At 61.5% G+C, this 177,674-nt stretch carries 167 protein-coding genes, 1 tRNA gene, 2 rRNA genes and 8 pseudogenes (1 of these 178 cut by a window edge); 73 read left to right on the top strand and 105 right to left on the bottom strand.

Annotated elements, in window-relative coordinates; translation table 11 throughout:
• A 23S ribosomal RNA gene (locus JV241A_RS15580) occupies positions 1-665 on the top strand; the annotation flags it as partial.
• A gap of 138 nt (positions 666-803) precedes the next feature.
• Positions 804-919 (top strand): 5S ribosomal RNA (gene rrf / locus JV241A_RS15575).
• A gap of 153 nt (positions 920-1,072) precedes the next feature.
• Here rrf and queD read toward each other — a convergent pair.
• Both queD and JV241A_RS15565 read right to left on the bottom strand, forming a co-directional pair.
• Complete coding sequence (queD, locus tag JV241A_RS15570; protein ID WP_010226613.1) at positions 1,073-1,429, bottom strand: 6-carboxytetrahydropterin synthase QueD; 357 nt, start codon at positions 1,427-1,429, stop codon at positions 1,073-1,075.
• Between the two features lie 49 nt (positions 1,430-1,478).
• On the bottom strand, positions 1,479-2,561 hold the full coding sequence (locus JV241A_RS15565; protein WP_134063410.1) for a patatin-like phospholipase family protein: 1,083 nt from the start codon (positions 2,559-2,561) through the stop codon (positions 1,479-1,481).
• A gap of 157 nt (positions 2,562-2,718) precedes the next feature.
• On the opposite strand from JV241A_RS15565, the gene JV241A_RS15560 reads away from it, so the two are divergent.
• The 4 genes from JV241A_RS15560 to JV241A_RS15545 are packed head-to-tail and all read left to right on the top strand — an operon-like array spanning position 2,719 to position 5,325.
• The gene (locus JV241A_RS15560) at positions 2,719-3,027 is read left to right on the top strand and encodes a PepSY domain-containing protein (protein ID WP_045201338.1); all 309 of its coding nucleotides are present in this window, start codon (positions 2,719-2,721) and stop codon (positions 3,025-3,027) included.
• 11 nt (positions 3,028-3,038) lie between these two features.
• Positions 3,039-3,341: a PepSY domain-containing protein gene (locus tag JV241A_RS15555; protein WP_177414882.1), complete on the top strand. Its 303-nt coding sequence runs from the start codon at positions 3,039-3,041 to the stop codon at positions 3,339-3,341.
• Positions 3,341-4,009, top strand: coding sequence for a response regulator transcription factor (locus JV241A_RS15550; RefSeq protein WP_134063408.1), 669 nt, complete (start codon positions 3,341-3,343; stop codon positions 4,007-4,009). Before JV241A_RS15555 ends, JV241A_RS15550 begins: the two co-directional genes overlap by 1 nt.
• Complete coding sequence (locus JV241A_RS15545; protein ID WP_134063406.1) at positions 4,006-5,325, top strand: sensor histidine kinase; 1,320 nt, start codon at positions 4,006-4,008, stop codon at positions 5,323-5,325. Before JV241A_RS15550 ends, JV241A_RS15545 begins: the two co-directional genes overlap by 4 nt.
• A gap of 85 nt (positions 5,326-5,410) precedes the next feature.
• Here the strand turns inward: JV241A_RS15545 and JV241A_RS15540 are convergent, their stop codons facing one another.
• From JV241A_RS15540 to JV241A_RS15530, 3 genes are all read right to left on the bottom strand, one after another.
• A complete protein-coding gene (locus JV241A_RS15540; RefSeq protein WP_134063404.1) occupies positions 5,411-6,262 on the bottom strand; it encodes a proline/glycine betaine ABC transporter permease in 852 nt (283 codons plus the stop codon).
• Positions 6,259-7,245 carry an ABC transporter substrate-binding protein gene (locus JV241A_RS15535; protein ID WP_134063402.1) on the bottom strand — a complete coding sequence of 329 codons (987 nt, stop codon included), beginning with the start codon at positions 7,243-7,245 and terminating at the stop codon, positions 6,259-6,261. The genes JV241A_RS15540 and JV241A_RS15535 overlap by 4 nt, the downstream gene beginning before the upstream one ends.
• 153 nt (positions 7,246-7,398) lie before the next feature.
• Positions 7,399-9,546 carry a methyl-accepting chemotaxis protein gene (locus JV241A_RS15530; protein WP_134063400.1) on the bottom strand — a complete coding sequence of 716 codons (2,148 nt, stop codon included), beginning with the start codon at positions 9,544-9,546 and terminating at the stop codon, positions 7,399-7,401.
• Positions 9,547-9,815: 269 nt separating this feature from the next.
• Between JV241A_RS15530 and JV241A_RS15525 the strand changes: the two genes are divergently transcribed.
• Entirely contained in the window at positions 9,816-11,135 is a 1,320-nt protein-coding gene (locus JV241A_RS15525; protein WP_115087837.1) for a Na+/H+ antiporter NhaC family protein, read from the top strand.
• A gap of 26 nt (positions 11,136-11,161) precedes the next feature.
• On the opposite strand, the gene JV241A_RS15520 is transcribed toward JV241A_RS15525, so the two are convergent.
• The 3 genes from JV241A_RS15520 to JV241A_RS15510 form a co-directional block, all read right to left on the bottom strand.
• Positions 11,162-12,166 carry a FecR family protein gene (locus JV241A_RS15520; protein WP_115087836.1) on the bottom strand — a complete coding sequence of 335 codons (1,005 nt, stop codon included), beginning with the start codon at positions 12,164-12,166 and terminating at the stop codon, positions 11,162-11,164.
• 191 nt (positions 12,167-12,357) lie between these two features.
• A complete protein-coding gene (locus JV241A_RS15515; protein ID WP_115087835.1) occupies positions 12,358-14,127 on the bottom strand; it encodes an acyl-CoA dehydrogenase C-terminal domain-containing protein in 1,770 nt (589 codons plus the stop codon).
• A gap of 24 nt (positions 14,128-14,151) precedes the next feature.
• Positions 14,152-15,774: an acyl-CoA synthetase gene (locus tag JV241A_RS15510; RefSeq protein WP_115087834.1), complete on the bottom strand. Its 1,623-nt coding sequence runs from the start codon at positions 15,772-15,774 to the stop codon at positions 14,152-14,154.
• A gap of 191 nt (positions 15,775-15,965) precedes the next feature.
• Here JV241A_RS15510 and JV241A_RS15505 point away from each other — a divergent pair, with 191 nt between their 5' ends.
• Both JV241A_RS15505 and JV241A_RS15500 read left to right on the top strand, forming a co-directional pair.
• Positions 15,966-17,771, top strand: coding sequence for a PAS domain S-box protein (locus tag JV241A_RS15505; RefSeq protein WP_134063398.1), 1,806 nt, complete (start codon positions 15,966-15,968; stop codon positions 17,769-17,771).
• A gap of 1 nt (position 17,772) precedes the next feature.
• The gene (locus JV241A_RS15500; protein ID WP_115087832.1) at positions 17,773-18,387 is read left to right on the top strand and encodes a response regulator transcription factor; all 615 of its coding nucleotides are present in this window, start codon (positions 17,773-17,775) and stop codon (positions 18,385-18,387) included.
• Positions 18,388-18,441: 54 nt separating this feature from the next.
• Here JV241A_RS15500 and JV241A_RS15495 read toward each other — a convergent pair whose 3' ends face one another.
• Complete coding sequence (locus JV241A_RS15495) at positions 18,442-18,762, bottom strand: DUF883 family protein (RefSeq protein ID WP_115087831.1); 321 nt, start codon at positions 18,760-18,762, stop codon at positions 18,442-18,444.
• Positions 18,763-18,892: 130 nt separating this feature from the next.
• Between JV241A_RS15495 and JV241A_RS15490 the strand changes: the two genes are divergently transcribed.
• Positions 18,893-19,147, top strand: a complete 255-nt coding sequence (locus tag JV241A_RS15490; protein WP_010226580.1) for a hypothetical protein — start codon at positions 18,893-18,895, stop codon at positions 19,145-19,147.
• 3 nt (positions 19,148-19,150) lie between these two features.
• Here the strand turns inward: JV241A_RS15490 and JV241A_RS15485 are convergent, their stop codons facing one another.
• The gene (locus tag JV241A_RS15485) at positions 19,151-20,059 is read right to left on the bottom strand and encodes a LysR family transcriptional regulator (RefSeq protein WP_115087830.1); all 909 of its coding nucleotides are present in this window, start codon (positions 20,057-20,059) and stop codon (positions 19,151-19,153) included.
• 87 nt (positions 20,060-20,146) lie between these two features.
• Between JV241A_RS15485 and JV241A_RS15480 the strand changes: the two genes are divergently transcribed.
• Positions 20,147-21,076 carry a carbon-nitrogen hydrolase family protein gene (locus tag JV241A_RS15480; protein WP_134063396.1) on the top strand — a complete coding sequence of 310 codons (930 nt, stop codon included), beginning with the start codon at positions 20,147-20,149 and terminating at the stop codon, positions 21,074-21,076.
• 3 nt (positions 21,077-21,079) lie between these two features.
• Here the strand turns inward: JV241A_RS15480 and JV241A_RS15475 are convergent, their stop codons facing one another.
• Positions 21,080-21,556, bottom strand: coding sequence for an LEA type 2 family protein (locus tag JV241A_RS15475; RefSeq protein ID WP_134063394.1), 477 nt, complete (start codon positions 21,554-21,556; stop codon positions 21,080-21,082).
• Positions 21,557-21,691: 135 nt separating this feature from the next.
• Between JV241A_RS15475 and JV241A_RS15470 the strand changes: the two are divergent.
• From JV241A_RS15470 to JV241A_RS15460, 3 genes and pseudogenes are all read left to right on the top strand, one after another.
• Positions 21,692-22,195, top strand: a pseudogene (locus tag JV241A_RS15470) (sigma-70 family RNA polymerase sigma factor); the annotation flags it as partial.
• 7 nt (positions 22,196-22,202) lie between these two features.
• Positions 22,203-23,081, top strand: coding sequence for a FecR domain-containing protein (locus JV241A_RS15465; protein ID WP_240047877.1), 879 nt, complete (start codon positions 22,203-22,205; stop codon positions 23,079-23,081).
• A 199-nt stretch (positions 23,082-23,280) separates the two neighbouring features.
• Complete coding sequence (locus tag JV241A_RS15460; RefSeq protein WP_134063390.1) at positions 23,281-25,716, top strand: TonB-dependent receptor; 2,436 nt, start codon at positions 23,281-23,283, stop codon at positions 25,714-25,716.
• A gap of 1 nt (position 25,717) precedes the next feature.
• Here JV241A_RS15460 and JV241A_RS15455 read toward each other — a convergent pair whose 3' ends face one another.
• Positions 25,718-26,608 carry a LysR family transcriptional regulator gene (locus tag JV241A_RS15455; RefSeq protein WP_134063388.1) on the bottom strand — a complete coding sequence of 297 codons (891 nt, stop codon included), beginning with the start codon at positions 26,606-26,608 and terminating at the stop codon, positions 25,718-25,720.
• 100 nt (positions 26,609-26,708) lie between these two features.
• On the opposite strand from JV241A_RS15455, the gene JV241A_RS15450 reads away from it, so the two are divergent.
• The 6 genes from JV241A_RS15450 (at position 26,709) to JV241A_RS15425 (ending at position 32,294) form a co-directional block, all read left to right on the top strand.
• Complete coding sequence (locus tag JV241A_RS15450) at positions 26,709-27,788, top strand: extracellular solute-binding protein (RefSeq protein ID WP_134063386.1); 1,080 nt, start codon at positions 26,709-26,711, stop codon at positions 27,786-27,788.
• Between the two features lie 21 nt (positions 27,789-27,809).
• Positions 27,810-28,769 carry an agmatinase gene (speB, locus tag JV241A_RS15445; protein ID WP_134063384.1) on the top strand — a complete coding sequence of 320 codons (960 nt, stop codon included), beginning with the start codon at positions 27,810-27,812 and terminating at the stop codon, positions 28,767-28,769.
• A 125-nt stretch (positions 28,770-28,894) separates the two neighbouring features.
• Positions 28,895-29,215, top strand: a complete 321-nt coding sequence (locus JV241A_RS15440) for a hypothetical protein (RefSeq protein WP_134063382.1) — start codon at positions 28,895-28,897, stop codon at positions 29,213-29,215.
• Positions 29,216-29,245: 30 nt separating this feature from the next.
• Complete coding sequence (locus JV241A_RS15435; RefSeq protein WP_115087821.1) at positions 29,246-30,394, top strand: PQQ-dependent sugar dehydrogenase; 1,149 nt, start codon at positions 29,246-29,248, stop codon at positions 30,392-30,394.
• Positions 30,395-30,580: 186 nt separating this feature from the next.
• On the top strand, positions 30,581-31,699 hold the full coding sequence (zapE, locus tag JV241A_RS15430; RefSeq protein WP_134063380.1) for a cell division protein ZapE: 1,119 nt from the start codon (positions 30,581-30,583) through the stop codon (positions 31,697-31,699).
• 10 nt (positions 31,700-31,709) lie between these two features.
• On the top strand, positions 31,710-32,294 hold the full coding sequence (locus tag JV241A_RS15425) for a DinB family protein (RefSeq protein ID WP_115087819.1): 585 nt from the start codon (positions 31,710-31,712) through the stop codon (positions 32,292-32,294).
• On the opposite strand, the gene JV241A_RS15420 is transcribed toward JV241A_RS15425, so the two are convergent.
• Genes JV241A_RS15420 through JV241A_RS15405 form a run of 4 tightly spaced genes read right to left on the bottom strand, consistent with a single transcriptional unit; the run spans position 32,291 to position 35,748 of the window.
• A complete protein-coding gene (locus JV241A_RS15420) occupies positions 32,291-32,725 on the bottom strand; it encodes a YqaA family protein (protein WP_115087818.1) in 435 nt (144 codons plus the stop codon). The two genes, JV241A_RS15425 and JV241A_RS15420, sit on opposite strands and share 4 nt — an antisense overlap.
• Before the next feature lie 10 nt (positions 32,726-32,735).
• Positions 32,736-33,164: a DUF411 domain-containing protein gene (locus JV241A_RS15415; RefSeq protein ID WP_134063378.1), complete on the bottom strand. Its 429-nt coding sequence runs from the start codon at positions 33,162-33,164 to the stop codon at positions 32,736-32,738.
• A gap of 15 nt (positions 33,165-33,179) precedes the next feature.
• On the bottom strand, positions 33,180-34,046 hold the full coding sequence (locus JV241A_RS15410) for a copper resistance protein B (protein ID WP_134063376.1): 867 nt from the start codon (positions 34,044-34,046) through the stop codon (positions 33,180-33,182).
• The gene (locus JV241A_RS15405) at positions 34,039-35,748 is read right to left on the bottom strand and encodes a copper resistance system multicopper oxidase (RefSeq protein WP_134063374.1); all 1,710 of its coding nucleotides are present in this window, start codon (positions 35,746-35,748) and stop codon (positions 34,039-34,041) included. Before JV241A_RS15405 ends, JV241A_RS15410 begins: the two co-directional genes overlap by 8 nt.
• A gap of 156 nt (positions 35,749-35,904) precedes the next feature.
• On the opposite strand from JV241A_RS15405, the gene JV241A_RS15400 reads away from it, so the two are divergent.
• Both JV241A_RS15400 and JV241A_RS15395 read left to right on the top strand, forming a co-directional pair.
• Positions 35,905-37,080: a sterol desaturase family protein gene (locus tag JV241A_RS15400; protein WP_233674773.1), complete on the top strand. Its 1,176-nt coding sequence runs from the start codon at positions 35,905-35,907 to the stop codon at positions 37,078-37,080.
• Between the two features lie 71 nt (positions 37,081-37,151).
• Entirely contained in the window at positions 37,152-37,898 is a 747-nt protein-coding gene (locus JV241A_RS15395; RefSeq protein WP_134063372.1) for an SDR family oxidoreductase, read from the top strand.
• On the opposite strand, the gene JV241A_RS15390 is transcribed toward JV241A_RS15395, so the two are convergent.
• The 5 genes from JV241A_RS15390 to JV241A_RS15370 form a co-directional block, all read right to left on the bottom strand.
• Positions 37,899-39,992 (bottom strand): ATP-binding protein, encoded by a 2,094-nt coding sequence (locus JV241A_RS15390; protein ID WP_134063370.1) that lies wholly within the window; start codon positions 39,990-39,992, stop codon positions 37,899-37,901.
• Between the two features lie 82 nt (positions 39,993-40,074).
• Entirely contained in the window at positions 40,075-42,009 is a 1,935-nt protein-coding gene (locus JV241A_RS15385; protein ID WP_240047876.1) for a PoNe immunity protein domain-containing protein, read from the bottom strand.
• A 66-nt stretch (positions 42,010-42,075) separates the two neighbouring features.
• Positions 42,076-43,485, bottom strand: coding sequence for a GntR family transcriptional regulator MpaR (mapR, locus tag JV241A_RS15380; RefSeq protein WP_010226541.1), 1,410 nt, complete (start codon positions 43,483-43,485; stop codon positions 42,076-42,078).
• A 41-nt stretch (positions 43,486-43,526) separates the two neighbouring features.
• Positions 43,527-44,939, bottom strand: coding sequence for a cytochrome c oxidase accessory protein CcoG (gene ccoG / locus JV241A_RS15375; protein WP_115087811.1), 1,413 nt, complete (start codon positions 44,937-44,939; stop codon positions 43,527-43,529).
• A gap of 121 nt (positions 44,940-45,060) precedes the next feature.
• Entirely contained in the window at positions 45,061-45,300 is a 240-nt protein-coding gene (locus JV241A_RS15370; RefSeq protein WP_115087810.1) for a DUF3203 family protein, read from the bottom strand.
• Between the two features lie 143 nt (positions 45,301-45,443).
• Between JV241A_RS15370 and JV241A_RS15365 the strand changes: the two genes are divergently transcribed.
• A complete protein-coding gene (locus JV241A_RS15365) occupies positions 45,444-45,968 on the top strand; it encodes an MgtC/SapB family protein (protein ID WP_134063366.1) in 525 nt (174 codons plus the stop codon).
• Positions 45,969-46,505: 537 nt separating this feature from the next.
• Here the strand turns inward: JV241A_RS15365 and JV241A_RS15360 are convergent.
• The 3 genes from JV241A_RS15360 to JV241A_RS15350 form a co-directional block, all read right to left on the bottom strand.
• On the bottom strand, positions 46,506-47,405 hold the full coding sequence (locus JV241A_RS15360; protein WP_115087808.1) for a hydroxymethylglutaryl-CoA lyase: 900 nt from the start codon (positions 47,403-47,405) through the stop codon (positions 46,506-46,508).
• Positions 47,406-47,423: 18 nt separating this feature from the next.
• Positions 47,424-47,825, bottom strand: coding sequence for a MerR family DNA-binding transcriptional regulator (locus JV241A_RS15355; protein ID WP_028944211.1), 402 nt, complete (start codon positions 47,823-47,825; stop codon positions 47,424-47,426).
• Between the two features lie 138 nt (positions 47,826-47,963).
• Positions 47,964-48,893, bottom strand: a complete 930-nt coding sequence (locus JV241A_RS15350) for a LysR family transcriptional regulator (RefSeq protein WP_134063364.1) — start codon at positions 48,891-48,893, stop codon at positions 47,964-47,966.
• Positions 48,894-49,031: 138 nt separating this feature from the next.
• Here JV241A_RS15350 and JV241A_RS15345 point away from each other — a divergent pair, with 138 nt between their 5' ends.
• Positions 49,032-50,261 (top strand): acyl-CoA dehydrogenase, encoded by a 1,230-nt coding sequence (locus JV241A_RS15345; RefSeq protein ID WP_115087806.1) that lies wholly within the window; start codon positions 49,032-49,034, stop codon positions 50,259-50,261.
• Here the strand turns inward: JV241A_RS15345 and JV241A_RS15340 are convergent.
• The 3 genes from JV241A_RS15340 to xthA form a co-directional block, all read right to left on the bottom strand.
• Positions 50,255-51,277: a TerC family protein gene (locus tag JV241A_RS15340; protein ID WP_134063362.1), complete on the bottom strand. Its 1,023-nt coding sequence runs from the start codon at positions 51,275-51,277 to the stop codon at positions 50,255-50,257. The genes JV241A_RS15345 and JV241A_RS15340 overlap by 7 nt on opposite strands.
• A gap of 165 nt (positions 51,278-51,442) precedes the next feature.
• A complete protein-coding gene (locus JV241A_RS15335) occupies positions 51,443-52,759 on the bottom strand; it encodes a phosphate ABC transporter substrate-binding/OmpA family protein (RefSeq protein ID WP_115087804.1) in 1,317 nt (438 codons plus the stop codon).
• A 198-nt stretch (positions 52,760-52,957) separates the two neighbouring features.
• Entirely contained in the window at positions 52,958-53,770 is an 813-nt protein-coding gene (gene xthA, locus JV241A_RS15330; protein ID WP_115087803.1) for an exodeoxyribonuclease III, read from the bottom strand.
• Positions 53,771-53,931: 161 nt separating this feature from the next.
• On the opposite strand from xthA, the gene JV241A_RS15325 reads away from it, so the two are divergent.
• From JV241A_RS15325 to JV241A_RS15315, 3 genes are all read left to right on the top strand, one after another.
• Positions 53,932-54,582, top strand: coding sequence for a GNAT family N-acetyltransferase (locus JV241A_RS15325; protein WP_115087802.1), 651 nt, complete (start codon positions 53,932-53,934; stop codon positions 54,580-54,582).
• A 66-nt stretch (positions 54,583-54,648) separates the two neighbouring features.
• On the top strand, positions 54,649-56,391 hold the full coding sequence (locus tag JV241A_RS15320) for an autotransporter assembly complex family protein (RefSeq protein ID WP_134063359.1): 1,743 nt from the start codon (positions 54,649-54,651) through the stop codon (positions 56,389-56,391).
• On the top strand, positions 56,388-60,062 hold the full coding sequence (locus JV241A_RS15315; RefSeq protein ID WP_134063357.1) for a translocation/assembly module TamB domain-containing protein: 3,675 nt from the start codon (positions 56,388-56,390) through the stop codon (positions 60,060-60,062). The genes JV241A_RS15320 and JV241A_RS15315 overlap by 4 nt, the downstream gene beginning before the upstream one ends.
• Before the next feature lie 12 nt (positions 60,063-60,074).
• Here the strand turns inward: JV241A_RS15315 and JV241A_RS15310 are convergent, their stop codons facing one another.
• From JV241A_RS15310 to JV241A_RS15295, 4 genes are all read right to left on the bottom strand, one after another.
• Positions 60,075-60,608 carry a DUF2589 domain-containing protein gene (locus tag JV241A_RS15310; RefSeq protein WP_115087852.1) on the bottom strand — a complete coding sequence of 178 codons (534 nt, stop codon included), beginning with the start codon at positions 60,606-60,608 and terminating at the stop codon, positions 60,075-60,077.
• Between the two features lie 131 nt (positions 60,609-60,739).
• Complete coding sequence (locus JV241A_RS15305) at positions 60,740-61,309, bottom strand: DUF2589 domain-containing protein (RefSeq protein ID WP_134063355.1); 570 nt, start codon at positions 61,307-61,309, stop codon at positions 60,740-60,742.
• Positions 61,310-61,379: 70 nt separating this feature from the next.
• Positions 61,380-61,760 (bottom strand): Mor transcription activator family protein, encoded by a 381-nt coding sequence (locus tag JV241A_RS15300; protein ID WP_134063353.1) that lies wholly within the window; start codon positions 61,758-61,760, stop codon positions 61,380-61,382.
• Between the two features lie 299 nt (positions 61,761-62,059).
• Complete coding sequence (locus JV241A_RS15295) at positions 62,060-62,521, bottom strand: hypothetical protein (protein WP_134063351.1); 462 nt, start codon at positions 62,519-62,521, stop codon at positions 62,060-62,062.
• A gap of 159 nt (positions 62,522-62,680) precedes the next feature.
• On the opposite strand from JV241A_RS15295, the gene JV241A_RS15290 reads away from it, so the two are divergent.
• Positions 62,681-62,869 carry a hypothetical protein gene (locus JV241A_RS15290; protein WP_115087782.1) on the top strand — a complete coding sequence of 63 codons (189 nt, stop codon included), beginning with the start codon at positions 62,681-62,683 and terminating at the stop codon, positions 62,867-62,869.
• A 36-nt stretch (positions 62,870-62,905) separates the two neighbouring features.
• Here JV241A_RS15290 and JV241A_RS15285 read toward each other — a convergent pair whose 3' ends face one another.
• Positions 62,906-63,292: a fe2+ zn2+ uptake regulation protein gene (locus tag JV241A_RS15285; RefSeq protein ID WP_115087781.1), complete on the bottom strand. Its 387-nt coding sequence runs from the start codon at positions 63,290-63,292 to the stop codon at positions 62,906-62,908.
• Between the two features lie 242 nt (positions 63,293-63,534).
• On the opposite strand from JV241A_RS15285, the gene JV241A_RS15280 reads away from it, so the two are divergent.
• The gene (locus JV241A_RS15280) at positions 63,535-65,826 is read left to right on the top strand and encodes an acylase (RefSeq protein WP_134063422.1); all 2,292 of its coding nucleotides are present in this window, start codon (positions 63,535-63,537) and stop codon (positions 65,824-65,826) included.
• Position 65,827: 1 nt separating this feature from the next.
• Here JV241A_RS15280 and yegQ read toward each other — a convergent pair whose 3' ends face one another.
• The gene (yegQ, locus tag JV241A_RS15275) at positions 65,828-67,147 is read right to left on the bottom strand and encodes a tRNA 5-hydroxyuridine modification protein YegQ (RefSeq protein WP_134063349.1); all 1,320 of its coding nucleotides are present in this window, start codon (positions 67,145-67,147) and stop codon (positions 65,828-65,830) included.
• 122 nt (positions 67,148-67,269) lie between these two features.
• On the opposite strand from yegQ, the gene JV241A_RS15270 reads away from it, so the two are divergent.
• Positions 67,270-68,334 carry an AI-2E family transporter gene (locus JV241A_RS15270; RefSeq protein WP_115087778.1) on the top strand — a complete coding sequence of 355 codons (1,065 nt, stop codon included), beginning with the start codon at positions 67,270-67,272 and terminating at the stop codon, positions 68,332-68,334.
• Here the strand turns inward: JV241A_RS15270 and JV241A_RS15265 are convergent.
• The 24 genes from JV241A_RS15265 to JV241A_RS15145 all read right to left on the bottom strand — a co-directional run bounded on the left by JV241A_RS15265 (position 68,331) and on the right by JV241A_RS15145 (position 97,435).
• Positions 68,331-70,385 (bottom strand): TonB-dependent receptor, encoded by a 2,055-nt coding sequence (locus tag JV241A_RS15265; RefSeq protein WP_134063347.1) that lies wholly within the window; start codon positions 70,383-70,385, stop codon positions 68,331-68,333. The genes JV241A_RS15270 and JV241A_RS15265 overlap by 4 nt on opposite strands.
• A gap of 210 nt (positions 70,386-70,595) precedes the next feature.
• Positions 70,596-72,065 (bottom strand): NADH-quinone oxidoreductase subunit NuoN, encoded by a 1,470-nt coding sequence (gene nuoN, locus JV241A_RS15255; RefSeq protein ID WP_115087775.1) that lies wholly within the window; start codon positions 72,063-72,065, stop codon positions 70,596-70,598.
• A gap of 7 nt (positions 72,066-72,072) precedes the next feature.
• Positions 72,073-73,605 (bottom strand): NADH-quinone oxidoreductase subunit M, encoded by a 1,533-nt coding sequence (gene nuoM, locus JV241A_RS15250; protein WP_115087774.1) that lies wholly within the window; start codon positions 73,603-73,605, stop codon positions 72,073-72,075.
• A gap of 39 nt (positions 73,606-73,644) precedes the next feature.
• A complete protein-coding gene (nuoL, locus tag JV241A_RS15245; RefSeq protein WP_115087773.1) occupies positions 73,645-75,498 on the bottom strand; it encodes an NADH-quinone oxidoreductase subunit L in 1,854 nt (617 codons plus the stop codon).
• Complete coding sequence (gene nuoK / locus JV241A_RS15240; protein WP_028944232.1) at positions 75,495-75,803, bottom strand: NADH-quinone oxidoreductase subunit NuoK; 309 nt, start codon at positions 75,801-75,803, stop codon at positions 75,495-75,497. Before nuoK ends, nuoL begins: the two co-directional genes overlap by 4 nt.
• A 4-nt stretch (positions 75,804-75,807) precedes the next feature.
• The gene (nuoJ, locus tag JV241A_RS15235; RefSeq protein ID WP_115087772.1) at positions 75,808-76,308 is read right to left on the bottom strand and encodes an NADH-quinone oxidoreductase subunit J; all 501 of its coding nucleotides are present in this window, start codon (positions 76,306-76,308) and stop codon (positions 75,808-75,810) included.
• A gap of 9 nt (positions 76,309-76,317) precedes the next feature.
• Positions 76,318-76,866, bottom strand: a complete 549-nt coding sequence (gene nuoI / locus JV241A_RS15230; RefSeq protein WP_009400993.1) for an NADH-quinone oxidoreductase subunit NuoI — start codon at positions 76,864-76,866, stop codon at positions 76,318-76,320.
• 11 nt (positions 76,867-76,877) lie between these two features.
• Positions 76,878-77,885 carry an NADH-quinone oxidoreductase subunit NuoH gene (gene nuoH, locus JV241A_RS15225; protein WP_038996049.1) on the bottom strand — a complete coding sequence of 336 codons (1,008 nt, stop codon included), beginning with the start codon at positions 77,883-77,885 and terminating at the stop codon, positions 76,878-76,880.
• The gene (gene nuoG, locus JV241A_RS15220) at positions 77,882-80,596 is read right to left on the bottom strand and encodes an NADH-quinone oxidoreductase subunit NuoG (RefSeq protein ID WP_134063343.1); all 2,715 of its coding nucleotides are present in this window, start codon (positions 80,594-80,596) and stop codon (positions 77,882-77,884) included. Before nuoG ends, nuoH begins: the two co-directional genes overlap by 4 nt.
• Positions 80,597-80,730: 134 nt before the next feature.
• A complete protein-coding gene (gene nuoF / locus JV241A_RS15215) occupies positions 80,731-82,104 on the bottom strand; it encodes an NADH-quinone oxidoreductase subunit NuoF (protein ID WP_115087770.1) in 1,374 nt (457 codons plus the stop codon).
• Positions 82,101-82,598 (bottom strand): NADH-quinone oxidoreductase subunit NuoE, encoded by a 498-nt coding sequence (nuoE, locus tag JV241A_RS15210; RefSeq protein ID WP_115087769.1) that lies wholly within the window; start codon positions 82,596-82,598, stop codon positions 82,101-82,103. The genes nuoF and nuoE overlap by 4 nt, the downstream gene beginning before the upstream one ends.
• A 2-nt stretch (positions 82,599-82,600) precedes the next feature.
• Positions 82,601-84,382 (bottom strand): NADH-quinone oxidoreductase subunit C/D, encoded by a 1,782-nt coding sequence (nuoC, locus tag JV241A_RS15205; protein WP_134063341.1) that lies wholly within the window; start codon positions 84,380-84,382, stop codon positions 82,601-82,603.
• Positions 84,383-84,460: 78 nt separating this feature from the next.
• Positions 84,461-85,138 carry an NADH-quinone oxidoreductase subunit B gene (locus JV241A_RS15200; protein ID WP_010220398.1) on the bottom strand — a complete coding sequence of 226 codons (678 nt, stop codon included), beginning with the start codon at positions 85,136-85,138 and terminating at the stop codon, positions 84,461-84,463.
• 10 nt (positions 85,139-85,148) lie between these two features.
• Positions 85,149-85,562 (bottom strand): NADH-quinone oxidoreductase subunit A, encoded by a 414-nt coding sequence (locus JV241A_RS15195; protein WP_010220397.1) that lies wholly within the window; start codon positions 85,560-85,562, stop codon positions 85,149-85,151.
• Positions 85,563-85,920: 358 nt separating this feature from the next.
• Positions 85,921-86,583, bottom strand: a complete 663-nt coding sequence (locus tag JV241A_RS15190; RefSeq protein WP_115087767.1) for a lysoplasmalogenase — start codon at positions 86,581-86,583, stop codon at positions 85,921-85,923.
• Between the two features lie 247 nt (positions 86,584-86,830).
• Complete coding sequence (gene aceA, locus JV241A_RS15185) at positions 86,831-88,156, bottom strand: isocitrate lyase (protein ID WP_115087766.1); 1,326 nt, start codon at positions 88,154-88,156, stop codon at positions 86,831-86,833.
• Between the two features lie 489 nt (positions 88,157-88,645).
• Positions 88,646-89,380 carry a secretin N-terminal domain-containing protein gene (locus JV241A_RS15180; protein ID WP_240047875.1) on the bottom strand — a complete coding sequence of 245 codons (735 nt, stop codon included), beginning with the start codon at positions 89,378-89,380 and terminating at the stop codon, positions 88,646-88,648.
• Between the two features lie 190 nt (positions 89,381-89,570).
• Complete coding sequence (locus JV241A_RS15175) at positions 89,571-90,005, bottom strand: GNAT family N-acetyltransferase (RefSeq protein WP_115087764.1); 435 nt, start codon at positions 90,003-90,005, stop codon at positions 89,571-89,573.
• Positions 89,998-91,164: a cupin domain-containing protein gene (locus JV241A_RS15170; RefSeq protein WP_115087763.1), complete on the bottom strand. Its 1,167-nt coding sequence runs from the start codon at positions 91,162-91,164 to the stop codon at positions 89,998-90,000. Before JV241A_RS15170 ends, JV241A_RS15175 begins: the two co-directional genes overlap by 8 nt.
• Positions 91,165-91,246: 82 nt before the next feature.
• Complete coding sequence (gene purB, locus JV241A_RS15165) at positions 91,247-92,617, bottom strand: adenylosuccinate lyase (RefSeq protein WP_134063339.1); 1,371 nt, start codon at positions 92,615-92,617, stop codon at positions 91,247-91,249.
• A 191-nt stretch (positions 92,618-92,808) separates the two neighbouring features.
• Complete coding sequence (gene hflD, locus JV241A_RS15160) at positions 92,809-93,429, bottom strand: high frequency lysogenization protein HflD (RefSeq protein WP_045201395.1); 621 nt, start codon at positions 93,427-93,429, stop codon at positions 92,809-92,811.
• A complete protein-coding gene (gene mnmA, locus JV241A_RS15155) occupies positions 93,426-94,550 on the bottom strand; it encodes a tRNA 2-thiouridine(34) synthase MnmA (protein WP_010226758.1) in 1,125 nt (374 codons plus the stop codon). The genes hflD and mnmA overlap by 4 nt, the downstream gene beginning before the upstream one ends.
• Positions 94,551-94,620: 70 nt before the next feature.
• On the bottom strand, positions 94,621-95,061 hold the full coding sequence (locus tag JV241A_RS15150; protein WP_134063337.1) for an NUDIX hydrolase: 441 nt from the start codon (positions 95,059-95,061) through the stop codon (positions 94,621-94,623).
• 148 nt (positions 95,062-95,209) lie between these two features.
• Entirely contained in the window at positions 95,210-97,435 is a 2,226-nt protein-coding gene (locus JV241A_RS15145; protein WP_134063335.1) for an NADP-dependent isocitrate dehydrogenase, read from the bottom strand.
• Positions 97,436-97,849: 414 nt separating this feature from the next.
• On the opposite strand from JV241A_RS15145, the gene icd reads away from it, so the two are divergent.
• Positions 97,850-99,106 (top strand): NADP-dependent isocitrate dehydrogenase, encoded by a 1,257-nt coding sequence (gene icd / locus JV241A_RS15140; protein WP_123567421.1) that lies wholly within the window; start codon positions 97,850-97,852, stop codon positions 99,104-99,106.
• A gap of 63 nt (positions 99,107-99,169) precedes the next feature.
• On the opposite strand, the gene cspD is transcribed toward icd, so the two are convergent.
• On the bottom strand, positions 99,170-99,424 hold the full coding sequence (cspD, locus tag JV241A_RS15135) for a cold shock domain-containing protein CspD (RefSeq protein ID WP_134063333.1): 255 nt from the start codon (positions 99,422-99,424) through the stop codon (positions 99,170-99,172).
• Positions 99,425-99,649: 225 nt separating this feature from the next.
• Between cspD and clpS the strand changes: the two genes are divergently transcribed.
• A complete protein-coding gene (clpS, locus tag JV241A_RS15130) occupies positions 99,650-100,012 on the top strand; it encodes an ATP-dependent Clp protease adapter ClpS (RefSeq protein WP_009400967.1) in 363 nt (120 codons plus the stop codon).
• 30 nt (positions 100,013-100,042) lie between these two features.
• Positions 100,043-102,313 (top strand): ATP-dependent Clp protease ATP-binding subunit ClpA, encoded by a 2,271-nt coding sequence (clpA, locus tag JV241A_RS15125; protein WP_115087757.1) that lies wholly within the window; start codon positions 100,043-100,045, stop codon positions 102,311-102,313.
• 155 nt (positions 102,314-102,468) lie between these two features.
• On the opposite strand, the gene infA is transcribed toward clpA, so the two are convergent.
• The 3 genes from infA to aat form a co-directional block, all read right to left on the bottom strand.
• Positions 102,469-102,687: a translation initiation factor IF-1 gene (gene infA, locus JV241A_RS15120; protein WP_002553999.1), complete on the bottom strand. Its 219-nt coding sequence runs from the start codon at positions 102,685-102,687 to the stop codon at positions 102,469-102,471.
• A 104-nt stretch (positions 102,688-102,791) separates the two neighbouring features.
• On the bottom strand, positions 102,792-103,499 hold the full coding sequence (locus JV241A_RS15115; RefSeq protein WP_115087849.1) for an arginyltransferase: 708 nt from the start codon (positions 103,497-103,499) through the stop codon (positions 102,792-102,794).
• 57 nt (positions 103,500-103,556) lie between these two features.
• The gene (gene aat / locus JV241A_RS15110; RefSeq protein ID WP_134063331.1) at positions 103,557-104,237 is read right to left on the bottom strand and encodes a leucyl/phenylalanyl-tRNA--protein transferase; all 681 of its coding nucleotides are present in this window, start codon (positions 104,235-104,237) and stop codon (positions 103,557-103,559) included.
• Positions 104,238-104,563: 326 nt separating this feature from the next.
• On the opposite strand from aat, the gene ftsK reads away from it, so the two are divergent.
• From ftsK to cysG, 6 genes are all read left to right on the top strand, one after another.
• On the top strand, positions 104,564-106,975 hold the full coding sequence (gene ftsK / locus JV241A_RS15105; protein WP_115087755.1) for a DNA translocase FtsK: 2,412 nt from the start codon (positions 104,564-104,566) through the stop codon (positions 106,973-106,975).
• A 63-nt stretch (positions 106,976-107,038) separates the two neighbouring features.
• Complete coding sequence (gene lolA, locus JV241A_RS15100; protein ID WP_115087754.1) at positions 107,039-107,662, top strand: outer membrane lipoprotein chaperone LolA; 624 nt, start codon at positions 107,039-107,041, stop codon at positions 107,660-107,662.
• Between the two features lie 18 nt (positions 107,663-107,680).
• Entirely contained in the window at positions 107,681-109,006 is a 1,326-nt protein-coding gene (locus tag JV241A_RS15095) for a replication-associated recombination protein A (protein ID WP_115087753.1), read from the top strand.
• Complete coding sequence (gene crcB / locus JV241A_RS15090) at positions 109,003-109,377, top strand: fluoride efflux transporter CrcB (protein WP_115087752.1); 375 nt, start codon at positions 109,003-109,005, stop codon at positions 109,375-109,377. The genes JV241A_RS15095 and crcB overlap by 4 nt, the downstream gene beginning before the upstream one ends.
• 17 nt (positions 109,378-109,394) lie before the next feature.
• Positions 109,395-110,675: a serine--tRNA ligase gene (gene serS, locus JV241A_RS15085; protein WP_115087751.1), complete on the top strand. Its 1,281-nt coding sequence runs from the start codon at positions 109,395-109,397 to the stop codon at positions 110,673-110,675.
• On the top strand, positions 110,676-112,064 hold the full coding sequence (gene cysG / locus JV241A_RS15080) for a siroheme synthase CysG (RefSeq protein ID WP_115087750.1): 1,389 nt from the start codon (positions 110,676-110,678) through the stop codon (positions 112,062-112,064). It begins immediately after the preceding gene.
• Between the two features lie 91 nt (positions 112,065-112,155).
• Here cysG and JV241A_RS15075 read toward each other — a convergent pair whose 3' ends face one another.
• From JV241A_RS15075 to JV241A_RS15040, 8 genes are all read right to left on the bottom strand, one after another.
• A complete protein-coding gene (locus JV241A_RS15075; RefSeq protein WP_134063329.1) occupies positions 112,156-113,124 on the bottom strand; it encodes a glutathione S-transferase family protein in 969 nt (322 codons plus the stop codon).
• 101 nt (positions 113,125-113,225) lie between these two features.
• Complete coding sequence (locus JV241A_RS15070; protein WP_134063327.1) at positions 113,226-114,218, bottom strand: glycosyl transferase family protein; 993 nt, start codon at positions 114,216-114,218, stop codon at positions 113,226-113,228.
• Complete coding sequence (locus tag JV241A_RS15065; RefSeq protein ID WP_115087747.1) at positions 114,215-114,550, bottom strand: TusE/DsrC/DsvC family sulfur relay protein; 336 nt, start codon at positions 114,548-114,550, stop codon at positions 114,215-114,217. The genes JV241A_RS15070 and JV241A_RS15065 overlap by 4 nt, the downstream gene beginning before the upstream one ends.
• The gene (tusB, locus tag JV241A_RS15060) at positions 114,547-114,846 is read right to left on the bottom strand and encodes a sulfurtransferase complex subunit TusB (protein WP_115087746.1); all 300 of its coding nucleotides are present in this window, start codon (positions 114,844-114,846) and stop codon (positions 114,547-114,549) included. The genes JV241A_RS15065 and tusB overlap by 4 nt, the downstream gene beginning before the upstream one ends.
• Positions 114,846-115,205 carry a sulfurtransferase complex subunit TusC gene (gene tusC / locus JV241A_RS15055; protein ID WP_134063325.1) on the bottom strand — a complete coding sequence of 120 codons (360 nt, stop codon included), beginning with the start codon at positions 115,203-115,205 and terminating at the stop codon, positions 114,846-114,848. The genes tusB and tusC overlap by 1 nt, the downstream gene beginning before the upstream one ends.
• Before the next feature lies 1 nt (position 115,206).
• Complete coding sequence (gene tusD / locus JV241A_RS15050; RefSeq protein WP_115087744.1) at positions 115,207-115,599, bottom strand: sulfurtransferase complex subunit TusD; 393 nt, start codon at positions 115,597-115,599, stop codon at positions 115,207-115,209.
• Positions 115,600-115,727: 128 nt separating this feature from the next.
• Entirely contained in the window at positions 115,728-117,107 is a 1,380-nt protein-coding gene (locus JV241A_RS15045) for a uracil-xanthine permease family protein (RefSeq protein WP_045201415.1), read from the bottom strand.
• A gap of 194 nt (positions 117,108-117,301) precedes the next feature.
• Entirely contained in the window at positions 117,302-117,973 is a 672-nt protein-coding gene (locus JV241A_RS15040) for a Bax inhibitor-1/YccA family protein (RefSeq protein WP_036994557.1), read from the bottom strand.
• Positions 117,974-118,094: 121 nt separating this feature from the next.
• Between JV241A_RS15040 and JV241A_RS15035 the strand changes: the two genes are divergently transcribed.
• A tRNA-Ser gene (locus tag JV241A_RS15035) sits at positions 118,095-118,182 on the top strand.
• Positions 118,183-118,302: 120 nt separating this feature from the next.
• Here the strand turns inward: JV241A_RS15035 and JV241A_RS15030 are convergent.
• The 4 genes and pseudogenes from JV241A_RS15030 to JV241A_RS27700 form a co-directional block, all read right to left on the bottom strand.
• Positions 118,303-119,364 (bottom strand): tyrosine-type recombinase/integrase, encoded by a 1,062-nt coding sequence (locus JV241A_RS15030; RefSeq protein ID WP_095162617.1) that lies wholly within the window; start codon positions 119,362-119,364, stop codon positions 118,303-118,305.
• A gap of 1 nt (position 119,365) precedes the next feature.
• Positions 119,366-119,608: a DUF4224 domain-containing protein gene (locus JV241A_RS15025; protein WP_134063323.1), complete on the bottom strand. Its 243-nt coding sequence runs from the start codon at positions 119,606-119,608 to the stop codon at positions 119,366-119,368.
• Between the two features lie 44 nt (positions 119,609-119,652).
• Positions 119,653-120,126, bottom strand: coding sequence for a hypothetical protein (locus JV241A_RS15020; protein WP_134063321.1), 474 nt, complete (start codon positions 120,124-120,126; stop codon positions 119,653-119,655).
• Between the two features lie 54 nt (positions 120,127-120,180).
• Positions 120,181-120,477, bottom strand: a pseudogene (locus tag JV241A_RS27700) (hypothetical protein); the annotation flags it as partial.
• Positions 120,478-120,612: 135 nt separating this feature from the next.
• Here JV241A_RS27700 and JV241A_RS27695 point away from each other — a divergent pair.
• Positions 120,613-120,912, top strand: coding sequence for a hypothetical protein (locus JV241A_RS27695; protein ID WP_134063319.1), 300 nt, complete (start codon positions 120,613-120,615; stop codon positions 120,910-120,912).
• A gap of 32 nt (positions 120,913-120,944) precedes the next feature.
• Here JV241A_RS27695 and JV241A_RS27690 read toward each other — a convergent pair whose 3' ends face one another.
• Complete coding sequence (locus tag JV241A_RS27690) at positions 120,945-121,766, bottom strand: hypothetical protein (protein ID WP_240047874.1); 822 nt, start codon at positions 121,764-121,766, stop codon at positions 120,945-120,947.
• Between the two features lie 448 nt (positions 121,767-122,214).
• On the opposite strand from JV241A_RS27690, the gene JV241A_RS14995 reads away from it, so the two are divergent.
• Both JV241A_RS14995 and JV241A_RS14990 read left to right on the top strand, forming a co-directional pair.
• Positions 122,215-123,477, top strand: a complete 1,263-nt coding sequence (locus tag JV241A_RS14995) for an AAA family ATPase (protein WP_134063315.1) — start codon at positions 122,215-122,217, stop codon at positions 123,475-123,477.
• Positions 123,474-124,352 carry a DUF4435 domain-containing protein gene (locus JV241A_RS14990; protein WP_134063313.1) on the top strand — a complete coding sequence of 293 codons (879 nt, stop codon included), beginning with the start codon at positions 123,474-123,476 and terminating at the stop codon, positions 124,350-124,352. Before JV241A_RS14995 ends, JV241A_RS14990 begins: the two co-directional genes overlap by 4 nt.
• Positions 124,353-124,509: 157 nt before the next feature.
• On the opposite strand, the gene JV241A_RS27685 is transcribed toward JV241A_RS14990, so the two are convergent.
• Both JV241A_RS27685 and JV241A_RS14975 read right to left on the bottom strand, forming a co-directional pair.
• On the bottom strand, positions 124,510-124,908 hold the full coding sequence (locus JV241A_RS27685) for a helix-turn-helix transcriptional regulator (protein WP_240047873.1): 399 nt from the start codon (positions 124,906-124,908) through the stop codon (positions 124,510-124,512).
• A gap of 6 nt (positions 124,909-124,914) precedes the next feature.
• On the bottom strand, positions 124,915-125,709 hold the full coding sequence (locus tag JV241A_RS14975) for a ParB N-terminal domain-containing protein (protein WP_240047872.1): 795 nt from the start codon (positions 125,707-125,709) through the stop codon (positions 124,915-124,917).
• Here JV241A_RS14975 and JV241A_RS14970 point away from each other — a divergent pair.
• The 4 genes from JV241A_RS14970 (at position 125,683) to JV241A_RS14955 (ending at position 128,471) form a co-directional block, all read left to right on the top strand.
• A complete protein-coding gene (locus JV241A_RS14970; RefSeq protein WP_134063308.1) occupies positions 125,683-126,654 on the top strand; it encodes a tail fiber protein in 972 nt (323 codons plus the stop codon). The genes JV241A_RS14975 and JV241A_RS14970 overlap by 27 nt on opposite strands.
• Positions 126,655-126,665: 11 nt before the next feature.
• Complete coding sequence (locus tag JV241A_RS14965; RefSeq protein WP_134063306.1) at positions 126,666-127,277, top strand: tail fiber assembly protein; 612 nt, start codon at positions 126,666-126,668, stop codon at positions 127,275-127,277.
• A gap of 52 nt (positions 127,278-127,329) precedes the next feature.
• Positions 127,330-127,950, top strand: coding sequence for a glycoside hydrolase family 19 protein (locus JV241A_RS14960; RefSeq protein ID WP_134063304.1), 621 nt, complete (start codon positions 127,330-127,332; stop codon positions 127,948-127,950).
• 86 nt (positions 127,951-128,036) lie between these two features.
• A complete protein-coding gene (locus JV241A_RS14955) occupies positions 128,037-128,471 on the top strand; it encodes a lysis system i-spanin subunit Rz (RefSeq protein WP_134063420.1) in 435 nt (144 codons plus the stop codon).
• A gap of 182 nt (positions 128,472-128,653) precedes the next feature.
• Here the strand turns inward: JV241A_RS14955 and JV241A_RS14950 are convergent, their stop codons facing one another.
• Positions 128,654-129,649, bottom strand: a complete 996-nt coding sequence (locus tag JV241A_RS14950) for a hypothetical protein (protein ID WP_134063302.1) — start codon at positions 129,647-129,649, stop codon at positions 128,654-128,656.
• Positions 129,650-129,874: 225 nt separating this feature from the next.
• Between JV241A_RS14950 and JV241A_RS14945 the strand changes: the two genes are divergently transcribed.
• From JV241A_RS14945 to JV241A_RS14935, 3 genes and pseudogenes are all read left to right on the top strand, one after another.
• Positions 129,875-130,084, top strand: coding sequence for a hypothetical protein (locus JV241A_RS14945; RefSeq protein ID WP_240047871.1), 210 nt, complete (start codon positions 129,875-129,877; stop codon positions 130,082-130,084).
• Positions 130,085-130,100: 16 nt separating this feature from the next.
• Positions 130,101-130,238, top strand: a pseudogene (locus JV241A_RS27680) (lysis protein); the annotation flags it as partial.
• A gap of 165 nt (positions 130,239-130,403) precedes the next feature.
• Positions 130,404-130,865 carry a hypothetical protein gene (locus JV241A_RS14935; protein ID WP_134063300.1) on the top strand — a complete coding sequence of 154 codons (462 nt, stop codon included), beginning with the start codon at positions 130,404-130,406 and terminating at the stop codon, positions 130,863-130,865.
• 64 nt (positions 130,866-130,929) lie between these two features.
• Here JV241A_RS14935 and JV241A_RS14930 read toward each other — a convergent pair whose 3' ends face one another.
• Positions 130,930-131,595, bottom strand: coding sequence for an SOS response-associated peptidase family protein (locus tag JV241A_RS14930; protein ID WP_134063298.1), 666 nt, complete (start codon positions 131,593-131,595; stop codon positions 130,930-130,932).
• A gap of 93 nt (positions 131,596-131,688) precedes the next feature.
• On the opposite strand from JV241A_RS14930, the pseudogene JV241A_RS14925 reads away from it, so the two are divergent.
• Positions 131,689-131,885, top strand: a pseudogene (locus JV241A_RS14925) (hypothetical protein).
• Between the two features lie 164 nt (positions 131,886-132,049).
• On the opposite strand, the gene JV241A_RS14920 reads toward JV241A_RS14925, so the two are convergent.
• The gene (locus JV241A_RS14920; RefSeq protein ID WP_134063296.1) at positions 132,050-132,604 is read right to left on the bottom strand and encodes a hypothetical protein; all 555 of its coding nucleotides are present in this window, start codon (positions 132,602-132,604) and stop codon (positions 132,050-132,052) included.
• Between the two features lie 260 nt (positions 132,605-132,864).
• Positions 132,865-133,554 (bottom strand): annotated as a pseudogene (locus tag JV241A_RS14915) (SOS response-associated peptidase family protein).
• A 186-nt stretch (positions 133,555-133,740) separates the two neighbouring features.
• On the opposite strand from JV241A_RS14915, the gene JV241A_RS14910 reads away from it, so the two are divergent.
• Entirely contained in the window at positions 133,741-133,968 is a 228-nt protein-coding gene (locus JV241A_RS14910) for a hypothetical protein (protein ID WP_240047870.1), read from the top strand.
• A gap of 201 nt (positions 133,969-134,169) precedes the next feature.
• Here JV241A_RS14910 and JV241A_RS14905 read toward each other — a convergent pair whose 3' ends face one another.
• Positions 134,170-134,427 carry a hypothetical protein gene (locus JV241A_RS14905; protein WP_134063294.1) on the bottom strand — a complete coding sequence of 86 codons (258 nt, stop codon included), beginning with the start codon at positions 134,425-134,427 and terminating at the stop codon, positions 134,170-134,172.
• A gap of 405 nt (positions 134,428-134,832) precedes the next feature.
• Positions 134,833-135,804, bottom strand: coding sequence for a fimbrial protein (locus tag JV241A_RS14895; RefSeq protein WP_166675706.1), 972 nt, complete (start codon positions 135,802-135,804; stop codon positions 134,833-134,835).
• Between the two features lie 90 nt (positions 135,805-135,894).
• Between JV241A_RS14895 and JV241A_RS14890 the strand changes: the two are divergent.
• Positions 135,895-135,999: pseudogene (locus tag JV241A_RS14890) on the top strand (lysis protein); the annotation flags it as partial.
• 86 nt (positions 136,000-136,085) lie between these two features.
• Here JV241A_RS14890 and JV241A_RS14885 read toward each other — a convergent pair.
• Complete coding sequence (locus JV241A_RS14885; protein WP_134063289.1) at positions 136,086-136,985, bottom strand: LysR substrate-binding domain-containing protein; 900 nt, start codon at positions 136,983-136,985, stop codon at positions 136,086-136,088.
• A gap of 85 nt (positions 136,986-137,070) precedes the next feature.
• Between JV241A_RS14885 and JV241A_RS14880 the strand changes: the two genes are divergently transcribed.
• Both JV241A_RS14880 and JV241A_RS14875 read left to right on the top strand, forming a co-directional pair.
• Complete coding sequence (locus JV241A_RS14880; protein ID WP_134063287.1) at positions 137,071-137,568, top strand: hypothetical protein; 498 nt, start codon at positions 137,071-137,073, stop codon at positions 137,566-137,568.
• Positions 137,569-137,689: 121 nt separating this feature from the next.
• Complete coding sequence (locus JV241A_RS14875) at positions 137,690-137,899, top strand: hypothetical protein (protein ID WP_115086741.1); 210 nt, start codon at positions 137,690-137,692, stop codon at positions 137,897-137,899.
• 7 nt (positions 137,900-137,906) lie between these two features.
• On the opposite strand, the gene JV241A_RS14870 is transcribed toward JV241A_RS14875, so the two are convergent.
• The 3 genes and pseudogenes from JV241A_RS14870 to JV241A_RS27675 all read right to left on the bottom strand — a co-directional run.
• Positions 137,907-138,236, bottom strand: coding sequence for a hypothetical protein (locus tag JV241A_RS14870; RefSeq protein WP_134063285.1), 330 nt, complete (start codon positions 138,234-138,236; stop codon positions 137,907-137,909).
• 1,133 nt (positions 138,237-139,369) lie between these two features.
• Complete coding sequence (locus JV241A_RS14865) at positions 139,370-139,807, bottom strand: hypothetical protein (protein WP_134063283.1); 438 nt, start codon at positions 139,805-139,807, stop codon at positions 139,370-139,372.
• Positions 139,808-140,549: 742 nt separating this feature from the next.
• Positions 140,550-140,681 (bottom strand): annotated as a pseudogene (locus JV241A_RS27675) (single-stranded DNA-binding protein); the annotation flags it as partial.
• A 231-nt stretch (positions 140,682-140,912) separates the two neighbouring features.
• Between JV241A_RS27675 and JV241A_RS27670 the strand changes: the two are divergent.
• A pseudogene (locus JV241A_RS27670) lies at positions 140,913-141,063 on the top strand (DUF2514 family protein); the annotation flags it as partial.
• A gap of 34 nt (positions 141,064-141,097) precedes the next feature.
• Here the strand turns inward: JV241A_RS27670 and JV241A_RS14855 are convergent.
• The 4 genes from JV241A_RS14855 to JV241A_RS14840 all read right to left on the bottom strand — a co-directional run bounded on the left by JV241A_RS14855 (position 141,098) and on the right by JV241A_RS14840 (position 146,655).
• Positions 141,098-141,826, bottom strand: coding sequence for a hypothetical protein (locus JV241A_RS14855; protein WP_134063281.1), 729 nt, complete (start codon positions 141,824-141,826; stop codon positions 141,098-141,100).
• Between the two features lie 1,130 nt (positions 141,827-142,956).
• The gene (locus JV241A_RS14850) at positions 142,957-144,843 is read right to left on the bottom strand and encodes a DUF393 domain-containing protein (RefSeq protein WP_134063279.1); all 1,887 of its coding nucleotides are present in this window, start codon (positions 144,841-144,843) and stop codon (positions 142,957-142,959) included.
• Positions 144,844-145,867: 1,024 nt separating this feature from the next.
• Positions 145,868-146,344, bottom strand: a complete 477-nt coding sequence (locus JV241A_RS14845; protein WP_134063277.1) for a GNAT family N-acetyltransferase — start codon at positions 146,342-146,344, stop codon at positions 145,868-145,870.
• 56 nt (positions 146,345-146,400) lie between these two features.
• Entirely contained in the window at positions 146,401-146,655 is a 255-nt protein-coding gene (locus tag JV241A_RS14840; protein ID WP_115087700.1) for a helix-hairpin-helix domain-containing protein, read from the bottom strand.
• 357 nt (positions 146,656-147,012) lie between these two features.
• Between JV241A_RS14840 and JV241A_RS14835 the strand changes: the two genes are divergently transcribed.
• From JV241A_RS14835 to JV241A_RS27665, 7 genes are all read left to right on the top strand, one after another.
• Positions 147,013-147,459: an HIT family protein gene (locus JV241A_RS14835; RefSeq protein WP_115087699.1), complete on the top strand. Its 447-nt coding sequence runs from the start codon at positions 147,013-147,015 to the stop codon at positions 147,457-147,459.
• Positions 147,460-147,648: 189 nt separating this feature from the next.
• Positions 147,649-148,425: a hypothetical protein gene (locus JV241A_RS14830; RefSeq protein WP_233674298.1), complete on the top strand. Its 777-nt coding sequence runs from the start codon at positions 147,649-147,651 to the stop codon at positions 148,423-148,425.
• 38 nt (positions 148,426-148,463) lie between these two features.
• Positions 148,464-148,862 carry an ester cyclase gene (locus JV241A_RS14825; RefSeq protein ID WP_043859797.1) on the top strand — a complete coding sequence of 133 codons (399 nt, stop codon included), beginning with the start codon at positions 148,464-148,466 and terminating at the stop codon, positions 148,860-148,862.
• A 69-nt stretch (positions 148,863-148,931) separates the two neighbouring features.
• Positions 148,932-149,594, top strand: coding sequence for an iron-containing redox enzyme family protein (locus JV241A_RS14820; protein WP_115087697.1), 663 nt, complete (start codon positions 148,932-148,934; stop codon positions 149,592-149,594).
• 134 nt (positions 149,595-149,728) lie between these two features.
• Positions 149,729-151,561: a long-chain-acyl-CoA synthetase gene (locus tag JV241A_RS14815; RefSeq protein ID WP_134063275.1), complete on the top strand. Its 1,833-nt coding sequence runs from the start codon at positions 149,729-149,731 to the stop codon at positions 151,559-151,561.
• A gap of 233 nt (positions 151,562-151,794) precedes the next feature.
• The gene (locus JV241A_RS14810) at positions 151,795-152,010 is read left to right on the top strand and encodes a hypothetical protein (protein ID WP_134063274.1); all 216 of its coding nucleotides are present in this window, start codon (positions 151,795-151,797) and stop codon (positions 152,008-152,010) included.
• Between the two features lie 160 nt (positions 152,011-152,170).
• The gene (locus tag JV241A_RS27665) at positions 152,171-152,590 is read left to right on the top strand and encodes a hypothetical protein (protein ID WP_134063272.1); all 420 of its coding nucleotides are present in this window, start codon (positions 152,171-152,173) and stop codon (positions 152,588-152,590) included.
• A 178-nt stretch (positions 152,591-152,768) separates the two neighbouring features.
• On the opposite strand, the gene JV241A_RS14800 is transcribed toward JV241A_RS27665, so the two are convergent.
• Positions 152,769-153,395 carry a histidine phosphatase family protein gene (locus tag JV241A_RS14800; RefSeq protein WP_134063270.1) on the bottom strand — a complete coding sequence of 209 codons (627 nt, stop codon included), beginning with the start codon at positions 153,393-153,395 and terminating at the stop codon, positions 152,769-152,771.
• Positions 153,396-153,468: 73 nt separating this feature from the next.
• Here JV241A_RS14800 and JV241A_RS14795 point away from each other — a divergent pair, with 73 nt between their 5' ends.
• Positions 153,469-153,651, top strand: coding sequence for a hypothetical protein (locus JV241A_RS14795; protein ID WP_134063268.1), 183 nt, complete (start codon positions 153,469-153,471; stop codon positions 153,649-153,651).
• A 40-nt stretch (positions 153,652-153,691) separates the two neighbouring features.
• Complete coding sequence (locus tag JV241A_RS14790) at positions 153,692-154,372, top strand: hypothetical protein (protein ID WP_134063266.1); 681 nt, start codon at positions 153,692-153,694, stop codon at positions 154,370-154,372.
• Positions 154,373-154,395: 23 nt separating this feature from the next.
• On the opposite strand, the gene JV241A_RS14785 is transcribed toward JV241A_RS14790, so the two are convergent.
• Together JV241A_RS14785 and JV241A_RS14780 are read right to left on the bottom strand one after the other, a co-directional pair.
• A complete protein-coding gene (locus JV241A_RS14785; protein WP_134063264.1) occupies positions 154,396-155,373 on the bottom strand; it encodes a tetratricopeptide repeat protein in 978 nt (325 codons plus the stop codon).
• Positions 155,374-155,406: 33 nt separating this feature from the next.
• Entirely contained in the window at positions 155,407-155,832 is a 426-nt protein-coding gene (locus JV241A_RS14780; protein ID WP_134063262.1) for a hypothetical protein, read from the bottom strand.
• A 299-nt stretch (positions 155,833-156,131) separates the two neighbouring features.
• On the opposite strand from JV241A_RS14780, the gene JV241A_RS14775 reads away from it, so the two are divergent.
• Both JV241A_RS14775 and JV241A_RS14770 read left to right on the top strand, forming a co-directional pair.
• The gene (locus JV241A_RS14775) at positions 156,132-157,121 is read left to right on the top strand and encodes a hypothetical protein (RefSeq protein WP_134063260.1); all 990 of its coding nucleotides are present in this window, start codon (positions 156,132-156,134) and stop codon (positions 157,119-157,121) included.
• 110 nt (positions 157,122-157,231) lie between these two features.
• Positions 157,232-157,564 carry a hypothetical protein gene (locus tag JV241A_RS14770; protein WP_134063258.1) on the top strand — a complete coding sequence of 111 codons (333 nt, stop codon included), beginning with the start codon at positions 157,232-157,234 and terminating at the stop codon, positions 157,562-157,564.
• Here JV241A_RS14770 and JV241A_RS14765 read toward each other — a convergent pair.
• The 5 genes from JV241A_RS14765 to JV241A_RS14745 form a co-directional block, all read right to left on the bottom strand.
• Entirely contained in the window at positions 157,561-157,905 is a 345-nt protein-coding gene (locus JV241A_RS14765) for a hypothetical protein (RefSeq protein WP_115087687.1), read from the bottom strand. The two genes, JV241A_RS14770 and JV241A_RS14765, sit on opposite strands and share 4 nt — an antisense overlap.
• 83 nt (positions 157,906-157,988) lie before the next feature.
• Complete coding sequence (locus JV241A_RS14760) at positions 157,989-159,161, bottom strand: helix-turn-helix transcriptional regulator (protein ID WP_134063256.1); 1,173 nt, start codon at positions 159,159-159,161, stop codon at positions 157,989-157,991.
• Positions 159,162-159,301: 140 nt separating this feature from the next.
• Positions 159,302-161,194: a sulfate adenylyltransferase subunit CysN gene (gene cysN, locus JV241A_RS14755; protein WP_134063254.1), complete on the bottom strand. Its 1,893-nt coding sequence runs from the start codon at positions 161,192-161,194 to the stop codon at positions 159,302-159,304.
• Complete coding sequence (gene cysD, locus JV241A_RS14750; protein ID WP_275670885.1) at positions 161,194-162,138, bottom strand: sulfate adenylyltransferase subunit CysD; 945 nt, start codon at positions 162,136-162,138, stop codon at positions 161,194-161,196. The genes cysN and cysD overlap by 1 nt, the downstream gene beginning before the upstream one ends.
• A 165-nt stretch (positions 162,139-162,303) precedes the next feature.
• Positions 162,304-162,774 carry an SRPBCC domain-containing protein gene (locus tag JV241A_RS14745; protein ID WP_115087683.1) on the bottom strand — a complete coding sequence of 157 codons (471 nt, stop codon included), beginning with the start codon at positions 162,772-162,774 and terminating at the stop codon, positions 162,304-162,306.
• 206 nt (positions 162,775-162,980) lie between these two features.
• Here JV241A_RS14745 and JV241A_RS14740 point away from each other — a divergent pair, with 206 nt between their 5' ends.
• The 4 genes from JV241A_RS14740 to JV241A_RS14725 are packed head-to-tail and all read left to right on the top strand — an operon-like array spanning position 162,981 to position 167,064.
• Entirely contained in the window at positions 162,981-164,096 is a 1,116-nt protein-coding gene (locus JV241A_RS14740; protein WP_134063252.1) for a DUF1214 domain-containing protein, read from the top strand.
• A complete protein-coding gene (locus JV241A_RS14735; protein ID WP_134063250.1) occupies positions 164,093-165,262 on the top strand; it encodes a sulfotransferase in 1,170 nt (389 codons plus the stop codon). Before JV241A_RS14740 ends, JV241A_RS14735 begins: the two co-directional genes overlap by 4 nt.
• A 32-nt stretch (positions 165,263-165,294) precedes the next feature.
• Positions 165,295-166,083, top strand: a complete 789-nt coding sequence (locus tag JV241A_RS14730; RefSeq protein ID WP_115087680.1) for an SDR family oxidoreductase — start codon at positions 165,295-165,297, stop codon at positions 166,081-166,083.
• Positions 166,084-166,095: 12 nt separating this feature from the next.
• Entirely contained in the window at positions 166,096-167,064 is a 969-nt protein-coding gene (locus JV241A_RS14725; RefSeq protein WP_115087679.1) for a DHH family phosphoesterase, read from the top strand.
• 57 nt (positions 167,065-167,121) lie between these two features.
• On the opposite strand, the gene JV241A_RS14720 is transcribed toward JV241A_RS14725, so the two are convergent.
• Both JV241A_RS14720 and JV241A_RS14715 read right to left on the bottom strand, forming a co-directional pair.
• Positions 167,122-168,501 carry a DUF1329 domain-containing protein gene (locus tag JV241A_RS14720; RefSeq protein WP_115087678.1) on the bottom strand — a complete coding sequence of 460 codons (1,380 nt, stop codon included), beginning with the start codon at positions 168,499-168,501 and terminating at the stop codon, positions 167,122-167,124.
• A 23-nt stretch (positions 168,502-168,524) separates the two neighbouring features.
• Positions 168,525-170,102 (bottom strand): DUF1302 domain-containing protein, encoded by a 1,578-nt coding sequence (locus JV241A_RS14715; protein WP_134063248.1) that lies wholly within the window; start codon positions 170,100-170,102, stop codon positions 168,525-168,527.
• A 257-nt stretch (positions 170,103-170,359) separates the two neighbouring features.
• Between JV241A_RS14715 and JV241A_RS14710 the strand changes: the two genes are divergently transcribed.
• The gene (locus tag JV241A_RS14710; protein WP_115087676.1) at positions 170,360-172,096 is read left to right on the top strand and encodes an FAD-dependent oxidoreductase; all 1,737 of its coding nucleotides are present in this window, start codon (positions 170,360-170,362) and stop codon (positions 172,094-172,096) included.
• A gap of 11 nt (positions 172,097-172,107) precedes the next feature.
• Positions 172,108-172,986, top strand: a complete 879-nt coding sequence (locus tag JV241A_RS14705) for an SDR family NAD(P)-dependent oxidoreductase (RefSeq protein WP_115087675.1) — start codon at positions 172,108-172,110, stop codon at positions 172,984-172,986.
• 118 nt (positions 172,987-173,104) lie between these two features.
• On the opposite strand, the gene JV241A_RS14700 is transcribed toward JV241A_RS14705, so the two are convergent.
• The 5 genes from JV241A_RS14700 to JV241A_RS14680 all read right to left on the bottom strand — a co-directional run.
• On the bottom strand, positions 173,105-174,676 hold the full coding sequence (locus JV241A_RS14700; RefSeq protein WP_115085947.1) for a FadD3 family acyl-CoA ligase: 1,572 nt from the start codon (positions 174,674-174,676) through the stop codon (positions 173,105-173,107).
• A 66-nt stretch (positions 174,677-174,742) separates the two neighbouring features.
• On the bottom strand, positions 174,743-175,489 hold the full coding sequence (locus JV241A_RS14695) for an SDR family oxidoreductase (RefSeq protein ID WP_134063246.1): 747 nt from the start codon (positions 175,487-175,489) through the stop codon (positions 174,743-174,745).
• Positions 175,490-175,588: 99 nt separating this feature from the next.
• Positions 175,589-176,680, bottom strand: a complete 1,092-nt coding sequence (locus tag JV241A_RS14690) for a ferredoxin--NADP reductase (RefSeq protein ID WP_134063244.1) — start codon at positions 176,678-176,680, stop codon at positions 175,589-175,591.
• 13 nt (positions 176,681-176,693) lie between these two features.
• Positions 176,694-177,449 (bottom strand): glucose 1-dehydrogenase, encoded by a 756-nt coding sequence (locus tag JV241A_RS14685; protein WP_134063242.1) that lies wholly within the window; start codon positions 177,447-177,449, stop codon positions 176,694-176,696.
• Positions 177,437-177,674, bottom strand: the 3' portion of a protein-coding gene (locus tag JV241A_RS14680; RefSeq protein ID WP_134063240.1) for an FAD-binding protein. 1,442 nt of this gene lie beyond the right edge of the window; only the last 238 of its 1,680 coding nucleotides appear in the window; the start codon falls outside the window, past its right edge — the gene reads right to left on this strand; its stop codon occupies positions 177,437-177,439. The genes JV241A_RS14685 and JV241A_RS14680 overlap by 13 nt, the downstream gene beginning before the upstream one ends.

Below are 177,674 nucleotides of genomic sequence, written 5' to 3'. Positions count from 1 at the left end.
TAGTTTGACTGGGGCGGTCTCCTCCTAAAGAGTAACGGAGGAGTACGAAGGTGCGCTCAGACCGGTCGGAAATCGGTCGTAGAGTATAAAGGCAAAAGCGCGCTTGACTGCGAGACAGACACGTCGAGCAGGTACGAAAGTAGGTCTTAGTGATCCGGTGGTTCTGTATGGAAGGGCCATCGCTCAACGGATAAAAGGTACTCCGGGGATAACAGGCTGATACCGCCCAAGAGTTCATATCGACGGCGGTGTTTGGCACCTCGATGTCGGCTCATCACATCCTGGGGCTGAAGCCGGTCCCAAGGGTATGGCTGTTCGCCATTTAAAGTGGTACGCGAGCTGGGTTTAGAACGTCGTGAGACAGTTCGGTCCCTATCTGCCGTGGACGTTTGAGATTTGAGAGGGGCTGCTCCTAGTACGAGAGGACCGGAGTGGACGAACCTCTGGTGTTCCGGTTGTCACGCCAGTGGCATTGCCGGGTAGCTATGTTCGGAAGAGATAACCGCTGAAAGCATCTAAGCGGGAAACTTGCCTCAAGATGAGATCTCACTGGAGCCTTGAGCTCCCTGAAGGGCCGTCGAAGACTACGACGTTGATAGGTTGGGTGTGTAAGCGCTGTGAGGCGTTGAGCTAACCAATACTAATTGCCCGTGAGGCTTGACCATATAACGCCCAAGCAATTTGCGTCGAATGACCAGATTGCGGTGTTGTGAAGACTGCAAAGCCGAGAATTTGTAACTCACAAAACATCACATACCCGATTCGCTGGAGTGTCTGAACAAGACCTTCTGGCAACAGAATTTCTTGACGACCATAGAGCATTGGAACCACCTGATCCCATCCCGAACTCAGCAGTGAAACGATGCATCGCCGATGGTAGTGTGGGGTTTCCCCATGTGAGAGTAGGTCATCGTCAAGATTAAATTCCGAAACCCCTATCTGCGTATGCAGGTAGGGGTTTTGTCTTTCTGGGGTCTGTGGGAGCGGCGTCGCACCGCCGCTCCCACAGGACTGAAAACCAGGCCAAAAAAAACCACCCCGCAGGGTGGTCTCTTCACATCCATTTACCGACTCAGTCGCCGTAATACTCGCAACCACTGGTGCAGGTCTCATGAATGCGCACCTTGGAAAGCTCAGGCAACAGCGGCTTGACCTGGTCCCAGATCCACTTGGCGATCACTTCGCTGGTCGGGTTCTCCAGGCCAGGAATATCGTTCAGGTAGTTGTGGTCCAGTTGCTCGTACAGCGGCTTGAAGATCGCCTTGATCTCGGAGAAGTCGCGGATCCAGCCGGTATGTGGATCGAGCGGGCCAGTCAGGTGCAGGGCAACCTTGAACGAATGGCCGTGCAGGCGACCGCACTTGTGCCCTTCAGGCACGTGGGGCAGGCGGTGGGCCGATTCGAACGTAAACTCTTTAAAGATTTCCACGATGTCTTGACTCAGTAAACCAATGCTGGCGGCCAGTTTACCAGCATGGTCACTTCAGTGGTTGCAGATGCGCGTGCAGCTTGCCGGTTTCTATCAGCTCGAGCAGCTCATCGCCCAGGCGCTGGCTTTCGGCCATTGCCTTGTGCCAATAACGCTGACGGCTGCCAGCATCGCCCATGAAGCGCTTGAAGTCGCTACGATCCGGCAGCTTGCCGAAGGGCAAGCTGGCCAGATACTGCGGCGAGGGTGCAAGTAGCAGCACGTTGCGCAGCCGATCAGCATCGCCACGGCGCCACGGCAGGGCCTTGTCGAACCAGCCGGGGATGACCTTGTCGGTGAAGTGCGGGTAGAGCACCAGGTCATTGCCGGCGTAGGGCAGGTCCAGGTGATAGTCCAGCAAGCCGCCATCCCGATAGGTTCCCTGGCCCACGCCCGGAATATCGCGCACACCTTCCATGACCATGGGGATCGACCCGGAAGCCAGCAGGGCATGGCGCAAATTGGCGACGTCCAGGTGCAGGCAGCGCGACGGGAAGTCAGTCAATGGCTGCAGCGGCGGAGCACTGCGGGCATCATGAAGAATGATCCGCTCGAAGTGACGGGACAGGCGCGGGCGGCCGATCAGGTTGTCGGCGATCACAGACGACAGGCCCATGCCCAAGCGTCCGCGATGATCGTGAGCAAGCAATCCATGGCTCTTCACCACCATGATGTTCAGGCGATAGTCAGCACTTTCGAGGATCTGCGCGTCGCGTCCTTCGAGCAATTCATCGAGCATGCGCTCGCAGCTGCGGCTGACTTCGGCTTGAGTCACGCCCTTGGCAAAGTCCTGTTCGGTGTAAAGCTGTCCCAATCGCTGCAGGGCCTGGGCCGGGTTGGGCAGGCAGGCACTGGCGAAGCGCCAGGAACCGATCGAGGCGCCGATCAGTGAGCGTTCTCGCGGTGCGCTGGGGAGCCACTGGCCGAACAGCGCCAGGTCCAGCCCTTGAATGCCGAGGGCCTTGGGGCCGCCCGCAGCACCCGGCAGCACGCCCACATCCGCTGCCTGCAAGCCTCGCTCACCAATACGCTGCAGGGCACGGCTACCAGCCTTGAGGGTCAGGGCCGGGTACTTGATATGGATTGCGCTCATACGGGCCTCGCTGTGTTGAGCCGCAATTATAAAGAACAGCGTCCAGATGTGGGGCTGGGCTGCGCTATCATGTCGCCAGTTGTTTTCAGCTTCAATTAAGTTCGGTTGGGTACTCTAGGCCCCGTAGAAACATTTTTGATCTCAACGGAGAGACACCATGAAAACTTTGACTGCCCTGTTCGCCACTGCTGCCCTTGCCCTGAGCGCCAACGTTGCGCTGGCTAAAGACATTCCGACCAATGAAGTGGTCAAGCTGGTTCAGGCCAAGACCATCATGTCTCTGGACGACTTGAACGCCAAGGCGCTGGCCAAGCACCCAGGCGCTACCATCAAGGATTCCGAGCTGGAGGACGTCTACGGCCGCTATGTCTACAAGGTAGAACTGCGTGACGCCCAGAACGTCGAATGGGACGTTGATCTTGATGCCAAGACCGGTGAAGTCCTCAAGGACGCCCAGGACACCTGATGAGCCCTTGCATGCGAACAGCACAGACACTTCTCATTGCGCTGTTGGCCCTCTGCTCGCTGGCTTCGGCCCGTGACCTCGATCAGGATGAAGCCCTGCAACTGCGGGAGCGGGGCATCATCCTGCCGTTGGAGCAACTGCTTAAAGACGCCCTGGGACGCTATCCCGGGGCGAGGTTGCTGGAGGCGGAGCTGGAAGAGAAACACGACAGATACGAGTACGAGGTCGAATTGCTGACCCCTGAAGGCGTAGTGCGCGAGATCAAGCTCGATGCTACCAATGGAGCGCTGCTCAAAGACGAGGAAGATGACTGATGCGCCTGTTACTGGTCGAGGACAACGTGCCGCTGGCAGATGAACTGACCCAGAGCCTGCAACGCCAGGGCTATGCGGTCGACTGGCTGGCTGACGGCAGGGATGCGGTCTACCAGGGTAGCAGCGAACCCTATGACCTGATCATTCTCGACCTCGGCCTGCCCGGCTTGCCGGGCCTCGAGGTGCTGGCCCAGTGGCGCGCATCGGGGCTGGCGACACCGGTGTTGATCCTCACCGCGCGCGGCTCCTGGGCCGAGCGTATCGAGGGCTTGAAGGCCGGCGCCGACGACTACCTGAGCAAGCCCTTTCACCCGGAAGAACTGCAACTGCGTATCCAGTCGCTGCTGCGCCGTGCGCGCGGGCTTGCCAACCAGCCGACCCTGGAAGCCGCTGGCCTGCAACTGGACGAAGGCCGCCAGTGTGTGACCCGCGCCGGTGTCGACATCCAGCTCACCGCTGCCGAGTTTCGCCTGCTGCGTTACTTCATGCTCCACCCGCAACAGATCCTCTCGAAAAGCCACCTGGCCGAGCACCTCTACGACGGTGAAACCGAGCGCGATTCCAACGTCCTGGAAGTGCACGTCAATCACCTGCGCCGCAAGCTCGGCCGCAGCGTGATCGAAACCCGCCGCGGCCAGGGTTATCGCTATGCCGGGAGCAGCGAGTGAAGTCGATCCAGGCACGCTTGAGCCTTGGCCTGATTGCGGTACTGGTGCTGGTCGGGCTGGTCCTGGCCCAGCTCAGCCTGTGGCTGTTCGAAGCCGGGCTGCAACGCTACCTGGAGACCGGCCTGCGCAAGGAAAGCGAAAACCTGCTGGTGGCGCTGGTGCGCGGCCAGACCGGCCTTGAACTGGATGAGCGACGGATTTCCTCGGCCTACAAGCGGCCGTTTTCCGGCTATTACTTTCGCATTGATTTCGACGGCGGCAGCTGGCGATCGCGTTCGTTGTGGGACATGGACATGCCAGCGCCGCAAAGCCCCGGTCTGCACACCGGACTGGAACTGGGGCCTGAAGGCCAGCAACTGCTGGTACTGCGCGCCGATTACCGGCGCCTGGGTCAGGCCATTTCCATCAGCGTCGCCCAGGACTACACCCCGGTACGGGATGGCTTCAGGCGCATGCAGCAGATCGGCCTGGGCCTGGGCCTGGTCGCGCTGTTGCTGATCCTGGTGCTGCAACGCATCACCGTGACGCGCTCTTTGCGCCCACTGGAGCGTGCCCGCGAACAGATCGCCCAGCTGCAGCAAGGCCAGCGTTCGCAGCTCGATACTCAGGTACCGACAGAACTTGAGCCCCTGGTCGCGCAGATCAACCACTTGCTGGCCCACACCGAAGACAGCCTGCGCCGTTCACGTAATGCCCTGGGCAACCTCGGTCATGCCCTCAAGACGCCTCTGGCGGTGCTGCTCAGCCTGGCCTCCAGCGAACGCCTCAAGGACCTGCCGGAAGTTCGTGCCCAGTTGCGCGACCAGCTCGAGCAGATCCAGCAGCGCCTGAGCCGCGAGCTCAACCGCGCGCGGCTGGCCGGTGACGCATTGCCGGGCGCGCAGTTTGATTGCGATGCCGAATTGCCAGGGCTGCTATCGACCCTGGGCATGATTCATGGCGAAGGCCTGGAGCTGAGCAAGCATGTGCCGCCGGGTTTGCTCCTGCCTTGGGACCGTGAGGACCTGCTGGAGCTGTTGGGCAACCTGCTGGACAACGCCTGCAAATGGGCGGACAGCGAAGTGCAGCTGAGCATCGAAGAACAGCCGCAACACTATTGCCTGTGGATCGACGACGACGGTCCCGGCATCCCGGAGACGGCCCGTGAACAAGTTCTCGAGCGCGGTACCCGGCTTGACGAGCAGGTCGATGGCCACGGCCTGGGCCTGGGTATCGTGCGCGACATCGTCGAGGCCTGGGGCGGGCAGATGCGTTTGCTGGAAAGCCCGCTGGGTGGTTTGCGGGTCAGCATCGAGCTACCGCGCAAGGTCAGATAGCATCGCGGGGCAAGCCCGCTCCCACAGACTTTGTGGGAGCGGCGGTGCGGCGATCCGACTTGCACCGCGATGAGGTCTGCAAATTCTAACCGCGCCGCACCTGCCCATACGCCTGACTAATCCGGTCAATCACCATCGCCAGCGCCACAATCGCCAACCCGGCCTCCACCCCTTTGCCGACATTGAGTGTCTGAATCCCCGCCAGTACATCTTCCCCCAACCCGCGCGCGCCAATCATCGAAGCGACCACCACCATCGACAGCGCCATCATCACCGACTGGTTGAGCCCGGCCATGATGCTCGGCATCGCCAGCGGCAGTTGCACCCGCCGCAGTCGCTGCCAGCGACTGGCCCCCAGGCCGTGAGCCGCCTGGGTCAGGCTCGGGTCGATCTGGCTGAGGCCCAGTTCGGTCAGGCGGATCAAGGGCGGCAGGGCATAGATCAGGGTGGCGAAGATGGCCGGCACCTTGCCTAGGCCGAACAGCATCAACACCGGGATCAGGTAGACGAAGCTGGGCAGGGTCTGCATGACGTCGAGCACCGGCATCAGCAGCTTGCGCGCCAAGGGCCGGCTGGCCAGCAGGACGCCCACCGGGATGCCGATCAGTACGCACAGGCCGGTGCTCACCAGCACCAGCGCACAGGTTTGCAGGAGCTTGTCCCACAAGCCGACCACGCCGATCAGAAACAACAGGCCGCTGAGCACCAGGGCACGGACGACACTGCGGCTGGCGTGCCAGGTCATCAGTGCGACGATCACCAGCAACAGCCACCAAGGCGTCAGGCGTAGCAGGTTTTCCAGGCCGACCAGTACCTGCAGCAGGCCATCGGAGACATTGCGCAATTGATCGCCGTAAGCCAGTACCAGCCAATCAACGAAGCGGTTAACGGCGTCGGCAAAGGAGAAGTGCAGCGCTTCGGGGAAGCCTCCACTCACAGGCTCGCCTCGACCTTGCCCGCGATCTCGGCGGGTAGCCAGGCTTTCCAGATGTTCGGGTTATCGCGCATGAACCTGAGCGCTGCCTCCTTGGGCGCCTCGCGCTTTTCGCTCATCTGCGCCAGGGTCTTGTTGAGGGTGTCGATAGGCAGGTCGACCTTGGCGAAGAACTCGACCAGTTCCGGATAATCCTTTTTGAATGGCGCCGAAACACCGATGGACAATTTTGCCGGCAGTGAACGCGTGCCTTGCGGGTGCGGATGGCTGGCGTCGGTCAGGGTCTGCCAGGCCTCGGCATTGAACGGCGGTTCCTCAAGGCGTACCAGGTCGAAACGCCCCATCAGCGGGGTAGGGCTCCAGTAGTAGAACAGCACCGGTTTGCTACGGCGTATGGCCGAGGTGATTTCGGCATCGAGTGCGGCGCCCGAGCCACTGCGAAAGTTCACGTAGTCATTGTGCAGGCCGTAGGCCTTGAGCTTCTGGCTGTTGACGGTCTCGGAAGTCCAGCCGCTGGGGCTGTTGAGGAAGCGGCCCTTGTCGGGGGATTCGGGGTCCTTGAACACGGCCTTGTACTGTTTGAGGTCGGCCACCGAGCGCAGATTCGGCGCCAGATCCTTGATCACGTACGCCGGCACATACCAGCCCTCATCGGCATTCTTCACCGTATCGCCGATGCTGAACACCTGGCCGGCCTGCTCGGCCTTGATCCAGGCGGGGCTGCGACCGGCCCATTCTTCGCTGATGACCTGGATGTCGTTACGGGCCAGGGCCACTTCCATGCTCACGGTGCTGCCGGGCAGGGTGTCGGTGGGGTAGCCGTAGCCTTTCTCGACGATCAGCCGCAGGATCTCGGTGGTGAGGCTGCCGCTTTCCCAGGTGATGTCACCGAAGTGGATGGGCGTGGAGTTGTCGGCGGCGTGGCTGGAGGGTATCAGAGCCAGCGCAAGGAGAGCGCTGGCCAGCAGGGTAGTGATCGGCTTCATTGTGCCTCGCTCGCAGGGTAGGGAGTCTGGCAAGTGTAGTAGAGGAGAGCCGGCAGGTTTTTGTGGGAGCTGGCTTGCCAGCGATGAGGCCTGCATGAGGCTCCACCAGCGAGCGCTTTGCGCTCGATCGCTGGCAAGCCAGCTCCCACGGGGTTACACCCGGAACTGATCCATCAGCCCCTGCTGCTGGTTGGCCAGGCTGTTGAGCGACTGGCTGACCCGCGCCGATTCGTTGGCCTGTTCCGACAGCGACTCGGTGACGTCACGAATGGTCGCCACGTTGCTGTTGATCTCTTCGGCCACCGCGCTCTGCTCTTCGGCGGCGCTGGCGATCTGCAGGTTCATGTCGCTGATCACCGTGACCGCATCGCCGATCTGCTGCAGGGCCGTGACCGCCTGGCTGACCTGCTCGACGCTGCCCTGGGCCTGGCGATGGCTGCTGTCCATGGCGCCGACCACTTCGCGGGTACCGGCCTGCAGCTGTTCGATGACCTGGCGGGTTTCTTCCACCGATTCCTGGGTGCGGCGGGCCAGGTTGCGGACCTCGTCGGCCACCACGGCAAAACCACGACCGGCTTCACCGGCACGGGCGGCTTCGATGGCGGCGTTGAGGGCCAGCAGGTTGGTCTGCTCGGCGATCGAGCGGATCACTTCCAGCACCGAACCGATCTTCTCGCTGTTCTCGGCCAAACCTTCGACCTGGCCCATGGCGGTACTCATGTCGGCGGCCAGGGTGTCGATGCTGCTGGTGGTGCGGTCGATCACGGCCAGGCCCTGGCGGGTGGCCTGGTCGGCGTCACGGGCTGCCTGGGCGGCTTGCGCTGCGCTGCGGGCGACGTCCTGGGCGGTGGCGCTCATTTCATGGGAGGCGGTGGCCACCTGATCGACCTGGCGATACTGCTGTTCCATGCCGGCGCTGGTCTGGCTGGCGATCGCCGAGGACTGGTCGGCGGTATCGCGGGCGGCCTGGACCGAGCGTTTGACTTCGGCAATGGTCGGCTGCAGCTTGTCGAGGAAGCGGTTGAACCAGCCGGCCAGCTCACCCAGTTCATCGCGCTTGTCGTAGGTCAGGCGGCGGGTCAGGTCGCCTTCGCCGCTGGCGATGTCCTTGAGCATGGCCGCGACGCCGAGGATCGGCCGGGTCACGGTGCGCGCCATCAGCCAGATCAGCAGCAGGCCGACGATAGCCGCCAGCAGGCCCAGGCCCAGTTCCATCAGGGTGCCGCTGGTGTTGCGCTGGTCGAGCTCTTGCTTGAGGGCTTCGGCCGGGCCGGTCAGGGCGCTTTCCGGCACATCGAGCAGCACGCCCCAGGGTTTGCCGCCGGGGATCGGCGCGAACGAGGCCAGCACTTTCAGGCGCTGGTTGTGGTGGATGCTGTGCAGCGGAGTGCTATCGCCGAGCAAGCGGATCAGCTCGGCGCCTTTTTCCATATCGACCTGGTCAAAGCGCTGGGCCAGCTTGCTGGCGTCCGGGCTGTAACCGGCCAGCAGGCCCACGGGGCTGAGAATGCCGACCTGGGTCTGGCCCTGGTAAAGGTTGCGGCTGGCCTGTTGGCTCATGGCCTGCAGGCTGTTGAGGTTGATGTCGATGGACAGGGTGGCGATGACCTTGTCGGCCGCCATCAGCGGGAACACGATGCTGGTCATCAGCACCTGCTGGCCGTTGATTTCATAGAAGTAGGGCTCGATCACACAGACCTTGCGGGTCGTGCGCGGGCACACCGACCAGGTGTTGGCCGGCTCGCCGCTGGGGCCGATGCTGGTGTCGTTCATGTCGCGCTCAGGCAGCGCCATTGAGGTCAGCTGGCCCGGGGTCGGTTGCGACCAGTACAGGGCAAAGCGGCCTTTCTCGTTGCTGCCCAGTTCTTTCTGGTCGACGAACAGCGAGTCCTTGTTGTCCAGGGCGTTGGGCTCGAACACCAGCGACAGGCCGAGCAGGTCGGGGTTGGCCTGCAGCGCGGCGCGCACCTGGCGGGTCATGTCTTCGCGCAGGTCGAAGGCATCGAGGAAGCGCTTCTCGGCCTGCTCGCGAAGGAACAGTACCTGGCGGGAGAAGCCGGCACCGTACTGGTAGGCATCCATGAACTGGCGACGGATGTTCAAGGCCTGGACTTCACCCTGGGACTCGATGCGTCCTTGGGCCGCTTCAGTGAGCATCTGCATGCTGCTGGCCTTGACCAGTTGCGTGCTGTGCTCCATGCGGTACAGCGAGAGTCCCACCAGCAGGGTAACGATGCCGGCCAGGCACAGGCCGGCCAGCAGGGTGATCTTCCACTGAATGGAAAGTTGTCTGAACGACATGGCGAAGTCCTTTGATCCTGAAAGATTGAGGCTGCCGACTATATCGGCCGCGATGCCGTTTTCTTTATTCAAACGTTCAATTGAAATGCGTCGTTTTCGGTCACGGAAGCGACTGATTGTCGCAGGCGCGAAATCCCGTTTTTTTGACAAGCGCGGGGGTCTGCTTCAGAGTGTGCGCCCTCCATAAAAATACCTGTCGTTCGGCCACTGCTCCCGAGCAGTCTGTCGCCGGATCGGTCGCTTTTTGTCTGGTTTCTAGAGGTCACAGAATGAATGCAGTAATTGCCGCGGTCGGCATCATGCTGGTATTGAGCCTGTCCCGCGTGCATGTGGTGATTGCCCTGATCGTGGGTGCCCTGGCGGGTGGGCTGGTCGGCGGCCTGGGCATCGAAGGCACGCTCAAGGCCTTCAACGGCGGGCTGGGTGGCGGTGCCACGGTGGCGTTGTCCTATGCTTTGCTCGGCGCCTTCGCCGTGGCCATCGCCAAGTCGGGCATGGCCCATGCCCTGGCTGATCGTGCCTTGGCCATGATCGACCGGCAGGGGCACAGCAACGGCGGCAAGGTCAAATGGCTGCTGATCGGCCTGCTGTTGGTGGTGGCAATTTCGTCGCAGAACATCCTGCCGATCCATATCGCCTTCATTCCGTTGCTGGTGCCGCCGCTGCTGTATGTGCTGACCAAGCTGCAGATCGACCGGCGCTTGGTGGCCTGTGTGATGACCTTCGGCCTGATCACCCCGTACATCTTCCTGCCGGTGGGCTTTGGCAACATATTTCTCAACCAGATCCTGCTGGGCAGTGTCAGCCGCAGCGGCGTGGATGTCAGTGGCGTCAACGTCACCCATGCCATGGCCATCCCGGCGGCGGGCATGCTCTTCGGTTTGCTGGTGGCGGTGTTCATCAGTTATCGCAAGAAGCGCGTGTATGACCTGGAGAAAATCGAGCAGGTCGAGCAGGTGGCCGTGAGCTACAACCCGCTGACCCTGCTGGTAGCGGGCTTCGCCATTGCGGCGGCGTTCATCATCCAGTTGTGGCTGGACTCGATGATCATCGGCGCCATGGCCGGCTTTCTGATCTTCTCGGTGTCGGGCATCGTGCGCTGGAAAGACACCGACGACCTGTTCACCGAAGGCATGAAGATGATGGCCATGATCGGCTTCATCATGATCGCCGCCTCGGGCTTTGCCGAGGTGATGAAAGCCACTGGTGAGGTCAAGACCCTGGTCGAGGCCTCGGCGGCCTGGATCAATCACAGTAAAGGCATCGGTGCACTGCTGATGCTGCTGGTGGGGCTGCTGGTGACCATGGGCATCGGTTCGTCGTTCTCCACCGTGCCGATCCTGGCGGCGATCTTCGTGCCGCTGTGCGTGCAACTGGGCTTCGATCCCGTAGCGACCGTGTGCATCGTCGGTACTGCCGGTGCCCTGGGCGACGCCGGTTCACCCGCGTCGGATTCGACCCTGGGGCCGACCTCGGGCCTGAACGTCGACGGTCAGCACCACCATATCTGGGACACTGTGGTACCGACCTTCATCCACTACAATCTGCCGTTGCTGGCGTTCGGTTGGCTGGCGGCGATGATGCTCTAGGGCTGCGCAGGGGCTGAGCGCAAGGCTCAGCCTTTGGCGGGTGGCGGCGAGATGCGGTTAAGCACCATGTTGCCGCTCTTGTTCTGGGTCAGGTACACCGGCAACACCTTGGGCAGGGTACTGACCAGACGCTTGATCTCGCTGGTGTTGTAGATGCCGCTGATGCGAATGCTACCGGTGCTGGTGTCAGCCAGTTGCAGGGGTTTGTCCAGGTAGCGGTTGATCATCGGCAGGGCCTGGGCCAGGCTCTGGTTGTCAAGGATCAGCTTGCCATTGCGCCAGGCCAGGCTGTTGTCCTGGCTGTAGGTCTGATCCAGATGCGGTTCGTAATCACCCGCCCGGTAGCTGGCCTGCATGCCCGGGCCAAGGCGGTAGCTGCTGTCGCTGGCCTTGCCGTCACTGCTGACCAATACCGAACCTTCCACCAGTGTCACCTTGACCTGATCGTCATACTTCCACACGTTGAACTGGGTGCCGGTGACCCGGGTCCAGCCATTGGCCGCGTGCACCACGAAGGGATGCTGACTGTCGTGGCTGACCTTGAAGAAGGCTTCGCCCTTGATCAGCGTGACCCGACGCTCGTCCTTGTAATTGGTGAAACGCAGTTCGGTGTTGAGGTTGAGTTCGACTTCGCTGCCGTCGCTGAGCACTACGCGGCTCAGATGCTCACTGCTTTCCAGGTATTGATAGCTGTTGGGCAGCCAGCCTTGCTCCCAACCGATCCAGGCGCCAGCCGGCAGGGTCACCAGGGCGATGGCTGCGGCCGTGGCGAATCGCTGCCAGGTGCCGCGGCGGCGCTGAGGCAGGGGCACGACGTTGTCGGGGAAGGTGCGGGGCAGATGGTCGGCGGTCTGCCAGATGTCCACCATCGCCTGGTATTCCTGCAGGTGCAACGGATGAGCCGTCAGCCATTGCTCGAACGCCAGCCGCTCGGCGGCGGTGCAGTCTTCAGCTTGCAAGCGCAGGCACCACTGCGCAGCGGCATCGGTGATGGCATCATGTTCGGCGGCGCTGAGACTGGTGTGGTTCATTGAAACTCCCGGTTTTGTCCATTCTACCTTGCAGGGTAGGTGGCCGAGAACCGAGATAATGGCGAATGACTATCAGTTGTAGGTTTTTTTACCGCCAAAACCCCGTAAAACCACGGATTTGACAATGATTGCTTACAAAATCACGGACGAAAGGTAGGCCTGCGCCACCGGGCAGCAGCGCCGGCCGTTCTTCAGAACTGCGCGGCGTCAAGCTCGAACAACGAGGCACTGCCGGCACGAATGCTGGCTTGCAGCGACAGCGTCCGGGGCAACAGGCGTTCGAAAAAGAACGCCGCGCTGGCGAGCTTGGCGCCGTAAAAGGCCGGGTCTTGCACCAGCGCGTCGCGGGCGACCGCGGCCATGCGCGACCACATGTAGGCGTAGGCGACGTAGCCGAACAATTGCAGGTACTCCACAGATGCCGCGCCAATGGCATTCGGGTCGCGGCTCGCTTGCTCGCACAGCCACTGGCTGAGGTCCTCCAGCTCGTCCAGGGCGTTGAGCAGCGGCTGGCGAAAAGGCGGTTCGGTTGCGCTGAACTGGCGAATCTGCGCGGCGAAGGCCGCCAGCGCCTGGCCACCATCGGCCACGACCTTGCGCCCGAGCAGGTCCAGGGCCTGGATACCGTTGGTGCCCTCGTAGATCTGTGCGATGCGCACATCGCGCACCAGTTGCTCCTGGCCCCATTCGCGAATGTAACCATGGCCGCCGAACACCTGCTGGCCGAGCACACAGCTTTCCAGGCCGTTGTCGGTAAAGAAGGCCTTGGCCACCGGGGTCAGTAGCGCCACCTGACGTTGCGCCGCGTCGCGTTCATCGGCGTCTTCGGCGTACTTGGCGATGTCCAGTTGCTGGCCGACGTAGGTGGCGAAGGCGCGTCCGCCTTCGGTGAGGGCGCGCATGGTCAGCAACATGCGCCGCACATCCGGGTGGACGATGATCGGGTCGGCAATCCGCTCCTTGTCCTGGGCACCGGTGGCTGCCCGGCTTTGCAGGCGCTCACAGGCGTAGCGGGCGGCGTTCTGGTAAGAGGCCTCGGCACAGCCGATACCCTGGATGCCGATCGACAGGCGTTCGTAGTTCATCATCGTGAACATCGCCGCCAGGCCGCGGTTCGGTTCACCGATCAGGTAGCCGGTGGCGCCGTCGAAGTTCATCACGCAGGTGGCCGAGGCTTTGATGCCCATCTTGTGTTCGAGCGAGCCACAGCTGACCGCGTTGCTCTGGCCCAGGCTGCCGTCGGCATTGACCAGGCGCTTGGGTACCAGGAACAACGAGATGCCCTTGGGCCCGGCCGGCGCATCCGGCAGCTTGGCCAGCACCAGGTGGATGATGTTGTCAGTCAGGTCCTGGTCGCCGCCAGTGATGAAGATCTTGGTGCCGCTGACCTTGTAGCTGCCATCGGCCTGGGGCTCGGCCTTGCTGCGGATGATGCCCAGGTCGGTACCGGCGTGGGGCTCGGTCAGGCACATGGTGCCGGCCCACTGGCCACTGTAGAGCGCCGGCAGGTAAGTGGCCTTGAGCGCGTCGCTGGCGTGGGCGTCGATCGCCAGGCAGCAGCCGGCGCTCAGGGCCGAGTACAGGCTGAAGCTGCAGTTGGCGGCATAGAGCATCTCTTCGAACTGCACCGCGAGCATCTTCGGCATGCCCAGGCCGCCAAATTCCGGGTTGCCGGCCAGGCCCACCCAGCCGCCGTCGCGGTAGGTCTGCCAGGCCTGGCGAAAACCGTCCGGGGTGCGCACTGCACCGGCCTCGAACGCTACGCCCTGTTCATCGCCGCTGCGGTTGAGCGGGGCGAGCAACTGGCCGGTGATTTTCGCCGCCTCTTCGAGGATGGCCGTGGCGGTGTCGGCATCGACCCGCTCGGCCAGGGCTGGCAGGCGCGCCCACAGGGCCGGGCCATGGAACACTTCATGAAGGACAAAGCGCATGTCGCGCAGGGGAGCATTGAATTCAGGCATGGCAGTTCTCGCAGTCAAAAGGGGTCAGAGCGCCTTGGCCCAGTCGCGCAGCAGGTACTTCTGGATCTTGCCGGTAGAGGTCTTCGGCAATTCGCTGAACACCACGGTTTTCGGCAGTTTGAAGCCGGCCAGGTGCTCGCGGCAAAAGGCGATGATCTCGGCTTCGCGGGTGCCCTCGCAGCCGGCCTTGAGGGTGATATAGGCGCAAGGGGTTTCCCCCCATTTGTCATCCGGGCGGGCGACCACGGCGGCTTCGAGTACCGCCGGGTGCTTGTACAGGGTGTCTTCGACCTCGATGGTGGAGATGTTCTCGCCGCCGGAAATGATGATGTCCTTGAGCCGGTCCTTGATTTCCACGTAGCCGTCGGCATGCCACACCGCCAGGTCGCCAGTGTGGAACCAGCCGCCACGGAAGGCTTCGGCGGTGGCTTCGGGGTTTTTCAGGTAGCCCTTCATCACTGTGTTGCCGCGCATGAAGATCTCGCCCAGGGTGTTGCCGTCGCGCTGTACCGGCTCCAGGGTCTGCGGGTCGGCGACCATCAGGCCTTCGAGGGTCGGGTAGCGCACGCCCTGGCGCGACTTGATTCGCGCCCGTTCGGCCAGCGGTTGTTCATCCCATTCAGCGTGCCAGGCACAGACCGTCACTGGGCCATAGACCTCGGTCAGGCCATAGACGTGAGTGACCTTGATGCCCATTTCTTCCACCGCGCCGATGACCTTGGCCGGCGGCGCCGCGCCGGCGACCATGGCATTGACCGGGTGATCGATCGCCGCCTTGGCCGATTCGGGCATGTTGATCAGCGCATTGAGCACGATCGGCGCACCGCACAAATGGCTGACCTGATGTTCGCGGATCAGGGTGAGGATCTTCTGCGGGTCGACCCGGCGCAGGAACACATGGGTGCCGGCCAGGGCAGTGACGGTCCAGGGGTAGCACCAGCCGTTGCAGTGGAACATCGGCAGGGTCCACAGGTACACCGGGTGGTTGCCCATGGCCCAGGTCATCTGGTTGCCGAGGGCGTTGAGGTAGGCGCCGCGGTGGTGATAGACCACGCCCTTGGGGTTGCCGGTGGTGCCGGAGGTGTAGTTCAGCGAGATCGCCTGCCATTCGTCTTCGGGCCAGTGCCAGGCAAACTCGGGGTCACCTTCGGCGAGAAAGGCTTCATAGTCCAGGTCGCTGACCGCCTGGCCTTCGCCGTACTCCGGGTCATCGACATCGATCACCAGCGGCGGGTATTCCATCAGCGCCAGGGCCGCTTCAATGACCTTGTGGAACTCGCGGTCGCTGATCAGTACCTTGGCTTCGCCGTGCTCGAGCATGAACGCGATGGCCTCGGCATCCAGGCGCACGTTGAGGGCGTTGAGCACGGCGCCGATCATCGGCACGCCAAAGTGCGCTTCGAGCATGGCCGGAATGTTCGGCAGCATCACCGCCACCGTATCGCCCTGACCGATACCGCGCCCGGCCAGGGCGCTGGCCAGGCGACGGGAACGTTCGTAGGTCTGTTGCCAGTTGCGCCGGATCGCGCCGTGGATCACCGCCGGGTACTGGCCGTAGACGGCGGCGGTACGCTCGATGAAACTCAAGGGGCTCAAGGCAACATGATTGACAGGGGCGGGCGCCAGGCCCTGGGAGAAAATCGACATGAGGTCGTCCTGTGCAGGAGGCAGTCGCCCGTGGCGAACTGAAACCTCCGATGGCTGATTGTTAGCTCTGATCAGGTTTCGTGAAGGGCAGGCCCTTCCGCTGTCGCAAGTTTTACGCGAATGGCTATGGTAACTGGAAGATAGACTATAGCAATATGGTATAAATACTATAAAAGCCCTGAGGCGCCGCTTTGGATACTTCTTTCACCTTGCTGCTGGCCAAGGATCCGCAACCGAGCCTGTTGCTGGATGCTTCAGCCAGCGTACTGGCCAGCAACCCGGCCTTGCAGGCGCTGCTCGGGCCCTGGCCGCAGCGTGACGTCGAGCACTGGCTGCCGAGCAACTACCGGGCACTGGTGCGCGCCTGCCTGGAGCAAGGGCGGGCGATCAATGAGGTCGAGGCGCCGGTGGCCGGGCAGATCCTGCTCTGGACCTTCATCCCCGATGACGCCGCCCAGCAGGTGCTGGCGCGTTGTCGTGATGCCACCCTGGAGCGCCAGGGTGAACGTGACGCCAGCCAGGCCCGGCGCCTGTACCGGCTGATCACCGAGAACACCACCGACCTGATTTCCCGGCACACGCCTGACGGCAGTTTTATCGATGCCTCGCCCGCCGCGTTCCGCCTGCTGGGCTACTGGCCGGAAGAACTGCGCGGGGTGCAAGTGCAGTCGCTGTTCCATCCCCAGGATCGCCAGCAATCGTTGTTGCAGGCATCCCAGGCGCTGGAGCAGGACGGCTACCAGACCATGACCTGCCGGGTGCGGCACCGTGACGGGCGTTACCTGTGGTTCGAGATCGCCAGCCGCGCCATCCGCGAAACCTATACCGGTGCCGTGGTGGAGATTGTCAGCGTCTCGCGGGACATCAGTGTCCGTATCGAAGCCCAGGAAAACCGCCGGCGCCTGGCCGAGGTGGTCGAAGCCAACACCGACCTGGTGCTGTTCAGCGACCGCGACGGCCGGCTCAGCTACCTCAACCGCTCGGCGCGGCGGACCCTGGGGTTGCAGGGGGTAGAGCCGCTGCCCGGGTTGCACGCCTTGCTCGACCCGCAGCTGCAGCAGCGCTTGCACAGCGAAGGCTGGCAGCGTGCCGAGCAGCACGGCGTGTGGCAGGCCGAGGCGCGGCTGATCCCGCACCAGGGCGGCGCGGCGTTTCCGGTATCGCTGGTGTTGCTGGCCCATCGCGCTACCGGTGGTGAGCGCTACTACTCGCTGGTGGCCCGCGACATGACCGAGCGTGAACTGCGCGAAAGCCAGCAACGCCGCCATCAGGACGAACTGGCCCACAGCGCCCGGCTGATTACCCTGGGCGAGCTGGCCTCGGGGATTGCTCATGAAATCAACCAGCCGCTGGCGGCGGTGGTCAATTACGCCAGTGCCAGCCAGCGTTACCTGCAAGCCGTGGAGCGCGATCCGCAGGCCGCGCAACGCGTCGCCCAAGGCTTGCAGCGCATCAATGAACAGGCGACCCATGCCGCTGAAGTGATCAAGCGCTTGCGCGCCTTTTTGCGCAAGGAACCGCGACGCCTGCAGGCCTTGGCGATTGCCGATGTCGTGGCTGAAGCGGTACGCCTGTGCGACTGGGAGGCCAGCCGCGATCAGGTGAGCATCGAGCAGCGTGTAGAGGAGGGGTTGCCACCGGTGTATGCCGACCGGGTGCTGCTCGAACAGGTGCTGCTTAACCTGTTGCGCAATGCCATCGACGCCAACCGTGACCAGCACGACGGCCAGGCCTCGCGTATCCTGCTCAGCGCCGAGCTTGCGGCGGGCTGGCTAACGATCCGGGTCAGCGATCAGGGGCCGGGGGTGGCGGCCGAGTGCCTGGATGGCATCTTCACCCCGTTCAACACCAGCAAGCCGGACGGCCTGGGTTTGGGCCTGAGCATGAGCCGCAGTATCGTCGAAGGCTTTGGCGGCACCTTGCAGGCACAGCCTGGCGAGGCGGGCGGATTGATCTTGTGCTGTCGGCTGGCGCCGGTGGCAAACAGTGGGGAGTGATATGCAGGAACCGCGGGTGTATGTGGTCGATGATGATCAGGGCATGCTCGATTCGACCGTGTGGTTGCTCGAGTCGGTGGGCTTGCAGGCGCTGCCGTTCACCAGTGGCCAGGCGTTTCTTGACGCCTGCGACGGCCATGTGCCGGCCTGTGTGCTGCTGGATGTGCGCATGCCGGGGATGGGCGGCTTGAGCGTGCAGGACGCGTTGCGTGCGCGGGGGATCGATTTACCGGTGATCTTTGTCAGTGGCCACGCCGATGTGCCGATCGTGGTGCGGGCCTTCAAGGCCGGGGCCTGCGATTTCATCGAAAAACCCTACAACGATCAGTTACTGCTCGATAGCGTTCAGGACGCGCTCGGGCAAGTGCGCCATGCCGGGCCGCTGGAAGCGGTGCAGGCGCGTGTCGACAGCCTCACGCCCCGCGAACGTGATGTGTTCCTGCCGCTGGTGCAGGGCTATACCAATCGGGAAATTGCCGAGCAGCTGGAGGTCAGCATCAAGACGGTCGACCTGTATCGCTCGCGGGTGATGAAGCGCATGCAGGCCGATCACTTGCCGGCGCTGGTGGGGATGGCGATCGCTTGTGGGTTGGTGCAGCCGTTGAACTTGCGTTGAATTGATCGCGGGGCAAGCCCGCTCCCACAGGAGCGAGCCGGACCTGCGATGCTTTTAAGGTCTGCGCCCCAGCAGCAAACCGACCACCAGGCCGAACCCCGCGGAAATCGCCACCGTCTGCCACGGATGGCCACCGATGTAGTCCTGGGTGGCATCCACCACTGGCTGCGCCTTGCTGCGCACGCTGGTGACCGCATCACGGGCCTGCTTCAATTTCAGTCCGATCTGGGCGCGCAGGGTTTCGGCTTCTTCGCCAACCAGTGCGGCACTGTCGTTCAGTAGTTTTTCCGACTCTTCGATCAACGCCTGCAGTTCACTGAAAGCCTGATCCTTGATTTGCTCGGCATCGCTTTGCACGGTGGTTTTCCTGGCCATGGGCGTTTCCTCGTCAGTTGATGGCATTGAACAGTGGATGCCGCCGGGCGCGGAAAGTTGCAGCGGTTTGCCGGGCCCCGGCGGCTACAGTGTAAGATAGCGCCTATTTTCCAGCGGCAGGACACCCCTCATGAGTTTCAATCTGGCCAACAAGAGCTTCGCCGAACGGGCGCAGATCGAGGACGAGAAAGCACGACTGTTCGAGCTCTGGCAGACCAACCTGGGCAAGGCCAAGGCCGACGCCGCCCGGCTGATCGCCGAAAAACCACGGCGCAAGGGCAAGTGGGCCGAATGGGTCCGGGCCGAACTGGACGGCATGTCGCCGCCCGAATACGCCAACATGGTCCGCAGTGAAGTCAACAAGCTGATGGCAGCGGCCAAGTAAGCCTCAGGCGAACACCGCCAGTACCGCTTCACGGACTTTCTCCAGCGCCGGGTCCGGTTGCCCGCCGGTGCGCCAGCCCAGTTCCACCGGATATTGCGGCAAGGCCAGCGGGCACGGCAGCACCACCAGGCCGGCGGTTTCGGCAATGGTCCGGGCGGCATGGCCGGGCAGGGTGGCCAGGCGCTCGCTGCCCTTGAGCAAGTAAGCCAGGGCAGCAAAATGGCTGGTCGACGCCGCCACCCGGCGACTCAAGCCCAGTTCGGCCAGTGCCTCGTCGACGATGCCGATAAACCCCCCTGATGACACCAGAATCTGCTCCCGCGCCACGAACTCATCCAGGCTTAATGCGCTTTGCCCGGGCGCCATGCTGTGCGGGTCGAGCAGGCACAGATAATCCCCTTCATCGAGCACCCGGCGGCTGAGCAGGCGGGCGGAAAACCCGCCTGAGGCCAGCGCCAGATCAAGGCTGCGATCAAGTAAAGCGCGGGCGACGATCTGGCTGTGAGTCTGGCGAAAGATCAGCCGCAGGCCCGGCGCCAGCCGTTGCACCTGCTCGATCAAGGCCCGGCCGTAGGCAATCTCGAAATCATCGGAGAGGCCCAGGGTCACTGCCCGGCCTTCGAACTGTTCGGCTTGCGGATCGAGCAGGGCCAGGCTTTGCCGGCATTTGTTCAACGCTTCGCTGATCAGCGGCTTGAGCTGGTTGGCCCGCAGGGTTGGCGCCAGGCCACGCCCGGTGCGCATGAACAGCGGGTCGCCATAGACCTCGCGCAAACGCCGCAAGGCAGCGCTGACTGCCGATTGGGTCAGGCCCAGGCGTACGGCAGCGCGGCTGGCGCTGACTTCGTCGTGCAGGGCTTCGAAGACCTTGAGCAGGTTGAGGTCGATGTCGGTGATATTTGCAGGATTCATATCATTCAGAAACGAAGTGGGCTTTATTCATGATTGGTCCGGCGCCGACAATCTGCAATACCCATCGCCCACCCGGAGCACCCGCTAATGACCAAGTCCGTCGTCGCCGCCTTGCAGATCGGTTCATCGCCTGAAGGCAAAGCCCATACCCTGGAGCAGATCCTTGCGTACGAGCAGGCCATCAGTAACGCGGGCGCCAGCCTGGTGGTGATGCCCGAAGCGCTGCTGGGCGGTTATCCCAAGGGCGAGACCTTCGGTACGCGCCTGGGCTACCGCCTGCCCGAAGGCCGCGAAGCCTTCGCCCGCTACTTCGCCAATGCCATCGACGTACCCGGCAGCGAGACCGAGGCCCTCGCTGGGTTGTCGGCGCGTACCGGCGCCAGCCTGGTGCTCGGGGTGATCGAGCGTAGCGGCCATACCCTGTATTGCAGCGTGCTGTTCTTCGAGCCCGAGCAGGGCCTGGTGGCGGTGCACCGCAAGCTGATGCCCACCGGTACCGAGCGGCTGATCTGGGGCCGTGGCGACGGCTCGACCTTGCCGGTGATCGAAGGCCGTGCCGGGCGTATCGGCGCTGCGGTGTGCTGGGAAAACTACATGCCGCTGCTGCGCACAGCGATGTACGCCAAGGGCGTGGAGCTCTGGTGTGCACCGACGGTGGACGAGCGTGAGCTGTGGCAGATGAGCATGCGCCATATCGCCGCCGAAGGCCGTTGCTTCGTGATCAGTGCCTGCCAGGTGCAGGACTCGCCCAACGCGCTGGGCATCGAGGTCGCCGACTGGCCGGGCGAGCGCCAGCTGATTGCCGGGGGCAGCGTGATCGTCGGGCCGCTGGGCGAGGTGCTGGCCGGGCCGCTGGTGGGTGAGCGCGGGCTGTTGTGCGCCGAAATCGATACTGAGGAACTGGTGCGTGCCCGTTATGACTTCGACGTGGTTGGCCACTATGCGCGGCCGGATATCTTCGAGCTGAGCGTGGATGAGCGCAGCAAGCCCGGCGTGCGCTTCATCAACCAGGGCTGAGTTTTACCAGGGCGCGCTGGCCGGTTGTGGCAGGTTGAGCCGGCCACTGTCGCTGAAGCGCCGGGTGCCGAACGCGCCACCGGCCAGCTTGCCGCGCACGGTGTAGGGCAGGCCGTCGAGGCTGCGCACCTGGCTCAGGCCCACGGCCTGGCGCAGCACCGAGAACGCGGTGATGCTCACCGGCACCACCAGCACGCCTTCGCTGAAGCGGCCGATGCTGCCGCTTTGATCACTCACGCCCGCTGCCAGCGGCTGGCCGTTGACCTCAAGGTTGAGGGCGATGCCGTTGTAGTCGATCGCGGTTTCGTTGGGGTTCTGCACGCGGATCTTCACCGCCATGCGCAGCTCCAGGTCCTGGCCGGGCAGGGGATCGATACCGATCACGCTGATGTTCACCGGATCGCGCGCCTGGAACAGGGCGCAGGCGTTCAGGCCGCCGATCAACAGCAGGGCCAGGCAAAGGCGTAGGAATCGGGTCACGGGCACAGCTCCAGCGCAGGAGAACAGCTGCGAGTGTGGCAAATGCACAGCGGCGTTGAAAGTGCTGTGCGTTATGAAAGATACTTGTTCTCATTAACGCCCGCTAATTCCTCCCACTGGCCCATCGAATCCTTCATGTTGACGTCTCCCGTGTCCGGACTGCTTTCAAGCTTCCAGGAACATTACGATGACCTGCTGCAGTTCCTGACCCGGCGCATGAGCGACCGGCAGCGGGCCGCCGACGTCGCCCAGGAAACCTACCTCAAGCTGGTAAAGATCGAGCAGCAGGACCTGCCGGTGCTGCATGCGCGCAGCTTTATCTTTCGCGTGGCCGGCAACCTGGCGATCGATACCCTGCGCCGTGAGCAACGCATGAGCGCCAACCTCGACGACAGCGAAGCGGCGCACCAGGTACCGTGCCCGGCGCCAGCGCCGGAAGCGGCGTTGCTGGCCAGTGAACGCCTGGAGCTGCTCGATGAAGCTTTGCTGCAATTGTCGGCCAATGCCCGTCAGGCGTTGCTGCTCAACCGCGTCGAAGGCTTGACCCAGGCGCAGATTGCACAACGGCTGGGCGTTTCCGAGAGCATGGTGGCAAAATACATCGGCCAGGCCCTGCGCCATTGTCGCGACTGGCTCAAACACAACCATGACTGATGCCCTTGCCATGCCCGCGCCGCAGCCGATCAGCGATTTGTCCGATGATGCCCTCGACTGGCAGGTACTGCTGCATTCGGGCAACGCCAGCGCCAGCGACCAACAACGCTACCAGCGCTGGTGCGCGCTGAGCCCGGCTCACGCCGAGGCCGCGAGCGAAGCCGAGGCGTTGTGGGCGGACCTCGGGCAGACCCGCGCGGCGGCTGAAGTCGTAGCGACGGCGCCACGTCGGCGGCGCTGGGGCTCGAAAATTGCCGCTTCGCTGGTGCTGGCGCTGGTCGGATATGGCGGTGTGCAGCAGGCGCCAGCCTTGCTTGCCGACTACCACACCGGGGTTGGCCAGCAGCAACGCATCACCCTGGCCGATGGCTCGCAGGTCACCCTCAACAGTGGCAGCGCCTTGTCGGTGGATTTCAACCGTGGCGAGCGCCGCGTTGTCCTCAAGGCCGGCGAGGCCTTGTTCGAGCCGGCCGCCGACCCGCGGCCGTTCGTGGTCGATGCCGGGGCTGAGCCCGTGCAGGGCAGCGCTGCGGTATTCAGTGTGCGCCGGGACGGTGCGCGCAATCGCGTGGTGGTTGCCCAGGGCCAGGCGCGGGTCGGCGGGCAGTTGCTGGAAACATCGCCCGATGCCCGGGCGCAAACCGCCTGGCAGCGCGGCAAGCTGATCTTCAACGGCAAGCCGCTGCGTGAAGTACTGGCCGAGCTTGAGCGCTATCAGCACGGGCGTATCGTGCTGTCTGACCAGCAACTGGCGGCGCTGCAGGTCAGCGGGGTGTTTGACCTGAACGACCCTGAGGGGCTGTTGCGCACCCTTGAGCAGCGCTATGCATTGAAGGTTACCTACCTGCCCTGGCTGGCGGTGGTGTACTGACGGGTCTCATCGCTGGCAAGCCAGCTCCCACAGGTATTGCATGCACCGTACCTGTGGGAGCTGGCTTGCCAGCGATAGGGTCGTAACTGCGCAAAAAATATTTTCAAATTCCCACTGCAAGTTCTTCCCCGCCCAATCGTCGTAGTGAGACTGATCAGCAATCCATTCTCATTTACAACCATTTGCCTGGAAGAAAACAGTGAAGGGTCCGCTCAAGCCAATCGCCCGTTCCACCGGTTATTTCAAACACGCCCTGCTGGCCTCCACTGCCGTTGCCGCATTGCTCGGCACGCTACAAGTGCACGCTGCCGATGCGGTAAATGCCGCCAGCACCCAGCAGGAGCGTGAAGTATCCCTGGACCTGCCAGCGCAGAGCCTCGACCAGGCCCTGACCGCCTTCGCCGACCAGGCGGGCCTGCACCTGCTGTTTACCAGCCAGGACGTGGCCGGCCGGCAAAGCCCGGCGCTCAATGGCCGCTACAGCATCGCCCAGGCCCTGCAAAGCCTGCTGGCCGGCAGCGGCATGAGCTGGCAGTTCAGCGAGCAGAACACGGTGATCCTGCGCAAGAGCGCGGCGGCGCAAAGTATCAGCCTCAAGCCCATCGAAGTCAGCGTGGCCTCGCGTACCAGCACCTCGATCAGCGAAATCCCCGGCACCGTCTGGGTGGTCGACCAACAGCAATTGCGCGAGCAGATCGACAGCGGCGTCAGCCTCAAGGAGGCCATCGGCAAACTGGTACCGGGCCTGGACCTGGCGCCGGAAGGGCGCACCAACTACGGCCAGAACATGCGCGGGCGCAACGTGCTGGTGATGATCGACGGCGTCAGCCAGAACAGCTCACGCGGGCTGTCGCGCCAGTTCGACAGCATTTCGCCGTTCAACGTCGAGCGTGTCGAGGTGCTCTCCGGCGCCAGCGCCATCTATGGCGGCGGCGCCACCGGTGGGATCATCAACATCGTCACCAAGAAGGGCGAGGCGGGGCCGGCGCGCTTTGAAACCCAGCTGGGCGCCAGCAGCGGCTTCAACAACAGCGACGACCTGTCGACCCGCATCGCCCAGTCGATCAGCGGCGGCAACGAGCGCGTCAACGCGCGCCTGGGCGTGTCCGCCGAGCAGAACGAAGCCTTCTACGACGGTGCCGGCGACCAGATCTTCATCGACAACACCCAGACCGACCTGCAGTACAACCGCACCATCGACGTGCTCGGCAGCCTGGGCCTGAAATTCAACGACGAGCAGAGCCTCGACCTGCTGGCCCAGTACTACGACTCGGGTAACCACGGCAGCACCGGTATCTACTTTCCCAACCTCAACTACAACGGCCCATCGGACCTGGAAGATGCCGAGCTGCGTGGTGGCTATTCCACCGACCTAGAGCCGCGCACCAAGCGCCTGCTGCTCAATGCCAACTACCACCACAGCGATGTGCTCGGCCAGGACTTCTACCTGCAGGCCTCGTACCGCAAGGAAGACGACAACTTCTATCCGTTCCCGTACTACAACACCGGCAAACCGGCGGGCTCCAAGGGCGTGTACTTTGCCGCCTCGCAGCAGAACTTCGAGGTCAGCAGCCTCAAGGCGCTGTTCGCCAAGCAGTGGGACAGTCTCAAGCTGACCTACGGCGTGGACCTGGACCGCGAGCGCTTCAATGCCGACCAGACCACCTTCGATGCCCTGACGTCGTCCGAAAGCGGTGGCCTGGACCTGGATGAAGCCAGCAAGGCGGCGCGCTACCCCAGCTACCGGGTCGATGGCATTTCGGCCTACGCCCAGCTGGACTGGAAGGCGACCGATAACCTGACGGTTTCCGGCGGCGCCCGGCGCCAGCAGATGGACGTCGATGTCGGCGATTTCAAGAGCGTGCCCGGCGGCAACAACGACTACCAGGTCAACCTGTTCAACCTTGGCGCCATCTACGACTTCAAGAACGGCCACCAGGTCTGGAGCAATTACGGCGAAGGTTTCGACCTGCCGGACCCGGCCAAGTACTACGGCAAGCCGGGCCTGAGCGTCGAAGACAACCCGCTGGCCGGGATCAAGAGCCGCCAGGTGGAACTGGGCTGGCGCTATGCCGACCTGGACTGGGACGCCCAGGCGGCGGTGTACTACATCTGGTCGGACAAGATCATCACCACCGACATGGCCACCCTGACCATCAACGTCGAAGAACAGAAGAGCCGCGACTTCGGCTTTGAAGGCGCGCTGACCCGCCACTTCGAAAGCGGCTGGGAGGCCGGCAGCACCCTGCACCTGGTGCGCTCGGAAGAGGAAGACAAGGACGGCGACTGGATCAAGCGCGATGCCCGTTATGCGTCGCTGTCCAAGTCCACTGCCTTCGTCGGCTGGAAGGGCGATGGCCGTAGTGCACGCCTGCAGGCCAACCACGCCTTCACCCTCAAGGACGATGCCGATCACACGATCAGCGGCTACACCACCTTCGACTTGCTGGGCAGCCAGGACACCGGCTTCGGGACCTTCAGTGCCGGCATCCAGAACCTGCTCGACAAACAGTACAGCACCGTCTGGGGCCAGCGCGCGACGCTGTTCTATTCACCGACCTACGGCCCGGCCTACCTCTACGACTACCAGGGCCGTGGCCGCACCTACACCCTGACCTGGTCGCTGGCCTACTGAGTCAGGCGAAGGCTGCCAGCAGGTCGGCCGCGAAGGCCTGCTGGGCGTCGCTGGGCACCTGGGCGCGATGGCGCACCAGCACGAACGGCACGGTGAAATCCAGCGCCGGGTCCAGGCCCTGCAACAGGCCGCGCTCAACCCAAGGCTCGGCGTAGTGGCAGGGCAGGTAGCCGATGTGCTGGCCGGAGAGGATGAAGGTCAGGGCACCGTCCACCTGCTCTGAACGGGCTGCGCCACTGGTGCCGTCAAAGGGCTCCTGGCGGCTCTGGAAACGGTAGGGGTGTTCGACCTGGTCGGCCTGCTGCAACGCCTCCAGGCTAACGTCCGGCTGGCCGGCCAGCGGATGATGGCTGGCGCAGTACAGGCGCTGGTTTTCTTCGAACAACGGCGTGTAATCGAACGCCGCCTGTTTGCCGGAAAAATAGCCGATGGCCAGGTCCAGGCGTTGCTGCAACAGTTGACGTTCAAGGTCTGCCGGCATGGCGCTGACCAGTTCCAGGCGCACCGACTCGTCACGCTGGCGAAAGCGCTCGATGGCCCGCGCCAGGCGCAAGGTCACGGTGCTTTCCTGGGCTTCGGAAATGCCGATGCGCACCTCGCCGAGCAAACGCCCGGCTACACCATTGGCCTGATGGCGAAACGCCTCGATCTGCACCAGCAGCTCGCGAGTGGCCTTGAGCAGCACTTCACCCTTGGCGGTCAGGCGAAAGCCGCCCTTGCCGCGGCTGCACAAGCGATAACCCAGACGGGTTTCCAGGCGCGCCATCTGCTGGCTGATGCTTGGCTGGCTCAGGCCCAGCACGCCCTGGGCGGCGCTGAAGCCACCGGCCTCGACTACAGTGACGAACAGCCGCAGCAGATGCAGGTCGAGGTCGTGCAGTTGTCCCAACATCAAACATTGCTCCCGATGAATGTCAGGTTAATTGACTTGCCATTTTAGTAATGTAACCCGGCAGGCATGCTGGCGGCATCCACTGACAAAGGTGCCCGACATGCGTACATCCCTGTGGTTGTTGTCCCTGGTCCTGGCCTTGCCGGTGCAGGCCGAGGAAAAAGTCCTCAATCTGTACAGTTGGGCCGACTATGTCGCCCCCGAAACCTTGCAGCGTTTCGAGCAGGAAACCGGTTACAAGGTGCGCTACGACACCTTCGACACCACCGAAGTCCTGGAAACCAAGTTGCTCACCGGTGGCAGTGGCTATGACGTCGTGGTGCCGTCCACCAGCCTGCTGGCCCGCGCCCTGGCTGCCGGTGCCTTGCAACCGCTGCAGGCCCAGGCCATGCCCGGCTACGGCAATCTAGACAAAGACCTGCTGGCCAAGCTGGCCGAGGTCGACCCCGGCAATCAGTACGCCGTGCCCTACACCTGGGGCACCCTGGGCCTGGGCATGAACCTTGAGGCGGTGCGCCAGCGGCTGGGCGATGCACCGCTGGACAGCCTCGACCTGTTGTTCAAGCCCGAGTACGCCAGCAAGCTCAAGGATTGCGGGATTGCCATGTCCGACTCGCCCCAGGAGGTGATTGGCGTAGCCTTGAATTACCTGGGCAAGGATCCCTACAGCCGCGACAAAAACGACCTGGCGGCCGCCCAGTCACTGCTCAAGCAACTGCAACCCTCCATCCGCTATGTCGCCAACGGCCGGCAGATCAACGACCTGGCCAACGGCAGTGTGTGCCTGGCCCTGACTTACAACGGTGACGCGGCCATGGCCGCCGACCAGGCGCAAAAGGCTGGCAAGCCGTACCAGGTGATCTATCGCATTCCCCGCGAAGGCACGCTGATCTGGCAGGACAACCTGGTCATGCCCAAGGACGCGCCGCACCCGGACGCCGCCCGCGCCTTCATTGCCTTCATGTTGCGCCCCGACTCGGTGGCGCCGTTGACCAACACGCTGTTCTTCGCCAATGCCAACCAGGCCGCCACGCCCCTGGTGGACGAGGCGGTACGCAGCGACCCGGACATCTACCCTTCGGCCGAAGTGCGCGCGCGGCTGTTTGCCGACCGCAGCATGAGCCTGGCCGACATGCGCCAGCGCACTCGCCTTTGGACCACCTTCCGTAGCCGCCAATAACAACAGACCAGGAGCCCGACCATGGACCTCGCCCCCGACAACGACCAGGCCATCACCCGCGACAGCCTCTACGGCACCATCGCCGAAAACACCTTTGCCGGCATCACCAGCTTCTCGCGCCGCCGCTACAGCCGCGACCTGCGCGGTGTCGATGTGGTGGTCAGCGGGGTGCCGTTCGACACCGCCACCAGCAACCGCCCCGGTGCGCGTTTCGGGCCGCGGGCGATTCGCGCGGCGTCGGTGCAGCAGGCCTGGGCCCGGCACTGGCCGTGGGAGTTCGACCCCTTCGATCACCTGGCGGTAACCGATTATGGCGACTGCAACTTCGATTACGGCAGCCCGCATACCGTGCCGGAAAGCATCCAGGCCCATGCCGAGCAGATTCTTGAGGCCGGCTGCGCCATGCTCACCCTGGGCGGCGACCACTTCATCAGCTACCCGCTGCTCAAGGCCCATGCAAGCAAACACGGACCGCTGGCGCTGATTCACTTCGACGCCCACAGCGACACCTGGCCGGACGAGGAGGGCCAGCGCGTCGATCACGGCACCATGTTCTGGCATGCCGCCCGTGAAGGCCTGGTGGACCCGGCGCGCTCGGTGCAGATCGGCCTGCGTACCACCAATGACGATACCCAGGGCTTTGCCGTGCTCGACGCCCGCCAGGTGCATCAACGCGGTACCCAGGCGATCATCGAGGCGATTCGGCAACGGGTCGGCGACCAGCCGGTGTACCTGACCTTCGACATCGACTGCCTGGACCCTGCGTACGCCCCAGGCACCGGCACCCCGGTGTGTGGTGGGCTGACCACGGTGCAGGCGCTGGAAATCCTCGGCGGGCTGCGCGGTATCAACCTGGTGGGCATGGACCTGGTGGAAGTCGCGCCGGCCTACGACCATGCCGATATTACTGCCCTGGCCGGTGCGACCCTGGCCATGGAGATGCTCTGCCTGTATGCCGCCCGGCATAAGGTCGATAGCTGATCCGGTAACAAAATGAATCACCTCCGGGGGAATTCGAGGTTTCCCGGCGAACCTGTCGCGCCTTAGGCTATCCAACGCTTGGGCGCGCTGGTTTTCGGCGCCGCGTGGTGCCGGAGGTGAATACCGTGAACCGATCCCTGTCGGGCCTGGCAATGGCCCTGCTCTTGAGCTCGCCGCTGCAGGCTGCGCCCGTTGCCGCGCCGTTGCAGCTGGCGGCCAGCAACAACAACCCCTACAACAGCCCGATCATGCGCGCCAACCCCAACAGCCGACAGGGCAGCGTGCCGGCCACGCCGCCTGTGCGCGGCCCTTCGACCCAGCCCAATCCGCGCCCGCCGACCCTTGAAAACCGCGGTATCGGCAATGGCGAAAACATCCGCCGCGAACAGACCACCCCGCGCCTGGAACCCACCCGCCCGCCGCGCGCACCTGCGCCCGCGCCCTGAGTAACAGGCCCTCCCTGGAAGGAATCGCTGATGTCCCCACGCACCTGGCTACCCACCCTGATGACCGCGGCGTTGCTGCCGCTGCTGGCCCACGCCGCGCCCGAGCGCGATTTCAAGAGCGAGGAGGGCAGCGTCAAGGTCAGCACCCTCGCCGAGGGCTTGCGCAACCCCTGGGCCCTGGCATTCTTGCCGGACGGCCAGGGCATCCTGGTGACCGAGCGGGCTGGCAACCTGCGCATCGTCAGCCCCGAAGGCAAGGTCGGGGCACCACTGGGCGGCGTCCCTGAGGTGTGGGCCCAGGGCCAGGGCGGCCTGCTCGATGTGGTGCTGTCGCCGACTTTCAAGCAGGACCGCATGGTCTACTTGTCCTATGCCGAAGGCGGCGGGGAAGGCGGCACGGCCGGCACAGCGGTGGGCCGCGGGCGCTTGTCAGCAGACAGTGCCAAGCTTGAAGACTTCAACGTGATTTTCCGCCAGCAACCCAAGCTCTCCAGCGGCAACCATTTTGGCTCGCGCCTGGTGTTCGACCGCGACGGCTACCTGTTCATCGCCCTTGGCGAGAACAACCAGCGGCCGACTTCGCAGGACCTGGACAAGCTGCAGGGCAAGCTGGTGCGCATCCTCCCGGACGGCACGGTGCCCAAGGACAACCCTTTTGTCGGCCGCGATAACGTGCGCCCGGAAATCTGGTCGTTCGGCCACCGCAACCAGCAGGGCGCGGCGCTCAACCCCTGGACCGGCGAGTTGTGGACCAACGAGCACGGGCCCCGTGGCGGTGATGAGATCAACATCCCCAAGCCCGGCAAGAACTTTGGTTGGCCGATTGCCACCCATGGCATCAACTATTCGCTGATGCCGATTCCAGAAGCCAGGGGCGAGCATGTCGATGGCATGGTCGACCCGCACCATGTCTGGGAAAAATCCCCGGCCATCAGCGGCATGGCGTTTTACGACAACCCACGCTTCAAGCCGTGGGAGCACAGCCTGTTCATCGGCGCGCTGGCGGCGCAGGAGCTGATTCGCCTGGAACTCAACGGCGACAAAGTGGTGCATGAAGAGCGTTTACTCGGCGAGCTCAAGGCGCGGATTCGCGATGTGCGGGTAGGGCCGGACGGGTATCTGTACCTGCTGACCGATGAGCGTGATGGGGCGCTGCTCAAAGTCGGGCTGGATCTTTAGAGTTGCACCGAGAGCTGTGGGAGCTGGCTTGCCTGCGATCGAGCGCGCAGCGGTCGTAATCCAGGCGCCTTCTGATGTGCAGGCTGTACTGGCCCCATCGCTGGCAAGCCAGCTCCCACAGAATGCGGGCTTGCCCCATACTGCGCTGCAGCCGCAGAATGCCTGCTTTTGCGACGGACGCCGCGCATGTCCTGCTTCACCGAACAGTCCCCCCTGACCCTCTACCGGCAGGCCATTGCCAGCCAGGGGTTTGTCAGCGACCCGGCCCAGTTGCAGGCCGCCACGGCCCTGCAAACCTGCTTCGAGGCCCTGCAACGCGGCGAAACCCCAACGGGTGTCTACCTCTGGGGCCCGGTCGGACGCGGCAAGACCTGGCTCATGGATCAGTTCCACGCCTGCCTGCAGGTACCGGCCCGGCGCCAGCACTTTCACCACTTCATGCGCTGGGTGCATCAACGTCTGTTCCAGCTCAACGGCACGGCCGAGCCCTTGCAGGCGCTGGCCTTGTCCCTGGCCAAAGAAATCCGCGTGCTGTGTTTTGACGAGCTGTTCGTCAACGACATCGGCGATGCGATCATTCTCGGTGGCCTGTTCCAGGTGCTGTTCGAGGCCGGGGTGGTGATCGTTGCCACTTCCAACCAGCCGCCCGAGCAGCTCTACAGCGACGGTTTCAACCGTGAGCGCTTCCTGCCGGCGATTGCCGCCATCGAGCAGCATATGCAGGTGGTCGCCGTAGCAGGGGAGCAGGACCATCGCCTGCATCCGGGCGCGGCGCAGCAACGCTACTGGGTACGCGACAACGGCCGGCCCAGTGCCCTTGAGCAGGTCTTCGCCCAGTTACGTGGTGATCAAGCGAGCGCTGGCCAGCCGCTGCAGATCGGCTCGCGCAGCTTGAACGTGGTGCAACGCTGCGACAGCGTGCTCTGGTGTCGCTACGCCGACCTCTGTGAGCAACCCTTTGCCGCCATGGATTTCATGGCCTTGTGCGACAGTTTCCAGGCCATCCTGCTGGGCGAGGTGCCGGCCCTCGGTGCCCGCCAGCGCCCGGCGAAGATTGCCCGCGGCACCGAGGATGGCGCCCAGCGGGTGGTGGCCGGGGACCGCGAACTGCCGCAGCTATCAGTACATGACGACAGCGTGCGGCGCTTCATCGCCCTGGTCGATGAATGCTACGACCGTCGAATCGCCTTGTACCTGGAAGCCGAGGTGGCGCTGGAAGCACTCTACACTCAAGGGTATCTGGAGTTCCCGTTCCGGCGTACGCTCAGCCGTTTGCGGGAGATGCAACTGCAACGCTTTTGCTGAGGAATCGATCATGGCCGAGCCTCTCTCGCACTACCTGCTGACCATGGCCTACCAGAATGGCTGGGCCAACCACAGGGTGTACAAGGCCTGCAGGCAACTGAGCCAGGACGAGTTCGTCGCCCCACGGGCGAGTTTCTTCCCGTCGATCAAGGCCACCCTCAACCACATCCTCACCGTCGACTGGTTCTACCTGCAGGCCCTCGAGTGCGAGCAGCGCGGCGAAGCGCCCGACCCGGACAGCCAGCGCTTCTTCGAACCCGATGAGCCTTATGCCACCTGTCTGGAACTGCACGCCGAACAGGTCCAGGCCGACCACCGGCTGATCGCCTACTGCAGCCAGCTGCGTGACGACCAGTTGCACCGTTACGTGAATATCGTGCGCCCCGACTGGGTGCAGCGCGAGCAACGCCTGCGCCTGCTGTCGCACCTGTTCGAGCACCAGATCCACCACCGCGGCCAGGTGCACGCGATGCTCAGTGACACCTCGGTGCGCCCGCCGCAGCTGGATGAGTTCTTCTGTGAGGATGAAGCGCACCTGCGCGCCCAGGACTTTGCCGAGCTGGGCTGGACCGAGGCGCAGATCTGGGGGCGCTAGTGCTGCATCCAGCCGAGCGTCAGCAGCGCCAGCACCAGGTAACGGCCGGCTTTGGCGACAGTGACCAGCACTAAAAAGCGCCAGAACGGCTCGCGCATGATCCCGGCAATCAGCGTCAGCGGGTCGCCGATCACCGGCATCCAGCTCAGCAGCAGCGACCACTGGCCATAGCGCTGATAACGTTGCTGGGCTTTTTCCAGCTGCTCGGGCTTGAACGGGAACCAGCGTTTGCCGCGCAGGTGCTCGATGCCGCGGCCCAGCAGCCAGTTGACGATCGAACCGAGCACGTTCCCGGCGGTGGCAATCAGCAACAGGCTGACCACGGCTTCAGGTTCGCGCAGCAGCAGGCCGACCAGCACGGCTTCCGATTGCAGCGGCAGCAAGGTGGCTGCGCCGAAGGCGCTGAGAAACAGCGCCCAATAGCTGAGCATCACGGTCAGATCAGTAGTTGGCGACCACTTCGTCCTTGCCCTCAAGGGTCAGGCCGATGACCTGGTAGGCGTCCTTGTGGTCGCCCATTTCCATGCCCGGCGAGCCCATGGGCATGCCCGGTACGGCGAGGCCCTTGAGATCGGGGCGCTTGCCCAGCAGCTTGATCTGCTCAGCCGGTACATGGCCTTCGACGAACTTGCCGTCGATCACCCCGGTGTGGCACGAGGCCAGACGTGGTGCGACACCCAGGCGCTGCTTGACCGCGCTCATGTTCGGCTCGACATGGTCGTTGACCGTGTAGCCGTTGTCTTGCAGGTGCTTGATCCATTCCTTGCAGCAGCCGCAGTTGGGGTCGCGGTACACGTCGATGGTCTGCCCGGCCTGAGCCAGGGTACTCAGGGCCAGCAGGCCGAAGGCGACGATATTCTTGCTCAGCATGGTACTTCTCCACTTCTAGAAACGCAGGCGCACACCGGCGACCAGGCGGGTCTGGCCGATATCGCCGTGCTCATCACGGATCTGTTCGGCGTTGTTGCCATAGGCCCGGTTGAAGCTGATGCCCAGGTAAGGGGCAAAGCCGCGGGTGATTTCGTAGCGCAGGCGCAGGCCGATCTCGCTGTCGGCAAGGCCGCTGCCCTGGTCCCGTGTCGCGTCGTTACGGCCGTAGAAATTGGCCTCGAGCGACGGTTCGAGGATCCAGCGATTGGTCAGCAGGATAGCGTAACTGCTCTCCAGGCGCAGCGCGGTTTGCTGGCGCTCACCGACATAGGCGGTGGCTTCCAGCTCCAGGCCATACAGCGGCGTGCCCTGGATACCGAAGGCGGCCCAGGTTTGCCCACTGGCCGGCTTGAAGTCCTGGCGCAGACCGCCGACCAGTTCCCACCAGGGGCTGATGGCGTGCCCCCAGAGGGCCTGCAGCTCGGCCTTGTGAGTCACACCTTGTTCGCGCTCACCCTCGGTGCGCAGCCATAGGCGATCGACATCGCCGCCGATCCAGGCATTGGCGTTCCAGTTCAGGGCGCTGCTGCTCTCGAAGTTCTGGTATTCCAGTTGCTCGACGATCACCGCCCAGTTCATCTGCCGGTCATGGACCTGATGACCGGGCAGGGGCGGGAAGGCCGCCTGGCGCTCGGCGTCGGTGATCGGACGCAGTGGCGTGCGTGGAGTGCCCGGCGCCATGCTGTGGTTCATGCCTTGGTGGTTCATGGCAGCGTGGCCCATGGCGGCATGATCCATGACTTCGGCGCGAGCCTCTTCACTGGCCAGCAAGGCCAGCAGGGCGAGGCTGCCGAGCAGTGGGCGATTGAGAAGCTCATTCATCGACGCGTACCTCGCGGAACATGCCCATCTCCATGTGATAGAGCAGATGGCAGTGATAGGCCCAGCGCCCCAGGGCGTCCGCGCTGACCCGGTAGCTGCGCCGGCTGCCCGGCGGGATGTCGAGGGTGTGCTTGCGCACCTGGAAGCGCCCGTGTTCGTCCTCCAGGTCGCTCCACAGTCCATGCAGGTGGATCGGGTGGGCCATCATCGTGTCGTTGACCAGGGTGATGCGCAGGCGCTCGCCGTAGGTCAGGCGCAACGGCTCGGCGTCGGAGAACTTGATGCCATTGAACGACCAGGCGAAGCGCTCCATGTGCCCGGTCAGGTGCAGTTCGATCTCCCGTGATGGCTCGCGGCCATCGGGGTCGGCGAAAGTGCTTTTGAGGTCGGCATAGGTCAGCACCCGGCGGCCGTTGTTGCGCAGGCCGATGCCCGGGTCGGCGAGGTTGGGCTTGGGGTTCATGGTCTGCATGTCGACCAGTGGGTTGCCGGTTTCGCTGGCCGGGTGCTGCTGCATGCCGGCCATCATCGAATGGTCCATGCCGGCCATCTGGCTGTGGTCCATGCCGCCCATGTCAGCCATGCCAGCGTGACCCATGTCGGCCATGCTCAGGATCGGCCGCGGGTCCGGTGCCGGCACCTCGGCGCTGAGGCCATTGCTGCGCGCCAGGGTGCCACGGGCGTAGCCGCTGCGGTCCATGCTTTGGGCATACAGGGTGTAGGCGGGCAGGTCACCGACCCGCACCAGTACGTCATAGGTTTCGGCCACGGCGATGCGCAACTCGTCGACCTCGACCGGCTGCACCGGTTGGCCATCGGCGGCAATGACCGTGAGCTTCAGGCCCGGAATGCGAAAATCGAAGTAGCTCATCGCCGAGCCGTTGATCAGGCGCAGGCGCACGGTGTCGCCGGGCTGGAACAGGCAGGTGAAGTTACCGTCCGGTGGCTGGCCGTTGAGCAGGTAGGTGTAGGTGGCGGCGCTGATGTCGGCAAGGTCGGTGGGGCTCATGCGCATGGCGGCCCAGGCCTTGCGCTCGGCGACGGTTTGCCGCCAGCCGTTGCTGGCGACATCGTCGATGAAGTCACCGACGGTGCGCTTGTGATAGTTGAAGGCGTCCGACTGCTTTTTCAGGGTCGCCATCAGCTCGGCGGGGGCCTGGTCGCTCCAGTCGCTGAGCAACAGCACGTAGTCGCGCTGATAGCGATGGGCTTCGGGTTCTTTGGGTTCGATGACGATCGCCCCGTAGACCCCGGCCTGCTCCTGCAAGCCGGAATGGCTGTGGTACCAGTAGGTGCCGCTCTGCGCCAGGGTAAACCGGTAGAGGTACTCGCCACCGGGTTCGATGCCGGCAAAGCTCAGGCCCGGCACCCCGTCCATGTTGGCCGGGAGGATGATCCCGTGCCAGTGCAGCGAGGTCGGCTCGCCCAGGCGGTTGCGCACGCGCAATGTCACGGTGTCGCCTTCACGCCAGCGCAGGGTCGGGCCGGGCAGGCTGTTGTTGATGGTCAGGGCCGTGCGCGAGCGGCCAGTGATGTTCACCGGCGTCTGACCGATAAACAGCTCGAAGTGCTGGCCGCTCAGTTCATTGCTGAACACCGCAGGTGCGGCAAACGCCGGCAGGCGCCAGAGGCCGAGACCGGCCAGGGCGCTGCCGGCGGCAAAGCCCTTGACGAAGGTGCGGCGGGTCGGGTGTCGAAGCATGGGTGCCATTCCAGGGGCTGGGATGGCACGACCTTAGCCAGCACTGACTGTCAGCAAACTGAGCAGTGGATTACAGATTTGTCAGCTGCCCAGGCATGCACGCGTTCACTTGTGGCCGCAGGTCGGTATACTCCGCGCCGCACGGAGCCCACCACTATGAAGGATCAGCGATTCATGCAGGCAATCAAGGCCTATTTCAAACGCCACGGCCACGACCCGTTCAGACTTGGCCAGGGGCGTATCAGCGGTTACATTTCGGCCGCCCTCGGACTGCTCAGCCTGCTGGCGGTATTGTGCTTTCTGTTTCCGCAGTGGCTGACCTTTGCCGAGTTCCGCAAGGTCTACAGCGTGCACTTTGCCCGCACCGCGCTGCTGATCGGGCTGATCCTGGCCTTTGCCTTGGGCACCCTGAACATCCTCCTCAACAAGCGCAAGCGCCTGGGCTTTACCGGCATTAGCGCGGCAGGGCTGGCGATGTTTCTGGGGGGCACCAACATCCAGACCGAAACCATCGGCCAGACCCCGTACTCGCTGGGCCTGGACTGGTTCGTGCTGGCGCTGCTGGTGTCGGCGATCATCTTCATCCCCCTGGAAAAGCTCTACGCCAAGGACCCGCAGCAGAACATCCTGCGCCCGCACTGGCGCACCGACCTCAGCTACTTTTTCGTCAGCCATATGCTGGTGCAGTTCATCCTCATCTTCGTCACCGCCTCGTCCGGCTGGCTGGCCGGCTGGGTGGTCTCCGACACCTTGCAGGCCAAGGTGCAAAGCTTGCCGATCGTCGTGCAGTTTCTGCTCGCGGTGTTCGTTGCCGACCTCGGCCAGTACTGGCTGCACCGCCTGTATCACGTGGTGCCGTGGATGTGGCGTTTTCATGCGGTGCATCACTCGAGCACGCACATGGACTGGCTGGCCGGTTCGCGTATCCACTTCTGCGAGATTCTCCTGACCCGCACCGGGGTGCTGGCACCGCTGATCCTGCTGGGCTTCTCGCCCCAGGCAATGAACGCCTATGTGATCCTGGTGGGCGTGCAGGCGGTGCTGGCCCATGCCAACGTGCGTATCGACGGCGGCTGGCTCAACTACCTGCTGGTACTGCCGCGCTATCACCACTGGCATCACGCCCGGCACAAGGATTACATTTACAAGAACTACGCAATCCACACGCCGCTGGTGGACATGCTGTTCGGCACCTTCAAGCTGCCGCCCAAGGAATGGCCGGCGCGTTATGGCGTGTTCGGCAAGGACCTGCCTGAAGGTATCGTGCGCCAGCACCTGTATCCGCTGCGCAAAGCCGAACCCAAGGCGCCCGTACCGCCACCGGCTGCCTGAAGCGGCTTTGTGCCCGGCCCCTGACTGCGTTAGCCTTGAGGGGTCAACGCCATTGGGGGCAAGGAGTATCCATGGACAAGGTTATCGTGATCACCGGCGCCAGCCGCGGCATTGGCGCCGCCACCGCGCGCCTGGCCGCACGCGCCGGTTACCGCATCTGCATCAACTACCTGCGTGACGACGAGGCCGCCCAGCGGGTGCTGGCCGAGGTCCGTGAACTGGGCGCCGAGGCCATTGCGGTCAAGGCCGACGTCAGTGTCGAGGACGAGATCATCCAGCTGTTCCAGCGCGTCGATGCCGAGCTGGGGGCGGTCACCGCGCTGGTCAATAACGCCGGTACCATCGGCCAGCAGAGCCGGGTCGAGGAAGTGTCGGAGTTTCGCCTGCTCAAGCTGATGAAGACCAACGTGGTCGGGCCGATGTTGTGCGCCAAGCACGCGCTGCAGCGCATGTCGACCCGCCATGGCGGGCAGGGTGGGAGCATCGTCAACGTCTCGTCGGTGGCCGCGCGGTTGGGCTCGCCCAACGAATACGTCGACTACGCCGCCTCCAAGGGCGCGCTGGACACCTTCACCCTCGGCTTGGCCAAGGAAGTGGCCGGCGAAGGTGTGCGGGTCAATGCCGTGCGCCCGGGCTACATCTTCACCGACTTCCACGCGCTCAGCGGCGACCCGGACCGGGTCAGCAAGCTCGAACCGGGCATTCCCATGGGCCGTGGCGGTCAGGCCGAAGAAGTGGCCGAGGCGATCCTCTGGCTGCTGTCAGACCAAGCTTCTTATTCGACCGGCAGCTTCCTCGACCTCGGCGGCGGGCGCTGATCAGCCCATCATCTCCTCGATGCGCTGGGCCAGGGTATCGAGGCTGAACGGCTTGGTCAGCACCCGGGTAGTGGGCTCGAAAACCCCAGTGCCGAGCACCGCCTGCTCGGCATAGCCGGTGATGAACAGTACCTTCAGCCCAGGCCGCAGTTGGCGGGCCGCGGCTACCAGTTGTTGGCCGTTCATGCCGCCGGGCATGCCGACATCGCTGATCAACAGGTCGACGGTCGCGCCGTTTTGCAGTGCATGCAGGGCGCTGTGGCCGTCGCCGAATTCGATCTTGGCGTAACCCAGGTCGCTGAGTACCTCGCCGACCAGCATGCGGATGGTTGCTTCATCATCGACCAGCATCACCGTCATGTCGCGCAGGTCACGCTGCTTGCGTGCAACCGGCAGCGACTCTTTGGCCGGCAGGCTGGCGCTGTCCAGGCGTGGCAGGTACAGGTGCACACTGGTGCCCTGGCCAGGTTCCGAATACACCCGCACCTGGCCACCGGACTGGCGGACGAAACCATAGACCATCGACAGCCCCAGGCCCGTACCCTGGCCCACCGGCTTGGTGGTGAAGAACGGATCGAAGGCGCGCGCCAGCACCTGCGGTGGCATGCCGCTGCCGTTATCGCTGACGCTCAGGGCCAGGTAGTCACCGGGGGCCAGGTCCAGGTGCGCGGCGACCTGGTCGTCAGCCTGCAGATGACGGGTTTCGATGGTGATCCGGCCGCCGGCCGGCATGGCGTCACGGGCGTTGATACAGAGGTTGAGCAGGGCGTTTTCCAGTTGCGATGAGTCGATGCTGGCCCGGCACGTAGTGCTGGCGGTAAACAAATCGATCTCGATATGCGGGCCAACGCTGCGGCGGATCAATTCGGCCATGCCGCTGACCAGGCGGTTGACATCGATGGTGCGTGGTTCAAGGGTCTGGCGCCGGGAAAAGGCCAGCAGCCGGTGGACCAGGGAGGCTGCGCGGTTGCACACATCCTGGGCGGTACGCAGGTAGGGGTCGATATGCTGGTGGCGGCCGCGCCCGAGCAGCTTGCGCGACAGCTCCAGGGAACCGCTGATGCCGGTCAGCAGGTTGTTGAAGTCATGGGCGATGCCGCCGGTGAGCTGGCCGACCGCTTCCATTTTCTGCGCCTGGCGCAAGGCCTCTTCGGTGTTGCGCAGGCGCTTTTGCTCGCGGATCCGCTCGCTGATGTCGTAGGCGAACAGGTAGGCGCCGATCAACTGCCCCTGCGAGTCATGCAGCGGGCTGAAGCGCAGTTCGTAGTGGCGGTGTTGGTCGCCTGCGCCAAACTCGGCAATCTCGACGAACGCTTCACCTTTGAGCGCCCGTGTCCAGAGCAGCAGGCCGCGGGCGCAGTCCTCGGGATGCTTGGCCATTTGATCAGGCAAGCTGTCGCCGACGCTCGGCGTCAGGCCGAAAAGCCGCTGGAACTCATCGCGGGCAGCGCGGTTGATAGCCAGCCAGCGCATGTCCAGATCCACCACCTGGATCTGCGCCAGGGTGGCTTCGACCACATCGGTGAGGATCCTGCGTTCTGCCACCGCCTGGGCAACCCGTTGTTCCAGCTCCTGGTTGAGGCGCTTGAGGGCGGATTCGGCGCGCTTGCGTGCAGTCACATCCTGGAACAGCACCGCGACCTGCTTGCGGCTGGCCGGCTCCAGGCGAAAGGCGCAGATGTCCAGATGACGGCCGGTGATCACCAGCTCCTGGTCAAAGCGGATCGGGTTGCCGCTGTGCAGCACCGGACCGAAGCGGGCAAGCCAGCCTTCGGCCTCATCGGGGACCAACTGCCGCAGGGTTTGGCCTACCACGTTGTCGATCCCGGCATGCCTGGCCTGGGCGGCGTTGGCTTCGATGTGGATATAGTCGCTGAGCGGGCCGTGGGGGCCGTCGAAGAACTCGATGATGCAAAAGCCTTCGTCCATGGTCTCGAACAGAAAGCGGTAGCGCTGCTGGGTGTCGGCCAGGGCCTGATTGTCTGGTTCATGGCCTGCGCCGTTGCGCTCGGCCAGCTGTGCTTTGAGCAGATTGTTTTGTTGCTGCAACTGCTCAAGCTGCTGGCGAAGGGACTGCAGTTCGCTCGACGACATACGCGTGTTCCGGCCTGGGGACTGTGGCAAATGTAGCGTCCCGCGCAGTACTCAACAACTGCGCGGCCGCAGGTCGGGCGGATCAATGGCCGTGGTAGCGAGCGCTGGCCCATTCCCACCAGAGGGCGTTCAGTTCGCAGTACGGTGCAATCCGCCCGGTGGTTTCGGCATACAGGTCGTCCCGGTCGAGTTTCGAGGGGATGAAACCCAGGCTGCGCAGGTCTCGGTCGATCAGCGCTGCGCTGCTGCCCAGTGCCTTGATCGGCTGGCGTTGGTAGGGGCGCGGGTCTTCACCGTAATACACCTTGGCCGGGCCGAAGGGTACGCCGTCAAGGCGGATATGGCCGAGGTTGTTCAAATGGCCTTCAGCAATGCTGCCGTCGGCGAAGATCACCTTGTAGGCCGCGCCGGGAACCCCGCCCAGCTTGCCGTCGTCCAGGCTCAGCTCCAGCCAGTTGCTGGTGGCCGCCGGGTTGATCTGCTCCCGGCTGAGTTTGCCGGCATCGGTGGCCGCCGGATGGGTACTGACCGTACCGTGCTCGCGCAGGCTGTCGACGCGCCGCGACTGCGGTTTGCTGGTTTGCGCCGGGGTGCGCAGGCTGCTGCCCGAAGCCTCGGCGGAGCTATTGCGTTGCACCGCAAGCCACGGCATCAGGCGTTCGTCGATGCGTTCGATCAGATCGTCCAGGTGTTCGCCGGCCTGCTCCAGGTCGCTCAGCACCAGCGCCTGGCGTTGCTCATCGAGTGCCAGGAAAGCCGCACTGGCACGTACCGCCATGATGATCTGCGCAAGCTCTGCACGCAGCACCTCGGCGTTCAGGCTTTCTTCAAGCAGGGCATCCGGGCTGGTCTTCAGTTTGCAATTGAGCAGCACATGGCGCAGCAAATCGTAAAGCTGCTCGGCGTGTTTTTGCGGGTCGCGATTGACCAGGCGCAGCACGCGCTTGAGCCCGTGGCCGGGGCCGGGTACCCAGCCGAGCAGGGCCAGGGCCAGGTCAAAATAGGCGTCGTCCTGCTCCTGAGCGTCGCCAGCAAGGTCCAGGGCCAGGATCGCCTCGACCGTGTCATAGGTGTTAAGGGCCTGGGCCAGGTGCGGGATGTTGCCGGCGTCGATGGCATCGGACAGGGTCACGCCGGCAGCCTTGATGTCGTAGGCGAAGTCTTCGTCGCTGTCTTCGTCGTCCTCTTCGTCGATAACTTCTTCGTCCTCCTGCTGGTCTTCAGCGTCGCCCAGGCACTCCCAGCGTATGGCGTGGTAAACCGGCAGTTTGCGGGCGTGTTCGAGCAAATCATGGGGGAAGATCACGTGCAGCAGTGCGCGGGTATCGATGCCGTAAAGCAGGGCCACGGCTGCCGCCTCGAACGACCAGTAGCCGACGTAGCCGCTTATATCGTCGCCATGGGTGTCGTACCAGCTGGCGTGCAGGAAGTGCTCGTACCATTGCTCGCAGTAGCCCTGCAGGCGGCTGGCCGCTTGCTCGGGGCTGGTGGCATAGATGGTTTGCACCAGCGGCGTGGCGTAGTCCTGGTACCACTCATCGACATCGTAACGGTCGGGCAGTACCCGGCTCAGCAGGTCTTCATAGAGGGTGTCTTGTTCGGCGTAGCCGCCGTTGTCCATCAGCGCGACGAAGCGTTCGAGCAGGTCGTGGCGGCCCAGCAGGATGCACAGGCTGATGACCTGCATGCATTCGTGATGCTCTTCGACATCGTCCAGATTCAGCGGGGCGACGTCCGGTTCTTCGGCATACACCGCCATCTTGCGTTGCAGTTGCCCGTACTCGGCGACCAGCGCCTCGAGCAAGGCGGGCAGGGCGTCGAAGTCGACGCCGGCGGTATAGCTGATCAGCAGTTTGTCCAGCGCCAGGCCCTTGAGGCTTTTACCGCTGAATACCGCTTCCTGTTCGTCGGAGTCGGCCTGCAGGTGGTTGTTGCGCAGGAATGCACGGCTTTCTTGGTCGTGTTCGAGGAAACGCTCGTAGCGTTGCGGCGAAAGAAAATGCTGTCGCTTGTGCATGCCATCCATCCCTGGGAAATTCGAGCGCGCAGGGTGCAGCAAGCGCGCTCGAAGTTCAACCGGCGCTCAAAACGAGCGGACGATCTTGCCCAGGGTTTCCATGGCCTTTTCCGATTGCTCGGTCCAGGGGCTGCCATAGTTCAGGCGGATGCAGTTGCGAAAGCGCCGGGTCGGCGAAAAGATCGGTCCGGGGGCGATGCTGATGCCCTGGGCCAGGGCCATCTGGAACAGTTTGAGCGAGTCCATTTGCTCGGGCAACTCCAGCCACAGGAAGTAACCGCCAGCTGGATGGCTGACCCGGGTCTGTGGCGGGAAATACCGGGCAATGGCCGCGAGCATCGCCGCCTGTTGTTCCTCCAGGGCGTAGCGCAGCCTGCGCAGGTGGCGGTCGTAGCCGCCGTGCTGCAGATAGTCGGCGATCGCTGCCTGGGCCGGCATCGAGGCGCACAGCGAGGTCATCAGCTTCAGCCGTTCGATCTTTTGCGCATAGCGCCCGGCCGCGACCCAACCGATGCGGTAGCCGGGGGCCAGGCTCTTGGCGAAGGAGCCGCAGTGCATCACCAGGCCGTCGGTGTCGAAGGCCTTGGCCGGTTTCGGCGCCTGCTGGGCGTAGTACAGCTCGGCGTAGACGTCGTCTTCGATCAACGGCACCTGATGCTCGCGCAAGAGCTCCACAAGCTGCTGTTTCTTTTCCTCCGGCATGCTTGCGCCTACCGGGTTCTGGAAGTTGGTCATGCACCACACGGCCTTGACCGGGTGTTTGGCCAGGGTCTGGGCCAGCACCCCGAGGTCGATGCCTTCGCGCGGGTGCACGGGGATCTCCACCGCCTTGAGCTTGAGCCGCTCGAGGATCTGCAGGCAGGCATAAAACGCCGGCGCTTCGATGGCCACCAGGTCACCGGGCTCGGTCACCGCCTGCAGGCACAGGTTCAGAGCCTCCAGCGCGCCGTTGGTGATCAGCAGCTCTTCCATGGGCAGCATCAGGCCGCCGACCATGTAGCGCAGGGCAATCTGCCGACGCAGTTGCGGGTTGCCCGGCGACAGGTCGGTGACCACCATGCGCGGGTCCATCTCGCGGCTGGCGCTGGCCATGGAGCGGGCCAGGCGTGGCAGCGGGAACAGGTTGGGGCTGGGGAACGCCGAGCCGAAGGCCACGGTTTGCGGGTCCTTGATCGAGTCGAGAATCGAGAACACCAGTTCGCTGACATCCACCTCGGTGGACTCGCTGGCCTGCTCGATGATCTGCGGCTCGCTGAACTGGCGCGGCGCGTGGGCGTTGACGAAGTACCCCGAGCGTGGCCGGGCACGGATCAGCCCACGGCGCTCCAGCAGGTAGTAGGCCTGGAATACCGTGGACGGGCTGACGCCGTGGGTCTGGCTGGCATATCGCACCGACGGCACGCGCTGGCCGGGGCCGAGGACCCCGGAGCGAATCAGTTCGGCAATGTCGTCGGCGAATTTCTCGTAGCGTTTCATCATGGCTCGAAAGGTTTCGGATGCTCGGGCAGTGTATGGGATCAGCGGTTCAAAGGCGCGACAAAACGGCTGTGGGCGACGCTGCGGATGCCCGGTTCGTCGGTGTCGATCAGTTCGAAGCTGATGTCCTGGGAGCTGCTTTGCGGGCGCTCGGCCAACATCGCCACCGACACCGGCAAGTCGCTCATTTCCCCGGCTGCCAGGCTGAACTCGGTCTTGCCGTGCAGTTCGAACCCTTCGGCGTCGAGCAGGCGCAGGCGGTAGTGCTGGGCTTGCTGGGTCTTGTTGATGACCTTGAGGGTGTAGATGTTCTCGATCTGCCCGGCATTGTTCTCACGGAACAGGCCGCGGTCCTTGATCACGTCCATCGACACCATCGGCCGCTGCTGCAGGGCGATGACCAGGGCGCCGATCATCACCACCAGGGCGGTGACGTAACCGAGCAGGCGCGGACGCAGCCAGTTGGTGGTACCACCTTGCAGGGTGTGTTCGGACTTGTAGCCGACCAGGCCGCGGGCGTAGCCCATCTTGTCCATGATCGAGTCACAGGCGTCGATACAGGCGGCGCAACCGATGCACTCCATCTGCAGGCCATCGCGGATGTCGATGCCGGTCGGGCAGACCTGCACGCACATGTGGCAATCGATGCAGTCGCCCAGGCCCTTGGCCTTGTGGTCGATTTCTTTCTTGCGCGGGCCGCGGGACTCGCCTCGGGCCGGGTCGTAGGCGACGGTCAGGGTGTCCTTGTCGAACATCACGCTCTGGAACCGCGCATACGGGCACATGTGCATGCACACCGCTTCACGCAGCCAGCCGGCGTTGATGTAGGTGGCGCCGGTGAAGAACAAGATCCAGAACAGGCTGACTCCGCCCAGTTGCAGGGTGAACAGCTCTTCGGCCAGCGGGCGGATCGGCGTGAAGTAGCCGACGAATGTCAGCCCGGTCAGCAGGCTGATGCCCAGCCACAGGGTGTGCTTGGCCGAGCGCCGGGCCAGTTTGTTCAGGCTCCATGGCGCGGCATCAAGCTTGATGCGCTGGTTGCGTTCACCTTCGGTGATTTTTTCGCACCACATGAAGATCCAGGTCCAGGAGCTCTGTGGGCAGGTATAGCCACACCACACCCGGCCGGCGAACACCGTGATGGCAAACAGGCCGAAAGCGCAGATGATCAACAAGGCCGAGAGCAGGATGAAATCCTGCGGCCAGAAGGTGGCGCCGAAGATGTGGAACTTGCTGTCGGCCAGGTCCCAAAGCACGGCCTGACGACCGCCCCAGTTCAACCAGACGGTGCCGAAGAACAGCAAAAACAGAAAACCCGCGCCAGCCAGGCGCAGGTTACGAAACAAGCCGGTGAAGCTACGGGTGTGGATCTGTCTGTCGCTGCTGGCAGGCTTCTTCTTGAAGGTGGAAGGCTCAGCAATTTCAACGATCTGGACGGGGATTCTATCGCTCATGGTTCGTCGCTCATCAGGCCTCGATCAGGCCAGAGCACTATGGCGCCCCATCTGTTTGCATAACAGGCTCAGGTATCTGGATAAAAACCGTATCAGATTTTGTGTCGAAACCCTGTAGGCCTTAGATTACCGAGCCTGGCTCGGATGCCTTGAGATGCCTGCGACCATCCACCGCACCCGCTACAGTGAGGGCATCGGCCTCCTGTTCGGTGATTGGCACGCGCTCGCCTTTGAGCACTGCGACAGACATGCGCAGTTCGGCGTCAGTGATGACTTCGACATCCTTGGCTTCACCCTGGACATGCATGTCGTCACTGATCAGGGTGCAGCGCTGATTGGTTTCATCTATTTCAATAGGCATGGCCGCTTCCTCATGGCTGGTGTCCTATTGCTTGAGACCGCAGCGCTGCCCCGGATACTGGCAACAACCGATCAGCGGTCAACGGCGCACTTGCCGTCACCGCCGTTGTCCACCGATTAATCCCTTCTGCATGGACAACGCCCATGGACGCCTGGTGGCATCAAGTCTGGATCACCCTGGTGGCGGAGTTCGCCGACATCACCGATGCCAAGCAGCTTACCCAGGTGACGGTGCGCCTGATCATGGCGGCGTTGCTTGGTGCCGTCCTCGGTTTTGAGCGTGAGCTCAAGGGCAAGGCCGCCGGGGTGCGCACCCATATGCTGGTAGCCCTGGGCGCGGCGCTGTTCGTGCTGGTGCCGCGCATGGCCGGGGCCGACGACGCGGCGCTGAGCCGGGTGGTACAGGGGATCGTCGCCGGGATCGGCTTTCTCGGTGCCGGCACCATTCTCAAGGGCCACGACCAGGATGCCGGGCATGTCAAAGGCCTGACCACGGCGGCGGGCTTGTGGATGACGGCGGCGATCGGCGTGGCGGCGGGCATGGGGCGTGAAGCAACGGCCGTGATCAGCACCTTGCTGGCCTTACTGGTATTGGGGGTGATGCCGCTGGTGGTAAACCGCTTCGAGAGGGAAGACGAGGATGAAAACGGGGAGGGCGGGAAGCACTGAGGGGAGCCTAGGCTCCCCTCAAAGATTGTTGCGTGCTCTTTTTTTGTTATTGGAGGGCGGCCTGTTGTTGTTTTTGGCGACCGTTGCCTCTGTATCACTGGCGATCCCCATCCGGGATCAAGAGCAAACGTATTTTTTTGAGCGCTGATCTACCTTCATCATTGCTGATCCAACCGTGACCTGCGCTACCTTGGGGTAGTTTTATTGTTCTGTGTCCGGTTGCGGGGCAAGCCCCTGGAAAGCACATCCTCTCCAAAAAAATCTGTTAGCTGCGCCTCTGTCGTGTTGTTCTTGTTATGTCAGAGTCGTTTCGTCTTATTTTTATTGGGTGTGTCGCACTTTTTATTGTTCTTGTACCTGAGATATAGCAGGTGCCGTGCCAACTTTTTAAATCACAATAAAATCAATGACTTATAGGTTTCTCTGAAAATCTGGACCGAGAAATTCTGTCGATTTGTTTCCGTGTTACCCGGAATTTCCCTGAAAAGTGCGGGTGCGGTAACACCCAGGCCCTGACCTGGCTGTTACCGCCCGTGTTCAACGTGCGTTACGGGCGCGTGCCACCCGCGAACCGCTGGCGCGGCCGAGCACTTCACTGATACGCAAGCCCGCGGCGATCAGGCGCTCCAGGTCTATGCCGGTGTCGATGCCCAGGCCCTGGAGCATGTACAGCACGTCTTCGCTGGCAACGTTACCGCTGGCGCCCTTGGCGTAAGGACAGCCGCCAAGGCCCGCAACAGAGCTGTCGAATACACTGATGCCTTCGAGCAGGCTGGCATAGACGTTGGCCAGGGCCTGGCCGTAGGTGTCATGGAAGTGACCGGCCAGTTGGTCCCGTGGCACCTGGGCGCCGACCACTTCGAACAGGCGCCGGGTCGCCCCGGGGGTGCCGGTGCCGATGGTGTCGCCCAGCGACACTTCATAGCAGCCCATGTCGTGCAGCTCGCGGGCCACCGGGGCGACCTGTTCGGCACTGATCATGCCTTCATAGGGGCAGCCCAATACACACGATACATAACCTCGTACCCGCACCCCGTGCTGGCGCGCCGCTTCCATGATCGGTACGAAGCGCTGCAGGCTGTCGCTGATCGAGCAGTTGATGTTGCGCTGGGAGAACGCCTCGGACGCGGCGGCAAACACCGCGACCTCCTTGACCCCGGCCGCCAGCGCATCTTCGAAACCACGCAGGTTCGGCGCCAGCGCTGCGTAGGTCACCCCGCTGTGTTGCTGGATATTGGCAAACACCTCGGCGGAGCCGGCCATCTGCGGTACCCACTTGGGCGAAACGAAGCTGCCCACTTCTATATAGGACAGGCCTGCCGCACTCAGGTCATCGACCAGACGCACCTTGTCGGCCACGCTGATGGGCTGGGCTTCGTTCTGCAGGCCGTCGCGCGGGCCGACTTCGACCAGGCGGACTTTTTCAGGCAATGACATGGCAGGGTTCCTCAGGGCTCAATGGCTGTTTTTCTGGTTGTTCAGGGTGGCGGCCAGGGCTTGTTCGCAGCGCTCTTCGGCGGTGTCCAGCTCCAGTTGCATCTGCTGGATGTCCAGCAGTTGCTGCTCAAGCTGGGCCCGGCGTTCGGCGATCTTGGCCAGCATGCTGTGCAGTTGCTTGAGGTTGCCGCTGGTAGGATCGTAGAGCTCGATCAGCTCTCGGCACTCGGCCAGGGAAAAACCGATGCGCTTGCCGCGCAGGATCAGCTTCAGGCTGACCTTGTCGCGGGCCGAGTAGACCCGCTCCAGGCCACGGCGTTCGGGGCTGAGCAGGCCCTGTTCTTCATAGAAGCGGATCGCCCGGGTGGTGATGTCCAGCTCGCGGGACAGGTCGGAGATGCTGTAGGTCTGGCTGCTCATTGCTTGGCTCGGTAAAAGGGCATGGAGCTAAGCTAATTGCAGGTTGACGTATACGTCAAGCAAGGATTGGTGGGGCAGATCGCGGGGCAAGCCCGCTCCTACAGATGTGTAGGAGCGGGCTTGCCCCGCGATAGGTCCCTACACCTCAGCCTTGGCCGCCCGCTCATCCTGCGCCACCACCCCCTGGCACAGCTCGATGATCTGTTCGCGCATCCAGCGGTTGGCCGGGTCCTGGTCGGTGCTTTCGTGCCAGTACAGGTGGGTTTCCAGTGACGGCACGTCCACCGGCAGGCTGACATGATTGAGCTGGTGGCGGCGGGCAAAACGTTCCGGCACGGTCATGACCATATCGGTCTGCTGCAGCACCTGCGAGGCCATCAGGTAGTGCTGGGAGCGCAGGGCGACCTTGCGCTGCACGCCCATCTTGCCCAGGGCCAGGTCGACATAGCCCAGGCCATTACGGCGGCTGGAGATATGAATGTGGGTCATGCCCAGGTAATCGTCCAGGCTGAGCTTGTCCTTGAACAGCGGATGGCCCTGGCGCATGGCGCAGACGTAGCGGTCTTGCATCAGCTTGACGTGGCGCACCTGCGGGTCGGTGTTGAGCGGCGCATCGACGGCAAAGTCCAGGCGCCCGGCAGCCAGCTCCTTGGTGGTTTCCCGGCGCTTGCACAGGAAGCTTTCGATCACCACCGCCGGGGCCAGGCGGCGCAGGCGCTGGAACAGCGGCGGCAAAATCACCGCCTCGGTGAGGTCGGTCATGCTGATGCGAAAGGTCTTGTTGGCCTGCAGCGGGTTGAAGATGCGGCTTTCTTGCACCGATACGCGCAACAGCGAGAGGGCATTGCGCACCGGGCCGATGATGTTCTGCGCCATCGGCGTGGGCACCATGCCCTGGGCGGTACGCACGAACAGCGGGTCGTTGAAGGTTTCGCGCAGGCGCGCCAGGGCGTTGGACACTGCCGGCTGGGTAATGCCGACGATCTGCCCGGCCCGGGTCAGGTTGGCTTCGGTATAGATGGCATCGAAGACGATGAACAGATTCAGGTCGACCTTACTCAGGTTCATGGGCGCTGCTCTTGTTGGTGTTATAGGTCGATCATATATCGGTTATGAATGTTTATACACGCCGAGAATAGGCTAGGTGGATTTTGCCTGCTGATCTAGGATCTTTATCAGATCCCTTTTCCACTGAAGGTACTGCCCATGGATTTCGCCTATTCACCCAAGGTCCAGGCGCTGCGCGAACGTGTCACGGCGTTCATGGATGCCTATGTCTATCCCGCCGAAGCGGTATTCGAGCGCCAGGTTGCCGAAGGCGATCGCTGGCAGCCGACCGCGATCATGGAGGAGCTCAAGGCCAGGGCCAAGGCCGAGGGCTTGTGGAACCTGTTCCTGCCTGAGTCGGAACTGGGTGCGGGCCTGACCAACCTTGAATATGCCCCCCTGGCCGAGATCATGGGCCGCTCGTTGCTGGGCCCCGAGCCGTTCAACTGCTCGGCGCCGGACACCGGCAACATGGAAGTGCTGGTGCGTTACGCCAATGAAGAACAGAAGCGCCAGTGGCTGGAACCGCTGCTGCGCGGTGACATCCGCTCGGCATTCGCCATGACCGAGCCGGACGTGGCGTCGTCCGACGCTACCAACATGGCTGCCCGCGCCGTGCGTGACGGTGACGAGTGGGTAATCAATGGCCGCAAGTGGTGGACTTCCGGTGCGTGCGACCCGCGTTGCAAGATCATGATCTTCATGGGCCTGAGCAATCCGGAAGGTCCGCGTCACCAGCAGCATTCGATGATCCTGGTACCCACCGACACACCCGGGGTGAAAATCGTTCGCCCGCTGCCGGTGTTCGGTTACGACGACGCGCCCCATGGCCACGCTGAAGTGCTGTTCGAGAACGTACGCGTGCCTTACGAGAACGTGCTGCTCGGCGAGGGCCGCGGTTTCGAGATCGCCCAGGGGCGCCTTGGCCCGGGCCGCATCCACCACTGCATGCGGTCGATCGGCATGGCCGAGCGGGCCCTCGAGCTGATGTGCAAACGCTCGGTGGAACGTACCGCCTTCGGTCGGCCATTGGCACGCCTGGGTGGCAACATCGACAAGATCGCCGACTCGCGGATGGAAATCGACATGGCCCGGCTGCTCACCCTCAAGGCCGCCTACATGATGGACACCGTGGGCAACAAGGTCGCCCGCAGCGAAATCGCCCAGATCAAGGTGGTGGCGCCGAACGTGGCCCTCAAGGTCATCGACCGGGCGATCCAGATCCATGGCGGTGCCGGTGTCTCGGGCGACTTCCCGCTGGCCTACATGTACGCCATGCAACGCACCCTGCGCCTGGCCGACGGCCCGGACGAAGTGCACCGCGCGGCGATCGGCAAGTACGAGATCGGCAAGTACGTGCCCAGGGAAATGCTCCGTAGCGGTCATTGATGTTTGCCGCGCAAGCCCGTCTCTTTTGTAGGGCTGGGCTTGCCCCGCGAACGGGTCGAGAACAGCGAAAACAACACCCCACCGCTAAGCAGGGCAATGGTCACCCCCAGCGACAGCATCGGCGGTACGGCACCGATCAGGCCGTGATAGAAAATCTTGCCGCCGATGAACACCAGCACCAGTGCCAGCGCGTACTTGAGGTAGATAAAGCGGTGCATCAGTGCTGCCAGGGCAAAGTACAGCGCCCGTAAACCGAGAATCGCGAAGATGTTCGAGGTGTAGACAATGAACGGATCCTGGGTGATGGCAAAGATCGCCGGCACGCTGTCGACGGCGAACACCAGGTCGGCCAGTTCGATCAGCACCAGGGCCAGGAACAGCGGCGTGGCATAGCGCAGCGCCTTGCTCTGCCCGGTGGGGGTGATGTGCACGAAAAAACGCGGGCCATGAAGCTCGTCGGTCACCCGCAGGTGGCGCCGCACGAATTTCAGCACCGGATTATTGGCCAGGTCCGGGTGGGATTGTTCTCCGGAGAACAGCATCTTCACCCCGGTGAACAGCAGGAAGGCACCGAACACATAGAGAATCCAGTCGAACTCCTGTACCAGCGCACTGCCCAGGCCAATCATGATCGCCCGCAGCACCACTACCCCGAGAATCCCCCAGAACAGCACCCGGTGCTGGTAGCGGCGGGGGATGGCGAAGAAGCTGAAGATCATCGCCATGACGAACACGTTGTCCATCGACAGCGACTGCTCGATGAGAAAGCCTGTGTAGAACTCCAGGGCTTTCTGCGCCCCCAGCTCGAACCACACCCACACGCCGAACAGCACGCCAACGCTGAAATAGCCGCCATACAGCAGCAGGCTTTCGCGCATTTCGATTTCGTGCAGCTTGCGGTGCAGCACGCCCAGGTCCAGTACCAGCAGGGTCAGCACGATGCCGAGAAAGGCCAGCCAGAACCACAGGCTGGTGCCGAGGAAGTCGTTGTCGAGAAATACCTGTAGAGCTGCCATGAGCCCCTCCTTTATGTCGACGTTGCTGAGCAACAGTGACTCCGACATGGCGGCTTGGCAGCCGTCAGAGGGGCCCGGCGTCACTAAGGACAAGCCTAGCCCCGGGGAGGGTGAGCGCCCAATCGAGCCTGTAACAATTGATTGCCCAGGCTGCCAGGCAGCAAGTCAGTAGACCCACACCTCGACCCGTCGATTGCGGATCCGCCCTTGCTCGGCAGTGTTGGCCGCCACCGGCAGTTCGTCACCCAGGCCGATGATCTCGCGCAATTCGACGCCGCTGCGGGCCAGCTCCCGCCGCACTGCCATGGCCCGCAGCCGCGAAAGCAGGGCAGCGCGCCGCGGGTCATCCTTGGCATCGCCGAACCCCACCAGCACCACCTTGTTGGCCAGCTTGTGCCGCGCCTGCAGGTACTGGACGACCCGCTGCACATCGCGCAGGGCCTTGTTGTCGAGACTGGCGTTGCCCTCCTGGAAGCGAAAGTTGACCGACAGGCGCTGGGCATCATTGGCAAGGCTCAGGTAACGGCGCGGCATGTCGGCACGGGGCTGAACCTTGCCGCTCTGCACCTGCTGGCCGACGAAGCCGTTACGGGTAACGATGGCCTGGCCCTGGGGGCTTTGGGCGAACTCGACCAGGGCTCGGGCCAGCGGGTTGGCCTGGCCGGGCGGCAGATAGAAGTACAACCGTCGCGACAGTGGATAGTCTTCGCTGGCCACCAGCGCCGGTGTCGGCAGCATGGCCTGGGACTCACCGTCGGCAATCGCCACGACTTTGGCGCCATGCACCGTGGCCAGGCTGCTGAAGCCGATGGCCTGGCGGTCGCCGAGCACCTGGCTGGCCAGTTGTTCAGCCGATTCGAAGCGTCTGGCGGTGTCGGCCAGCGGTTGCTGGGCCGGGTCGAGGACCAGCGCCTTGAAGGTTTCGAAGGTCCCGGAGCGGTCGTCGCGGGCGTACAGGTTGATCGGGCCGCTGCCGATACCCAGTTGTTCCCAACGGTTGATCTGCCCGGAAAAAACCTGCGCCAGCTGGGTGGTGGTCAGCTGCGGCAGCGGGTTGTCGGGATGGACGATCACCGCGACACCGTCCAGGGCGATGATCTGCTCGGCAGCGGCACTGTTGAGGTCGCCCAGGGCTTGCAGCTCGCTCAGCTCAACCGGCTTGATCGGGCGGGAGGAGGCGGCCAGTTCTGCCTGGCCGGACTTGAGTGCGCTAAAGCCGGTGCTGGAGCCGTGTGCGGCGATGTCGATGAGCAAGGCCTGGCCGTTGCTGCCCCGGGCACGGACCTGGAGTTCGTTGGCGGCATCGCTACTGACGATGCTGATGGCGCTGGCGCCTTGTTGCTCGAGCAAACCGGTGACCAGCGCCGGTGCCAGCGCGGCACCGATGGTGTTGGAACCCTGGATACGCAATTGCGCCTGCGGGGCAGCGGCGCCAATCAGCGGGAGCAGGCAAAGCACGAGCAGGGAGAGGTGGCGCAACATGCCGTCTGGCACTCATGGGCAAAGGGTGTGCCGGGAGATTAAGACGGAAGGGTGACCAAAAGATGACAGCGTTTTTGCCAACCTGCGCCAATCCTGTGGGAGCCGGCTTGCCGGCGATGCTTTTCCGCGGCCGATACCGTGCTTGGCCAGCCGGGTCTCATCGCTGGCAAGCCAGCTCCCACAGGGTCTGCGTCTGAACTAGCCCAGTTCAAGCCAGATCGGCGCGTGGTCCGAAGGTTTTTCCATACCGCGCAAGTCATAGTCGACCCCGGCATCCTTGATCCGCGGCAGCAGCCCCTGGGAAGCCATGATCAGGTCGATGCGCAGGCCACGTTTGGGCTCGTCTTCAAAGCCGCGGCTGCGGTAGTCGAACCAGCTGAAACGGTCGGCCACTTCCGGGTGCAGGTGGCGGAAACTGTCGACCAGGCCCCAGTTCTTCAGGCGCGCCATCCACTCGCGTTCTTCCGGCAGGAAGCTGCATTTGCCGGTCTTCAGCCAGCGCTTGGCGTTGTCGGCACCGATGCCGATGTCGCAGTCTTCCGGAGAGATGTTCACATCACCCATCACCAGCAATGGCTGATCGTTCTGGAACTGGGTTTCCAGCAGCGCCTGCAGGTCGCTGTAAAAGCGCTGCTTGGCCGGGAATTTGGTCGGGTGGTCGCGGCTTTCGCCCTGGGGGAAGTAGCCGTTCATGATGGTGATCGGCGTGCCATCGGCATCGGCGAAGGTGCCCCAGATGAAGCGGCGCTGGGCTTCTTCTTCATCGGTGCTAAAGCCCTTGTGCAGGCTCAGTGGCGCCTGGCGCGAGAGCAGGGCGACGCCGTAGTGGCCCTTCTGGCCATGAAAGTGTACGTGGTAGCCTAGGGCCTGGACCTCGGCGAGCGGGAACTGCTCGTCGCTGACCTTGGTTTCCTGCAGGCCGATGACGTCGGGCTGGTGCTTTTCGATCAACGCCGCCAACTGGTGGGGCCGGGCACGCAGGCCATTGATGTTGAACGAGACGATCTTCATGGAAGCACAATCCTGGTAAAACCCAGGATCCTAGCCGACATCGGCGGCGTCGGCCAGCGTGGCGATCCACTCGATAGGTTGCTAACCTGTGGCACGAGGTGAACGTTGGCACCCCGAACACCTCAAAGGCAATGAATGCCCATTTCCGGAGGTTTGCCAGCATGCCCGAATCGACTGCCGCACCGGCTGAAGTCCGTCTGCTCGATGGCGGCTACAGCCGCGAGGCGCGCTCCCTGCTGTATCACGCCTATCGCCACGAACCGACCTTTGCCTTTTTGTTCGAAGCCCAGCGCCCGGGGTTCGACCAGCGTATTCGCGCCACCGTGCGCGAGCGGGTCAAGCAGCATTTTCTCCAGGACTTGCCCGCCATTGGCCTGCTGGTCGATGACCGCCTGATCGGCATCGCCCTGATTGCCCCGCCGCAGCGACGCCTGGGCATCACCGAAAGCTGGGCCTGGCGTATGCGCATGGTGCTCAGCACCGGCTTTCGCTGCACCCGCCGCTACCTGGATTACCAGGCCGCGCTGATGGCCTGCCTGCCCAGTGACGCGGTGCATGTGTTGCCGCTGCTGGGGATTCACCCGCAGTTCCAGGGCAAGCACTACGGTGAACAATTGTTGCAGGCGGTGCACGACTGGTGTGCCGTGGATGAGCATTCCCAGGGCGTGGTGCTGGACACCGGCAACGAGCACTACCTGGCGTTTTACCAGCGTCAGGGCTATCAGGAAATTGGCGAGATCGCGGTAGGCCCGGTCCGCGAACACGTGTTCTTCCATCCCAATCCACAGTCGTCGCAGCAGGCTTCGGCCTGAATTGCTCAACCGCGAGGAAAACCTTGGGCTCCATGCTGCCGCCAAGCTCTGGTAGCATCCGCGCCTATGACGCATTCAGGACGATTCACCTGCGGTTTGATTCTATGGTTTGCCAGCATCGGCGCGTATGCGCAAAGCGAGCTGGTGGTCCGGGTCAAACCTGCCAATAACGAACTCAAGGCCAATGTCGAAGGCTATATCGGCAGCCTTGGTAAACGCGATGAAGAGGCGCTGCTGCGCTTCAGCCGCGGCGCAGTCGAGCAGGCGCGCAAGGCCGCTCAGGCCCTGGGTTATTACCAGGCGCAGATCGACAGCGAGGTCAAACCACCGGCCAAGGCCGACAAGGGGCCGCAGCTGGTATTGAACATCGATCCCGGCGAGCCGGTGCACCTGCGTGATGTGACTATCCGCATCGATGGCCCGGCCAGCGAACTCAAAGCCTTCCGCATTCCCGACAGCAAGGCGCTGCGCTCGGGCGCGGTGCTCAACCATGGTCATTATGAAGACGCCAAGCGCCTGATCCAGAACCAGGCATCGCGCTACGGTTACTTCAGCGGCCACTTCGTCCGCCAGCGCCTGGCGGTCGACCCGCAGGCGGGCGTCGCCGACATCGAACTGATCTATGAAAGCGGCCCGCGCTACCGTCTGGGCAAGGTCAGCTTCGCCGGCGATACCCCCCTGGATGAAGACCTGCTGCAACGCATGGTGCCGTTCAAGGCCGACACGCCTTACGATTCCGAACTGATTGCCGACCTCAATAATGCCCTGCAATCGAGTGGCTATTTCGAAGGCGTACGGGTCGATGCCGCACCCACCGCCGCAGTCGATCAGAGCATCCCGGTGGCCGTCCGGCTCGAGACTCGCAAGCCGCGAACCATGGGCCTGGGCCTGGGTTTCTCGACCGACGTCGGGCCGCGCGGCAAGGCCAACTGGACCCGCCACTGGGTCAATCCGCAGGGCCATAGCTACGGTTGGGAAACCGAGCTTTCGGCGCCGCGGCAGAACGTCGGCCTGTGGTACGACATCCCGCTCGACCCGCCGCTGACCGACAAACTGCGTTTTGCCGGTGGCTACCAGAACGAAGAAATCGCCGGCACCGACACCTTGAGCAAGCTGCTCACGGTCGGCCCGGAATGGCACAGCAAATTGCCCAGCGGCTGGCAGCGGGTCATCTCGCTGAAGTACCAGCGCGAAGAATACAAGCTCGGTGACGATTCGGGCCTGAGCAACCTGCTGATGCCCGGCATTAGCTATTCCTACCTGCGCAGCGACAACCGCATTGACCCGCACAACGGCTATCGCCTGCAGTTCGATGTGCAGGCGGCCAAGGAAGGGCTGGTTTCCGACACCAACCTGCTGCACGCCAATGTGTTGCTCAAGGGCCTGACCACCCTGGGCCAGAACCATCGCTTCCTCGGCCGTGTGCAGTTCGGCGGCAGCGCCACCAACAGCTACAAGAACTCGATTCCGCCCTCGCTGCGCTTCTTTGCCGGTGGCGACCAGAGCGTGCGCGGCTACGATTACCAGACCCTGTCGCCAAAGAACTCCGACGGCGATCGCATCGGCGGCCGTTACCTGGTAGCCGGCAGCGCCGAGTACCAGTATTCGGTCGCCGAGAAATGGCGGGTGGCGACCTTCATCGACCAGGGTAATTCATTCAACAATCTGGAGCTCCCCAGCCTCAAGACCGGTGTCGGTATCGGGGTGCGCTGGGTGTCTCCGGTCGGGCCGCTGCGTCTGGATCTGGCCCGCGCGCTGGATGACGACGGCGGTTTCCGTCTGCACTTCTCCATGGGGCCGGAACTGTGAGTCGCGTTATCAAATTCATCGTTCTTGGCCTGCTGGCCTTGCTCGTACTCCTTGTGCTGGGTGTGGGCCTGATGCTCGGTACCCAGGCCGGCAGCCGCTGGGCACTGGGGCTGGTGCCGGGGTTGCAGCTGGATAACTTCCAGGGGCGCCTGGCCGGGCAGTGGCAAGCCGAGCGCTTGCTCTGGGAACAGGGTGGCGATCGGGTCGAGCTGCTGGCGCCGGTATTGGCCTGGTCGCCGGGCTGCCTGCTGCGCATGACCCTGTGCATCGATCAATTGGAAGCCGACCAGGTCAACCTGGCCTTCGCCCCCGGCGAGCCGAAGCCCAACAGCGGGCCGCTGCAGCTGCCGGAACTCAAGCTGCCCATGGCCATCGAGCTGGGCACCGTGCGCATCGGCCATCTGCGCCTGGACGGCAATGAACAGCTCAGCCAACTGCAACTGGCCGCCCACTGGACCACGGCCGGGCTGCAGATCGACAGCCTGCAACTGCAGCGCGATGACCTCAAGCTGAGCCTGCAGGGCTCGCTCAAGCCCGAAGCCGATTGGCCGTTGCAGGCCCAAGGGCAGCTGCAGTTGCCGAGTGTCGATGGGCAGCCCTGGCAACTGGCATTGCAGGTGGACGGCGACCTGCAGAAAACCCTCAAGCTCAAGGCTGACAGCAGTGGCTACCTGCATGCGCGCCTGACCGGCGAGCTGCAAGCCCTGGCCGACAACCTGCCGGCGCAACTGCAGATCAGCAGCGAGGCGTTCAAACCCTCGGCCGAGCTGCCCGACACCCTGCAGCTGAACAAACTGCAACTGAGCGCCAAGGGCAACCTGCAAAGCGGCTATCGACTGCTTGGCACGGCCAGCCTGCCCGCCGAACAGGGTCCGGTGGCGCTCAACCTGCAAGGCCGGGTCGATGCCAAAGGCGCCGAACTCAGTGCCTTGGACCTCACCGCCAGCGCCGAGCAGGCGCTGAAACTCAAGGCCAAGGCCAACTGGCAGCAAGGCCTGAGCGCCGAAGCCAGCATCGACTGGCTGGATTTCCCCTGGCTGCGCCTGTATCCGCTGGAGCAAGCGCCCGAAGTTGCCTTGCGCCGTTTCAACGGCCAGGTGCAGTACCGCGATGGCAACTACCAGGGTGAGTTCAAAGGTGACCTGGACGGTCCGGCCGGCGCCTTCAGCCTGAGCAGCCCGTTCAAGGGCGACCTCAAGCAGGTCAGCTTGCCGCAACTGCTGCTCAATGCCGGCCAAGGCAAGGCCGCCGGCAGTGTCGGCGTGCAGTTTGCCGATGGCGTGGCCTGGGATGCGGCACTGGAGCTGTCGGCGCTGAACCCGGCGTACTGGCTGGCCGAATTGCCCGGCACCCTGGCCGGCCCGTTGCGCAGCAAGGGGGCAATGAAAAACGGCGAGTTGCGCCTGGACGCCGACCTTGACCTCAAGGGCCGTCTCCGTGGTCAGCCCGCAGTGCTTAAAGCAGTGGCCCAAGGGGCAGGGCAGCAATGGACCCTGGGTACCCTGGACATCCGCCTGGGCGACAACCACATCAATGGCAGTGGCAGCCTGCAGCAGCGCCTGGCCGGACAGATCGATATCAACCTGCCGCGCCTGGGCCAGCTCTGGCCGCAGCTGCAAGGCCAGGTCAAGGGCCGCCTGGAGGTTGCCGGTACCTTGCAGGCACCCCAGGGCAGCTTCGTGCTGCAGGGCCAGCAACTGGCCCAGGCCGACAACCGCGTGCAGCGCCTGAGCCTGGAGGCGCGTCTTGATAACGCGCAAAGAGCGGTCATTGACCTGCAGGCCGGCAGCATTCGCCTGGGCGATACCAGCCTCGGAATGCTCACTGCCAAGGGCGCCGGTGATCTTCGCCAGCAAAAACTGCAACTGGGCCTGGACGGGCCGCAGCTCAAGCTTGACCTGGGTCTGGATGGGCAACTGGACAAGGGCAACTGGCGCGGTCGCCTGGCCAGCGGCGAAATCCAGGCCGGAGGCCAGGACTGGCGCCTGCAGGCGCCGGCCAAACTGCAGCGCCTGGCCAGCGGCCAAGTGGATTTCGGTGCCCATTGCTGGCGTTCCGGCCAGGCCAGCCTGTGTGGTGAAGACCAGCGCCTGGCGCCCGAGCCGCGCCTGCGCTACCAACTCAAGCAGTTCCCGCTGCAAAGCCTGGCGCAGTGGCTGCCCAAGGACTTTGCCTGGCAGGGGCTGCTCAATGCCGACATCAACCTTGACGTACCGGCCAGCGGGCCCAAGGGTACCATCCTCATCGATGCCAGCGGCGGCACCTTGCGTGTGCGCGAAAAGGACCAGTGGCTGGACTTCCCCTACCAGACCCTGCGCCTGCAAAGTACCCTGGGCCCGCGGCGCATTGACACCCGTCTGGATTTCCGGGGCGACAAGCTCGGCGAGCTGGCGGTGAATACCCGGCTTGATCCGCTGGCAAAAAACAAACCCCTGAGCGGTGACTTCCGCCTCAGCGGCCTGGACCTGGCCATCGGCCGTCCGTTCGCGCCGATGGTCGAACGCCTCAATGGCCAGCTCAACGGCAGCGGACGTCTGTCCGGCACCTTGCTGGCCCCCCAGGTCAATGGCAGCCTGAACCTTGCGCGTGGTGAAGTCAGCGGCGCCGAGCTGCCGATCAGCCTTGAGGACCTGCAACTGCAGGCGCTGATCGCCGGCGAACAGGTCCAGCTCAACGGCAGCTGGAAAAGCGGCGATGCGGGCCAGGGCAGCCTGAGCGGGCAGATTGGCTGGGGCCATGCCCTGGCAGTCAACCTGGCACTGCAGGGCCAGCGTTTGCCGGTCAACGTCGAACCCTACGCGGCCCTCGAAGTGGCCCCGGACCTGAAGATCAGCCTGATCGACGACAAGCTCGCGGTGACCGGCAAGGTGCTGGTACCCAAGGGCAAGATCACCGTGCGTGAACTGCCGCCGTCCACGGTCAAGGTCTCCGATGACACGGTGATCCTGGGGCATCAGACCGAGGAGGGCAAAGCACCGATGGCCATGGCCATGGATATCGACGTCCAGGTGGGCCAGGAGAAACTCTCGTTCAGTGGTTTCGGCCTGACCGCCAACCTGTTGGGGCACGTGCATATCGGTGACAACCTCGATACCCGTGGTGAGCTGAGCCTGGCCGACGGTCGTTACCGTGCCTACGGCCAGCGGCTGACAATCCGCCGTGCGCGCTTGCTGTTTGCCGGGCCCATCGATCAGCCGTACCTGGACATCGAGGCGATTCGCAAGACCGATGACGTGATTGCCGGTATCCGCTTGAGCGGCAGCGCCGAGCAGCCTACCACCCAGGTGTTCTCGGAGCCGGCCATGAGCCAGGAGCAGGCGTTGTCCTACCTGGTCCTCGGGCGGCCGTTGGGCACCACGGGGGAAGACAACAACATGCTCGCTGAAGCCGCGCTCGGCCTGGGCCTGGCAGGCAGCGCCGGGATCACCGGCAGCCTGGCCTCGAGCCTGGGCATCGATGACTTCCAGCTCGACACCCAAGGCAGTGGCAACAACACCGCCGTGGTCGCCAGCGGCAACCTGACCGAGCGCTTGAGCCTGCGTTACGGGGTGGGGGTGTTCGAGCCGGCCAACACCATTGCCTTGCGCTACAAGCTCAGCAAGAAGGTCTACCTGGAGGCGGCCAGTGGCCTGGCCAGTTCCCTGGATATCTTCTACAAGCGCGATTTCTAGGGGCGGTCCTGGTCAACGCACGGTCGCGGCTTCGATGAACTCGTTGCTGTCGTCCGTGGGCTGGACAGGGGTGGACAAGCGAAGCGGGGTAATCAGTTTGGTGTACTCCTCGATCAGCCGGTTCAGCGCTTCCGGTGGTTCACAGGCCTGGAACTGCATGCGGATCTGCACTTCATCGGGGTCGCGCGGTGCTTCGCCATTGCGTTTGCTCTGGCCGCCGACCGTTACATAGAAGCGCTCGCGTTGCAGGCTCTCGCTGGCCTCGGTGGTTTCGGTGTTTTGAATCCGCACAGAGAGGTCTACCTGCATGCGCTCCAGTGCCAGCCCCCGCGGTGACACCAGTGCGATCAGCGGGATCTGCATCGTGTGCTGATCGTCCATCGCCACTTCGACCATCTTGGCTTTCATCGGCGTGCCCAGTGCCTCGGCGTCATAGTCGAAAAACTGGTCGAACAGCTTGATGTATTGCTGGGCAATCAGGTTGTTGGTGGCCGCGGCGGCTTCCTGCAGGCCGCGAGTGATATCGCACAGGTCGCTGGCGATGATGGGCGCGTTGTTCGGCGGGCGCGGGTCCAAGCTGTGTGCACTCCTGGAAATCTTCAGCTCAAGCCCCCTCCAGCAGAGAGGGCCATTGGCGAAGGGTTACGCTGAGGTACCCAACGCAAGGGTGGTGGCTGTCAGCTGGAGCTTGTAACCGGCTTGCTGGCGGCTTCAGTGAGGACATCGATGACCCGCATCAGTGCTTCAGGTGGTTCCATACGACGTACTTTGGTATTGAAGGCGTAGCGGGCACGGGTATCGGTCTTGCGGGTTTGCGTCGACTTGTGGCTGACCTGGCCTTTGAGCTCCATCTTGAACTTGCCGAAGCCAAAGGACGCGGCAGTACTCACTTCACCTGCGGTTTCGCTACTGGATTCGGCCTGTTGGCTAATGGTTACTTCGAACTCGACATTCCCTTCCTCGATGACGATGTTGGGGTGAGCGATCGCCGCCATGAGCGGGATGCGCATGGTTTTGGAGACGGTTCCCTTGGCTGCCCCCTGTTCATCGGTAACGGTTTCGTCGTAGTTGAATTCGATGGCGACCGCTTTGCCATTCTCGACACAGACGCCCATGAGGAAGTCAGCGTAAGACTGGCTGGCGGCGACTTGGGCCTGGACCATTGCCTGCAGCGGTCCGGCGATCATCCGATCCAGGGGTAGGGCGTTCATGACCGAACCGATCATATCGTTGTCGACTGTTGCCATGGGGGATTTCCTTATCGTGGGTGCGCACCTTGTGCGCGGGTTGGGAATCTAGGGTAGTTGTCTGCTGACATCAGCGCGGGCAAGCGTCCTGGCGGCGAATATTGCCGATCTGACGCAGGCTCAATCCGTACTTGTTGGCCAGCATGCTGCGCGACAGGCCATCGGCGCTTTCCTGTTGAATCTGCTGGTTGCGCAGTTGGCGCAGGAAATGGTCAACCTTGGGGATTTCCAGTGCCATGCCGGCAAATCGCTTGATCAGCGCATCCAGCGCGGGCGCTGGCAGAATTTCCGCCAGGGCCGTGCGTTCGCGGTGTTTGGGAATGTACTTGGGGCGTCCGCCATAGGTGTTCGTCAGGTTGTAGGCATGTTCAATGCCAAGGCATTCGATCAGCATCTGCAGCGAGTGGGGCAGTTGCTCGACGTCGATTCGGTCCAGGTCGCTCAGTTCCATGGTGACTTCCTTGTGGGCGATAGTTCGGCACCTTGATGATCCGTGCCATGCGGCTGAAGCCATTGCAGGTAGCATCAGCGCGGCAAAGCGCGTCTGCCTGTCGTGGCTTGAGCTGGATTCTCGGCTACCGGGCAGAACGGAGGCTAGGCAGCAAGTGGGGCAGAAGGGGTGGCCGATTTGCACGCTTTCTGTAGGACTGGCATTGCTTCGATGTGGGAATGGAATACAGCCTCAAGCGCTGAGCCTTGACTACCCGTTGGTAAGGTAATTTCACCTTTGTCTGGTTGGCCAACCCATGCTCACTCGCAAGGGCGAGCCAGCAGCAGGCTGACCTGGCCCAGATAGCTGGCCGGCCGGCTGACTCCATGTTCAGGGAAGCTGCGCCAGTCGACCCACACGCACACAGCGGTCACCTCCTGTGCGGCAACCTTGCCGATGACCCTGGGGTGAAAGTCACGGCGATACAGCACCTGCGTCTGCTTCAGCGCGAGGGCCTCATCCGCTGTGGCCAGGGTAGCGGCAACCAGTGCCGGGATTTGTGCCTGGGGCACATCGAAGTGCACGCCTCGTGCGCCAGAGTCCAGGTGCCCGGCCTGTCGGGTGCGTTGCCAGAGCTGTTGCCATTGGCTGCTACCGGCGCTGCCCGCCAGCTGTGCGCCGAGTTCCAGCAAAATGTTTCGAGGTTGGGATTCGGTCGGCAAGGCATGAGCCTTGAAGGTGCCAAGCAGTAGCAGGCTGGCCAGCAGGGTGCGCATGAACATGGTCGACTTCCATTCGTCTGGGCGTCAGCCCGGGAAGCCATGTTGGCAATGCAGTGCTGTCGGCAGAAGCGGGAAATTGTCCGCTGTCCGGCGGGGGACGTTGTATCATGCGCTCGGCCCGCGTCGGGCCTTTTCGCCGATGTCGCAAGGAAATACCCAATGACTCAAGGTCAACGCCTGAAATACTCCATCCTGATCTCCCTGCTGGTGCTGGGGATCATGCTCGGCCTGTCCTACCTGCAAAAGCAGGGGACGATCAGCGAGCAAGTGTTCCAGTACATCGCCATCGGTGTGGCGGTGGTTGTGGTGGTGGTCAATGGCATCATGCGGCGCAAGGTCAAGACCTGAGGCCGTAAGCGTGGCCGGCTTTGGCCGGCCGGGCGCTCAACGAGAGATGGCCTGCTCCAGCACTTCACGGGCCTGGGGGTTGAGGCTGTAGCATTTATCGCTGCCCAGGCTGATCACGCCTTCGGCGCACAAGCGCTTGAGCACTTCGCGAACGCTGAGGAACGACAGCGGGATATCCAGTTGCTCGAGCTGGCTGTGTATCCCGCGTACACCGATACTGCGACCATTGCGATCGGCCATGTGCAAGGCATCGATGACCTTCAGGCGAATCAGGCTGGTGCGCAGGCCAAAGGCCCGGAGCAGCTCGCGGATGTGTTCATTGCCGGGACGCTCGTTTTCGCCGGCTTCAGTTCTTTCAGTCACAGGTTGGCTCTTCGTGCGTCCAGGGCCAGCTATCACCGCTGACTGTTGCTGGTTGTACATGTGAATGCTCCATTTCTTGGCCTGTCCAGATAAGCAAAAGTGTTTGCCTACACCTATAAGACGAATGAGCGCGGCAAAACTGCAGTACCTGACGAAAAAAATCTGCAGATTCACCTTCTAAAGACGTATTGAGCTGGCTGAAACCGTAAATTTTCCCGGCGTATTTCGTTCAATCAGAACGACTTTTCCCTGATTGAGCTGGAGTGCGCGTGATCAAGCCTCGTCCTTTTGCAACCCTTTGTATGGCCGGGCTGCTCGCCGGTCTCAGCCTTCCCGTCCAGGCGCGGGTGGCAGCGGGCGATGCGTCTGCCGAAATCCGCCGTACCAGTTTCGGCGTGCCGCATATCCTGGCCCAGGACGAGCAGGGCCTGGGGTACGGTATTGGCTATGCCTATGCGCAAGACAACCTGTGCCTGCTGGCTAACGAAGTGGTCACCGTCAACGGCGAGCGTTCGCGTTACTTCGGTCCCAAGCAGCGCACTTTCGAGCAGCGCGAAAACCTGCCCAGCGACCTGTTCTTCAATTGGCTGAACACGCCGACGGCGGTGTTCGGCTTCTGGCAGGCACAACCGCCGGCCATGCGCGCGCGCCTTGAGGGCTATGCCAAGGGTTACAACCGCGCATTGGCCGAATTCAAGGCCCAGGGCCAGGGCGCGCAATGCCTGCAGGCAGAGTGGCTGCGGCCTGTCACCACCCTCGATCTGGTCAAGCTGACCCGCCGCTTGCTGGTCGAAGGCGGTGTCGGCCAGTTCGCCGAAGCATTGGCCGGAGCAACGCCGCCCAACATCGTCGCCCAGTTGCGCCCCGACCTCAGCGTCGCCCAGGCGCGCCAGGAGCAATTTGCCGTCGAGCGCGGCAGCAACGCCGTGGCGATCGGTGCCGAGCGTTCATTCAATGGCCGTGGCATGCTCCTGGCCAACCCGCATTTTCCCTGGGCAGGCGGCATGCGTTTCTATCAGATGCAACTGACCTTGCCGGGCAAACTGGATGTCATGGGCGCGGCCTTGCCGGGGCTGCCGCTGATCAACATCGGCTTTAACCGCCATCTGGCCTGGACCCACACCGTAGACACTTCCAAGCATTTCACCCTGTATCGGCTGGAGCTGGACCCCAAGGACCCGACCCGCTACCTGCTCGACGGCAAGTCGCTCGCCATGACCCATCAACGCCTGAGCGTGACGGTGAAGGGCGAAGATGGCCAGTTCAAGCCCGTGACCCGTGACGTCTACAGTTCGGTATTCGGCCCGATCGTGCAGTGGCCGGGGCGCCTGGACTGGAACAAGCAGTACGCCTTCAGCCTGCGTGACGCCAACCTCGACAACACGCGGGTACTTGAGCAGTGGGATGCCATGAACCGCGCCGATAGCCTGAAAAGCCTGCAAGCTTCGGTGCAGCGCCTGCAGGGTATCCCCTGGGTCAACACCCTGGCGGTGGATGCCAAGGGCCAGGCGCTGTACCTGAACCAGTCGGTGGTGCCCTACGTCGATGCCGCCTTGCTCGCCCAGTGCAGCGATCCGGCCGCCGGCCAGGAAATGATCGTGCTCGACGGCTCGCGCAGTGCCTGCAACTGGAAGGTCGACCCGCGCGCCGCGCAGGCCGGCATCTTCCCCGCGCAATTGCAACCGAGCCTGAGCCGTAGCGACTTCGTCCAGCACTCCAACGACTCGGCCTGGATGGTCAACCCGGCCAAACCGTTGCAGGGCTACTCACCGTTGATCAGCCGTGAGGGTCAACCCCTGGGCCCGCGCAGCCGCTTTGCCTTGCAGCGCCTGGCGAGCTTGAGCGAGAAGGGCAAGATCAGCCAGGCGGACCTGCAGCAGATGGTCATGGACAACCAGGTGTATGTCGCCGAGCTGGTCATGCCTGACCTGCTCAAGTGGTGCGCCGGGCAAACCGCCGATGCCCAGCTCGGCGCGCTATGCGCCAGCCTCAAGGCCTGGGACCAACGCGCCAACCTCGACAGTGGCCTTGGCCTGGTGCACTTCCAGAACATCATGCAGGCCCTGCAGGGGCGCAAGGACTTCTGGCGGGTCGGCTTCGACGCCGCCGATCCGCAGCACACACCGCGGGGGCTGGCCGTCGATCAGGCCGACGTGGCCAACGCCTTGCGTGAGGCAGCCTTGGCTTCAGTCGCGCAAGTGACCAAGGCCGGGCTCAGCAATGACGCGCGCTGGGGGCAGATCCAGCAGGCTGCCGATGGCACGCCGATTCACGGCGGGCCGGCGAGCCTGGGCGTGTACAACGCGATCCAGAGCGTACCGGTTGCCGCCGACAAGCGCCTGGTGGTCAGCGGCACCAGCTACCTGCAACTGGTAACCTTCGATGAGCGGGGGCCGCATGCCCTGGGCATGCTGGCGTTCTCGGAGTCCAGTGAGGCAGGTTCGGCCCATGCCGGTGACCAGACCCGGGCGTTCTCGGCCAAGCAGTGGCAGGTGATTCCATTCACCGAGGCGCAGATCAAGGCCGACCCGCAGTATCGTCTGCAGGTGATTCGTGAGGTTGAGGGCGCGACGCTGGCGAAGTCCGCGCCTTGATTCAATGAACCAGATCCCTGAGCAGCAAGCCGAAGGCCAGATCGACCTGCTCGGGGATCGGCAGATACACCGTATGCCCATCCCCCGGCGCCACTTCGATCGTGCCACCCTGGCGATCACGCAACTGGTGCAGGTCGAAGTGGTAATTGCCCTTCGGCGTCATCAATTCCAGATGATCACCCACCGCAAAGCGATTCTTCACCCGCACTTCGGCCAGGCCGTTGATCCGCTCGCCGCTCAGTTCGCCGACGAACTGCTGGCGCTCGGACACCGAGTTGCCACGCTGGTAGTTCTGATATTCATCATGCACATGCCGGCGCAAGAAGCCCTCGGTATATCCGCGCTGGGCCAGTGATTCGAGGTTGAGCATCAGGTTGCGGTCGAACTCGCGCCCGGCCACGGCATCGTCGATGGCCTGGCGGTACACCTGGGCGGTGCGCGCGCAGTAGAAGTGCGACTTGGTCCGGCCCTCGATCTTCAGCGAATGCACGCCCATGCGCGTCAGCCGCTCGACATGCTGCACCGCGCGCAGGTCCTTGGCGTTCATGATGTAGGTGCCGTGCTCGTCTTCGAAGGCCGGCATGTCTTCGTCGGGGCGGTTGCTTTCCTGCAGCACGAACACTTGCTCGGTCGGTGCGCCGAGACCCAGGGTCGGCTCTACCTCGCGAACGATTTCACCGGTGACATTCTCGCTCGCCGGGGTGGCCTTGTACTGCCAGCGGCAGGCGTTGGTGCAACTGCCCTGGTTGGCATCGCGGCGGTTGAGGTAGCCCGACAGCAGGCAACGGCCGGAGTAGGCCATGCACAGGGCGCCGTGGACGAAGACCTCAAGCTCCATCTGCGGCACCTGTTGGCGAATCTCCTCGATCTCTTCCAGCGACAGTTCACGCGACAGGATCACCCGGGTCAGGCCCTGGCTGCGCCAGAACTCGACGCTGGCCCAGTTCACCGTGTTGGCCTGCACCGAGAGGTGGATCGGCATCTGCGGGAAGTGCTGGCGCACCAGCATGATCAGGCCGGGGTCGGACATGATCAGTGCATCCGGGGCCATGTCGATCACCGGCGTCAGGTCCCTGAGGAAGGTCTTGAGCTTGGCGTTATGCGGGGCAATGTTGACCACCACATAGAAGCGCTTGCCCTGGGACTGGGCCTCTTTGATACCTAGCGCGAGGTTGGCGTGATCGAATTCATTGTTGCGCACGCGCAGGCTGTAGCGCGGCTGCCCGGCGTAAACGGCGTCAGCGCCGTAGGCGAAGGCATAGCGCATGTTCTTCAGCGAGCCGGCGGGGGCGAGCAGTTCGGGTTTGGCGAGAAGGGTCATGATCGGGCTGCGGCAAAAGGCGCGAATGCTACGCCGGCTGCGGCAGGCTTTTATTGATCTGCATCAACGGCACTTTTACCACTGCCCGGGGCACTAACGAATAGAACGTACAAGGAGCGCACATGAACGAAACCGTCATGCAACACAAGGCGTTGCTGGCACTGCTGGTGCTGGTGACCATTGCCTTTATCTGGATTCTCCTGCCGTTCTATGGCGCGGTGTTCTGGGCAGTGATCCTCGGTATCGTCTTCGCTCCGCTGCAACGCCGGCTGCTGGCACGGCTGGGCTGGCGGCGCAACCTGGCCGCCGGGCTGACCCTGTTTATCTGCCTGGTGATCGCGATCCTGCCGGTAATCATTATCAGTACCCTGCTGGTGCAGGAGGGCGCTGCGCTGTACAAGAGCATCGAGAGCGGCGAGCTGGACCTGGCCGGCTACATCGAACGCTTCAAGAACATCCTCCCGGCCTTCGTCCAGAATTTCCTCGAGCGCATGGGCATGGGCGACCTGGCCGGCCTGCGCGACAAGATCACCAAGGGTGCGGTGCAGGGCAGTCAGTTCTTCGCGACCCAGGCCTTCAGCTTCGGCCAGGGCACCTTCGATTTTCTGGTGAGCTTCGCCGTCATGCTCTACCTGCTGTATTTCTTCTTGCGTGACGGCGCCGAGCTGGTGCGCAAGATCCGCACGGCGGTGCCGCTGGCCGAGCAGCAGAAGCGTCGCCTGCAACTGAAGTTCAACCGCGTGGTGCGCGCCACGGTCAAAGGCAACCTGTTGGTGGCGGTGACCCAGGGCGCCCTCGGCGGGATCATCTTCTGGATTCTGGACATTCCCAGCGCCCTGGTCTGGGGGGTGCTGATGGCTTTCCTGTCGCTGCTGCCCGCGGTGGGCGCGGGGATCGTCTGGGCGCCGGTGGCGGTGTACTTCGTCGCTACCGGAGCCTTCTGGCAAGGCGCGGTGCTGGCGGCCTACGGTGTGTTCGTGATCGGCCTGGTGGACAACGTGCTGCGTCCGATCCTGGTGGGCAAGGACACCAAGATGCCCGACTACCTTATTCTCGTCTCCACCCTCGGTGGCCTTGCCGTGTTCGGGCTCAATGGCTTCGTCATCGGCCCGCTGATCGCCGCGCTGTTCATGTCCAGCTGGGCGATCTTCGTCTCGACCAAGCCGCAGGTGCAATTGCCCAGTTAGCGGAAGCTGTACGACACCCCGGCGTAGACGCCGAAGCCTTCGCCCGGGGTCGAGCGGGCGGCGTCCGCCCCCTTGTCGTCGTAGCCCGGGGTAACGGTGGCGGCGTAGCGTTTGTTGGTCAGGTTGCGCAGGTCGAGCCAGGTTTGCCAGTCTTGTTTCGGCGAGTTGTAGCCCAGGGTGGCGCCGAGAATGGCATAGGCGTCGGCCGGGTAGCTGTTGGCGTAGTCGACCTGGACCTTGGACGCCATCTGCGTGTTGATCCCCGCATACAAGCCGCTGGGCAGGTCGAAGCGCAACTCGGCCTGGTAGTAGTGCATGGGGATGCCCGGCAGGCGGTTGTCGCCAAAGGTATCGTCGTCGCGGTAGTGGAAGTCGCTAAAGGTGTAGGCCTGGCGCAGGGACAGCTTGCCGACGCCGCCGCGTTCCCAGAGCAGGCTGTCGAGCCCGGCCTCGATGCCCTGGTGCACGGTTGGGCTGGCGTTGAACTCCTTGGCGGGCTGACCTTGCACGATCTCCACGGCCAGCAGCTCATGGCGTACGTTCGAGTAGTACCAGGCCAGGTCCCAGTGGCCGATGGACGACTCGCCGCGGGCACCCAGCTCCAGGGTGGTGGCGGTCTGGTTTTGCATTTCAATCGGTTGCGTGTTGCTGGTCGAGCTCCAGATCAGCGCCCACGGGTGCGGCGGCTCCACCGAGCGGCTCAGGTTGCCATAGACCTGCAACTGCGGGCTGATGTCGTAGCGCAGGCCCAGGCGCGGGGCGTAGTCCCAGTCTTGCTGGCTGACCTTGCCGCCGTTGTCCGGATAGGTCACCGCGCTTTCGCGGCGGGTGTAGATCGCCGCCAGGCCGCTGGTCAGCCACAGGTTGGGGATCAGTTCCAGTTCGTTGCCAACATGCAGGACGGTGTCCGAACCCTGGTAGGTGAAATCTCGCGTTTTCGCACCGAATACCCCATTCACCCGCGCGTACTGCGAAGCACCGCTGTTGGGCAGGTGCTTGGTGGTGCGCCAGCCGACGGTGGTTTTGCTCTCGTGACCGAACAGGGTGTGGCGGCGCTGATAATCCAGGGTGCCGCTGACGTCGGTGTAGGCGACCTTCAGGCGCATCGGGCCCTCACGCAGATCCATCGGATAGTCGTGATAGACCAGGCCTGCTTCCAGTTGCGAATCGTCATCGAGATAGAAGGTGGTCTTGTTGCCCAGCCAGGTACTGCCCGGCTGCGGACGGCTGTCATCGCGGCTCAGGTAGGCCGGGTTGGCCGCGCGCGGGTCGTGCTTGATCTGCTCCTGGGTCAAGCGTCCGGCCAGATCGTTCTCGGTTTCGCGGTAGCGCAGGTAAAAGCGGGTTTCCAGGTTCGGGTTGAAACGGTAGCCGACGTTGGCGGCGATGCCCTTGCTGCTGCCGCTGCTGTGATCCTGGTAACCGTCGTATTCGGAATCGGTCAGCGCTACGTAGTAGTCCAGGTCACCCAGTACCTGGCCGGAACTGATCTGGCGCTTGGCGTAGCCGCGGCTGCCGATCTCGTAGCGCAGTTGCAGCGGTGCGGCGTCGCGGCCGGTGTGGGTGATGTAGTCGATGGCGCCGCCCAGGGCCAGTGACCCCTTGTCGAAACCGTTGGCGCCGCGCAGCACTTCGGCGCGGCTCAGCCACAGCGGCTCGAACAGCTCATAAGGGGTGCCACCCGGGCCGGTCAACGGCAAACCGTCGAACATCGTGTACACGCCCGAGCCATGGGCGCCGGGTGCGCGGTTGATGCCCGAACCGCGGATCGACAGCTTGATGCCATCGTTGCCGGCCGACTGGGCGAACACCCCGGGTTGGTAGGCGAGCACATCCTGGTTGCTGGCGACCCGGCCTTGCTCCACTCGCCGCATGTCGATCAGGTTGCTGGCGCCGGGCACCTGCTGCAGGCGATCGCGAGCGTCCTGCAGTTCGCTGTGTTCCTGTTCCTGGATCAGTACCTGACCGAGTTCGATGCCTTCGCCGGCCTGGACCGACGCGGCACAGGAGATCAGCAAGGCGAGGGAGGAGCGGGGTAGGGTGGGGCGCATCGAGGGGGTTCCGGGACTGTGAGCGGGTATCTGACGTCGCAACTATCAGACGAAGCACAGTCGCCGATCTGTACCGGCCTCATCGCTGGCAAGCCAGCTCCCACAGGATCATTACCAAATCCTGTGGGAGCTGGCTTGCCAGCGATGGTTGCAGAGCAGCCCAAAACAAAACACCCCGCCGAAGCGGGGTGTTTGTCATAGCCAGATCGATCAACCGATCAGTTGCAGCCCGGCATGCTGAACCATGTCCAGCAGTGGCTGCGGGTACACACCCAGCACGAAAGCGAGGATGGCGATGGCCAGCAGCATGACGCCGCCAGTACGCTGTTCCCAGTTCAGCGGGGCGTCGTGGCGACGCAGGTTCGGCTCGATCAGGTACAGGGTGACCATCACGCGCAGGTAGTAGAACACGCCGATGGCACTACCGATCACCAGGGCACCGACCAGCCACCACAGCTGCGACTCGACGCCGGTAGCGATGATGTAGAACTTGCCGATGAAGCCTGCGGTCAGCGGGATACCCGCCAGCGACAGCATCATCACGGTCAGCACCGCGGTCAGGTACGGACGGCGCCAGAACAGGCCGCGGTACTCGTACAGGGCGTCGGCGTCACGGCCGTTGTACGGCGACGACATCAGGGTGATCACGCCGAAGGCACCGAGGCTGGTGATCACGTAGGTGACCAGGTACACGCCGATGGCTTCGACGGCCAGACCCTTGCTTGCCACCAGGGCGATCAGCAGGTAGCCGAAGTGGGCAATCGAGGAGTAACCGAGCAGACGCTTGAGGTTGCTCTGGGTCAGCGCCAGCAGGTTACCGATCAGGATCGAAGCCACGGCGATCACCGACAGCACGGTGGTCAGCACGCCGCTGCTGGCAGCAGGGGAGAGCATGAACAGGCGTACGACGACGGCGAACACGGCAACCTTGCTGGCGGTGGCCAGGAAGGCGGCAACCGGTGCCGGAGCACCTTCGTAGACGTCCGGGGTCCACAGGTGGAAAGGCACCAGCGACAGTTTGAAGGCCAGGCCGACCAGCATCATGCCCAGGCCCAGCTGGGCGATCATGCTCGGCATGCTGGTGGTTGCCAGGGCCTTGCCGATACCGTCGAAGCTCAGGCTGCCGGCGTCGGCATACAGCAGCGCCATGCCGAACAGCAGGAAGGCGGAACCGGCGGCCGAGAGCACCATGTACTTGATGCCGGCTTCCAGCGAACGCTTGTTGAAGAAGGCATAGGCCACCAGGCCATAGACCGGTACCGACAGCAGCTCCAGGCCAATGAACAGGCCTGCCAGGTGCTGCGCGCTGACCAGTACCAGGCCGCCCAGTGCCGACATGAGGATCAGCAGGTACAGCTCTTCGCGGTTGCCCGGGTAGCCTTTGCCGCCATCACCCAGATACGCGTGGGCGAGGGTGACGCAGGCCAGGGTGGCGACCAGGATCAGCGCCATGTACAGGCAGGCGAAGTTGTCGATGGTCAGCAGCGGGGTGACCGCCAGTGGCGCAACCTTCAGGGCCGGGATGATCGACAGCAGGGCCAGGTTCAGGCCCACGATGGACAGCAGGAAGGTTTGCGAGTGGTTGCGGCGCCAGGCGATCGCCAGCATCACCACGACAGTGGTGATGGTGGTGATCAGCAGCGGCGCAAGCGCGATAAAGTGTTGAATCGTCAGGTCCATAGCGCTCTTACCGGGCCGAAGCGAGTTGAGTGAAAGCGGTACCGAACCACTGCTGCACACCGCTCATGGTGGCGGCAGAAGTGTCCAGGAACGGCTGCGGGTAGATGCCCAGCAAGATCAGCAGGCCAGCCAGGCCCAGCACCATGATCAGTTCACGGGTATCCATGCCAGCCAGGGCTTCATCGGATTTGGCCGGGCCGAAGTAGGCGCGGTGAATCATGATCAGCGAGTACACCGAACCGAACACCAGGCCGGAAGTGGCGATCACGGTGACCCATGGCGAGGCGACGAAGCTGCCGATCAGGATCAGGAATTCGCCCACGAAGTTACCGGTACCCGGCAGGCCCAGCGACGCCGCAGCGAAGAACAGGCTGATGGCCGGCAGGTAGGCGATACGGTGCCACAGGCCACCCATCTGACGCATGTCACGGGTGTGCAGGCGCTCGTACAGCTGGCCGGCGAGGATAAACAGTGCCGCCGCCGACAGGCCGTGGGCCAGCATCTGAATCACCGCACCTTGCAGTGCTTGCTGGCTGCCGGAGTAGATACCGATCAGCACGAAGCCCATGTGCGAAACGCTGGAGAAGGCGACCAGACGCTTGATGTCGGTCTGGGCGAACGCCAGGAAGGCACCGTAGAAAATCCCGATCAGACCCAGGGTCATGGCGATCGGCGCAAACTCGGCCGAGGCATTCGGGAACAGCGGCAGGGCGAAACGCAGCAGGCCGTAGGCCGCAGTCTTCAGCAAGATACCGGCGAGGTCGACGGAACCTGCGGTCGGTGCCTGGGCGTGAGCATCAGGCAGCCAGGAGTGGAAGGGTACGACCGGCAGTTTGACCGCGAAGGCGATGAAGAAGCCGAGCATCAGCAGGTATTCGGTGCCCGCCGGCAGTTCGGCCTTGAGCAACTGGGTGTAGTCGAAGGTGATCACACCGGTGTTGCTGTAGTTGACCAGTACCAGGCCGAGGATCGCCACCAACATGATCAGGCCGCTGGCCTGGGTGAAGATGAAGAACTTGGTCGCGGCGTAGATCCGGGTCTTCTTGCCGTCCGAGGAACTGTGACCCCAGAGCGCGATGAGGAAATACATCGGCACCAGCATCATTTCCCAGAAGAAGAAGAACAGGAACAGGTCCAGGGCGAGGAACACACCGACCACGCCACCGAGGATCCACATCAGGTTGAGGTGGAAAAAGCCGACGTGGCGGGTGATCTCTTTCCAGGAGCACAGTACCGAGAGCACACCGAGCAGGCCGGTGAGCAGGATCATCAGCAGCGACAGGCCGTCGAGGGCAAGGTGCAGGCTGATGCCGAAGCGCTCGATCCACAGCACTTTGAATTCGACCGCCCACTCAGGCGCGGCGCCCGGTGCAGGGGCCAGGGTGTAGTCCCCGTTGGCCCACAGCCAGAGGCCGATACCAAGCAGCAGGGACATGGTCAGCAGCGCAATCCAGCGCGGCAGGGTGGCGCCGAAGCGCTCACCCAGCCAGCACAGCAGGCCACCGATGAAGGGGATCAGGATCAGCCAAGGCAAAATCATGACGGGCTCAATTCCTTTCGCAAAGTCGCAAGGTTCATATCAGACCGCAGCCATAACAACGGCACCGAGCACAAGCACGGCACCTACGGCGATCGAAGCGGTGTACCAGCGCAGCTGACCGGTTTCGGTTTTGCTCATGGCGGCATGACCGCCCTTCGCCATACGCGGAATCAGGCCAATGCTGCGGTCAACCGGATCCTTGCGCAGGATGTGGCTGATCAGCAGGTAAGGTTTGACGAACAGCTTGTCGTAGATCCAGTCGAAGCCCCAGGCGGCGAACCACCAGGCCGACAGCACACGACCGATGCCGCTGTTGGCGATCGCGGTGACCAGGCGACGCTTGCCCAGGAACAGCATCGCGGCCAGCAGGATGCCGGCGATGGCGATGGCGCCCGAGGCGATTTCCAGGCTGTGCTTGGCTTCGCCGCCGGCATGGCCGACGCTCTGCGGCAGCACGCCTGCCAGTGGTGGATGAATCCAGGCACCGACGAAGGTCGACAGCACGATCAGCACGCCCAGTGGCAGCCAGTGGGAAATCCCGTGGCCGGCGTGAGCTTCGGTCTTGGCTTCGCCGTGGAAGGCGATGAAGATCAGGCGGAAGGTGTACAGCGAGGTCATGAACGCACCGACCAGGCCGGCGTACAGCAGACCGTTGTTGCCGCTGGCGAAGGCTTCCCAGAGGATCTCGTCCTTGGAGTAGAAGCCGGCGGTCAGCAGCGGCAGGGCAGCCAGGGCGGCGCCACCGACGATGAAGCTGGCGTAGGCCAGGGGCAGTTTCTTCCACAGGCCGCCCATCTTGAAGATGTTCTGCTCGTGGTGGCAGGCAACGATCACCGCACCGGAGGCAAGGAACAGCAGGGCCTTGAAGAAGGCGTGGGTCATCAGGTGGAAGATCGCGCCTTCCCAGGCGCCAACGCCCAGGGCCAGGAACATGTAGCCGATCTGGCTCATGGTCGAGTAGGCGAGGATACGCTTGATGTCGGTCTGGACCAGGGCGGCAAAGCCGGCCAGTACCAGGGTCACGCCGCCGACCACACCGACCAGGTGCAGGATGTCGGGTGCCAGGGCGAACAGACCGTGGGTACGGGCAATCAGATAGACGCCGGCGGTAACCATGGTTGCCGCGTGGATCAGTGCCGAAACCGGGGTAGGGCCGGCCATCGCGTCGGCAAGCCAGGTCTGCAGCGGCAGCTGGGCCGATTTACCGACCGCGCCACCGAGCAGCATCAGGGTCGCCAGGACCATCCAGAAATCACCCGCCTGGAACTTCTGCGGCGCCAGTACCAGCAGCTCCTGCACGTTCAGGGTGCCGAGCTGGGCGAACAGGATGAACAGGCCGATGGCCATGAACACGTCGCCGATACGGGTGACGATGAAGGCTTTCAGCGCGGCGTTGCCGTTGTTGCGGTTGCTGTAGTAGAAACCGATCAACAGGTACGAGCACAGGCCCACGCCTTCCCAACCGAAGTAGATGAACAGCAGGTTGTCGCCCAGAACCAGGAACAGCATGCTGGCAATGAACAGGTTGGTGTAGGCGAAGAAGCGCGAATAGCCGGCTTCACCACGCATGTACCAGGACGCGAACAGGTGGATCAGGAAGCCGACACCGGTGACCACGCCGAGCATGGTGACCGACAGACCATCCACGTACAGGGTGAAGTTCGGCGCAAAGCCGTCCACCGACATCCACTGCCACAGCAGCTGGCTGTACGCGCCGCCTTCCGGCGGGGCGATGTTGAACTGCCAGATCACGTAGGCGGCCACGGCGGCCGAGAGGCCCACCGAGCCGACGCCGACCAGCGCCGACAGGTTCTCGGACCAGCGACCGCGCGAGAACGACAGCAGCAGGAAGCCGATCAGGGGGAATACGAACGTCAGGAAGATAAGGTTCATCCGCGCATCTCACTGGCTGCATCGATATCGAGAGTGTGGAAGCGGCGATACAGCTGCAACAGGATCGCCAGGCCGATACTGGCCTCGGCCGCTGCCAGGCTGATCACCAGGATGAACATGATCTGCCCATCCGGCTGTGCCCAGCGGCTGCCAGCGACGATGAAGGCCAGTGCCGAGGCGTTCATCATGATTTCCAGGCTCATCAGCACGAAAAGAATGTTGCGGCGCACCATCAGGCCTACCAGGCCGAGGCAGAACAGGATGCCGGCGACGGCCAAACCATGTTCGAGAGGAATTGCTGGCATGTGATTACTCCTTCGCCTCGTTGCGGCCGAGATGGAAAGCCGTCACCGCTGCGGCGAGCAGCAGCATCGAGGCCAGTTCCACCACCAGCAGGTAAGGGCCGAACAGGCTGATGCCGACGGCCTTGGCGTCAACGGTGGTGTGGCCGATGCCGGCACCGCTTTCGCTGACGAACAGCACGTACAGCAGCTCGACCAGCAGCAGTGCACCAAGCACCACCGGGCCGAGCCAGATGCCCGGCTTGAGCCAGCCGCGTTCCTGGGCGACCGAAGCCGGCCCGAGGTTGAGCATCATCACCACGAAGACGAACAGCACCATGATGGCACCAGCATAGGCGATCACTTCCAGGACACCGGCGAACGGAGCGCCGAGGGCGAAGAAGGTCATCGCCACGGAGATCAGCGAAATGATCAGGTAGAGCAGGGCGTGCACGGGGTTGGTGTTGGTGATCACCCGAAGGGTGGACACCACAGCGACACCGGATGCGAAATAGAAAGCGAATTCCATCTTTCTTCCTTAAGGGAGCAAGCTCTTCACGTTGATCGGCTCGGCTTCGTTCTGCGCGGCGCCTTTCGGCTTGCCGGCAACAGCCATACCTGCAACACGGTAGAAGTTGTAGTCAGGGTTCTTGCCGGGGCCGGAGATCAGCAGATCTTCTTTCTCGTAAACCAGGTCCTGACGTTTGAACTCGGCCATTTCGAAATCCGGCGTGAGCTGGATCGCGGTGGTCGGGCAGGCTTCCTCGCAGAGGCCACAGAAAATGCAACGGGAGAAGTTGATGCGGAAGAACTCCGGGTACCAACGACCGTCTTCTGTTTCGGCTTTCTGCAGCGAGATGCAACCGACCGGGCAGGCCACGGCACACAGGTTGCACGCTACACAGCGCTCTTCGCCATCCGGGTCGCGGGTCAGGACGATGCGGCCACGGTAGCGTGGCGGCAGGTAGACCGGCTCTTCCGGGTATTGCAGGGTGTCACGTTTGCGAAAACCGTGAGAGAACACCATCACCAGGCTGCGCAGCTGGGTGCCAGTGCCCTTAACGATGTCGCCAATATATTTGAACATGGGTCAAATCCTCACTGGGCCGCAACAGCTGGCGTGTTGAGCAACACGAGCGCAGCGGTCACCAGCAAATTGATCAGGGTCAGCGGCAGGCAGAACTTCCAGCTGAAGTCCATCACCTGGTCATAGCGCGGGCGCGGGATCGAGGCGCGCAGCAGGATGAACAGCATGATGAAGAACGCGGTCTTCAGGGCGAACCAGACGAACGACAGTTGCGGCAGGATGCCGAACGGGCCGTGCCAGCCGCCGAAGAACAGGGTTACCAGCAGCGCCGAGATCAGGATGATGCCGATGTACTCACCGACGAAGAACATGCCCCATTTCATGCCGGCATATTCAATGTGGTAACCGTCGGCCAGTTCCTGTTCCGCTTCCGGCTGGTCGAACGGGTGACGGTGAGTCACGGCGACGCCAGCGATGAAGAAGGTGCAGAAGCCGAAGAACTGCGGAATGATGAACCACAGGTTCTGGGCCTGGTAGTCAACGATGTCGCGCATGTTGAACGAGCCGACCTGGGCCACGATGCCCATCAGCGCCAGGCCCATGAACACTTCGTACGACACGGTCTGGGCCGAGGCCCGCAGGCTGCCGAGCAGGGCGTACTTGTTGTTCGACGACCAGCCGGCGAACAGCACGGCGTAGACCGACAGACCGGCCATGGCGAAGAAGAACAGCAGGCCGATGTTCAGGTCCGCGACACCCCAGGTCGGGGTGATCGGGATGATCGCGAAGGCGATCAGCAAGGCGCTCATGGCCACCACTGGCGCCAGGGTGAAGATCACCTTGTCGACGAAGGGCGGGTTCCAGTCTTCCTTGAAGAACATTTTCAGCATGTCGGCTGCGATCTGGAACATGCCGAACGGGCCGACGCGGTTCGGACCGTAACGGTCCTGCCACCAGCCCAGCAGGCGCCGCTCGACGAAGCTGAGCAGCGCACCGCAGACCACCACGGCCAGCAAGACCACGATGGCCTTGATGACGGTGATGATCACATCGATCACTTCAGGGGTGAACCAGGTCATTGTGCTGCCTCCTGCAGGCCTTCGACGGATGCACCGAAGATGGCTGGCGGAATGCCGGCCAGGCCTTTCGGCAGGGCAACCAGGCCTGCGCCCAGTTCTTCATTGATGCGCAGCGGCAGACGCAGGGTCACGCCTGCCACGTTCAGGCTGAGCAGGGCGCCGTCGTTGACACCCAGGCGGTCGGCTTCGGACTTGGCCAGGGCCACGTAGGCTTGCGGGATGCGCTCCTGCACCGGCGCTGCGCGCGAAGAGTTCTCTTCGCTGCCGAACAGGTGGTAGAACGGTACGGCCTGCCAGGTGCCGCGGGCCGGAGCGAAGGCTGCCGGAACGCTGGCGAACCAGTTCAGCTTGTCGCCCTGGGTTTCGATCAGGCGGGTGCCCGGGTCGCCTGCGCGCAGGTGACCACCGACCTCGTCCTGGAACTTGTTCCAGGCTTGCGGCGAGTTCCAGCCCGGCGACCAGGCGAACGGCACTTGCGAGCGCGGTTCGGCCGAACCCGAGTAACCTTCCATGGAGAAGGCGAATGCGGAGTCCTTGTCTTGCGGGGTACGCGGCTCGTGCACGCTGATGTCGGCGCGCATGGCGGTACGGCCGGAGTAGCGCAGCGGCTCACGCGCAAGCTTCATGCCCTTGATGCGGAACGAAGCGGACGGTGCGGCGTTGACAATGCCGGTCAGTTGCGGCGCGGCAGCGGCGCAGGCGCTGGTGACGTGGTCCAGCTGGGTCCAGTCGACCGGCTTGTTGAGCAGGGTGGCACGCAGGGCGTGCATCCAGCGCCAGCCTTCGTGAACCAGGATGCTGCTGTCCAGGTAGGTAGGGTCGAACACCTGGAAGAAGCGCTGGGCACGGCCTTCCAGGCTGACCAGGGTACCGTCGCCTTCGGCGAAGGACGCCGCCGGCAGCACCAGGTGGGCGCGGTCGGTGGTAGCGGTCTTCTGGTGATCGGCAACGATTACGACTTTGGCAGCGGCCAGGGCAGCGTCGACCTTGGCAGCGGCAACGCGGCTGTACAGGTCGTTTTCCATCACGACGATGGCGTCGGCCTTGCCTTCGATCACTGCGTCCAGCGCGGCATCGATCGACTCGCCACCGAGCATGGCCAGGCCGAGGCTGTTGGCCTCAGGCACCACCAGGCTCAGGGAACCGTTCTTCTCGCGCAGCTTCAGGGCCTTGGCGATGTTGGCCGCGGCTTCGATCAGGGCGTTGGAACCCAGCGAGGTACCGGCAACCACCAGCGGACGGTTGGCGGCCACCAGGGCGTCGGCGATGCGCTTGGCCAGGGCCAGGGCTTCGGCGTCCAGGCCGTCGACGGCAGGGGCGCTCGGGTCGATGGCATGGGCCACGGCGAAACCGATGCGGGCCAGGTCGTCCGGCGCTGCGTGCACGCACTCTTCGGCGACGTCATCGAGCTTGGTTTCGGCCAGGCTTGCGATAAACAGCGGGTACATGGCGTGCTGGCCGATGTTCTTCACCGCGGCATCGAGCCAAGGCTGAACGCGCATGGCATCGGCCATGGCTTCGGCCTTGCCCTTGACCGACTGACGCAGGGCCAGGGCCACACGGGCGGCGGTCTGGGTCAGGTCTTCGCCAAGTACGAACACCGCGTCATGGTCTTCCATGTCGCGCAGGGTCGGGACCGGCAGCGGGCTGTCGTTGAGCACTTGCAGGGCCAGGCGTACGCGGGCCAGCTCACCGGCTTCCATACCCGAGTAGAAGTGCTCGGCACCGACCAGTTCGCGCAGGCCGTAGTTGCTTTCGAGGCTGGCGCGCGGCGAGCCGATACCGACGATATTGCGCCCGCGCAGCATGTCCGCAGCCTTGTCCAGGGCGGCATCCAGGCTCAGCTTGGTGCCGTCGGCCAGCAGTGGCTGACGTGGACGGTCGGTGCGGTTGACGTAGCCATAGCCGAAACGGCCACGGTCGCAGAGGAAGTACTGGTTGACCGAACCGTTGAAGCGGTTCTCGATCCGGCGCAGTTCGCCGTAACGCTCACCCGGGCTGATGTTGCAACCGCTGGAGCAGCCATGGCAGATGCTCGGGGCGAACTGCATGTCCCATTTACGGTTGTAGCGCTCGGAGTGGGTCTTGTCGGTGAACACACCGGTCGGGCAGACCTCGGTGAGGTTGCCGGAGAACTCGCTCTCGAGGGTACCGTCTTCAACGCGACCGAAGTAGACGTTGTCGTGGGCACCGAATACGCCCAGATCGGTACCGCCGGCGTAATCCTTGTAGTAACGCACGCAACGGTAGCAGGCGATGCAGCGGTTCATCTCGTGGGCGATGAACGGGCCGAGCTCCTGGTTCTGGTGGGTACGCTTGGTGAAACGGTAGCGGCGCTCGTTGTGGCCGGTCATGACCGTCATGTCTTGCAGGTGGCAGTGACCGCCTTCCTCGCACACCGGGCAGTCGTGCGGGTGGTTGGTCATCAGCCATTCGACGACGCTGGCACGGAATACCTTGGCTTCTTCGTCTTCGATGGAAATCCAGCTGCCATCGGTGGCAGGGGTCATGCAGGACATGACGATGCGACCACGGGTGTCGTTCTCGTCGGTGTACTGCTTGACCGCACACTGGCGGCAGGCACCGACGCTACCGAGCGCCGGGTGCCAGCAGAAATAGGGGATGTCGAGGCCGAGCGACAGACACGCCTGTAACAGGTTGTCTGCGCCGTTGACTTCGAGCTCTTTGCCGTCTACGTGGATAGTGGCCATGGTTCAAAGTTCTTCGTTGGCCCGCGTCTGCGGGCGTGGCTAATGGAAATCTGTGTGCCTGCAGCCCGCGACAGGTGTCCCCGGGCGAGCTGAGCAGGCAAGCGGGCGGCACGGACCGCCCGCGTTGTTATTCGTTATGCGCCGACGACGATCGGCTTCGCCAGGTCCGGGCGCAGGCCGGCAGCGGCAGCAGCCGGTGCCTGGCTGGCGATGCCAGCCTCGAACTCAGGGCGGAAGTACTTGATCGCGCTACCCAGCGGCTCAACGGCGCCCGGTGCGTGTGCACAGAAGGTCTTGCCTGGGCCGAGGAAACCGACCAGACCCAGCAGGGTCTCGATGTCGCCCTGCTGGCCCTGGCCTTGTTCGAGGGCGCGCAGGAGCTTGACGCTCCACGGCAGGCCGTCGCGGCACGGGGTGCAGAAGCCACAGGATTCACGGGCAAAGAACTCTTCCATGTTGCGCAGCAGCGAGACCATGTTGACGCTGTCGTCCACGGCCATGGCCAGGCCGGTACCCATACGGGTGCCGACCTTGGCGATGCCACCGGCGTACATTTGCGCATCCAGGTGCTCGGGCAGCAGGAAACCGGTACCGGCGCCGCCTGGCTGCCAGCACTTGAGCTTGAAGCCATCGCGCATGCCGCCGGCGTAGTCTTCGAACAGCTCGCGGGCGCTGACGCCGAACGGCAGTTCCCACAGGCCCGGGTTCTTGACCTTGCCGGAGAAGCCCATCAGCTTGGTGCCGTGGTCTTCACTGCCTTCGCGGGCCAGCGACTTGTACCAGTCGATGCCGTTGCCGACGATGGCCGGCACGTTGCACAGCGTCTCGACGTTGTTCACGCAGGTCGGCTTGCCCCACACGCCAACGGCGGCAGGGAAGGGCGGCTTGGAGCGCGGGTTGGCGCGGCGGCCTTCGAGGGAGTTGATCAGTGCGGTTTCTTCACCGCAGATGTAGCGCCCGGCACCGGTGTGGACGAACAGCTCGAAGTCGAAGCCGCTGCCGAGGATGTTCTTGCCCAAAAGGCCTGCAGCCTTGGCTTCCTCGACCGCACGGTTGAGGTTGCGCGCTGCGGTGGTGTATTCGCCACGCAGGAAGATGTAGCCGCGGTAGGCTTTCAGCGCGCGGGCGCTGATCAGCATGCCTTCGATCAGCAGATGGGGCTGTTGCTCCATCAGCATGCGGTCTTTCCAGGTGTTGGGCTCCATTTCGTCCGCGTTGCACAGCAGGTAGCGGATGTTCATGGATTCGTCTTTGGGCATCAGGCCCCATTTGACGCCGGTCGGGAAACCCGCACCGCCACGGCCCTTGAGGCCGGAATCTTTCACGGTCTGGACGATATCGTCCTGGGACATCTGCGCCAGGGCCTTGCGGGCGGCGGCGTAGCCGTCCTTGGCCTGGTACTCGTCGAGCCAGACCGGCTCGCCGTCGTCACGCAGGCGCCAGGTCAGCGGATGGGTTTCAGCCGAGCGCGCAATGCGGTTGGCCGGGCCGAAGGAAGTGATGGTCATACGTAACCCTCCAGCAGCTTGGAGACGCCAGCAGGCTGCACGTCGCCAAAGGTGTCGTCGTCGATCATCAGCGCCGGGGCCTTGTCGCAGTTACCCAGGCAGCACACAGGCAGCAGGGTGAAGCGCCCGTCTGCGGTGGTCTGGCCCAGGCCGATGCCCAGTTCGGTCTGGATCTGGCTGACCACCGACTCGTGGCCGCCGATGTAGCAGACCATGCTGTCGCAGACGCGGATGATGTGCCGGCCAACCGGCTGACGGAAGATCTGACTATAGAAGGTGGCCACGCCTTCGACGTCGCTGGCAGGAATGCCGAGCACTTCGCCGATGGCGTAGATGGCGCCGTCCGGCACCCAGCCGCGTTCCTTCTGGACGATCTTCAGGGCTTCGATGGACGCCGCGCGCGGGTCCTCGTAGTGATGCATCTCGTGCTCGATGGCCGAGCGCTCGGTTTCGCTCAGGGCGAAACGATCGGTTTGGATAAGCGTGCTGTTCATGCTTAGCGGTCCACGTCAGCCATAACGAAGTCGATACTGCCCAGGTACGCAATGAGGTCCGCGACCATGCTGCCGCGGATCACCGAAGGGATCTGCTGCAGGTGCGGGTAGCTCGGGGTACGGATCCGGGTGCGGTAGCTCATGGTGCCGCCGTCGCTCGTCAGGTAGTAACTGTTGATGCCCTTGGTCGCCTCGATCATCTGGAAGGATTCGTTGGCCGGCATGACCGGGCCCCACGAAACCTGCAGGAAGTGAGTGATCAGGGTTTCGATGTGCTGCAGGGTGCGCTCTTTCGGCGGCGGCGTGGTCAGCGGGTGATCCGCCTTGTACGGGCCTTCCGGCATGTTGCGCAGGCACTGGTCGATGATGCGGATACTCTGGCGCATCTCCTCGACACGGACCATGCAGCGATCGTAGGCATCGCCGTTGTGGGCCAGCGGCACTTCGAACTCGAAGTTCTCGTAGCCGGAGTAAGGGCGGGCTTTGCGCAGGTCGAAGTCAAGACCGGTGGAACGCAGGCCAGCACCGGTGACGCCCCATTCCAGGGCCTCTTTGGTGTTGTACTGGGCAACGCCGATGGTCCGGCCCTTGAGGATGCTGTTCTGCAGGGCGGCCTTGGTGTACTCGTCGAGGCGCTTTGGCAGCCAGTCGACGAAGTCCTTCACCAGTTTTTCCCAGCCGCGCGGCAGGTCGTGGGCAACACCACCGATGCGGTACCAGGCCGGGTGCAGACGGAAGCCGGTGATGGCTTCGATCACGGTGTAGGCGCGCTGACGGTCGGTGAAGGTGAAGAACACCGGGGTCATGGCGCCGACGTCCTGGATGTAGGTCCCCAGGAACAGCAGGTGGCTGGTGATGCGGAAGAACTCGGCGAGCATGATGCGGATCACGTCGACCTTCTGCGGCACCTGGATGCCGGCCAGCTTCTCCACCGCCAGTACGTACGGCAGGTTGTTCATCACCCCGCCGAGGTAGTCGATACGGTCGGTGTAGGGGATGAAGCTGTGCCAGGACTGACGCTCGGCCATTTTCTCGGCGCCACGGTGGTGGTAGCCGATGTCCGGGACGCAGTCGACGATCTCTTCGCCGTCCAGCTGCAGGACGATACGGAAGGCACCGTGGGCCGAAGGGTGGTTCGGGCCCAGGTTGAGGAACATGTAGTCCTCGTTGGTGCCCTGGCGTTTCATGCCCCAGGCCTCAGGGTTGAAGCGCGCGGCTTCTTCCTCGAGTTGCTGCTTGGCCAGGGTCAGGCTGTACGGATCGAATTCGGTGGCGCGGGCAGGGTAGTCCTTGCGCAGCGGGTGACCTTCCCAGGTCGGCGGCATCATGATCCGGGTCAGGTGCGGGTGGCCGGCAAAGTCGATGCCGAACATGTCCCAGACTTCACGCTCGTACCAGTTGGCGTTGGGCCAGATACCGGTGACGGTGGGCAGGTTCAGGTCGCCTTCGCTGAGGGCCACCTTGATCATCACGTCGCTGTTCCGCTCCACCGAGAGCAGGTGGTAGAACACGCTGAAGTCTGCGCCCGGCAGGCCGCGGCGCTGGGTGCGCAGGCGCTCGTCGACGCCATGCAGGTCGTAGAGCATGCTGTACGGCTTGGCGACATGGCGCAGGAAACCCAGCACGTCCTTGAGTTTTTCGCGGGTAACCCAAAGCACCGGCATGCCGGTGCGGGTTTCCTGGGCGACGAACGCTTCGGGGCCGAATTTGTTGTTCAGTTCGACGACCACATCCTGGTCGTCAGCCTTGTAAGGCGGGATATAAATAGCGGTGTCCGCTGTCATGGTCTCGGTCGCTTTCGGTCAACGTAGAGAATGAAGCCAGGCTGCCTGTCGCGCATGCGCAGGCAACAGGTCGCTGGATCAGACTTCGTCGGGGCTGCGCAGGTTGGTGACCTGGATGCGCTGTTCACGGCGTTGCTCTTTCTGCGACGGCATCTCGGCACGGTAAATGCCTTGATCACCGACAACCCAGGAAAGAGGGCGACGCTCCTGGCCAATCGACTCCTGCAACAGCATCAGGCCTTGCAGGAAGGCTTCAGGGCGTGGCGGGCAGCCAGGCACGTAGACATCCACGGGGAGGAACTTGTCGACCCCCTGAACGACCGAGTAAATGTCGTACATGCCACCGGAGTTGGCGCACGAACCCATGGAGATGACCCACTTGGGCTCGAGCATCTGCTCGTACAGGCGCTGGATGATCGGCGCCATCTTGATGAAGCAGGTGCCGGCGATGACCATGAAGTCGGCCTGACGCGGCGATGCCCGGATGACTTCGGCGCCGAAGCGGGCGATGTCGTGGGGCGCCGTGAAGGCCGTGGTCATTTCCACGTAGCAGCAGGAGAGGCCGAAGTTGTACGGCCACAGGGAGTTCTTACGCCCCCAGTTGACCGCGCCACTGAGCACATCTTCAAGTTTGCCCATGAAGATGTTCTTGTGGACCTGGTCCTCTAGCAGCGAATCGGAGACGGTTTCCCGTTCTCCGATTGGATATTGCTCGTTGGGAGCATCCGGGTCGATTCTGGTGAGATTGTATTGCATTGCCAAAGCCTCATTGTTTCAGCTTCGCTTGCCGCTTGCGACGACCTTCGGGAGCCCAGTCAAGTGCTCCGACGCGCCATAGGTAGACAAGACCTGCCAACAGAATTGCTATGAAAACGAGTGCTTCGACGAATCCGGTCCAGCCGCTTTCGCGGACGGACACAGACCATGCAAAGAGAAAGAGGGCTTCGATATCGAAGATCACGAACAGCATCGCGACCAGATAGAATTTGGCTGACAGACGCAAGCGGGCGCCGCCAGTAGGCAGCATGCCGGACTCGAAGGGTTCGTTCTTGCTGCGGCCCCAGGCCTTGCTGCCGAGCAGGGCGGACAGGCCGAGCATGAAGGCACACAGGCCTACGACACCCAAAAGGAAAATGGCAAAGCCCCAGTTGTGGGCGATGAGTCCTGTCGAATCGGGCATGCTGAAAATCCTTATACAGAGACCAGTCTCTGCGGCTTGAAAAGAAGTAGAGCAGTGACGATATGTCGCAGCGGAATCTATCGCGCTGATTTTATGGGTAAACCCGGTGCAAGTAAAATTTCTGCAGCAAATTTATTCGTAAGATTAAGAACAAAAATCTTTCGTAACAGGCTGCAGGCCACGTAGACCGGGCATTGCCCCGGGTTCTGTTAATTATGTTTCTTGCAACGCGTAATGAATCAGCAACTTCGTAATGATAATTAATATCATTTGAGGTTGTGCGATTAGTCCTACTGTTCGAGTCAACTACAAAGTTGTGCAACATAGCCGTCACCTGCAAGTTTCCACCCCCTGTGTTTTAACCTGTTTTTTCTTGCCTCGCCGCGCTCTGGATCAAGGCTTTTGTCGATTGCCTGGTGTAGGCCGAGGCGGCGATGGCCCACTGGCCCAGCCAGTAGGCGAGGATGATCAGGTACTGGGCGGCGCCAAACGGGCTGACGAAGCGGTCGATACCGATCAGGCTGTCGGAAAACACGAAAGCAACCGCGCCCAGTGCCGCGAGGCCGCCGCAGGCCAGGGCGCGCCAGAGCATGGCGCTGATGGCCAGGGCATACACGGTGACCGGAATCAGCAATTCACCCAGGCCGGAACTGATCAGCAGGCCCAGCAGCGCCGCACCGACAATCGCCGAGCCCAGCAGTGCAGCGGGCGCCAGTTGGCGGTCCTCGCCCAGGTAGCCGCGCAGGTAGGCCAGGTGCGCGCAGAGAAAGGCCGCCAGGCCAAACACGAACAGATCGCCAGGCACGGCCAGGAGTATGTCGCCGAGCAGTGAGAAACCTAGGCCAATGATGATCCAGCGCCGGTAGGCGGTGGGCTCGGCGCTACTCAGCCAGCAGATCAGCGCCAGCACCGGGATCGGTTTGACCGCCAGGCCCAGCAGCGCGTTGCCGCTGGCCAGTGCATATAGATAGAAGGCTGCACCCAGCAGGGCCAGGCAGAGCAGGGTGACAGGGCGGGGCATGGCCGATCCTTGGTGTTGTTGTGCACCTAGCATAGCCAATGGCAATTAATAAGGAAGCCCTGTGCATTTGCAGGGGGCCTATCGCTGGCAAGCCAGCTCCCACAGGTGCTGCATGCACTGTGCCCGGTGGGAGCTGGCTTGCCAGCGATGGCGGCACCACCACATCCTGATAAAAAAACAAAACCCGGGGCCCCATCACAGGCCCCGGGTTTTGCGTGTTACCCGAATCTCAGCAACCGATCCGTGATCAGTGGAACTGCTCTTCTTCGGTCGAGCCGGTCAGAGCGGTCACCGAAGACTTGCCACCCTGGATAACAGTGGTCATGTCGTCGAAGTAGCCGGTACCGACTTCCTGCTGGTGGGCGACGAAGGTGTAGCCTTTCGACGCGTCAGCGAATTCTTGCTCTTGCAGCTTCACGTAGGCGGTCATGTCGTTGCGGGCGTAGTCGTGCGCCAGGTTGAACATGCCGTGCCACATGTTGTGGATACCCGCCAGGGTGATGAACTGGTGCTTGTAGCCCATGGCCGACAGTTCGCGCTGGAACTTGGCGATGGTTGCGTCGTCCAGGTTCTTCTTCCAGTTGAAGGAAGGCGAGCAGTTGTAGGACAGGATCTGGTCCGGGTATTCCTTCTTGATCGCTTCGGCAAAGCGGCGAGCTTCGTCCAGGTCCGGCTTGGCGGTTTCACACCAGATCAGGTCGGCGTATGGCGCGTAAGCCAGGCCGCGGGCGATGGCTTGATCCAGGCCTGCACGAACCTTGTAGAAGCCTTCCTGGGTGCGCTCGCCAATCACGAATGGCTGGTCGTACGGATCGCAGTCGCTGGTCAAAAGGTCAGCGGCGTTGGCGTCGGTACGGGCCAGGATAATGGTCGGTACGCCGGCAACGTCAGCCGCCAGACGGGCAGCGGTCAGCTTCTGTACGGCTTCCTGGGTCGGAACCAGTACCTTGCCGCCCATGTGGCCGCATTTTTTCACCGAGGCCAGCTGGTCTTCGAAGTGAACGCCGGCGGCGCCTGCTTCGATCATGTTCTTCATCAGCTCGTAGGCGTTGAGGACGCCGCCGAAACCGGCTTCAGCGTCAGCCACGATCGGTGCGAAGTAGTCGACGTAGCCTTCGTCGCCCGGGTTCTTGCCGGCTTTCCACTGGATCTGGTCGGCGCGACGGAACGAGTTGTTGATGCGCTTGACCACGGTTGGGACCGAGTCCACCGGGTACAGCGACTGGTCTGGGTACATGGACTCGGCCGAGTTGTTGTCGGCAGCCACTTGCCAGCCGGACAGGTAGATGGCCTGGATACCGGCTTTGACCTGTTGTACGGCCTGGCCGCCGGTCAGGGCGCCCATGCAGTTGACGAAATCTTTCTCTGGACGGAAGGACGGGTGTGCGCCCTGGGTGACCAGCTTCCACAGCTTCTCGGCACCCAGATGGGCCAGGGTGTGCTCAGGCTGGATCGAGCCACGCAGACGAACGACATCAGCGGCGGTGTAGGTACGGGTCACGCCTTTCCAGCGCGGGTTCTCGGCCCAGTCTTTTTCGAGGGCTGCAATTTGCTGTTCGCGTGTCAGTGCCATGGAAATAAACCTCGTCGCATCGGTCTTGGGTAAAAATTCTCGCTCTCTACTGCGCAGATCAGAAGCCTGGCAAAGGTCAGTATGGGCGAAATATGCGACGGTCGAACGATGGGGCTCGAAGAGGGGAAGTGAGCAGGTGGGCGAGGTTTTCGCTGCAGGGTGGCTCGTGGTTGCCGAACTGCAATGAACAGTGCTGCCGGGTACCTTTTGATGCGCTTCCGTCCCTCGGGACAACTTCGTTCCAGTCGCAATCTCGTCAAACTGCCTTGTGGGCGGTACAGACACGAGCCGGCTCAGGTGGGTGAGTTAGAGCGCGGCTCGAAAGCCCTTGCCAGGGCCTCTGATCAGCGGGAGCGGGGCCATCATGCCTCGACGTTTCGGGGTCGTCAAATGTTTTGTAGTGGTTTTTTATCACCACTACATCTTTGGTCTAATACGACTCATCAGTCAGTTTCGAGGCCTTTGGTCGAGGCCTTGATTTGTCTGGGTTCAGTCCAAAGCATCGACTTTTACCCGCAATGTCATGTTTTCACCGCGCTGGGTGCTGTAACTGAGGGCCGAAGCGCTGCGTTCGGACTGACTCTGCTGGTTGACCCCTGCCAAGGTGATCCACTCACCGAGCTTGCCGGTGACTTTTGTGTCGGTACTTTGCACCTTCACTACATCAGGACGTTCCTGGCTCATCCGGTCATTGTTGGTACTGATGTTCAGGTGCACGGTGTCGCCAGTGACGCTGGCGGTGACGTAAAAGCCCTGGGTGACGTTGCGGTATTCGGTGTCACTTTGCACCCGGCCATAGCCATCGGTACTGGTGCTGGTGATCGGGATGCTCTGCCCGACCTGGATCAGCGCCGGGCTGCCTTCGCTGGCTTGCACCTGTTGCAGGCCGCCTTCGCGGTTGGCAGTGCCGTAGCGAATGACCCGGGCATTGCCGCGGTTGTCCTGGAAGTTGCTGTCGTTGTTGTCGACGCTGATCAGCAGTTTACGCGGCGCGGTGTCCAGTTGCTGCAGCAGGGTGCGCAGGTCGTCGATGCGTTCGGGCTCGGCGTTGACGATCAGTTTGTTTTCAAAGGCGCTGACGCTGCCGTCCTTGCCGATGAAGGCTTGCGCGGTGGGGAGGATTTCAGCGCTGGTGCGGTGGCTCAGCGGCAGGACTTCGGTGGCGGCCAGCGTACTCAGGCTGAACGACAGAAGCAGGGAGGCGAGAAGGGGGCGTAGCGGCATGTCCATGATCTCCGCGGGTGGAGTGGACATGATGGCAAATTTGTAGCAGTTATGGGAGCGAGGTTGTCAGGCTGAGGACTGCTTCGCAGCCCATCGCCGGCAAGGCCGGCTCCCACAAGGATCAGGTTGGCATCGAACCTGTGGGAGCCGGCCTTGCCGGCGATGGGCTGCAAGGCTGCCCCAATCGCAATCAGGCCAGTTCGCGCGACTCGCGAACCATGTCCACGTGCGGAATGCCCGCCTCGAGGAACTCCTCGCTGACCACCTTGAAACCAAGGCGCTCGTAGAATGGCGTGGCGTGCACCTGGGCGCTGAGCATCTGCTGCTTGAGGTCACGGTTCTGCGCTTCGACGATGACCGCCTGCATCAGCGCGTCGCCGACCTTCAGCCCGCGCCAGTCCTTGAGTACCGAGACCCGGCCGATATGGCCGTCGGGCAGCAGGCGCGCGGTGCCGATGGCATAGTCACCTTCCATGGCCAGGAAGTGCACGGCAGTGTTGTCGTCGGCATCCCATTCCAGCTCCGGCGGCACGTTCTGTTCGGCGATGAACACGGCTTCACGAATACGGCGGATATCGGCGTTGTCTTTTTGCCAGTCGGCGAGCCGGACGCGGATCTTATTCATTGGCAAACCCCAGGCTTCCTTGTTTGACCAGTTCGCAGATCAAGGTAATGCCTTGATCGTTTTCAAGCCACTGCTCAAGGTTTTCAATATGCAACGCATCGGCGGCGCAGATCAGCTTCAGCAGTTCGCGCAGGTCGCCCGGCAGCAGGCGGCTCTGGCCGCTGGCGAACAGCAGCAGGTTGTCGTCGACTTCCGACCAGGCCAGGCGCGCGCTCGGGTTGCGGATCAGAATCGCGCCCTGGGCCAGGCTCTCGATCAGCTCGACTTCATCCAGCGTCTCGCCGCTGACCAGCTCCGGGTAACGCGGTTCGGTCATGAACTGGCCGAACCAGGTCAGCAGCAGGCGCTCGTCACCCATGTGCTCGGTGAGCAGCTTTTTCAGGCGGTCGAGGGCGTCGTGCTGAATCTGGTGCGGGTCGCTGACCGGCTCGGCGTCGGCGTCGGTGTAACGCTCTTCGTCGGGCAGGAACTGGCTGAGGAAGTCGGTGAAATGGGTCAGCACTTCAGCGGCGCCCGGCGCACGGAAGCCCACCGAGTAGGTCAGGCAGTCATCTTCGGCAATGCCGTAGTGGGCCAGGCGCGGCGGCAGGTAAAGCATGTCGCCGGGCTCCAGGGTCCACTCGTCGCTTTGCTCGAATTCGGCCAGGATGCGCAGGTCGGCGTGCTCCAGCAGCGGGCTGTCGCTGTCGCACATCTGGCCGATCTTCCAGTTGCGCTTGCCCTGGCCTTGCAGCAGGAACACGTCGTAGTTGTCGAAGTGCGGGCCAACGCTGCCGCCAGGCGCTGCAAAGCTGATCATTACATCGTCGATACGCCAGCTTGGCAGGAAGCGGAAGTGCTCCAGCAGCTCGCCGACTTCCGGCACGAACTGGTCGACCGCCTGCACCAGCAGGGTCCAGTCGCGCTCGGGCAGGGTGCTGAAGGCATCTTCTTCGAACGGGCCGCGGCGCAGTTCCCATGGGCGTTCGCCGTGCTCGATGACCAGGCGCGATTCGACTTCTTCTTCCAGGGCCAGGCCGGCCAGTTCGTCAGCGTCGATCGGGCTTTCGAAGTCCGGGAAGGCCTGGCGTACCAGCAGGGGTTTCTTCTGCCAGTAGTCGCGCATGAATTCGCGGGCAGTGAGGCCGCCCAGAAGCTGCAGAGGAGTATCAGGATTCATGTGTAACCTATTGAAAAAAAGTAATTTTCTTTCGGTAATAAAAACGCCCGGCTGAGCCGGGCGTTTACGCGCAGGGCGCAGATCAGATGCGTTTGGCTTGAGCCGCAGCGTTACCGATGTAGGAGGCTGGAGTCAGCTTCTTCAGCTCGGTGCGTGCTTCTGCCGGCATGTCCAGGCCATCGATGAAGGTCAGCAGCGCTTCAGGGCTGATGCCTTTGCCACGGGTCAGCTCCTTGAGCTTCTCGTAGGGGTTCTCGATGTTGTAGCGGCGCATGACGGTCTGGATCGGCTCGGCGAGGACTTCCCAGCAGGCGTCCAGGTCTTCGGCGATACGGGCTTCGTTGATCTCGAGCTTGCTGATGCCCTTGAGGCTGGCCTCGTAGGCGATCACGCTGTGGGCGAAACCGACGCCCAGGTTGCGCAGCACGGTGGAGTCGGTCAGGTCACGCTGCCAGCGCGAGATCGGCAGCTTGCTGGCCAGGTGCTGGAACAGCGCGTTGGCGATACCCAGGTTGCCTTCGGAGTTTTCGAAGTCGATCGGGTTGACCTTGTGCGGCATGGTCGAGGAGCCGATTTCGCCAGCGATGGTGCGCTGCTTGAAGTAGCCCAGGGAGATGTAGCCCCAGACGTCGCGGTCGAAGTCGATCAGGATGGTGTTGAAGCGAGCGATCGCGTCGAACAGCTCGGCGATGTAGTCGTGCGGCTCGATCTGGGTGGTGTAGGGGTTGAATACCAGGCCCAGCTCGTCTTCGATGAAGGCGCGGGCATTGGCTTCCCAGTCGATCTGCGGGTAGGCCGACAGGTGGGCGTTGTAGTTGCCCACGGCGCCGTTGATCTTGCCCAGCAGCGGTACGGCGGCAACCTGGGCGATCTGGCGCTCCAGGCGGTAGACGACGTTGGCCAGCTCTTTGCCCAGGGTGGTTGGCGAAGCCGGTTGGCCGTGGGTGCGCGACAGCATCGGCACGTCGGCGAAGCGGTGGGCCGGCTCACGGATGGCCTGGGTGATCTGGCGCATCAGCGGCAGCAGCACGCTATCGCGGCCTTCGCGCAGCATCAGGGCGTGGGACAGGTTGTTGATGTCCTCGCTGGTGCAGGCGAAGTGGATGAATTCACTGACCTTGGCCAGCTCCGGCAGCTTGGCGGCCTGCTCCTTGAGCAGGTACTCGATGGCCTTGACGTCGTGGTTGGTGGTGCGCTCGATCTCTTTGACGCGCTCGGCGTGCTCGAGGGCGAACTCATCGGCCAGGCCGTTGAGCAGGGCGTTGGCTTCGGCGGAAAAGGCCGGAACCTCGGCGATCTGCGGGTGGGCGGCCAGGCGCTGGAGCCAGCGAACCTCGACCAGGGCGCGGAAACGGATCAGGCCGTACTCGCTGAAAATAGGGCGCAGGGCCTGGGTTTTGCCGGCGTAGCGGCCGTCAACAGGGGAAACCGCAGTGAGCGAGGAAAGCTGCATGGGGTGTTCTCGGACAGTCAGGCTTTGAAAAGGGCGCATATCATACATGAAAAACGCGCCCGGGTCGGGTGGCTGACAAATGGTCTGCCGGTAAATCTGTAGATTTTTGCTGGCCTCATCGCTGGCAAGCCAGCTCCCACAGGTGCAGTGCATGCCGTCCCTGTGGGAGCTGGCTTGCCGGCGATTGGCGTTCAGCCACGCAACATCGGATACAGCTCTTTGAGCAGTTTGCGCCGGCTGATCACCAGCTGCCAGCGATGTCCGCCCAGCTGTCGCCACAGGCGCGCGGCGCGAATACCGGCGAGCAGCAGGGCGCGAATCTTCGAGGCATTGCTCGGCTGTTGCAGGTGGCGCATGTCGCCGTGTACCTGGATGCGCTGACGCAGGGTGCTCAGGGTGTCCTGGTACAGGGCGCCGCTGGAAGCAATGACGTTTTCATGCACCAGGCCGAAATGCTCGGCCTGGGACTGGATTTGCGGCAGGCGGTTGCCGATCACATCGAGCATGTCGCCGCGCTTGGCCAGCTGACGCTCCAGGCCGAGCATCGACAGTGCATAGCGCAGCGGCTCGCGCTGCAGGCTGCCCGGGTCGCGTTCCAGGGCGCTGGCCAGGGCGCGGTAGCCGTCACGCAGGTTGAGGTCGTCGCCGCCGAACACCTCCAGGGTGTCCTTGGGGTCGCGCACCAGCAGGCTGCCGAGCATGCAGCCAAGGTTGGCCTCGCTGGCCTGGCCGGTGCGGGCGATACGGTCAACCAGCACCGCGGCCTGGAACACGCCACCCAAGGCAATCAACTGCTCTTGCATGGCATTCATGCGCGCGCGCTCCACGGCTCGGCGGTTTCGATCACGCCGCCGCCGAGGCAGATTTCGCCGTCATAGAACACCACCGACTGGCCTGGCGTCACCGCCCGCTGTGGCTCGTCGAACACCGCGCGGTAGCCACTTGCGGTCTGTTCCAGGGTGCAGCCCTGATCGCTTTGGCGGTAGCGCACCTTGGCGGTCAGGCGTCGAGGGCTGGACAGGTCGATGGGGTTGACCCAGAAGATCTCCGACGCCAGCAGGGCGCGCGAGAACAGCCACGGGTGTTCGTTACCCTGGCCGACCACCAGCACGTTGCGGGTGAGGTCTTTTTCCAGTACGTACCACGGCTCGTCACCGGCGTCTTTCAGGCCGCCGATGCCCAGGCCCTGGCGCTGGCCGATGGTGTGGTACATCAGGCCGTGGTGACGGCCGATGACTTCGCCGTCGGTGGTCTGGATCTCGCCCGGTTGCGCCGGCAGGTACTGCTTGAGGAAGTCGCTGAAGCGGCGCTCGCCGATAAAGCAGATGCCGGTGGAGTCTTTCTTCTTCGCCGTGGCCAGGCCGTGTTTTTCGGCGATGGCGCGTACTTCGGGTTTTTCCAGTTCGCCGACCGGGAATAGCGTGCGGGCGATTTCCTTGCCGCCGACCGCGTGCAGGAAGTAGCTCTGGTCCTTGTTCGGGTCCAGGCCCTTGAGCAGTTCGGTGCGGCCATCAGTGTCGCGGCGGCGCACATAGTGGCCGGTGGCGATCAGGTCGGCGCCGAGCATCAGGGCGTAGTCGAGGAAGGCCTTGAACTTGATTTCGCGGTTGCAGAGGATGTCCGGGTTCGGCGTGCGTCCGGCCTTGTATTCGGCCAGGAAGTGCTCGAAGACGTTGTCCCAGTACTCGGCGGCGAAGTTGGCGGTGTGCAGCTTGATGCCGATGCGGTCGCACACGGCCTGGGCGTCGGCCAGGTCTTCGCGGGCGGTACAGTATTCGGTGCCGTCGTCCTCTTCCCAGTTCTTCATGAACAGGCCTTCCACCTGGTAGCCCTGCTCCATCAGCAGGAGGGCGGAGACGGAAGAGTCCACGCCGCCGGACATGCCGACGATAACGCGTGTCTTTTCGGGTTCGTAAAGTGCTGGACTGGTCATAGGTACCGGCTGTGTATCTGGAAAAAGACAACGATTCTATCAGGCTGCGGCCTTCAAGGCATCGTTGCTGTCAGTCGCGGATCAACGCCAGGCTGTGCAGCGGGCCGGCCAGGTAGTCGTCGATGCAGCGCGGTACCAGCTCGCTGCGCCAGCGCTCGGGGTCGGCCAGCAGCTCCTCGCGGCTCAGCCACACGGCACGGACGATGTCGCTGTCCAGGGCGCGCTCGGGATGGTGCTTGAGCGGGCGCGCGGCGAAGCAGATGCGCTGGTAGGTCACACCATTGCTGGGGGCGGTATAGAGGTAGATGCCGACCAGGCCGGTCAACTCGACCTCCCAGGCGGTTTCTTCGAGGGTTTCGCGCAGTGCGGCGTCGAGCAGGCTTTCGTTGGCCTCGAGGTGGCCGGCGGGCTGGTTGAATACGTGCTTGCCGGCCTTGAGCTCCTCGACCATGAGGAAGCGGCCCTGGTCTTCGATGAGGGTGGCGACGGTGATGTGGGGTTGCCAGGTCATTGAGTGGTCCTGTGCTGATTTACCGGGCCTCATCGCGGGGCAAGCCCGCTCCTACAGGGTGGGAGCGGGCTTGCCCCGCGATGAGGTCGCTGAAAAAGCGAAAGCCCCGGTGCGTGGCCGGGGCTTTCGATGTTACGTCAAGCGAACCTTACAGTGCGGCAATCGCGCTGTTGAAGGTCTGGCTCGGGCGCATCACTTTGCTGGTCAGCTCGGCATCCGGGTAGTAGTAACCACCGATGTCAGCCGGCTTGCCCTGAACGGCGTTGAGCTCGGCGACGATGGTCGCTTCGTGCTCGGCCAGGGCTTTTGCCAGTGGCGCGAAGCGCGCTTGCAGGGCAGCGTCGTCGCTCTGGGCGGCCAGGGCCTGGGCCCAGTACAGGGTCAGGTAGAAGTGGCTGCCACGGTTGTCGATACCGCCGACCTTGCGCGCAGGGGACTTGTTGGTGTCCAGGAACTGGCCGGTGGCCTGGTCCAGGGTCGCCGCCAGTACCTTGGCTTTCGGGTTGGTGTAGGCAGTGCCCAGGTGCTCCAGGGAAGCGGCCAGGGCCAGGAACTCGCCCAGGGAGTCCCAGCGCAGGAAGTTCTCTTCAACCAGCTGCTGTACGTGCTTCGGTGCCGAACCGCCGGCGCCGGTTTCGAACAGGCCGCCGTTGTTCATCAGCGGCACGATCGACAGCATCTTGGCGCTGGTGCCCAGCTCCATGATCGGGAACAGGTCGGTCAGGTAGTCGCGCAGTACGTTGCCGGTAACCGAGATGGTATCCTGGCCGGCGCGGATGCGCTGCAGGGAAACCTTCATGGCCTCGACAGGCGACAGGACGCGGATGTCCAGGCCAGCGGTGTCGTGGTCTTTCAGGTACTGCTGGACCTTCTCGATCAGCACGCCGTCGTGGGCGCGCTGCGGGTCGAGCCAGAACAGCGCCGGGGTGTTGCTGGCGCGGGCGCGGTTGACGGCCAGTTTGACCCAGTCCTGGATCGGTGCGTCTTTGGTCTGGCACATGCGGAAGATGTCGCCGGCTTCGACGTCCTGGGACAGCAGCAGGTTGCCCTTGCCGTCAACCACACGGATCACGCCGTCGGCCTTGGCCTGGAAGGTCTTGTCGTGGGAACCGTACTCTTCGGCTTTCTGCGCCATCAGGCCAACGTTCGGCACGCTGCCCATGGTGGTCGGATCGAAGGCGCCGTGTTGCTTGCAGTCTTCGATGACGGCCTGGTAGATGGTGGCGTAGCAACGATCCGGAATGACGGCCTTGGTGTCTTGCAGCTGGCCTTCGGTGTTCCACATCTTGCCCGAGTCACGGATCATCGCCGGCATCGAAGCGTCGACGATGACGTCGCTCGGCACGTGCAGGTTGGTGATGCCCTTGTCGGAGTTGACCATGGCCAGGGCCGGGCGGACGTCGTAGACGGCTTTGATGTCCGCTTCGATCTGCGCCTGCTGCTCGGCCGGCAGCGCCTTGATACGGGCGTACAGGTCGCCGATACCGTTGTTCAGGTTGAAACCGATCTGCTCCAGTACTGCGGCGTGCTTGTTCAGCGCGTCCTGGTAGTACTCGGCAACGATCTGGCCGAACATGATCGGGTCGGAGACCTTCATCATGGTGGCTTTCAGGTGCACCGACAGCAGCACGCCCTTGGCTTTGGCATCTTCGATCTCGGCGGCGATGAACTTGCGCAGCGCCTTGGTGCTCAAGACTGCGCAGTCGACGATTTCACCGGCCTTGACCGCGGTTTTTTCTTTCAGAACGGTGGTGTTGCCGTTCTTGTCCAGCAGTTCGATGCGCAGGCTGTCATCGGCGTCGATCAGCGCGGCTTTCTCGCTGCCGTAGAAGTCGCCCTGGCTCATGTGTGCCACGTGGGACTTGGAGTCGGCAGCCCAGGCGCCCATCTTGTGCGGGTGCTTGCGTGCGTAGTTCTTGACCGACAGCGGGGCGCGACGGTCGGAGTTGCCTTCACGCAGGACCGGGTTCACGGCGCTGCCCTTGATGCGGTCGTAGCGAGCCTTGGCTTCTTTCTCGGCATCGGTAGCGGCGGCTTCAGGGTAATCAGGAATGTTGAAGCCCTTGGCTTGCAGTTCCTTGATCGCGGCCTTCAGTTGCGGAACCGAGGCGCTGATGTTCGGCAGCTTGATGATGTTGGCTTCTGGTGTGGTTGCCAGTTGGCCCAGTTCTGCCAGATGGTCGGCCACTTGCTTGTCGGCGCCGAGCTGTTCAGGGAAGGCAGAAAGGATACGGCCGGCCAGAGAGATGTCCCGGGTTTCTACGGCGATGTCGGCGCAAGCGGTGAAGGCTTCGATGACGGGGAGCAGTGAATAGGTGGCGAGGGCGGGGGCTTCGTCGGTGAAGGTGTAGATGATCTTGGATCGGGTGGGCATATTCGGGTTAACTCTCTGTTTTGCTGAGCGTGCGCAGAATCTCGAGGTGCGCAGGGTAGGCGCTTCGCTCAGACACATCCATGAGCAGAAGGTCGAAGATTCTGGGCGGTGATGGTGGATTGCATCAGTCGAGTGTCAAACGGCTGAACTGCGGTAACAGCCCAGTCTTGTCGGGGCCGCAGGTCTCGTTTCAGACGGTTCGCCCCCAGTGACCCTTTGGTCACCGGGCGAGTATACCAAAGCCTTGGTCGTATTGATCAAGATCAACCCGTCGCAGGGGCTTTTTTAGACCAAAGATGTAGGCGTTGCTGCCCTATCGCAGGGCATTTGCGCACGTGGTTCCCGTTGCCGTTCAACTGGGGTACGCTCAGGGGATCCAGATGACGAACCACACCAAAAAAAACGGAGTGCAGCATGGGATACCAGAAAATCAAGGTTCCGGCAGTCGGCGACAAAATCACCGTCAATGCGGACCATTCTCTCAATGTTCCTGATAATCCGATCATCCCGTTCATCGAAGGCGACGGCATTGGCGTAGACGTCAGTCCCGTCATGATCAAAGTGGTTGATGCTGCTGTAGAGAAAGCCTATGGGGGCAAGCGCAAGATTTCCTGGATGGAAGTCTACGCCGGTGAAAAAGCCACCCAGGTATACGACCAGGACACCTGGTTGCCCCAGGAAACCCTCGATGCGGTGAAGGACTACGTCGTCTCCATCAAGGGTCCGCTGACCACCCCGGTCGGTGGTGGTATCCGCTCCCTCAACGTTGCCCTGCGCCAGCAGCTGGACCTGTATGTCTGCCTGCGCCCGGTGGTGTGGTTCCAGGGCGTGCCAAGCCCGGTGAAAAAGCCGGGTGACGTCGACATGGTGATCTTCCGCGAAAACTCCGAAGACATTTATGCCGGCATCGAATGGAAGGCCGGTTCGCCGGAAGCGACCAAGGTCATCAAGTTCCTGAAAGAAGAAATGGGCGTCACCAAGATCCGTTTCGACCAGGACTGCGGCATCGGCATCAAGCCGGTCTCCAAGGAAGGCACCCAGCGCCTGGTGCGCAAGGCCCTGCAGTATGTGGTGGACAACGACCGCAAGTCGCTGACCATCGTGCACAAGGGCAATATCATGAAGTTCACCGAAGGTGCCTTCAAGGACTGGGGCTACGAAGTGGCCAAGAACGAATTCGGCGCCGAGCTGCTCGATGGCGGCCCATGGATGAAGTTCAAGAACCCGAAAACCGGCCGTGAAGTCATCGTCAAGGACGCCATCGCCGACGCCATGCTCCAGCAGATCCTGCTGCGCCCGGCCGAATACGACGTGATCGCCACCCTCAACCTCAACGGTGACTACCTGTCCGACGCCCTGGCGGCGGAAGTCGGCGGCATCGGTATTGCCCCGGGCGCCAACCTGTCCGACACCGTGGCGATGTTCGAGGCCACCCACGGTACCGCGCCGAAGTACGCCGGCAAGGACCAGGTCAACCCGGGTTCGGTAATTCTCTCGGCCGAGATGATGCTGCGTCACCTGGGCTGGACCGAGGCGGCCGACCTGATCATCAAGGGCACCAACGGCGCCATCGCAGCCAAGACCGTGACCTACGACTTCGAGCGCCTGATGGACGGCGCGACCCTGGTCAGCAGCTCCGGTTTCGGTGATGCCTTGATCAAGCACATGTAAGCGGCACAAGAAAACCGGCCAGTCCTTGCGGGCTGGCCGGTTTTCTTTTGTCTGATCGCCGGCTCAGGCTTCAGTCGTTTGCGGGCTGGGGGTGGGGGAGGCTGTGGTTGGTGCGGTCGCATTCTCGATTTTGACCGCATGCAAGCCTTTGGGGCCCTGGATGATCTCGAAGCTGACGGATTGTCCGGCTTTCAGGGTTTTATAACCTTCCATCTGGATAGCCGAGTAGTGTGCGAACAGATCCTCTGTTTTCCCGTCTTCATTGATGAAGCCATAGCCCTTGGCGTTGTTGAACCACTTGACTTTACCGCTTGCCATCCTCATATCCCTCTGCAAAGGACTCCATCACTGGAGTATCATCCACTCCATCCGCATATGAACCTGCGAAAATTCTGGTTGACTGCGCGGATCTTTATCGACCACGGTGGGTTCTTATTGGTTGTAACACCGTTTTGCCGATAGTCAAGGTGAGGTGACGGCTGTCCCGCGTCGCCTGTGCGGTCAACCCATAAACCAACCTGTCGAAATGATGAAATTCTTTCCATGCATGCACATAGCCAGATTCGACTAACATTCAATCAGGATCGCCCGCAATCGCATGAGGACGATGGTTCTGGCCTGGCGGTACAGGAGGCCAAACCGGCCCTGCAGGCGCCACCCATGTACAAGGTGGTTTTGTTTAACGATGACTACACACCGATGGATTTCGTCGTCGAAGTGCTCGAGGTGTTTTTTAACCTGAATCGCGAGCTGGCGACCAAGGTCATGCTGGCCGTCCACACAGAAGGACGGGCAGTGTGCGGATTGTTTACCCGTGACATCGCCGAGACCAAGGCCATGCAGGTCAACCAATACGCAAGGGAAAGCCAGCATCCGCTACTCTGTGAAATCGAGAAGGACGGTTAATCGCCGGCCACTTGGGTATGAGGTGAAGCTATGTTAAACCGCGAGCTCGAAGTCACCCTCAATCTGGCCTTCAAGGAGGCACGCTCGAAACGTCATGAGTTCATGACCGTCGAGCACCTGCTGCTGGCACTATTGGATAATGAGGCCGCCGCGACCGTTCTGCGCGCCTGCGGCGCAAACCTCGACAAACTCAAACACGACCTGCAGGAGTTCATCGACTCCACCACGCCGTTGATCCCCGTGCACGACGAGGACCGCGAAACCCAGCCAACCCTGGGCTTCCAGCGTGTACTGCAGCGCGCAGTCTTCCATGTCCAGAGCTCGGGCAAGCGTGAAGTCACCGGTGCCAACGTGCTGGTTGCGATTTTCAGCGAACAGGAAAGCCAGGCCGTGTTCCTGCTTAAACAGCAGAGCGTGGCCCGCATCGACGTGGTCAACTACATCGCCCACGGCATCTCCAAGGTGCCTGGCCATGGTGAACACTCCGAGGGCGAGCAGGACATGCAGGACGAGGAAGGCGGTGAAACGTCATCCTCGGGCAATCCTCTGGATGCCTATGCCAGCAACCTCAACGAACAGGCCCGTCAGGGGCGCATCGATCCGCTGGTCGGTCGCGAGCTCGAAGTCGAGCGCGTGGCGCAGATCCTCGCCCGTCGGCGCAAGAACAACCCGCTGCTGGTCGGTGAGGCCGGTGTCGGTAAAACCGCCATCGCCGAAGGCCTGGCCAAGCGTATCGTCGACGGCCAGGTGCCGGACCTGCTGGCCCACAGCGTGGTCTACTCCCTGGACCTGGGCGCCTTGCTGGCCGGTACCAAGTACCGCGGTGACTTCGAGAAGCGCTTCAAGGCGCTGCTCAACGAGCTGCGCAAACGTCCGCAAGCGATCCTGTTCATCGACGAGATCCACACCATCATCGGTGCCGGTGCGGCTTCCGGTGGGGTAATGGACGCTTCCAACCTGCTCAAGCCGCTGCTGTCTTCGGGTGATATCCGTTGCATCGGTTCGACCACCTTTCAGGAATTTCGCGGCATCTTCGAAAAAGACCGGGCCCTGGCGCGGCGCTTCCAGAAGGTCGATGTCAGCGAGCCATCGGTGGAAGACACCGTGGGCATCCTGCGCGGGCTCAAGGGGCGGTTCGAGAGCCACCACAACATCGAGTACAGCGATGAGGCCCTGCGCGCCGCTGCCGAGCTTGCAGCGCGCTACATCAATGACCGGCACATGCCCGACAAGGCCATCGATGTGATCGACGAGGCGGGTGCCTACCAGCGCCTGCAGCCGGTGGAAAAGCGGGTCAAGCGTATCGACGTGCCGCAAGTCGAGGATATCGTCGCCAAAATCGCGCGGATTCCGCCAAAACACGTGACCAGTTCCGACAAGGAGCTGCTGCGTAACCTGGAGCGCGACCTCAAGCTCACGGTGTTCGGTCAGGATGCGGCGATCGATTCGCTGGCGACCGCCATCAAGCTGTCCCGTGCCGGCCTCAAGGCGCCGGACAAGCCTGTCGGTTCGTTCCTGTTTGCCGGCCCTACCGGGGTGGGTAAAACCGAAGCGGCGCGGCAGCTGGCCAAGGCCCTGGGTGTCGAGCTGGTACGCTTCGACATGTCCGAGTACATGGAGCGGCATACCGTTTCGCGTCTGATCGGTGCGCCTCCGGGCTACGTCGGTTTCGACCAGGGCGGCCTGCTCACCGAAGCCATTACCAAGCAGCCGCACTGCGTGTTGCTGCTCGACGAGATCGAGAAGGCCCACCCGGAAGTCTTCAACCTGCTGCTGCAGGTGATGGACCACGGTACCCTGACCGACAACAACGGGCGCAAGGCGGACTTCCGTAACGTCATCGTCATCATGACCACCAACGCCGGTGCTGAAACCGCTGCACGGGCCTCGATCGGCTTCACCCAGCAAGATCATTCCTCCGATGCAATGGAAGTGATCAAGAAGAGCTTCACGCCGGAGTTCCGCAACCGCCTGGACACCATCATCCAGTTTGGCCGCCTCAGCCACGAGACGATCAAGAGCGTGGTGGACAAGTTCCTCATCGAGCTGCAGGCGCAACTGGAAGACAAGCGCGTGTTGCTGGAGGTAAGCGATGCGGCGCGCAGTTGGCTGGCGGCCGGTGGCTACGATGCGCAGATGGGCGCGCGGCCAATGGCGCGGCTGATCCAGGACAAGATCAAGCGGCCGTTGGCCGAGGAGATCCTGTTCGGCGAGCTGGCCGAGCATGGCGGTGTGGTGCACATCGACATCCGCGATGGCGAACTGGTGTTCGACTTCGAGACCACGGCTGAGATGGCGTAAGGCAGGCTGGGGCTGCTATGCAGCCCATCGCTGGCAAGCCAGCTCCCACACAATCCCTGTGGGAGCTGCGGTGCGGCGACCCGACTTGCCAGCGATGCTTTTCCAGAGCCAACAAAAACGCCCGGCATTTAGCCGGGCGTTTTCGTTGGTGTCGCTTAGCGGGCGCGGTAGGTGATGCGCCCCTTGCTCAGGTCGTAGGGCGTCAGTTCGACGCGGACCTTGTCACCGGTCAGAATACGAATGTAGTTCTTGCGCATCTTTCCGGAGATGTGCGCGGTAACGACGTGCCCATTTTCCAACTCCACACGGAACATGGTGTTGGGCAGGGTGTCGACGACAGTGCCTTCCATTTCGAAGCTGTCTTCTTTCGACATGCAGTAAAGCCCTCGGTGTCCAGTTAATGGCCCGGTGCACAGCTGCGCCAGGCAAAAAAAGTGGCGTGCATTGTGCCCGAAAAATGGGCCTCAAGCCAATGATTTCAGTTCAACGTCACCCAACGCTGATTGATCAACAGCTCGATGGGGCGGTACTGGGTCTTGTAGTTCATCTTTTTGCAGTTTTTGATCCAGTAGCCGAGGTAGACCGCGTCCAGGCCCAGGCGCAGGGCTTCGGTGATCTGCCAGAGGATGGCGAAGCGGCCCAGGCTGCGCCGTTCTTCGTCCGGCTCGTAGAAGGTGTATACCGCCGAGAGGCCGTTGGGCAGCAGGTCGGTGACCGCCACGGCGAGCAGGCGGTCTTCCAGGCGGAACTCGTAAAAGCGCGAAAATGGCAGGTCGCGGACCAGGAAGGTGGAAAACTGGTCACGGCTGGGGGGGTACATGTCGCCATCAGCATGGCGCTGCTCGATGTAGCGCCGGTAAAGCTCGAAATATTCCTCTTTGAATGCCGGGCGGCCAGCGTTGACGGTGAGGTCGGCATTACGCTTGAGGATGCGCTTTTGCTGGCGGTTGGGCAGAAAGCGTGCAGCCGGGATCCGCGCCGGCACGCAGGCGTTGCAGTTCTGGCAATGCGGGCGATACAGATGGTCGCCGCTGCGCCGGAAGCCCATTTCCGACAGGTCTGCGTAAACGTTGACATCCATCGGCTGGCTCGGGTCGAGAAACAGCGTGGTGGCTTGTTCGTCTGGCAGGTAGCTGCAGGAATGGGGTTGAGTGGCATAAAACTTCAACCGCGCCAGCTCTGTCATGATCAACCCCTCGGGAGGTGCTTTTGTTTTAAGTGTAAGCCAGCTGGAAAAACTCGCCTAGCAAACCCAGCTGGCGCTGCTGGGCTGGTCGAGATAACGCTGAAGGTAGTCGGCAAAAGTGGCCCGGGCGATGGCGCGGGCGCCGAGGCTGTGCAGGTGGTCGGTAGGCATCTGGCAGTCAATCAGGACAAATCCTGCCTGTTGCAGGTGCTCGACCAGGGCCACGAAGCCGACCTTGGAGGCATTGTCGGCGCGGCTGAACATCGACTCGCCGAAAAACAGCCGGCCCATGGCCAGGCCGTACAGCCCGCCCACCAGTTCACCGTCGCGGCGCACCTCGACCGAATGGGCAAAACCCTGCTGGTGCAGTTTCAGGTAGGCCGCCTGCATGCTGTCGGTGATCCAGGTGCCGTCGGCGTAGTCGCGGGGGGCGGCGCAGGCGTTGATGACGGCGGCAAAGTCCTGGTCGAAGCTGGCCTGGTAGTGGCCCTGGCGGATGAACTTGCGCAGCGAGCGTGACACGTGCAGTTCGTCGGGGAACAGCACGGTGCGCGGGTCAGGCGACCACCAGAGGATCGGCTGGCCGTCCTGGTACCAGGGGAAGCAGCCGTGGCGATAGGCCTGCACCAGGCGTTCGGCACTCAGGTCGCCGCCGGCGGCGAGCAGGCCGTTGGGGTCGCGCAGGGCTTTGTCCAACGGCGGAAAGGTGAGGGTGTCGCGGCTCAACCAGGTCAGCATCGTGGTCCAGTGATGGAAGAGGGGAGGGCACCCAGCATGGCCTGAAAAAGCCTCGCGGGACAAGCCCGCTCCTACAGGCGTGGTGCCTGCAGGCAACTTGCATGACCCTTTGTTGTCACACTTGCACAAAAACACCGCATAAGCCTTTGTCACAAAAGAAAATGCGTGCTCAAATTGCTGTATAGGAAATTGGCCCCCGTTTACGCTTCATTCTGGCGTGCCGCCATGGCGGTAGGCGGGCAGTAATGTTAAAAGTAGTGGTTTGTTGACTGTTCAGTTGGGTCAATCACTGTTGGACGCGCAATGAGCGCAGGAATAGACGCGTTTTGAAGAAATCCACCGCAACACCCAGTCCCTTGCCCGTGCCGCTCTGGCGCCAGCAGCTGCACTATCGGCTCAAGGAAGGTGCGCTGATCGCCGTGGGCGCGCTGTGCCTGTACCTGTGGATGGCCTTGCTGACCTACGACCAGGCCGATCCGGGCTTCAGCCATACCAGCAACGTCGAGCAGGTACAGAACGCCGCCGGCCGTGCCGGTGCCTATTTCGCCGACATCCTGTTCATGGTCCTGGGCTATTTCGCCTACATCTTCCCGTTGCTGCTGGCGATCAAGACCTGGCAGATCTTCCGCGAACGCCACCAGCCGTGGCAGTGGAGCGGCTGGTTGTTCTCCTGGCGCCTGATCGGCCTGGTGTTCCTGGTGCTTTCGGGGGCGGCGCTGGCGCATATCCATTTCCATTCCGCCGCCAGCCTGCCGGCATCGGCCGGTGGCGCGCTGGGCGAAAGCCTCGGCGACCTGGCCAAGAACGCCCTGAACGTGCAGGGCAGCACCCTGATGTTCATTGCCCTGTTCCTGTTCGGCCTGACCGTGTTCACCGACCTGTCGTGGTTCAAGGTGATGGACGTCACCGGCAAGATCACCCTCGACCTGTTCGAACTGTTCCAGGGCGCCGCCAACCGCTGGTGGGAGGCGCGCAACGAGCGCAAGCGCCTGGTGGCGCAGTTGCGTGAGGTCGACGACCAGGTTCACGACGTGGTCGCCCCGGTAGCGCCGGACCGCCGCGAGCAGGCCAAGGCCAAGGAGCGCATCATCGAGCGCGACCAGGCCCTGAGCAAGCATGTAGCCGAGCGCGTGCAGCAGCCGGCACCGGTGATCATGCCGGCCCCGGCCAAGGCGCCGGAACCGAGCAAGCGCGTGCAGAAGGAAAAACAGGCGCCGCTGTTCGTCGACAGCGCCATCGAAGGCACCTTGCCGCCGATCTCGATCCTCGACCCGGCCGAGAAAAAACAGGTCAACTACTCGCCAGAATCCCTGGCCGGCGTTGGCCATCTGCTGGAAATCAAGCTCAAGGAATTCGGCGTCGAAGTCTCGGTGGACTCGATCCACCCGGGCCCGGTGATTACCCGTTACGAAATCCAGCCGGCCGCTGGCGTCAAGGTCAGCCGCATCGCCAACCTGGCCAAGGACCTGGCCCGCTCCCTGGCGGTGACCAGCGTGCGGGTGGTTGAAGTGATCCCCGGCAAGACCACCGTCGGTATCGAGATCCCCAACGAAGACCGGCAGATCGTGCGCTTCTCCGAGGTGCTGTCGTCGCCACAATACGACGAAGCCAAATCGCCGGTGACCATGGCCCTGGGCCACGACATCGGCGGCAAGCCGGTGATCACCGATCTTGCGAAGATGCCGCACCTGCTGGTGGCCGGTACCACCGGTTCCGGTAAGTCGGTGGGCGTCAACGCCATGATCCTGTCGATCCTGTTCAAGTCGGGCCCGGAAGACGCCAAGCTGATCATGATCGACCCGAAAATGCTCGAACTGTCGATCTACGAAGGCATTCCGCACCTGCTCTGCCCGGTGGTTACCGACATGAAGGACGCCGCCAACGCCCTGCGCTGGAGCGTGGCCGAGATGGAGCGGCGCTACAAGCTGATGGCGGCCATGGGCGTGCGCAACCTGGCGGGCTTCAACCGCAAGGTCAAGGACGCCGAAGAAGCCGGCGAGCCGATCTACGACCCGATGTTCAAGCGCGAAAGCATGGACGACGTGCCGCCGCTGCTGAAAACCCTGCCGACCATTGTCGTGGTGGTCGACGAGTTCGCCGACATGATGATGATCGTCGGCAAGAAGGTCGAAGAGCTGATCGCCCGTATCGCCCAGAAGGCCCGTGCTGCCGGTATTCACCTGATTCTCGCGACCCAGCGGCCCTCGGTGGACGTGATCACCGGCCTGATCAAGGCCAACATCCCGACCCGCATGGCCTTCCAGGTCTCGAGCAAGATCGACTCGCGGACCATCATCGACCAGGGCGGCGCCGAACAGTTGCTCGGCCACGGTGACATGCTCTACATGCCACCAGGCACCAGCCTGCCGATTCGTGTGCATGGCGCCTTCGTTTCCGATGACGAGGTCCATCGCGTGGTCGAGGCCTGGAAACTGCGGGGCGCCCCGGACTACAACGAGGACATCCTCAGCGGCGTCGAAGAGGCCGGCAGCGGCTTTGACGGCGGCGGTGGTGGCGGAGACGGCGACGATGCCGAAACCGATGCGCTGTACGATGAAGCCGTGCAGTTCGTGCTGGAAAGCCGCCGTGCGTCCATTTCCGCCGTACAGCGCAAGCTGAAGATCGGCTACAACCGCGCTGCGCGGATGATCGAGGCAATGGAGATGGCCGGTGTGGTCACCGCCATGAACACCAACGGTTCGCGCGAAGTGATTGCCCCCGGGCCGTCCCGCGACTGATGATCCAACCTGCTGGCGGCCAGTGACGGCGGCCAGCCCCTTCATACTGCAACGAGGATTTCCATGCGCCTGATTCGCATGCTGTTGGTTTCCGCTATGGCCCTGTCCAGCGCTTCGGCAATTGCCGCCGATGCCGATGCGGCACGCCTGACCCAGTTGCTGGACAAATCCAGGACCATCAGCGCCAATTTCTCTCAACTGACCCTCGATGGCACCGGCACTCAGTTGCAGGAAACCACCGGGCAGATGGCCGTGCAGCGCCCGGGCCTGTTCTACTGGCACACCGATGCGCCACAGGAGCAGGTGGTGGTGTCGGACGGCAAGAACGTCACCCTGTGGGACCCGGACCTGGAACAGGCTACCATCAAGAAACTTGACCAGCGTTTGACCGAAACCCCGGCACTGTTGCTGTCCGGTGACGTCTCGAAGATCAGTCAGAGCTTCGACATCACCTCTAAAGAGCAGGGCGAGGTCATGGATTTCGTGCTCAAGCCGAAAACCAAGGACACCCTGTTCGACTCGCTGCGCCTGTCGTTCCGTCGCGGCCTGGTCAACGACATGCAACTGATCGACAGCGTCGGCCAACGCACCAACATCCTGTTCACCGCGGTCAAGGCCAACGAGGCGATCCCGGCGAGCAAGTTCAAGTTCGACATCCCCAAAGGTGCGGATGTCATCTCCGAGTAAGAGGTAGTAGCGCCGTCCATGGACCTGTTTCGTAGCGACCCCGTAGCCCAGCCCCTGGCCGCGCGCCTGCGCCCGGCCAACCTGGACGAGTACGTTGGCCAGGAGCACCTGCTGGCCCGCGGCAAGCCGCTGCGCGAGGCACTGGAAGCGGGCGCACTGCACTCGATGATCTTCTGGGGCCCGCCCGGGGTCGGCAAGACCACCCTGGCGCGGTTGCTGGCGCAGTTCTGCGACGCCCACTTCGAGACCGTTTCGGCGGTGTTGGCCGGGGTCAAGGAAATCCGCCACGCGGTGGACATCGCCAAGCAGCAGGCCGGGCAGTATGGGCGGCGCACGATTCTGTTCGTTGATGAAGTGCACCGCTTCAACAAGTCCCAGCAGGATGCCTTTTTGCCGTATGTGGAAGACGGCACGCTGATCTTCATCGGCGCCACCACCGAGAACCCTTCGTTCGAACTGAACAACGCGCTGCTGTCGCGGGCACGGGTCTATGTGCTGAAAAGCCTCGACGAAGCCGCGCTACGCAAGCTGGTCAACCGCGCCCTGACGGAAGAGCGTGGCCTGGGCAAGCGCCAGTTGCGCGTTGGCGACGAAGCCTTCCAGATGCTCATGGCTGCCGCCGATGGCGATGGCCGGCGCATGCTCAACTTCCTCGAAAACGCCTCGGACCTGGCAGAGGATGGCGGTGAAATCGCTGTCGAATTGCTGCAGAGCCTGCTCGGTGACAGCCGCCGGCGTTTCGACAAGGGTGGCGAGGCCTTCTACGACCAGATCTCGGCGCTGCACAAGTCGGTGCGCGGCTCCAACCCCGATGGCGCCTTGTACTGGTTCGCGCGCATGCTCGATGGCGGCTGCGACCCGCTGTACATCGCCCGCCGCGTGGTACGCATGGCCAGCGAAGACATCGGCAACGCCGACCCCCGCGCCTTGAGCCTGTGCCTGGCGGCCTGGGACGTGCAAGAGCGCCTGGGCAGCCCGGAAGGCGAGCTGGCTGTGGCCCAGGCCATTACCTACCTGGCCTGTGCACCGAAGAGCAACGCGGTGTACATGGGCTTCAAAACTGCGCTGCGCGAAGCTGGCGAGCACGGTTCGCTGGAAGTGCCGCTGCACCTGCGCAACGCCCCGACCAAGCTGATGAAGCAGCTGGGCTATGGCGATGAATACCGCTACGCCCATGACGAACCGGATGCCTACGCCGCCGGCGAAGACTACTTCCCTGACCACCTCGCGCCGCGCCAGTACTACCAACCGGTGCCGCGCGGCCTGGAATTGAAGATCGGCGAGAAGCTCAAGCACCTGGCCGAACTCGACCGCAACAGCCCGCGGCAGCGCAGAAAACCATGATTGCCGTGATCGCCGCAGTCAGCGCCGGGGGCATTGTCGGCACCCTGATGCGCTTTGCCACTGCCAATTGGGTCAACGCGCACTGGCCACGCCACTTCTATCTCGGTACGCTGGCGGTCAATCTGATTGGCTGCCTGCTGATCGGCTTGCTCTACGGGCTGTTTCTGCATCGCCCGCTGGTGCCGGTCGAGCTGCGTGCGGGCCTGATCGTCGGCTTTCTCGGCGGTCTTACAACCTTTTCATCCTTTTCACTGGATACCGTGCGCCTGCTCGAAAGCGGGCAGGCGCCGCTGGCCTTCGGGTATGCCGGGGCCAGCGTATTTGGCGGGCTGCTCGCAACCTGGGCTGGCCTGTCCCTGACCAAATTCTGAACCAACGAGAGAACGATATGCTCGATTCCAAACTGTTACGCGGCCAACTTCAGGAAGTGGCGGACCGCCTGGCCTCCCGTGGCTTCAGCCTGGATGTCGCGCGCATCGAGGCCCTGGAAGAACGCCGCAAGGTGGTACAGACCCGTACCGAACAACTGCAGGCCGAGCGTAACGCCCGTTCCAAATCCATCGGCCAGGCCAAGGCCAAGGGCGAAGACATCGCCCCGCTGATGGCTGACGTCGAGCGCATGGCCGGCGAACTGGCCAGCGGCAAGGTCGAGCTGGACGGCATCCAGGCCGAACTGGATGGCATCCTGCTGGGCATTCCCAACCTGCCGGACGAAAGCGTGCCGGTCGGCGCCGATGAAGACCACAACGTCGAAGTCCGCCGTTGGGGCACCCCGCGCGCCTTCGATTTCGAGATCAAGGACCACGTTGCCCTCGGTGAGCTGAGCGGCGGCCTCGACTTCGAAACCGCAGCCAAGCTGTCGGGCGCCCGTTTCGCCCTGCTGCGCGGCCCGATCGCCCGTCTGCACCGCGCCCTGGCGCAGTTCATGATCAACCTGCACACCAGCGAGCACGGCTACGAAGAAGCCTACACCCCGTACCTGGTCCAGGCCCCGGCGCTGCAAGGCACCGGCCAGTTGCCCAAGTTCGAGGAAGACCTGTTCAAGATCAGCCGCGACGGCGAGGCCGACTTCTACCTGATCCCGACCGCCGAGGTGTCGCTGACCAACATCGTTGCCGGCGAGATCCTCGACGCCAAGCAACTGCCGATCAAGTTCGTCGCCCATACCCCGTGCTTCCGTAGCGAAGCCGGTGCGTCGGGCCGCGACACCCGCGGCATGATCCGTCAGCACCAGTTCGACAAGGTCGAGATGGTGCAGATCGTCGAGCCGGACAAATCCATGGAAGCCCTGGAAGGCCTGACCGCCAACGCCGAGCGCGTGCTGCAAGCCCTGGAACTGCCGTACCGGGTGCTGGCGCTGTGCACCGGCGACATGGGCTTCAGCGCGGTGAAAACCTACGACCTGGAAGTCTGGGTGCCGAGCCAGGACAAGTACCGCGAAATCTCCTCGTGCTCCAACTGTGGCGACTTCCAGGCCCGCCGCATGCAGGCGCGCTGGCGCAACCCGGAAACCGGCAAGCCGGAACTGGTGCACACCCTCAACGGTTCGGGCCTGGCGGTCGGCCGTACCCTGGTGGCGGTGCTGGAGAACTACCAGCAGGCCGACGGTTCGATCCGCGTGCCGGAAGTACTCAAGCCGTACATGGGTGGCCTGGAGGTCATCGGTTAAATGGAATTCCTGCCGCTGTTCCACAAACTGCGCGGCAGCCGTGTGCTGATCGTCGGCGGAGGTGAAATTGCCCTGCGCAAATCGCGTCTGCTGGCCGATGCCGGGGCTGTGCTGCGGGTAGTGGCGCCCGAGATCGAAGTGCAACTGGCCGAGCTTGCCCGGCACAGCGGTGGTGAAATTCTCAGCCGTGGTTACCAGCCGGGCGACCTCGACGGTTGCCAGCTGATCATTGCCGCCACCGACGACCAGGCGCTCAACGCCCAGGTCTCGGCGGATGCCCAGCAGCGCTGCGTACCGGTCAATGTGGTCGATGCACCGGCGCTGTGTTCGGTGATTTTCCCGGCCATCGTCGACCGCTCGCCATTGGTGGTTGCGGTGTCCAGCGGCGGCGATGCGCCGGTGCTGGCGCGGTTGATTCGGGCCAAGCTGGAAACCTGGATCCCTGCTGCCTATGGCGAACTGGCCGGCCTTGGCGCGCGCTTTCGGCACAAGGTCAAGGCGCTGTACCCGGACGTCAATCAGCGTCGTGGCTTCTGGGAAGATGTCTTCCAGGGCCCGATCGCCGAGCGGCAACTGGCCGGGCAGGGCGCTGAAGCCGAGCGTCTGCTGCAAGCCAAGATCGACGGTGCCACCTACCAGGCGCCGGGCGAGGTGTATCTGGTCGGCGCCGGCCCCGGTGACCCGGACCTGTTGACCTTCCGCGCCTTGCGCCTGATGCAGCAGGCCGATGTGGTGCTCTACGATCGCCTGGTCGCCCCGGCGATCATCGAACTGTGCCGCCGTGACGCCGAGCGTATCTACGTCGGCAAGCGCCGCGCCGACCACGCCGTGCCGCAAGCGCAGATCAACCAGCAACTGGTCGACCTGGCGCGTCAGGGCAAGCGTGTGTTGCGTCTGAAAGGTGGCGATCCGTTCATCTTCGGCCGTGGCGGCGAAGAGATCGAAGAGCTGGCGGCCCAGGGCATTCCGTTCCAGGTGGTGCCGGGGATTACCGCGGCCAGTGGCTGCTCGGCCTATGCCGGCATTCCGCTGACCCACCGCGACTATGCCCAGTCGGTGCGTTTCGTCACCGGCCACCTCAAGGACGGTACCAGCGACCTGCCGTGGGATGACCTGGTGGCGCCGGCGCAGACCTTGGTGTTCTACATGGGCCTGGTTGGCTTGCCGACCATCTGTGCCGAGCTGATTCGTCACGGGCGGGCGGCGGATACGCCGGCGGCACTGGTACAGCAGGGCACCACGCCGAATCAGCGGGTGTTCACTGGCACCTTGGCCGACTTGCCCAAGCTGGTGGCCGAGCATGAAGTGCATGCGCCGACCCTGGTGATCGTCGGCGAAGTAGTACAGCTGCGGGAGAAGCTGGCCTGGTTCGAAGGCGCCCAGCCTTGAAATCATCGCTGGCAAGCCAGCTCCCACAGGTACTGTATGCACTGCACCTGTGGGAGCTGGCTTGCCAGCGATGAGGCCGGTTTGCCTGGCCTCACACTCCAGTCTTGTTCCAGATTCCCCGCCCCACCAGTCGCTCCCGGTCATGCCCCAGCTCAAAATCCTGCAACGGCCCCTTGGGCACAATCCCGTTCGGATTGATGGTCTTGTGGCTCATGTAGTAGTGCTTCTGGATATGCTCGAAATTCACCGTCTCGGCGATCCCCGGCCACTGATACAGCTCCCGTAGCCAGTTCGACAGGTTCGGGTAATCGGCAATGCGCCGCAGGTTGCACTTGAAGTGCCCGTGGTACACCGCATCGAAGCGAATCAGCGTGGTAAACAGCCGCCAGTCGGCCTCGGTCAGGTATTCCCCGGCCAGGTAGCGCTGGGTGCCGAGCAGCCGTTCCAGATGATCCAGTTCGGCAAACACCTCATCAAAAGCCTGCTCATAGGCCGCCTGCGAAGTGGCAAAGCCTGCCCGGTACACGCCATTGTTGACCGCCGGATAGATCCGCTCGTTAAGCGCCTCGATCGGCCCGCGCAGTGGTTCGGGATACAGGTCCAGGCGATTGCCGGTCAGCTCGTCGAAAGCCGAGTTGAAGATGCGAATGATCTCCGCCGACTCATTGTTGACGATGCGTTGCTCGTGTTTATCCCACAGCACTGGCACCGTGACCCGGCCGCTGTAGTGTGGATCGTCACGGGTGTAGCGCTGGTGCAGGAAGTCCAGGTGCTCGAGCTTGTCGCCGGTCGAGCCGTTGCTCTGGTCGAAGGTCCAGCCATGCTCGCCCATCAGCCAGCTGACCACCGACACATCGATCAGGTTCTCAAGGCCCTTGAGCTTACGCAAGATCAGGGTGCGGTGGGCCCAGGGGCAGGCGAGCGATACATACAGGTGGTAACGGCCGGCTTGCGCGGCGGGCAGGGCGTTGCGCCGTTGCGCGCTTTCGCGCTGGAAAGCGCCGTCTGCGCTGCTTTCATACCACTGGTCATGCCAGCGTCCGTCGATCAACAGGCCCATGCTGAGCTCCTTGGCGATTCGTTCTGAGTTAGAACCCAGTGTACGGAGCTGGGTTCGAACGAATAGCGCAAAGTCCGGGCCTGTTTGATCGGCTTATTCGATCAGTGGCGCTGATCCCAGTAGCGTTGCGCCTGGGCGAAGGCTTCCTCTCGGGATTGACCCAGGCCGCGCAGGGCCAGGGCCATGGTCGCCACCACGGCCAGTTCGCCATAGCTGTTCTGCTCATCACCGCGCCACACGGCCAGCAGTTGCCCGGGCTCAAGGCTCGCCGGTTTGACGTGGCGCTGGGCTACCAGGGCGGGCCATTCTTCATCCCAGTCGAGGCCATTGGCGGTGCCATACAGGTGGCTGCTGGTGTCCGGGTTGATCTCGATCTCGCCACCATCGCCCTTTACCACGATCGCCGTGTCGCCCAGCAGGCGGCTGGCCTCGCGGTGCACGGCCTGGTAGCCGGGGTGGAAGATGCTCTGCAGGCCGCAGCGCGCATTCAGCGGGTTGAGCACCCGTGCCAGGGAATGAATCGGCGAGCGCAGGCCCAGGGTGTTGCGCAGGTCGATCATTCGTTGCAGGCGTGGCGCCCAGTCTTGCAGCGGGATGAACGCCAGCTTGTGGGTGTCCAGCGCTTCAGACACTGCATGCCAGTCCCGGCACAATGGAATGCTCAGCAGTTCCAGCGATTGCTCGGTATACAGCCGCCCGGCCGTGTGGGCGCCGCCACCGTGCAGCAGGATGCGCACGCCGTTGGCCGCCAGGCACTTGGCGGCCAGCAGGTACCAGGGCAAATGGCGCTTCTTGCCGGCGTAGCTTGGCCAGTCCAGATCAACCTGGATCGGCGGCGCCTGCAGCCGCTGACGCAGCGCTTCGGTGAAGCCGGCCAGCTCTTCGGGGCTTTCTTCCTTGTGCCGCAGCAGCATCAGGAAGGCGCCGAGCTGGGTTTCCTCGACCTTGCCGTCGAGCAGCATGCCCATGGCCTCGCGGGCTTCCTCGCGGCTCAGGCCACGGGCACCGCGCTTGCCCTTGCCAAGGATGCGCACGAACTGGGCAAACGGATGTTCGGCCGGGGTTTCGGTGATCAGCGGGGTGAGCTCGGTCATATGCAATTGGTCGGCTTTGGCAGGCCCGCAAGTTTTGCGGCGAGTTTGGCGGGAGTGCCCTTGAACAGGCGGTTCAGGTGCAGGCTGTTGCCTTTTTCCGCGCCCAGCTTGAGCGCGGTGTACTTGATCAGCGGGCGGGTGGCCGGCGACAACTCGAACTCCTGGTAGAAGTCGCGCAGCAGGGTCAGCACTTCCCAGTGTTCCGCGGTCAGCTCCAGGTCTTCATGGGCGGCGAGGGCGCTGGCGACCTCCTCGGACCAATCACCAAGCTCGACCAGGTAGCCGTCTTTATCCAGGGCGATGCTGCGCTCGCCGACAGTCAGGGTGCTCATAGCCAGCTGTTGACCTTGTCATAGTGCAGCGACAGCTCGACGAAGGCCGGGTAGTCGATAGCCTTGCCCAGGTCGCTGATGGTAATGGCGCGGGCCTGCAGGTCTTCGTCCAGGGCGAACAGACGCCCGTCCAGCTGGCTGGCCTGCAGCGTGCGCAGCGGCTCGCTACCGGGCTGCAGGGCATACACCGCATCGCCGCACAGCAGCAGGCCGTCGGCGCTGCCAAGCAGGCGCAGGCAACTGCTCAGGCGGTTGTCGCCAAATGGCGAGTGGCAAATCACGTGCAAGGTGCTCATCAGAGGGTCACCACCTGGTCGAAACGGTCGATCAACGCGGCCAGCGCAGCGTCATCCAGCACCTGTACCGGCAGGCTCAGGGTGTCGGCAGCAAGGCCGCGCTCCTGCAGGCTGCTGCCGGCGGCGAACAGTTCCTCGACACCGAACATCGGCAATGCCTGCAGGTTGGCCGCGAGGTTCTTCTGCTGCAGCTGGGCCGGCTGCTGGCCGGGGGCGAGCTGGAACACGCCGTCATCGAGAAACAGCATGCCCAGCGGCAGGTCGAAGGCACCGCCGGCCAGGGCGATATCCAGCGCCTCGCGGGCGGATGGCCCGGCCCACGGCGCCTGGCGGCTGATAATCAGCAAGGACTTGGCCATCTCAATCGCCTCCAAAGCACATCAGTCGATCGGCGACTTGCGCCGCCTCATGCAACTGGCCCAGCCCGGACAGCTCCCAGGGCGCTGGTAGGTTGACCGCCGGGCGCTGGTAGCGCTGGGCTTCCTCGGCATTGAGCACGCCGCGGCGCAGAGCGGCGGCAATGCACACCACGGCATCGAGCTGCTGCGCGCTGACGAACGCGCGCCACTCGGTGGGCAGGTCCAGCTCATCCTGAGGCGTCACGACATTGCCCGAGGCGCTGTGCACGCCGTCCTGATAGAAAAACAGCCGGACAATCTCATGCCCGCCAGCGAGCGCCGCCTGGGCAAAACGCAGGGCGCGGCGCGAGGAGGGCGCATGGGCCGGAGAAAAAACCGCAATGGCGAACTTCATGGAAGTCTCTTTCAGCAAATCTGCGGGAATGATAAAGCAAAAAGCCCGCAGCAACATGCCGCGGGCTCTTCAGGGCTTACCTCGCCCCCTGTGGGAGCTGGCTTGCCAGCGATGGCTTCAACACTGTCTCAAGCCTTGTCTTTATGCTCCGGCAAGAACCAGTTCAGTACCAGGGCACAAATCCCCCCGGTGGCCACCCCCGACTCCAGCACATTACGCAGTGCCGACGGCATATGCGCGAGGAACTCCGGCACCTGCGCCACCCCCAGGCCCAGCGCCAGCGACACGGCAATGATCAGCAGCGCGCGACGATCCAGGCTGATGCTGGCAAGGATATTGATCCCCGAAGCCGCCACCGCGCCGAACATCACCATCGCCGCGCCACCGAGCACCGGCTCCGGCACCGCTTGGATCACCCCGGCCACGCTCGGGAACAGGCCGAGGATCACCAGCATCGCCGCAATCCACACACCGATATGGCGGCTAGCGATACCGGTCAGCTGAATCACGCCATTATTCTGGGCAAAGATCGAGCTCGGGAAGGTATTGAACACCCCGGCCAGCAGCGAGTTGGCGCCGTTGACCAGCACGCCGCCCTTGATCCGCTGCATCCACAGCGGGCCTTCCACCGGCTGGCGCGAGACCTTGCTGGTAGCGGTCACATCACCAATGGCTTCCAACGAGGTCACCAGGTAGATCACCAGCATCGGAATGAACAGCGCCCAAGAGAAACCCAGGCCGAAATGCAGCGGTACGGGCACCTGGAACAGCGCAGCTTCGTGCATGCCGGTGAAGTTCAGGCGGCCCAGGTAACCGGCCAGGGCGTAACCCACGGCCAGGGCGATGACGATGGCGCAGCTACGCATCCACACCACCGGAATACGGTTGAGGATCACGATGATCGCCAGCACCACGCCCGACAGCAGGAGGTTCTCGCCATTGGCGAAGGTGCCGTTGCTCATCGCCGCAAAGCCGCCGCCCATACTGATCAGGCCGACCTTGATCAGGGTCAGGCCGATCATCAGCACGACGATACCGGTCACCAGCGGGGTAATCAGGCGTTTGACGAACGGCAGAATGCGCGAAATGCCCATCTCCACGAACGAACCGGCAATCACCACACCAAAAATCGCCGCCATCACGCCTTCGACCGGCGTGCCTTGCTTGACCATCAACGCGCCACCGGCGATCAACGGCCCGACAAAGTTGAAGCTGGTGCCCTGCACAATCAAAAGCCCGGCGCCAAAAGGCCCGAAGCGACGGCACTGCACGAAAGTGGCGATCCCGGAGATCACCAGCGACATCGACACGATCAGGTTGGTATCACGGGCCGAAACCCCCAGCGCCTGGCAAATCAGCAGGCCAGGGGTGACGATCGGCACAATGATCGCCAGCAGGTGCTGCAACGCCGCCAGCATCGCGATCAACGGACGCGGCCGGTCTTCAAGGCCGAGGACCAGTTCATTGGCCTGCGCGGGTGCGCCGGGTCCTTGCTCGATTGAACTCATGGGAGTGCTGCCCCGGAAGAAAAAAGGAGCGCATTCTACGGGCCCGCACCCGTTTACGGTAGTGCCTTGAGGCTGGCACCTATCCCTGTGGGAGCTGGCTTTGCCAGCGATGCAAGGCAAAGCCTTGCCAAACCCCACCCACAAAAAAGCCCGCCGAAGCGGGCTTTCTCTCAACGCATCACACCAGCAACCAATCAGTCATCGCGACCCATCAGGCCGAACAGCTGCAGCAGGCTGACGAACAGGTTGTAGATCGACACATACAGGCTGATGGTTGCCATGATGTAGTTACGCTCGCCACCGTGAATGATCGCGCTGGTCTGGAACAGGATGCACACTGACGAGAACAGCACGAAGCCGGCGCTGATCGCCAGCTGCAGGCCGCTGATCTGGAAGAACAGGCTGGCCAGCACCGCACCCATCAACACGAAGAAACCGGCGGTGATGAAACCACCGAGGAAGCTCATGTCCTTGCGGGTAATCAGCACATAGGCCGACAGGCCACCGAAAACCAGGGCCGTCATCGCGAACGCCGAGCTGACCACCTCGGCGCCACCGGCCATACCCAGGTAACGGTTGAGGATAGGGCCGAGCAAGAAGCCCATGAAGCCGGTGAGGGCGAAGGTGGACACCAGGCCCCAGACCGAATCACGCAGCTTGTTGGTGAGGAAGAACAGGCCGTAGAAGCCGATCAGCACCACGAAAATGTTCGGGTAGCCGACGCGCATCTGCTGCGCCACGTAGGCCATGATGCCACTGAAGGCGAGGGTGATAGCCAGCAACCCGTATGTGTTACGCAGGACGCGGCTGACCTCCTGCTGCTCGACCTGCTGGCCGTGATTGACGGCGTAATCCTGTTCGCGCATGGCGACACTCCTGTGGGTTTGAAACGTTCAGATGCAAAGATCATAACAGAGCCGCGCAAAGCGGCCACATAGAGAGTTTGACAGCTTGTTTCATTTCGGTATTATGGCGCCCGCAATACGAGGAAGCGTGGCCGAGTGGTTTAAGGCAACGGTCTTGAAAACCGTCGATGGGCAACTATCCTAGAGTTCGAATCTCTACGCTTCCGCCACTTTCAAAGCCCTGATTATTCAGGGCTTTTTGCGTTTCTGAGGGTCGAAAAATAGGGCCCTGGGAACGCGTTTGGGAATATCGCTTCCAATTCGTTTTGGAATCACTTCCAAAACTTTCACTACTTGGAAGGCTTGGCGATGGCCCCAACTCGTCGATAGACGCGCTCTGTAATGTCGCCTTTGGTGTGTCCCAGCAGCAGGCTGGCGTCCTCAATATCCTTGATCTCCGATGCTGCCTTCGGGCGGATATCGCGGAACTGGAATTGAGCGATCCGTGTGGCCAGGAGGCTGTCACCTGCTTCGAGTGCTGCCGACTTGGCAAGGTCCCTTGCTTCATCCCAACGGTTGCGCAGCATTGGCGCCGACATCCGTTTCCCTCGATCACTGACAATCAGATAGCTCGAACTGTGCTGCTGGTTGCGCGCGGCCATCTGGGTGATTAGCGTGCCCAGGCTGTTGGCAATGCCATCTACTGCCAACATGATCCTGAGCTTCTTCTGGGTCTTGTTCTGTTGGACGACCAGGTAATCACCCTCGATATCGTCTCTTCTCATCACCAGTACGTCCGCTGGACGCTGGCCAGTCAAATACGCCAGGTCCATGGCGTCCTTCAGTTCCGGCACCGCCTTCCGGTAGACCGCATTCCATACAGCGTCATTGGCATAAAAGTCGCGGGGCTTCTCTTTATTCTTCCGCACGCCCTGGCACGGGTTCTCCTTCGCAGTGAGACCCCACTCCCGAGCCATGTTGAAGACGTGGGAGAGGGTAGCCAGCTCCCGATTGGCGCGCACCTTGGCGCTCCGTTTGTCTCGGTACTGAGCGACCAGCGCCGGGGTTATCGCATCGATGGGCGCCTCGTCGAAGAATGGTCGCAGCTGGCGCAGTTCTGCCAGGTTGTCCTTTTGCGTGCGTGCGCCTTTCTTGGGAATGATGTCCCGCTCGTACCTGTCGAAAATGGCTTTCATGATTCGCAGGTCCTGCGGCTTTTCCTTCGCCTCAAGCTCTGCCCATTTCAGTCGGGCTTGGTCCAGATCCGTGCCAAGCGGTATCTCCTTGCCCGATTTGTCCAGGTAGAAGTAGCTGATCCACTCCTTGCCCGTCTGCTTCTTGCTTTTGCTGGTGCGCTTGCGGCGGTACATGTTGGGCGGCAGGTCCCTGTTTTCCTTGCTCCTGGGTCGCATTTCACTTCACTCGGGAAAAGTCTGGGGTCCACGATGGGGTCGGCATTGGTGGCGGCGCCACGGGCATGACTTCGAGGGTCACACCCAGCTTCATGCAGGCATACTGGCGGCCAACGAGCGGCCGACCACCGCGGCTTTCGACAAAGTGCCATTGGCGCTCTTCAAGCCAGCGGCGCTGGTAGCCCCTGGCCTTGTAGCCGGTCAGCTCGGCCAGTTCTTTCTCCGAGAGAATTTCGGTTTCCATGGGATAGGCTCCACGCCGCGCATGGCGGCAGAGGTGGGGAGGGGTTAGGTTCGGTGCTTGATGATCAGCTCGCCGGCCTTCGTCAGCGCGTGGCCAGCTGCAGCGGCGGACACTTCGCCACCAGTGAGCGCCTTGCTCAAACAGTCGGTCACCTGGGCCAAGGCCAGAAGTAGCTCTTCCTGCAGCTCGCCTTCGGCCCGGCCGATATCCCAGAAGCGCTGCCCCCAATGATCAGCGGGAGGCGGGTTGGTGTTCTGCTTGCCGAAAGCCAAAGCTCCGAAGATCGAGTCACAGAGGTCCTGCTTGTAGGCGTTTTCGCCGTCAATGCTCAGGCCAGACCGGCGTAGGGTGCTGACCACTTCACCAAGGACAATGCCTTGGTCCTTCAGGACGATGTCCTTGCCGGGCTCGCCAGGCGTGTAGATAACCAGGGCGAGCTTGGCCTCGGGCCACAGGTTGTTGCTGATCTGCACCAGGGCGTCGTTGGCGGCTTCGTGAAAACGGGTTGTTGCGGACATAGCTCATCCTCGCCCGCCTACCGGCAGGCTTGAATTGTTGTAGGGGGAGGGGCTGCGGCTGGGTATTTGGCGGCCCTTGATCGGCCGCCGAGTCACCACCTTTTGCCCAGATAAGATTGAGCGGACCATCGCGCCGTTGAACAGAATGGGGCGCTCTTTGTGGAATGGATCTGGTGCCTTTCGCGGCTTCGCCATGTGCGCCTGGCACCGCTTGCAGGTGACCGACTCCCGATCGCGGGCGCCGTCCCACTCCCCATCGGAGTCTTCATTCAGCCCGCAGGCCGAGAGAGACCAGCGCTCATTGTCCTGGGTGCATCCTGAGTCGACGATGAGGTGCGTTTTCCTGGGCATGACTTCGTCCTTGCCGCTGCCGCGGCTATCAATAATTGCGTGTTGTAATTTCGAAATGGTTCAAAGAACCGGAATAGCGATGTAGCCGTTCGTCCCCCCGTATGCCTTACTTAATGGTCAGCAAGGAGGATCGAGATGCGCACCAGAGGTAACGCCTATTGGGAATGGGCAGATGCAACGCTTCATTGCCGAACTCATGAAGAGGAGCTCGGTGGTGGGGCAACTATCGATGTTCAGGTCAGGCTGTCCCGAGCAGGTGTTACCCAGTTGTTCATAGGGGTGTATTCAGCATCTGGGATGGCGCTCTATGAAGAGGGCCTCGACTGCCGCTCGAATGAATCAATGACTCGCGCCCTAGCCTGGGGCGTGGGCAAGGCTCGGCACATCGCAGAGGAGGGTGTGGCACAGGCTCCGATGCGCGCTCGAAAGGCATGATTTATTGCGCGGAGTACAAATGTGCTCCTTGGTCATTCGCCCTGATTGGCGAGCATGCTCAGGCGCTGGAAGGAGGTGCCAGGGATGCCCTGGTCGTGCTCCACCGGCGCGCTCGGCTCTTCGCTGTCGGATAGGGCGGCTTCGATTACACCGTATTGATACTCAGCGCCGCCAAGGGCGCGATCGAGGTAGCCGCACCACTGGCCGGGAAAGTCTCGATGAAAGCCGTCCAACTTGTGAGCTATCGACTTGAGCATGAGGCTAGTTCCACGCAGCAGCGCATCCCGCTCGGCCAATTGGGCGCGCATTCCGTTCAATTTGGTGTTCTGGGTGTCGCGCTCAGCCCTGTGGTTCGCCGCCTGGGTTTCGGCAGCCAGCAGTTCCTTGCGCAGCCGCTGAACCTCGCCAGCATCGGCGTGGGTGTAGAGCGGTACCAGGGTAGAACCTGAATGGCGATGCCTTTCAATGCCTTCGGCTCCGGCGCGGAGAGCCTTCTTTTGACCGTGAACATCAGTGACGAGATATGCCACCGGCTTGCCCTGGTGCTGGGCGGCTGCATTACAGGACCAGCACAGGCGCTGTGCCCCTTCGCACTCCTTGCAGTCGAGTTCGTCAAGCCTGGCGACTGCCTGGAGGTCAGCGAGAGTTACATCAGGTGCTTTGCACTGAGCGGCGTCAATTGCGGCCATTGCCAGGTCGCGGTCACGCATACCGGGGACGACCTTCAGCCGGGTGATGCAGGCAGTGGCAGCTTCAACCTGCTGCTCGGTCCAGATACTGCGCTCAACCAGCATGTAGCCCTCGGGCACGCTGACCGTCTGTTCGGTGTTGCTGGATCGGTTTTCTGTGGGCATGGGGATACCTCAGCGCCGTGCGACGGCCTTTCATCAGTGAAGAGTTGGATGTATGTTTCCCTGGCACAAAGGAGATACATCACGTGATAGTTTGCGGAGTCGAGTATCGGTTCTGTCTAGCTTCATCCGTTACGGAGGGGCATGACGGGATAGGCTTGGAGTGCTGGCGCGGCAGAAACGCTGTTTTCGAGATTTTCCGCAACGATGAAACCTTGAAGTCCGAGGTAACGTTTTTCGAGCGTGAGGTGCCTCTTCGGCCCTTGCAGCGCGTGAGTTGCTGGGCGATTTCATGCCTTATACCCCGGAGTCTGCGCTGAGTGATGCTGGATCGGTTTTCTGTGAGCGTGGAGATGTCTTCCACAAGTGAGGACTATGTGTCGGTGATGCGCAGCCCCCACAGCTGTGCCATCATAAAGCCATTGTGGATTGGATGACTAAGTAGGATGCTATGAATCTGATTGAAAGCGTTGTTATAAAGGGATTTTGGGGCAATCACGAAATATCCTTTAAGGCTAGTGAGGACTTGAATTTCCTAATTGGCCCGAATGGATCAGGTAAGTCCACAACATTAAAAATCATTTCGGGAGTTCTTCGTGCTGATAGAGAATATTTAGCGGAGCTCGATTTTGAGTCGGTTCGAATAAATCTCAAGGACCCTCGGTCAAAAAGAAAGCCATATATTGAGGTTGTAAAGAATCTAAGTGTTCCTTTTTTTCATTGCGACTATAAGATAGTAGAATCTTCTACTGAGAAGCCTTATGCGTATGTGCTCAGTGATGTGGATGGCTATGATGCGGTTAATAAAGGCACGTTCTTTATAAGGGCGCAATTAGCCGGGAATGTGGCAGCCAGTAGAACACTCGGGAAGCATCTCTCGGAAATGGTATCTTTAACTTGGTTGTCTGTTCAGCGAGCTGCATCACTGAAAGGGCCTGGCGGAAACGACCCAGTAGACTTACGGCTCGAAGATTTCTCGAATAGGCTAGTAAGGTATTTATCATCTATAAGCAAGAGAGTTAACGTTCTACATGAGCGGTTCCAAGAACATGTTTTTCTGTCCTTGCTAGTAAAGGAAAGTGATAAGTTAACAGCCCTGCCAGGGCGGGATAAAGTGGAGAGTGAAAAACAGGCGTTACTTCAAATTTTTTCTGAATTCAAGGTCGATAAAAAAAGCTACCAGAAAAAGCTCGAAGGACACTTTGGTATACTTGAAGATCTTCGTGGGCGCTGGGGAAAAACTTCCGATTTGAGGCCTGGCGATTTCATGGCTCTCTTTTCATTGCATAGAATTGAAGGTACCGTAGATTTCTGGGAGGGGATTACGGCAGAAAAAAACAAGATACTCTCATCTAGAGATCTTTTTCTAAAAATTTTGAACGATCTTCTGTTGAAGAAGACGTTGTCATTGAATGAGCGAAACGAGCTTCTAATAAAGACTGAGTCTGGTAAGTTCCTTAGGCCATCACAGTTGTCATCTGGTGAGAAACAAATTATTGTGATTCTTGGTGAGGCACTATTGCAAGAAGGTGAGAGCTTTATTTACATGGCTGATGAGCCAGAGATCTCGCTGCACGTGGCCTGGCAAGAGAGCTTAGCAAAAAATATAAAGAGTTTAAATCCAGCTGCTCAGATTGTATTTGCGACCCACTCTCCTGATGTGGTAGGGGCTAACCAGGACCGGTTGATTCATATGGATCGTTGCATAAAATGACATTCACAAGAACTAACTCAGGTCGATCAAACTTACACGCTTTTTTGGGTGTCAACGTCGTAGTTTACACTGAAGGTGGTGAGTTTGATAAAGAAAAGAAGCAGAGTAGCTGCTCAATCGATGCTGTTTTCTGGAAAGGATTTTTCTCAAGGTTTTTGCCGGACTTGACTTATGAAATCAGACCTCTGGGGTCGAAAGACAACCTGCTGCCACACGCTCAAGACGTGGCATCTTCAAAAATTTCAAATACTATTGTGGTGATGGATCGAGATCATGATCATCATCGCCGATGCCTGATTGAGCATCCTTGTGTGATCTACACTTTTGGATATAGCTGGGAGAACGATGCTTGGAGGGCAGAGGCGGTCATCTCTAAGCTTGAAAGGATTTCGGTAAGAGGCGTGTCTGCCGAAACGGCAGAAGCGATAAGAAGTAAATGTAGAAATTTCTTTGCAGACTTTAATCGGCTAATTTTTGTTGATGTTTTGTGCTCGCTCCAAAGGGTTCAAGGTATTCATCGCGAAAAATTTTGGGGGTTTGTCGATGCTCGCGATTTAAATAGGGTTAAGGTTAAGAGAGAGGTATTTAAAAAGCTAATTCTCACGATAAAAGAAGGGCGAGTTAAGAAGTTTAAGTATAGTGGCGGTGATCGGGTTGTTGCTGAGCGTGATTGTTATGGGAAGCTCTGGGCCAAGTTTCTGTATGATGTTTTTTGTAACTGCTTTCGAGAGGTTACAGGGCAAAAAAATCTCACAAGAGATATGGCGGATGTTTTGGTAGCTGAACACTTTCAATATACTGACCTTAATCGTGACACTGAAATTCGAGACTATTACCAAGCAAAGGCACATACGCTAGCACAGGTTCTTTCTTAACGCGATCAGCGGTATCTGCTTGCGCTTCTGCGCACGGCAGGCCGCTTAATTTTCTATAGGTGAGCCTGTTTCAAGGGAGGCTGTCTTAGCTTACACTGTTTTTGAAATGCAATCACCACGTGTGCATTGCATTGTACTTTCGATCGTTCATGCGATTTCATGTTCGAAGATGTTTCCTTCTCCCCCAAAAAATCATCGCTGCACGATAGGTAAAGCAGAAGCCAAGAGTCTTACGGGATACTATTTCTATAATGTGCCAGGCTTTTCCTTCATTACCACCTGGTAGCGTGGCGGCTTGGATGGAGCTGAGCGCCCGATCCTGGCGTAGAAGTCTGCGGTGGCTAGGATGGTGCGTTCGCGCAGGGCGCCGCTGCACACCGAGTTTGAACATGGCCGCGCTCAACCGCTTCACGACGGTGCCTGGGGCGATATCGATCAGACGGGCAATCTCTTTGGCGGTCATGCCTTGGGCCACGGCCAGCAGGCATTCCAGCTCACGCGGAGCAAGACCGCGTCCGAGGAAGCCCTTCCATGAGCCGCTGGTGATCGTTTCCATGATGAATTACCTGAGCTGAGCGCCGTCCAGAGCTGCGCGCAATTTGATTACCAGGTCGGTGGACAGCGGAATGGTGTCGGCCTGCTCGTCGATCTGCCCGAGCGCTGCAATCAAATTGCTAGAAGCGGTGTGTACGGCTTCGAGACGGGGCTTCGGAATGGAAGGCCCTTTGATGGTTCCTGCGGTTACCTTCTTCTTGCCGTTGGCTTGGGCTTTCTCAAGCTCCGAGCTCAACACCTGCCCAGCCGCGTCGCCGTGTTGGCGCACCGCGTGAACTGCGGTGGTTGCCGAGACCTGTCCTGCTGCAATCAAGTTCTGCACGTCGGTATTCGCATTGCCAACTGTGATGACCTGCTCAACGTGCTGACGCGTCCTGCCGACCTTCTTCGCAATTTGGTCGCTGGTCCAGCCGAAGGCCCGAAGCCGCTTGTAGCCTTCAGCCAGTTCAAGAGGGGAGAGCTTCTCGTTTTCTTGGCTGGAAATAATCCGTGCAACCCGATCGGCATCGCTGCCTTCGAAGGCAATAACGGATACCCAGGCTTCGAGAAAATCGGGGTTGTCCTTGTTCGGTGTCCTAGGCAAGCGTCCTGCTGCATCAAGCTTTAGGAGTGCTCTGCGGCGACGGTGGCCGTCAACAACCCAGACTCCGCCATCAGCCCGCGGGCGCACCTCAAGGGGCGGTATCTGGCCGCCCTCAGCAATGAACTCGGCAAGCAACTCAATACTGGTTTCGAGGGCCGCACCTTCAGTACGAAGGTTGAAGCCAGGTTCTTCATGGAGGTCTTCAAGCTTGACCTTCATCGCATCGGCTCCGCTGATATGAGCCAAGCTCGCTCTTCTCTGGGCGCGGCCGCGACGTCGCATACCCATGCCATGACGGATATCACAGGCCTGGCTGCAGCACTCACGGCGGCCAGTGGCATGAACCAAGGTTCGGTCGAGCAGGACCCTAATTTGGCAGTGAATCAGGTCATCTTGACTAAACATGCCAACGCCCCGTCGCCTAACGTCTACTGGCATATCACCACGACTTTTTTTCATTCTGTAGCTTCGAACGGCAATCGTTCCCAGCTGGCCATCCAGTACAACGAAGGTGTGTCGGTCTATGCGCGTTCTTGCTTTCAGGAGGTGTGGACAGACTGGACGCGACTGGATAACAGCACGCCCCCTGGAACCATTGTGTACTTCCCCGGCTTTAATCCGCCGCCTGGATTCCTCAAGGCCAACGGGGCGGTAGTCAGTCGAACCACTTACGCGGCGTTGTTCGCGGCTATCGGGACGTTTGGCGGCGCCGGCGACGGCTATAGCACGTTCAACGTGGTGGACCTGCGCGGGGAATTTATCCGCTGCTTTGATGAAGGTCGTGGGGTTGACCCGGGCCGTGCGCTTGGATCGGTACAGGGTGCTCAGAACGCATGGCATACCCACGGTGCTACAACGGGTGCAGCTGGTGGGCACGCACACCCCTTTAGCGGTCTTGCCACCGCCTCGGGCGGCCACACGCACGCACAAACGGTTTACGGGGGCTGGGCAGACGGTGCGCCCGCAGTGCTAGCGGGGCGTAGTTCTGGCGGCACGGGCGTAAGCACATTGATTACTGGCGCGCTCGACGGCGTACATACCCACGCGGTAACCGGCACTGTCGGCGTCGATGGCGCGCACGTCCACCCAGTCACCGTTTCCGCAGAGGGCGGCACCGAATCGCGGCCGCGCAACGTTGCGCTGCTCGCTTGCATCAAATATTGACGAGACTTCAAATGAACGCACCTGTTATCTACAACGCCCACCCTCAAACCCTGGAGTACATCGGCCAGGGAGTGGCAGACCCTGACCCGCTCGATGCCGAGCACTGGTTGATTCCTGGCTATGCCTATACCGATTCGCCGCCGGAGCCTGTGCCAGGCCATGCCGTTGTTCGCGATTTGGCTGGCAAGGCCTGGGCCCTAGTGGAAGACAACCGGGGCCCCGTTTACGACGTTGCTACCGGTGCGGCTCAGGATCACGCCGCGTTAGGCGCTCTGCCGCCTGAGCTTACCCGCCAGCCTTTTCCGGGGGACTTCCACTACTGGGACGGCGGCGCCTGGGTTCTTGATGTTGACGCGCAGAAGGAGAGCATCCGCACCAAAGGTCTGTCCCTTCGTGACGAGAGGCTGGCCAATGCCTCTATGCGTATCGCTCCCCTGCAGGATGCGGTCGACCTCGGGGAGGCGTCGGAGCATGAGCAGGCAATGCTGCTGGCCTGGAAGCGCTACCGCATCGCCCTGAATCGCCTTGAGCAACAGCCAGGCTATCCCTTGTCGATTGAGTGGCCGGCAAGCCCAGAGGATGCCACTGCGCCGCCGCCGCAAGACGCGGAACACACCCAATAAAGCCCCGCACTGCCGGGGCTTTTTCTTTCCTGTAATCCGAGGTTTGAAGATCATGCCAATTACAATGCAGCAGCTTTTGCAGATACTCCCGAACGCCCGCCCAGTCGCGGGTATTTTTTTGCCTGCGCTGAACCGGGCCATAGCGCGCTACAAGATCGACAGCCCGGTGCGTGTGGCGGCGTTCCTGGCCCAGGTTGGGCATGAGTCGGGTCAGCTGCGCAACCTGGTGGAAAACCTGAACTACAGCGCCGAGGCGCTGGTGCGCACCTGGCCCACCCGGTTCACCGCGGCTTCAGCGGCAGTCTGCGCGCGGCAGCCGGAGAAGATTGCCAACATCGTGTACAGCGGGCGCATGGGCAACACCTGCCCGGGGGACGGCTGGCGGTACCGTGGCCGCGGCCTGATCCAGCTCACCGGCCGGGCGAACTATGCCGCCGCCGGCCCCGGCCTGGCCCTGCCGCTGGAGGAGAAGCCGGAGCTGCTCGAGCAGCCGGAGCACGCCGCGATGTCTGCCGCCTGGTGGTGGTCGACCCACGGCTTGAACGAGCTGGCCGACGCCGGTCGCTTCCAAGACATCGGCAGCGTGATCAACACCGGCAAGCCTGGCCGCGTGCCGCACGGTGCCGCTGAGCGAAAGGCGCTGTATGACCGCGCGTTGAAGGTGCTGGCGTGATTAGCGCGCGCACGATCGGTGCGGCGGTATCGTTGGCGTTGGTGACCTGGGCGTTCTGGGGAGCCTACGAGCACGGCCGCTCGACCATGGATGCCGAGTGGCAGGTGCAGAGCGAGAAGCAAGCCAACGTATTTCAGCGGGAGCGAGAGGCGGCCGCGGTGGCGGTGATCAACTGGCAGGGTGCAGAGCAGGCCCGGCGCCGTGCCCTTGAGGATCAGCTGCAGACCAAAGACAAAATCCACCACCAGGAGCTGACCAATGCTCAAGCAAACCAGACTCGTCTACGCGATCGCCTCGCTACTTCTGATCTCCGGCTGTCAGTCCTTCTCGCCGCCCCAGCCCCGGGTAGTGGCTGTGGGGTGCCAGCCACTACCGGCGCCGGCGGCGTGGTTCATGGAGCCCCGCGAGGCGAACTTGACCCAGCGGCTGCTCAACGAATTGTCGCCATCACCGATGCCGGTGACCAAGGATTGATTGCCTTGCGGGCGTGCCAGGCCTACGCCCGAGGCATCGAGCAGTGATCTGGAAAAAACCAGCCCAGACGGCTGCTTTCGACCCTAAGCAGCCGATGAGAGTCGGCTGCACTAGAACAGAGCCAGGCGATGGTGGTGTCTAGAATACAGAACGTAGTTATGTTTATATTGGAGGATTTTGTCATGAACTGAATCACCTCAAGTTTCCTGGATACCTTTGATTAAGGGTATTACCGGGTCATATCCTGATTCAAGGGGTGTCTCTCCAGTATCCAGTTGGTAAAGGCTATGCGGCAGACTCGCTCAATTCCAGAGTTCATATGGTAGGACTCCCAGTCACTTTCAGCCCAGGCTGCCGGTATATGCTCGCCTAGAAAAAGAGCGCCTGCATGAAGTATTTTTGAGCGCTGGCCATACGATTTTTTATAGAACTTAATTAGCTCTTTTGAGTCGGAGCTATATTTTGCAAGAAACTCTGTGAATTTTTTCGTAACGGCGTAGCGTGGCGCACTGCACTCTTTGCATTTGTCAATTTTCACACCTTTATGGATGTGGTCAACAAGAGATTCTATTGAGGAGACAAAGCATGCAAATGAAATGGAGGGTGATATCGGCTTTATTTTTATTGCATTATTGAATAAGGTTAGTGATTTTAAAAGTGCATTCCTGTTGTCCGGGGCCAGGCTGTAGTAAGCGTCCAAAACGTAACTGAATAAGTCGGGGATGGAAAAGTCAGAACCGACAAATCTTCCGCCGAAGTTGTAAAATTCTGACGTGTTGATTTCATCAATTCGCGAGGCCGGAGATTTTGTGAATTCGCTAATCTCGTGCTGATGATCGCGTACGAAGTATGAGAGCTGACGCCACTCTGGCTCAATTGCAATGTTGTCGTCTGTGCGGATAGTCCAGCTATGGATGTCTTGTGTTTGGACAAATTTTGAAAAGGAAAATGCGTTAAATAAATTCATTATTTCGTGAATTATTTTTTTCTCGTGGTCTTTTCTTTGTATCCAATCGGAAACTTCTGTTTGGTCAGGCATTTTCCTGGTTGGGTCGGGGGTGAAGTTGTATTTTATTTCTAGTAGACAAGGGTGGTCCGCTTCAGCGTAAGGCGTCCGTGGAAAGTGGTCAGGTGCTGGTAGTATCTGAAACTTATCCCCGTATATGTATTTTCCAGTGACGTTGGCATTTGTTAGCATAATGAAGCTTCTAAATGTTTCCGTCATATTTTTGCCTGCTTTATTAGATGGCTGCTGAGGTGTGGGTTTATTGTATGGGCTGGATCACTCTAGCATCCGTATAAAATCAGGTACAGACACACGGTACTGATGTCGAACGATACCTTTTGGCCGGTAGCTGGCACTGGTGGAAGTCGCTGACCTGGTTGATCCGCAGCGAGCCCGAATCACCGCTGACCTATACTGCTTTGATCAAATGGCCGGAGCCGCAGCGTGAAGAAGACCCTGGCAGGAATTATCGAAGCTGGTGAGCCACTAATACAGCAGGCTATCGATGCGCAGCGCCGATACCATGCAGCCCAGGACGCCGGTCAGCCAGCAAAGGAGGTCGAACGCCTGCGACTGGAGGCTGAGTCGCTGTACCAGGCTGTCACCGAGTACCAGCTGCGGTCGCTTGGCGGGCCTGCGCGCTCCCTTCATTAAATAGTCCGGTATCGACGGCGTGGTTCATGGAGTCACGCGAGGCGAACTTGACCCAGCGGCTGCTCAACGAGCTATCAGAATCACCGGTGACGGCGACCAAGGACTGATCGCACTGACTGCATGCCAGGACTATATCCTGGCTCTAAAGCGTTAATAAACCACCGGATTTTAACGTAGGGCCATTTCAGTGCAGGACAAACGCCCTGTGCTTGCTTGATCAGAGAAACCTTACTGCCTATAGTGGCTTTTCGCACTCGACCGTCACGGTGCGCATGAGGCTTGTTCTTACTAATGGAAGATTCAAAAACATGGAGTTTTCATGAAAAACCTATTCTCAAGCGCTGCGCTTGTTTCATTTGTCATGCTCGCTTCTTCGCAAGTTATGGCGAAGCAAGACTATACGGTGCACTTCAAGAATGCGAGTAATCAGACAAAGTACGTGAGGCAAATCAGCAGCCAGTGCATGTACGCTCCGAAGAGCGGTGCCTATACCGTTCCGCCTCAGGGAGATGTTTCATTCGGAATGACGGACTCAGATAATATTTTTAGCCTTTGCACGAGTGGGGCAAAGGAAGTCAGCTGGGCTGTAGAAGACGATAAAGGCATCAGGCTTGGCAATTTGACTTTTAGGCATATAAAGGACGGTGGCACGTGGTATACGAAAGTTGTCCCTTCTCTTGGGTTGTCCGCGACTATCACTTGCAATAATGGAGGCTGTTCAACATCTGGCACTCCTGGTATGCCTGGTGAGCCTTCCCCTATTGTTGTTACGTTTAAATAATAATCTTTCGCTCTGCCCCTGGACATGTTCAAGTGTCTGGGGGTGGTTCTAGTTTTATCTGGAATCATCTTGTTGAGTCTAGCAGGTGGACACCTTGGTTTCGCGTGTTGCCCACAGCAACTCCAACACGGTACCACTCAAATGTCTCTGGTCCTTCGCCAAGGTTCAAGACCAACTGCTCGGTTTGCTCCTTTGGCATTGTCAGGCCGGCCCACTGCCGTGCAAGTTCGGACGACAGCACGACAGGCCGGCGATCGTGTACATCAACCATCCCACCCTGGGCATCGGCGGTGATGATCCCGAATCCGTCATGCTCGTGACCAGTGAACTGGCCAATGCTTGCGCATAGCGATGGTTGCCCGTCTCGCCTCCGGATGTAATAGGGCTGCTTCTTCGGTCTCCCCTCATCAACCCACTCATACCACCCGTCGACTGGCGTTATCGCTCGATGCGGCCAAATCGCACGGAAGAACGCACCGTGCGCTACCTTCTCGACCCGGGCATTGATCGGTGCGGCGCGGTCCTTGGCCCAGTGCGGCCGCCAACCCCAACGCACCAGATCGGCATGGAGCACTCCATCCTCGAGGCGTAGCAGTGCTACCCGGGTGGTTGGCGCCACGTTGTACCGCTCAAGCGGTTGGTCGCCGACGCTATTGGCAAGCGGGCAGGGTATGCTCAGGGCATCGACGAAGTCGTGGATGCGGTGGTACTGGCTCAGTCTTCCGCACATAGATCTCACTCCCCAATGCCCTCAGCCTCCGTAGCCGTTCAAAGTCAAAGGACGGCCTATACTCCTTTGACTAAACCACCGAAGTGGCAGAGCGTGAAGAAGACTCTGACGGGAGTAATCGAGGCCGGCGAGCCGCTGATTCAGCAGGCCATCGATGCGCAGCGGCGCTACCAAGCAGCGCAGGATGCGGGCCCAGCAAAGAAGTCAAGCGTCTGAAGCTGGAGGCCGAGTCATTGTACCAAGCTGTCGCCGATTATCAGTTTCGGTCGCTTGACAGGCCGGTGCATTAACTCCATTAAATAACCTGTTGCCCGCTAGTTCGTTGAGCCACGGGGAGCGAGCTGGCCAGGTATCACCCAACGAATTGCCACCATCTCCGGTACCGGCGAAAAGAGTCCGATCGCGCTCATTTCCTGCTAGGCTTTTATGAGCGCAATCGACACTTAATGGTCTGTTACTTTATTTCCAATTGATCACGTGCTGCATCAAAGCCACTAAGCGTGGAAGTTCCAATCATGCGGTTTATGGGTAGATCATCATTCAGGCTATTGACTCGCATTAGTCGAACATTGTAGGACTGATGATATAGTAAGGATTTGCCATCAGTCGCAATGGATATCGAGCCAAACATTTCGTCAGCTGTAGGTGGAACAAAGTAGTTCGTAAAAAGTTCCGTATCTGAAGCGATTTCGTATCGTTCAGCATATCTGGCCAGAATCGACTCTGGCGTATCACTAAGGAGTACAGGAAAATAGGGTAAGGGTTCAGGTAGAGTCTTATATCCTTGGATGGTTACCCTGTCGTAATAAAACCTATAACTGCCGCTATACCCTTTTCCCGCTACGAGCTCTATTTCAACGTATGAGTTTTTCTCTTCATATAAACTGCTAACGTTCATCCACGGGTGAACGGATTTTATTTGATCGGCCCGAAGATTTATTTCAGGGTTGTTAGCATTTATGAGTCGCAAAAGGTTTTCAAGCTCGGTTAGATTTTTATCAATTTTCATGTCGCTGCTCGCGTTGTTTGAAGGTGATAACTTACAAGGCGGCGACAGATAAAAAAATCAGACGTTTCTTAAACTTAAAGAGTTTTCATGCTTGCTTGCTCTGCGTTAATTCCGAATTTTGTATGTACATTGCTAATTCGTACTGTCAGAAGTGAATAGGTAATGCTACCATCCCGCCTCCTGCTCAATATCAGACGATTCTCATTTTGGCTGAACAGCCTAAATCCCCCTCAATCGATTCCAGTGAAATCGCATCTTTATCAAAGCGGCTTGACTAGCTCTTGAGTTTGATTTCGCACATTTCCTACTGCAGTGCTCACCCGGAACCACTCGAACACTTCCGCAGGCTCACCCAGGTTTAGGGCCATTTGCTCGGCATGCTCTTTCGGCGTTGCCGGGTCGAGCCACTCCCGAGCGAACTCCGGCGCCAGGACCACCGGCCGCCGATCGTGCACATCGACCATGCCGCCCGCGCTGTCGGCGGTGATGATGACGAACCCATCATGCTCGTTCGGCTCTTCGCCGGGCTGTCCAGTGTGGGCGCTGAACTGGCCAATGCCGGCGCAAAGGGAAGGGCGGCCATCACGACGCCGGATCAAGTAGGGCTGCTTTTTTGGGCCACCCTCATCGACCCATTAGAACCAGTTGTCGATCGGCACAATGGCCCGGTGCGGCCAGATCGCGCGGAAGAACGGGCCGTGAGCCACCTTCTCGCCCCGGGCATTGATCGGCGCGGCGCGATCCTTGGCCCAGTGCGGCCGCCAACCCCAGCGCACTAGGTCAGCATGCAGCACTCCACCCTCGAGCCGAAGTAGGGCGACCCTGGTGGTCGGGGCGACGTTGTATCGCTCAAGCGGATGGTCACCGACACTGTTGGCAAGCGGGTAGGGCATGCTCAGGGCATCGACGAAGTCGTGAATGCCGTGGTACTGGCTCAGTCTTCCGCACATATGGTCGGTCTCGATCCCCGCGTCTACTCAGAGTAGCTGGTTAGACTTGCCGCTGATCGGTAATTGCCAGGCCCTGGGCAAATCCATAGCATGCTGTGTTTTTATACAGTGGTGCCCGGCATGCGCTTCCTCATCCTGCGCTGACGAAAGCTTGGCGTTGCCATTCCTGCTGATCAGCTGCGAAAGATGCAGCCGCTGGCCGGCGACATCCAGATTAGTGAAGGTCACAGCGACAGCCTGGGCCGTTCGACAATCAGCGCCTGGATCTTCAGCTCAGGGCCAGCCTCTGACGCTTTCCCGCGGCTGCTCGACGTGAAGATCACCGGCATGGCCCAGGTCGGAATGAACCTGACCGGGATCGAGGAAGTGGACGGTGCTTTCTATGCGCAGTCGTGGTGGTGCCGGGCTGAGTAGGGGGCTGGGGGGGCTGGCCACGACTGGCGCCACCGGCGTGGCTCATGGAGCCGCACGAGGCGAACTTGCCCCAGCGGCTACTTAACGAATTGTTGCCATTACCGATGCCGGTGACTAGGGACTGATTGCGCTGTCAGCCTGCCAAGCGTATGTGCGCACTATGTTTTCTTGAACCTGCACCGCCTGAAGAGCGTGAGGACCTCAGGAATCCTTCTCGATTGCCTTCTTCAGTTCATCTAATGATGCATTCCGGAGGGAGACAGTGAGTTGATTATCCTTCCCCTTGTAGTACGCATACGGGGAGTCAGCAGTGGCGCGACGAATAGTGCCAACATGAACCCCACTCTTACGAACCTCAACCTTCCAGCCGCCTGAAAGGCTAAATTCCTTGAACGTGATCATCCCCAAAGCTCTCCAGATGGTTTCACCGGATGTTAGCGCCAGAGTGGTGGCTTTCATAGACTTCGGCGATTGGAGATACGACAGCCCCTTGAAGACGGGGGGTTTTTCTTGGCGGTGAATAAGGGGCTGATAGCTGGCTTACATGGGCCGACGCTCTGGTAGGTAGCTGAGCAGGCATGCAAGGCGTCCTATACTGCGCTGATCAACAGGTGGAGCAGTAGCTTGAAAAGGACAGTGGCAGGAATTATCGAAGCGGGTGAATCACTCATACAGCAAGCCATCGAAGCACACCGGCAATATCACGCGGCACAAGATGCTGGCATGCCCGCCGAGGAAGTTGAGCGCCTGCGCCTAGAGGCCGAGTCGCTATACCAGACTGCCAGCGAGTATCAGCTGCGTTCGAATCTAATCTCGGCTGTAGGGCAGCAGGGCGCCGCGAAAGTCAGGCGCTCCTTGAATGCCTCACAGGTAATTCACGATAAAGGTCACTTCGGAGTTGGCGCTGCCCGCCTGGAGTTCTTCAGTGCCCAGGCGGTAGTAGGCTGCGGATAGCGGGATCTTGAAGTTGAGGCCGGTCGTGGTGAACGCGTCGAACGGGTAGCTGGTATTGAGTGCGATTGGCTGGCCGAGTGCATTCATCAATTGCAGGCCGATGCCTTTAGCCGTGGACCCGGCGTTGAGCGCAACAATGCCGTTCGGGCCGTCGATGACCGGGGTGTTGGCCTTGAGCGAGTAGGTCACTTTCTTGATGCCGGTCTGGCATTGATTCAAGGCAATGTCGAAAGGCACCGTTCGCGGCTTGGCGCCAGCCTCGCGAAACTCTTGGAGTTGATAGTCGTCACCCATGGCTACGGAGACGGCAGGAGTCTGGCAGGAGGCGGCATTCACTACCAGAGCATTGGCCAGGTTGAATTTATTCAGAATCAGCTCGCCTGATTGCAGGTTGCCCAGATTACCGGCAGCAATATTGACTTGCGATGCCAATGGGCCTGACTTGATGATTTCCAGGCGGACCGTGCCGGATGCAATACCATAGCCTTTTGGGCTGATCGCAAATAAAGAAGGCTCATATCGACTTAACATGTCCATCCAGATACGGAACGAGAGCCCCGTTTTACCTAAGGGGAAGGTCGTTGCGAGACTGGCCGGGGTGCCTAGCGCTGGATTTACTGCCACGCCATATTGCGAGGTCGAATTGCACGACCAACTGTGCGATGTCGATTGCTGCGCGGTGTCCTGGTAGACCACTGTGCCATCCGGCGTGTCGGCGGGGATTGTCAGGCCACCACTGGCCAGGCCTGCGCCGAAGTTGAGGCTTTGAGTGGTGGGGGAAAGGTTGAATGTGCAATTCGCCGCTATCGCGTCCGACGCGCAGGCCAGCAACGTCGTCGCGACAATGCCGAGCAGGGGATTCTGTAGAGTCAAATGCTTCATGAAGAGGGCTACACGGGGCGGAAGGAGCGTTGCAGCCTAATCAGTCAAAGTATCAATGGATATCAGGCGATTCTGAATCATAGAGCCGCGCGAGGCGAACTTGACTCAGCGGCGGCTCAACGAATTGTCGCCATCACTGACGACGGCGATCAAGGATTGATTGCCCTACGAGTGGCACGAGGTATCGGGAGGTAAGCTGTAAAAAGACTGCTTTCGACCCATTGCTGCCCTTCATTGGAGAACCTGAATCAGTACGAAAGGGACGTCTGCGTCCCTTGGTTTCAAAAGGGGAAGCCTGTACTCAATAACCGGAGAAGCCTTGACCGAACCCTCATTGGCGGTGTATGAGCCGGTCCAGGCTTCGACAGCAGGAAGAATCTCAGCGGGCTTGGGCAGCTCAATTCGTTCAACGCGACCAATTGTCCGTTGAATCCATCAAGAGAGTGAATCGTCGGATTCCAAAGTGCGATGCCCAATCCTGAGCGGGCGGCTTCGATTGCCTGGGCGTAGTCACCCATCACCCTGTCGATGGGCTTCGAAGTCAGGCGTTTGCCATGATGGCTCATCCACGCTCGCCACAGTGTCGTGTCGCCGCTGTGTAGCAGCGCAGTATCCTGTATTAAAGACAACGGCTGTTCGTTCATGGCGAGAACTTCGGGTGACACCACGGGGCAAAGCGACTCCTCGAATAGTGGCTCCTCGTCTCCGTCATTCCATTGTCCGCGCCCGTATCTGATGGCCAGATCGACCTCCCCTGAGGACAGGCTGGCATTCAATGCAGAGGTGACCAGTTCGATACGTAAATCCTGAGTCGTACCTTCGAGTTCGGTTAGGCGCGGGATCAACCAGAAACGCGCGAAGGACGGCGTAGTGGCCAATTTGACGATGGGCAAGGTATGGCCGACGGGCCGGGGCTGTCGCGCTTGTTTCAGTTGGTCAAAGGCATGGGCGACTTTGGCCAGCGCGATTTGTCCAGTGGCCGTCACGGTGACACCGCGCGCATGGCGGTCGAACAGGGAGCATTGAAACCATTTTTCAGCCATTTCCACACGTCGGCTGATGGTCGCATGTGTAACTTCCAGTTCCGCTGCTGCAGCAGTGAAGGAACCTGTACTGGCGGCGGCAAGGGCAGCTTGCAGGGCTTCGAAAGGAGGGAAAATATCGTCTGAGCTGTACGTCATATGCACAGCTTATGGATAAGTAGTGCTATAGGTCAACAGCCCGGGGGTTTCTATGCTGCGCTGCCATATTTATTGAGATAGCAGCATGTCGTGTTTGAAAGCGCTCATTTCGCCATTGGTGTTCATCGCTCAAGTGGCAGGGCTTTGGGCGGGCAATTATTGTTATGCCGCCTCGAGCTTGGAAAGGCCAATCGTACGAGGTTATGAAGGGAATGGAGGCGTCACCGTTGAACTGGTCATGTCTGGCTCACCTGGAAAAGAATGTGCATTGCTCAGGATTCGAGGAACGGAAGCGGAAGCGGGGGCCGTGGTACATCAGGCAAACGTTCAGCGCTCACCGGTTTCGACATCCTTTGTAGAAATTATCAACGGGGTTTCACGGACAATTTTTGAGGTACGAATGCATCAGGGTTTTCTTCCGCGTAAAGACCAGGAGCCTTATGTCTTGGGAGAAAGCGCCCGCTTGGAGAGACTGAGTAATATCGGCATGGAGCTACAGAGGTTTGGAACTGAGGAATTTGCCGCTCATCAAGCTGGGACACAGACCGCCTTGTGCGAAGATTTGACCGGAAACCGTCCTTGATCGAACGGATTCTTTTGGCCGGAAGGTGAAACTGGTGGTCGTCGCTGATCTGGTTGATCCATAGCGAAGCCTGAATAGCCGTTGGCCTATACTGCGCTGACCAAATATCCGGAGCAGCAGTGTGAAGAAGACCCTGGTGGGAGTTATCGAGGCGGGAGAGCCGCTGATACAACAGGCCATCAATGCGCAGCGACGCTACCACGCCGCCCAGGACGCCGGCCAGCCGGCACAGGAGGTCGAACGCCTGCGGCTGGAGGCCGAGTCGCTGTACCAGGCTGTCACCGAGTACCAGCTGCGGTCGCTCGGCGGGCCTGCACGCTCGTTGCACTAATTTCAACTTATCTCCGGCCGTCTGGCGTCGGCGGCATGCCGCCGTAGGTGCGAGGAATCCCGCCGATCTGCCGATTCTTCAGCTCTGTATTTTCCACGAGTGCGTCGGACAGCTCCCAGGTCATGTGCTCGATCCTGGCGTTCAACCTGGTGATCTCGGCCGCCTGGGCCTGATGGATGGCCACCAGCTTTTCGATGTTCTCCCTGGCCTGGTCGAGCTCATGTTGTAGCTGCTCGCACTCGGCCTCAACAAGCCGCGCATGCTGGCGCAACATTTGAACAGGCGTGGGCATGCCCAGCGCGAAGCTGTCGTCTTCGATGATCACGGTCTCGCCCATTTATACTGTTTGGATGTACAGTAATCGAGGTGAGCGTATTTTGACCATCGGAGCTGACGAGAGGCAGAGCAGTCTGGGGAACTAACCTATCGGGAATCTGGCGCTAGCGTGCTCCGGCGACGAAGTCTCTGCACACTACATCCGATATGGCCCGGGCAAGGGATCCTTTGAACAAGGGCGTAGGCTCATCGTCACCGCTGGCGTTTTCAAGGTCCGTCACCGAAGAGCCGGCGCCCAAGAACAGTACCCTGCGCTGGACGCAATCGAACTGCCGCTTCGAGTAGCTGATCCCGCTGATGCCTGATCTCTGAGTGATCACTTCAAGGCCTGAATCGGTCTCGGTCACGCTGATAATCGAATACTCAGCATTAGGATCGGACGGGGCTGTAATGGGGGCAGCATGTGCCCACGGGCTTAACACCACCGCTGACCAGATGGCAATTTGCTTCCCTATCATGGCTATTCCCTGTGCGTTTTGAACGGTGCAGGGAATATACGGTAGTGGACATTTCCGGGATGTGAAGGAGGCAGGTTAGAAAGCTGACGAGTTGCAGGAGGAAGGGATTGTGTTCGGTCGGCAGGACGCCGAAGGAGGGGTGAAAATTGGTTCCAAAACTCAAGGCACGTACCGTGGCAGAATGCGGCCTGTAGCCGGGCGGTAACTCGAAAGTTTTGGAACTGAAATGTGGTGCAAGGGTGCGGCGGGCTGGCGTCTTCGTATCGGTCTTGAAAACCGTCGATGGGCAACTATCCTAGAGTTCGAATCTCTACGCTTCCGCCAATTCCAAAGCCCTGATTATTCAGGGCTTTTTGCGTTTCTGGGGCATGGAAAAATGTCAGCGCTGACAAAACTTCGGCTACTTGGTGGGCTTTGCCAGCGCTCCTACGCGGCGGTAAACCCGCTCAGTGATTTCCCTGCTACGAACGGAAAACGATAAGGCGCTGGCGGGCAGCGCGGGAGGGTCAGTCCCGTCGGACCCTGAAGCCGAACATGCACTCAACATCGTGGTGTTCGCGCTTTTGATAGGCCTTGAACTTGGCCTGCGAGGGCGTGCTGGCCAGCATCTGGGCTTCAACTCAAGCAAGGGCACAGGGCAGGACAGATGGTTTTGGCGGTGCCTTGTAATTTGAGCTTACTGGAATGGTAACTGTCTCGAGTCCGTAACTAACACGGGCTGAACAAAGCCTTCGGTATCACCATTCAGCCACGATTGTTCTGTTCGTGATACGTAGAATTTAACGGCTGCGCCAAATTCGTCGGTTGAAGCTGCTGCGATCAATGTGTGCTGCGGATACTGCGTGCGCCACTGCTGAAACACTGCGTTGATCAACAGCAAGGCATGTGCAAGATGATCGTCTTCCAGGTAATCGTCGATACGCAGTGAGTTGACCCAGCATTCAACGCTCGTCTCGTCCGGGCAGAGCGCTCTTTGCACAGTTCGAAGTCTTTTCTTGAAAACGGTCAGTAGAAAGCACCCCTCCCACTCACTGAACCCTTCCGCGATCAGTCTAATCAGCTCATTTGGCAAATTTTTACCGCTGAGCGTTACTGCCTCAAGCTCTTGGGACATCAGCTGATTTATGACCACTCCGATTCCCCTAAGTACCTTTCCATGGCTTTGTCTGCTGAGTTGTTAAGCTTTTTGTCTTCCAACAGCATGTTGACGGATTTGGACGCGTCTATGAAGGTTTTCGTGTCCGGATCATCTACTTTGTGGCTGAAGGTCGCGGCGGGATGTGGGGCATGGCATTTTTTCATCCATACGCCGGCCTTCGTTGCCGGATGCGCCATGGTGGCAATTTGGTTTGGGGTGGGGTATTACGAGTGACCGGCATGGGGCCGGAGAAAAGGAGAAACAATGTATGCAGGGGAAGTTTCTGTCGATGCGCTGAAAGCAAATCATCAGCGTCATCGCCTCGCCCTGTTCCTCGATACCGGCCCAGGCCATGAGCTCCAACGGGCCTGCTTAGTCCCTGACCGTACCTTCAAACGCATGTCTTTTTCCTGCAGCTTCGCGGACTTCTCGCGCTTGCGCCGGTCGCGCTCGGCCTGGTCCATCGCCATATGACGCCTCTTTCAATCCACTGGGCGGCAAGTGAACATGCAGGTGCCGGCGGCGCTGCTGGGTGATCTTCTGGATGCGTCTCATGGGTGGCACACCTCAATTGGCTTCTTGTTCGTAGAGCCAGAGGGCATGACCACTAGTAGACGCTTGTTTGCGCGATACACGTCCCAGGGCAGGCCAGTGGACGTGGCCATGGCCGCCGCGTACTTCACTGCGGGGATGGGCTGGGCGATCGTGGTGATCATGGCTACGCCCCGGCCGGGTGATGCAGCGGGGCGAAAGGGATGTCGTCGTCGAAGCTGTCGAAGTCTGGGCCCGGGGCGCCTTGCTGGTTCTGCTGCTGGGCCTGCGGGCGGCTCTGTTGACGCTGCTGCTGAGGCCGAGGCTGTTGCTGCTGGCTTCCTTGCTGCGCCTGCGGCGGCGGGCTGCCGGCGAACTTGATGATGATCGCGCGGCCTGTGAGCTTCACGCTCTGGGAGTGATCGGCCTTGGTGCAGGTTTCGACGTGGGCGTCGTCGATGGTGAAGTGCAGCTGCTTGCCCTAGAGCGTGGCGTCGACCCACTGAGTAGGGCGCTTGCCATCTTGGCCTTTGTGGCCGTGTTCGCACGCCAGGGCCAGGCGGCCACCCGCAACGCCACGGTGCTCTCCGCTCATGCTCGCATGGGCTGATGATCGAGCGGGAGAACTGGTGAAAGCGTATAACCGAACCCGAATAGCTGGCCAGGCGTGCGAGAGGTCCTATACTGCACTGATCCGGTGAAGCACTTATAGGTGGCCTCACGAAAAGCTACATGTTAGCCATCAATTAAGAATTTAATTGCGTCTTGGCCTAATTGCTTAAGAACTTCCGGCTGGATGCCGGCATTAATTGAAACTAGATCCGCAACGGCGCCGAGGGTGTCAATAATCTTTCTTCCGAAAGTTGAATTAACGGCTTCTCGATATTCCGGGTCTACGAAGGCGTGACCCATCATGGTTTCTATGGCTTCAACTACTGGTATAGTGCCGCTTATTTGATAGTCCTCTAGCGCAGAAATTATTTTTCTTAAAGACTTTGTGATATAGCTTTTAACCTTTGGGTCAAGTTCGCTTGCTATAACTTCTTCGGTCAAGTTATTGAGGCTTTCACGCGCCTCCGTTAATAATTCGATATCGAGTTCCGGGTGGCTATGAAAGTTCATGCAGGTGGCAATTACTTTCAGGTACAGGTTGTCATTTTTACCGTAACGTATCTGAAAGTTTGAGATTGATGTCGTGAGGTCTATTTTATCAAAACCTTCTTTGACTTTTTCATACCATGCATCAGTCTGGGGGGCTAGATCGTTGAACAGCTCATTCATTTGGTTCTTGAGCGCTTCAGTTGTCTCCATGAACTCGCCAATCTTAATTAGTAGCTTGGCGTGATTCGGCTTGGGAACACCTAGGGCTTTGCTCCAAGCATCTTTTGCTGATGTGCCGGAGGAAGTGGAGGTGACTGATTCAAGTATTCTTTGAATGCGTGGGGCTGGGCTCTCGAACTTCATGTTCACTTCCATCAGTTTGATATACAGCCCGGAGCCATGCCATCCGTAAATCGCTTAGCCGGCTCCAGAGTGCGGGCTCGATTCCAAATTCTACCAAGAACTTTGAGGGGAGTGAATTCTCGCACTGTAAGCGATTTACCCTCCGGAGCTACTGAGCCTATGCTACTTTCATCAAAAATGATTGGAGCAGTGGCGCGTGAAAAAGACTCTTGAAGGAGTTATCGAGGTCGGCGAACCGCTGATTCGGCAGGCCATCGATGCGTAGCGGCACTACCATGCCGCCCAGCATTTAGGTCGGCTCGCCCAGGAAGTCGAGCGCTTGCGTCTGGCGCCGGCGGCATGCCGCCGTAGGTGCGAGGAAACCCGCCGATCTGCCGATTCTTCAGCTCTGTATTCTCCACCAAGGAGTCAGAAAGCTCCTAGGTCATGCGCTGATCCTGGCTTGAGCCTGGTGATTTCGGCGGCCTGGGCCTGATGGATGGCCACCCGCTTCTCGATGTTCTCCGGGCTCGGTCGAGTTCGTGCCGCAATTGTTCGCACTCTGCTTCGACCAGTCGCGCATGCTTTCGCAACATTTGGACAGGCGTGGGCATGCCCAGCACGAAGTGGTCGTCTTCGATGATCACGGTTCCGCCAAAGAATACTGTTTGGATGTACAGTAATCGAGGTGAGCGTATTTTGACCATCGGAGCTGACGAGAGGCAGAGTTTTGCGATGGGCTCGACCCGGTGATAGATCTGTTCGGTGATATCGCCTTTGGTTTGACCAAGCAGAGCGCACCTGGCGCCGCGCGTTTCAAAATCAGCTGCAGGCCAACGAAAAATCCACCTCCAGGAGCTGACCAATGCTCCCGCACACCAGATTCGCCTACGCGATCGCCTTGCTGCTTCTAATCTCTGGTTGTCAATCCTGCTCGCCGCTCCCGGTCAGGGTGGTGGTGTAGAGTGCCACCACCACCGCCGGTAGTATGGTTTATGGAGCGTGGCTGGCGATATTGCTCCAGCTTCTACTCAACGAATTGTCTCTATCACCGAAGCCGGCGACCGGGATTGATCGTGATTCAGGCATGTCAGGCGTGCGCCAGAGACGCTTCTCAACAACGTAGGCTTGGCGGCCTGGATGGATGAGCGTTATTGAATTGATACCTCATATTCCCGAGTGCAGCGAATGACCTGCTTGTTTGGCGTGTACAGGTTTTTGAGCAAGGATTCGTTGTCGGGTATCGGTTGATAGTATTGGGTATAGGTAAACTTACGGGTTTCGCGATGGGCAGGTGATTGGTTTAACCATGTGCGGGTAAGGTAATCAATGGATGCAAGTCGACGGTCGAAGGCGCAATCGACGCTGTCGATCTCGCCGCGGCGAAACCTCAGGGTATAGCCAAAATAGACTCTGTCGGACTTATGGTAAGGAAGACGCTCGCCTTTCTCATTGAAAATTGGGAGGAGTGTATTTGTGTTCGCGTCAGTCAGTGTAAACCAGTTTTCGGCCATTCGTAAGTCGGTTTTATTGAATACGTTGATTGGCGCTATGCCATAAAAAGTTGCAGCGCTTGTGCCGGAATTGCTTGAGCCGGTGATTCCAATATAGGGGGCCGGTATCGAGATGAAGTAAATTGAGCCCAGGAGTATTATGTGTATGACGAAAACAATTGAGACAGGGGAGGGGCGATGGAGGCTGTTGGATTGAATGTCGTGGTTCGTTTTTGGCCTTGCCAGCGTACAAACGCCAAAGAGCTCTCGCCGTCTTACCGCAATGATTCGGTAAATGCGGGAGCCCATGCCGAACAGTTGCCCGATCCAGAGCAGCGGAACAACCGGCCACAACAAAATGATGTGTTTGGCGAGTTTATAGTAAAGGTCATAGCCGCGGAAAACCTGCCTAGTCTCTTCATTGACTCCATAAAGATCCGTCAAGGCATCTTCGCTGTCGATATTGTATTTTAGAAGTTGTTCAGCGCTTTGTGACACTGGCATGAGACGTATACGGTTGAAAACGTCAAGATAGGTAATGATTTGTACGGTCTTGTCACACATATTGCATTTGTCATCATAAAATAACAAAAGCTTTGGCTTTGAGTTTACGCCAAGTGCAGGCCAGAAAATAGCTGCCCACAAGACAAATTCAATTTGTGCCAGTGATCCAAGATTCAAGATAATCAAAGATAGGGCGAAGAACATTAGTCCCCATACAATGACATACTTCCGCCACAGTCCTCCGAGTAAAGTAAATGGAAGGACGGTGGCATACCACACCATCATGAGCCAGAGTGTATATTTGGCGGTGGCGGTTGCTAGGTTGTTGGAAGCGAAAATTGCTTCGAACCAAGCGTGCCATTGAGACATGAAATTGTTGGTTAGCAGTAGCGGTCCCGCGATTCCTGTTGTCCAGGCAGGTTCGTTAATGTGCATGGATAGCGAGTATACACACACTAGCCAATATGAAAATAGTGCGGAAAATTTTGCTAGTGCAATAGTGATCTTGTCGGGTGGCGTTCTGGTGTAAAGTAGCAGTGCGGGGCTCAAGTGCCAACGCTTTATTATTAGTGCGTCAAGAGAGAGGTATTTGCCAGCACTGGTTAGTAATAAAAGAGCACTCAAGATGGCAGCGATGTCATTGCCCAGTGTGCTGGTGATTAAGATATATTCTCCGATTTGCCACATCACGTATATGGAAAACGCCAGCGCTATCTGGGTGAAAAGTCCAAGTGTCAGCATGATGGATGCGATGATGTCTAATGCGCTAAATAGTCCGATCAGGCTAAAGCGTTCATCAGGCAGCAGCAGTAGTTGTACATTGACTGCTCTGAATAGCAGGATAAGTCCAAATAGCACTCGCAGAATTGCAAATTTGTAGTGCTCGTTGTCTGACGTTTGTGGAAATGCTCTGCTCAGTAGCTTTTTGCCCAGATGCTCCGCGAAGGAGCGGGTAGTTGGTATAAAATGCACAATTGCATAGATGGCGGCGAAACTAGATACGTAAAATATCCACGCTTGGATGTATAAGGGCGGAGTCATGTTGTTCTCATCAGTGTTTTGGATTTTTATAGTCGGTATACGACGGCGTTGCGATTTGCTTGGTGTGGCTGATTTGGGCGGCTCGTATAGCTAGGAAAGGACTGGGATAGCAAGCTATTTTTGATGCCCTCCTGGGCTGAGGTTCAAAAACGCAGGCTTGCTTAGGAATCAGTGCTTTCCTGTTCTTGACTCATTGATTCACCCTTGAATGATGCGTTTCCAAGGTGTTTTTCCGTGCCGGCCCACGTCTCCCACTAGGAGTGGTCGTTCAACCTTGACACGCAGTGAGCTTTGCCGAATTCGACCTTGCGCAGAAGGCGACCGACAATGTCTACGCGCTTAACGGATTGTCTTGGGAGGTCACCTTTGTTACGAGTCAACCGGCACTGCATGGGCAGGTATCGATGTCGAGTGTTAAGGGGCTCGGATGTATTCATGCGATAAAATCCTAAAAGCTCAAACGGTAGCACCTAGCGATGTTCAGCCACTCGATGCCTCTGGGGGCATTGTGTGGCTCTCGATTCCCGGGGCGGCAGATGGATGATGAAGAGCGGTTTTTTTTAGATCGTAGCAAAAAATCGGTTCCAAAACTCAAGTGGTGTACCGTTGTAGAGCGCGGCTTGTAGAAAGGCGATTGCACGAAAATTTTGGAACTGAAACGTGGCGCAAAGGTGCAGCGGGCTGGCGTCGTCGTATCGGTCTTGAAAACCGTCGATGGGCAACTATTCTAGAGTTCGAATCTCTACGCTTCCTCTATCTCCAAGCCCATTATTTTTCAGGGTTTTTTGCGTTTATGAAGGGCGGAAAACAAGGCCTAGGGAACATTGCTTCCAATTTATTGTGACTTCCGTCCCCACGAATTGATCGTGCTTTGACAGCCCGTCAGCCATAGCGGGGCGGTGCCAATGTGCACATTGACGAGAAAGCACCGGGCAGGATGCGACACTTTATGAAGTGAACATCAGCGAATAGAAGAGCCAAAGCCAAATCAGCAGCAGAAAATCCGCCATCACCGTCGTCGGGCTCAAGCACGAGTGCTTGCGAGAAGCCGGTAGCGAACAAAGCGTGTGCCGTCGACGTTGACCTCTCCGTCCGGTTGAAACCCTACTCGAAGAATACCCTTGATCCGGGTTCTAGTCGGTGCAAGCAAGACAGTGACCGATTCCAGCCCCATCTCCTGAAAGGCTCGCCGAACGATCTCATCATAAATTGCTTTGCCCAGGCCCCAGTAGTCCGGATGTAAAACCAGGGCGAGGTCTGCATCACCTTCTGTTTGCTGCAACCCACCCCAGCCGGCAAATTTTTGATCCACCATGAACGCCCAGGGGCCATATCCGTTGAGCATCCACTGCGACTCTTTTTCGGCGACCCACGCTGAGCATTTGGCTTGGTCGAAATCAGGGCGGCCCAAGGGCATGTGGCGCAAGACAACCGGGTTGTTGTTGAGGTCGATGATGTCGGCGCTGCTGATTTCACTGAGTCGCTTGAATTGCAGGTCCATGCTTTGCCTTTTCCGCGATGTTTAATGCTGGTTTGCACCCGCGCAGACGAACGAACCTAGCCGGCGGGCTTGTGCTCTGCAGTCCCTTTCGCAAGGTCAACGGCGGCGGTAATGGCTGCTCGCGCTTGCGGGCTGTTCTTCCAGCAGGTCGAGCCTAGCGCGGCTGACGCCTGAGCCAAAATGTCACTGACATCCGATTTGGCTAACCCTGCTAGCGATTCAATACCCATCTGTTCGAGCCGGGTAATGACGGTTGTGCCTACGCCCTTGAGTGTGAGCAATGCCGCTCGCTCTTTCGGTGAAAATGGCATCTGAGAAATCCTTTTCAGGGTATGAGTATTTGGAGGATTGCATGGGAGATCATATAGGGCAGGTGGGTTCCTGTTCACTCCAAGTGCAGGTAGCCCTGTGGGATTATTCGGCCCACACGACCTGATAAAGGACGGATACAACAATCAACCTTAAGAAAACACATTTAAATCAATCTGTTAGCTTCTTTCTGGAGTTCGGATACAAAAAATTTCAAAACTCCCGTGTACAGGTGTGGAATGCCAAGGGTAATTTCACCCTCAAGCTGTGCGGTCAACTGCAATGGAATGCAGCCTGTAGCAACCCGGATCTTCATGCCTCCACCGGGTTTGCACCTAATACAATAGAGGGAGCTAATCGTGAACTGCATTTTCTGTGCAATCGCCAAGAAAGAATCACCGGCTGCCGTTATCTACGAAGACGAGCAGTGCCTGGCCTTTCTCTCCATCCAGCCGATTACTCCTGGCCATGTCCTGGTCATTCCCAAGGCCCACGCAAGCGGCCTGGGTGATATCCCTCCTCAAACCTGTGGCCACATGATGCGTGTGGGTCAACGGGTGGCGGCCGCCCTGCGTGAAAGCGGCTTGAGCCTCAATGAACACCCCTGCGAAGGTATCAACCTGCTGCTGTGCGATGGCGCTGTGGCCGGGCAGACCGTGGGCCACGCCCACCTGCATGTACTGGCCCGCTTTGTCGGTGACGGTTTCAACCTGGGTCATGCGGACCTTCCACTCGCTACGCCCCAAGTGCTGGGCGAGCGCGCAGAGCAGATCCGTCGAGCCTTGACCTCGCTGCCACCGGTTTAACTGCAAGTCGCTTTAGTTTAAAGGCACGCCCGCGATAAGAGGGTTGCGTGCCTTGCTGTGCGCAGTAAGCAAATCATCAACTTGTAGGCATCTACGCAAGGAGGCGAAGCTATGTATTGTACTGTGGAAACTTAGGTCGTGCGCTGGGCTGAGTTGAACACTACAGATCACAATAAGAAGGGAATTCTCATGCCGTCACTCGCAAGTAACAAGGCTGCCTTGCCTTCGGCAAATATGCAGTTGGTAAAGGATGATTCAGCCGGATCGGCAATCTACAGTTTCTATGATTCAGTACTTCAAGACTTGTGCCAGTCTGACAAGGTCCAAGTCAGGCAGGTGGTTACGCCAGCGCAGTTTCTCGAACTGTCTCGTGCCCGCAGCCGGTTGTACGGGCAGCGAAAGGTTTACTACAAGACGTTGTTTGGTAACGCGGTCGACGACACCGTATGCCTGGATGAGTACGACCCGCGTTCCTACGTGTTTGCCTTTTATTATGATGGTGAAATTATCGGCACCCAGCGTATTACGCCTTTCCCTCACGAGTCGGGCGAGTTCATCAGCCATGAACAACTGGTGCGGTTCTCCGGGCCCAATTACGAGAATGAGTGCGTCGAACTCTCGCGACTTATTGTCGACAAGCATTCCCCGGTCAAGAACGTGGTCAACGGCTTGGCGATGACCGGCGCCTCGCTGGTCGCCCTGGAAGGCGGCTACAAAACCTTCATCACCTACGTAAAACCGCGGCTTGCGCCGAAGTTCGACAGCTTCGTCTTTGATCAGGACGGTATCTTCTTCCAGATCAAAGCCCGCGGTGATCACTACTACGCCCTGTACAAAGGCGATCTGATGCCGTCGGTCACGCCCTTCTTCGGCCTGCAAAGCTGCCCTGCAGACCTGAAGGACATTGATGATTTGATTCGCTACACCTTGGCGGCCCGTACCGCGAGGCAGTCACTGGCGGGATGAGCATCCAAAAACAACGACAACATTGAGGTTGATCCAAGATGGAAGCCAGGAACAAAGAAGTGGTCATCGAGTTTTACGAGCGCATGTTTGGCCAGCGGGAACTGGCGGTCGCCGATACGTTGATTGCCGAGGATTATGTACAACACAACAATGTATTTATCCCACCGCGCCGCGAAGGCTTCAAGACCTACTTTACGCAGTTCTTCAAAACATTCCCCGAGTCGGGTACCAGCATTGAACGGGTATGCGCCGAAGGCGATTATGTCTTCCTGTATGCCAAGCACTGGGCCAAGCACAGGTTCTTTACGGTGAATTACAAGGTGATCGATATCTATCGTGTGGAAAACGGTGTGCTGATGGAGCACTGGGACACTATCGAAGGCCTGGGGTTCTTCTCCAAGTTCATCTACATCATAAAGTCCGTGCTGCGCCTGTAAGTCCGTGTTCGCTTGATATTATAAAAAGTGTCATGAATGATTTATCAACCCGCCAAGGAAGAGAGTGAAATGACTGAAGTGACCGCGTTTCGCAAAGAGCTGAAAGCCATCTGTGATGCCGAATGGGAAAAGATCAAGGCCGGCCGCTTTTTCCAGATGATGAAACGCCCCGAGTTGCAGCGTGAGCTCTACATCAAGTCGATTGTCCAGGTGTATCACTACACCAAGAACAACGCGATCAACCAAGCGGTGGCGTGCTGGAACCAGGACCATAAAAAGGTCGGCCTGCTGCGTTTTGCGATGAAGCATGCGCTGGAAGAACTGGGCCATGAAAACATGGCGTACAACGACCTGATCGCCATTGGCGTCGACAAGTCCGAGTTCGATAAGCCGATGCTGCCGGCCACAGAGGCGTTCTACGGCTACCTGGATTTCGTCTCTGTGTGCCGCGGCATCATTCCACGGCTGGGCTACAGCTTCTGGGCCGAGGACTGCTACGAGCACCTCGAGCCATTGATGGATGTCTGCAAGAACCATCTCAAGCTGACCGACCAACAACTTACCTTCTTTGTCGCCCACGCGATCATCGACGAGAAACACTCCGAGCAAGTCAACGCAGCCATCGACCGCTGGGTCGTGACCGACGAAGAAAAAGAGTCGGTCAAGCAAGTCGCACGCACCACGGTTTACTTGATGGGCAAGATCCTCGAGTCGGTCGCCGACGAGTTCTGAGGCTTGGCAACAGGCGTCCTCGCGCACCCGCTGCGCGAGGAGTTTTTACAGGGCGTGCATAACAATAAAACGATCGGCCGGTCTGGCGCTTGTCCAACCGCCTGGCTGCCTCGGTCAATTCACTAGGAGGTGACATGAGTAGCAATAGCGACATGATTACCTGGGGCATGATGTTGCGCAAAATCCCCTCGATCGCCCGGGCCATTCCTCGGCTCGTCAGGGGAATCAAAGCTTCCAAGCTCAAGGTCGATCAGCCCTGCGGCCTGGGGTGGGCCTTCGAACAGGCGGTTGCGCGCAACCCTCAAGGACCGGCGTTGCTCTACAAGGACAATCGTTTCAGTTATGAACAGGTCAACCAGTGGGCCAACCGTTTCGCCCACTACCTGCTTGCCCGTGGCCTGAAAAAAGGCGATGTGGTCGGCATATTTATTGAAAATCGCCCGGAATTGCTGGTCAGCGTGCTGGCGGTCAGCAAGATCGGCGGTATCTGCGCCATGCTCAACACCTCGCAGACCAACAACGTCCTGATCCACAGTTTGAGCCTGGTCAATCCCTCGGCGATTATCGTCGGTGAAGAGTTGGTGCCATCCTTTGACGCGGTGCGTAACGAGGTTGCCATCGATGAGTTGAGCACGTTCTTCTTGGCTGACACCGACACCACTCGCGATGCGGGCGTCGCGCCCGAGGGTTACATCAACCTGACCCGCGTCAGCGAAGCGCACTCCGCTGTCAATCCGGCGACCACCCAGCAGGTCTACCTGGACGACGCCTGCTTCTACATTTACACCTCCGGCACCACCGGTTTGCCCAAGGCCGGGGTGTTCAAGCACGGGCGCTGGATGAAAGTCTACGGTAGCTTCGGCATGATCGCCCTGGATATGCGCCCCGATGACATCGTCTATTGCACCTTGCCGCTCTATCACGGCACCGGGCTGTGCGTGAGCTGGGGCTCGGCATTGGCCGGGGCCTCGGGTTTCGCCATCCGCCGCAAATTCAGCGCCAGTCAGTTCTGGAATGACACACGCAAGTTCAAGGCCACCACCATTTGCTACGTCGGTGAATTGTGTCGCTACCTGATCGACCAGCCTCCCGCCGGCAACGATGGCGACAACCCGGTGGTGAAAATGATTGGCAACGGCCTGCGCCCGGGCGTGTGGGTCGACTTCAAGAGACGCTTCAACATCGAGCGGGTCTGCGAGTTCTATGCCGCCAGTGACGGCAACATCGGCTTTACCAACATTCTCAACTTCGAAAACACCATCGGCTTTGCCATCAACGCCTGGTCGCTGGTGGAGTACGAACACGACACCGGCGAGCCGCGGCGCAGCGCGAACGGTTTCATGCAGAAAGTCGGCAAGGGTGGCCAAGGTTTGTTGCTGGCCAAGATCGACGACGACGCCCCATTCGACGGTTACACCGATCCGGAGAAGAGCAAGAAGGTGGTGCTGTACGACGTTTTCGAGAAGGGCGATCGTTACTTCAACAGCGGCGACCTGATTCGCGATATCGGCTTTGGCCACGCCCAATTCGTCGACCGCCTGGGGGACACCTTCCGCTGGAAAGGCGAAAACGTCTCCACCACCGAAGTCGAAAACATCATGGTGCAACACCCCCACATCGCCGAAGCCGTGGCCTACGGTGTGGAAATCAAGAACACCAACGGTCGCGCCGGGATGGCCGCCATCACCCCATCGGCCCCGCTGGAGCAACTGGATTTTTGCGACCTGCTGCGCTTCGTCAAAAGCCAGATGCCCCACTACGCGGTGCCCATGTTCCTGCGCATCAGGACCTGCATGGAAACCACCGGCACGTTCAAATACCAGAAAACCAAGCTAAGGACCGAAGCCTTCGACCCCAGCCAAACCGGCGAAGACCCGGTCTACGCTTGGCTACCGGGCACCGAAACCTACGTGCGCGTGACTGAGCAGGTGCTGCAGGACATTCATGGCGGCAAGTTCCGCTACTGAAGGGCAACTGCGCGCGCGTCAAACCACAAGGCTGAACAAATGCGTAAGGCTGCTCACTCAAGCGGAGCAGCCTTACGCGTTCTGGTATCCCCGTCATAGCGCTCCGTGCCCCATTGGATGCATGCCCACGACCGCTTGATTGCAGCGCTAGGTGCTCTGGCCCTTGTGGCGCAGGGCATTCCGAGGTACAGGGTAAAGTGCCTTCAGCTGTGAGATCGCAGGAGCGTTCGATGATGTCCACTCCCTCACTGCCGGCCATGCTGCCCCTCAAGCGCGATGTGCGCCTTGCGCTGACGGTCTGGACGATCTGGTCGTCGCGCCAGCGCGCGTTGAGCGAGGTCAACGTACACTGCCTCAACCTCCCCCTGGCGCTGGACACCTATGCCGAAGGTATCAACAGGCAGAACTGGCCGCGAGCGAAATCAAGGAACTCGTCGCGCAACTCATGACGATGCAGCAAAGCAGTCCGCTGCAACCGCTCATGGACACGCCTTGTGTCGGATCTTGGGCTCGCGAACGCATGGACGCATTCCGTCGCCTCACCAGAACTTTAGCGCTGACTTTGAATCATATGGCACATCAATCATCGCCTCTGGAGGCGTTCGAATCATGAGAAAAACCTTTGTAGCTGTTTTTGCGTGTGCGTTTGCACTGGGGGCAACTGCGCTGCTGCCTGCCGAGTTTTCGCCCATTGGCTCAGCCTACGCGAAAGACGGTGGCCATGGTGGAGGAAATGGCGGCGGGCATGGCGGGAATGGCGGAGGCCGGGGCGGTCAAGGCAGCAAGGGTGATGGCTTTGGTGGAGATCATGCAGGTAAGGCAACCCGCGATCATGGCGTGAGCGGCAATCACTACGGCAGCGACCGCAACGGCGATAATGGCCATGGTTCCGCCACCTCTGGTATCGCCCACTCCAAGGATACTCGTGGCCTGTCAAAGTCGACGGCTATTTCTCGAACTACTCCAGGCGATCATAATTCCAAAGGACTGAGAAATGCAGTCAGCTCGTCCTCAAAGAATGACCGTTGAGGCGTCTACTTCTATCTGTCCATCGTTAGTAAAGCAGCCCAGCCCCGCGCTGGGCTTTTTTGCATTTGGCTACCGCCCAGCCCCGCGCCGATGCCGCCCGATGCTCATGAACGGCTGAGGGTGGCGTGTGAGCGGTCCAGGGCAACGAGCGTGGAGTAGCGGCGTCTTCAGCGATCAATCAGGGCGTGCGGGCATGTGCCCGAAACCTGGCATCGTCTGAATCCCAAACCAACTGATACCCCCCGCCATTCGGCACAGGGTTGGCAATCTCGTACTCTCGCCACTCCGACATTGCCCGACCATCGATTTCCGTTGGCTTGCGCTCAAGCAACCACACAACGGCATTGATGAACTGCCCATGTGAAAACACTGCAATATCCTCGGCAGGATGCGCGGCGAGTCGATCCAGGAATACTTTTGCCCGAGAGACGAAGTCCAAAAACGACTCCGCTCCCACGCCATCCCGCAACGCTGGATCTGACTTGGCCCAATACGCCTCGACCCAGTTCCGCCGCTGGGTAACTGTGGTGTTGGCGCAGCGCGCCGGTTCAAGGTAGGTGAATTCTTGAACTGGCCAAGTTTCGAACGCTGCAGCAGGGAAGGCCGTGGCCGTCGCCTTGGCGGTTGCCTGGGCTCGGGAGAACGGTGAGGCAACGATCAACTGCGGCGCCTGGGTGAACGACCGGGCTACTCGTTGCGCTTGTTCGACACCCTTCTGCGTAAGGGGAATGCTTGCGTGATCGCGACTGGCTTCGCCTGCGTTTGCGGCGCTTTCACCGTGGCGAATCAGCCTGGTTTGCTTCATTGTTTACCTGTCTTTTGAAAGTGCATGGGACAATCTGGTTTAACATGACGCCAGATCAACAAGGAGGATTGATATGAACAACCCCAGCAAAAAGCCCTTCATCCTTGCCGGCGGTCCACTCATCGCCATGGGCGCAGGCTTTATTGCCGTGGGCCTGTCCGGGCAACCTGCATTCGCTTACACCGGCCTGGGCTTGCTTGTTCCCGGTGTAGTATTGGTCGCGATCGAGTTCTGCTCGAGGCGTCGACAAGCTTGAGGGGTAGGCATCAGCAGCATTGTTCACGATAAGGATATCCGTGCAAAACCCACAACCGACCGATCCATCCGATTCCCTTGCAACTTCACCCCCCGAAACGTTGATGAACTGGTCGATCAAGGCTCGCCTCATTGCGCCCAAGGACCTGCGCAATGGCATCCTGGCGATTACCATCGGGATGCTCGGGGTAGCCGGTATGCTCAGTTGGCTGGGGGGCGACAATTGGGTCTACGGGATATGTGCCGTTATGTACGTCCTGATGCTGCTGTTATTAACGGTCAGAACCCACCTCTCATTCCAGCTCACCCGCGACGGTATAACGATCAGCAAGTACGTACGCTCCGATCGCGCCGCCAGAATCACCATCGTGGTGGTTGTGGTGATCGAAGCGGTGGTGATGCTCTGGCTGGCGGTGGCGACCGGCACCTGGTGGCTGTTGCTGACGCCGCTGTTTATCGCCTACATCCTGCTCACCCGCGAGATGGCGCCGCCTTCGCCCGAAGCCTGTACGGAACATGAGCACGGCCCCGGCTGGGAGCAGTATCGCTACCTGACCATTGACCGCAAGCGCCGCATCCTGGTCCCGCATATCAGTGAGCTGTCCATCGGCTTCGAACTGCGTTTGCCCGACAAGGCGATGTTCGAAGAGTGCCTGGCGCTGTTACGTGAACTGTTGCCAGCGCAGGTCGAGTATCTGGAGCGGGATTGGGAGTACGCCTGACGCAACGCCAACAGCAGCGCCCGTTAGTTTGCCTGCTTACCCAAGCCCTGCAACTTTTCCTGTAAATGCCGGATTTGCCAGTTGTCCTCGGGGTAGAACTGTCGGGCTATCTGGAGGGCTTGCGTATAGGTGCTGCGGGCTTTGCCGGTGTCACCCCTGGCTTCATGGATTTTGCCCAGGTTGTAATAGCGCAGCGACACTTTGGGGTGACGCTCGCCAAAGAATGCGATGTCGCTGCTCAGTGCCTTGTTCAGGAAGGCTTCGGCCTTTTCGTATTGTGCAAGGCCGAAGTAGGCGTCGCCGATGTTGTTCCAGCGGATGGCGACGCTAGGGTGGTTCGCACCATGGTTGGCCAGGTCGATATCCAGTGCCAGCTGATAATAGCCCAGTGCGTCCTGGTATCGGTGCTGAAGGTGGTAGGCAAAACCCAGGTTATTCAGTGCCGTGGCTACCGACGCGTCGTGTTCACCCAGCCGCCGCTTTCTGATCGCCAGGTTCTTTTCAAGGTTGTCGATGGCCTGGTCATACTGCCCCAGTTTGCTCAACGTCGTACCTAGGTTGTTGTAACTGTCGGCGGTGTGCAGGTCATCGTTGCCAAGTACTGCGATGCGCATGTCCAAGGCTTTCTGATGCTGGCTCAGGGCAGTCTCGAGGTTGCCCAGTCGCTCGTGGAAGTAACCAAGGTTGCTCCAGTAGGTCGCCTGCTGGCTGAGCGATACTTGGCCGTTGCGTTCGGCCGCTGCAAGTGCTTGGCTCATTAGCCGTATTGCCTGGCGATCATCCCCCAAGGCCGACACTGCCCGGGCTTTGACATTCAAGGTTTCGCTATCGCCAGGATCGCTTGAAAGCACGCGATCCGCTTCCTGGATCGATGCCTGGTATTCGTCCGCCAGTAACAGGTTCAAGGCTTTTTCGCTCGGCGGGGCAAGGGCGGCGCTTGCACACGCCATCATCACCAGCAACGGGAGAGGCAGCAGCATGTTCAATACATGAATACGCATGGTGTTCCTTCTAGTCGACGTGCAGTTCCAGCATCAGCTCTGCAGCTGTTTTGCTACGGCCTGTTCTCTTTTCAGTGCAATGGCCAGCATCGCCGCCGCTGTAATCCCGGGCATCATGAAGATATAGATTGTCGTTGGGAACGTGCGGCCAAAGTAGGCCCACGGCACGCCCCAAAGTGCGGTCGCGACCACCCCGGCAATCAGCAGGCGCTTGTAGCGTACTTCGGGGGTTGTGGCCATTGAGATCGCGTAGATTTTCCAGCTCGTCCACAGGCAGAACACTGACATCGAGATCGGCAGCAGAATGATCGCCCAGGCGAGCCAGCCTGTTGACGCCAGTGAGCCGAGTGCGCCAGCGAGAAAGAACAGTGCCCCCCAGATAAACACCAGGGTGACGGGCAACAATCCGGCAATCGCGCCGAAGGTTAGAACAATTCGAAGTTTGACCAGGTTACTCAAGAATCCGTCCATGGCTTGCGGCGCTCTCCATTCAAGCAGGGCGCCATCATACCCTTGCCGTCACCCAGGCAAAAACAAGACCTGTCGGCAAGGAATTTGGGAAGCGGGGCAGGGTGCTTTGCCTGGAAACTGATTTCAGTTTAGGCCGGAGGTGTTTGGGGATAAACGCCCGGGGCTGAAAGCTTTGTTGGTGAAACAGTACAATGCCGTTTGCCGCACAAGCAATAAGCGCTAATGGCGGTTATTATCCGCGCCCGCAGTGTGTACTGCGGATGTCTTAGTCAAGGAGCAGGCTTGTAATGAGTCGACGTGCTGCATGGAAGCTGATGGTGGGTGCGGGTATCGGGCTGTGTGTATTGCTCGTTGTGGCCCTGCTCAAGGAGCCCAGGGTGGTGCTCGCGAAGTTGCAGTTCCACGGCGGTGCCCATCCTCGCGATGACGCCAGGCAAGTGCACGAGGTTTACCGCCAGGCCGTCGAGCAGCTGTTGGCCGCCCAGCACATCGATACGCAACGGCTGCAGATCGAACTCGATCCCCAGCAAAGTGACACCCTCGTGCTGCGTGGCCCTGAGCCAGCCCTGAGCGCCGCGCAGCGCCAGGCCTTGGCCAGCCAGCTCGATGCCATCCTGCAGGCGCGCAAGGCGGTGGTCTCCAGCGTGCAATTGCAGCTGGACTACAGCCAGGCCAAGCGACTGAATGCAGCGGGGCGGGAAATCGGCCCGGCCCCTGCCAACGTCGTCGCGATGGGACGCAAGGTAATACCGCTGTGGTTCGACTTTCCCTACGAGACGAGCCTCGATACCCGCATCAGCGACAGCGAGCGGCGCCATGCCTTCGCCGGTAGCAGCACGGTCAAGGCCGAAGTGGGCTGCCAGCTCGACAGTTTCGTGCAGAGCGCCTTGCCGTTCGTCATCACCGGCTTCAAGGCCGACAGCGCGCAACTACAGGGCGGCATGGACATTCTCACCCACGATAAGTTGACCCTGCGCGTGCCTGCCAGCCTGTATTTTGACGACCGTGACCTGCGCGAGCGCCTCGAGACGGGTGGGCTCAAGGTCAGCGTGGGAAGCGAGATGTCCTATGGCAAGTTTCGCTCGACCTGGCTGACGATTGAGTTCGGATCGCTTGGCGAGCACCCCTACCAACCCTTCGACATGGCCGACGCCGGGCGCCAGGGCCTGCGCGAGATGTGTGGCAACTACGCGTATCAGGCCGGGCGGCCGTTTTCGTTCTTCTACGGGGTAGGGCTGGACCGGCTGCAAAAGGTCGATATTGCGCCGCAGGGCTGAAGCTGAGCAGGAGCGCCGGTGTCGTGCCCGGCGTGATAGCATGCCGCCGCGTTTCAAGGCGCGTCATCCAACCTTCTCCACTGGCGTCACCGAAAGGACTCAGCAAACCCATGTATTTCACCCTGGAATTCTACAGCGCCCTCACTTCGCAGTTCTGGACGCCGGTCCTCGCCGGCGTACTCACCTGGATTCTCCTCTGGTTCCGCAGCCAGTCCTACGACGGCACCGGCGCCTGGACCCTGGGCTTGATCGTGGTGCTGTGCGCGGTGGCGTTCTTCCCCAATGGCTACCACGCTGTGTTCAACACCGGCCCGACCTTCTACACCCATGACCGTATCTACGCGCCTGACTACTCGGCAAAGTTCACCGCCGATGTGCTGCTGACCATCGCCGGTATGCTGGTGGGCATGCTCGCACGCAAGATCGTTATCAGCTTGCGCTAATCGCGAAACTTCACCACCTGGTTGCACTCGGGGCACTCGATCAGCTTCTGGGTGAAGACCTCGTGGGGCAGTAACCCGCGGTGCATCAACAGTCCTTCTCCCGGCTTGTACAGATGGTGCATGGATTTGTTGCATTCCGGGCAGCGCACAAACAGCGCGGTGAAGAAGAACAGGCAAAGGCCGGCGATGGCAAAGACTACGTAGGCTTCGAAGTACCGCGTTGCATCACGGTCGAACAGCACCCAGATCATGTAGAGGCCGCCGGTCCAGATCGTAATGTTGAGATCGACCTGCATGAGGATGGCGAGAAAACGGTGCTTGAGGGGTTTCAACAGGATCATCCATTGATCGTTCAAAGGCGCAATTGCGCAGGGGGATGCTAGCGCTACGGCGGCTATTCTACTCAAACGGGCGGCGCCAACCACTACCCCAACGACGCCACGCTGTTGAGCAAGGTCTTGACCAGTTGCGCCTGGCGCGTGGCGCCGGTCTTGGCGAAGACACCGCGCAGGTGGGCGCGCACGGTATTGCGCGATACCCCGAGTGCTTCGGCCGTCTCATCAAGGGTCTGGCCATCCATCACCAGCATGGCCACCTCGGTTTCCGTGCGGGTCAACTGGAACAGGCTGCGCAGCAGGTTGCGCGAGGCCTGTGGCGAGTCCGCCGGGTCGCGGATGAACACCGCCACGGCCGGGCGTCGGGTGCCGTTCTGGGCCTGGTAGCTCATGGCAATCGGGCGCAGCAACAGGTTCAGCGGCATCTCGCCGCTGGGCCGTGCCAGGGTCAGCACCTGCAGGTCGTCGAGGCCGCGCTGGCGCTGTTTCAACACCGCCTGGATGGCATGCTGCAGCGCGCGGTTCTCATGGCTGGCAAAGGCACACAGCTTGTCGTGCCTGCACTCCAGGCCGTCGCGACTGTCAAACAGGCGCTGGGCGGCGCGGTTGCAGCGCATCATCCGGCCATTCTCGTCGAGGATGGCCGTGCCGACCATCAGGCGGTCGATGGTGGCCGCATAGAGCTGGCGCTCGGCATCCAGTTGATCCACTGCCGAGTGCAGGTCTACAGCCTGTTGCAGGTGCGGCAACAACAGGCGGATCAAGTTGATCTGCGCTTGATTGAAATCCTCGCTGGCGTGGTCGCGGCAGGCGAACAGGGCGCAGTGCATGCCGGCGGCGGTGCGCATGTTGGCCACCAGTACATGGCGCAGGTCCAGCGGCCGCAGGTAGTTGCGGTAAAACTCATGGCCCAGCCAGGCCTCGGTGCCCAGCACCTGGTCGGCACTGGCGACCTGGTCCACGGGCCAGTCGATGAACGGGCAGATCGAATAGTAATGCTCGCTGTAGGAGGGCTCGCCAGGCAACAGCGGGCCATGTACCGAGGCATTGACGATCAGCCCGGGGCGCTGGTGGTCGGGATTGCGCAGCACTAGGGTGAAGAAGCTGGCGGCGAAGCGTTGGCGCAGGACGTCCAGCAAACTGGCCCAGGGCGTCGACTCCAGCGGGCCGTGATAGACCAGCCCGAGCAGGTTGCTGAGCTCGGCAGGGGCAATGTCGAGGCTGGCGTGCAGGTCCGGGCAGGTAGGAAAGGGCAGGGTCATGCGCGCCTCTTTGGCTGCGTGTTGGTATGGCTCGAGTATCGACCTGGGTCAGGGAGACAAAATCGTCCGTTTGGCTTAGATGGCCGGGCGCTGATGAGCGCAGCGCACGCACCAGGGTGCAACGCTGCGCCCGGTCGCCGTTACAACGCCAGCAGGGCCTCGACGATGCGTTCGGCAGCGGCCTCGGCAGTCTCGTGCTGGGTATCGATATGGATATCCGGTGCCACCGGTGGCTCGTAGGGCGAATCGATGCCGGTGAAGTTCTTCAGCTCACCACGCCGGGCTTTCAGGTACAGGCCCTTGGGGTCGCGCTGCTCGGCCAGGGCCAGCGGCGCATCGATGAAGATCTCGAGGAAATTGCCATCGCCCGCCAGGCCCCGGGCCATGTCGCGTTCGGCACGGAACGGCGAGATGAACGACACCAGGGTTATCAGGCCAGCATCGAGCATCAGCCTGGCCACCTCCGACACCCGGCGGATGTTCTCCACCCGGTCGGCTTCGGTGAAGCCCAGGTCGCGGTTCAGGCCGTGGCGCACGTTGTCGCCATCGAGCAGGTAGGTGTGTCGGCCCAGGGCATGCAGCTTGCGCTCGACCAGGTTGGCGATGGTCGACTTGCCCGCGCCGGACAACCCGGTAAACCACAGCATTCGTGGCGCCTGGCCCTTGAGCGCGGCATGGGCCTCGCGGTTGACGTCGATGGCCTGCCAGTGCACGTTTTGCGCCCGGCGCAAGGCAAAGTGCAGCATGCCGGCGCCGACCGTGCGGTTGCTCAGGCGATCAATGACGATGAAGCCGCCAGTGTCGCGGTTGTCGGCATAGGCATCAAAGGCGATCGGCCGGTCCAGGTGCAGATTGCACACGCCGATGCCGTTCAGCTCCAGGGTCTTGGCCGCCAGGTGCTCGAGGCTGTTCACATCGACCCGGTGCTTGAGGTTGGCGCAGCTCATGCCGACGGTGCGGCAACCGATCTTCATCAGGTACGGGCGGCCCGGCAGCAGCGCTTCTTCGTCCATCCATACCAGGGTCGCCTCGAACTGGTCGGCGACGGCCGGCGGGGCGTCGGCCAGGGCGATCAGGTCACCGCGGCTGATATCGATTTCGTCCTTCAGGGTCAGGGTCACGGCCTGGCCGCACAGGGCTTGCTGCTGTTCTCCGGCACTGCCAAGGATGCAGGTGATCTCGCTCTGCTGGCCTGAAGGCAGCACGCGGATGCGCTCGCCGACGCGCACGCTGCCGGCCGCAACGTTGCCGCAATAGCCGCGAAAATCCAGGTTCGGGCGGTTCACCCATTGCACCGGCAAGCGGAACGGCGCCTGGCTCTGCCGGGCTTGCTCCAGCGGCACGTCTTCCAGGTGCGCAAGCAGGCTCGGGCCCTGGTACCAGGGGGTGTTGGGGCTGGTTTCGAGCATGTTGTCGCCGCGCAGTGCCGAGAGCGGGATGCACTGGATATCCTGCAGGCCGATCTGTGCAGCGAAGGCGCGATACTCGGCTTCAATGCGCTCGAACACCGCCTGCGAATAGCTCACCAGATCGAGCTTGTTGATCGCCACCACCACTTTGCGGATGCCCAGCAGCGACACCAGGTAGCTGTGCCGGCGGGTCTGGGTCAACAGGCCCTGGCGGGCATCGATGAGGATCACTGCGAGGTCGGCGGTGGACGCACCGGTGACCATGTTGCGGGTGTATTGCTCATGGCCGGGGGTGTCGGCAACGATGAACTTGCGCTTTTCGGTGGCAAAAAAACGGTAAGCCACATCGATGGTGATGCCTTGCTCGCGCTCGGCGCTCAAGCCGTCGACCAGCAGGGCGAAATCCAGCTCCTCGCCCTGGGTGCCGAGTTTTTTCGAGTCAGCTTCAAGCTGGCCCAACTGGTCTTCGAACAGCACCTTGGACTCATACAGCAAGCGGCCGATCAGGGTGCTCTTGCCGTCGTCGACACTGCCGCAGGTGATGAAGCGCAGCAGCTGTTTGTTCTGCTGCTGTTGCAGGTAGGGCGTCAGGTCGCCATTGCGTGCATCGGTGATCGCGTTCATCAGAAATACCCCTCTTGCTTCTTCTTCTCCATGGAGCCGGCCGAATCGCTGTCGATCAGGCGGCCCTGGCGTTCCGAGGTGCGGCTGACCAGCATTTCGCTGATGATCGCCGGCAGGTTATCGGCGTCGCTGTCGATGGCGCCGGTCAACGGGTAGCAACCCAGGGTGCGGAAACGCACCTTGCGCAGTTCCGGGGTTTCTCCAGGCCGCAGTGGCAGGCGCTCGTCATCGACCATGATCAGCGTGCCGTCGCGGCGTACCACCGGACGTTCCTTGGCGAAGTACAGCGGCACGATGGGGATCTGTTCGAGGTAGATGTACTGCCAGATATCCAGCTCGGTCCAGTTCGACAGCGGGAACACGCGCAGGCTTTCGCCCTTGCGTTTGCGTGTGTTGTACAGGCGCCAGAGCTCCGGGCGCTGCTGTTTGGGGTCCCAGCGGTGCTGCTCGGAGCGCAGCGAAAACACCCGCTCCTTGGCCCGCGACTTTTCTTCGTCGCGCCGGGCGCCGCCGAACGCTGCGTCGAAACCGTAGTGGTCCAGGGCCTGCTTCAGGCCCTGGGTCTTCCACACGTCGGTGTGCAGGGCCGAACCGTGGGTGAAGGGGTCGATGGCCTTTTCCAGACCTTCGGGGTTGATATGCACCAGCAGGTCCAGGCCCAGACGTTCAGCGGTCTTGTCGCGAAATTCGATCATCTCGCGAAACTTCCAGGTGGTGTCCACGTGCAGCAGGGGGAAGGGCGGCTTGCCCGGCGCGAAGGCTTTCATCGCCAGGTGCAGCATCACGGCGCTGTCCTTGCCGATCGAATACAGCATCACCGGGTTTTCACACTCGGCCACCACTTCGCGGATGATCTGGATGCTTTCCGCTTCCAGCCATTGCAGATGAGTCAACATCGGATACCTCCTCGAGTTCTGCCGGGATTGGCACCGGCTGAACGTCACGGTAGGTAATGGGGGGCGGTGGCTTCTTCGTCTGCTTGGACGAAGAATGCTGGACTGGCCTCATCGCGGGTCAAGCCCGCTCCCACAGGTTTGGTGCTGTTCTGAGCATTGATGCAGTACCTGTGGGAACGGGCTAGCCCCGCAATCCAGACGACACGGACAAGGTCAAGGCGCCGACCCGAACAACCGCTCGGCATGGGCCTTGAGTGCCACGGCCACGGCGTCGAAGCCCTGTTTCACCCAGGGGCCGTGGTCGGCCATGACCTGGTCGGCGGTCGGGCCGAGGAACTGGTCGGTGGTGTGGTAGCGGCAACTCGCTGGCCCACTGCGTTCGATCAACTGCTCGCGCCGCGCCGCATCAGGGTTGTCGGCACTGGCGTGCATCTCCCAGGCCAGCAAGCGATGCGGCTCGAAGTCGGCCAGGCGTTCGACCACCTTCAGCAACTCACCAGGCCGGCGTGGGTCGGGCAGGAACAGGTTGACCGGCTCGCCGAGCACCAGGCTCGACTCGACCTTGACCGTGTAGGGGTTCCACTGCGGGTAGGCGGGCAGGTCGATGAGGATCGCCCAGACCAGTTCGGCCGGGGCATCGATGTCCACGGTCAGCGAACGGACCAGGTTTTTTTCTGCACTCATGGGTGGCTCCTGTGAGGGTGACTGCGCGCCACAAGGGGGCGCCAGTGAGCCGGGGCTCAGGCGCGATCCTCACCGCTTGTGCCCGGCGGCTCCTCGTCCAGGCGGACTAGATCGGCGGTTTAGTCCGCACGGACGAAGCCGCGCTGCCGGGCTCCTCCCTAAGGTCGGGTACAACGGCGGACCCTCCGCCGGCAGAGGAGACTGACATGGCTACAGACACACCCCAACAGGCGGTCATCAGCGGTGAGAGCTGGACCCGTTTTTGCGAGCAGTTGCGCCGCAGCGGCGAACAGATCCTGCGCGCCGAGGCTCCGGCCGACGAGCAAACCCGCGCCGAAGGTTTTCGCTACCTGACCCGCTTGCTGCGCATCGCCCTGGAGATGCACCTGGAGTTCGCCGATCCAGATTTTCCCGGGTTCATCACCCCCTCCCATGAAACCGCCAAAATCGGTGCCGATAACCCCGACAACCTGTACCGCTATGCACGCCTGAACGGTGAGCACGAGTACCGTGTCAGCGGCCAGCGCGGCAGCGTCGCCTACCTGAGCTTTGGCTCGCAAAAGGGTGGTTACGAAACCGACGGCAAGATGATCCAGACCGGCTTTATCGACGCCGGGCAATTGCAGCTGGATGCCGAGGGCAACTTCGAGATCATCCTCAGCCAGCACCCGCCGGCCAGCGGTAACTGGCTGCCCCTTGAGCCGCAGAGCAATGCCTTGATCGTGCGCCAGACCTTCCTCGATCGCAGCAGTGAGCAGCCGGCGCAACTGCACATCGAGCGCCTGAATGGCGGCCAGGCACCCGCGCCGCTGGACGCCGCACGCCTGCAGCAAAGCCTGCAGCGAGTCGGTGGTTTCGTCGAGAACACCGCACGGCTGTTCGCCGACTGGGCCCAGGGTTACCAGCAGCACAGCAACCAGTTGCCGGCCGCCGACCAGGCGTTGTGCCAGGCAGTGGGCGGTGATCCGAACATCTTCTACTACCACTCGTACTGGGCACTGGCCGACGACGAAGCGCTGCTGATCGAGGTCGACCAGATGCCGGCCTGCGACTTCTGGAACCTGCAGATCAACAACTACTGGATGGAGTCGCTCGACTACCGCTACCACCGCATCTGCCTGAACAAGCATGCGGCGCAGCTTGCGGCGAACGGCAGCCTGCGCATGGTCCTCAGCCACCGCGACCCGGGCCTGGCCAACTGGCTGGAAACCGCCGGCCACCCCCACGGCACCCTGTGCCTGCGCTGGGTTGGCGCCAAACAACCGGTTCAGCCGACCACCCGCGTGGTCAAACTCAATGACCTCAAGGAGCTGGCAGTATGAGCGGCAACGATTTTTCCCTGGACCTGCTGCTGGCCGAGGCCAGTGCTCGCGCAGGCGGTCTTGACGATTTCGGCCCGGGCGATTTTCGCCAGGGCCTTGAAGTACTGGGGCAGGCCCTGGAGCAGGAAGCGCGATTATCGCCACAAGGGCGCCTGCTGCTGCGCGAGAAGCTATTGGCGCAATTGGTCAATCGCCTGGTGATCGAAGACCACTGTCGGCGCCTCCCTGAGATTCTCGAGATTGAGATCAACGACCCGCTGGTGATCGTCGGCCTGCCGCGTACTGGTACCACGCTGCTGCAACGCACCCTGGCGGTGGACTCGCAGTTCAGCAAGGCGCAGTGGTGGGAAACCCGCTACCCGGCGCCCCTGAGCGGGGAAACCCTGGAACAGCCGCTGCAGCGCATCGGCCGGGCGCGTGCCGAAGTAGCGGCGATGGTCGAGTTCCTCCCGCAGTTGCTGGCCATTCACCCACTGGACGCCGAGCAGCCCGACGAGGAGTTCATGCTGATGGAGCACTCGTTCCTCTGCGCCATGGACTCCTACGTCAACGTCCCCAGCTATACCGCCTGGCTCGATCGCCAGGACCAGACCCAGGTCTACCGTTACCTCAAGCGCACCTTGCAGTTCCTGCAGTGGCAGCAGGCACGCCGTGGCATTGCCCCGGGCCGGCGCTGGCTGCTCAAGAGCCCGCAGCACTTGCATACCCTGGAGCTGTTGTTCGAGGTGTTCCCCGGGGCGCAGGTGGTGCTTACCCATCGCGAACCGGGCAAAACCATCCCCTCGCTGGCCAGCTTCATCCATACCCTGTGGCAGCTGTACAGCGCCCAGGCCGATGCCCAAGCCGTTGGCGAGCAGTGGAACCGGCGCATGGCACGGGCACTGCGCCATGCCATGGCGGTACGCGACAGCCTGCCGGCCGGGCGCTTTCTCGATGTGCGGTTCGAAGACACCCTGGCCGCACCGCTGGCGGTGGTCGAGCGCATCTACCGCTTCGCCGGCCTGGAATGCACCGCGCCGGTCAACGCGGCCATGGACCAATGGCTGGCCGCCAACGGCCGGGAAAAACGCGCCACCCATCACTACAGCCCTGAGCAGTTCGGCCTCAGCGACGCGCTGCTGCAACGTGACTACGCCGAGTACCGCGCCCGGCATATCCACGCCTGAGCCAATCCCATAACAATAAAAGGAGTCATCCCATGCTACTCAAAGACAAAGTCGTGATGGTTTCGGGCGTCGGCCCCGGGCTGGGTATCAAGCTGGCCCTGGAGGCCGCGCGCGAAGGGGCGCGGGCCGTGGCCATCGGCGCCCGCGACCAGGGCCGGCTGCTGGAGGCACAACAGCGCATCAAGGCCGTTGCCGAACACTGCGAAGTGTTGTGCGTGGCCACCGACATCACCGATGTGCAGGCCTGCCAGCGTTTCGCCGAAGCTACCCTCAAGCAGTTCGGCCGTATCGATGCGCTGATCAACAGCGCCTTCTCCCATGGTGGTTTCCAGGCCGTGGACGAGGCGGACAACGACCCGCTGCGCGAGGCGCTGGAGGTCAACCTGCTGGGTTCGCTGAACATGAGCCGCGCGGTGCTGGCGCCCATGCGCGAACAGGGCGCGGGGGCGATCGTCATGATCAACACCCTGGGGGTGCGCAAACCGTATCAGGGCGGCGCCGCCTATGCCGCGTCGAAAAGCGCCCTGGCCGCCAGCGTGCGTTATCTCGCCAGCGAACAGGCGGCCCACGGCTTGCGGGTCAATGCCCTGGCCTGTGGCTGGATGTGGGGCGAGCCGGTGCAGGCCCTGGTGCGCCAGAGCGCGGTGGCCCGCGGTGTCAGCGAAGCGCAAGTGCGCGCCGAGTTCAGTGCCGGCATCCCTGGCGGGCGCATGCGCAGCGACGAGGAGTGCGCCCGCGCCGCAGTGTTTCTGGCATCGGACTACGCCAGTGCAATCAATGGCGCGCAGCTCGATGCCAACGGTGGCGAAGTGATGTACTGAGGAGGGCTGCAGATGAACACCATCGATCACTGCGCCTTCAATGGCGATGCCGACGGGCTCTGCGCCTTGCAGCAACTGCGTCTGGCTGGCGAACTGGCGCCAACGGTGCACCTGGTCAGCGGGGTCAAGCGCGACATCGAGCTGTTACGCCGGGTCCAGGCCGGGCCCGGCGAGCGGGTCACGGTGCTGGACGTGGCCCACGAACAGAACCGTGAGGCCACCCGGCGCCTGCTCGATGCCGGCGCCCGGGTGCGCTACTTCGACCACCACTTTGCCGGCGAACTGCCGCGCCACCCGGCGTTCGAGTCGTTCATCGACACCGCCGCCGAGGTGTGTACCAGCCTGCTGGTCAACCGTTATCTGGGCGGGCGCCATCACCGCTGGGCGGTGGCGGCTGCCTTCGGTGACGGTATGACCGGCCCGGCGCTGGCGCTGGCGGCGCAACATGGCCTGGACGAAGAGGATGTGCGCGCTCTGGAGGAACTGGGCCTGTTGCTCAACTACAACGCCTATGGCGACAGCCTGGCCGACCTGCACTTCGAGCCGTTGGCGCTGGCCGCCGAGCTGTTGCCGTATCGCGATCCGCTGGACTTCATCCGCCACAGCACCAGCTTTACCACCCTGCGCAGCGGCCATGCCGCCGACATGGCCGCCGCCACAGGCCTTGAGCCGTGGCAGGCGGGCCAGGGCGTGCTGATCTACCGCTTGCCTGCGCAACCCTGGGCGCGTCGGGTCAGTGGCGTGCTGGCCAACCAGCTGGCAGCAGGGGCGCCAGGCAAGGCGATCGGCTTGCTCAGCGCCAGGGCCGAGGGTGGCTGGGGGTTCAGTTTGCGGGTGCCGGAAGATGCCGGGCTGGCGGCAGATGCCTTCTGCCGCCAGTTCCCCTCCGGCGGCGGGCGCAAGCGTGCTGCCGGGATCAATCGCCTGACTGACGCGCAGTTGCAGGAAGTCGCTGAACGTTTGCTGGATTGCTATCGCTGAGAAAGACCAACGCCCCGACCGGATCGGGCGGGGCGTTGGGTTTTGCTGCGTGGGGGGTTAGCGGGTACCGAGCTTGCGCAGGTTGCCGGGAGTGAACTCGTCGGCGGCAAAGTTGCTGGCGTTGAGCTTGGCCGGTTTCTGCTCGTCAAGCAGGCGGTCGACCAGGTAGGAGCCGGCGATCAGGTCATGGTAGATCCCCAGGCGGGCATGGAAACGCTGGATCTCATAGGCGTACACCGAGGTCTGCATGTTGGTGCGCCACAGTTGCCCGCGGGCGTCGAAGTTGTCGGCCAGGGTCGCGGCCCAGCTGTCTTCATCGATGTAGATCAGGCGCTTGGCATAGATGTGCCGGGCAGATGGCTTGAGCGTCGCCTGCAGCACCCACACCCGGTGTTTTTCATAGCGCATCAGCTCCGGGTTGATATGGCCGCTGGTGGAGAGGATCTGCGCGGTATTCACCTCGGGGCTGTCGATCTTGTAGTTGTTGTAGGGGATGTAGATCTCTTTCTTGCCGACGATGCTCCAGTCGTAGCGGTCGGTGGCACCGTTGAACAGGCGGTCTTCATCGTAGACGCGAAAGCCGCCGGCGCCGGTTGGCGAATCGTAGCCGACGGTTGGCGCGCGGCGTACCCGGCGCTGGCCCGGGGTGTACTGCCAGGCCTGGCGCGGCTGGGCGGCGGCGTTGATGAACTCGTGGCCGACGATGATTTCGCCTTTCTTGCGCACCGGCTCAAGCGTAGTGAGCAGGAAGTCGGTGAACACGCCATTGACGCTTTCCACGCTCTGCTTGGGGTCGGACCACAGCGAGTAGATCTTGTAGTTGACCTTTTCCAGGGCCTTGTTGTTGTCGGCATAGACCACCACCTGCTGGTAGTTGGCCTCTTCGGTAGTCGCCCGCGCCTGCATGTTGTGGTTGAGGATCAGCTCGTTGCCGTTTTTCGGGATCGGGAACGGCGAGGCGCCAAAGGCGTTGATTGCATCGTTGCCGTCGGCGCTGAGCGTGGCGTTGAGCGCGTTGCGCTTGAGGGCATCCTCGCTGGCCTGGTCGACCCTGAAGTCCCGATGGCTGGGGTAGACCGGAATCTTGAACGAGCTCGGGTAGCGCTTGAACAGTGCCTTCTGGCCGTCAGTGAGGTTGGCGGCGTACTGCTCGACGTTCTGCGCGGTAATGGTGAACAGCGGTTTTTCGTCGGCGTAAGGGTCAGGGTAGGGCGTGCCGGGGCCGGCGAACTTGAGCTGTGGTGGCAGGCCGCGCCATTTTCCGGTCCAGGCCGGAATGCTGCCATCGGCGTTGCCGGCGCGTTCGGCGCCGACCGGGGTCAGGTCCTTGCCCAGGCGCGCGGCATCGTCGTTGCTGACATTGGCGTGGGCCAGGCTTGCGCCGAGCAGGGCGGCCGCGAGGGTGGTGCGCAACCAGGGATGCGTGAGAGTAGACATGCGGTGCTCCTCCATCAGGGGCTTCAGAAGCGGTACTTGAAGTTGAGGGCGACGTTGTCGCGGTCGGCCAGGGGCGAATTGTTGGCATTGCCCAGGTAGGCGTTGTAGAGCGCTTCGACGGTGAAGTTGCCGAGGTAGCGCCAGGTGGTGCCGATGCTCGCGCGCTCATCGCCTTGCCCGGCATTGATCGAGCCAGTCAGGGCGCTGTCGTGCTGGGCGGCGCTGCTGTAGGTGACCGGTACCGACATGTCCCAGCCGCTGAACACGTCGTTGTAGTCGAAGGTCGCCTGTACCGTGTAGCCCCAGGCGTCGCGGTCCAGGACCAGGCTGTCGGTGCCGGGCAGGGTCAGGCCGGGGGCCAGGGTCACCGGGGTCGAGGCGTCGTTGTCGAGCACGGTGTTGTAGACCAGCTCGCCGACCAGGGTGGTGTTGTCGGCAAAGGCGGTCGGGCCGACCACGTGGATCATCGACACCTGGGCCTGCAGGGTCTGCGCCCGCACGGGGCTGGAGAAACCGTTGTCGACCATCACCGGCGCGCCGTCGCGGTAGCTGACTTCACCGGCGATGCTGGTGTCGCCGAGCACGGTGCCGAAGCTGGCGCCGTACTGGTCGATGTTGTCGAAGTAGCGCACGCGGTAATGGCCCAGGTCGGTCTGGAAATCCAGCGACGGGTTCTTGTCGTGGTAGCGCGAGTAGTAGAGGCCGAACTCGGTGTTGTTCAGCGACTCGGCGGTGTAGCGCAGGGCCACGCCGTACTGGCCGCTGTCACTGGGTTCGTCGTCCTTGAGGCGGGTGACGAAGCCTGAGGCATCGCTGAAGCCGCCGCGGTCGATCAGGTCGGTGCTGGAAAAATAGCTGCCAACCCCGAACAAGTCGGTCTTCTCCCATTTGTACTGGTAGTAGGCCTGCAGCTCCAGGGCGTCGGTCAGGCTGAACTGGCCGAACACCTGGCCCACCGGCAGCAGCACTTCCTTGACCTCGACCCCGGGGGTGGTGGCCTTGGTCGCATCGACCGGGCTCTGGGCGGCGGAGATGCCCGGGTAGAACAGACTTTCACCCCAGCTCACCACCTGATCGCCGACTCGCAGATTGAGGTTGTGGCCGCCGACGTCCCAGCTGCCATAGGCATAGGCGTCGAGCAGGCGCAGGTCGTCGCGGTGCTGGTCGATGGTGTCCTGGGAGAAGCGGTCGGCGCGCCGGCAGTTGCCGCTGGCCAGGCAGTTGGAGGCACCGGTGCCGTTGTCGTTGCCCTGGTCGTAGACGTTGTCGTAGAAGCCGGCAGCGCGCATGAACAGGCCGAAGTCGTTCTGCCACTTGAGGTTGGCTTCGGTGAGAAAGCCGACGCGGTTGGTGATCAGGCTGCCCCTGTCGAAAGCGTTGTCGCCATCGTTGCCGTCGGCGTTGGCCACCAGCTTGTGGTCGCGGCCCTCGGTACGCCAGGCCAGGCTGTAGGTCAGGGTGGTGTCCCAGTCGATGCTCAGGTCATCGTTGGCCTGGAAGGTCAGGGCGCTGGCCGGGCTGCCCAGGCCGCCAGCCAGCATCAACATCCCCAGGCGCACGCAGGTGTTCAGTGAAGGTGGGGCGATTGTTGTTTTTATCATGTCGTCCTCATGCCGCGGTCAGACCTGCCCGACCGCCGTATTCAAGGTGGGAGGTGAAGCTGGGGCGACTATGGAATCCCCTTGGCGGCGCAACATCGTCCAAGCGGACTAAGCGAAACCGCCGAGTGAGCAGGGCGTTGGCGCTAGTCCCATCGGACGATGTTGGCCGGTGCCGGGCACCGAACAATCAGCGGGCCAATGCCCCCGGCCGACAGCCGGCGCGGCCTGTTGTCTGTTGCCCTGGAAAAGGTGAACACATGAACGAAGCCGGGATCGAGTGGGACCAATGTTGCGACGTGCTGGTGATCGGTTCGGGGGCCGGCGGCATGACCGCCGCCCTGCGCGCCCACGACCTGGGGCTCAAGGCCCTGCTGATCGAGAAAAGTAGCGAATACGGCGGTACCTCGGCGGTATCCGGCGGCGGTATCTGGATCCCGAACAACCCGCGCATCAGCGCCCTGGGCGGGCAGGACTCGGCCGAAGAAGCCATCGCCTACCTCAGGGCCGTCACCCATGGCGAGATCGACGACGGGCGCATCGAGACCTATGTCGAGCAGGGCCGGCGGATGCTCGAATACCTCGAACAACACTCGCGGGTGCGCTTCGAGGCGCAACCGCAATATGCCGACTACTACCCCGAAGTGCCGGGCGGCAAGCCCGGCTATCGCTCGATGGACCCCTTGCCGTTCGACGCGGTGCAGCTGGGCGACGAATTCCTCAAGATGCGTGCGCCGTCACCGGGCACGCTGATGATGGGCCGGATGGCCATGACCATGAAAGAAGCCCAGGTACTGCTGTGTCGCGGCAAGGGCTGGCTGCGCCTGACCCTGCGGGTGATGTGGCGCTACTGGCGTGACCGCAAGGGCCGCAAGCTGTCGCGCCGGGATCGCTTCCTGACCCTGGGCAATGCCCTGGTCGGGGCCTTGCGCTGCTCGATGCTCGACCGAGAGGTACCGCTGTGGCTCGACTGTGCGCTGGAGCAGCTGCTGATTGTCGACGGGCGGATCGGCGGCGCCCAGGTCCGCCGCGACGGCAAACTGGTGAGGATCAAGGCGCGTCACGGGGTGATCATTGCCGCCGGGGGCTTCGAGCGTAACCAGGCGATGCGTGACCAGTACCACCCGCAGCCCTCGCAAGCCAGCTGGAGCGCGACGCCGCCGAACAACACTGGCGACGGCATTCGTGCAGGCCAGGCAGTGGGTGCGCGTACCGCGCTGATGGAACACAGCTGGTGGGCGCCGACCACCCATGTGCAGGGCGAAGAGAAGCAGCGCGCACTGTTCGTCGAACGTACCTTGCCGGGGTGCGTCCTGGTTAACGCGGCTGGCGAACGCTTCGTCAACGAGGCTGCGCCCTACACCGACATCGTCTACGCCATGTATGCCAACAACCGTGAAGGCGCCAGCAGCGTGCCGTGCTGGATGGTCTTTGACGCCAGTTTTCGCCGCAAATACCCCTGTGGTGCGCTGTTGCCGGGCTATGCCCAGCGCGACTGGCAGTTGCCCCGGCACCTGCGCGATTACTTTCACAAGGCCAGCAGCCTCGAAGCACTGGCGAGCAGCATCGGTGTCGACCCTGCCGGCCTGGCGCGTACCGTGCAGCGCTTCAATGCCATGGCCAGCCTGGGTCGCGACGAGGATTTCGCCAAGGGCGAATCCTTGTTCGACCGCTATTACGGCGACCCTGGCGTGCAGCCCAACCCGTGCCTGGCGCCGTTGCTGCAGGCGCCGTTCTATGCGGTGCGGGTCGACGCCGGTGACATCGGCACCAAGGGCGGCTTGCTGACCGATGTGCATGCGCGGGTATTGCACGAGGACGGCCAACCGATCCTCGGCCTGTATGCCATCGGCAACAGCGCTGCATCGATGATGGGCCGCACCTATCCGGGGGCGGGTTCGACCCTCGGCCCGGCCATGACTTTCGGCTACCTGGCCGCCAATCACATTGGCGCGCTTGCCAGTAACCCCCAGGCCCAGGTGGCACTGGTTTCTTGAGGATGCACCCCATGAATACACAACACAGGCAGGTTGCCGTGGTTACCGGCGCCAGTCGCGGTGTCGGCCAAGGCATCGCTCTGGCCCTCGGCGCGGCCGGCATGACCGTTTATATTACCGGCCGCGCTCGTGGGCAGGGCGGTTCACGTTTGTATGGCCACGCCCTGGACGGTGACCTGCAGGCCACCGCCCAGGCCATCAGCGCCGTGGGCGGGCAGGGCATCGCGGTGACCTGCGATCATGGCGACGATGCCCAGGTGCAGGCGCTGTTCGCCCAGGTTGAACGCGAATGCGGGCACCTGGATCTGTTGGTCAACAACGCGGCCTTCATCCATGACCAGTTGATCGAGCCGGGGCCGTTCTGGGCCAAGCCGCTGGAGCTGGTGCGCATCCTCGATGTCGGCCTGCGTTCGGCCTATGTCGCCAGCTACCATGCTGCGCCGTTGTTGCTGCGCAGCCGTCAGGGGCTGGTGTGTTTCACTTCCTCGTTCGGCGCTGGCTGCTACATGCACGGGCCGGCCTATGGCGCGCAGAAGGCCGGCTGCGACAAGCTGGCCGCCGACATGGCCATCGATTTTGAAGGCCAGGGCGTGGCGGCCTTGTCGCTGTGGCTCGGCCCGCAATTGACCGAACGCACGCGGGTTGCCGGCGAACAACATGGTGAGCAGTACAAGGCGTTCCTCGCCGATGCCGAGACCCCGCAGTTCAATGGGCGAGTGATTCATGCGCTGCTCAACGATCCGCAGTTGATGAGCTATTCCGGGCAAACCCTGATCACTGCCGAGATAGCCGGGGGTTATGGCATCAGCGAAGCGGGCGGGCGCCAGCCGCCTTCGCATCGTGGCTTGCTGGGGGACCCGCGCCAGCAGCATCCGGCGCGGGTGATCTGAGCGGCGGATTGCGACCCCTGCGGGCTCGATCGCCGGCAACGCCGGCTCCCACAATGGATATGCATGCACCGGCCCCTGTGGGAGCCGGCCTTGCCGGCGATGGGCTGCACAGCAGCCCTCACACCCAGCCGCGCAACACCTGCTTGGCCACCTTGCCCGTGGCATTGAGCGGCAAGGCCTCGACCACTTGCACCCGCCGCGGCACCTTGTAATTGGCCATCTGCTCTCGGCACCAGGTAGTGAACTTTGCCACGTCGATCACCTGCCCAGGCACCGCCAGCAAAAAGGCCATGGCCACTTCCCCCAGACGTTCATCGGCTATGCCGATCACTGCAGCCTGGGCCACCCCCGGGTACTGCAACAGGGTCTGTTCGATCTCCGCCGGGTAGACGTTGAAGCCACCGGTGATGAACATGTCCTTGAGCCGGTCGGTGATGCGCAGGTAACCGTGTTCATCGAGCACGCCGATGTCGCCGGTGTGCAGCCAGCCCTCGGCATCCACCGCTTCCAGGCTGGCCTGCGGGTCGTTGAGGTAGCCGCGCATCAGGTTGTAGCCACGAATCAGTACCTCGCCGGGCACGTTGGCCGGCACGCTGGCGCCGCTGCTGTTGACGCAACGGATCTGAACCCCGGGCATGGCCCGGCCGCTGGTGCTGGCGACCCGTTCGGCGCTGTCACCGGGGCGGCAGATGCTGGCAAAGCCGCAGGCTTCGGTCAGGCCGTAGGCGGTGACGATGGTGGCAAAGCCCAGCTCCTCGCGCATGCGCCCGATCATCTCTACCGGGATCGCGGCGGCACCGGTGACGGCGATGCGCAGCGAACTCAGGTCGTAGTCCAAGCGTTGCGGGTGGGCCAGCAGTGACTGATAAAGGGTCGGCGGCCCGGGCAGGATGTTGATCCGCTCGCGCTGCACACAGTCGAGCACGGCCTGCACCTCGAACACCTGCTGCGGGACGATGGTGCAGCCGCGCATCAGTGCCGCCAGCCAGCCGGCCTTGTAGCCAAAGGAATGGAAGAACGGATTGACGATCAGGTAGCGATCGCCCCGGCGCAGGCCGACGATCTCGCTCCAGTCGCGCACCACTTGCAGGTTCTGGCCGTGGGCGGTCATCACACCCTTGGGTTTGCCGGAAGTGCCGGAGGTGAACAGCAGATCAGACAGGGTCTGCGGCCCGACGTGCTGCTCACGGGCTTGCAGCAGGGCGTCCGGCACCCGTTCCGCGAGGGCCATGAAGGCCTCCCAGGCCAGGCCGCTCTGTGGCTGATCTACCGGTCGCAGGCTGATCACCTCACGCAGCGCCGGCAGCGCTTCGCCGACGAGCATGGCGGGGTAGTCGGTGTCGAGAAAGCGGCTGATGCAAAACAGCACGCAGGTGCCGCTTTCGCGCAGGATATGCCCGGCTTCGCTGCCCTTCATGCGCGTGTTCAGTGGCACCAGGGTGGCGCCGACGCTCTGCAGGGCGCCGGCGGCGACGATCCATTCCCACAGGTTGGGCGCCCACACCGCCACCCGGTCGGCCACTTGTACCTCCAGGGCCAGCAGGGCGCGGGCGGCCTGCTGGCGCAACTGGTCAAGCTGGCGGTAGCTGATGATCTGCCCACCGTCTTCGATGGCCGGCTTGTCGGCGTATTCCCGGGCCGCGTTGGCGAACAGTTGGGCGATGGTCTGAGCGTTTTCGACAGGCAGCATGATGCCTCCTCAGGCTGAGGATGAATGAGCAGGGAAGGGGCCGGGCGGGGTGCCCGGCACACGGGGTCAGGCGCTAGGCGGGGCGAAGCGGCGGCCAGCGGAAAAACCGCCGTCCACGGCAATCATCTGGCCGCTGACGAACGAGGCTTCGTCGGAGGCGAGGAACAGCGCGACATTGGCCACCTCGTCCGGCTGCCCGGAACGGTTGAGCATGTGCTGCGAGGCGAAGAAGGCGTGGAACGCCTGTTGTTCGCGGACCATGCTGGTCATCGGTGTTTCGATCAGGCCAGGGCACAGGCCGTTGACGCGGATGTTGGCGTAGCCGTAGTCGATGGCCATCGAGCGAGTCAGCTGGTTGATGCCACCTTTGGAGACGTTGTAGGCGACGTTGCCGTCGCAGCCCTGCAGGCCGAAGATCGAGCCGATGTTGATGATCGAGCCGCTGCGCTGGGACTCCATCTGCGCCAGCACGTGTTTGCTGGTGAGCATGCTGCCGGTGAGGTTGATGTCCAGCACCCGCTGCCAGTTGGCGGTCGTGGTCTGGGTCACGCTGCCCTGGTCGGCGACGCCAGCGGCATTGACCAGCACATCGATACGCCCGAAGCGGCTGATGACTTCGCTCATCACCTGCTGCACGCGGGGTTCATCACGCACATCCAGGCTCATGAACAGGCCGGGAAAGTCCGCCGGGGCCTCGCCAATGTCCAGGCCGACGACCTGAGCACCCTCGGCCAAGAAGCGGCGCACGCACGCCAGGCCGATACCCGATGCGCCGCCGGTGACCACGGCGACCTTGTTGTGCAAACGAGCCATAACTGAACCTCTGTTTTATTGTTGTGGGGCTTCTGGCGCCGAGTCTAACCGCAGTCGGGGCCGCAGTGATCGTCCGATGAGACTAGCGGGCACAGGCCCTCACCCGGGGAACTTCAAGCGTACCCGCGCGCCCAGCGGCCGGCTCTGGCAAGCCAGGGTCCAGCCTTCTTCCAGCTCCCGGGCGCTGAGCACATCGTTGCGCGCCAGGCGGGTTTCACCCTCGAGCACCGTACACATGCAGGCCCCGCAAAAACCTTCTTCGCAGGATGACGGTACCTCCAGGCCCGCCGCACGGCAGCTTTGCAGCAGAGTATCGCCGGGCTGGCAGGCGACTTCGTGTTGCTGGCCGTCGAGCTCGACCAGCAGCAGCTCGCAGGCCGACTCACTGGCGGCCGCGCGGGCAATGGCTTCTTGCGCTGCGACTTCATCGGGATCGGGCGGGGAGACGAAACGCTCGACATGGATGCACTCGGCGGCCTCGCCCAAGGCCAGCAGGCTGCGCTCGACGGTGTCCATGAACGGCCCCGGGCCGCAGATGAAGTAATCGCCGCCACGCATTTCGCCCACCAGTTGCTGCACCTGGGAGTCGCGCAAAAAACCTTGCAGCGAATCGAGCAGGTGGATCACCTGCAGGCGTTGCGGGTGGTCCTGGCTCAGCTGGCGCAGTTCGTCGCGAAAGATCACCGAGGCTTCGTCGCGGTTGGCATACACCAGCCGGATCGGCCGTTCGCTGCTGTGCAACGTCGACTTGAGGATCGAGATCACCGGGGTGATGCCCGAGCCGCCGCCGAACAGCACCAGCGGCCGCGCCGGGTCGCTGGCCTGGCTTTCATCCAGGCAGAAGTGCCCGGCTGGCGGCAGCACCTCGAGCCAGTCGCCGACCTGCACCTGCTGGTTCATCCAGTTCGATACCCGGCCCCCGGCGACCCGCTTGATGGTCACCTTGGGCCGGGCATCGCACAGCGGCGAGCTTGCCATGGAGTAGCAGCGGGTCAGCAGTTTGCCGGCACAGGGCACGCGAAAGCTCAAGAACTGCCCCGGCTGGTAGCGAAAGCGCTCGCGCAACTGCGCCGGCACCTCCAGTACCAGCGAACGCGCATCGGCGGTTTCGTCGATGACCGCGCAAACCTGCAGCCGATAGCTTCCGGTGGCCGAAACCAGCGAGTCCTGCCCAAGCGCCTGCATGCCCATGTTCATCCTCGCCTCAGATGCCGCTGATCAATTGCGCGTTGTCCACGCGCAGTTCGGCACCGTTGACGAAGTTAGATTCGTCGCTGGCCAAAAACAGCACCACGTTGGCGATATCGCGCGGCGCGCACATGCGGTTCATCGGATCCTGGTCGAGCAGCGCCTGGTCGATCGGCTGGCCACCGGCCAGGGCCTGGGTCATCGGCGTGTTGACGCCGTCCGGGTGCACACTGTTGCAGCGGATGCGATAACCCTGCTGCTTGCAGTGCAGGGCAATGGAGCGGGTCATCGCCGCCACCGCGCCCTTGGAGGCCGAGTAGGCGCAGAACATCGGCATGGCGCCGAGGGCGGCTACCGAGGACATGTTGACGATCGAGCCGCCGCCGCTGTCCTTCATGGCTTCAATGGCATATTTGCAGCCGAGAAAATAGCCGTCGCCGTTGATCTTCTGCACCTTCTGCCAGGTTTCCAGCGAGGTGTTCTCGATGGTTCCGGCCACCAGGATGGCGGCATTGTTGACCAGTACATCGAGGCGCCCGAAGTGCTCCAGGGTGGTCTTGATCACCTGCTGCCAATCGCTTTCGCTGGCGATGTCGTGGCGGATGAACAGCGCATTGCTGCCGATCTGCGCGGCGACTTCGCGCCCGGCCTGTTCATTGAGGTCGGTGAGCACCACCCGGGCGCCCTGGCTGGCCAGCAGCAGGGCGTCCTCGCGGCCGATGCCGCTGGCGGCGCCGGTGACGATGCAGACTTTGCCTTCTACACGTTGCATGGTTGTTCTCCTGATGGTGCGGGGTTGGGGGCGGTGCGCGCGGCGATGTGCGCCGCGGCGCGCCGCCCGGAATAAATGCAGTCGGCCAGGGACAGGCCGGAGACATACAGGTTGGAGGCGACACCCACGGCATTGCGTCCGGCGCTGTACAACCCGGCGATAGGCGTGCCGTGCAGGTCGAGCACCGCGCCGCTGCCCTCGTCGACGCGCAGGCCGCCCAGGGTC

Source organism: Pseudomonas sp. JV241A, assembly GCF_900275665.1.
Taxonomy (GTDB): Bacteria; Pseudomonadota; Gammaproteobacteria; order Pseudomonadales; family Pseudomonadaceae; genus Aquipseudomonas; species Aquipseudomonas wadenswilerensis.
The sequence above is the reverse complement of the archived record's forward strand: the minus strand, read 5'-3'. Positions and strand labels throughout refer to the sequence as shown.

Excerpts from the sequence above, each read along its gene's own strand:
- JV241A_RS14845 (WP_134063277.1), bottom strand. The coding sequence starts at position 146,344 with ATGGACCTGCAATTCAAGCGACTCAGTGAAATCAGCAGCGCCGACATC.
- JV241A_RS15480 (WP_134063396.1), top strand. The coding sequence starts at position 20,147 with ATGACCAAGTCCGTCGTCGCCGCCTTGCAGATCGGTTCATCGCCTGAA.
- tusD (WP_115087744.1), bottom strand. The coding sequence starts at position 115,599 with ATGAAGTTCGCCATTGCGGTTTTTTCTCCGGCCCATGCGCCCTCCTCG.
- mnmA (WP_010226758.1), bottom strand. The coding sequence starts at position 94,550 with ATGACCAGTCCAGCACTTTACGAACCCGAAAAGACACGCGTTATCGTC.
- JV241A_RS15180 (WP_240047875.1), bottom strand. The coding sequence starts at position 89,380 with ATGCCGCTACGCCCCCTTCTCGCCTCCCTGCTTCTGTCGTTCAGCCTG.
- JV241A_RS15270 (WP_115087778.1), top strand. The coding sequence starts at position 67,270 with ATGAACGAAACCGTCATGCAACACAAGGCGTTGCTGGCACTGCTGGTG.
- JV241A_RS14825 (WP_043859797.1), top strand. The coding sequence starts at position 148,464 with ATGGAAGCCAGGAACAAAGAAGTGGTCATCGAGTTTTACGAGCGCATG.
- JV241A_RS14930 (WP_134063298.1), bottom strand. The coding sequence starts at position 131,595 with ATGTGCGGAAGACTGAGCCAGTACCACCGCATCCACGACTTCGTCGAT.
- ccoG (WP_115087811.1), bottom strand. The coding sequence starts at position 44,939 with ATGAGCGATAGAATCCCCGTCCAGATCGTTGAAATTGCTGAGCCTTCC.
- JV241A_RS15295 (WP_134063351.1), bottom strand. The coding sequence starts at position 62,521 with ATGTTCATGCGCACCCTGCTGGCCAGCCTGCTACTGCTTGGCACCTTC.
- JV241A_RS14770 (WP_134063258.1), top strand. The coding sequence starts at position 157,232 with ATGTATTTCACCCTGGAATTCTACAGCGCCCTCACTTCGCAGTTCTGG.
- nuoH (WP_038996049.1), bottom strand. The coding sequence starts at position 77,885 with ATGACCTGGTTCACCCCTGAAGTGATCGATGTGATCATCACCGTCATC.
- JV241A_RS14745 (WP_115087683.1), bottom strand. The coding sequence starts at position 162,774 with ATGAGTGCAGAAAAAAACCTGGTCCGTTCGCTGACCGTGGACATCGAT.
- cysG (WP_115087750.1), top strand. The coding sequence starts at position 110,676 with ATGGAATTCCTGCCGCTGTTCCACAAACTGCGCGGCAGCCGTGTGCTG.
- JV241A_RS15195 (WP_010220397.1), bottom strand. The coding sequence starts at position 85,562 with ATGCCCGATTCGACAGGACTCATCGCCCACAACTGGGGCTTTGCCATT.
- mapR (WP_010226541.1), bottom strand. The coding sequence starts at position 43,485 with ATGAAACGCTACGAGAAATTCGCCGACGACATTGCCGAACTGATTCGC.
- JV241A_RS15495 (WP_115087831.1), bottom strand. The coding sequence starts at position 18,762 with ATGGCCAGGAAAACCACCGTGCAAAGCGATGCCGAGCAAATCAAGGAT.
- JV241A_RS15145 (WP_134063335.1), bottom strand. The coding sequence starts at position 97,435 with ATGCCCACCCGATCCAAGATCATCTACACCTTCACCGACGAAGCCCCC.
- cysN (WP_134063254.1), bottom strand. The coding sequence starts at position 161,194 with ATGAACGCGATCACCGATGCACGCAATGGCGACCTGACGCCCTACCTG.
- JV241A_RS27685 (WP_240047873.1), bottom strand. The coding sequence starts at position 124,908 with ATGGAAACGATCACCAGCGGCTCATGGAAGGGCTTCCTCGGACGCGGT.
- tusC (WP_134063325.1), bottom strand. The coding sequence starts at position 115,205 with ATGGCCAAGTCCTTGCTGATTATCAGCCGCCAGGCGCCGTGGGCCGGG.
- JV241A_RS14865 (WP_134063283.1), bottom strand. The coding sequence starts at position 139,807 with ATGTCCCAAGAGCTTGAGGCAGTAACGCTCAGCGGTAAAAATTTGCCA.
- JV241A_RS14690 (WP_134063244.1), bottom strand. The coding sequence starts at position 176,680 with ATGGGCATGCAGGCGCTTGGGCAGGACTCGCTGGTTTCGGCCACCGGA.
- speB (WP_134063384.1), top strand. The coding sequence starts at position 27,810 with ATGGACCTCGCCCCCGACAACGACCAGGCCATCACCCGCGACAGCCTC.
- JV241A_RS27690 (WP_240047874.1), bottom strand. The coding sequence starts at position 121,766 with ATGCCCACAGAAAACCGATCCAGCAACACCGAACAGACGGTCAGCGTG.
- JV241A_RS15415 (WP_134063378.1), bottom strand. The coding sequence starts at position 33,164 with ATGCTGAGCAAGAATATCGTCGCCTTCGGCCTGCTGGCCCTGAGTACC.
- JV241A_RS14760 (WP_134063256.1), bottom strand. The coding sequence starts at position 159,161 with ATGACCCTGCCCTTTCCTACCTGCCCGGACCTGCACGCCAGCCTCGAC.
- JV241A_RS15265 (WP_134063347.1), bottom strand. The coding sequence starts at position 70,385 with ATGCGCCCCACCCTACCCCGCTCCTCCCTCGCCTTGCTGATCTCCTGT.
- JV241A_RS15560 (WP_045201338.1), top strand. The coding sequence starts at position 2,719 with ATGAAAACTTTGACTGCCCTGTTCGCCACTGCTGCCCTTGCCCTGAGC.
- JV241A_RS14975 (WP_240047872.1), bottom strand. The coding sequence starts at position 125,709 with ATGAAGGTCAAGCTTGAAGACCTCCATGAAGAACCTGGCTTCAACCTT.
- nuoF (WP_115087770.1), bottom strand. The coding sequence starts at position 82,104 with ATGACCATCACTTCCTTCGGCCCGGCCAACCGCATTGCGCGCTCGGCT.
- JV241A_RS15340 (WP_134063362.1), bottom strand. The coding sequence starts at position 51,277 with ATGGCAGCTCTACAGGTATTTCTCGACAACGACTTCCTCGGCACCAGC.
- JV241A_RS15040 (WP_036994557.1), bottom strand. The coding sequence starts at position 117,973 with ATGCGCGAACAGGATTACGCCGTCAATCACGGCCAGCAGGTCGAGCAG.
- JV241A_RS15525 (WP_115087837.1), top strand. The coding sequence starts at position 9,816 with ATGAATGCAGTAATTGCCGCGGTCGGCATCATGCTGGTATTGAGCCTG.
- JV241A_RS15025 (WP_134063323.1), bottom strand. The coding sequence starts at position 119,608 with ATGGAAACCGAAATTCTCTCGGAGAAAGAACTGGCCGAGCTGACCGGC.
- JV241A_RS15490 (WP_010226580.1), top strand. The coding sequence starts at position 18,893 with ATGAGTTTCAATCTGGCCAACAAGAGCTTCGCCGAACGGGCGCAGATC.
- JV241A_RS15150 (WP_134063337.1), bottom strand. The coding sequence starts at position 95,061 with ATGACCTGGCAACCCCACATCACCGTCGCCACCCTCATCGAAGACCAG.
- JV241A_RS14990 (WP_134063313.1), top strand. The coding sequence starts at position 123,474 with ATGACATTCACAAGAACTAACTCAGGTCGATCAAACTTACACGCTTTT.
- JV241A_RS15075 (WP_134063329.1), bottom strand. The coding sequence starts at position 113,124 with ATGGGCCTGTTGATCGACGGACGCTGGCATGACCAGTGGTATGAAAGC.
- JV241A_RS15515 (WP_115087835.1), bottom strand. The coding sequence starts at position 14,127 with ATGCCTGAATTCAATGCTCCCCTGCGCGACATGCGCTTTGTCCTTCAT.
- JV241A_RS15285 (WP_115087781.1), bottom strand. The coding sequence starts at position 63,292 with ATGTACAACCAGCAACAGTCAGCGGTGATAGCTGGCCCTGGACGCACG.
- JV241A_RS15565 (WP_134063410.1), bottom strand. The coding sequence starts at position 2,561 with ATGAGCGCAATCCATATCAAGTACCCGGCCCTGACCCTCAAGGCTGGT.
- JV241A_RS14685 (WP_134063242.1), bottom strand. The coding sequence starts at position 177,449 with ATGCAACGTGTAGAAGGCAAAGTCTGCATCGTCACCGGCGCCGCCAGC.
- JV241A_RS27665 (WP_134063272.1), top strand. The coding sequence starts at position 152,171 with ATGAGAAAAACCTTTGTAGCTGTTTTTGCGTGTGCGTTTGCACTGGGG.
- lolA (WP_115087754.1), top strand. The coding sequence starts at position 107,039 with ATGCGCCTGATTCGCATGCTGTTGGTTTCCGCTATGGCCCTGTCCAGC.
- purB (WP_134063339.1), bottom strand. The coding sequence starts at position 92,617 with ATGCAGCTTTCCTCGCTCACTGCGGTTTCCCCTGTTGACGGCCGCTAC.
- JV241A_RS14710 (WP_115087676.1), top strand. The coding sequence starts at position 170,360 with ATGAACGAAGCCGGGATCGAGTGGGACCAATGTTGCGACGTGCTGGTG.
- JV241A_RS15425 (WP_115087819.1), top strand. The coding sequence starts at position 31,710 with ATGGCCGAGCCTCTCTCGCACTACCTGCTGACCATGGCCTACCAGAAT.
- JV241A_RS15175 (WP_115087764.1), bottom strand. The coding sequence starts at position 90,005 with ATGAATAAGATCCGCGTCCGGCTCGCCGACTGGCAAAAAGACAACGCC.
- JV241A_RS15385 (WP_240047876.1), bottom strand. The coding sequence starts at position 42,009 with ATGCACAAGCGACAGCATTTTCTTTCGCCGCAACGCTACGAGCGTTTC.
- JV241A_RS15555 (WP_177414882.1), top strand. The coding sequence starts at position 3,039 with ATGCGAACAGCACAGACACTTCTCATTGCGCTGTTGGCCCTCTGCTCG.
- JV241A_RS14935 (WP_134063300.1), top strand. The coding sequence starts at position 130,404 with ATGAAAAACCTATTCTCAAGCGCTGCGCTTGTTTCATTTGTCATGCTC.
- nuoJ (WP_115087772.1), bottom strand. The coding sequence starts at position 76,308 with ATGGAATTCGCTTTCTATTTCGCATCCGGTGTCGCTGTGGTGTCCACC.
- JV241A_RS14910 (WP_240047870.1), top strand. The coding sequence starts at position 133,741 with ATGCAGCCGCTGGCCGGCGACATCCAGATTAGTGAAGGTCACAGCGAC.
- JV241A_RS14815 (WP_134063275.1), top strand. The coding sequence starts at position 149,729 with ATGAGTAGCAATAGCGACATGATTACCTGGGGCATGATGTTGCGCAAA.
- JV241A_RS14740 (WP_134063252.1), top strand. The coding sequence starts at position 162,981 with ATGGCTACAGACACACCCCAACAGGCGGTCATCAGCGGTGAGAGCTGG.
- clpA (WP_115087757.1), top strand. The coding sequence starts at position 100,043 with ATGTTAAACCGCGAGCTCGAAGTCACCCTCAATCTGGCCTTCAAGGAG.
- JV241A_RS15520 (WP_115087836.1), bottom strand. The coding sequence starts at position 12,166 with ATGAACCACACCAGTCTCAGCGCCGCCGAACATGATGCCATCACCGAT.
- JV241A_RS14850 (WP_134063279.1), bottom strand. The coding sequence starts at position 144,843 with ATGACTCCGCCCTTATACATCCAAGCGTGGATATTTTACGTATCTAGT.
- nuoI (WP_009400993.1), bottom strand. The coding sequence starts at position 76,866 with ATGTTCAAATATATTGGCGACATCGTTAAGGGCACTGGCACCCAGCTG.
- JV241A_RS14785 (WP_134063264.1), bottom strand. The coding sequence starts at position 155,373 with ATGCGTATTCATGTATTGAACATGCTGCTGCCTCTCCCGTTGCTGGTG.
- JV241A_RS14715 (WP_134063248.1), bottom strand. The coding sequence starts at position 170,102 with ATGATAAAAACAACAATCGCCCCACCTTCACTGAACACCTGCGTGCGC.
- JV241A_RS14880 (WP_134063287.1), top strand. The coding sequence starts at position 137,071 with ATGTCGTGTTTGAAAGCGCTCATTTCGCCATTGGTGTTCATCGCTCAA.
- nuoE (WP_115087769.1), bottom strand. The coding sequence starts at position 82,598 with ATGAACAGCACGCTTATCCAAACCGATCGTTTCGCCCTGAGCGAAACC.
- JV241A_RS14730 (WP_115087680.1), top strand. The coding sequence starts at position 165,295 with ATGCTACTCAAAGACAAAGTCGTGATGGTTTCGGGCGTCGGCCCCGGG.
- JV241A_RS14965 (WP_134063306.1), top strand. The coding sequence starts at position 126,666 with ATGAACGCACCTGTTATCTACAACGCCCACCCTCAAACCCTGGAGTAC.
- JV241A_RS14820 (WP_115087697.1), top strand. The coding sequence starts at position 148,932 with ATGACTGAAGTGACCGCGTTTCGCAAAGAGCTGAAAGCCATCTGTGAT.
- JV241A_RS15465 (WP_240047877.1), top strand. The coding sequence starts at position 22,203 with ATGACTGATGCCCTTGCCATGCCCGCGCCGCAGCCGATCAGCGATTTG.
- JV241A_RS15390 (WP_134063370.1), bottom strand. The coding sequence starts at position 39,992 with ATGTCGTCGAGCGAACTGCAGTCCCTTCGCCAGCAGCTTGAGCAGTTG.
- JV241A_RS15420 (WP_115087818.1), bottom strand. The coding sequence starts at position 32,725 with ATGCTCAGCTATTGGGCGCTGTTTCTCAGCGCCTTCGGCGCAGCCACC.
- JV241A_RS15485 (WP_115087830.1), bottom strand. The coding sequence starts at position 20,059 with ATGAATCCTGCAAATATCACCGACATCGACCTCAACCTGCTCAAGGTC.
- JV241A_RS15360 (WP_115087808.1), bottom strand. The coding sequence starts at position 47,405 with ATGTCATTGCCTGAAAAAGTCCGCCTGGTCGAAGTCGGCCCGCGCGAC.
- JV241A_RS14830 (WP_233674298.1), top strand. The coding sequence starts at position 147,649 with ATGCCGTCACTCGCAAGTAACAAGGCTGCCTTGCCTTCGGCAAATATG.
- JV241A_RS15355 (WP_028944211.1), bottom strand. The coding sequence starts at position 47,825 with ATGAGCAGCCAGACCTACAGCATCTCCGACCTGTCCCGCGAGCTGGAC.
- JV241A_RS15410 (WP_134063376.1), bottom strand. The coding sequence starts at position 34,046 with ATGAATGAGCTTCTCAATCGCCCACTGCTCGGCAGCCTCGCCCTGCTG.
- JV241A_RS15350 (WP_134063364.1), bottom strand. The coding sequence starts at position 48,893 with ATGAACCTGAGTAAGGTCGACCTGAATCTGTTCATCGTCTTCGATGCC.
- JV241A_RS27695 (WP_134063319.1), top strand. The coding sequence starts at position 120,613 with ATGCGCACCAGAGGTAACGCCTATTGGGAATGGGCAGATGCAACGCTT.
- JV241A_RS15030 (WP_095162617.1), bottom strand. The coding sequence starts at position 119,364 with ATGCGACCCAGGAGCAAGGAAAACAGGGACCTGCCGCCCAACATGTAC.
- JV241A_RS15335 (WP_115087804.1), bottom strand. The coding sequence starts at position 52,759 with ATGTTGCGCCACCTCTCCCTGCTCGTGCTTTGCCTGCTCCCGCTGATT.
- JV241A_RS15345 (WP_115087806.1), top strand. The coding sequence starts at position 49,032 with ATGGATTTCGCCTATTCACCCAAGGTCCAGGCGCTGCGCGAACGTGTC.
- JV241A_RS14725 (WP_115087679.1), top strand. The coding sequence starts at position 166,096 with ATGAACACCATCGATCACTGCGCCTTCAATGGCGATGCCGACGGGCTC.
- yegQ (WP_134063349.1), bottom strand. The coding sequence starts at position 67,147 with ATGACCCTTCTCGCCAAACCCGAACTGCTCGCCCCCGCCGGCTCGCTG.
- aceA (WP_115087766.1), bottom strand. The coding sequence starts at position 88,156 with ATGGCACTGACACGCGAACAGCAAATTGCAGCCCTCGAAAAAGACTGG.
- JV241A_RS15065 (WP_115087747.1), bottom strand. The coding sequence starts at position 114,550 with ATGAGCACCCTGACTGTCGGCGAGCGCAGCATCGCCCTGGATAAAGAC.
- JV241A_RS15280 (WP_134063422.1), top strand. The coding sequence starts at position 63,535 with ATGGCCGGGCTGCTCGCCGGTCTCAGCCTTCCCGTCCAGGCGCGGGTG.
- JV241A_RS15045 (WP_045201415.1), bottom strand. The coding sequence starts at position 117,107 with ATGAGTTCAATCGAGCAAGGACCCGGCGCACCCGCGCAGGCCAATGAA.
- JV241A_RS14800 (WP_134063270.1), bottom strand. The coding sequence starts at position 153,395 with ATGAAGCAAACCAGGCTGATTCGCCACGGTGAAAGCGCCGCAAACGCA.
- icd (WP_123567421.1), top strand. The coding sequence starts at position 97,850 with ATGGGATACCAGAAAATCAAGGTTCCGGCAGTCGGCGACAAAATCACC.
- nuoM (WP_115087774.1), bottom strand. The coding sequence starts at position 73,605 with ATGATTTTGCCTTGGCTGATCCTGATCCCCTTCATCGGTGGCCTGCTG.
- JV241A_RS15115 (WP_115087849.1), bottom strand. The coding sequence starts at position 103,499 with ATGACAGAGCTGGCGCGGTTGAAGTTTTATGCCACTCAACCCCATTCC.
- JV241A_RS15200 (WP_010220398.1), bottom strand. The coding sequence starts at position 85,138 with ATGCAATACAATCTCACCAGAATCGACCCGGATGCTCCCAACGAGCAA.
- JV241A_RS15455 (WP_134063388.1), bottom strand. The coding sequence starts at position 26,608 with ATGTTGGGACAACTGCACGACCTCGACCTGCATCTGCTGCGGCTGTTC.
- JV241A_RS15395 (WP_134063372.1), top strand. The coding sequence starts at position 37,152 with ATGGACAAGGTTATCGTGATCACCGGCGCCAGCCGCGGCATTGGCGCC.
- JV241A_RS15305 (WP_134063355.1), bottom strand. The coding sequence starts at position 61,309 with ATGGCAACAGTCGACAACGATATGATCGGTTCGGTCATGAACGCCCTA.
- JV241A_RS14855 (WP_134063281.1), bottom strand. The coding sequence starts at position 141,826 with ATGAAGTTCGAGAGCCCAGCCCCACGCATTCAAAGAATACTTGAATCA.
- hflD (WP_045201395.1), bottom strand. The coding sequence starts at position 93,429 with ATGAATGCCATGCAAGAGCAGTTGATTGCCTTGGGTGGCGTGTTCCAG.
- JV241A_RS15550 (WP_134063408.1), top strand. The coding sequence starts at position 3,341 with ATGCGCCTGTTACTGGTCGAGGACAACGTGCCGCTGGCAGATGAACTG.
- JV241A_RS14995 (WP_134063315.1), top strand. The coding sequence starts at position 122,215 with ATGAATCTGATTGAAAGCGTTGTTATAAAGGGATTTTGGGGCAATCAC.
- JV241A_RS14895 (WP_166675706.1), bottom strand. The coding sequence starts at position 135,804 with ATGAAGCATTTGACTCTACAGAATCCCCTGCTCGGCATTGTCGCGACG.
- JV241A_RS15510 (WP_115087834.1), bottom strand. The coding sequence starts at position 15,774 with ATGTCGATTTTCTCCCAGGGCCTGGCGCCCGCCCCTGTCAATCATGTT.
- JV241A_RS14950 (WP_134063302.1), bottom strand. The coding sequence starts at position 129,649 with ATGACGGAAACATTTAGAAGCTTCATTATGCTAACAAATGCCAACGTC.
- JV241A_RS15020 (WP_134063321.1), bottom strand. The coding sequence starts at position 120,126 with ATGTCCGCAACAACCCGTTTTCACGAAGCCGCCAACGACGCCCTGGTG.
- JV241A_RS14700 (WP_115085947.1), bottom strand. The coding sequence starts at position 174,676 with ATGCTGCCTGTCGAAAACGCTCAGACCATCGCCCAACTGTTCGCCAAC.
- nuoK (WP_028944232.1), bottom strand. The coding sequence starts at position 75,803 with ATGCCAGCAATTCCTCTCGAACATGGTTTGGCCGTCGCCGGCATCCTG.
- JV241A_RS15405 (WP_134063374.1), bottom strand. The coding sequence starts at position 35,748 with ATGCTTCGACACCCGACCCGCCGCACCTTCGTCAAGGGCTTTGCCGCC.
- JV241A_RS14920 (WP_134063296.1), bottom strand. The coding sequence starts at position 132,604 with ATGAAAATTGATAAAAATCTAACCGAGCTTGAAAACCTTTTGCGACTC.
- crcB (WP_115087752.1), top strand. The coding sequence starts at position 109,003 with ATGATTGCCGTGATCGCCGCAGTCAGCGCCGGGGGCATTGTCGGCACC.
- JV241A_RS15500 (WP_115087832.1), top strand. The coding sequence starts at position 17,773 with ATGCAGGAACCGCGGGTGTATGTGGTCGATGATGATCAGGGCATGCTC.
- JV241A_RS14970 (WP_134063308.1), top strand. The coding sequence starts at position 125,683 with ATGGAGGTCTTCAAGCTTGACCTTCATCGCATCGGCTCCGCTGATATG.
- JV241A_RS15530 (WP_134063400.1), bottom strand. The coding sequence starts at position 9,546 with ATGTCGTTCAGACAACTTTCCATTCAGTGGAAGATCACCCTGCTGGCC.
- JV241A_RS15450 (WP_134063386.1), top strand. The coding sequence starts at position 26,709 with ATGCGTACATCCCTGTGGTTGTTGTCCCTGGTCCTGGCCTTGCCGGTG.
- JV241A_RS15320 (WP_134063359.1), top strand. The coding sequence starts at position 54,649 with ATGACGCATTCAGGACGATTCACCTGCGGTTTGATTCTATGGTTTGCC.
- JV241A_RS15095 (WP_115087753.1), top strand. The coding sequence starts at position 107,681 with ATGGACCTGTTTCGTAGCGACCCCGTAGCCCAGCCCCTGGCCGCGCGC.
- clpS (WP_009400967.1), top strand. The coding sequence starts at position 99,650 with ATGCATGCACATAGCCAGATTCGACTAACATTCAATCAGGATCGCCCG.
- JV241A_RS14765 (WP_115087687.1), bottom strand. The coding sequence starts at position 157,905 with ATGATCCTGTTGAAACCCCTCAAGCACCGTTTTCTCGCCATCCTCATG.
- JV241A_RS14955 (WP_134063420.1), top strand. The coding sequence starts at position 128,037 with ATGGATGCCGAGTGGCAGGTGCAGAGCGAGAAGCAAGCCAACGTATTT.
- JV241A_RS14810 (WP_134063274.1), top strand. The coding sequence starts at position 151,795 with ATGTCCACTCCCTCACTGCCGGCCATGCTGCCCCTCAAGCGCGATGTG.
- JV241A_RS15400 (WP_233674773.1), top strand. The coding sequence starts at position 35,905 with ATGAAGGATCAGCGATTCATGCAGGCAATCAAGGCCTATTTCAAACGC.
- JV241A_RS14905 (WP_134063294.1), bottom strand. The coding sequence starts at position 134,427 with ATGAAAGCCACCACTCTGGCGCTAACATCCGGTGAAACCATCTGGAGA.
- JV241A_RS14705 (WP_115087675.1), top strand. The coding sequence starts at position 172,108 with ATGAATACACAACACAGGCAGGTTGCCGTGGTTACCGGCGCCAGTCGC.
- JV241A_RS15435 (WP_115087821.1), top strand. The coding sequence starts at position 29,246 with ATGTCCCCACGCACCTGGCTACCCACCCTGATGACCGCGGCGTTGCTG.
- JV241A_RS15365 (WP_134063366.1), top strand. The coding sequence starts at position 45,444 with ATGGACGCCTGGTGGCATCAAGTCTGGATCACCCTGGTGGCGGAGTTC.
- JV241A_RS15170 (WP_115087763.1), bottom strand. The coding sequence starts at position 91,164 with ATGAATCCTGATACTCCTCTGCAGCTTCTGGGCGGCCTCACTGCCCGC.
- serS (WP_115087751.1), top strand. The coding sequence starts at position 109,395 with ATGCTCGATTCCAAACTGTTACGCGGCCAACTTCAGGAAGTGGCGGAC.
- JV241A_RS15370 (WP_115087810.1), bottom strand. The coding sequence starts at position 45,300 with ATGCCTATTGAAATAGATGAAACCAATCAGCGCTGCACCCTGATCAGT.
- JV241A_RS14735 (WP_134063250.1), top strand. The coding sequence starts at position 164,093 with ATGAGCGGCAACGATTTTTCCCTGGACCTGCTGCTGGCCGAGGCCAGT.
- nuoG (WP_134063343.1), bottom strand. The coding sequence starts at position 80,596 with ATGGCCACTATCCACGTAGACGGCAAAGAGCTCGAAGTCAACGGCGCA.
- JV241A_RS15325 (WP_115087802.1), top strand. The coding sequence starts at position 53,932 with ATGCCCGAATCGACTGCCGCACCGGCTGAAGTCCGTCTGCTCGATGGC.
- nuoL (WP_115087773.1), bottom strand. The coding sequence starts at position 75,498 with ATGAACCTTATCTTCCTGACGTTCGTATTCCCCCTGATCGGCTTCCTG.
- tusB (WP_115087746.1), bottom strand. The coding sequence starts at position 114,846 with ATGAGCACCTTGCACGTGATTTGCCACTCGCCATTTGGCGACAACCGC.
- JV241A_RS14870 (WP_134063285.1), bottom strand. The coding sequence starts at position 138,236 with ATGGGCGAGACCGTGATCATCGAAGACGACAGCTTCGCGCTGGGCATG.
- nuoC (WP_134063341.1), bottom strand. The coding sequence starts at position 84,382 with ATGACAGCGGACACCGCTATTTATATCCCGCCTTACAAGGCTGACGAC.
- nuoN (WP_115087775.1), bottom strand. The coding sequence starts at position 72,065 with ATGGACCTGACGATTCAACACTTTATCGCGCTTGCGCCGCTGCTGATC.
- zapE (WP_134063380.1), top strand. The coding sequence starts at position 30,581 with ATGTCCTGCTTCACCGAACAGTCCCCCCTGACCCTCTACCGGCAGGCC.
- JV241A_RS14720 (WP_115087678.1), bottom strand. The coding sequence starts at position 168,501 with ATGTCTACTCTCACGCATCCCTGGTTGCGCACCACCCTCGCGGCCGCC.
- JV241A_RS14885 (WP_134063289.1), bottom strand. The coding sequence starts at position 136,985 with ATGACGTACAGCTCAGACGATATTTTCCCTCCTTTCGAAGCCCTGCAA.
- JV241A_RS15290 (WP_115087782.1), top strand. The coding sequence starts at position 62,681 with ATGACTCAAGGTCAACGCCTGAAATACTCCATCCTGATCTCCCTGCTG.
- cspD (WP_134063333.1), bottom strand. The coding sequence starts at position 99,424 with ATGGCAAGCGGTAAAGTCAAGTGGTTCAACAACGCCAAGGGCTATGGC.
- JV241A_RS14795 (WP_134063268.1), top strand. The coding sequence starts at position 153,469 with ATGAACAACCCCAGCAAAAAGCCCTTCATCCTTGCCGGCGGTCCACTC.
- JV241A_RS15070 (WP_134063327.1), bottom strand. The coding sequence starts at position 114,218 with ATGACCGAGCTCACCCCGCTGATCACCGAAACCCCGGCCGAACATCCG.
- JV241A_RS15190 (WP_115087767.1), bottom strand. The coding sequence starts at position 86,583 with ATGCCCCGCCCTGTCACCCTGCTCTGCCTGGCCCTGCTGGGTGCAGCC.
- aat (WP_134063331.1), bottom strand. The coding sequence starts at position 104,237 with ATGCTGACCTGGTTGAGCCGCGACACCCTCACCTTTCCGCCGTTGGAC.
- JV241A_RS15300 (WP_134063353.1), bottom strand. The coding sequence starts at position 61,760 with ATGGAACTGAGCGACCTGGACCGAATCGACGTCGAGCAACTGCCCCAC.
- JV241A_RS14775 (WP_134063260.1), top strand. The coding sequence starts at position 156,132 with ATGAGTCGACGTGCTGCATGGAAGCTGATGGTGGGTGCGGGTATCGGG.
- JV241A_RS14960 (WP_134063304.1), top strand. The coding sequence starts at position 127,330 with ATGCCAATTACAATGCAGCAGCTTTTGCAGATACTCCCGAACGCCCGC.
- JV241A_RS14695 (WP_134063246.1), bottom strand. The coding sequence starts at position 175,489 with ATGGCTCGTTTGCACAACAAGGTCGCCGTGGTCACCGGCGGCGCATCG.
- xthA (WP_115087803.1), bottom strand. The coding sequence starts at position 53,770 with ATGAAGATCGTCTCGTTCAACATCAATGGCCTGCGTGCCCGGCCCCAC.
- JV241A_RS14840 (WP_115087700.1), bottom strand. The coding sequence starts at position 146,655 with ATGCCATTTTCACCGAAAGAGCGAGCGGCATTGCTCACACTCAAGGGC.
- JV241A_RS15535 (WP_134063402.1), bottom strand. The coding sequence starts at position 7,245 with ATGAAGCCGATCACTACCCTGCTGGCCAGCGCTCTCCTTGCGCTGGCT.
- infA (WP_002553999.1), bottom strand. The coding sequence starts at position 102,687 with ATGTCGAAAGAAGACAGCTTCGAAATGGAAGGCACTGTCGTCGACACC.